The sequence below is a fragment of the Pyrobaculum organotrophum genome (genome assembly GCF_055384425.1).
Genome location: NZ_AP042430.1, coordinates 440,958 through 665,153, shown reverse-complemented (window position 1 = coordinate 665,153; position 224,196 = coordinate 440,958). Strand labels below are relative to the sequence as shown.

Here is a 224,196-nt window from a genome sequence, read left to right as displayed (position 1 = left end):
TCATAAGACATAAGTATGAGGGAGCGGCTAAGCTTGCTGCAGAAGTTGCAGAAAGTCCTGTAATTAACGCCGGCGACGGCGCCTATAACCACCCGACACAAGCCATGTTAGATGTATATACAATATGGAGAGAGTTTGGCACAGTGGATGGATTAAATATAGGTCTCCTAGGCGACTTACGTCATGCACGTACTATAAACAGCCTTCTTGAAATACTTACAAATTTCAAAGTGAGAGTTTATCTAATCTCTCCCGAACTTCTCCGCCCTAGGGTAGAGACTATAAACTACATCCAATCTAGGGGATTAATGCTAAGTTTTCATACAAACATAGAGGAGGTTATACATGAGCTCGACGTTGTATATGTAGTAAGGATTCAAAAAGAGCGGTTTATTGACCCATTGGAATATGAAAGAATAAAGGGGAGCTACAAAATAACACTAGATACTTTGAAAAACGTAAAGAAGAATCTCATAATACTTCACCCTCTGCCACGTGTAGATGAAATAGACCATAGAGTAGATTCGACGCCGTATGCAAAATACTTTAGACAGGCGGCGTTTGGGGTTCCCCTGAGGATGGCACTTCTATACCTTATTCTACAGCCGTGACCCGCCTCTCCGCCCTTTAGGGCGGAGTTTCTCCTCGTTCGCATCTTCATCGACGGCACGACTGTCTCTAACGTGGGGTCATGGGGCTGGGCGGCACGCGGCCCTCCTCGAGTGCCCTCCTTTCGATGTTTATGACGGCGGCGACGTCCCTCCCCCACTCCCGCCCGCAGTGGGGGCAGAGGAGGAGCCTCGGGGCAGGGCCCCTCACAAGCCCCCCGCCACACCGCGGGCAGACGGAGGAGGTCCCCCTCGGATTGACCTTCACCACGGGGATCCCCCTCTCCCTTGCTTTCCGTACAATCTCCCTAAACATGCTTCTGAAGCCTGCCCTATAGATTCTGTCCCTAAGTACGGGGTCGTCTACGTTTTTGACCATGTTCTTCGGCACTTCCCTCGGCAGATTTTCGACGGCGATGGCGGCGTCGTTCTTCTTGTCCAGTTCGTTTCTCTTAAGCGCCCGGCTCGCGTACCTATTCCCCTTCAGAGACTGCATGACCTCCCTACGGCTGTGGTAGCCAAGTGTGATATCTCTAATCCCAGTCTCAAGGATGTACACCCTGCCGCCGGCCTTCACAGCCACGTTGTTCTCGTTCAAATCCACAGAGACAACCCCGGACGTTGATGTGCTTCCAGAACTGCTTGGTTGGCCAGAGCGGGATCACGACCCACCTCTGTGCGTTGACACCCTTATCGCCGTGAAGCCCTCGCGGATCCAGAGGTGGTCGTCGAGCCATATGCTGATCCTTCGTATTTCTGGCTTCTCCGTCTTCGCCCTGCCCTCCCGCTTCAGCGCCATAAAGCTCTTGACGCGGGCGACCGCGTCTTGGCACGCGGTGTGTACGTAGTGGGAGGGGGGAGGTCGGGGTACCTCCTCCTCAGCTTTCTGTACTTCTTTTCAAGCTCCTTCAACGCGTTGAACTTCCTCCAGCTGAGGCGGGCGCTGGGGATTACGACGGCGCGAGTGAGGACGTGATCCCTCTTCTTCTCCGCGTCTTTCTTCTTGCCTCTCTCGGCGCTTTTCCCACCGCTCCTTCCGCCCCTCTTCTTCGGCTCGCCCTCCTCTGCTCCCACGTAAAATCATTGTTTTCTAAGCTCCTACGTGTTATAGACGGCGGAGGTTTCCCAGAACCTCTCGGGCCGCCCGCTGATGACAAATATGACCATGAAAAAGGAAACACCCCCGTCTTCATACGCCTTACCGCATATTGAACATGTCTTTAACATCAACTACACGCATCCTTATTCCATACTCCGTTAACTCAATGTATCATGAAGGAAAAAGTGCAAAATATAGAGGAGAATGTGAGTACAGCAGACCGATAATTATCAAGCGTAAGCTATCGTACCTTGCTGAGCCAGCAACCGAAGTCTAACATGTATAGACAGCCGTAAGCCTTGCTCTTCTGGGCGGGACGCCCTAGACTAAATATTAAATTTGCAAACTTTTACCACATATGACTATCGAAGTTATAATCGATGGGCCGCAGAAGTTTACAGGCAAAGATGGAAAAACCGAGTTTATAATACGTGAAGCAACTTTAAAAGATATAAATGACGTTGTTGCTATAAATCGAAAGGTACTCCCAGAAAACTACCCCGTTTGGTTTTTTGTTGAACACTTAGAGCAGTTTCCAAAAGCGTTTATAGTAGCGGAGGTTGGCGGGAAAATCGTCGGATATGTTATGTCACGTGTAGAATACGGCTGGAGTAATATAGAGAGAGGTAAGGTGGTCAAAAAGGGGCATATAGTTTCCGTAGGTGTACTCCCAGAGGCTAGAAGATTAGGCATAGCCACTGCGATGATGCTACGGGCTATGAGAGCAATGAAAATATACTACAACGCTACAGAAGTCTACTTAGAAGTCCGCGTATCTAATACGCCAGCAATTTCGCTCTATGAGAAGCTAGGTTATAAAATAGTGGGCAGAATACCGCGTTACTACAGCGACGGAGAAGACGCCTACTTAATGGCTTGTCCACTATAGGAGGCACAAAGCAAAATATTTAACAAAGAGATATACATCATGTGTGCTTAGTACAATTGTTAAATGGCAACTAAGAGGCATTGAACGGACAGACCTTGACCCCCTTAGGTTTAGAGGAACGGCAAGACTTTTCAACCTCTTAGGTCTCGGAATCTTGGGAATAGGAGGCGTCTTCATAGCCTTAAGAGCACTCCCACTCGGACCGCTCTTTCTTGGAGTAGGAGCGCTACTCTTTTTCTTCCCCAAGTTGCTTGTCTCTCTACGCGCTGGCTCTATTCGTGAGCTCTTGACGACAGAGATGGTTTTCTTCACCGCGCTTGTACAAATGGCCTTTGCCACAAAAGCCCACCTGAACTTGGTCATTGAGAGGATGATGCGTTATAGAGAGCTCCCAGGCGTGAGAACCCTCGCGATAGCCGCGTGGAATAACGCCAGGATGATCGGCATGGAGCCTATGGACGCCATGAAGCGCGCCGTGGAGAAGCTGGCTCCCCAGAAGCTGGTGTACCGCTTCAACTCCCTATACACCTCCCTCCGCATCGGCGAAGATATCGTAGCGAAGCTCTCCCTCTACATGGATATGGACATCGTGGAGTTCTCGACGGCTATGCAGAGGCGCATGGATAGGCTGACATCTCTCATATCGTCCCTAGTAGTGGGCCTCGCAATGCTGTCAGTCACGGCGGTGGTCATCGGGAGAGGCAACCCGGCCATGCTCGTGCTAATGGGCGGCCTCCTCCCCGCCATCTTAGGCGTCGTCATGGCCCTCTTCATAAACGTGCCGCTTATGAAAATGGACTTTAGAATCCCTCCGCTCCTCTTCGGCATAGCTGCCGCTGTTGCCATGATAGTGTTGGGTTTCACGCCGATGTCCTTCTACGCGCCGCTCATCGCCTTCGGCGTAGCATTGGCTGGATGGGTTATCACGCGAGAAAGAGTCGACGCCAAAGCCTTCGAGAGAGGGTTCATGGACTTTGTATATACAGTGTTCGACGAGCTTAAGAGAGCCCCCTCCGTCTACCGCGCGGTTGAAAACGCGATAACTTTTGGGGACTACGGCCCGTTTAACAGCAAGGCGGCTGCGCTCTTGCAGACCATGAAGGTGGGAGACAGTAGGCTTGAGGACGTAGCTTTAAAAGGCATGCAACCGGTAATGTCTGTGATATTGAGGATGCTCTTGGACATATACCGCCTCGGCACGTTGCCCCGATCCACCATAGACCAGCTACAGAACTTTGTGGTAAAGCTCTTCGAATACAGATCCGAGATCGGCAGGACGTTGAATATAACCCGCTTCCTCGCGCTCGCGGGAGCCGCCATGGTGGCCTTCGTAAACACTTCGATGATTAGGCTGACTGAGGCGATGTCTAAGATCTCCGGTGGGGCGCAACTAGGCGGCGTGGGCATGAGCATGCTGTATCTAGCGCTCGCCATAATGTCCGTGGGGTACTACTTCCTCTTCACCAAGATAAGCTTCTCCACTAGAGGCGGGCTTCTGTATTTAGCCCTGCTGTATCTGGCCGTATTCGTTGCGTCGTTTGCGGTAGGGGTGTTCCTCAAGGCGTAGGCCATGCTGGACTTTAGACTCGACTCCTGCAGGGGGGCGGTCGTTGAGGAGTACGCCTCCGAGGGGGCCCGCATCCAGATATACAAGTCTGAAGACGGGTACTGCTACAACGTGGCGTACGCCTTCCCATACTCTGAGAAAGTTGGCGAATACGCCTACAAGGTTGTGGAGTATCTCACGGCCAACCAGATAATTAGGCCTAACCTCACCAGGGAGGAGCTTGGCAAACTTATCGAAATGGCTATGGCCGACATAGGGGTTCCGAGACAATTGCGCGCTGCTGTGAGATACTACGTCCAGCTAGAGGCTGCCGACTACTCCTACCTTACGCCAATTATATATGATATACGACTAGAAAACGTAAATATAAACGGAACCGACAACCCAATATTCGTAGATCATAGAGACTACGGCTATAATATAAGGACTAATGTAATACCGACAAACAAAGAGACGTTAATTAAAATCGTAGGCAGAGTCTACGCAGAAACCGGACGTCCGCTTAACGAGCAGTATCCCATACAAGACACCTATATACGTCTTAGAAACGGGGCACTTCTGCGCTTCGCCACGGCGATGTCTGGCAGAGTGGCGAGAAACCCACCCTACGTATCCATCCGTATACAGCCCCCCACCCCATATCGCCGACAGAGCTGATAAAGAGACGCACCATCTCCGCCTTGGCGATGGCTTATCTATGGTACCTATTCGAGCATCACAAGTCGGTGATGGTTGTAGGCGGCACGGGCACGGGCAAAACTACGTTGTTAAACGCGTTGCTCGTCCTTCTGCCCCACAAACGTCTCGCCATAGCGGAGGAGACCCCCGAGATCAGGATGCCTCCTAGCTACCAGAACGTGGTCATGCTTTTCACGTCGCCGATGTACGACTACATGAAGAACCTGCCCGGGTCGGAGTCCGCAATATACCTAATAGACCTCGTCAAGTACTTGCTCCGCGCGAGACCTGACATCATCGTCATAGGCGAGAGCCGCGGCAGAGAGATCCACGAGCTGATACAGGGAGTTTTGACAGGCCACGGCGGCGCTACCACCTTCCACGCCGAGGATATAATGGAGGTGTTTATGCGTCTCACAGGCGAGGCCATGGGAGTATCTCCAGAACATATATCGGCTTTCCACGTGACTGTTACAATTAAGCGGTTTGAATTTGGTAGACGCGTTACATCTATTACTGAAGTTGTTTGGCTAAGGGCGTATCCATACGCCGCACCGGGTAAAATAAAGATTAAAGAAGAAGAGTTTGGATTAATAAACGTGGGTTGGTACGACCAACGTAATGATACTGTCGAAATAGATCTAAGGAGATCCTACTGGCTTCAGAGGCTGGGCGGTTACGATGAAGTATTAGAAAGAGCAAAATTCTTGGCCCACTTAGTAGAACGAGGCGTCTTTGATGCAGAGAAAGTAGGAGAGGCTGTAAGAGAGTACTATAGACAGAAGCATGCTATATTACGGAAAGCCTGAAGATCTAGCTAAAGCCATAATGCGGGAGATCGAATTATTGAATACGCTTTTAAACATCGATGAGAGACTTGATGTATTTATCAAAAAGAAGATAGAATTATTAAATAGATGTCTAGCCCAAGTTGGGAAATTGCCACAGGGGGAGTACCAATTAATAGCGGTAGATATTTGTGAAATCGTACCAATATGATAGATTTTCTCCTCACCGCGATTATAGCCATTTTATCTGCAGTAGGAGGAGTACTTATAAAAGACCTAAAGGCCCTGTCTATATTCATAGTACTTATAGCTACTGCGACTTTTCTAGTGGCACATATCACAAGCATTCCCTTAGTAACATTGGGGTTGCTGGGTCTTTCTACAGCAGTAGTAAGAATGGGCAAAGCGAGTAGACAAATCGTTCAGAAAAGAATACGCACATATAAGTCTTTGAGAAGACTTTCAAAGCTAGAGGAATCCGTAAAAACGCTACCTGAGAATATCATAGACGTTATTCCCGCCGGGGCTGTTAGAGCAGTTCATCCAAAAATCGCAAGCTTGATATCTTTAGTAAACGATGCCTACTCTAAGGGATATACTGTGGAGGAACCCCACTGGTTTAAAATAATTAGGCAATACCTCGCCACAGTAGGTCCGCTATATACAGCCGATAGGACAAAAATAATCTCCGAATATGAGGTTATAGATCTGTAGAAACTTAAACATCAGCAACATAATTTTAAGGGTCTAACCTTACAGCTTTGTGTCTTTTGAAATTGTAGCTAAGGATATAGCAGGCAGGATTGGGTTGTTATATACAAAAAGCGGAGTTGTAGAGACTCCGGCTCTCTTCCCAGTGGTAGACCCCAGAAGGCAGGAAGTACCGTTGGAAGTTGTAGAGAAGTACTTTAACCAAGTAATCACTAACGCCTATTTTCTGTATAGACTCACAGGAGGTAAAGCAGTTGACATAAAAAAACTCCTCGGGTGGAGGGGCGTTGTTATGACAGACTCGGGAGCTTATCAGATACTGAGATATGGGACTGTAGAGGTAGATCCAGACGAAATTCTATATTTTCAACAGAAAATAGGGAGCGATATTGGAGTAATCCTCGACCTCCCCTTCGACTATGAGGAGCCTTATGAGAGCGCATTGCTTAAAGTAGAAGAGACTATTAGACGAGCCAAAAGAGCTGCGGCTGTCCTAAAAGACCTAGATATGCTAGTCGTGGCGCCTATACAAGGCGCATTGTATACAGACTTGTTGATTAGGTCTGCCAAAGAGCTGTCTAAACTAGGTTTTCATATCTACGCAATCGGCAGCCCCACCACTCTTCTAGAAGAGTATAAGTTTGACCTCATCTTAAAAATAGTCTTAGATGTAAAACTCAACATGATGCGAGAGGCCCCTCTTCATCTCTTCGGCGCAGGTCACCCGCTTGTGCTTCCATTTGCAGTAGCTTTAGGCGTGGATCTATTCGACAGCGCGTCTTACATACTATACGCAAGAGACGATAGGATTATACTTCGAGACCGCACGTTACGTCTAGACGATGTAAAAACGGAGTATCTGCCCTGTAGCACCAAACTCTGTTACACGCCTGTAAAAGAGCTTAGGGAAATGCCGAAACAAGAGCGTATGATGTTAATAGCTGAACACAACCTCGCGGTGTTGAGAGAGGAACTTCTAGAGATAAAACAGAGAATTTACGAAGGCACTCTCTGGGAGTACTTAGAGATAAAGGCAAGAGCCCATCCGGCTCTATATAGATTTCTAAAAAACCTCCACCGCTACCGCCGTCTCTTAGAAGAGTATGACCCAGAGACACACCCAGATCCACACGGGCTTTTCTTTTTCGCAGATACAGCATCCTCCAGACCTGAGCCTATGAGACATTGGACAAAGATGTCGCATGTATCTGCTTTGTCCAAAAAGGCTGTGGTAATTAGGGTAAATGAAAAGCCGTATAACAGAAGCTGGGAGTATATATATCTAAAAGGCATAATAGGCGATAGAGCCCACATACTTTTCTACGACCCCATCTTTGGCATAATCCCCGAGGAATTAGCTGAAATTTACCCACTTTCTCAAAACGAATCAGAGGGCGAAGACGAGGCCGCGCGTGCACGCGCCTATGAGTGGCTAGACCGCTACGACGTTATAATAACATATAACGTCGATATCCCACTAGTTAATAAAAGCGTGATTAAAGCCAGCTCTCTAGAAGAAATCGCTTTATATGTATAATCTAGAGGTCTCCTCCCTTTTACTTTGTTCCTCAAGTCTCCGGCGCATTTCCTCAAGCTCTTTCTCAAGCTCTTCTGCTAACTGTCTTAACCCGCTTGTGTCTATAGGGAAGTCAAAAAGTTTTGAAAAGAAATCTACAGCAACACTTGCGGCATAAGGATCCGCAGGTCTAGAGACATCGGCATACGGCAGTATTACTAACGTAGGAAAGTCTAGCTCCTCAAGAAAAGACACTAAATAGGCCAGCGGCCCCACTATTTGTAAACCTTGTTCTAACACTTTGGCGCCGCCTGTAGGCAACTCCGCCCTCTTATAAGCTGATGTATATACAATACGTAATAGATCTTGGTCTCTACGTAACCTCCCATCCAATCCGCCAAAGAGAACTGCTGCCCTAAATTCATTATTGACGACCCAAGACGCTAAAGCCTTTGTGTAATCGTAGACTGCAGCATCATGAACGCCGTAGTTGTTTACTACGCCAACCACCTTTCCACACGAAAAAATCTCGTTTTGAAGCAAAAGCCTACCGCCTTCAATAGACACAACAGGGGGCTCCCCTCTGTATCTCACAACGCCAACAACTTCACAATTTCTAGCTATATACTTAGTGGCAAGGTGGCCAACTATACCTATGCCAGCGAACCCCGTTATAAACAATTCATAGTTTTCTACAGGTTTGAAAACTCTGAATTCTACCCTCATATTTTGTCAACCTCCTCATATACTTTTGTGAGCTTGTTTATTTCTTCTGTATTTTCTACATACTCAAGTTGCGTACCACAGACTGGACATACGCCGCCATAATTAATCGCCTCGTCTAAAGTATAACGCATGTGACAAGTTGGACATATGTAGTATGCCCCCTCTGTCAATGATCTTATAAGTGAAGATATCTTCTCCTTAGCTACTTTTGCCCTATTTTTTATAGCTTGACGTATTACCTCATCGTCTACATACCACGTGTATTCTATTCTATAATCTTCCGTCGTCCTCTTCTTAACACCAACCATATTTTGTTTCATTAAATACTGAAGTATCCTCCTAGTCTCTGCCGTAGATATATTGAGAAAAATCGCAACACGGTCATCTGATAAATCCTCTTTACGCTCGTAGAGGAGTTCAACAACTTTACGCGCTAACCTGCCATATTCAGGGCTGTCAAACTCCCAAGCCACAGATTTCTCCACAATATACAAATAAGCCTCTTTCATACCCTTCATATCCTACAATACATACGGCCATTTTTAAACTAAGATATTAATTCTCGGCGACAGTTCTTTCGTGCTATATGTAGACATGCGACCATTAACTTTTAGGAATAACACAGTTTTCAACGTCTCAATACCGAAGCCTGTAAGCGCCGAGATAGGAACAAACCACTCAAAATATTTACTTACTACATTACGTAAGTGACGTATTTTTTGAACGCCAATTTTATCAACCTTGTTTATAACGAGTATTACCTTGTCGCGACTTACCCCCACCTCTCCTAGGGTCTCTACTGATGTCTCTAGCTTACGTAGTACCTCTTCCTCCGGCTCGGAGCCGTCTAAAACTAAGAGTATTATGTCGGCATCTATAATCTCTTGAAGTGTAGAATGAAAAGACTCAATTAATACAGGCGGCAGGTCGTCTATAAAGCCTATAGTGTCTGTCAACACAATTCTCCTGCCCCAGAGATCTAGCGCTCTGCTATATGTCTCTAAGGTGGCAAACGGTTTACCATCTACAAGCTTGTTTTCACCTACCATCTTGTTAAACAATGTCGTCTTCCCGGCACTTGTATAGCCGGTAATCACTACCTCAGGCACGCCGGCTTCTCTCCTTTTCAAGATATACATAGCTCTACTCCTACGCACCTCTTCTAGCTTACGTTTAATTGTAGATATTCTTCTCACCATATGGCGGTAGTAAGCATCTATGATATACTCGCCTGCACCCATGAAGCCCAACTGCTCCCCCATCTTTGCCCTCCTTAAATACTCCTTTACCTTTGGCAACTCATATCTCAGCCTAGCTAACTCAATTTGCAACTTCGACTCTATGCTACCTGCTCTTTTTTCAAAAATTGTAAGTATAACTAATATTCTATCTATAACACTACGTTTAAAAAGCTTTTCTAAATTAAAAACTTGCAAAGGGGTTAAGCTATGATACGCGATAAATATGTCAAAATCTCTCTCTGCAACTTCTTTAGCCTTGCCAGACCCAAGATAAAATCTTGTATCTGCTCTGCCAAACTGGGTAACTACGTCAACAATGTCAAAACCTGCCGCCTCTACCAGAGACGTGAATTCCTCTAGTTTATAAGCTAAATTCGGCGTCTTAGGGCCGACGTAAGAAAGAAGCGCCCTATTTCTCATCACTATCTCTAATCTCAGCTACCTCGCCTAGTGTAAGACCTCTATCTATTCTACCACTCCCTGAAGTGGCGCCTTCTTCAGCTATGTTTATCAGTAGTTTTACTCCAAGAGTTTTCTCAAGTTTCTTAGCTAATGCTAAATCGGGCTGTAACTGCCCAGATTCTATCCTCCTTAAGACAGCCTCCTTAATGCCTAACATAGCTGCAAGAGCCTCTCTAGAGAGGCCAAGATTCTCTCTAGCTCTTTTAATAACTTCTCCAAAATTTTCCACAAGATCCACATCGAGAGACTGTAGGCGGGGAGTTGCAGATTTAGGCCGTGGCGGCGTCTTCTTTTGAACTGCTTGTTGTAGCTGCGGCGACACTCTTTTACCATATCTAGCTGCACAACTTTTACATACGTACAGTACAGCTTTATCTACCTCTATCGGTATAGGCTCGCCCTCTATGGGTCTCCCACATATTTCACAATGCACGTCTTACAACCTTTTATAATTTATTTAAAACTTCCCTATACGACGTATGAGGGGTATCACAAACATAATCGCCTATCTCTATGGAAGAGAAGCGGCAGAAAAACTACAACAACATGTGGTTGAAATAGAGCGGAATAAAGATGGGCGAATTAGACGCGTTTATATAGATGGGAAACTGGCGTTTGTCCTAAGAAATAACGATGGCTACCTCCTCCCGACAATCCACGGGGCAATGTTTTTAGAGAGAAAAGCCGTAGTAGATTCCGAAGCGGCAAAATATGTTGCAATGGGGAGAAACGTGCCTGCAAAGTATATAATTTCTATAACGCCTGATGTAAGAGCCAATGGAGAAGTAGCGGTAGTAGATCCAAGCGGATCTATTATAGCTGTGGGGAGGTTAATCTACAGTATCAAGGAGTTAACACTTAAGAGGGGCTACGCCATTAGAGTTAGAGAAACTCTAGAGAAAACTACACAACAACCTCCGCCGCCCTAGGCTTGTTAACAGTCTATGTCAAAGCGGAAAGAGCCTCTTCAATAGTGTTATACTCGCCGAGTAATTGAGAGCCTTTGTAAACTTCGACTTTCTTAAGTATACACTGGTGCAATATATTTTGCGGCGTAATCCCTGGAAATATTCTGCCCCATGGCGCCGGCCTCCCCTCTTCATCAAGCGCCTTGATTTCTCTATCTATACCAACCTTACCGCGACATTTAGTAAAATGGAGAACAAAGCGAATTCCCTTACTTCTGGATATTTCCACAAGACGTTCAAACACCCTCAGCATAGACATTACGCGGTAGTCTAATTTTTCTGACGAAGTAATATGTGACAGTGCCATCGTTGCTTACTAACGCCAAAACTGTATCCATAGAAAGAGTCTCTCCCATATTTATAAAACTCAGTAAAGTCTGCGTGGTTACTTCAATCCCCTCTACCATAACATAGAAAAGATATTTACTCTTCTTCTCGGCGATAAACATTCTGTCGTTAAGTCTCTCCAGTATCTTAAATCCTCTCGACATAAGGTCTTTGAAAACCTGTTCTAACAATACGTCATCCACATTTTCCGATGTTTGTCGGTGTTTAAAAATTACAACAGAAAACACCATCACTCGGACTGGGGTTGTAAAAACGGCAATAGATTATGAGGGCGATATGAAATCTGGCATAAAGACGCTTGCAGTCATAACCGGCCCCTACACAACGGCTAAACTAGGCGCCGCCATTACTCTGGCCTCCACAGCCTTTGGTTGGGCTCTGGCCTATGCAGCGGCTAGAAGTATGCTTAGGGAAATTATACAAAAGGCGAGGGAGCGCGGCGTTCTGGTCGTGAAGGTGAATCCGAGGGGTGCCCCCTCCCTCTGCCCACGGTGCGGAAAGAAACTCGTGGGGGCAACGCCCCCGAGGCTCCTCCTCTGCCCCAACTGCGGGTGGAAAAGGGGGAGGGACGTACCCGAGGTATCTTGGATACCCATGAAGGCGTGGGCGAGGAGAAAGTCCCTAGGCGTAGGGACGGACGGCAGACGGTTGTCTGTATTTATACAAAGAAGTTAAATAAACGCGTTCTGCGGATCGAATAGGCTTTGTCCCCTCGAGCAGAGCCGCGACCGTCTGGCTCCATGCCAGAGCTAGGCTGATAGTAAATGCGCAAAAGGGGCCCGCGCAAGCGAGGACGCGACAGTTATACTTGCCCAGCATAAATACACAGCCCTAAAATCTCTCTGGGCGCTAATATAAATCTTGTAAAGGCGTAAAACTTTATATACTTACTCCAGTGCACGCCCATGGCTTCGGACGTCTCTAAATGTTTCGCAACTCTAGGCGCCACGTTACAAGATGCCATTGGCAAGCAAGTGTTAGTAAAACTAAGAGATAGTCATGAGATAAGAGGCATACTCCGCTCGTTTGACCAACATGTAAACTTACTCCTAGACGATGCAGAAGAGATAATAAATGGAAATGTATACAAGCGGGGGACTATTGTTATAAGAGGGGAGAACGTGCTCTTCATATCGCCTGTGTCATGAAAGGCACACCGTCAATGGGGAAACATAGCAAGGGGAAAACTCACATAAGATGTCCGCGTTGCGGCAGACACTCATATAACGTATCGAAAAAATATTGTGCTGCATGCGGTTGGGGTAGAACTAAACGTTGGAGGAAATACAATTGGGCAAAGTAAAAAGTGTATAACATGGAGAGGGCCCGTCATCGCTGATTATGTGAATGATAAATCTGGGTGCTGACTTAACACCACTTGACTTCCTCACGACAATAGTCGCGCTTTATGTAGTTGTAGATCCCATCGGTAATGTGCCTCTCTTTGTTGCCCTTACTGCTAAGTTAGATAAAACACGTAAACGTAGAGTGCTTATACTCTCTGTATTAGTCGCCGCCTCTGTTCTTGTACTTTTCGCAACCTTCGGCATTGAGATATTCGGCTATTTTGGCGTAAGACTTGGCGATTTTGTTATCGCCAGTGGGCTTATACTAACGGCTTTTTCTCTGTATCAACTATTGCGGCCTTATGAACAGACTATTTCGTCGAATGGCCTAGAAGTAGCAATAGTGCCTCTGGCAGTCCCGTTTCTAGCGGGGCCGGCGTCTATATCATATGTGCTACTGCTGTCTAAATATATGGGCGTCTTCCCCACGCTATTTGTAATCTTCACAGTCTCGGTGCTCACCCTATTTACGCTCTATATATCGGAATTTATACTAAAAATCTTAGGCATGCTCGGAGTCAGAGTACTGGAAAAAATAATGTTAATTATCAGCGTAGCCATCGGGATCTCGTTAATACGTAGAGGACTCCAGTTGTGGTCGGCAGAACTTCTAACATAGGCCCCATATCTCTCTTTAATGAAACATTTTTTCTCTAATAGCAGATTTATAAATTCCATACACATTAGACGCCGTGTCTGTAAAAATTAGCGTTAAAGGGCAAGCAACTGCGCCGGGATCTCTCGCCGAAGTTTTAAAAGGGGTAAAACTCAAGCTCATTACAATATCTGGCAAAGGCGGCGTCGGCAAATCGTTTGTAACTACATCCCTAGCCCTGGGTTTTGCCATGAGGGGGTATAAAGTGGGCATATTAGATGGCGATGTTTATGGGCCTACCGTTCCTAAAATGCTCGGCGTATCAAACAGTATATTATATGTAAATGAGAAAAGCGGAAAGATAATCCCTGTGACAGGCCCTCTAGGCATTAAAGTCGTTTCTATCGAATTTGCTCTGCCTAGCGACGATACGGCCGTCATATGGAGAGCGCCTCTTGTTAATCAAGCACTACGGGATTTTATAGCACAGGTTGATTGGGGTTCTCTAGATGTCTTAGTAGTAGACCTCCCGCCTGGTACTGGAGACGCCCCACTTACAATAGCCCAGAGTCTACAAGGGGGGTTAGATGGCAGTGTAGTAGTTACAATTCCGACAGATATCTCTAGGAGAATCGTGTTAAAAGCAATAGACTTTTCACGTAAATTAAACATCAAGGTGGCCGGCGTTGTCGAGAATATGTGTTGTTTCAAATGCCCAGACAATGGAAAGTTGTATTATATCTTTGGAAAAGACGCCGGTAGAAAAATAGCTGAAAGCTCCGGCGTACCATTTCTAGGAGGGATACCAATAGACCCCGATCTTTCCCAATATCTTGACAGCGGTAGACTTCACGAATTTCTCGCGAGTGAAAACGAGACTGCAAAAGCCATATTAGAAGTGGTAAACAAATTGATAGAAATGTATAAAGATAAGTTACAACAGCCCATAGAGGCGGAGAAAAAACCAAGGCGGATTTCCCTCCTTAAATTGCCGGGCGAAGAAGAAGAAGGGGGGAATAGCTAGCGTTTTATAAATGGTCTCGGCAACAATTCGCTAAGTCTCACAGTTATCACCTTAGTCTTGCTCGCCATTACTATAAGCGCATCTGGATTGAACTCTGCTATCACCTGTCTACATGCTCCACAAGGCGGCGTGGGCTCCTCTGTATCTGTATATACAACGACTACGTCAATATCTCTATCACCTTCAGATACCGCTTTAAAAACAGCAACACGTTCAGCACATATAGTCAAGCCATATGATGCATTTTCCACGTTAACTCCTGTATATACCTTTCCACTCTTTGTCTTTACTACAGCCGCCACTTTAAAGTTTGAATATGGGGCATAGGCGTTGTTTATAACAGCCTTGGCCTTCTCTATCAAATCTTCCATGTCTCCACACTTTTGTCTCTTATTAATAATATGCCCACCCATACCACCACGCCTTTTTAAGAGAGGCCGCTCTTCGACGAGTTTCCAAAGGATTCTGATTTTCTACGTCTTGTACGTTTGGCTCATATGCATAAAGGGCGTGGGGGAGGAAAGCTAGTTGAAGAGACTCTCTTTCTACTCCCTTGCTTCATTGCCTTACAGCGACGACGTGAGGTAGGTGTGTGAAGGAGTCGAAAGGGTGAGTGGGCCGAGCCGCGTCTAGCTTTTTATGCATGTGGCGAGGGAGGTATGGGCCTACTGTTGTTTGTAGTTGGGCTCGTCGTCATGGAGCAACGCCGTGTTGACTCTGCCCAGTATTCTTTGTATTTGCTGATACGTTGGCTAAGCTTCTTGCGTGCGACTTCACTTCTCCGATTGAATACATTGTGGCGTTTGACACATTCCTGTTCTGTTTTGCCCTGGTCGTTATTGTATCGTTTATAGATCCCAGACAGGGCACAGACAAATCGCGCGACGCACTTAAAAAGTGACTATGTTCGGCATGTCCGCCACGGCCATCGCCATCTTGTTCATGAACCTCGGATCTCTCACGCCGTTACAAACTGCCAGTCCGGCCCCGGAGAGTCGGCCGGAAGTCATGGTTCAACCGCGCCGACCCCCCTACCCCCGCGGCCCCAAGGGCGTCAGCGGGAGCGGGCTCGGCGCCGCGAGGGGGCGCGATAGTGTAGTTTATATAATGGCTTTTAAAAGCCGCTCGTGCCTACTGCGGAAGATGTTAGGAGGCGAATTGTAGAACATGGCTTGTCTATACGTGATAGAGTTGTGGAAAATCTTCCATATAGCTATAGTGTTATGGTAGAACAGATAAAGTCAATATCGCGCACATATAAGGGTGATTTCGATACATTTTTCTCAAGTCTATCTAACATCAAAGGACTTGACCTATTGATAATATATGTCATGCTTGTAGCATTACTAAGTAGATATAAGGCGCTTAAAGATGATGAACTAAGAAGTCTATCGGCCGCGTTTGAAAAACACATATATGACGTAATTTCTGCGTCAAAACTACGTAGGGTACTTGAAGAAGCCGGTGTAGAAAAAGAGATTTCAAACGAGACAATTTCGGATCTTTTGAGGTCGCTAAACATAGTAAGCAATAAACATAGCACGCTTTATGCTTGGATAGCTAAACAACGGAGGCTGTCTAAATTTGAAGATGAGGTTAGAAAGATAATCTTTAAAGGTCGGGGAGGCAGCCGCGTTAGTAGAGGAGCGAGACTCTTCATACGCATTTTTATACATGAAACAAATATACCCCTGGCGTTTAAGATTGTCCATACGCCTGAATACAAAAAATATATACTCCATGGAGATATGTATACGGCGTTAGTTACTTTGAGATCAGGCGCTTTTGAAGATATACCTACTCTCACTTCAGAGAGAATAAAAGCGAGGATTGCCAAGAGGATCCTCTGTGAAGCTAGAGAGGGGGGGTCTAGGTGTCGCGATGTAGTATTTAGACTAGAGAGCATACGCGGCTTGATTAGACACGTGGGGAAAATAAGCGGTGACCCCATACTATATGAGAGGGGGGCTTATGACATTGGCGTGAAATATTGTAAAGAGCTTAAATGCGACACATGCCCTCTGAGAGATATGTGTAAACGCTATATCTTTATCAAGCTCAAGTAGCATAATGTATTAAAATGAAGCTATAGCTAAGTCTTATGCTACTAAAAGGAAAGGTCTCTATAGTCACCGCTGCGAGTAGAGGGATAGGGCGTGGCGTTGCGTCTGTACTCGCGAGAGAGGGTTCTGACTTAGTTATCGCCGCCCGCGACTCAGAGAAATTAAAAAATGTAGCCAACGAGTTGTCGTCTAAATATGGAGTTACCGTAATTCCCGTTTCTGCAGATTTGACAAATAGAGGAGATGTAAAACGAGTAGTAGAGGAGACCATCAAGAACTTTGGGAAAGTAGACGTATTAGTCTACAACACAGGACCGCCTAAGCCGGGGACTTTTCTTGAACTCACAGAGGAGGACTGGGACTATGGTGTAAAACTACTATTGATGAGCGCTGTGTGGATAACAAGAGATGTCCTCCCCCATATGATTGAGAGAAGACAAGGCAGATTAATATATATCACATCTAGCACGCTAAAACAGCCGATTCCAACGCTCACACTCTCTAATGTAATTAGAATCTCTCTAGCAGGTTTGGTAAAAACACTAGCATATCAGCTAGGCAGATACAATATCCTCGTCAACGGCATTATGCAGGGATATGTAGACACAGACCGCGTGAGAGAGGTAGCCGCCGCGAGAGCCCAAAGAGAGGGGCGTACCGTCGATGAAGTATTAGAAGAAATGGGAAGAGAGATCCCGCTGGGCAGATTAGCTAAGCCGGAAGAGATAGGAGAGCTAGTGGCCTTCCTAGCCTCCGAAAAAGCTAGCTATATCACAGGCTCTTTAATTTTAATAGACGGGGGACGTACGTTATGTATATAGATTTAACGAGTGGAAAATTTTATCTACAATATCTCTACTTATTTTGAATCCATATTTAATTTCTAGATACGATTTTCTAAATTCAACTACATCACGTTTTATATTGTTGACGTCTTCGCCGCGTAATACCCGCGCGATAAATCTCGCAATTTCTCTCATCTCGTCTTTCCCCATGCCGAATCTTGTCATCTCTTGTACGCCTATTCTAATGCCGCTGGGTTTTAACACACTTTTATCCCAAGGTAAGGCGTTTTTATTAACTATGATGTTTGCCTCCTCAAGCAGAGCTGCTACTTTATCGCCTCCGCCGAACTTAGACACATCTACAGCAACTTGATGCGTTTTTGTATAACCCTGTCTCTCGGCCACTGGGGGTACTCCCTCTGCTGCAAGAGCCTCGGCCAGAGCTCTGGCGTTTTCCACAATTCTTGTAGCATATTCTCTTCCAAAAACCTCCATTTCTACAAGTGTTACATATGTTGCGGCATAGCGATGGAGGTGGTAGTTAGAGGTAAAGGTGGGAAAGACCGCTCTCTGTATCTGTGAGTTTTTCTCTTCATCAAGAACAGTGGCTATTACCCCGCCTTGGGGGCCTGGAAATGTCTTATGAGTAGACGCCGTAGTTAAATGCGCGCCTTCTCTCAACGGATTGGGGAAAGCCCCGCCTATGATTAGTCCAAAAACATGTGCAGAGTCATGAAGTACATATGCCCCTACGGTTTTTGCAACCTCTGCTATTTCTTTAACCGGGTGGGGAAATAGATATAGAGAGGCGCCTAGTATTATTAAGTTAGGCCGTTTCTCCTCTATTAACTTACGTGCCGCATCTACGTCTATGTTAAAGTTTTCCAAATCCCAAGGTAGTTCAACCGCTTTAAGTCTAAGTGCCTTAAGCCCGCCTACGGTGTTATGGCTTATATGGCCGCCGTATTTTATAGGCAACGAAGCCACTGTACCGCCCTCGGGGACTAAGGCAAAGTAGGCCGCTAAGTTAGCTATCGTGCCTGAAATAGGTCTCACATCTACAAACCTCGCGCCTAAGACATTTGCAAATTTTTTCGAAAGCGCGTCTTCCAATATGTCTACATATCTTACACCCTGGTAGTACCTACTCCCAACTATGCCCTCTGCGTATCTACCCGCCAGATCGTTTATATATACCAGTTCCGCAAGTGGCGACATCACATTTTCACTAGCTATTAGATTTATCGTCTCCTTACGTCTCCATGTATTATGCCTAATTACGACATCTAAGATATTTTCCACTTCCTGCGGTAGCATTAAGCCAGCTATAGCCTAGGTTAAATATTTTTACCGAAGTGATACCACTCTTATCTTCGTATATGGGTACTGTCCTCTTTCGTCTTTTTCCCACTTCTTAACCATGTCCCATATGGTGAGAAACGCCACGCCTACTGCAAACAGCGCCTCGGGGCCAGGGGGCACATCCCTAGACTTCACAGTCGCGACGGCAGTAAGTATATCTCTCACATCTATGTCTATTTTGAAAGACTGGATAGATGGACAAGGGCCGCCCATAAGTTCACAAAGCCTTTTTACATTGAGTGCAGCCGCGGTTTGTGCCGCATATATCGGATGTCCTTTATCCACTGGCTTTTTTACTAAGTCAAGGCTCTTTAGCTCCATCTCTCCATACGCCGACGCTACAACATCTCCGTTTCTCACAAGCGGCAACTCCTCCAACTGAGTTATATCTACGGTGGCATAGCCACCGCCTTTTGTTTTAACTTCTACAACGATGTTTTTTATAGTCTCTACGCCAGAGCTCACTGCACCAACTAAAACGCCAAATAACACATCCATTTCGACCCCCGTCTGCCACTCTGTTGAACCCTCGACGTATAATCTCCCATTTTTACAACTTGCCGAGACAGACAAAGGCAGAGGGTGTAGAAATGGAAGATAGCGATGTGCAAATCTCGCAGCATGTGCCGCAACTGCCGTATTACACCTATCTACTACAACTTCGGCAGATGCTCTCGCATATCTAAATACGTCAGGTTTTCTAGATATATCGACAATCATTGAAAACACCTATCGGCATCTGCATAATATCTCGCCAGCTCAGCTTTTGTCAACTTACGTCTTTCGGCCCTCTGGATGAGAATTTTGGCTGCCAGAAGTCGCGCGTTTTTTTCATCAAGCTCCTTTAGCAATTGGGTGAGAAGCTCCTCACAGCTTTCAATAGGAGCGTCGATATATTTCTCAAATAGCTTGGCCTTTTTTATATCTAGCTCAATCCAAGAATAGTCCACCTGCGGTATAGGCCACCTATGCCCACAGCGTTTACATATAAATTCATTACTGGGTAACAACGCAATTTCTCGAGATCCACACTTTGGACAGAACACATGGCGTTAGGTTTCTATGTTTAAAATTTTAACAAACGAGCTTTCTCTGCTCTATCCAATTCCGTAGCCGCGGGCCATAAACCCGTGGCGCCGACTTAAGATCTTCAATTGTACGAGAGCCTGTAAGAAACATGGCAATCTTTACCTCCGCAATCACAGTCTCTATCTCCTCTCTTAGCCTGCCTTCTAGAGCCGCCTTTAAAAACGGCTGTGACATTGTGAAAAAATCTGCGCCTAATGCAAGCGCCTTTGCGCCATCGAGACCACTTCTGATACCCCCTGATGCAATTATATAACCGCGGTAGCCGGACCTCGCCTCACATATAGATGCCGCCGTAGGTATACCCCACGATTTAAATACTTCTGCAACTCTCCGACGCATAGACGAGCCAGACTCTGCAGCTCTGGCGCCCTCAATAGCTATGAAAGAGGTTCCGCCATAGCCTCCGACATCTATAGCGTCTGCAACTTCAACTAGACGGGAAGCCACCTCTTTTGAAATACCATTGCCTACCTCCTTTACTATAACCGGCCGGCCTGCCGCTTTTCTAACGACTTTTATCTTCTCAAATACGCCTCTAAAACGAGGCTCTCCCTCAGGCTGGATAACCTCTTGTGCGGCGTTTAAATGTATAGCTATGGCATATGCATCTATCATGTCTACTGCTTGAGACACCCACTCGGCTAATTTTTCGTCAGATAACTCGGCTAACTGCGGCGCGCCTAAGTTTGCCACTTTCGGCACAGAGGGTGCGTTTTTCTTAACTACTTCAAAAGTCCACCTAACTTCTGGCTTCATCAAGGCCACTCTCTGAGATCCAACATAAATCGGTATCCCAAACTCCTCTGCTATTTTTGCCAACTCGGCGTTTATCTTACCCGCCAGCTCTGTCCCGCCAGTCATAGCGCCTATTCCAAACGGCGCGTTTACTTTAACACCTAAAAAACGCGTCGTAATGTCAACCTCAGAAAGATCTATCTCTGGCAATGCGTTATGTAAGAGGATAACTTCGTCAAACCAGGGAGATCCCACTTGAGAAATTTCAGAACTGGCCAGATATATGTGGTCGTTTTTCCTCTTATCTATCGCCATTATAATTTCTGTTGTGCTCTAGCTCTCACACAGCCGCGGCCAGTACACCTAGACCCGTAGAAGCCCACCTTCTGGCCTGGAGGCGCAGTCTTTGGCACAGGGGTGCCGCCTTTTGGATGTGAGCCGCCGCCGTGTGGATGCGCATATGGCGACATAGCCTTTCCTCTGACGGTTGGATACTTCCACGCCTTTGCCTTAGCTCTATGATATTTCTTCCCAGCTTTGAGAAACGGCTTTTCTATTCTGCCGCCTCCTGCGACAATGCCAACAGTGGCTCTGCCTCTGGAATCTACCTCTACGACTTTTCCGCTGGGTAGTCTAATTATAGTCTTGTTCTCCTCCGGCTTCTGGCCTACTACCACAGCGTAGGTGCCCCCAGCTCTGGCAAATTTGCCGCCGTCGCCAGCTCTCTTTTCAACATTAAAAACCATTGTACCCTCGGGGACTCTCCCCAGGATTACTATATTACCTGTCTTTGGAGTTGCTAAGTCACCTACTTCAATCTCTTGACCAACATAAAGCCCCTCAGCCGCAAAATTCAAAAATTCCACGCCGTTTTCAAGCCTTATTCTAGCCACGGGGGCGTTTAAACCAGGCTCATGCATTATTTCTACGACATAGCCCCTCCCAACAGTTAAATTAAGAGGCGGATATCTAACTGGGCCGTCTCTCTTCCAACTAGGAGATCTGAACTGCGAGCCGCCTCTCCCCCTCCTCTGCACAAGTATCCTTTTACCCATCGCGCCACGAGAGTAAGGAAGTTTTTAAACATTTACTTGCCGCTTGTCCCTAGGCTATTGCGCCTAGGGACTTTCTCCTCGCCCACGCCTTTATGGGCATCCAAGATACCTCGGGCGTGGGGCCGGGCGGCGCGCGGCCCTCCGCAAGTGCCCTCTTCTCAATGTCTATCACGGTTGCCACGTCCCTCCCCCTTTCCACCCGCAGTTGGGGCAGAGGAGGAGCCTCGGGGGCGTTGCCCCCACGAGTTTCTTCCCGCACCGTGGGCAGAGGGGGGCGCCCCTCGGATTCACCTTCACGACCAGAACGCCGCGTAGCCCTCCGGCTTCCAGAGGCGGTCGTCGAGCCAGATGCTGACTCTCCTCACCTCCGGCCTCTCGGTCTTCGCCCTCCCCTTGCGCCTCAGCGCGAGGAAGCTCTTTATGCAGATAGCCGCAGCGGCTGTGTAGATATGGCCCCCTCCCCTTAGGCGGGGTTTCCACCGTGGGGGTCTCGGCCGTTGTCCGGAGTTAATCCGTTCGACGTGGGATAGTAGGCTTCTATCTTCCTCGGCGTCTTGTGGCCGACTCTCGCGGCGTTTAGCACGATGTTGAACTTCTTGTAGAGGCCGCGGTGGACTCCGCCGTTCTTGTGGATTTAGCCACTTTATCTAAGCCGCACATCTCTCTGGGGTTACTGGCGGGCGGCCAGGCGCCGACCTCTATGGGGAGGTGGGCGAGCCGCCTCCCCGCTTGTATACGACCTCTAGGCGGCCCTGTCTTCTAGACCACTTTATCCTCCCGGCGTATCCTCACGCCGAAGTCCTTAAACCCCGGCTCCAAGTAGTATTGGCTGCCCCTTGCCAAGGCCATCTCGCACTTGAGTCAAGCGGCGCCCACGCCCCCCTCCACGGTCTTCACTAACTCAGCCATAGAAAAATATGTCCACCGGCTTAAATCCATCCCCGCCCTAAAGTGCAAGGCTTTTAGTTGTAATGTGATGAAAGAGTTGGGTACTTCTCCCTCAGCATATTATACAGAGCCTTCCTAAGAGAGGTGTGGCTTGTCACCCTGTGTTCAAAGCCATAATTGACGAGCTGGACGACGAGCTCCTTATACTTCTCCTCAAGCTCCCTTAGGAGGTTTATCTTACGCTAGCTGAGACGGGGGCTGGGAGATGGCGACCGTGCGCGTTATGACGTACTCTTTCTTCTCTTGTTTCTTCTGCGGCTTTCTCCTTCTGTCTCTCGCCGCCCTCCTCTACCACAGATAAACACCTAGTTTAAAAACAGCTAGAGAGCCGTCTCTGAAGACCTTGGGGGCCGCCCGCTCCCTCTCTTTCTCTGCAATCCTCACAGTCTCTGCAAAAGCCCACATAGATGGCTAAGAAGTGGGTTAAAAGTCTTGATAACTATATGCTCTTATAGTTTCTTTACGCGGTATCAGAAGAGACCCCTAACACGCCACACAACGTACAAATGGGGGAGATCCAGTTGTGCAAAATACAGAGATCCGATGAAGTAGAGTGTTAAATACAAAGCTGTGGTGTATATACAACAGAGATGTGACGTAGCCCGACCAAATCTCCTATCACCCAAAGCCATGAGCTTATCAGAAAAGCGACAAAAACTATAAGTAGCTATACATGAGCTCGTAGTGTGATGTAATGCACCTCGTCCGAGAGATGGGGAACTCATGGCGTGCTGAATATTTAAATACACCCAACTGGCTTTGGCGCTATGGGACGTGTTAAACCTAAGTATATCAAATCTCTTGCTAGAAGACTACTCGAGACGTATCCAGACAAATTCACAGATAGCTTTGAGGAGAATAAAAAAGCCGTAGCACAGTTAGCCGACATACCGAGCAAAACTGTGAGAAATAAAGTCGCTGGATATATAACTAGGCTTGTGAAAAGGCTTAAAACGCAGGAAAAAACCGAATCTGCGGCATAGGCTATGCCTCTGGCTAAAGGCGATTATATACTCCTTGACTATACAGTAGTAGTAAAGGACGAGAATAAAGTTATAGAGACGTCGCAAGAAGCTGTGGCAAAAGAAGCCGGCATATATAAACCAGAGGAGGTATACAGCCCCCGTCTGGTGATCCTCGGCGAGACGCCACTGTGGGAGCCCGTGGAAAATACTTTACTAAGTATAGACGAGGGGCAAGACTTTGAAGTAGAGGTCCCGCCTGAAAAGGCGTATGGCGTTAGAGACCCCAACAAAGTAAAGGTTGTGTCGATAAGAGACTTCCATCGCCACGGCATTGTCCCAAGTGTTGGCGACGTGGTAGAGTTCGAAGGACAACGGGCGAGAGTTGTCTCTATATCGGGTGGACGCGTTGTCTTAGACTTCAACCACCCGCTAGCTGGCAAAACCTTCGTAGTAAGAGGGAGAGTAGTAAAAAAGTTAACAACAGCCGAGGAAAAAGCCGTTGCACTCCTGAAGCTATATCTCCCAAGAGTGTCCGAAGAAAAAATAAAGGCGTCTTTTGACGGAGATACCTTAGTACTGAATCTACCCGCCGAGGTATTGTTATATGAACGCATAGGGGGAATTCTTCTCCAATACGCCTCTGAAATTTCCACAAAATTCCCAAATGTCAAAAAAGTCAGATTTATAGAAGAGGTAGAGCTTAGGGCCTAGACACTTCTCCAAGCCTAACGCCGGCTCTATAGCTGTTGTTAGGCGATTTTTAACACACTTGGCGAGATTTTTACTAAGCAAAGAAATTTATTAACACCGGACAACTAGCGGCTAATGACAACTACAGTTGGCATAGCTGTAAAAGAGGGAGTTGTCCTCGCCACAGATAAACGGGTTACCGCTGGGTATTACATAGCGCATAAACAAGGCGAAAAAATTTGGAAAATAGACGACCACGTCGCCGCGACTATGTCCGGCGGCGTTGCAGATCTACAATCTTTACTGTCTTTTCTCACCCTACGCGCACGTGAATATAAAATAGAATATAAAAGGCCTATCCCAATACGTGCCTTGGTAAACTACGTGTCTCTTATCCTTTTCTACTCTCGGCCTTATATCTACCTAGTACATTCAATAATAGGCGGTGTAGATAGAGAAGAAGGCGCCGTCCTCTATATGGTAGATTGGCTTGGCACAGTAACTAGAGAAAGATATATAGCTACAGGCAGCGGATCGCCCTACGCTAAGGGAGCCCTCGAAGTAGGATATAGAGAAGATATGTCGTTAGAAGACGCAGTAGATCTCGCCATAAGATCCGTAAAAGCAGCTATTAGAAACGACCCAGGCTCCGGCGAGGGTATTGACGTCGTTGTTATAACAAAAGAAGGCTTCAGACGGGTCTTTACGGCACAACAAAAAATTATCATAACAGAATAACCGTTTTAATACACAACGTCTCCGGCCGTAAACTCGCCAGGAGTAGCAGAGGCCTAGCCCTTCAGGGCTGGAAAGGGGTTATACACTGTACAAGGAACTGCCAGAAACTTAGCGTCTCTAAAGAGGCTGACATGGATAGGGTATAAATATGTATACTTTCCTAGGAACATGCAGATAGAAGATGTATGGATTAGGAAGGTCTTCACCGGACGTGGAGACGTCACAGTAGAGGTAGAGTTGACAGCCGAAGATCCTACAACAGGCGAGGTGGTAATTACAAGAGCCGCCGCACCAGCCGGCGCCTCAAGAGGTACGCATGAAGTAGCGTATTTTCCAGAGGGCGGCGTAGATGCTGCTTTGGCGGCTTTTGAAAAACTAGTAGCCCCTGAAATAGTTGGACTCGACATATCTGAGGCCTATGTGGTAGATGGAAAGCTAGAGGAGGTAGACGGCACTCCTAGATTTGAGCGTATAGGGGGTGCCGTAGCTATAGCTACATCATTTGCCGCCGCTGAGGCGGGGGCCGCTTCTCTGGGGGTTCCCCTGTTTTCTTTCATAGGCGGAGCATATACAAGAAAGTTGCCGCTGCCTCTAGGCAATGTGATTGGCGGTGGTAGACACAGCAGAGGGCTGGGCCCCGATATACAAGAGTTTTTAACAATACCGCTAAACCCCCCGGATATATTCACCGCAGTGTATACAAACGTAGAGATACACAAAAGGACGCTTAAGTACATTCTTAAGGTAGATAGCTCTTTTACCGGAGGTAAAAACGACGAAGGCGCTTGGACACCTCGAATATCGTCGCATACAGCGCTAAAGATATTGAGAGAAGTCGCCAAAGAGGTGGAGAAAGAGCTAGGCGTAGAGGTGGGGGTGGGAGTTGACGTCGCTGCATCGAGTCTCTGGGATGGCAAAAAGTATGTGTATAAAAACGAGGGGGTTGAGAGAGGGCCTAGAGAACAGATGGAGTTTATAACAAAACTGATAGAAGAATTCGACCTAGTTTACGTAGAGGATCCCTTCCACGAGGAGGACTTTCAATCTTTCGCCGAGCTCTCCGACAGGTTTAGAGACAGGCTCATAGTTGGAGACGACTTATTTGTGACAAACTCAGAACGTATAAAACAAGGCGGTATGTTAAAAGCGGCGACAGGCGTTATAATTAAGCCTGACCAGACGGGGACTTTACTCAGAGCCTACCAAGCTGTGGAAATCGCAAAAAGATACGGCATGAGAATCGTGGTATCACACCGCTCTGGAGATACTGAATATAGGTCATTGGCCCATATAGCAGTGGGGTTTGGGGCAGACATTATAAAAACCGGAATTATGGGCGGCGAGAGAACCGCAAAGTTAAACGAGTTAATTAGAATAGGCGATTACTTAGGCAAGTGGGCCTCTATCTCACACATACGGTAGCTCCTAGATGGGAGATAATTACAAACTTTTCTGTTGTACGTATGCCCCCTTTGTGGCTCCCGGCCCTCCCCGGGAGGGCGCGGGGCCCGCTCGCAGATACGCCTTTCGGCGGCCGCGGGCGAGGGGGCTCGGGTCGTTGGGGGCTGGCTTTGCCCCCTGGTGGCCGGGCCCCAGGGCCGGGGATGTGGCTCATGAATACAAGAAGTTTACGAGGTTAAATGTGAGCTGAGGGGGAAAAGTGGGTTGTTTTGTCTTTTCTATCAACTCCCAGTACCTCCTCTTTGCCCAGAGCAACGGCACGTTGTCGCGGTGCGCTCTGAAGCCGCAGGTAGGGCAATGCGTCACGCGCCCTTTCTCCTCCGCCATCTTGGCTCCGCATTTGGGGTAGATCGTGCTGTAGAGCCGCTCCTTTAGATACGCGGGCCGTACCACTGCACCGACTCCTTCAACCTCCTCCTTAACTGCCCAAGCCCGTCTAGGAGGTGCTTCTTCTCTCCGCTTCCCTCCTTCAGCTCTCGGTAGCTCTCGTCTTCCATCGTGTCTACCACGACGGCGGCGTTGTGCTCTCTTGCCAGCTTAATTATCTCACTTACAACGTCCTTAACGACACCTGGAAAAATTAGATACGTGGTTACGTCTCCGACTACTGGGGCAGCGGGAGCATTGCTCCAAGCCCTGCGCTGGAGCTGGAGAAGAGTCCTTGGGGCACACCGGCCTAGGTACATGCGGCAAACGGTTGTTCTAGACCTCAATGTATTTTAAATGGAACAAGCTAAGTTTTGTGGTTGTAAAAATAAAAATGCGTATATGGGTTGACAAAGATGGACAGGAGATTTTGGGCCCTGGGATATATACGATTTTAAAAACAGTAGAAGAGACGGGCTCTATTGCCGCCGCTGCGAGAAAGCTTGGATATTCGTATAAATTTATCTGGACATATATCAAGAAGTTAGAAGATGTCTTAGGAGCTCCTATTGTTGAATCCCGCCGCGGTGGCAAAGAGAGGGGGGTGACAGAGTTGACAGAAATTGGCAAACTTCTGCTTAGCTACTATGAGTCTATGAATAAGGAGGTAGAACAAGTGACTAAAGCTTGGGAGTCTAGGTTTTCCGAGCTCATCACATCTATTAAGCAATATGCAGAAGTTAAGAAAGAAGAGGAAGAAATCCCCTATTATGAAGAAGAGTAAAGTTTAAACCTAGGCTCTCTCTGAGCCAAGGCGGTTTTTACCGCATATAACAAGCCCTCCACGTCTCTAGCCTTTATATATGGCATAAGATCGACACGGGGCTCTGCGTAGATACACGTCTTTAATTTACCGTCGCTTGTAAGTCTCATAGTGGTACAGCCGCTACAAAACGCCGGGTTGTTATAGTTCTTTATCAACTCTATGGCCACTCCCCCCAGCGTATAGATAGGTCTATTATGAAGTTCTCTCCTCAGCCCTAGAGGTCTCCCGCCTAACTCTGTGATAATCTTGGCGACAGTCTCAATCGGCTCATACAGTTGGTTAAATATCTGCACGCCCTGCCCCGTTGGCATAAGCTCTATAAATTGTAAAGAGGCGTCTAGCGACGCAGCTAGTTTCACCAACTCTTTAACACTCCTCCTGTCGGTGTTTATATCTCTCAACACTACGGCATTTATCTTGACAGAAACCCCACGTGTTTTAATTTCATAAAGCCCGCGTAGAACCGCTCTTAAGAAACCGGGCGGCGTCCCGGTTATCTTTGAGTATTTCTCAGGATCCACCGTATGTATAGAAACGTTGACTCTACGTAATCCCGCGGCGCTAAGTCTCCCTGCCCATTTCTCTAGGAGAAAGCCATTTGTGGTAAGTGTAACTACACCGCCTGTCTTAGCTATATTTGCCACAACTAGATCTATGTCGCGTCTCAACAGAGGCTCTCCTCCTGTGATTTTAAAATCTGTCACTCCTACAGATTTAAAAACTGTAGAGACAAAACCATAGTCCTCTGCAGTTAGATAAACTCCCTGACGGCGCGTCTGTCCTTCAAAATGGCAAAAAACACAGTTGTAGTTACACTCATCATTCACTACATATCTCAACTTCAGGAATGGCCTTCCATATTTATCAAACAACACCGTGAGATACCGAATGGAAGCAATTAAATATTACTACACCGTATACGTAAACTATACGTATACTTATATCTCCGGCCTATTTTTGAGCTAGTGTTAAACCAGCTCTGGTCAGTCCCCGTAGTTCTCATAGCATTAGTAGGCTGGAGACTCTATAGACATTACGTCGCACTGTTGTGGACTCTCTTTGCAATCCTTTTATTTTTTCTCTCAACAGAGAGATTAGCTATATTTCTAAACTCTCTGCTTGTAACCATAGTAGTATTTAGAGTGGTCTTTGATAGATTTAGAAATATTTTAATAATACTATTTATTGTTACTATATTTGTAAAAATAGTATTATTTACAGACTATTACTTAAGTGAGAAATTTAGCTATATATATTACATTATAGATGGAACATATACAGGACTTTCGGCATTTCTACTAGCTGTATACTCTTTTAAACCGCCTAGGTTAGAGGGGGCACACCAACTGTTGTTACCCGCTTCTGCACTTTTATCAACCTATACGTCGCCTATTTCGCCGCTTGTCGGCGTAATCCTTGCGTTGTTAGATACACAGCCTGTGTTTATAGCCGCCTCGGCGGCCTTCAACATATATCTCCTAACTACGTTGGGGGACGTATTGCCTATCCTTCCCGCATCTCTCTTTGTTTTAACATACTTACTTACATACAAGAGAGTGCTATATCTCTCCCAACAGCCGCCAACTGGGTGGCTTTATTCTTGGCTCGGCGGTAGGTATAAAGTAGTGCGGTTGTTGGGAGTGGGCGGCTTTAGCTATGTTTTCGCAGTTAGACACAAGAAGTCTATATATGCAGTTAAAATACTCCGTTATGTAGACGACTACGGAAACCCGCTTGCAAGCGACGAGAATATACTCCGTATATTTGGACAAGAGATGCAGAGATACCTAGAGATAAAGTCTGACTATGTAGTTAAAGCATATGAGGTTTATCTGCCGGCGGTGGGATATAGAGATGTGGTACAATACATGAAAAATCCGCCCTATATACTGCTTGAATATATGGAGGGGGGGACTCTAAGAGATTTGTTGAGAACTAGGAAGAAACTACCTGTGACGCAAGTAGTGGAGTTGTTTAGACAATTGGCGCAGGGGCTTAGCGACGTGCATAGACACAATGTAGTACACCTAGACATCAAGCCGGAGAACATCATGTTTACAAAAGACAGGAAGACGGCGAAGATAGGAGATATGGGTATAGCCAAGGTAGTAAGCGGAGGGTATGTACATAGTAGTTATATGTCTCCCGCATATGCAGCGCCTGAGGTTAAGAAAGGACTTGCGTCGTTTGCCTCAGACATATACTCCCTGGGCTGTGTAATCTACGAGATGTTGACAGGGATAAACCCAAACGTGTTTGTCGAAAACGGCTATCAAATACCGCCGCCTAGTACATATAATCCCGAAGTCCCCACGTGGCTTGACCAACTTGTGCTTAAAATGCTAGAGGTAGAGCCAACTAAAAGACCCAGCGCCGAGGAGATAGTCACTTTTTTAAACAAGGTGGTTAGAGACGTGTAATGCCTTGGAAATGTCCCGTCTGCGGCACGATAAATAGAGACGAGGATTTAGTCTGTAGAATATGTGGAGCTTATAAGCCGGAGGCAACTACAAAGAAGATTTCTCAAACGCCTAGAGAGAGTATAGCGGCGGTTGCAATTGTCGAAGTGTTAGAAAGCCCTATCGAATCTTTAATAGGGAGGAAGTTTGAATTTAGAATCAATACGCCTGGGGCTATAATAACTGTAGGTAGAGCTGTGGAAAATCAAGTAGTTATACCAGATCCTGCAGTGTCGCGGAGACATATGCGGTTGATAGTAACTTCAAACGGCGTAGTTGTAGAAGACCTCGGCAGTAGCAACGGGACGTATATAATAGAGGGCAATAACGAGCGTTTAATAAAAGTGGAGAACGTGGGGAGACAAGCCGTTTTAAAAATAGGAAATACAAAACTAAGAATTTATCTCACACACCGTTAATCAACGTCTTATTTAGGAGCGGCGGCAAGGGTCTAGCGACGGAGCTGTATTAAGTTGGACAGAAGCTCTAAATATTTTTAACCCCCACCGTTGGCGCACATTGTATGTCTGAAGAGACGCAGTATGAATATCTAGTGCCGCTGGAGAAGTACTTAAGCGCTGGGGTGAGACTAGGCACGCGTCTCTCAAATAAATACCTAGAGGAGAGGGGGTTTATATATGCTGTTAGGCCAGATGGCTTGAGGATTTTTGACATCAAAAAGATAGATGAACGTCTTAGAATAGCCGCTAAATTTATCTCCAGATACCAACCAGATAGAGTACTTGTACATACTACAAGACCCTACGGCTTTAAGCCAGTGCAGATGTTTTGTAAATTTGTAGGCTGTAGAGCTTTAACTGGGAGGTTTATACCAGGGACGCTTACAAACCCGTATCTGCCAAACTATACAGAAATCGACTTACTCTTTGTCGTAGACCCGAAGCTAGATGCGCAGGCAGTTGCAGAAGCTGCTAAAATGGGGATCCCCATAATTGCGTTGGTAGACACCGACACGCCGCATCAATATATAGACTTTATGATCCCGTGTAATAACAAGGGGAGGAGAAGTCTAGCGTTAATTTTCTGGATCCTCGCCAGACAAGTGTTGAGAGAAAGGGGAGAGCTGAAGCCAGACCAAGATCTGCCAGTGCCCCCCGAGGAGTTTGAGACTAGGCTTGTACAGTAATGCGCGTCAGAAAACCCGCAGTGGCTGGGTATTTCTATGAGTCAGACCGCGAAAAACTTCTACAACAGCTAGAGTGGGCTATTAAACACGAACTGGGACCTAAGGCGCCGCAGATTCCTAAATTAGGCGCCGAGACTTTGGGAGGCGTTGCGCCACACGCCGGCTATATATACTCGGGGCCTGTGGCGGCTTGGGTATATTCAGCTCTAGCAGGGTTTGGAAAACCAGACGTCTTTATAATCATAGGCCCCAACCACTATGGAATTGGAGCGCCTGTGGCAATTATGAAATCCGGTGTCTGGGAGACGCCTCTTGGACGTGTTGAAATAGACGGCGAACTTGCGGAAAAAATAATGCGATATTTTAAAGAGCTAGAAGACGACTTCCACGCGTTTTCTAGAGAACATTCAATAGAGGTTCAGATACCCTTTATACAATATTTCTTTGGCGACGTGAAGATAGTGCCTATAACAATTTGGAGACAGACGCTTTCAACTTCACGTGAGCTTGGCAAAGCGCTTGCCAACGCCATAAGAGAATATGGAAGGAGGGCATACATAATAGCAAGTAGCGATTTTAACCACTACGAGCATCACGACATAACAACTAAAAAAGACGAGATGGCCATAGGGAAAATACTTCAACTAGACGAGACAGGTCTTTTCGAAGTGGCGTCTAAATTTGACATATCTATATGCGGCATTGGGCCAATAGGCGCGCTTATTGTAGCAGCTAAAGAACTAGGCTATAAAAACGTCACACTTCTTAAACACGCCACCTCAGGAGATACAAGCGGCTACAGAGAGGAGACCGTGGGATATGCAAGTATAATTTTCTACCGCTAAAACATCACCTTCACTAGATGGACCCCTCCCCTAATTCCATAAGTTGCTACAAAAGGCGCAGAGCCCCTACTAGCTATCAGCTTCTCTAGGCCATCTTCATAACTATTGGCAGGTATATAGACCGGTTGTAAAGCCCATATGAGCGAGAGAATACGGGCGGTTTTTACATCTGGCGTACCTACGTGCACCACATTAAGCGGCCTAAATTTCGCAATTCTCTTTGCCAAAGTGCCGCTCATGCTATAGACTAATATCACGGCGCCGATATCATGTGCCATTTCCACAAGCCCTTTTGCAAATCTATCTCGTACATCTCCAGGAGATGGAAGTTTAACTATGTTATACTCCACCTTTTCTAAAATTTTCGAAAGCCATAAGGCGGCGGCAACTGGGTAACTACCATTTGCTGTCTCATTAGTAAGCCATAGGCTATCTACGCCCATAGAGGCTGTGGTGTATACATCATTTACCTCAGCCCTAGTTGGCGTCGGCGAATTTTGCATAGAATCTAACAACTGTGTCGCCACGGCGACAGGTTTACCATATGAAAGAGATGTGTATATAATCTCTCTCTGGACTATCGGTAGCGTATCTAAGCCATAGTGTAAGCCTAAGTCTCCTCTTGCAACCACTATGTAATCTCCACAATAGACAAGCCCTTCTAAATTTCTCACAGCGCTTCTTGTCTCAATTTTTACAGCTATTTGGCTTTCAAACCCCAATTCATTTAACAAAGTCCTCACGGCGTCTACATCTTTACAATTCTTTGCAAGACTTACAGAGACGTAGTCAATGTCGTCTTTTAGACGCGATATCTTGTCTAAAATCTCCACGTCGTCTTCAGCTGGGGGAGATACGTCATAGTCTTTACCCTCTACGACGACGGCTTTGCCGCTTGTTACTACGCCGCTAGACTCGGCGACGGCTTCTACAAAATCTACACCGGCGTTGACCACTCTAAGTTTTAACTTGCCGTCTAACATCAAGATGGTATCTCCACGCTCTACCACTTGGAAGAGGGCTCTGGTCGGCACAGGTATATAACTGCCATCGGATCTATCGCCTAGTTTAAACACAACGTGTTGCCCAACCTCTACTGCCACGGGAGGCGTTTTGCCTACTCTAACGCTAGGGCCCTTTAGATCTACGAGAACAGCCAGAGGTCGCCCCCTCTCCCTTTCGTATGCCCTAACGGCGTTTATCCTCCTCTCCACCTCGCCGGGGCTGGCGTGTGCCAAATTTATACGTACCCCGTCTACCAAGTCTAACAATTTGTAAAAATCCTCCTCTGCGAGACGGTCTGTGGAGGGGCCTAGCGTGGCGACTCTTTTTGTTAAACTCACAACGCTCTTATCCTCTCGCCAACTTTTGGTATAATTGTAGTTATCTTATACTTCAGTTCTATAGACGTGGCGAGGCTGATGATTTTAGAAGGCTCCCCGTGTACTAAAACTATTTTCTTAGGCTTAGGCTCTATATGTTCTACATATTTCATAAGCTCTCTCCTATCGCTATGGCCTGAGAAGCCAGGTATAGATACGACCTCCATACGTACCTCAACTTTAGACTCTCCGCCAACTAGGCTTCTAATTGTGAACTCCCGCTCGCCGTTTAATATCCTTCTACCAAGCGTCCCCTCCGCCTGGTAGGAGACAAACACAAGCTTATTCCTAGGGTCGTGCGCCAGCTGTGAGAAGTAGTCCACGACAGGCCCGCCGTTTAACATGCCGTGGGGCGCAATTATGACGGCAGGCTCTTCGCTCTGGGCTATCTTAGCCACTTGGTTTATCCTATCCTCCACCCGTTTGGCGCGGTCCACTATGACCACGCTCCCAGAGGTAGTGAAGGGGTTGACCCCGCCGTAGATCTCCTCGGCAACCTCGGGGTTTAGGTAGTGGGGGTACATGAGGTAGGCGTTGAGCGTCTCTACAATCATCCCATCTACATAGACGGGCACCCTGGGGATCAAACCCCCCTCGATCATTTTGTTGAGGATGTAGAGGATCTCCTGGCCCCTTCCCGTGCTGAAGGCGGGGATCAACACCTTGCCGCCTCTCGACACGGTCTCAGCCACGTGTTTAGCCAAGGCGTTCTCAGCCTCAACCCTAGGCGGCTGCACGTCATCTCTACCGCCGTAGGTAGACTCCATTATGAGCATTTCGACTCTCTTGAACTTAGACACAGCGCGGTTTAAAAGTCTCGTCTTGCCGTATTTAAAATCCCCAGTATACAAGATGTTATACCTCCCGTTGCCTATATGTAGATGTGCCATGGCCGACCCAATCTCGTGGCCCGCGTCGTAGAAAGTGAGTTTGACGTCTGGCGCTATGTCTGTGACCTCTTCGTAGTCCAGCGTTATAGTGTGGTATATGACGGACTCCACGTCGGCCCTAGAGAAAGCCGGCTCCAGCCCCTCCCTCTCCTTCAGCTCTATGTAGTCCATGAGGAGTATAAACGTTTGATACTTAGTAGGGTCGGTCATGTAGACAGGCCCTCTGTAGCCGTACTTGTAGAGAAACGGGAGACAGCCCACGTGGTCCATATGGGCGTGGGTTAATACAACGGCGTCTAGCCTATCGATATCTACGGCGTCGAGCAGGGGGAAGTCCTCGTCGTATTGGCCGGGCTTCAGCCCGCAGTCGAGCAGTATGTTGCTCTCGGTGGTGCTGACTAATATTGCGCTACGGCCTACTTCCATCGCGGCTCCGAGAAAAGTCACAGTTATAGCCCCCTCTTTAACCACTGGCTCTTGGTGTATATACCTCGCCAAGTGCTCCATAAGCTCCCTCCTCTGGGCGTAGGCCCCGTGGAAAATCTGACGCACCCCCACGATCTCGTGGGCGGGGAGCTTAACCTTATCCCGAGGCACCCCGCTCTCTACCACAGCCCTCCAGCCGGTTCTTACAAAAACCTCTCGCGCGATAGCTCTTATCTCCTTTTCCCGCATCGGCTTAGCGAGGTAGATATAGACGTCGCCGCTTTCTTCAAAAACTATGTCGTCAACTTCGCCGACGATTTCCCTAATTATCTGGGAGGCCTTCTTCTCCGGCAGTCTGCTGGAGGCCTCAGTCCTCAAAACTACGCGCTTCTTAAGGGTCTTGGCCACCTCGCCGACCATATCTAGGAGAGTCTCGGAGGGCCTCTTCACGTAGATACAGAGGTTTGGCCCCTCGTAGCTAACTCTAGAGACCTCGGCGCCAGATAGAATAGACCTCACCCTACTTTCAATTTCTGAAAAAGACACGCGCCACAAAATACACATGTATATAAACTATGTGGTTTAAACCGCATGTGAGAATCTACAACACCGCCACTAGACAGGTGGAGGAGTTCACAACGTACGTCCCCCGCCTGGCCAGGGGGTACGTCTGCGGCATAACCCCCTACGACCACATGCACGTGGGACACGGCAGGGTGTACGTCTTCTTCGACATATTCAGGAGGTATCTAGAGAGACTTGGCTATGAGGTTAGGCTCGTTATAAACTTTACAGACATAGACGACAAGATTATAAACAGAGCAAAAGAGGAGTTCGGCCACGAGGCCTACAGGAGGTGGAGGGAGATCCCCGAGCGCTACATAGCCGAGTACTTCGAGATGACGAAAAAACTCTACATAAAGCCGGCGTATGCATACCCCAGGGTGACAGAAAACGTAGAAGACATGGTGAAGTGGATATCGACGCTCGTGGAGAAGGGATACGCCTACGTCGCCCCCGACGGCTCCGTCTACTTCGAGGTGGCGAAGGTGCCTAACTACGGCGTGTTGTCGAGACAGAAGATAGAGGAGCTCGTGGCGGGGGCCCGCGTCGAGCCAGAGCCCGGCAAGAGAAACCCCCTCGACTTCGCCCTCTGGAAGAGCTGGACCCCTGGCGAGCCCTGGTGGGACTCGCCGTGGTGCCCCGGGAGGCCCGGGTGGCACCTCGAATGTGTCGTCATGTCGACGAAACACTTGGGGGTGCCCTTCGATTTCCATGGCGGTGGCGCCGACCTCATATTTCCACATCACGAAAACGAGATAGCGATAGCGAGGGCCTACTTCGGCGTAGACAACTTCGCGAGGTATTGGATACACGTGGGCTACCTCACTGTTAGAGGCGAGAAGATGTCTAAATCCCTCGGCAACATAATAACGCTGAGGGAGGTCCTCTCTAAACACAGCGGCGAGGCCCTAAGGCTTGCATACGCCATGAGCCACTACAGAAAGCCGATGGAGTTCACCTACGAGCTGTTGCAACAGGCGGAGGACATGGCGAAGACCCTCTACACCGCCTACGACGAGCTGAGCCAAGCCCTCCGAGACGCCGGGGAGAAGGACCAAGAGCCGATAGCCCAAGAGGCGTTGAAATACGCCGAGGCCTTCTACGGCGCGTTAGACGACGATATGTCGACGCCGGAGGCCGTACAACAGCTATACGGCATGGCTAGGTACATAATCTCCACGGTTCTGCACAGGGTCGAGAAGATCTCGCGCGAGACGGCGCTAGCCATATTGAACAAATACGTAGAGATGGCGGACGTCCTAGGCGTGTTGGAGAGACGCCAGATCCCAAAGGAGCTGGAGGAGGCCGTAAAAACGCTGGTAGAGGTTAGGGCAAAACTACGCCAAGAGCGGCAGTACCAACTGGCGGACTACATCAGGCAGAGACTGGCCGAGCTCGGCGTAGAACTACACGACTTCGGCCCGAGGACTTATTACACCTACAGAAGGACTTGATATGTAATATCTACAGTTTCAAACCTACAAACAGGCGTCAAAGAGGTTTTTGGCCTCCTTGTCCCTCGTGTGGCGCTCAATGTAAGTTTAGACGTTGACGAAGATGTGAGCTAGGAGAGAGTCCCTAGGTGCGGCTTGATAGCCCAGGGATAGACGGGTTATATAAAACGCCTAGTCACTAGTATCGAGAGGCCTAAAAGGCCGTATATGACGGGTTCTATGCGTCGGAGCGCCTCAACTACGGCGAGATTCGGCGTCCGGCCTACCGACAGATCGCCTTCCACTATCGCCCGTGCTAGGAGAGTCATTGGAGTCGGCGGCGCCGCATAGAGCTGGGAGATGCCGTCGACGAGAGTCCAATCCCCAGTCGCTACAGCCTTCTCTAGCAGGAAGCGGAAGTACTCAGCGGCGCGTTGCGACATGTTGCCAGCCGCTTCGGAGGCCCGGATGTAGCTCTGGGGGGGCACGGCGAAGCCCACAAAAGTCGTCTTGTTCCTAACTCCCATATACTCGCCGTAGATGGTGAAGTTCACTAGGCCAAGTGCGTCGTGGCGGCCCACCACCACTACGCTACCGTTGACTCTAGAGCCGTTTAGGTACAGCGCGGCGGATAGAGAGCCGGCGGCGAACACGGGAAGCCCTCTGACTGCGCCGAGGATCAGAGCCTCGGGCCTCACCTCCAGAGGCCCCCAGTAGAGTCGTCTGGAGACAAGGCTGGAGTTGGTCCGGAAGACCAGATGGAGGGCGCAGGTTCTGTTGTAGACGAGATCCAGGGTGTAGTTCAGCGGCACCGTCCTCTTGAACTGCTCGCAGCCCCAAGCCTCGACCACCGCGGAGACCGCCACGCGGGGCTCCACAAACCCCCCAAGCACCACCCGCGCTGCGGCGCCCAGAGGCAGTGCGGCCGGCGCCGAGATGGATAGGTTGTAGACCCTGTACCACAGCACAGGCACAGACACCATGTACGGCCCCGCCTTAAGCACCACGAGGTATCTACCGGGCCTCCCCGGGGATGTCACGTTGACGGCGTATTGGGCATGTGCCCCCGGCCCCATGTCGACAAAAACGCTCTGCGTCCCGTTGACGTAGAGGGGAACTCTCAAGGTTAGATTCGGCGGCGTGGAAACGGCAACGAAAACCCTAGCCGGCGTGCCTAACTCGGCCGCATCGGCGCCGGCGCTCAACCTGAGGGGCGGGCGGAGGATGCGCTCCTCCCCAAATCCGTAGCTAAAGACGGCCGCCCCGTCCGAGGCGGCGACCTCCACAACCTTGGAGAGGCGCCCACGCACCTGATCCCCCCCGACCACGTAGGTGTAGTTGGGCGGGGCGTAGATAGTTACGTTGAGAAGTGCGGACTCCCCACCGCGGTCCACACGCCAGTTGAGCAAGCGGACAGCTACAGAGGGCCTGGGGATGTGGATGACCTTTTCCACATCGCCGAAGTTCGTAGAAAGCGTCAACTTGAGATCCTCCCCGTAGGGGAGCAACGCGCCGGCCGTAGCCCTCCCCGTCGCGCAGAGGCCTGCGCCGACTGGAATGTGTAAGGCCGTCCCGTTTATGTAGACAAAGTAGTCCGCGTCGACTGAGGGGTTGCAGATAGACGCCTCTATAGACAGGGACACGTCTACGCTTGAGGGCGTTACCACCACCCTGGAGACGTCCATGCGGAAGCTGGGGCGCGGGAGCCTAACCGATATGGAGCCCCGCTCGACGGCCGTGTAGCTGATGTTTATCACCTCATCGTATCTAGCCTTGAGGATGCAGACGGAGGCGCAGTCAACGCCGCCATTTACTCTCACGGTGATGTTCAAGCCGGAGAAGTTGATCACAGGCCTGAGGAGTAGCTCCACGACGGAGCCGTTGACTCTCGCCTTGACCACCTCAAGCCTAACCTGCGGCTTTGGAAGCGCAAGCGTGTACTTCGCCTGGCCTACCCTAACGTTGACGGCGTTTTTACCAATCGGGGCGTCGTAAGCCACGGAGAGGGCGGACTGACCCACGCCGGCTGGGTCTGTGTCTATACGGATTACGCCGGCGGCGCGGCCGTCCACGGCGACTGTGGCGAGATATGTGGCGTTCGGCGTCCCGGAGACGGATCCAACGACGGTTATGGAATATTGTAGCAGTCCCCCGCCGGCTCCCACGGGCTTTATGTCGATCTTGAAGTCGGGCACGGCCAGGCGTATAGATAACGTGGCCGCCGTGTAGCCGGCCCCCGGCACCCTAAGCGTTGTCGAGAGCCCGGTGAAGTTGGCAGACGCCGCGTATCCTCCCAAAGCCGCGTATACAGCGCCGGCTCCCCTGTCGAGGTCGTAGTAGATCCTGTACGTGGGCCGCGCCGCCTTTACGGGGAGCGTTGCCGTCGAGCCGGCGTAGGAGATAGAGAGGAGGCAGTCGCTCGGCGTGGAGACGTTGAAAGGCAGTTTAGCCAAGGCGCTATCTCCCGGCGGAATCTGCAAAACTGCGCCGCCCCCGAAGCCGGGGCACCCAGCCGCCTTCAGCGTCCCCACTACGACGAGGGGGTTGGGGTTGTATATCGTGACGTTGACGGCGCCCCACGCTCCAGGCCCCACCAGCAACACGCCCGGCGCTGCCGCCAGCTGGAGGCCCGTCAGATTTACCCTAACGACGGTGGTGTAGCTACCGTTAGACACAACCAAGGCGTAAGGCCTTAGGGCCCCCCTTGTTACATAGGTAGCAAATCCGCCCCTAGCCGTCACGCCGGTCCCGTTTATGTAGACCACCCCGTTTGCGGGACTCCCGTCCACAGCAACGTAGAGATCCAGCGCGAGGGTCCCGTTGTCGTAGTAGGCGCCCCCCGTGAACTTAGCATACAGCCCTCCGAAGTACATCTTCACGGTGGTGTATACGGGAGACGTCGTTGGGTTGACGAAGGCCACCTTCAACGTGCTGTTGACCCAGATGGGCTGGCCCAGAGGGACGTTGGAGACAACGCCGGGGGCCTCTATTGTGAGATATCCGGGGTAGGGTGGCGAGATCTCGTAGTAGGCCGCGGTGAGGCCGTCTAGGCTGAGCGGCTGGGGGTTGTAGCCGGGGGCCAGTTGGTACTTCTGAAAATCGGGAGCCAGTTGCACGCCGCCTATGGAGACGCCTTGTGCCAGAGCTAGGAGGAATTTCACATACATGGAGACGAGGGCAGGGTCGGTGTTGCCCCTCGTTGCGTTTATCACCACGGGGGTCCAGTTCCCAAGGCTCTGGAGGTACCAGGCAAAGACGGCGCTGTATTTATACCAGTCGTCGTGGGAGGCGGAGTAGGGGTTTACCTGGTAGAGCTTGCCCGAGAAGTAGCTGTAGGGGAAGTAGAAGTACTGGGCTCCCACGGCCGCCATGCCCTCGGGGAGGGCCTCCACAGGCCACCTCTGGTCGTAGAGCATATCTGGGTTGATGTACCTAACCTGGAATATGTGCGCCACCTCGTGGTAGGCAAGATGCTTAAGCTCCACGTCGCTAAGACTTTGACTGAAGTCAAGCCTCTGGACGCACACAGTCGATCCCGAAAGGTCCACCCGGGTGTCGCCGGACGCCACCGATGTGATGTTGACGAAGTACTTTCCGCCAGAACACGGCGGAGCAGGAGAGAGGCCTTTCCCGACGTAGAACCCGTAGGCCTCCTCAAGGTATTTGGCGAGCTTCTGGGAGTACGTGTCGTTGCCCACCACATAGAAATGGGGGGTCTCTACGGCGAGAACAAGCGCCGTAGCGATCAACAGGGCGAATACAAGTCTCACAGAAGTGGAGTGTGGAGTAATTAAAAACTTTAATATTTAATTACTACGTTACAGCCCCATGAGAAGACTCATCTCCTTGGCGGTGGCGGCGGCATTGATCGCCATATACCTCATGCTGCAACCCCCTCTGCCGTCTCAGGCAGAGACCCATACGACAGCTACATCGCAACCGACCACCACAGCTACCGCCCCAACCCAAATGACAGCGGCTACCCAGACGCCAACCGCGACAGCCCAGCCCACAGCTACGACGACAACGGCGCCGCGTCCCCCCGCGCCTCAGCCCGTCTACCTGCCCAAGATAACCTGGAGGCTCTCCGCGCCGCCTGTAGTAAACACGACCAAGTTGCCTCTCGCGGTTAACTACACCATAACCCTGGCCAACGAGGGCAATGGCACGGGGGCGGTGGAGGTAGACGGCGTGGTGTACACGCTTAAGCCCGGCGAGAGGATAAACGTTACGAAGAGCGTAGTGGCGAAGACCGCTGGTAGGCAGAAAATAGCCGTGGTGATCAACGGCACAGAGTACGCCTACGCTACGGCCGTTTACTACTACGCCCCCAAGCTCATGGCGGAGCCCATCGCGGTAAACGTAACAAAGATGCCCGCCAACGTCACAGTAGAAATAATGATCAAAAACGTGGGCAACTACAGCGCGGTGGTCGACGGCGTTGTTATACAGCCTGGGCAGACTGCCAGGATAAAAACCACATTAAACATCACGGCGGCCGGCACCTACTACGTCAACTACAGCGGCGTACCCATAGCGGTGACCGTCAACTACCTAACCCCCAACGTAGAATACAAACTGGGCGGCCCCACGTACCTAGAGGCGCTCCCCGGCGAAAACGCCACGGCGTGGCTCTGGCTCTACAACAGAGGCAACGCCACGGCGGAGGTCAAAATCGACGACAGAGCCTATGCGATAGCGCCCAGGAGCTACATCAACATCACCAAGAGCGTCAGGATAAACAGCGGCGGGCTCTACGCCGTGGCCTTCCACGCCGAGGGGGCCCTCAACGGCACGTTAGAATGGCGCATAAAGGCGGCCCTCGTGGCCGTGAGAGTAGAGATAGTCGTGTGGAAGCCGGACCTAATGAGGAGCTGGCCGGCGCCCACCGACACCCTAGCCCTCTCGGTGACCAGCAAATCGGTAGACATAGCCTGGGGGTACATCATATCGACAAACGCCACCTACAGACCCATCACCTTGAACATACAGGGGCCTGGAGGCGGGACGTACGTCCTTAAGCCGGGGGCTTACATATCGGCGAACTCCACAGCCACGCTACAAGCGCCGGGGACGGGAGAGCTCGCCGTATACATAAACGGCACCAAATACGCCACCACTATACAGCTAGACCTAAAGCCGCCCACGGTTTCCGTGTCAGACGTAAGCCAGATATGGTTCGAAGACGCTAGACCCATATACTCCGTCCAGATAGACTGCAGAGTGGCAACCATCCAGTTCGACCTCATGAGGGTAAGCGGCACTGTGACATACAGCCCCACGGCCACAAACCTACAGGGGACAATAACGGTGAAAACAGCAAGCGGCGTCTACACAGGAGACTACAGCGGATACGTCTCCGGAAACTCGGGACACGTCAGCATAAGCATAGCAGGGCACAGAGTAGACATAGACTTCACAGTATCCCCACTAGCCCCAACTAGGATACTGGTAGACGGAAGCCAAGTCACATGCACAGTGCCCACATACCTAATACCCCCAGTGCTATACCGACAGAAGCCGACCACCCCGCCGACGTCTGCCACAGCCTACGCCTCCGCGCTAGTTTCGCTCTTCGCTAAACAAGACGGCGACAGAGCCCAATCCGCTGTGTGGAACGGAGACTACGTGGAGGTCACAGACGGGTGGGGCAACAAGATGGCTGTGTACATTAGACAGGGCCAGATCGAGATAAGCGGAGCCCTATCGGTAAGAATTACCGCAGTAATATCATAAGGAGAAAAAAACTTTTAAACTCCACCTTTTTGAAAAGTCATGCATAACAAAACAAGGTTACTCCTGTTAGGGCTACTGCTCGCCGTCGCGCTCCCCGCAATGATATACGCACAAACTCAGAGGGGAGGGGGATACGTCCTACCCTCCACCTTCAATGTGGTAATGCAGATAAACGACGCCAGAGCCGCATACCAACTAGACCCTAACTATGTCCTCTGTAACCCCTGGCCTAAATCGCTCTTGAACTACCCGCCGTATAGTTTCGCGGCAGGCAAAAACTTCACTCTGATAATTAGAGAAATAAGACAACCCCCAGTATATCCGCCTCAGTTCCAAGATCTCAGGATTAGCGCCACCGCAAACGCAACGGGCTTCGTAAGCTTTCCAATAAGCGTCCCGGGCGGCCTTGATGTAACACAGCCCTCCGACTGGTATGTCGCAATCGTCGTAGAGTGGCCTCGGCCAGGCTACTACTTCCTCATATACAACAAGACATTTACAAGCACGCCGCTTATAGACGTGCTGGGCAATTTGACGGGCAGGCCGGATCTCACTGGCCAGGAGGTATACGACGGACCGTGGGGCGTCATAAAGGTTTATAATGGGCAGGGGCACTACGGCAACTTCTCCGCCTCGACGATACATACGTTCTACATAGGCGTAAACACCCTGGGCAAGCAGTTCCCGCTTACGCTTACTAGGATTGTCACAATTGGGGGCGCTACCATAACGCTGGATAACAACGTCGGCCCGGCGGTAGGACCGACCAACTACGTTAGGAACATAGATCCCAACGTGCAGGCGGTATTCGGCCCGTTCACATACCTAGGCTCCTACGTCTATAACCTCGGCAGCGCGGGTACAACGCCGGATCAATACAGCGTTAAGGTCGACCAGTCCCAAGTGTCGTATGGCTATTACATCTACCTCACAATTGAGGGCAACACGGGTGTTGTGATACAGAGCAAGAACTCCATTCAATACGCCTACAACCTCCTGAGGTATGTATCTATGACGCTTAACAAGACCGCAGGCCCCGGCACCGGCACGCCGGTGCCCATGTCTTGCAACTTGGTGATCTGGAACATGACAACGTACACCGTCAAGATCACAGGCTTGCTAGACCTCAAGGGCAACCCGGTATTCAACCCAGAGAGCTTCAGGTTCAAGATACAGACGAAGATAGGCGACAACTGGGTCACCCTCGACCGCGCCCAGGGCTCATGGCGTTTAGACATAGGCGATGTCAAAGCCGCCCTCAACCAAGTCTGTGGTACTATAACCAGCTTCAACGACCTAAAGCAGTGTTACTACCGGCTTGGGCCTGATGGGTTCAGAACAGCAGTGTTGAGCTTGTACCAGCCGATAATTCTGACAAGACTCGGCGGGATGCTGAAGCTGACGGATACCACTGCCGCCCTATCTACACAAGATTTCGTGACAAAGCTGGTGGCCGAGTACGTATACAACAGCGGCAACGATGTAGTTAATGCCCTCGTGTTCGAAGCTCCGCTGATGGCGCCGGTGAACTGGCAGGGCGTCCTCAACGTGTCGATTCTGCCCGTCCAGATTAGGCTGTGGAGGTGGAGCAACCTGTCGTTACCTCCTGCGTTGCCTAACCCCAGGGAGTACTACTACAGCGACCCGCTCGACCTAGCTTCGCTAAGGTTTGTGGTAAGCGGAGACACAGTGTACATTGACAGATACGCCTACGACGGAGCTATTACGTACGATCCATGGCTCGGCCAAGTGATATGGTCCCTGCCGCCCTATGTGCCTGCTCCCGGGCTTGTCGGCAACGTCAGAGTTAGCCTACTTGCGTGGTTCAACGCAAGCGGCTACCTACCAGCCCCGACCTTGATCGCCAATTTGACAACCAGCGGCTTTAGGTACTTCAACTACAGCGATGCCATGGCGTACAGCGGCTACTTCTCCAAGTTCAACATCGGGATCGTCGGAAGCTACTCCTACAAGTTCAGGATCTACTACAACGACGCCCTAGTGGGCACTGCTAACATCATCGTGAGGTATCCAAACGTCACGTACACCGGCTTGATGAAGCAAGATGCCGCCTCTGTCAGAGGAGTGCTCCAGCCGGTGTACGACTCCAACAACAGGGTTGACATGTACAATGTGGAGTACGCCACTCCCGCCAGGTTCTACGACAGGGAGCACGTAATACACATAGCGATTATTAGGATATTCCAGAACATACTGCTGAGGGACGCATGTGGCAACCCGATATCCGGCGTATCTGCCGGCCTGGCCGGCGCCTACCTAACGCTGAATGTGACGGTTGGAGACCGTAGCGTGACAATCAGCAGGCTACCGCTTGGAAGCGAGGTGCCTGTCGACGTGTACATACCAATTGACCAGTGGGGCAACCCGCAGCTCGACCTAACAAGCGGCTCCATCGTTGCGTACCCAGTCCTCTACTACTTCGGCTACAAGCTCTACCCAGTGGCCAACGTTTCCCAGATCCCGGCGAGTCAGCCCATGCCTCTGACGATTCCGATTAAGTTCGGTGTTGTGAGGAAGCCGGTGCTCTACCTCCCCATCGCGCCGCTGCTCTTCAGAGTCTGGAGCCAGGCGATATCAGCCAACTACGACCCGCTCAAGGAGCCACTTGTGGGCTTTGTAGTTAGGGTCTTCAGCACTGCGACCGGCGACGAGATGGCGAGAAGCATATCCAACGTGACGGGCTACGCATACGTGCCCAATGTGCCTATTGGGGTGCCGCTGAAGGTATCCGTGAGGACCATTGTGCCGTCTTCTGACAGATACTGGAGCTATACATACGAGCAGATCAAGAGGTCTAACGACTATGCCTCCTATGCCACATTCATGGGCCGCAACCCCGCGGAAGACGTCTACACGCTGGGCACAAGAGGCGCGATTGACGCTGGCCTAGAGGTGAACAAGACAACCATAGTCCTCACGGCGGGCAACGCGTCGAAATACATATGTGCCAAGGAGCCCATTAACCTAGCTACGCAAGTGTTTGACCTAGTCGTGAGGCTGTGGGATAAGACAGGTAAGTACTTGCTGAGGAGCCAGTACGTCTACTTCGGGCCGTATCCGCAGGCGACTAGGCCGTACCTGATGAACGTAACGCTCGTCGTCGACGGTGGCGTGTATCCCGACGCCTCTAGATGGATGAACTACGCCACAAACGACTACAAGATTTTGACGGACTTCCGTGTAATAGGTATAACCGGCATGAGGTCGATATACCAGAAGCTGGCCTCGTACTACTTGAAGCAGGCGCAGACCTATCTCAACTGTCCGACATATGCAGTTGCCAACTACTCGGCTGCCATCAACGCGTTTGCCCTCGCCGCGATGGCTGGGTACATCGCCAACGCCTCGACAGACAGGTACGCCGCTGTGTTCCTGCTGACGTCGCAGCAGCCGAAGGACTTAATCGACGTGTGTTCGATGACGCCTTCGCAGGTGGGGGCCTCCGAGCTGGCGAGGCTGTTTATGCCGGGCCAGAGGCTGAGGTTCGTCGTGTGGTACCTAGGCCAGAAGGTGTTTGACGACTACGTGACTATCACAGGGCCGGTTGTGGACATAAGAACCGACGTATACCCAGTCAACACCACGACCTACACAAAGAGCATGAGGTTGCCCGTTGACTCGTTCGTAGGCTTCACGCTGTCTGACGTCTACGTAGGCGTCGCAGCCAACAAGACGCCCGTCGACACGTTGTTTGCAAATGCGTCCGTTGCCTCGAGGTTGCTTGCTCCATTTGACTCGATGTACAAGGTGTACAACCTCGGCTGGCTTGTGGACAACGAGCTGGCGAAGTCTAGCCAGTCGATGTACAACGATATGGTATACGCGGCCAGCGGAGGCCAATCCCAGACGTGGTACTACGGAACCTACAAGCCGACCACCTCTGGCGTCGAGTTCGTATATCTGCCTAACCTCGTAGTGATAAGAAACGGCACATCTGCGAAGTACCTCACCACGTTGCTCAACAGCGTCCAGCAGAGGACGGTCACACAGAGGAGCGCCAACTCCATACCGCTACAGAACTTCACGGTGCAAGTCCCCGCCTCTTCCAGCGGCACGGTAACGCTAAGTGGCGCATATATCAAGTACGACCCGGCGTCCAACTCGACCTACCTCCACCTAACGGCCTACAACGGCACTGAAAACGGCGTCTGGGTTCAGCCGGATGCCGTGTTGAACCTACAGCTTGCCGTGTTGCCAAATGGCACAGTTAAGAAGAACTTCGTCTACGAGTATCCCGCCAACTACACCATAGACCTCTACGTCTATGCCAAATGTGGTAACATTACACTCCAGGGCGCCCCCGGCGACATATCTGTTAACGTAAACGTGCAGGCAGGAAAGTGTCCCGCAACTATCGTGCTGAAGGGCGTCAATATGAGCTATCCTATTAAGACGATCGTATTGCCTGCGACACCCAGTGCAGAATACGTCGTGAGTTTCGACAGATGGTTCAAGGCGCTATACGACACAGTCTTCATGTCCTACGGTGTACTCTACCACTCGAGTGATGTTGTTGAGAGGAACCACATCCTGTACGTGTTGACCTATCCGGGCGCCAACAGAATATGTGCTGTTCAGACTGCAGTTACACAAGTTGGCCCAGACGATGAGTACACCTACGTGTTGAGGTTGAGAGACGCCAACGTGACTAACTACAGGACCTTGTTGGTGACTCTGCCGTGGAAGATCGCCGGCGGCGGAAAGGCTCTGGTCAACATCACCGCGTACTTCGATAACAACAACACGCTGATCGACTACAAGGTCTATAACTTGACATCGATACTCAATGGCACAAAGGGTAGCCAGGCCACCGTCGCTCTGCCGCTGAACTTCGGCAAAGTTGGCCAGCTGGCGTATGCCATAGCAACCACGGGCGCAGTGATACGGTACGAGATCAAGTTCTACATGTACGACCCGAGGAGTGCTCCATACAGCGTCTGTGCGGTTAAGTTGGTGCCGCTGTATGCAAACTACAAGACCGTTTCTATGTACGACTGCGAGGTGCCGTCTCTGGCTGGCCCGACGAGGATTGACCCCACCACTGTCGTTTATAGCATCGACCCTGCCGGCTCTGCCAACAACGGATTTACTGCGACGTTTGACCAGTATGGCGGGTTCGGCGCTCCGATTACCTACGTGGTGAGAGCCGGAGACGTTGCTCTACTGCCGTCTTGGTACCACAAGACCTCGGTGGCTGGGTCGCGCATCTCCAGGATATGGCTGATCGCAGCCAGCGACGACCCGTCCAAGGGTCCGGCGCTTGGTACACAATATGTCGAGCTAACGGCCAAGGACGACAAGGTTACTGTGAAGGGCTACAAGCTGCCTAAGTACCTTGTGATTAACTACATACCACCCGTCTGCCGCGGCTACATCACCACGACCTACCTAGACGAGTTCGACGGCTCCGGCAGAATCAGCGGCCTGGGCTTTGGCGTGGGCGGCACGAGCTCGCTGTTGCTGAGCAACTATACGCACGTGGCTATGTGGAACTCCACCGCCATGTGGATGGCCGGAGGAGTGTTCAAGTTGCCTACCGTTGCTCTCGACTACTTGAGCGTGCAGAACGACGCCCAGTTCCCGATATATGTTGGATCGCTGACTGTGAAATACGGCGACTGGAGGTACGAGGTGCCGATGAATTTGACGAGGGTTGACGCGAAGTCTACCGTGAGCATGATTCCGCTAAACGGCTACGGCTTCGGCAGGACGTACATGATCAACGCGACCGACGTCTGGGGCTTCAGACTGGTGCAGCCCAACTACGCCTACGGTCTGAAGGTCTACCACGGCGGTTTGGTTGACGCGATTAAGTACTTCGGCATACCGACTATGCCGCAGACCCTTGACAAGTACATACAGCCGCTGACGAGCCAGTACTACCTACAGAACGTACTGTACGCGAGCCATGCCGAGACGACGCAGTGGACGTTTGGCATACTGAACAACAAGATCTCCGAGGTGACCCGCGGCGCTTGGGGCAACTTCGACGTGAACACCACCAACTGGGACTACAAGTACGTGTTCAACTTCCCGACTCTGCCGCTGAAGGAGATACGCGACTGGAACGACAGACCGTTGGCTAACCAGACCGTGGCGCTGTTTGACAGATCCGGCAGGCTCTACGCAGTGGTGTACAGCAACAGCTTGGGTAGGCTGGCATATCCGTTGCCCGATCTGTCTTCGGTAGGCCTATCGAACGTGGTGAGGGTGGCGTGGTACGACGGCTACATCGTCGAGCTGTTGATGGGCAAGCCCGAGTTCACGATATGGGTCTACGACCAGCTGATTCAGAGAGATGTGACCGAGTTGGGCAACGCCTCAGCTAACGACAAGATAAGGACCTACGTCTACCCGCTGACTGTCACCGTAAAGGACGACGTTGGGAGGCCGTTGACGAACATGTATGTGAAAGTAGTTGATACTTCAACTGTCGGCCAGTTGGTAAATGCAGCAAATAAGACTGGCGCCGACGGTGGCGCACAGGTTGTAGATCTGAGGATTTCGAAGTACTCAACTGGCGTACTGTCGCAGATTCCGCCTACTAGCTACTACTACTTCGTCTATGACCAATCTGGCGCCCTAGTGGCCGCCGGCAGATTTGAGATACAACGCGGCGCCTCGGTGCCGTCCACCGGCTGGAACGTGGTGGCTACTGTGAGGTACGCCACCGAGATACCTGTGAAGAACAGCGCCACTAGAGGCTATCTGCTGATTAAGGGCGTGGAGTTCCTCAACGGCACTAAGAAAGACATCAAGATTCCGTTTACCATATCTGGCGGTGTGATGGTGCTCGGCGGCAAGGTACCTGTGTCTGTTGAATATCCGGTTGAGATCTACGTAACCCACGTGACGTTAGGCGGCCAGGAGGTGCCTGTTAAGGGCGGTCAGTTCCTTGTGTTCAGCGGTAAGACCACTGACTTACTAGCTGGTCTTGACTTCGCCGAGCTTGGGCTGACCGGCGTAGTGACGATACAAGCTGTTGATGCCAGCGGCGCTCCGAGGAGCGACTGGACTGTGCAAGTGCTCTACGGCAATCTAACCGCCGCCCAAGGTGCCGGCCAGGTGCAAGTTGTATTGCCGAGGACTGATGTGTTAGACCAGCCGTATGTCGTGAGAGTGATTACAAACGCAATTGCGCCAAATGGCAAGGCGTTAGTCAAAGAACAGACGCTTGAGTTAAAACAGAAGGCGCTGTCTCTACAGATACCCGTCTCGACGGTGAAGGTGGTTGTGCAAGTGATTGACGGCTTTGGTAATGTAAGAAGTGACTGGCCTGTGGTTGTAGAAAACGTCGCCACTGGCATGGGCCAGGTGGCTACTGAGTTGGTAGATGGTCAACAGTATGTAGCTCGTGCAACAGGTCTCGGCTACACTAACACTACAACCTTTGTGGCCAAGGGCCCGCAGATGGTGGTGAGGATCAAGATACCCACTGCTAAGATCGTGGCCCAGGTGGTGGACGGCTTTGGCAACGTGAGAAGCGACTGGACTGTCCAAGTCGTCGGCGTAACAAGCGGTCAGGGTAGCATAGGGCCCGTAGAGGTGCTAGCCGGCACATACACAGTGAAGACTTCAGTCTTCGGCAAGGAGTTCAGCCAGACTGTCAACGTGCAGCCGGGCCAGACCGTGACTGCGGCTGTGCAAGTGCCCACCGCTAAGCTGAGCGTGACTGCCGTTGACGATGACAAAAAGCCTCTTGACCGCTACGTCTCTTCTGTAGAGTTGACCGGCCCGCTGTCGTTGATGTTCTCCACGCCGCCGAAGGATGTAGAAGTGCTTGCCGGGACCTACAGTATAAAGGTGCAAGCGCTAGGCAAGGAGGCTTCTGCTCAGATTACGCTTAATCCAGGCGAGGTGAAGAACATACAGGTGGTGGTGCCTGGCACCGCCGGGCTTGACATTGGTGGTACTAGAATTCCGTTGCCGACGCTGGTGCTGTACGGCCTGTTGTTACTAGTGGTCGTTGTGATACTGGCGATATTGATAATTGAGTACAACAACTGGAGGAGGAGACGTCTAATGCAGATATTAGCCCCGCCTAAGTAATAAACCCCGCTTTTTCTCGTATTACTCCCCAACTTTTTTAACTTCTCTCTCCCCATTTTTCTATGTCTCTCGGTCAGGCGCTTGTCTCTCACGTACGTTCTGCCATGTTGGCTAAGCTCCGCGGCCAGCCCCTCCCCGAGTCCCACCCCCTTCTTTCTGGCATGAAGAGTGGGGTGTTTGTCACTGTGGAGGCTATTGTGAGGTCGGGTGGGTTTGAGAGGAGGGAGGTTAGGGGGTCGCTTGGGGTGGTAGAGCCGTTTAAAGACCTGGCGTACGACACGGCGAAGATTGCGGCTAAGCTTGTATATGCCATCCCCCGGTTTACTGAGTTTGACCTTAGGAGGTCTGTCATAGAGGTCACTCTTGTGGAAGAGCTTAGGGAGTGGGACGGCGGGCTTGCCGGCTTTGAGTGGGGGAGGGAGGGGGTGTACGCAGTGGCTGGCCAGCGGAGGGTTGTCGTACTTCCACAGACTATGATAGAGAGGAAGATCCTTGGCGAGGCTCTCTTGAGGTATATTGAGTCTATGGCGGGGCCCCCCGAGAGGTTGTATAGATTTTCTACACGTATTTTCTACGAGCTACACCCCGAGGGGGAGGTTATTGAACGTGAGCTTTGGAAATCTCGTGTTATTAAACAATTTCTAGAAGTTGTACGTTAAGCTTTTATACTACTGCGCCTTTTTTCCCAATGTACATAGAGTTGTTTGTAGTAGCTGGGCAAAGCGCCGAGCTTGAAAACGCCCTTAAGAAAGTTGTCGAAGAGCTTAGGGCTCATGTCCAAAGGCCTGACAAGGTGAGACTTGCCACTGTAAAGATAAGGCCCGACGCGGTGGAGCAAGTAATTAAATTAGTGGGAGAGCCGCCGGATAAAGTGCCGCCCCACTATAGATCTTTAGTCAATATGTTGAAGAAATATGGCATTACGAAATTCCCCGCCGTGGTAGTAGACGGAGTTAAAGTGGGGGAGGGCGATTTATCTATAGACGCAGTCCTTAAGGCAGTGCAAGATAGAGCTAGGGCGGAGTTTCCAGAACTCTCTACAATTGAGCTCGTCCCGCCTAGGCCCACGCCGGCGCCTATACAGCCGGTAGAGGTACGTCCGCTAGAGCCGGCGCCTGAGTCTCTTAAGCCTCCGGAGCCTCCGCGGCCGCCTCCAGTAGAGTTGCCAAAGCCGCCTGAGGCCCCCCGCCCAGTGGAGCTGCCACCCCCCGCTCCAGAGGCCGCGAGGCCGGAGCCCCCACGTCTCCCGGCGGCGGAGGCCCCGCCGGCTAGACCCCCCGAGCCGCCTCGGCTTGTGGAAGCCCCGAGGCCCCTCACTGCAGTTGTAAAACTTGTCCTCGGCCGCCCGGATAACTGCGCCGAGTGTGCGTACTACGGCCAGTTGACCTCGCGGTGTTTCCTCTTTGGATTTACTATTTCTAACCCCGCCTCGCCGCCTTGTAAACAATATGTTAGAAGTGGAGGTTAAATACAGGGCGGATCTAGGCTCTGTTAGAGAGCGTCTAAAGTCGCTTGGTTTTTCTCTCGTGGCGGCTGGGTGGGAGGAGGATATATATTTCCAACACCCCTGTAGAGATTTCGCTTCGACAGACGAGGCGTTGAGAGTGAGAATTTCGGGGGGGCGCGTCGGAGTTACTTATAAAGGCCCCCGCATGGGTTTCGGCGGCAAGACTAGGGTTGAGCTTTCAGCCGCCGCCGACGTTTCAATAGTCGAGATTTTTGAAAAACTGGGGTTTGTGGCTGTGGCTAGGATAAAGAAGAGGCGTGAGTATTACAGAGGCGGGGGTTTTACCATATCTCTCGACCAAGTAGAGGGCCTTGGCGAGTTTGTCGAAATTGAGAAGGTGGTAGAGGGGGAGGGGGAGGTTGCAGAGGCTGTGGCAGAGATTAGGAGACTGGCGGCGAGGCTAGGGGTGGGCGAGGAGGTTAGAGAGACATATCTCGAGCTTTTTCTCAACACTTTTAAATCTGGGAGGTAGGTTATACGTGCAGTTTGGAGAACTTGTCAAAACTCTAGCCGCCGTAGAGTCTACTACCCAGAGGACCACTATGGTTAAGCTTTTAACTTCTCTTTTTAAGAAGGCGCGGCCTGAGGAAATAGATAAAATAATCTACTTTGTCTTAGGCGATTTAAGACCCCCGTGGGAGGGGGTGGAGCTGGGGGTTGCAGAGAAGTTGTGTCTTAGGGCGGTTTCTAAAGCGACGGGAGTTTCTATATCTGAACTCGAGGCGCTTTATAAAAAGACGGGCGACGTAGGAGAGGCGGCTAGAAAAGCGCTGTCAACAGCCAAGCGCCCTGGCCTCTTGGCCTTTGGCCAACAAAAGCCGCTGGAGGTGTCTGAAGTATATGACACACTTCTTAAAGTTGCGCAAGCGTCTGGAGAAGGGGCGCAAGACATGAAGATCTCTCTATTGGCGTCGCTTTTTGCAAAAGCCTCGCCAGAGGAGGCTAAATATATCGCTAGATTTGTCGTAGGCAAACTAAGGCTGGGTGTTGCAGATATGACGTTGATAGAGGCGCTGTCTGACGCCTTTGGCGTAGATAAAGAGGCTCTAGAGAGGGCTTACCACATTTATCCAGACTTGGGCAAACTGGCGCGCCACGTGGCAGAAGGGAGACCGCTTGAGGAGATTAAAATTACGCCGGGCGTGCCCGTCCTCCCAATGTTGGCGCAGAGACTTTCCTCCTCTTCTGAGATTTTAGCTAAACTGGGGGGCTCTGCCATATGTGAATATAAATACGATGGGGAGAGGGCGCAGATCCATCTAAAAGAGGGCGTTGTGAAGATATTCAGTAGGAGACTTGAAGATATTACACACGCCTATCCAGACGTAGTTAAAGCTGTGAGAGAGGCTGTCTCAGCTAGAGAGGCTATCTTAGAGGGGGAGATTGTAGCTATAGACCCCGACACAGGCGATATGCTGCCGTTTCAAGAACTTATGCATAGAAAGAGAAAACACGAGGTGGCTGTTGCAGTGGAGATGTACCCAGTGGTTCTCAACCTCTTTGACCTACTGTATATAGATGGCGAGGATTTAACAAACGAGCCTCTTATATATCGTAGAGTGAGACTGTCGGAGGTTGTACAAGAGACAGAGAAGGTGTCGATAGCTAAGTGGAGGGTTTTTGACGACGCAGAGGAGATAGATGTGTTTTTCCACGAGGCCGTCTCTCTAGGCATGGAGGGCCTCGTTTGTAAATCGCCTACGTCGGTATATGAAATGGGGGCCAGGGGGTGGAACTGGATTAAATACAAGAGAGATTACAAAAGCGAGATGATAGACACAGTAGATTTAGTAGTAGTAGGCGCTTTCTATGGCAGAGGAAAACGCGCCGGGCTCTACGGCGCTTTTCTCCTCGCGGCGTATGACCCAGCCACAGACATGTTTTACACAGTCTGTAAAGTGGGGAGCGGATTTACAGACGCCGACCTTAAAAAAATGTACGAGATGTTGCAGCCGTATAAAATACCACATAGACATCCGAGAGTTGTCTCTAAGATGGAGCCCGACGTTTGGTTCACGCCTCAGGTAGTAATTGAAGTCATCGGCGCGGAGATTACGCTGTCGCCTCTCCACACTTGTTGTCTAGGGGCTGTAAAGCCGGGGGTCGGCCTGGCCATTAGATTCCCAAGATTTACAGGCCGCTATAGGACAGATAAATCGCCTGAACAAGCCACGACTGTGTCTGAGATGATAGAGCTCTATAAGAGACAGAAAAAGGTAGCTCAGCCCGAGTAGACTTTCTCAAGCGTCCATCTCAAAACCCTAAGTATTTCCCGTCTCCTCTCTTCAGTTCTATAGTTATATATCTTCATCGCTGTTGTCTCAGTCTCGCCGCCCTCTAGCTCATACCTAAGCACCTCCTCTTGTTTTAGCGACCCCTGTCTGACCTCTTTCGCGTCTTCTTCTCTATACTTCTGTAGGAATTTGTCAAGGAAAAACCTCTTGAAGAGGCCGTCTAATTTCACCGGCTCCTTGAACTTAATATAGAGATAGTCTCTATACACCTCTACAGTTGCATATATCTCGCCGCCTCTACCTTTTACCTCTTCCACAGCCTCTGGCTTTGCCACTTGCGCCGCCGTGGAGAAAGACTTCTCTCCAATAGACTTGTCTAAAATCTCCAATAGGGCGGTGTAGAGCTTGAGCTCTTGCTGTAGCTGGGCGATCTTCTCCTCTAGTATCTTCCTAATTTCTAACATCTTTTGGACATCCACATTTAACCCCACAGTATTTATATTTAAAATTTAGAAGAGGTGTGGACGTAGTATCAGTTGGAAATTTAAACTTCGACATATATCTCAAAGTTTCTGAACTGCCGGGGCCTGACGAAAATGTAGAAGTCCTCGATTTATACACAGGCGGGGGAGGCTCGGCGGCTAATTTCTCTGTCGCGGCGGCTAGGCTGGGGCTTGGCGTTAGATTTATAGGCGCAGTCGGCGAAGACCCGCTAGGTGAGCTATCGCTAAGAGAGCTGAGGTCTGAGGGCGTTGATGTCTCCTATGTGAAAAGAGTGGCTGGCGTAAGATCTGGCGTAGTTATTGTGTTAGTACACCCCGACGGGGTAAAAAGAATGTTGTCGTATAGAGGCGCAAACCTAGGCCTATCTCCAGCCGATTTGACAATAGAAAAATTCCGCGGCTTCCGACATATACATTTAGCTACAGGAAGGACAGAGCTTATTCTAAAGGCGAAGGAAATTGCTAAAGAAATAGGAGCCACAGTGTCATTAGATGGGGGGACTGCTCTTGCGAAAAAAGGCCTTGATATAGTTAAAGCTGTTGTAAATGGCATAGATATAGTCTTTATGAATCAGGTAGAGGCTAAGTTACTTGCTAATTCACATGACCACAAGACGGCAGTTGAAAAACTTGCAAAGGAGCTTTCTGTAAGAGAGCTTGTAGTGACCCTGGGGCCTAGGGGCGCGGTGGCTTTCGACGGCAGGAGACTACTACATGTAGACGCCTTTAAGTTAGACGCTGTAGATACAACAGGGGCGGGGGACTGTTTCGCCGCCGCTTATGTAGCCATGTATCTAAGGGGGAGAGATCTATATGAAAAACTGCTCTTTGCTAACGCAGCCGCCGCTATAAAAGTAACTAGGCCGGGGGCGCGGTCTTCTCCCCGCTATAGCGAAGTTGTCGCTTTTCTAGAGTCGCTTGGCTACAAGATTTAAATATATGGTTGTATTATAGATAGTGGCTCAACAAAAAACTTTATGTCTAGGCCCTAGATGCGCCTTCGGCCCAAACGGCACCTCCTTGTTTAGATGTGGAAAGAAGGCCCTCAAGCCTATGATTAAGGGAAATAAAATAGTGTTTTGGTGCACATGGCTAAACGACGAATGTATAGGAGCTAAGTGTCAATACGCCTATTGCGAGGCGAGGGCTATGACGCCGGAGGGGTATTGTACATACAAACCCGCAGGGGGGGAGGAGACGAAAAGAGATATCTTGGCCGAGGTTAAAAAGATAGAGAAGGAGGTTGAGAAAATTAGAGTACATTTAAAAAGACAGGGACTTGGCGACTATTTGTGAAAGCTGTAATTCTGGCGGCCGGCCTCGGCACTAGGTTAAGACCGTTGACTTTTCTAGTGCCTAAAGCTCTAGTTACAATTGGGACAAAGCCCCTCGTTGATTATGTTATCGAGTGGCTTAGGTTAAACGGCGTGAGAGATATAGCTATCGTGGGGTACCATATGCAAGATGTGTTAGAGAGATATCTCTCGCAGTTTCACCCAGATGTAGTTTTCTTCAAGTCGCGGAAGTTGCTTGGGACCGCCGGCCAGTTGTATTATACAAAAGAGTGGGCCGACGGCGACGTCGTCGTTGTTAATACAGACGTGTTGACAAACCTAGATTTAAAAAAACCAGCTGAGCTTCACAAATCTAGGGGAGCTCTCCTAACTATTGTCGGACAGATACACAAGGTCTCCCTACGTTTTGGGGTTTTAGAGGTAGACGGCGGGATGTTGAAGTCTTGGAAAGAAAAGCCAAGTTTTGAATATATAACGTCAACAGGAGTTTACATAATCTCTGACAAAGTTATAAAAAAGTTGGGGGAGGAGTATTTAGATATGGACGCCCTTGCCAAATCGCTTATTCCAAACGTAGCTGTTTATGTGGCTAAAGAGGCGTTTTTCTACGACGTGGGGACGTTAGAAGATTTGGCAAAAATACAGGAGGTAAGACTAGAGAGTTTGAAGCCGTAACAAATATATATTTTCCACTATTTATATGCGATGAGTGTATGCCCAGCTCTTAGGCGGGTAGAAAGCGGATTTATATGTAGCTACAGTAATAAGCCGATAGACCCGTTTAGTTGGTATTGTATAGGCAACTATACGGAATGTCCTATCTTTATCAGATTTTCGCGAGAGGAGAAGAAGCCAGCGGCGCCCAAGCCTGAGGAGGCGCCGAAACCTCTTACAGAGGTTATTCCTCTTGCGCCAGAGAAGGCAGAGACTGAGTTTGAAAAGGCGATTAAGCCCGCTGTCGATAATGTTGTTTTAAAATACGACGACTTAGTGAAAAAACTTGACGATATGTGGAAGGAGTATGAAAGCAGCGTGATTGGGGCGAGAAAACAGTGGGAGGTAGAAAAGATGACGCTTGTGAGGGCGCAAGAGATTCTAAATAAAACAATCGGCGACTATGAAAAGATGTTGGCCGAGGTGGAGCTAAAGAAGGACTTTATGCCACAAGACGCCTATGAAAACATCAAGAGAGAGCTTGAGACAAAACTAGAGAGTCTAAAGGGGCTTTTAGACGAGGTTAGATCTAAATACGCAGCCTTGGAGGAAAACCTCGGCGCGCATTTCAAAAGAGTGCTCTCTACTTCTACAAACGCAGAGGTAATCTCACTAAAGCTCTCTCTTTCTAAACTTGACGAATTGTTGAAAGAGGGGAAGATATCGCAAGAGACATACGAAAAACTTAAGAAAGAGCTAGAGGAGTTGTTAAAATGAGCTTAGACGTCGCATATTTAGCCCTTGGCGAATTGGAAAAATTACTTTCGCAATATGACGAGAGACTTAAGGGTATTGAAGACACTTGGAGAGCTTTTGTAGAATCTGCCTCAAGAGCCAAGGCCGGGTGGGATGCAGATTTGCCAAAGATAAAAGTTAGAATCGACCAGCTGAAAAACGTCGTAGAGAGCCTAAAGAGAGAGCTTGAGTTATTGTTGGCTAAGAGAGAGCTTGGCTTGATACCGGAAAAAGACTATCTCGACCTTTCTACAGAGCTACAGAAGAAAATTGAGGAGTACCAAGAAAAGCTCAATGCGCTTACACAAAAAGTTTCTGAGATAGAGGGCAGAGTGCTCTACTTCTGGTCCAGGGCGCTTACTAAAGAGTATCTAGCTAAGTTCGACCTTGTCGAGCTCGAGAAAAAAATTGAGGAGGCTAAAGCGGCTGGGAAAATAGATGACGAGACTTATACAAAAATTAAACACGAAATCTCTATAATGAAACATACATGGGAGTTGCTAAACCTCATCACATCTCTTGGCAAGGCCTGACATAGGCACGTCCGTTTTTTACGTCAAGAAGTTCAACACATGTGCCGACAGCCGCCTCACAGCTGAGACATACGGCTCTCCAATAAACGCCCTCTATTTTCACCACGCCCTCTGGCTTGAGGTCTTCTACCACCACGCCCCTCCCGCCCAGATAGCTGTACTCTTTTGGCGTTTCTTTAAATACCTTAATCCCTATATATGCCGTAATGACTAAAAAAGGCGCCGATAGTACAACGACAATCCAAAGCGGGATTACGCCAAATATATAGAGGAGAAATGCTATAATTACAGGGGCTGAAAAAAGCAATAGTTCGTCAAGCAACGCCACTATTGTGACGAGACGAGACATATATTGCCCCCACCCATAGATTAATATGTCTACAGTAGTAGTACCACAGGGCTATACGGCTCTTCTAAGAGGCCCCGCCACAGTGGAATGTCGAGAGCCATGTAGAGTATTCGGCAGCGTCTTCCACAGATTTGAAATCCCCCCTCACAAACAATATCCCGTCGAAGGCCCTGCGGTTTTTACAATAGAAAGCGGCGTAGTGGCTATTGTAAACGGATCTGCCATACCGCAAGATTGGCACTTAGAACTCAGCGGCGTAGTCGCACTAGTCGGGCCGACAGACGCGGGGAAGAGTAGCCTATCTACATACTTAGTAAATATACACACTTCCCAAGGCAAAAAGGTATGTATAGTCGATGCAGACGTAGGCCAGTCAGACATAGGGCCGCCCGGTTTTGTATCCTATAGTTGTACCACATCCCCCATCCCACACATCTCGGAGCTAGAGCCATACGACGCATATTTCGTCGGTACGACAAATCTCCAGGGAGTCGAGGAGTTACTTGTGGCAGGGGTTGTCTGGGGAGTCAGAAGATCTATTGCGCAATACCCCCACCTAGTTGTAATAAACACCCCCGGGTGGACCACAGGCAGAGGTCTCCAACTACTTAGGGCTGTAGTCGACGCAGTAGAGCCAACAGTGATAAACATTGGAGAGGCCGCCCTCCCCGGCCGCCTCATATCTAAACCACGCCATGTCCTTTCCCGCGGCCCGCAAGAGAGGAGAGAATTGCGAAATTTATCATACAGAAGACATGTAAAACTCATAGAAAAGACTCAGATAGATCTAGAAAAAATGGCTGTTTGTAAGTGGGAGAAGGGGCTCGTCTGTCCCTGGGGGAGATACACCCCCGCCGACGTTAGCGAGCCTCAGAAAAAAGGCCGTGAGTTTATAGTGCCGCACCACTATTTAAGACATATATTCGCCGCTTTGTATAAAAACGGGAAGTTGGTTGGATACGCCATAGTGGAAAAATTCGAGCCTAAGATAGTCGCATATGTAACAACAACAGACTTTGACGAGATACGTATTGGAAAAATCAGGTTAGACCCCCAGACTCTAGAAGAGCTAGAGCCGTTACCCTAGCGGGCCCGGTGGGATTTGAACCCACGACCTACGGCTCCGCAGGCTCGGCGGACCACAAGTCCTCCGCCGCTCCATCCAGGCTGAGCTACGGGCCCTCCCAATTACATTTCCCGCCTTTAAAAAACTTTAACGCTAACGTGCTGTTAGAAGGATCTACATACAGAGTCAGCATAAATGGTGCCCCGGCCGGGATTTGAACCCGGGTCACGGGCTCGAAAGTTGTGGGGTAGCCTCTCAGCCACCTGCCCACATCCTTGACCGGGCTAGACTACCGGCTGGGGTAGCCGGCTGGCTACGGCCCCCGTCTAGCCGGGGCGTTTTCTAATAAGTCTCTGGGATAAATACTTTTCTTCGTTACTCGCATATAAACTTCAGCAGTCCCTCTGTAAGCGCTCGGTATACTAGACACCTCTCTTCCTCCCCCGTGCACTTGGCCTTACATATAATGTTATATCCATCAACTTCACATTTAATCTCGTAGGGCTTGCCTGTTTTATCGACATGGCGAATGCCAACTCCATATGCCAACGCGGCGAGTAGTAGCTCTATGGGCTTTAGGTCTAGGCCTACCTCTTTCTCATTTATAACTACTTTATCTCTGTCTACCCTTAGTGTATAGCTCCTCTTGTACATAATAACGCACATGCGCCACATCCTGTGCACGTCTGGAGTATTTGTGGCACGCCGAGGGGAGAGGGCGTGATGGCGGGACACGACGTCTTTAGACATTCGCCACATTTATCACAGAGTGAGGGGTCTACGACATATTGTCTCCTCTTGTAACTATAGCCGACGATGCGTCTAGAGAACAACTGGCAGGGATCGCCGACTTCGTCAAGTATTACGACGTAGCCGCCCATTTCAACAACTTTAGGCGTGAGGTAATCCCGCGTTTTTGTTATAGCAATTACAGGCCCGGCGTTGTATCCGCCGGTTAATATTCCGAGGGCAACTGCCGTAGCTTTAAGCGGGGGCATATATACATCAACGACTTCTGCAACTTCGTTTGGAATGTGCCACGTGGGTATCACCATATAGTCAGGTTGTGAGACGCCGCTTGGCTGTAGTCTTACGTCAGATACGACTATGGGCACGGCGTCTAATAGCTTAAGCTGTCTATATAAACATGCCATAAGCGGTAGAAGATAGTGGCCCACCTCCATTTTCTCTCCACTTCGCGTCCACCTCCATGGCTTGAGATAGTGTTTGTTAAATGTGGAAGTTCTACGCCTTGCGACTTTGGGCAGAGGCCCCTCGTATCCCACAGGTGTGGAATAGACCTCGGAGTAGTTGACGGCGTCTTCAACATCTTTAAAACAGGGGAGATCGCTGGGACATGGCGTTATCAAAAGCGCGCCCCATACGCCGTTTTTTATAGCTTCTAAAGCCTCGGCGCTTGGCCTCGCCTCTACTAACACTTGTCTAAACGTCATAGACAAGCCTACTGCTATAGCTAGTTTATCATCTTCGCTATATCCACTGTAGTTTACTATAAACTCTACCATATCTTTAGCCTAATTGCCAATCTTTTCAACGCCTCTTTTTCATTTGGAAAATAGTCGAGGGGTTTTGGCCCGTTTATTTTAACCCATGTACATTTTTCCGATAAATATATCTCGCCAGTTTTTAGATTTAAGACTAGTGGAAACATCCTACAGGAGAGAGGCTTCTTCGTGTGTATTATACACCTCCCCCTATAGAATGGACACCAGCCGTTTATTACCCACTTGTAGAGCTTTACCCCGTTGTATTCGCCATAGGGAATAAAAGTGAGTTTTACGCCTAGTTTTTCAGCTTCTTTTTGAAGCGTTGGAATTTCGTCTTCAAGTACCACGGGCATATCTTCGAGATTTTCAAATTTACAACACTCAGAGGGACAGCTAATGGGGCATGTAAACACACATCTTTACGACATCCCCCTTTTAAGTCATCCGCCTTAGATGTAGATAAAAAGTATTTTCTATCTTCTTAGATTTACTTTAGGATAATGTCCCTAGGATAATTGTAAATATGCTAACTTTTAACATCTCTTGTACATATGTACTATATGTCCTTTGCCCTCATTAAATTCCTAAAGCCAAATTTATATATTTTTAAAGTAACACTTAAATATATTTCACTTGGCGAAAACACATGAAGAAAGAGAAGAAAGAGGAAAAGAAAGAGGAGAAAAAGAAATAAGTGCGTTGCATTAAGACTTTTAAAACCCCCATCTTTTTCCCCCTATGGTTAAGGTTATTGACATAGGTAGAGTAGTTGTAAAAGTTTTAGGTAGAGAGGCTGGGAGAAAGGCTGTTGTAGTGGATATAATAGATGAAAACTATGTCGTAATTACAGGCCCTAAGCAACTTACAGGCGTGAGACGGAGACGCGTAAATATTAACCATATAGAACCCACAGATAAAAAGATAGATATCAAGAGGGGGGCGTCGGACGAAGAGGTGTTAAAGGCTGTTGAAGCCGCAGGCCTTGTGGAGTACATGCGCGAGAAAGTAAAGCCGAAGTTCTTCGGTATAACTAGCGCAGAGGTTAAGTGAAGTGCGGAAATAGAGAGATCTTTGTAAAAACCCAGGAGTCTACAAACCCTGAGTGGGGCAAGCCGCCTTCTAAACGTACGACAGAGGAATATATAAGATACTCGCTGGTTTTAATAGACAAGCCGAGGGGGCCTAGTAGTCATGAAGTTGCCGCGTGGGTTAAGAAAATTCTCGGCGTAGAGCGGGCTGGGCACGCCGGCACGCTGGATCCCAAAGTCTCTGGGGTTTTGCCTATTGCCGTCGCTGAGGGGACTAAGGCCCTGCTTGCTTTATCGCGTTCTGACAAGGTGTATGTAGCCGTGGCGAAATTCCACGGCGATGTAGATGAGGAGAGGCTCAAAGCCGTTTTAAACGAGTTTCAGGGCGTTATATATCAAAAGCCTCCTTTACGTTCCTCTGTAAAAAGACAGCTTAGAACTCGCCACGTGTATTCTCTAGAGCTTCTGGAATTAGACGGCAGATATGCCGTTATAAAAATGCATGTAGAAGCGGGGACATATGCGAGAAAGTTAATTCACGACATAGGCGAGGTGTTGGGCGTGGGGGCTAACATGAGGGAGCTACGCCGTATAGCTGTATCTTGCTATACTGAAGACGAGACTGTGGCTTTACAAGATGTGGCAGATGCGTATTACATATGGAGGAGGTATGGAGATGACACATATTTGAGGAGGGTTCTACTTCCAATTGAAGAAATTGCGCGTCACCTCCCTAAGATATGGGTTAGAGACAGCGCAGTTGACGCATTGTGTAACGGAGCGCCTTTGGCAGCTCCTGGTGTTGTTAAATTTGAAACGCCGTTTTCAAAAGGCGAGCTTGTGGCGTTTTTTACATTAAAAGACGAACTTATAGGGTTTGGCAGAGCGTTGGTTGAAAGTGAGGAGGCTAAAAAAATGGAGAGGGGGCTTGTCGCGCGTGTAGATAGAGTTATTATGCGGCGGGGGACGTACCCCCCTATGTGGAAGAGAAAACAGCAGACGTAGAGCTCAAAAGCTTAAAAAGTAGAAATGTGTATAGACAAATGTGGGGGATCGTCCGCCAATACGTCGTATTGTAATAGACGCCGCCATACCTACTAAAGGCGTCACTATAGTAGATGTGGCAAAAGAGCTTTACAAAGTAGAGGGCGTTAAAGCTGTACGTGTTACAGTAGACGACGTAGACGTCGACGTGTTAGGTCTCGCCATTGTAGTAGAGGGCGTAAACGTTGACTATGACGAACTAGAGAAGGCTCTGGAGAAAGTCGGGGGCGTCGTACATTCAATAGATGAAGTTGTTGTAGGCGAGTATATACCGGAGGCCGGGACGACGACGTGAGATATTTAGTCCTCGGCGTGATAGATGGAATGATAAGCGCAGGTACTCTCTCAGCCTCCCTAGTGTTTAAAGGCGGTACGCTAGATCTAGGATTTGCACTCTCTCTTGCAATGGTTGTGGCATCTATAAATGCGCTTACTGTATTTGTGGCAGAGTTTTCGCACCAAATGCGCGAGGTACGTGAGCTCTCTTACAAGGTTTCGCTAAGAGAAGAGACGCGCGGGTGGACGCTTATACATAGCCGCGCTCTCTACTACACATCTAAATCAGCCGTATATAACTTCGTCGCATCATTTCTAGGCGCAACTATTGTGTTAATACCAGCTTGTTTCACAACACACGCGGCTCTATACGCGATCATAGTCGCTGTTTTAACTTCAAGTTACCTACTTGCCGGCGGCTCCTGGAGGGAATTTATAGAATTTGCGCTAATGTCTGCTGTCGCAGTTGGAGTGGGCATAGTTATTGGTCTGACATTTCCCGTATTTACAGCTTAAAGTCTCTAACGTCGGCAATATATTGTCTCTGCAGTGTACGACCGCTTTCCCCGCTTAGGGTTTCTCATTGACTGCACTTTCACTAACAACCAAGCTACCTCTGGCACGGGCGACACGGCCCCCTGCGAGGGGCAGAGCCCCCTTCGTTTCGCAGAACCCATTTCTCTTCTATGCCATATAGGCCGTCAGGATGTGGACGTTCCCAAAGGACGAGGCTTTTTGTTGTAAATAGCGGAGGTTATGAAAGAGAGGACAGGTCTACACGGCGGATTCCTAGAGACAGCTAGAACCCCCCGCCGGTGGTTGCCGCCGCATAGGGGCTCATAGGTTTAAATACTAGTCTCTAGATAAAATCACGTGGCTACTTTACCTATTGAGTATTTAAGAACCACGAGACTTTTCAAAGAGAGAATAGGAGACCTAGAGATAATATCTTTTGAGGTCCCCACTCATAAGTACTTTTCTAGAAACGAGATCCCATATTTAGCTACAGCGTTAGATGTAGACCTTAGGAAGTTAGAGAATATGCTATCTGACATGAGATATGGGAGGGTGGCGGTGGAGAAGCTCTGGGCTTATAGACTAGACGGAGATTTAATACGCGAGAGTAAGAAGGTGCTTCTCCCAGACCTAGTGGCTAATAAAGACGTAGATGGAGAGGTAGAGGAGCTAGAAGATACCAAGATTCTAAAGATACATGTGGCTAAGTTAAAAGAGTTTGTGAGAATTTTTGTAAAAAAACGGCAGGGCTTCCGCGAAGTCATCATATATAGAAAGCCCCCACATCCTGCGTTAATTAGATACGTGGCATATCTTTAGACTCGGCGATATATCAATATCTTGTCCCCGCTTACATAAGGTTTCTTCCCCGTAATTCATGACGTAGATTTACCTGTAATAGTTATTAATCAGTGGACGTTTTGTGGCGTGAAGGTGGCGGTCGTTGGCATAGGCGGGTGGGGAAAAAACCACCTTCGTGTAGTTTCTCAACTACGAGGCGAGGATCTTGTCGATGAGGTCTACGCCGTTGATATAGACGAGGCAAAGCTCAAGTGGGCTGAGAAAGTATATAAGGCGAGGTCTGTAAAAGGTATAGAGAAAGCATCAGACTTAGACGTAGATGCAACTATAGTGGCAACGCCTACGACGTTACACGCCGCACACGCCGCCGTCTTTCTCTCGAGAGGAATACCCACGTTAGTTGAGAAGCCATTTGCCGCAAGTTTACGTGAGACGTATGAGTTGTTGGATATTGCTAGGAGAACTCTAGTTACCACTGGGTATTTACTGCGTTTTCACCAAGGCGTTAGATATATGAAAAACAACTTGGGCAAGTTGGGCCGTTTTTTGACGGCTTATAGCAAGAGGACTTCTAGGTGGCCTGTGAGACCTGGCGACGTCGGCGTCGTCAAAGATCTCGTAATTCATGACGTAGATCTACTTGCATATATCACTGGTAGACGGGCGCTTACAGTATACGCCCTGGGCGGCTCAACCAGAGGGACTTACGAAGACCATGTACAAGTTTTTGCAAAATTTGACGAAGCCGCCGCAGTTTTTGAAGCAAATTGGCTCACGCCGTATAAATTTAGAAAACTAGAAATAACAGGCGACCAGGGGATATTTGCCATAGACTTCGCCACTGACGAAGTATATTTCTACGGCGAAGATGGAGTATATCGCCCAAGACTGGAAATAGTAGAGCCTCTCGTGGTTCAGGATAGGGAGTTTTTAAAAGCTGCCTCAGGCAGAGGCGGCGAAATTGTAGATAGAGAAGACATAATCTATACAATGAAGTTTTGTGAAGCCGCGGTGTTATCTCTAAAGACAGGCCGCCTTGTGCACCTAGACGAAGTTACGTGATCGCCCCCGTCTAGTGGACAAAGGAGGCCTTGTCCATTAATTAAGTTACCTAAGGCGTGGACTCATGAGGGAATCCTCTGCCGAGGTTGTCTGCGGAGTTGTGCCCTCTTAATAACTGTCTGGCGGAGACCCCCACTCCAAAGGGCGGGGTCTTCAGTTGTAACGCTATGGCATCTCTTTTTAAACGCATAAGGCAAAGTAAACTTGTCCAATTCTACACGCTGTAGTTTTTAAAACGGGGGGTAAGACATGTATGAAGCTGGGCGAAGAGCTGTCGATACATGAGCTAGAGAAACTTGACTTTGGCGAGGACTTCAAGCTGGCCCTCTCTAGAGCTATAAACGGGGCTAACGTCTATATCGTAGGCCCCTCTGGAAGTGGAAAAACTGCCATGTTGAGAAAACTAGGCCTTTATCTCACTAGGTTAGGCAGAGAAGCTCTCTATGTAAAACTCGAGTGGGTGAAATACGGCTGGGGGCTCTCAGACTATTTAAAGAGGTATGGGGATAAAAGCAGAGAGCTTGTCGGAGGCGCCGCAGGCGATATAATACTGTTAGACGACGGAGAGTTGCTCTGGAGCTACAACTCGGTGTATAGAAATCTAGTCAGAGACTTGAGAGGTAGACAAATAGCGGCGGCTTTTAGAGAATTTGACATAGATACAGCAACTATCTTACTTGGAGATGGATTTACGATATATCTTCAGACTCGACAAACCTCAGCCCATACGGCAAAGATACCACTTGGCTTAAGTTTCTTAGGTAAAACTGCAGAAATTACTGTATTATAGGAGCCAGGGCGAGGAGATTGTTTAAACTATGTAACACCACGGCAGAGACAATCCCACCTCTTTTAAATGCGTATGTGAGGACGACTCCTAGGGCAAAATACAGCGGGATTAACATAGAAGCGCCGTGCGCCATTGCAAAAGCGAGAGAACTTCCAACGTATCCCGCCACTGCGCCAGCTCTCTTTTCTAACTCCACATAGAGGAGAGCTCTAAACAAAGTCTCTTCTACAAGTGGCGCCAGAACCAGCGCGGTGGTTATAAAATAGGCCTTCCACTGTGGACAGACTGACATAGCTTGTATAAATATCTGAATCGCGCGGCTATACTCTCTAAGATAAGGCTCTGCCGCCGCCTCTAGCGTCCAAATTACGACCATCATAAGCAGCGAGACTATGAAGTACCTCAGCCTAAACATAAGGTACCCTCTTGTGTAATATACTACGGGGGTCAACACTAAATATGCCGTGGCAATAGCTATAGGAGCTCCGCAAATTGGCACAACAAAAGCGGCAATTCCCATAGCTATAAACATAATGGGCATAGAAAGCGCCAGTATAACGAGACGCACGAATTTATACACATGTCTTATAAAAATCTGTGGAAGTGTATATAGCGGCCTCTACAGTGGGGAAGAGGAGGTTTTTTATAGACTTGTCAAATTGGGATCGCGTAGGGAGGCTACACAAGCCTTTTCTCATAAACTCAGGCTGGCCCCAGGGCCTTACCCCCAGCGCGGTGGATATTGGGAAGTATATAGGCGAAGTAGAAGAGATATATAGAGAGGCGTCGGGAGCTGTGAGAGCAGCTGAAAAAGACTTTGTCAAAGCCGTTTCTAAACTCTGGCCGTTACGATTTATATTACCTATGCGGCTTGAAAACGTGGATTTTTTTAGAGACGCTAGAGTCTACTGGGAAGTGAAGACCCACCTAGAAAATGTGTTGGGAAAGAGATTCGACATGTGGAGTGAGGTATATGCCGGCTGGGCGGCTGTAGAAGTGAAAAACGGCGCAGTGTATATAGGGGGCGTGCCTTCTATAGGCCACACGTATCTCAAGATGATTAACGCCCTGTCTCTATAGATATTTGGATTTTTTCACCAAATCTAGTCTTTAATAGTTGTATAAGTTTATCTAAGGCTATATTTACTAAGTTTTCTGCATCTTGTGGCTTAGTTGCACTGGCGTATATATGTATGTACAAGAGGGGGGCTTCTACTTCATAGCCCTTTGGGTGGGATTTTACATAAACCCTGGGGTCTAATTTTAAAACCTCTCGTATGATAGGCGCGACGTCTGCCTCTGGCGCGCCTTTGACTACTAGAGCTTTTTCTGCGAAATATATAGGAGGCCCCCGCGATTTTAGTAGAGGCTCGACATAACTCTCAAATATGGCCTCCATCTCTCTGGGGACTCCCGGCAGTAAAACGGCGATTTTGTCCTCTGTCTCATATAAAATACCTGGCGCTGTGCCCACTGGGTTTGGCAAAGGCCTTGCGCCCGGAGGCATCTTGGCCATTTTAACCCGCTCGGGGGTGAGGGGGTAGCCACGCGCCTCATATTTCTCTTTCACCATTTTTAACGCCTCTTCGTTTACCACAGGCTCAACACCTAGGGCTTTACAAAAGGCTAGGTTTGTAATGTCGTCTGGCGTTGGGCCGAGACCCCCGGTAGATATTACAACGTCTGCCCTCTTTAAGCCATCTCTAAAACTTTCAACTATGTCATCTTCATCATCTGGCACGACTAAAATTCGTTTTACTAAATAGCCTAGAAATGTGAGTTTTCCAGCAAGCCACGCGGCATTTGTATTAACAACTCTGCCAATGAGAAGTTCGTTCCCCACTGTGATAATCCACACAACGCCCTTGTGCATACATAGGTCTATATCTCTCTCTTTTATGTTATACACGGCGTGCCTGGGGCAGGCCCCCGAGTCCCCCGGGGAGGGGCCAAGAGAGGTAGGGGGACGCTGTATAGACGGGGAATGTGGTCAAGTTTTTAACTCTTCTCTTATCACAAGCAGTAGGCCTATAAGCGTTGTTGTTATCCCAATGGCTTGTAGCGGTATCTCAAAGCCACGCAAGGCCACTGAGCTAGTCGGCATCTCGCCCAAGATCAATATTGCAAGAAGCGTTGCGCCTACGGGTTCGCCGAGAGTACTCGCCGCGATTGTCACAGCGCGATATCTGCCTAAGAGGTAGTTAAATACGGTGTGTCCAGCCATCATGGGGATAGAGGCTATGAGGAGAAACATGACAAAGGTGTAGAAGTCGTAATGTATGAGATCGACCCCAAGTGCAAGGCCTACGGCTAGAGAGATAAGCGCCGCAGTGCTATAAGACACGGCGACATAGCCTAAAGTCCCTACAGAAGATCTAACTACGCGTCCGGCAGCGAGATATCCTGCAAAAGACAACGCCCCCACTAACGCAAGGAGATTTCCCAATAGCCCGCCTGGCGATAGAGTAATCAATACGCTGCCAACTACAGCCATTACAACGCCAACGACAGTGACTCTACTCACACTTTCCCCCAGCTTCTTCGAGAGGAGGAGCATAACTACGGGGTGTATATTAACCAACGTTGTACTCGCCGCAACTGTCGTTAGAAAGAGGGAGGGAATCCAGCTGAGGAAATGCGCCGCTAGAAAGACTCCCGACAGTGTTGAATAAATCAAGGCCCGCCCCCTGGGAAGCTCTAGCTTTCGCGTCGCGCCGAGAAGAAAGACAATCGCTGTCGCAAAAGCTAGTCTCCAAAAGGTTATTGCCACAGGATGTGCAGGCGTAAGTCTAATTAAAATCGAGGCACTTGATATAGCAAAAATACCTATCGGCAAAAGCCAGAGCATACTACACAACATTAGATAGCTTAAATATACAAAGACGCCTCTCTACTTATGGAGTTCCCAGATTTAGCATATGTGAGGAGAGAGGAGTTCTGCTCTATTGCCCTTTTCTCGACGGAGAGGTCCAGAGGAAGATCTTGAGCGCTTCCCTAACTATTTGGGAGATGTTGGCATTGAGCTCCTCCGCGACCTTCTTAAGCTCGTAGAACATCGCAAGAGGGATCCGCACGAAGATCCTTGCCGACCTCATAGCTTCGGCCCCAGAACCAACTCCCTCCGGACTGTGCCGTCCTCTCTAATGACAGTTGCGACTTCAAGCTTCCTCTCCTCCCTCATTGCACATCTCACTATCGGCAAGTAGTCGTTCTTAACGAGGAGGATCATAAGCTCGGCCGCCTCGCGTACGAGCTCTTCCAACGGCTTCCCAGACCACAGGGACAACATTCCGCTATTCTGGGCCAAGAGGAGGTATTGGGAAATCTTCCAAAAACAACCTTTTCCCCGTCCCGGCACCTATCACACTTTTAACCTAGTAAACTTCTTGTATTCATGAGCCACATCTCCGGCCCTGGGGCCCGGCGACTAGGGGGCAAAGCCAGCCCCCAACGACCCGGGCCCCCTCGCCCGCGGCCGCCTTCGGGCGTCTCCGCAGGCAGGCCCCAAGCCCCCCGGAGAGGGCGGGGAGCCGCAAAGGGGGCTTAGGCATAAATATCTGAGATTATTCCACAAATAGATGACGAACCAATGCAGGCGGCGATTATATGACCGGTGACCTGCCGGCTGATTTATAAGAGGGGCACCTCTGGCCAATTGGACAGACGTCGCACTTGGGGTTACGCGCCTTGCATATCTCTCGGCCGAACTGTATCAGCTTGAGGTGAAGCTCGAGGTATTTATGTTGGGGCAACCTCTCTATAAACCAGCGGCTGATTTCGTCATAGCTCTTTCCAATGCCCCACCGTCTTGCGATACGGGTTATATGAGTGTCTACTGGAAACGCCGGGAGGCCTAGGTTTACTAATATCACGTCAGCAGTCTTCTTGCCAACTCCTGGGAGAGTTAGGAGGAAGGCTCTAGCTCTCTCGGCGCCCATTTCTAATAGCCTCTGTGGAGTTATATCATATTTCAAAAATGTCTCGGCGAGGTTCTTTAGAACTCTCGCCCTCTGTCTATACATGCCGGCAGGTTTTATCAACTCGGCGAGTTCCCCCTCGGACATTTTATTGAGACTCTCGGGAGTTATAGTCCCTAGCCTCCTTTTGAGATTTTCAAATGCTCTAAAAGCGTTTTTATCAGAGGTGTTCTGGCTAAGGATAACTGCGACAAAAAGCTCAAATAAGTTTTTCTCTCTTTGCCAAACAACAGGCGCTATAAATTCGTCAATTCTAAGCTGTATATATTTATCAACCAGCTCGACAAACTCCATGTTTGATAAATCCTGTCCTTATATATCTCTACTGCTGTGTAAGTGTGGAGGAGCTAAGATTTAGCCTCCGTAAGTCAGACTTTGAGAAATTTGCCGAGAGACTTGGGGTCAATCCAGAGGAGCTACTCACGGCGTTAAAGGCGGAGGTGGTAAAAGTAGGCCCCGGCTTTCGCTACGTTATCGATATGGAGAATTTCTTCTATTTTGTAATCTCTAAGCTATATACACAAAGAAAGACTGAAAAAACTAGCGATGTAACATTAGAGAGCTTTGAAAATGCCCTTAACAAAGCTATAGATAGATTTGCAGGAATAAGCGGATATGCAAAACTTTTTGATGTAAAAAACGCAGTTATGCAAGAATTGGGAATAGGCGAGGAAGAATTTGTAAAAAAGCTGACAGAGTTGCTTCAAGTGAAGAAGGGCCACTACGTCTTATTAGAGGGCGGCGACTTAAAAATACAGATAGGGGGAAAGAAATACGGCTTTATAAAGAGGGTCGAGAAGAGGTCTGTTGCAGAGGTGGTATACTATTAATGTCCCCCTACCTCTCTCTTGGCCCCTCTCCGGGGGACTTGGGGGGCCCGCCTCGGGTGTGCCGGGGCGAGGGGGTGGGTCATACGGGGGACGGCCGCGAGTCGCTTGTTTTGTAACAGCTTGGCGCACCTGTCTGCCGCCCAAGTTAACTGGCTCGAGAACCGTAGTTGTATTAGACGAGCTTCTCCCCTCTGCGGAGGATCCAAAATTTTTCAGTGATATTTTCAGTGATATACCGATACTAGATTTATTATTGGCAAGCTTAATTCACGTGGATTGTGACATACCCAAGTGGCCTGTGGCCAAGGACGGCCTTAGACTAGGCGGCAGATCTTGGATTAAGGCTGCAGAGGCCTTAGTTAAGTTAACTTCTACATTTCCAATGGCTATACTCTTGGGTAGAGCTGGCATGGGCAAGTCCCAAGTGGCCTACGAGGTGTGTAGAAGGACAAACTGTATATATGTTGATTTGACAGAAGTCGGCGAGAGAAATATAGCTAACGTAGCGGCTATTGTGGCATGGAGGATATTGGCTAGATTTGGGACTAGAGACTCAAAAAACAGGGTGGCGGAGGTCTATAAGAAGTTTGGGTACGAGGGCATTCTCTCGTTAGCTAAAGGCGATCCGGCGTGGACGTTAAAAACTGCGCTTGAGTTAACTGGCTCGAGAACCGTAGTTGTATTAGACGAGCTTCTCCCCTCTGCGGAGGATCCAAAATTTTTCGAAGTTGCGTATATACTCCACAGGATTAGAAATATGCACCTCTCTAATGCGGCTTTTCTAGTCACCATGTTGCCAGAGGTCTATGAGAAAATTGTAGAAAGAATACCCCCGCTGGGCAACTTCTTTATACATATCACTGTGCAGTTACCAGATGTAATACCTGAAGACGAAGTTGAAGAAATAGTGTCTGTATATTGCCCAGAGAAGGCGGATCTCGCCAGGAAAATCCTAGCTGAGAGACCAGACGTCACAGTTAGAGAGCTGTTGCTTGAGCTAAACAATATACCATCTAGGAGATATGTAGAGCTTATTCCCGCAGATTAATCCGCCAACCTTTATATCAATTACAAAAATATCCAAAGGATAGGGACTAAACATATAATTACATTTTTTGTTTCCCATGTGATTAGATCAGACACCGTTAAGCAGATACTAGAGCATTACAGAGTCATATGGGCTCTTAGCCATGCCCAGGGACTAATGGGCTGGGATTCAGAGACTTATATGCCTGAGGAGGGCATCAAGGGTCGTGCCGTCGCTAGGGCGGAGATTGCCCAGTTGATACAGAAATTTATGCTTGACGAGAAGTTTGTAAAGTTGGTAGAAAAGGCGGAAGAGGAAAAAGATTTAACAGATGTAGAGAGAGGAATTATAAGAGTCTTAAAGAGAGATTTAAAATTCTACCAAAGGGTGCCGCCGGAGGTTGTAAAAGAGTTTGTCAAAGTTACGTCAGAGGCTTTTATAGTTTGGAAAAATGCGAAAGAAAAGGCGAAATTTGAAATTTTTGCGCCGTATTTAGAAAAAATCGTCGACCTTTCTAGAGTAATAGCTGACAAATTAGGCTATGAACAACATCCATATGACGCATTGCTAGATTTATACGAAGAGGGGCTTACGTCGCGAGATGTAGAATCTATCTTTTCAACACTAGAGCCGGGTATTAAGACGTTGCTCTACAAGTTAGAAAGCCGCGGCTGGCCTAAGAAACATCCGTTAGAGGAGGTTCCCTACGAGAGACAAGCGGTTGAGGCGGCGGTTATAGATGTTTTAAATCTACTGGGGTACCCCAGGGGGAGGTTCAGAGTGGATGTTTCGCCACATCCATTTACGATAGGTATTACATCTCCATACGACGTAAGAATAACTGTGAGGTATAGAGGGGTTGATTTTAAAGAGCCGCTTTTCTCTGCGTTACACGAATACGGCCACGCGCTGTATGAGTTAAATATTGACGAGTCTATCGCCATGACGCCTGTAGGCACGGGGGTGTCGCTTGGAGTTCATGAGAGTCAGTCTAGGTTTATTGAAAACATCGTGGGTAGAAGCCGCGAGTTTGTCTACAAAATTTCGCCAATTCTCCGCAAACATCTCGCCTTTTTGTCAAAATACAGCGACGAGGACTTGTTCTACTATTTCAACGTAGTTAGGCCAAGTCTCATACGTACAGAGGCAGACGAGGTTACCTACAACCTACATATACTTCTGCGTTATAAATTAGAGCGTCTCATGATAACAGGCGAGGTAAAGATTTCTCAACTACCAGAGTTGTGGAATAACGAAATGGAACGCCTCCTCGGCGTTAGACCTAAAAACGACGCAGAGGGTATATTACAAGATGTACATTGGTCACATGGCTCAATCGGCTACTTCCCGACTTACACACTGGGAAATGTAATAGCTGCGATGATATATTACAAACATGGAAATATACGCGGCCTTATCTCAGAGGGGGACTTTGCCGCAGTGAAGGAGTACCTCCGCGAGAAAATACATAGATGGGGCAGCATCTATCCGCCAAAGGAGCTTCTTATGAAAAACTTCGGCGAGGTATATAACGCCAGCTATTTAGTCAAATACCTAGAGGAGAAATACGTCTAGCATATCTCGCAGAGTGTAGATACCGCGCGGCAGAGGTCTGAGTTTTTTAAATAGCCGTCTTCTTTACTCATAAAACTCCCCCACGCCAGTTCGAAATCGCCTATCTCCACCTTTGGCAACAATTCTTCGATATGCGGCGTCTGCGTCTTTATAAGCCCCGTGGCTCGTGCGAGTTGGACGACGTAGTTATTTAGCCCCACTCTAGCTCTGTATAGTATATATTTTGCAGCATCGCAAGAGCTGTCTAGTTTGATAACTCTCCCATCGAAATACAGCGGGCGCCCTAATTTTGCCGTAAGTTCCGCGGCGGCTTGAGCTGCCAACACGCTTATGATTTTAAAAGTCCTCCCTCCATACGGCACTACGTTGAGAAACACTAGGTTTATCTCGTCGCTTACAACATGTACAAAACTGGCGCCGTGTTGCATTGCGAGATTTTTCGCAACTTCAACTAAGGCGGCGTGCACAAGTTTGCTCCTAGGCGCGGGGAAGTCTCTCAGTCTCTTCCCAAACCCCACACCGTCTAGTCTCACGGCGATAGGCGGCGAAGAGGGCTCGCATACCGCCTCCCTCTCTCTATAACGCATTTCGAGAAGACGCGGGTTTTCAGAAAGCAGTCTCTTAAGCGAATCCACATGTCACATTAGTCTTTAAAATAAGGATTTGCGAAGAGTTGTGAAGTTAAGATTTCGCAACGTAGTGCTAGGCGGCACGTTTGACACTCTACATTCTGGGCATGTGAAGTTGTTGGCTACAGCCACATTAATAGGAGATAAGATATTAATAGGTTTAACAAGCGACGCATTTGCCTCTACGTATAAACAGTACAAGGTGAGGCCATTGTCTATTAGACTTGCAAATGTAAAAAACTTAATGAGCCTAATCGCTCCCGATAAAGAGGTTGTTTATGTAGAGATAAACGACCCATATGGACCTGCTGTAATTGATCCAAACCTAGAGGCGATTGTGGCAAGTATAGAAACAGCCCCCCGCGCCCTGGAGATAAACGACCAGAGAGTAAAGGGGGGGTTGAGACCTATGGAGGTGGTCGTAATTTCTACAGTTAGAGACGGATTTGGCCACATACTATCGTCCACATACATCAGGAGGGTACTTGAGAAGCTAGAGCCTGAGCAACGCTAGCTCGCGGTATGTCTCAAAAGCGTTTTCGCAATTGTTTATACATAGCGTGGGGCCTCCCATTAAGTCTATACGTCGGTAACTCCTACTGTCTCTCTTTAGAAATCTAAAGACATTAGTATATATAATGTCAGAATGTGTAAAATCTTTAAAGATAACGAGATAGTTATATATCAATGACCAAGCTATATAATGGTTATTAATTGGCGGGAGGCCATACTCCTCAAGGCTAATCGACGGAATCTGCGGCTTTATTTTAGCCAACCGTTTTGCCAACTCGGCGACGTATAGAATATTGTCGGCGTCGACATTTATATCAAGGGGGCTGTGGTAAATGTCCCAAGTGTCTTTTAGCGATGAGATAGTTATAGAGGGGAGACCCCACCTCTCGTAGTGAACGCTGTCGAAATAAGCCTCTGGCATTTCAACAGGGCCCAGCCCCTTGAGCGTCTCGTGTAGATATGGCATTGCGTACATACGAGGAGTTCCTAGACCTATGGCGTCGATATTAATCAATAGAGTAGGCCTCCATCGTTTTAAATAATTGAGAGAGCCCCACGCCCAGTAAAAAGACGGCACATGTGGCGCCACGCCCTCCTCGGCGGTGAAAAGGCCGAGAGCTATTGGGAACTCTTCAGCCACGAGCTCGCTAAAGGCGAGAACTGCGGCTTCTACGCCGGCGCAGTTATCTGTAGAGCCGACAAGCCAGTGGTCCCAATGTGCCGAGATCATAGGCGTATCTTCAAAACTATTGAAGGCTATGAGACTATAGCTATATGTAATTCTGCTCTTTACCTCTATCTCAAGCCTAATTCTCTTATTTATATATGAGTCTATATTTTCAAAGCTGGCGGCAGGAATTGGGGGAGGCGCCGCGTCGAATTTATAGCCATATTCCCCAGTTATTACAATACGCCGGGGGGGTCTGCCTGTGAAAACCACGGCAGAAGCGCCGCGACGTGCAGCGTCGATAACTATATATTTAGCGTCGTCGACATCCTCGGGGAATTTAGCAACAGCAATATTCCCCTCTACATCTCCGTCAATGGGCACAAGTCTCCCCTCTACATCTACAGAGCTGGAATATGGCAACGCCAAACCTTTGACAGCTGTCTCACCCACCTCCAGTCTCGTCTCCGAGTCTTCCCAGTAGAGAACCTCCACGGGAGATAAGTGAAACCATACAGTTGGCGTATCTAAAAACGTCAAGAGCCACTGTAGAAACTCCCTCTCTAGCGGAGAACCTGCTACTAAATCTCTATATGAGACGCATTTTGTATAAACCTCAGCCACAGCTTGTAGGAGAGAAGATTTTAAATCTGTAGCTATGTATAAAATGGCGGAGTTAGCTGATGTATGTTGAGTTGAACCCGGCCTGACGTGTGATGGCGCTCCGCCTAAACCTCCTCTATAGAAAACGCCCCCAGCTTTTCAAGAATCTGGTCAAGTTTTGTATTTACCTCCTTCAACAGCCGCGTGGCCTCGCCTGTCTGTCCCTCCTCAAGGCGGTTGAGAGCTACTTTAAGCTCTTTAACGACTTCAACTAACGCGTCAAGACGCTGGAAGGCTCGCATTATATTGTCTACCTCTTCTCTCAACTCGTCTAGCTTCCTCATATTCAAATACGTGGCCAAGACAACGAGGTCTTGGATATTGTCTATCTTTTTCTTTTTCTCAAACTTATTTAAAATCTCTGTAGCCAACGCCCTCACAACGCCCTCTATTTTCTTTGTCGTTTCTTCCACTGCAATATTTATACCCACAAATAAAAGACTATTGCTGAGTGATGAGGGGATCGATGGAGAGATCTTATGACGATGGAAGAGACGACCTGACACCTGCCACGTGTACCACTCTTTGTGTTTCACATGTAGATATCAAAGGGTCTTACATAGCGCTGAGACTGGCGATAGAGGCCATATTTAAATAACCCAAACCCACCTACATAAGTGAAACGTGTTGTTGTAAGAGCTAGAGGCGATATAGATCTCCCCGGCGTGCCTATTTTAAGAATCCTAAAGAGCGAGGCTATGAAAAATGGGGTCTTTGGCGAAGCTTATGTCAGAGGCGACGTCTTATATGCCGTTTTTGAGGGCCCAGACGAGTCGGTAGATAGACTTGTGAAATTTCTACCAATGGCGTCGCCGGCTATAAAAATTAGGGAGATAGAGATTAGAGAGGAGAAATATCGTGGAGACTATAAAGAGTTTAAACTCTCTTAGCTCGCTTGATTAACATAGCTACTTCTTTCATAACCTCTGTACTTTCTCTATAGATCTCTATTTTGGGAGGCTCTGCGCCTCTAATGCCGTTTAAAAGACTCGCCAAGGCTGAGACAAACACCCTCTGGGTAGAGGGGCATTCGATAGATATGTAGAAGTCGCGTGTGGCAAGCGCCCTCCCCAAGGCGTAGTAGAAATATTCTGAGGCGAAGAAATAGCCTGTCGGATCGTCTCTATGTATATCAAAGCCGAGTTGTAAAACGAGGGGGCCTCCGGCCGCTCTTAGGATAAAACTAACCACTTTTTCAAAACCACGATCTCCAACTCCCGGAGGTAGTGGAAAGACAACTACATTATATCCACGCCTCTTTACATAGCCGTAGGATGGCCCGTCGGCGCCGCCATAGACTAAATAAAGCGGAAATTTATACTCTAGATGGAGCTCCCAAGTCCCAACTGGGAAATGTCTATCTATTGATATAACCGCGGCGTTGAGTTTCTTTGCTATATATACAGCGGCGTTAAATACGTTGTTTCTCCTCGGCGTATGTAATCCCGCCATCGCCGTGCCGCCGGCATAAAATATGGCCTGTCTTTTCGTTAACGCAACTTCGGCGACTGCAACTGCGGCTAAGGTCTCCAACTCGCGTTTTGCAACTGCCTTTACAAAATTTTCACTATGTATAAAACGCACGGCGTCCCAAGAGCCTAGGCCTTCTACAACCTCTGCCCCGGCTTCTCTCAAGGCTTTAGACACCCAGTCTGAAAAACTTGTGTGTACTAGTAACACATATATACTTACTATTTCCACTTTATTAATGCAGGGGTTTACAGACTGGAGGAAGAGCTTTATGCCTTACTAAGAGAAAGAGCCAAGTATAAAGTCCCCCCTCTTATTGACGGCCCCCTTGCCCCCATAATTGCGGCAGTAGTATCTAGAACACATAAGCCTGTCGTGGCATATCTAGGGCCAGAACGCTCGTTTACTTGGGAAGCCGCCACGTCTCTATACCCAAATGGAGCGCATGTCGCATATAGAACTGTAACAGAGGTTTTCAAAGCTGTAGAAAGCGGCGTTGTAGACTACGGGGTGGTCCCCTTTATAAACAGTCTCGAGGGGCCTGTGGGAGAGACTGTAGACGCCTTGGCGACACATGAGGTTAAAATCTTGGCCATGGGCGAGATGAGGATAACTCTCTGTCTAGCCAAGAGGGGCAACCCCCGTGTGGTATATACACACCCCCACGCCGCGGCGCAGGCGAGAAAAATTCTCTCTGCATTAGGCGCCGACGTGGTTTATACATCATCTACATCGGAGGCAGTTAGAGAGTTTGAAAAATGTAGAGACTGCGCCGTGATAGCGTCGCCAAGAGCGCTTGAGCAGTACAGTGAAAAAATATGCGGAGTTGAAGACTGGGAGAGCTATACCCGTTTCGCAGTTTTATCTAAAGAGAGTAGCCAAGCTGGAGCTAGGGCGGCGCTTATATTCGCCGTCCCCAACGTGGCCGGGGCTCTCTACAAAGCGCTTGGCCCCATAGCTAAGAGAGGCATAAATATGACTTTGATATATTCAAGGCCGACGAAGCTCTCTCCCTGGGACTACTTCTTTCTTGTAGAAGTGGAGTCTAACGCCGAGCTAAACGCTGCACTTGACGAAATGAGGCAACACACCACAATGTTAAAGTTGGCAGGCCGCTATAATATAATCAACTTGTCTCAACCAATTGTCGAGCTTGTTCAATAATAGACTTGGCGAGTTTTTCGCCGAAGCCTGGCAAAGAGGCTATCTCACGTATGGAGGCTCTTGCTATATCTCTAACTGTCCTATAGCCGAAGTTATAAAGCGTCCTGGCTCTCACACGGCCGACTCCCCTCAACGTAGTCACCAACTCCAACAGCTCTTCTCTCACGCCATATATCACACGTGCAGTCACCACCTCCAGCCGCCGTCTGTGTTCCTCCTCGCCTATTATACCTGCCAACTTCGCGGCTGCGTTCCCAAGCCAGTCAAATAAGTCTATATAGACGCGTAAATCGCCGGGGGCGACTTCAAATTTTTCAAAAATTACGTCTTCATCTGCCTCCTCAATCCACGCCATTAACATAGCGACAGTTTTTACAACATCTTCAAACTCCTCATCTTCTTCCACATCTAAAGCCTTAAGTACCTCCTCTACAACACGTTTATCTACTCTGCCACGCCGGACTCTTGGAAAGTCAGGCGCCGTGAGAACTATATAGAGATATGCAGCTGTATTGCCCTCCTTCAGAGATTTTATAAAGTCGATATATCTAGCGGCGGTTTCTGGATCTAGGTACAGCCTGGCCACTTGTCTGCCGAGCTCTGTAGCGTAGACATAGTCGCCGTCTCGCTCTAAAAACCCCCACTCGGCCAATTTCTCAACTGCCGCCGCAATTTTAGACCGCAAGACGGCAGATTTCACAGCTATTTTGCTCTGGAAGTACCCCAGGGTGTTTGAGAAAAACTCCACAAGTTCGTCTATCGACCTTGCGTAGCCCCCGCCGACGGCTCCCAACACATGTGTCCTCAAGTTAGGCTCTAGGAGTATATGTGATTTTATATTCTCAACCTGCCCCTTTATGTACCTCTCCATTAGGTATCCAACTTCGTTTTTACTCCGCGCCACAATCACGGCCTCGCCCACGGCGTCAAGACCAGGCCTCCCCGCGCGGCCGGCCATTTGTTTATACTCAAGCACTGGGATCTCCTCTCTTCCCACCACTGGGTCAAACCGCTCGTAATCCGCTATTACAACTCTCCTCGCGGGTAAATTTACGCCTGCGGCTAAAGTCGTCGTAGAGACAACAACTTTAATAACCCCCCTCCTAAACCCATCTTCGACAAGTCTCCTCACCTCAAGCTCAAGCCCGGCGTTGTGAAAAGCCACCCCCCTTGCCACAACTTCTGCCAACTCTCTCCCAATGATTTTACTAGAGGACACCCTCAAGATCTCCTCAGCCAACGCCTCCGTCTCAGCCACATTGATAAGTTTTGTGGGATACGCCGCAATAGCTCTGGCGATAGCTTTTGCAAGTCTCGCTGTAGAAGATCTGCTATTTGTAAAGACAAGGGCCTGTCCCCCCTCAGCCACTACATCTACTGCGAGGGCAACTTCTGCATCTCCAGACGCCGATACTGCCCTATGGGATCCATCTGAGAAATATATTCTGCCTCCATAATAAACACCCTCGCGTAGGGGGACAGGCCTCCAGCTAGAGACCACTAGCCTTGCCCCCAGCCAATCCGCCACCTCAGTTGCGTTGCCGACGGTGGCGCTCAAGCCAATAAACTGAGCGCGTAGGCCTAGGTGTTTAATTTTGGCAATTATAGACTCTAAGACAGCCCCCCTCTTGGGGTCGCCTAGGTAATGTATTTCGTCTATTACCACAGTCTTAACAGAGCTAAGCCACCCCGGCCTATGTCTTAACAGACTGTCTAGTTTTTCATACGTCACCACAACCACGTCGTATTCATATAGTCTTCTATCGTCAGAATCGAAATCGCCCGTAGAGACGCCGACTTTAACCAAATTACCATAGTGAGAAAAATGTACAAGTTTTTCATAGGCAAGAGCCTTGAGAGGCACGGCGTATAACGCCATGCCCCCCTCCAACGCCGTTTTTACAGAAGCCACCTCTGCCAAGAGAGATTTGCCAGAGGCTGTTGCAGTACATAACAAGACGTGTCTCCCCTCGAAAATCCCGGCTCTCACCGCCTCTGCCTGAGGAGGGAAAAGCCTCCTAACCCCCCTCTCTTTCAACACAGAGATAAGCCTCTCGTCGAGAGAAAGCTCGGAAATTTCCACGGCAGAGGTTGGGGAGTGGGATAAAAACTATACAACGCGCTTTATATAGCCAGGTCTCGGCGTATAAGCCTCGCCGTTGCGAATAAGCAAATCGACAACTCTCTGCACCTCTGACGCTGGAATGCCCAATTTCTCCGCCTCGGCTTTTAACAAATCGATTTTGACAGGCCCCCTCTCCACCTCCTCTAGCTTTTTCAGAAGCTCAACGATTTTTATATATGCCTCTCTCCTCGACGCGGGGACGCCTGTGATAACTGCATCAATATCTATAGCCCCAGACTCCACGTCTATACCTACGGATTTGAGAAAGGCGAGATATAGTTTGATAGCTCTCTCAGCATCTTCGCCAGTGGCGACGGGAGAGAGCCTCATCTTAGCCTCCGCTATTGTGAGACGTATAAGGGCCTCCAGCTGGCGGGCCGTAATGGCGATGGCAGTCCCAGGCCCCTGGTACCTACGGCGCATTTCTAGATAAAACCTCTTGATCTTCTCCTTGGCTTCCTCACTCAAGATAGGTCTTATATACCTCCTGGCGTATATTATATACTTGCGGAGGAAGTCGGGCCTTAGAACATCGCGAAAAGCCTCGGGAGTTCTGCCAGAGTGGAGATCTAGGATATGCCCGGCGACAGAGGCGTCGAAGTCCTCCCTAGGCTCGTCTCTAATTACGAAAATTAAGTCGAAGCGGCTTAGCAAAGACACCGGGAGGTCGATGTTCTCCGCTACAGTTCGGTTGGGGAGGTACCGGCCGAAGGCGGGGTTGGCGGCGGCTAACACGGCAGCCCGCGCGTTGAGAGTAGCCACTATGCCGGCTTTGCTAATCGAGACGGTGTTCTGCTCCATAGCCTCGTGGAGCGCCACTCTGTCTTTGGCATCCATCTTGTCGATCTCGTCTATGACGGCCACCCCCCTGTCGGCCAACACGAGGGCCCCCGCCTCTAGGTAGAACTCGCCTGTCAGCTTATCCCTCACGACAGCCGCCGTGAGGCCAGCCGCCGACGACCCCTTGCCTGTCGTGTAGACAGCCCTCGGCGCTATCTTAGCCACAAACTTGAGCAATTGCGACTTCGCCGTGCCAGGGTCGCCGATTAACAAGATATTTATCTCGCCCCTTACTCTAACGCCATCGGGGTAGACAATCTCATTCCCCCCAAAGAGAAGACAAGCAATGGCCTCCTTTATCTCCTCATAGCCATATATAGAGGGGGCGATGGAGCGGACTATGAGCTCTCTCACGTCGGGTCTACGCGAGATCTCTAAAATCCGCTGCTCGTCCTCCTTTGTGATCTCTTCTACAAGCTCTTTGTTAGAAGTCTCCACGTGGGTCCCCAGGATATAAGATGTCACAATAGGCGGCCTCCCCTTCTTAAGCTCGCTGAGAGTTAAATCGACGATACCTGTCAGAGAGACTATGTCGCCAGGTTTTACAGTATCTACGAGGTCGTCTAGAAGCACCACTTCAACACTCCTCGGCAACTGGCCAGGCGGGAGGTCCTCCGGCCTCTCCTGTATGATAACTTTCTGCCAGTCTATGTACTGACTCAGCTCAGTCACGAGGGTAAAGCTCTTCGAGGCCCCGCAGCGGGGGCACTTGGCGGGGGGCTCCACATGTCTCTCCAGCTCTTGAAGAAGCTCGATCTCGTAGCCACACTGCGTACACCGGTAGAGCGCTCTGTGGAGGAAGTGCTTAGGCGGAGTCTGTCTAGTCACAATCCCCTCGATGCGGATCAGCCGGCCGATGTACTCAGACCTCAGCTTCCTAAGCGGAACAACCAACGGCGACCCCCTAACCCTGAAGTGAAACCGCCTAAGCGCCCTCGCCGTCTCCGGATCCTTCTCCTCCACAACCTCTTGCACCACCTTGTCAGCCTCAGGCAACACAAGCCGAGGCCTCTCGACGAAGAGATCTGCAAGAGACTTGTCAAACAGAAGAATGTCGTGGAAATCCACCTCAAGAGACCTCTTCCGCTGGATAATCATATTGATAACCTCGTCCGACACCTTCTCACTAGACGTAATAAACTCCCTAATCTTATCCCTCACAAGATCAAGCTCCAACTCAACAGTCACACCTACAAGACAGCCCAACAATAAAAAACAAAACAGGTGATATCCAAAGCGACGGAGTTAGCCAAAGGAACAAGCGGCTACCCCTCGACGCCACGCTCCCCCGCCCACTTCCCAACGACGCGCGGCGGCGCTACCGCAAGAATTTCGGCCATCTTGGAAAAGCCGCGCCGCCTGTCCCTACGCCTAGGGACTCTGCCAAACCCATCCCCGTCCTAAAGGGCGAGGCTTTCGATGTACAATGTAAAACGCCTTCCCCCGCCGCCATGAGAAGGTTTGGACACAAGCCGTCGACGGGAGAAGAGACGTAGGCTAAGCCGTCACAGACGCAGCCCTCCGGCTCAAGCCGCCGCGACTCAACCCCCAGCGCTCCCCAGGCGCCGCCAAGACACGCCTATTAGTCCTCTCCTACACCTCCTCCCGTAGTCCTCCAAAAACTTCTCCCAAGCCTTGTACCAAGCCCCTCCCCCATCTCTAGAAGCTCCCCCACTCTCTGTACCACCTACGCCACCTCCTCTCGCTAAGCTCTACGTACTGGGCCGTCTGGCTTCTTAGGTCTCTCAGCCTTCTCAAAACCCCGCCCAGCCCCAACAAGCCGGCGAGCGCCAGCCTAAACTCCTTGCAGAAGGCAGAGGATCTCCCCGACTCTAAAATTCCATACTCTAATTTAAATACTGCGCCGAGATGTTACATACTTACGACGATAGAATATATATCGATAATTTTTTACGTCTGAATAACTCTCTATCGTGTTTGAAGACGTCGTGGGGGAGGAGATCTTGGCAGCCGCAGTCTTGCACAAAAGCGGCTTCGTCGTGAAATACGTGGGCTTAGACAGAGAGGTCTGGACTAGGCTGTCGGCTGTGTTAAACAAGGCGAGAGAGCTGGCCTCAGCCCTCCAGGGGGACCTCCTGGGCATAGACCTAGTCATGGATAGATACAGGGCAGCGGTTAGGGCGGGAAACAGCGTAGTCGCCGCCGTGTTGGCCAAGGCCGAGGTAGACCCCCAGTACCTAGACTACGTCGCCTTCCGGATCGTGGAGGAGTTCGAGGCGGAGCTCAAGTAGGCCTCCAGAAGCTCCCCAGCCCTCAACAGAGCCACCCCCCTGGGCTCCCCGCCCACCTTCACCGCCACGGCGGCGCCGCCCCTAGTCCTCCCCACGTACTCCACCCCCTCGATGCGGATGTAGAACTCCTCTACGGCCTCTAGATACTTCTCCGCCGCCTTCAACATAGCGGCGATGAGCTCCGCGTGCCCCTCCTCAACGCCCTCAGCCTTTACGACCCTCCCATCAACGATATATAGAGACACGTAGAGAAATATGTGAAAATTAAAATAAAGTGTCCTGTCTGCGGCCGCCAGATCTACATAGAGGCACCCCCGGTGGACGGGCTGAGGGAGTTTGTAGTCCTCCACGGGGGCCACGCCGCGAAAATATATATCGACGAGCACTACTTTGTAAGAAGGGCCTGGCCCGCGCCGCTCCTCAAGGCCGAGGAAGAGGAGGCGCCTAGGCAACTCCCAGAGGCCTACGGCGTCTTCGTCGGGAGAGGCAGAGCCGTGGTGGTGGGCCCCGGCGGCGAGAAGCTGGCAGAGCTACCCACCGGCGAGCTAGGCGCCGCGGTGACGCTGGCAGAAAAACTAGCAGAGAGCTAACTTCTAAAGACACTAACCGTAAGTTAGATAAAGGGGAGACATAGTGTTATATATGGAGTCGAAATATAGAGAGGAGCTCTCCCTATTTCTGTCCAGGACGGGGGAGAGGTGCTAGGCGCTGTGGTAGCTAGACGCGACGGCCTCCCAGTCGCCTCAGTTGCCCCCGGAATAGACCCCAAGATGCTGGCCGCCCTCTCCGCCCTGGCGCTGGGCTCTTTGAGAAAAGTCGAAGAGGAACTTAAAGTAGGCGGCGTGAGGCAAGTGGTGGCTTACTACGACGCCAGAGTCATAGTCATGTGGCCTGTAAAAGAGCTGTATATAATTGCCGTGGCCAACGCAGACGCCAACATCGGCTTAATCTTCCTAGAGCTAGAACGCCTCGCGAAAAGGCTGGCAGAGCTATGATAGACCTCTTCGGCGCCCTGGGAGAAGCTACTCAGAGGAAAAGTAAAATTTAGACTAGACGAAGGCGTGATAAAGTACGAAGGCCAGAGAGTATTTGTAATACCAGCCTCAGCCGCGGACAGCATCATGAGAGAGCTGGAGAAATACCTAGGAGACGCCGCGCCGATAATAATGGAGCGCCTAGGCGCGGCGCTGGGAGAATCGACAAGAGCAACAATGGGGTGGAAAACGGGAGAAGACGCGCTTAGAGAACTACCCGAAGTGGCAAAACTAGGGGGGTTCAGCAGAGCAACAGTAAAAGAGGGCAGAATCACCATGGAGAACCTCCCCATCAAAATAAAACGAGGCGTTGCTGAGATACATAGCCGGCTTCCTAGAAGGCCTCTGCATACACGTAGAAGAGATAAGAGGAGAAGGCCACAGAGCAGAGACAAAGGTAGCCCCACGGCCGTGCCCCTGACATTACAGCATACAACCCACACAGCAAAATATTTAAAGACGGGCGTACACATGCTTATGCTAACAAAACCAAGAGGAATGACATCCCTGGAGATAGCGATAATAGTGGCGATAGTGTTGGTGATAGCGGTAGCAGTAGGCTGGTACCTATACACCACATTCGTAGCCTCCACCTCAGCACAAGCCAGACTATCCATATCAAGTGCACAAGTTCGTTCCAAAGACGGAAACCTGACATTGATTATTACAAACCCCGGACCAGTAAACGTAACAATAACACAAATATACTTACAAGGGAGCCCATGTGGTCTTACGCAATCGGTGACCATAGGTGTGGGTGCTACAGCTTCAGTTTCTGTAATATGCGATAGCGCAAAAGGTGTAGCGCCTGGTACAATGCTAAATGGCTATGTAATAACCAGTGCCGGCTCTACATTTCCATTCAACGCTATTGTTAGGTAATCCTCCTCTTTTTTCATGTATTCTTTCTCAACGTTTTTTATTTTTCTAGTACTTGTGATGTTGGCTGTTGGCGTGGCTTGGTGGGTCTATACTACATATGTAGGGGTTTCTTCTTCTTTTTCTTTGGTTTATCCCACGGCGGCTTATGTAGACGGGCGTGGCAATTTTTTAATCTGTGTCTACAACGCGGGTCCTGGCCAATTCAGCGGTAGGTGGGTTATCTCATTTAAATCTGGGGAAGCGGTAGAGATTTCGTTGGTGGTTGGGCCTGGAGAACATAAGAGTGTGAGAGGTTCTCTAAACGAGCCGTTTTCTCCCGGCATGACCGTGCCTTTGATTATTATAACAGGTGGCGGAGGGTCCTATACTCTCTACCCAATAATTGTGTCAGATATAAACTCAGTAAAGTGTTAAATGTGGCAATTTATGGGCCGCGATAAGTCATACGTATAGTCTTCGACGAAGGCTCTCATGCTATGGAGTAACTGAAGTCTACAAAGGGAACATATTAACTACATTGTACATGGGATTTGGTTGCATGCAAATGAGAGAGGATGTATGTTGTTGGAGGGAACGTTTATACCAGGAGGCATTGCCGACGTCTGTTCTGGTAGCAGGCCGCGGGGTGCGTGATTAACCGTTGGTCCCTAGGCGCAATCAGCCGAGAGGTATCAGATATGAGCGCCTAGGGACTTTCTCTGATACGGACACCTCAAGATGTAAAACTTTTCTAGGCAAGAATTGGAAGTCCTATCGTGGTGTCTGATAGGGCTCGGTGGGTTGTGGACAGGGGGCTTCACCGTAATACATATATTTAAGGCCTATCGTGGGCCTATGAGGTGGCTTGTTCCTCTTCTGTTGGCGGCTCTGGCCTTCGCCTACGTGGTCCCCTCGGAGGGTCTCGACGTCTACTGGTGGGCCGCGCCCGACAAGGTGGCCGGCGTCGGCATAGACGGGAGAACTCTGTGGCAGATCGACGCGGTTTTTCCCCTGGCGGCGACGGACCCGGTGGGGAGGTGTGTGGCGGTGGTCAACAGGCCTTATAACTACGAAATGCGCCAGCAACGCGTGGAGCTTAGGGTTTCTATTCCCGCTACTGTCCAGCTTTCTCCTGAGCTCATCGCCACGTTGAGCCAGTACGGCATCTCCTTCCCCAGCGCGGTTAATGTGGTGCTTAACTTCACCATCCCCCTGCCGCCGCTTGTTTTGGTAAGCGTCTACAAGACGTCGGTTGCCTCGCTTCACACGCCTTATGGCTACCCCCTTTGGGCCGCCTCGCTTGGGCCTAGGGTGAACGCCACCGCCGTAGCCACAAACTGCCGGGATGTGGCTGTGGGGACGATTTCGGGGGAGGTCTACGTGCTTAGGGATGGGAAGGTGTACGCCGTGTATACATACGGCGAGCCGGTGACCGCGCTTGCCTACGGCCGGGACGTCTTGTACGTCGGAACCGCCGGGGGCAAGATCTACGCCGGGGGTAGTCTCGTCGGGTCGTGCTCTGGTTCTGTGTACTACCTCACAGTGAGGCCGGACGGGAGCCCCGTGGCGCTCTGCTTCTCCAAGGGGGCGGCCCCCACGGTCGAGTACTACCCCTACGGCGTTAGGCTGACCCCCTCCTCCTACGTGGACTACGGGATAGATACGCCGAAGGTGCCGGCGGCGCTGAGCCAAGACGGCTCTCTCTTCGTCGCGGCTACCCAGGGCTACGTGGTGGCGTTTAGCGGGGGGCGCGAGCTGTGGAGAGCGAAGGCCCCCTCTCTGCCCACTGCGGTGGCGGTTTCCAACAACGGGTCTATCGTCGTCGTGGGCACCCTAGGCGGCGACGTCTTGGTGTACTGGAACGGGAGGGAGACGGCGAGGTTCCTCGGCTCGACCCCCGTCACCTCCGTCGCCGTATCCGCCGACGGGAGGGCTCTGGCGGTGGAGCGGTGGGGCACGGTCTCCGGCTTTAGGATCGCCTTCGCCGCGGTGCGCGTCTCGGCGCCTCCCGAGTGCCTCCCCGCCGAGGTGCAGGTGGCGGTGGGCGGCTCGGTGTACAAATATCTGGTGTCCGGCTCCGGCGTGGTGCTCCTTCCTGTGGGCAACGTGACGGTGGCGCCCCAGTACAAGTACCTAGGCGACTTCAGGTGCCGCCCTCTCGGCAACGTGACGCTGGCGGTGAGGGGGGACCTGGAGAGCCCCATCGAGATAGGCTACGTCAAGGAGTATAGGGTGCACCTCTCCCCTCCGAACATAACGAGGGGCCCCGCCTGGGCCGCGGGGCCGGCCACCTTCTTCGCCGAGCCCAGCGTAAACGTGCCGGTCTACAACTCGCCGGTTTCCTCCGGCCGTCTCGTCCTAGCGGGCTGGGAGGTAGACGGCAGGAGGATAGATCTGCCGACCCCCACCCTCTCCGTCAACGTGGCTGGGCCGACGACGGTCAAGGCCATATACAGGGTGGAGCTGCCCCAGGCCGTGCCTATAGACGAGCAGAGGCGCTACTGGCTGAAGACCGTGCTGGTCTTCGACGCCTTTGGGAACCCTGTGGCCTCCGGCGTAGCCCCCGAGGTGTCCACCTACCCGGTGGTCGTGAGGGGGGTCTACGTCGAGCAGTACAGGGTGCGCACCTACTACCCCGCCACTGTCAACGGCTCCGACACGCTGTGGGCCGAGGCCGGGACTAAGGCGGTGTTTTACGCCCCCGACGTGGAGTTTAGAAACGGGACGAGGCTTGCCTTCGTCAGGTGGAGGGAGGCCGAGTCGAGGGAGCGGACTCTTGCCGTCACCGTTGAGAGGCCGGTTACGCTTACGCCCATATACGTCACTCAGTACAGGGTGTGGGTGAAGCCGCCGGCTCAGGTGGTGGAGCCGCCAAACGCCACCTGGGCAGACCGCGGCTCTGTGATAAAGGTGGCGGCGCCTCCCGTGTTGAACCAGAGCGGCAACGTCAGAACTGTGGTTGGGCAGTGGCTGGTGAACGGGCTTCCCAACGCCACGGGCGCCGTAGCGTCGTTTAGGGTGACGGCGCCGCTCAACATAACCTACGTAGCGAAGAGGCAGTACCTGGTGACCTTCGTCTCGGCCTACGGCACGCCGCCTCCGCCCATGTGGGTCGACGAGGGGTCTACGGCGTCTGCGGTGCCTACGCCGATGGACGTCTGGTCGCCTCCGCCGCTGCACTGGAAGTTCGCCGGCTGGAGAGACAAGGCGACGGGCATCGTCTACAGCTACCCCCAGATGCCCTACGTCTACGGCCCCGCCACCTTCGAGGCCGTCTGGGCCCTAGACCCACTGCCTCTAGCCGCAGTAGGCGGCGGGGCGGCCGCGGCGGCGTTCGCCGTGTGGTTCCTAAGGAGGCGGCGCCTGGCGAGGCTGATGGCCGAGGTGGCGGAGTAGAGGCCGGCGGGGCCACCACAAAATATTTATCCTTTCTTCACCTTCTCTACTGTGAGAGGTATGGAGTCTATCGACATGCTCATCGCCTTCGGCTTGGTGGCGGCGTTTATGTTGGGAGTATACCTGCTCTCCTACTATTTCACAGATGTGACAAAGCAGACGGAGCTTCAAGCCGCGTCGAAGCTAGATGCCCAGGAGATATTGAAGAAGATAATTTCATCTCCCGGCTTGCCGCCGGGTTGGACTGATATAAACAGCGTACAATCTCTTGGGCTTGCAGATCCACAACTCCCTGGTCAGCTTGACTCTAGAAAGCTTCTTGCCCTCGCCGAGGTCTCTGGCGTAACCGCAGAGGCGGTGTGTAGAATAAATGCAGCAGGCCAGGACTACCCCGTAACTAAGGTGGGCTACGGCGTGTATCTATGGGGCGTGCCTACGCCACAGAGTGTAGACCCCGCTGTCTACGAGAGAATATTGAGGTCGCTCTTTGGCGACCAGTGGAATAAATACGACATTGAGATAGTTGCCAAGCCTGCGCTGAACATAAGTATCATGTTGCAGAGTAGCCAGGTTTTCATTAACATAAAGCCCCCTGGCGTATATAGCTACGACGTATGTTACGTCTATTGGGGCGCCGGCTCGCCTGTGTTACAACAGCAAGGGCTTCAGATAATAGGGGCGTACGTGTGGAGTGAAACGAGTCAAACAGGGAAAGACGTCAAAACGACATGGTATCTAAGAGTAGATGTCCTGAATACGTATCCGTATGATGTAAACATAGTCGGCATTTATCTCGGTAATGAGTTCAGCGACAGGCTCAATAAAGTCGTGAGGTCCTACTGCTCTGACTTTTTTAAATATACGCTTCCTGGCGCTCCCTCTTGTCTCCCGTCTTGTACGGTCACTGTGGCGTATACCCTAAACGGCGCAACTATTACTACATCTGCGCCTGTTGTTAACACACAGCCGTCTACCTTCAACCCAAGCTGTATCAAGCTAGAAAGTGCTGTTGCCCCACAGATCGACTGCACCTCTGGTGTTACAGACGAAAACGGCTATGGCGTAGCTTCTGTTGCAGGTGTGCCTAAGTTTGCGTGGGTTAATGCAAGAGGCGTAATGATGAAGTCGGTAAACTACACATATGGAGGAGTGGGGACGGTTTCGCTAGTCGGCTTGGTGGCTAGACCAGATGCAGGTGTCTACCTCATACATAGTAAACTTATTCAAAACGCTGGAGGGGGCGCAAGCCTATGTGGCTGCGATGACCCCGGAGTCTCCGCTTTAGGCTTAAGAGGTCTGTGGACTTACCTCGGCGGGCAGACCGTGCCGTTGCTGAATAATGTCGTGCTTAACCCTGCTTCTAGTATAAATCTCGCAGATTTGTGCCAGAGCGGGGATAAGGATATAGGCGGTTGCCTTATCCCTTGGCAGTGGTTGGGCAGAGCCAAGTTTCTTATTGCGGCTGTGGAGCGGAATAGTAATGGCGACCCGCCTAAGTGCGGGGGCATCCCTCAGGAGGATGTGATTGTTATACCACTCACTGGGGGCCTCCCGCCTCTCTACGAAATCCGTTTTGCCACCTGGAGGAGGTGGGCTGAGAGACGCCCAGAGGCTCTTGCAGTGTCTTACGCAAGTGCTTTGGCTGACGCAGGCGAGGTGACGTATAAAGTCGACCTGTGGGTGTTTAGATACCCATGAGGTGGGTTGTGGAGCTTGTATTTGCGTCTTTTCTCCTCGTGTTGGTGTTGGCTCTCTACAACTACACGGTGCCTAGCTCAATCGTGGTGCAGGCGGGGGAGAGAGGCCGTTTTGCCGAGCTTTCGCTTTTTGCCGTGCGGCTGGCCTCCAGCCAGGAGTTCCTCTTCCGGCTGTGGAGAGACTGGGACGGCGCGGTAGAACAGGCAAATGCAGAGGCCAAATCGGTTGACCCCCTGGCGTCTGTAGATGTGGCTCTCCCCAGCGGTGGCGCATGTCCGGCGGCCTCTGCGCCGAGGTTTTCGATATCGCTCACTACTGTGCTTCCAAACGGCACGACCGTCTGTATAGTTGTGAAGTCATGAGGGGGCAGGTGATCCTCGTAACAGCTTTGGTAATCGCCTTGGCTATCTCCGCCGTATTGATCTTACAGTCGGCGGCGGTCTCTGCGCCAGGCTTCGGCGGCGTCAGAGCGGCGTATGGAGTATTTTCACGCGACGTGGCAAAAGCTGTAGACGCCGTAGCTTCCTACGTCGACTACGTTGGCACGATTTCTCTGCTCAATTTTACAGAAAACGCCGCCGCATATGGGCTACCTGCGGCAGGGCTTGACACATACTGTAGCTGGTTGCATATCAACAAGACTGCAGATATGGTAAACGCCTCGATGAAGTTTTTTGTAGCAAACAGAGCGGCCCTTGGCCTATCTGCAGAAATGCCCACGTGGTTGCGGAGGCCCAACTGCAGATCTATATTGTTCAAAAGCACGAACGGCCTCACAGTTGTGAACATAACTCTACCTAAACTGCCTAACGGAACTGTGTTTAGAACCCCATTACCTCCGTATGTTGTTGCCGCTTGGCATATAGACAGAGGCATCTTGAGGCCTATCTCTTCTTTTGCCATAATTCTGCCAAATAGAACCTATATGGCTTCATATAGTCTATCTATGGTTATGAACATCTCGCTTTTGGCTCTTGTAAATCTTAACATAACTAGGAGTCTTAGCGTAGGTGTCAAAGTACTCGGCGTCGATAGCCAATGTACGCCAGATGTGGTATGTGTAAATATTACTGTGTCAAGACCATATACATGGGCGGCAAAGTTTATAGCTCTTAACAGAACTATGTATCTGCAAGACGGTTGGACTATAAACTATACAGTGGCATATCCGAGGGTGGATGTAGTAAACTACACAGAGCGAAGCGCCGTGTATAGCATAAATACCCAGGGGCTTAACGAATACGTCTTAAAGGCGTACGTTGGCGGAATTCCGCTGTACGTTCCGCCAAGAGATTTCACATATGTCTGCAAAAGCGGGGTGTTATCCAATGGTAAACCCTGGAGCTCTCTGAATAATCCTTCCCACATTCCAATTGTCCTCTATAATTTTACAAATAGTGCGGTAGTGAGCAAATTCAACACGATATATGCCAATGTAACAATCGTAGATGTGAAGATAAGGGATGCATCTATCACCTATTGGGTTATACATAGAAACGGATACCTCAATTTTACGGAGAACATATGTAGTAATGTTAAGGGGATTCTTCAAAGTTATGGTTTATACTGGCTGTACCCATGACGTCTCTTGAGTTATTGATTATTACGGCTTTTGCGCTTCTGGCTATTTTTGCGGCTGTTCCGATTGTTCTTCAACAGATTTATCAATATCAGGCGTTGGTGGAGGCGCGTGCGGCTCTTGCCTTTCTTAACGTGTTGGCTGACGGTATAGAGTCGGATATGGGCGCGGCGTATGCGCAGAAGGTCTTGAATCTTCCGACGTTGCGCTTTGGTGGGTTGGACTACCGCGTTGCAGTTGTGGGTACGTGTGGAGGTGCGCCTGTGTATAACACCACGTTGATCTACCGCTCTCAGTATCTCTCTCTGTTTGGCCAGTTTAGAGGTACTGTGTGGGGGCGTGTTGTAGATGCTCCAGAGCCTCCGCTGGCGGTGTACGGCTGGGGAACTTCGGCGTCGTTGACGCCGCGTGTGGTTAGATATGGCAGAGTAGCGGTTGTGCTTAATATAACATATACGGCATCTCCTAGCGCCTCTGGGGCTGGGGTGTACTACGAGGTGAAGGCGCCGCGGGTCTACAGCGTGGATCAATGTACTATAGGAGTCCAAGGCGTCGACTCCGTCGTGGTTGTTCCGGTTAGGGTCGAATTGCGATGAACGCCTTACAGACCGCCGTAGCTATGGCTTTTGCTGGTGTTTTGGCGGTTATAATTGCGTGGCTTGTCGACGTGCAGGCGCAGGCTGTGTTTGAGGAGGAGGTGCGTGCCGCAGCGCAAGCTCTTCTAGATTCTGTGGCTAACCAGGTGAGGGTAGGCGTCTCTACGGCGTTGCTTCCCGGCGTCTATGGCTTTAGGCAACAGATGTCTTTGCCTAGCTATGCTCCGCCGTTTGACGCGTTTTACTACTCTATAACTTTTCGTAACGTCGGCGGCGTTTTGGTGGTCACTGTAGACATGACGGCGTATAGAGGCAAAGCGAGCGCCAGAGTCTCTGTTTCAAGAGCGGTCTATTACCTGGGCGATCTAGTAAAGCCCGAGGGGGTTGTAAAAGTGTATGCCGAGAAGGGGCAGAACTACGACTGCGCAGTTGGAGACTGGGTTGATCTAACGCGGGACGGTTGCTACACCAGTTGGGTTATGCCAAGTCCCTACTACGTGAGGTACTTCAACTACACTGTCGCACGGTGACTACGTCCCCTCTATTATCACGCCGGCTGCAAACAGCATGTCCCTCAGCTCCTCCGGGGCCGGCGGCCTTCTGTAGGTGGCGGCGTGGCTGATTATCAAGGCCTTGAGGATCTCCCACTGTTGTGGATCCGCGCTGTATCTCCCGTAGCTCGTCTCCACGTGCCCGCCGGCGTATCTGGCGTAGAAGTTCCCCATCATCAGCTCGTTTGGCCCAGCCCTGAGGCCGGCTCTCTCGGCGTTTTTCAGCGCCTCCGGGGTGGCGTCTTCCCCGAATCTGGCCTTGTCCGCCGGGTTTATGTACGCCACGGCGCCTCTCCGTTTCGTAGTTAAAAAAGTATGTAGTAGTTGGTCTGGCGCCTCCTCCTCGCCACGCCTGCCGAGAGCGGGGCGGCGGGGGCCATGGCTATTAGGTCCTCCAGCTCGTATCTGTAATATATGCGGGTGGCTCTGCCTCCCCAGGGCACTTCGTACACCCCCGGCGCGACCTCTCGGCCTTTGGCGGGGGCCCAAGCCGTCGCCACCACGAGGCGGGCGGCCCTCTTAGCCTCTGCCAGAGCCCTCCGGGCGGCCTCGGGGGGCATGTGGTGTATCACCGCCACTAGGTAGGCAGCGTCGAAGGCGCCGTCTCTGAAGGGGAGCATGGTGGCTTCGCACTCCACGAAGTCTCCGCCTGGGCTGAGCTTCCTGTCGAGGTCGCAGTGCACCACGTAGGGGTGCTCGTGCTCTAGGTACCTCGGTTGCGCGCCGGTGCCCGACCCCACGTCCAACGCCTTTGGCCCAGCCGCGGCGAAGTCGGCCACCGGAAGAGGCCTAGCCCTCGTCGCGCCGTACTCCCGGCCTATGGCGAGGTAGGCCTCCCTAGCCCGCCTAGCCCACTCCATACGCAGCAAGCCACACGAGGAGGACAATAGAGTCTGCCGCACTCCTGGCGCCTCCGAGATCTTCGTCGTAGTAAACCGCCACATACATATCTATGTTGAAGTTTAAAAGCTAAGTACGCTCCTCCGGCGGTGCAACCTCTCGGTGGAGGGCGCCCGCGCTCCTGCAGATATAAGTGGGCCATCTCCGAGACGGCCACACACCCGGTACAAATGTTACCAGCAGGGTGGAGGCAGCGAAGGTCAAAGCGCTTTGGCTACTGCGTCTTTTAGCGCTGGCCAGTGCCAGGCGTAATATTCGCCGACGCCGAGCGCGGGGTCTCTCGGCGGCTTCCCGCCGGCGATTGTCTCCATCAGCTCCAACACTTTGTTGTACTTGTAGAGCAGTCTCTCCAGCCTCTCGGTCCCCGGCTGGTCGAGGACGTCTGGGTCTTCCACCGCCCGCTTGAGTAATTCAACAACTCCGAGTTTGGCGGCCTCTCTCGCCATCTTGTCTACCCTCTCCCTCTTGACGATGGCCTTTACGTACCTCTCCACGTCCCAGCCCACCCTCTTCAAGTCGCCTACGCACCTGGGGTTTCCTCCGCATGTCCGCCATAGCGTCTCGAAATCTATTGGCGGGCTCAGCGCTTCGTAGAGCTCTCTCTTCCCGCGCCAGATTCCAAACCACGTACGGATCGGCGTAGCGCTTCGGAGCGATTTCTCTCACCGCCGTGTATTCCGACGTAATGAGGACGACGTTGAGTGTTATGTTTCTAAGTTCTTCGTCTCTCAGAGAGGGGTGTTCCATTAGATCCATGTAGTATTTGACCCAGCCGACTGGGTCGTCTCTGTAGGCTCGGTGGAATTCGTCCACGATGAGGAGTATGTCTTTAGAGGTCTTTTCTACGAAGTATAGGGCGATGTCTACCGCGGTTCTGGCCAAGAACTCGCCTACTTCGCCGGCCGCCGCCTTTGCGAATTTTGAAAGCGCCTCCTTCAGCCACTGCACCGCGTTTGTGAAGAGGGCGTTTTCAGCCCTCTTCGCCCTCGCGTTTATGTAGAGAACCACCACGTCGCCAAAGAGCTCCTCCGCCCTCTCCGCGACCTTCTACGCCAGCGTCGTCTTGCCGCAACCGAGAGGGCCGTAGAGGAGAAAGGGGTAGGTGTGTTGCACCCCCATAACCTCTCTAAACCACTCAAGCTCCCGGACACGGCCGACGAAGATATCCACGTCTCTCCCTGTGGCTTGTTTTATATAGATTTTGTGTAGCGTTTTATTTGTGTCAAGTGTGGCGCGGGGGTATCGCGTTGTGGTGGGTCTACGGATCTCCCGGCGGTGGCTGTTGGATCTTTTTGGCCCATTCTTTGGTCTTCTGGGCGAGGTGTCGTATGTCTTTTTCGACGTCGCGTATGTCTGTGTAGCGGCTTGCGACCTCCTCTGGGTCTAGCCCGTTGTATTGGAACTCGTGGAGGTTTATCGCCAAGTCTGTAAGATATACTATCTCCACGCCGTATATGTCTGCTAGGATAGACGCGACCTCTCTAGCCCTCGTTGTCGGTATATATGCGATGATTATATCCGACTTTTGCCTGGCCTCTCCTGTTTTATCTTTCACAACGCCGCCGAATCTGCTGGCGATTGCCTCTCTGTTTTGCGCCGCGGCGGCCGCCAGAAGCGCCTTCCAAGCCTGCCACGCCTTGCCTGCGGCGTTTCTCATAAGGTCCTGCTCTAGAAATCTAAGGGCGAGCTCCGTCTCTAACACTGCCTCTTCTGTTCTCAGCTTGGCGTATTGTTTAGCACCGCGCCACGCATTGGAGGCGGCCAGGCGTGGAACGCCATGAGGTAGCCCGCGGTAATGTATTTATGTCTTGTTGTAGCCGTTTCGCAGACGGCGGCGCCGGGCTTGGCTGTGTTGGTTTTTAAATGGTTTTGTCATTTGTCTTGTGGAAAAGCCTCTGCGGTTTATTAGGATGGCCAGTGGGGTTCACGTAGTTGCCGTGATGACGCATCCCTTTCCCTGCCCGGGGAGGTGTAGCTTTTGCCCCTCTGCGGCTGGGGTTCCCAAGTCGTATATGCCGGATAGTCCGGTGGTTTTGAGGGCTAGGCGTAGTGGTTTTGACCCCTACCGGCAGGTGGTGGGGCGGGTGAAGGTGTATCTCGACAACGGCCACATGCCCTCTAAGGTGGAGGTGGTGGTTATGGGCGGGACCTTCTCGGCTTTGCCTAGGTGGTATAGGGAGTGGTTTATTGGCAACGTGTTTAAGGCTCTCAACGACTACCCCAGCTGGGCGGCTGGGGCCGACCCTTCGCCCGACCTCGAGCTTGAGCAGCGGCGTAACGAGGGGGCGCGGATCCGGTTGGTGGCTTTGACTGTGGAGACGCGCCCTGACTACGTCGACGTGGGAGAGGTGGACTTCCTCCTTAGGCTTGGGGTGACGCGGGTAGAGCTGGGAGTCCAGTCTATCTACGACGATGTGTTGGCCCGGGTCGATAGAGGCCACGGCGTCGCCGAGGTGGTGAGAGCCACGGCGCTTCTGAAGGACTCGGCGTATAAGGTGTGTTACCACCTAATGCCGGGGCTCCCCGGAAGCGACCCGGATCGGGACCTGGAGATGTTTAGGGAGGTTTTTTCAAATCCAGACTTCATGCCGGACTGCGTCAAGATATATCCCACGTACGTCGTCCCCGGGACGAGGCTGTATGAGGAGTGGAGGCGGGGCGGCTATAGGAGCTACGGCGAGGATACGTGGCTCGATCTGTTGGCGAAAATCTACGCCTCTGTGCCGAGGTGGGCCAGGGTTATGAGGCTGGGGAGGGATATACCTCTGCACCATGTCGTCGACGGCCCGAGGTGGGGCAATATGAGACAGGTGGTGCTTAAGCGGATGGAGCAGCTAGGTCTTAAATGTGTCGAAATAAGGTGTAGAGAGGTTGGCATAAAGCTTGCCAACGGCGTTTACGTAGAGCCGGGGCCTGTGGAAATAAAGAGACATATCTATGAGGCTTCTCGCGGCGTGGAGGTCTTTTTAGAGGCTGTGGGGCCGGACGACACTCTATACGGCATACTTAGGCTGAGGGTGCCGTATAAGCCGCATAGGCCGGAGCTCGTTGGGCAGACGGCGTTGGTGAGAGAAATACATGTATATGGCCCAGAGGTGCCGGTGGGGGAGGAGGGGGTCTGGTGGCAGCACGTGGGCATAGGCAGATCTCTCATGGAGAGGGCTGAGGAAATTGCCGCGTTGGAGTTCTCAGCAAAGAAAGTCGCTGTGATAAGCGGCGTGGGGGCCAGGCCCTACTTCAGGAAGCTCGGCTATGAGAGATGTGGCCCCTACATGTGTAAAGAGCTTAGATAAGACGCTGGCGGCTTTGTCGTCTGCTGTTGTTTAATTTTGTAAATTTGCGTATCTCATGCTTCCCCCTCCTGCCGGCGTGCTTAAGCTAGATCAAAACGAGGTGCCTATTCAACCGCCTGATTATGTAGTAGAGGCGGCGTCTTATATGTCGCGTTTTGTCAATTGGTACCCGCCTAGAGAGCTTTACGACGAGGTGAAGACGCTTTATGCAGAATATGCGGGGGTAAAGCCTGAACATGTCGTTTTGTTTCCAGGGGTAGACGGCTTTTTCGAGCTATTTCTCCGCGGCGTAAAAAAGCTTGTAGCCCCCGCGCCTTGTTTCTATAAGTTTGAAGAATATGCGAGGTCTCTGGGGGTTGAAATCCTCGGCGCCTCTATCGCCGGGAGGTTTAGGCTTGAGCTCTCCGAATTTTTAGATCTAGCTAAGAGGGCAGATGCCATATATATAGACAGCCCCAATGACCCAAGCGGCCAGTTGTTAATCTCGCCGAGAGATCTAGAGGAGGTACTCGCCTTGGGGAAGCCGACGGTGGTAGACGAGGCGTTTTTTGAATTTTCTGGCGTGTCTATAGTAGACCTCGTCGAGAGTTGGCCTAACCTCGCAGTAGTGAGAACAATGTCGAAAGCGTTTCTACTGGCGGGCTTTAGAATAACGCCAGTGGTCTTTGGAAGACAGTTTAAACTACGTGACGGCCTCTGGATTTCCCTCCCATCTCTAGCCGCCGCCAGAGCAGCCCTCTATAAGAGGGATTATGTCGACGACGTAGTTAAAACTGTCAAGGGCGAGGCGCAGTTTCTCTTCGGCGAGCTCCAGAGGCTTGGCTTTGACGTGTTGCCTACCTACGCCAATTTTATTCTGGCGAAGGGGCCTCCGGGCTTGGCGAGGAGGTTGAGAAAATTCGGCGTGTGGGTTAAGGACGAGGAGGAGAGGCTTGGGCCTGGCTATGTACGTATTACTGTAGGCACTAGGGAGATGAATCTACAGCTTGTCAGAACGTTGGCCTTGCTTATTAATTCATAACGCAGTTTTACCATGGACTTAAACACTGCAAGGGCGCTTGGGTTAGAGCTCGCGGGTAAACTGCCGTGGCAAGAGATAGCAGATTCGCCAACTATTAGATACTACACAGATTGGTCTAAGTTTGAGGGTTTTAAACCGTTGAGAGACATCACGCCTCAGAAACATCCGCCCGGCCCTTGCGAAATTGTTGTTATAAACGGCCGTTTGGCCGGTTGGGGCGTTTGCAACGGCGTAGAGACGGCCTTGGCGAATGACATATTTAGGCAGGTGGAGATAAATAGCAAGATTTTAGCTCTACACGCCTCTGCGCTTTCAGAGGCTGTCTATGTGGGGGTGAAGAGCCGGGTGGAGCCTCTCGTAATTAAATTAATTGCAGATTTGCAAAGAGCCCATGTTGCCAGCCATTTACTACTTGACGTAGACAAATCTGCGTCAGGCTCTATAGTGGTGTATGTCGAAAGTGGTGTAGATACAATGCATACGGCGGTTGTAGAGGGCGATGTGAGGGGGCCTGTTGAATATGTCCTTGTTTCTAGAGGCGGCGGCCCCCAGTATGTACACTCTACACTGTCTATTCGCTCTTCTATATATGGGAGGCCGTTTGTAGTAGGCGGAGTTATGAACGCCGTCAGAGAGGAGTATATACTTGGGGAGGAGACTTACGCCGAGGTTGTGGGGCTGGAGTTGGGGCTTGGCGAGAGTAGGATAGATCATGTGGTTTCTCTTGTCAACAACGCGCCTAGGGGCCGGAGTTTTGCAAAACTCTACGCAGTAGCCGCCGACAGATCTTTTGTGGCGCAACGCGCGGTGGGCAGAATTACCCAGAGGGGGGTCGGCAGCGAGAGCTCTGTCGACGGGGTGGCCTATATTGCAGGAGATGAGGCTGTGGTAAATACACAACCTGTGATTTTGGTGGAGACAGGCGATGTAGCAGGCGCTAGACACTCAGCGGCTGACGCGGCGTTAGACGAGGAGAAGGAGTTTTTCCTAAGGGCCCGCGGGATAAAAAAAGAGGACATCTCTAGGTTGTTGATAGCTAGCCTTATAGATCAATACCTCTCTACGCTGTCTGACAGAGCTCGAGATTTTGTAAACTCTGTGTTTAAATCCGTCGGCATATTTTAGCTAGATCTAAACGAGGTGCTTAACCACCTGAAGTAGAGACGGCGTCTTATATGCCGCGTTTATCCTACTTTCTCGTGTTATCTCTCCTATGAGCCGCTACCCTGGCTCTGGGGCTTGGCGACTAGGGGGCGCCGCCAGCCCCAACGACCCTACTTGCCCGGGGTTGCCTAAGCGACTCGGGGCGGGCCCCGCGCCCTCTTGGGGAGGACCGGCGTCGCAGAGGGGGGCTGTTTTAGCGAATCCACTCTACGCCCTCTGGCGTGAAGAAATTTGGAATTGTGGGGTCTATCTCCGGCGGTTTTAAGAGATGGCGCCACTCGCCTGGCCGCGGCAGTAGTATATCTTGCGGCGATATATCGTATAGCCACTTTGTCGCTACGTGGTAAAAAATAGTTCCACACCCTCTACATCTCCACCCCTTGCCCCTCCCCAGGCTCTCAAGCGACCCTCCGCAGTATGGACATCGTCCTTTCTCGGCGAGGTATCTGCCCAATATATAGGCCCTCTCTACATATAGATATAGGGACTCCCCCCTGGGTTTTACCCCGCCGTAGAGTACGACGTCACAGCCTATACATCTTTCCAATCTTGCGGCTAGTTTTCCCAAGTGTCTATACACAACAAATTCAATGCCGTTGTCTAATCTGCCGGCTAAATGTCTGCCACTAATCCTCCTAGTCTCTACAATAATCCCTCTTGTTCTATAGAATGAGTAGGGGTATGGGTCTTGGAAGAAGACGCCGAGTTCTATATGTGCGTCTGTTGCTTGGTTTGTCCTGTATATTACCCACCCCACCGGCTTATAGCCCCATTTCTCTAAGAGGGCCAATGCATATCTAAGGTGTTGTGGCGTAAGTCCACGTATGCCGTAATATACAGGGTCAGGCCCCCTGGGCTCTATCAACACACGTCTTTTGTCTAAGTTGTGGAAAGTGTAGGGGTATGTAAACAATTCCATAGCTTGTACAAGCTCAGGCGCTACTGGGGCTCTCTCCCCCTCTCTATATGCTATTAGTTCAAAAGTGGATTTTGGAAACGCCGCGCCTACTGCCGCAACGGCGCCGACTCTCCCTCTGCCGCCCCATGTGCGAACGCCGACTCTATCTGCTGCACTTGCGCTCACCACTTGTGTTAAGGCCATGCGGTATAAGAGACGGGCCCGCTCTGGTATTTCGCCAACTGCCACAGCCACCCCCGGGTCTGTCTTTCCCTCGCGTCTGGCATATATGTTTACTATGTCAATTACGAGTTTCCAAAGCTCTTCTATATCGCCTTCTGGGATATCTAAGTCTAATGCCACCGCAGCGTTCCCTCTGGTTTTAAATGGGATATTTGGATTTAGCCGGACGAGGTGGGGAAAGTCTCTAAACGCGCGGGGCCCCCATTTTTTCATTATCTCCTTAGCTAACACATAGCCTACATATGTCGTACATCCACCTCTGTGGCTATCTGTATCGTCTATACCTACTACAACTCTCATCTATATGGAGAATACCACCTGTCTCTTAGGCTCGGCCTAGAGATGCTGGAGGTTTTATCTACAAATCTCATGTCTTTTGCAACTGCGTTTAAAAGCAGTTGGAGATCTAACGGAAGCGAAGGCCCGTAGTGGGCTAACGTGTCGTTGGGAGTTACGACATACGGCTTCTCTCTAAGAAACAGAACCTCTTTTTCGTAATACATCTTACCCTTGGCTTCATAAACTACAAATTTTGCTCTTTCTATCAACTCGGTTGGGGGGCTTTCGTTTTGTCTAAACACACAAGGGAGACCCCTCATATATCTCAAGCCTATATGTGTCAACGCGTCTGCGACATAGGAGTTGCTACAAGCCACGTCGTAAACGCCTAGGTTTATAATTGCCAAGACGTCGTCATATAGCGGTACGCCTTTAAACAACTCTCGGTATATACCTGCGACTCTATCCCCTTCCTCGTCTTTATCAAATATTCTTGCAAAAAATCTAAAGATGGCCACGACATAGTCTATATTTGTCGGCGTTGGAACTGCTATAACTGCCTTGGCAATTTTCGTTACTTCGTCTAATAAATGTTTTTGGACTGGGTAGTATAAAATTACGAGATCTGGCCGAATTTTCTCTAGCACATCCATATTAACGTCTACAAAGGTTCCGACAATCGGCGCTCTGAGTAATTCCGCAGGTCTGTATGAAAAAGCGTCGCGACCTGCCAAACTTATGTTAAGTATAGCCAGAAACTCGTTTACAGAGGGGTTTAAACTAACCACTTTCTCTGGCACGCCGTCTAACGCCCCTCTAAAAATCACATATGGTGATCAATAGCGCTATAAAAAGATGGGGGTGCCGCATACCCCCGCTTCTGTTGGGGTATCAATCTAACCCCCTACCCGGGCCTCGCCGCGGCCTCATAGGCCCTGCTTGGGGGCCGTGGCGCCGGCTGGTTTTTACCCCCGCCTTGCGGCGGCCCGCCGGCACCCTCCGCGGACGGTGCGGGAGGTTCCAGAGGGGGCCCGTCTCCGGGCGCCCCCCGTCCCCTCGGCACCCCCAGTTATTTTCTCCTAAGTAGTATTTATGTTATCCACGCCACAAACCTAGGGCCAGCCCTAGGAGGAAGGCTATAGATGAGTAGGGGATTGCGTCTTTTATTTTCATGGCGTAGTATATTGCGTCTTTTGTTGCATAGCCGAGCTGTTGTAACACTGCAGTTATTTGTTGTGGCGAGATATAGCCCAATGCCGCTAATACTAGAACCAGCGCAGTAAGTATGAGGGCAGCTGACAAAATTCTTTTGGCTAAGGCGCCGACTAAAAACCCCACTATAAATGGGCCGACGAGCGCCAGTAGTTGATCTAGCATGTAACTAGCGGCGTGGATGTTTTTAAGATTTTCTAGAATAGTTTATAAAGTATGTACGATGGAGAGCCACTGTGACTTTCCACTGCCAGCCGGACTGCGCCTTATGTTGTAGAGCAAGCCCCGTCACAGTGTTGCCTCATGAAGTTTATGTATTGCAGAGGTTAGCCAAGGAGCTTGGCGTCGCGGTTGTTTTTACGCCTGCATATAGAGTTGCAGATTTGAAATCTGGGCTGAGAATTGCGTTGAGCTACCTAATGCATTTAAATGAAGAGGGGAAGTGTCCCTTCCTAGAGGGCACTAAGTGTAAAATCCACGACCTCTATAAGCCGCTGACTTGCCGCTCTTTTCCCTATTTGCCAAAGGTTATTAAATACAGCGTCGACCCAATAGCCCGTGAAATACATATAGAGGTGAGATTTGTCATGTCTACGTTATGCCCTGTGATCCGCCGCGATCTCACGCCGAAAGATGTAGCCAAGATGTCGAATATAAATATCGCGGTTAAATACGCACCAAGAGAGACCGAAGCGGCTTTAAAAACGCTGGAGGAGAGGTACTTCTATGCAAAGGTTTTGTCAGAGCTGTGGAAAAGGGGGCTGGTCGAACTGGCGGAGGAGGATAAATACCCGTTTTTCCCAGTGGTAAACGGCTTTGCGTTTATTAGGCGTTTTTACCCAGAGCTAACGCTAGAAAAGTTGTTACGCTAGAGCAATCTATCGGCTACAAGTTTTTCAAAATCGACCACAGGCTTGCCATCTATCTCTATTGGCTGGAGCGCAGGAGGCATCCTGCGGTAGTTGGGGTCGTATATGCTTTCATATCTCTCCTCAAAGGTGGGGACAAGCTCGTTTTTGTAGAATATACCTAGCGGCAGTCTGTCTCGTTCCACGATTTTATCTAGGGCTTTGCGTATTTTTATATCAACTTCTTTTTCGTCATGTACAACGGGGTCCCACGTTGGATCTGCTTCGTCAAGTTTATATATTCTCTTTTCGTACCACTCTCTCGTCATTACGTTGTTATAGGTGACGCATGGACTATATATCTGTACAAAGGCAGACCCCTTGTGTCTTATAGCCTCGACAATAAGTCTCGTCGTGTATTTTATATCGTAGGCATACCCCCTTGCTATAAATGTAAACCCTGCTGTTAGAGCCAGGAGTAGCGGATTTATCTCGCTCTGTGGGTTGGCCTTTGGTATAGCTTTAACTTTAATGCCAGCCGGGAGAGTGGGCCCAGCTTGTCCTCTCGTGAGTCCATATACAGAATTGTCCATTAAAATTACTGTCATATCTACATTACGTCTGCCTAAGTGAAGGAGGTGGTTCCCTCCTATGGCCATCAAGTCCCCATCGCCGCCAACTACAATCACTTCGAGAGACGGATTGGCCAGCTTTATCCCAAGGGCGTAGGGAATTGCTCTGCCATGGATTGCATGGACACTTGTGGTACGTACAAAATGGGGTAGGCGGGAGGAACACCCAATCCCCGAGACTAACACTAAGTTTGCTGGGTCGAGATTTAGCTCTGCAAAGGCGTTATACAAGGCTTGTAATACGCCAAAGTGGCCACAGCCGGGACACCACTCAGGAGTCCTAACCCATCTGTAGTCGGCAACTGTTCTCTTAACCGTCTGCATAGTCATAAGTCTGTCTCTATTTTAATAGTCTTTTGACCTTCTACAAATTTTCTATATGCGTAGATGACATCATCTGTTGTTATAGGTCTTCCGTTAAACTTCACAGCCACAGCTGTCGGCTCTATTCCGGCAAACATCTGGGTAATCATGGCGAGTTGGCCTAGGTAATTATTTTCTATGAAGAGCGTCTCCCTACCCTGTAGATATTTCTTAACGAGTTCTACTGGATATGGGTAAAGCATTTTAACATAGAGAAAGCCGACGTCTTTTAATTCCTCAAGCGCTGTGAGAACCGCGGGTTTTACAGACCCCCACCCCACTATCACCCTCTTGGCGTCTTGAGGCCCAAAATACAACACCTTCTCCTCTGGTGAAATCTCGCTTTCAATAAGCTTTAGCTTTGCCATTCTTCTTTCAAACATCTTGGTTACAACCACGGGATCTTCTTCTGGATCGCCCTCTGGATCGTGTTCTAAGCTGTTTAAGTGGAAAATTGCGTTTGAGATGCCTGGTAGTAACTTGGGCGGTAGTATTTCTTCAAGTGGATATGCCTCTGCGTCTTTTGTCTGTGGGAAGACGACTGGTTTTTCAGTTTGTATCTTTACTTTTGCAGGATCTGGAAGCGGCATTACTGCGAATGTGTTAGACAGATTTTTGTCGACGAGGTGTATCACTGGAACGCGGTAGCGTTCTGCCCAATTTGCAACTCTAATATTGTCAAGAAACACCTCCTCTAAGTCTCCACTGGCATATACGATTTTTGGATACTCGCCATGGCCTATGAAGAGGGAGAATAAAAGGTCTTGTTGAGCTTGTCTAGTGGCTTGGCCTGTACTTGGCCCTGCGCGCATCCATACAGTGACCACCACCCCAACCTCCATCATTCCAGCCATTGAGAGCGCCTCCGCCATTAGACTAAAGCCAGGGCCGGACGTGACTGTAGCAGCTCTTGCCCCTGCAATCGCGCCGCCGGTAGCTATAGCTATAGCTGATAGTTCATCTTCAGCTTGAAATGCCATTGCGCCGATTTTCTCAAACTTTGCCAACTCACCTGCGTTTCTATCCACTGGAAATGGTATAAGTCTTTCAAATGTCATTGCGTCGTCTGTGGCAGGCGTTATTGGGTAATATGCAACAAATCTTATCCCACCAACTATCTTACCGTAGCCAGATGCCTCATTGCCGTTCCAAAATATCCGCTTAACGCCAGGGTTGCGGGGCTTAAGTGTAGTTATCCGCTTATCGACGAGTTTTATGGCCTCAGCAGCGATTTTTTTATTTTGCTCTATCACCTCTGCCTTTCTGCCAAGGGCAAAACCGACGCCTCTAGCTACATACTCCTCGTCAAGACCTAGAAGAGCCGCGCCGAGAGCTACGACAAAGGTGTTAACAAATCTAGCCAACATAACCGGCGATGTAACACCAATTTTTCTTCCTATTTCGCTTATATGTTTATTATAGGGGAGCCCTAATATTTCAACGCCGTTTTGTCTTAGATATTCTACAAAACCCTTTACCGTCGGTTCAAACCCATGTTCTTTAGCGAATTTTTTGAGTCTCTCCGCAAGGGGTTTTGCGAGCATTTGATAACTATCTGGAGTCTTGGGGTCTTCTTCTGTATTATATACGAGGAAGCTGCCTTTCTTTAGATGATGGATATGTTCTAATACGGCATGTCCGTCGAATGTCAACGCCAACTCTACGCTGTTTCCAGGCGCTGGGGCGGGCCAGTTTTCGGAGATTGTACCAACTACATAGCTATGGCGACCTCCAGCTATATTACTCCAAAACTCTCGTCGCGCGTATACATAATATCCCGCAGCGCCTACGCCATATATGAACATAAAAGAAGCAGTCTCTACTCCTCTGCCTTGTGGACCCCCTATTAAGAAACTTATTTTCATTAGAACAAGAATAATATACATATTTATATTTTTTATCAAGATCATTGCCACGCCATCACTCTATAAAACGTGTATGCTGTATGTTGTCATAAAAATTTATATCTTATAGTTTCTACGTTTGACGTAGTTAATTTTTTCAAAAGTCTAATTTAGTCTTCTCTTTTGTTTCGCTCGATTATTTCTCTAGCGATATGCGCCACAATGCCCCTTATCTTCCTAAACCGCTTAGACGTGAGATAACGTGCTCTGTCTTCGAGACGTCTCTTTCTCACGGGATCCGTCTCCCTCGCGGCCCGCTCCTCAAGCCGGCTTATCTCCTCGTGGAGTCTCCTCAGCTCTCTCACCGCGTCTTCGTCTAGAAGTCTCAACGTCTGTCTCAGTTTTCCGTCCACGAGGAGACCCATCATGACTCCATGATCTAATCTGTTCACATCAACGGCAACAACGGCCTTTGACTCCACAGACGCCACCTCGCGGGCGAATACTAGGGCGATGTATAGCTTTCCATAGGTCGGTTCCTTGCCCTTCCGCTTTTCTATGTTCAAGAACGCCAACTTCAATTTAGCGCCCTCTTCTACCCTCTCTCTTATCCAAGAGATGTCGCTCTTATTCAACTCGATGGCGAAAGGCGGTACGCCAGTCTTCCGCACTCTGACTACGCCGCTCTTTAGGTCAACGAAAACCGCCTTACTCGTATTTCTTTCGTTTTCAATCCTAAGTTGGGCGTTTAACGGAACCGCCCTGTGGAACGCGACATCGCGCCAGAAGAACTTAGTCCACTCTGCGATATATCTCTTAAGTCCGTACTTGGGAAACACCTCCTCGATAATCCGGCGCGCCAACTCCCGCTTGTCCGGCATGAGGAGTCTGTCCAACCCTCCGTAGCCAGCTTGGGCTCCTCCTGCCCCGTCAATTCCTTCAGTAGCCTTCTGGCGTACTCCTCCACCGCTAGGCACATCCTCGTCGCTAGGTCTAGGACGTCTAGACGCTCCTCAACGAGACGCCGTGGGATTCTGATCTTCAGCGTCCTGTAGACTTGGCTCATATGCGTAAAGGGCGTGGGGGAGAAAAACTAGGCGTCGAGGTTTGAGCAAGTAGGGTGTCGGTCTTGGGGAAAGCTGTCGCTGGGTGAACGGGGAAACCACAGTTAGTATCCGCCAGGCGGTGTTTACAATGTACGCGACAACTTCACACCTCCCCCCGCCACATGCACGAAAAAGCCAGAAATTCCCTTTCCACTCCCCCGGTTCACCTGCCTGACGTCGTCGCTGTCAGGCAGGTGAGTCGAAAGAGTAGAATCTGCTACATAGGCTTTGTGTATAGTTCCTAATGCCCGTCAGTATCATTTCTGTTGCGACTGAGGCTATTATAAGCGACATGAATCTACCGACTAGTCTCAGAGGGGTGGCGCCGATGTATTTTACAGCTCTGATGCCTACTATCAACGTTATTGCGACAGCTGTTGAGGCAGTAAGCGCAACGAATAGAGTTATTAAGGGGCCGTAGATAGATGACATAACTATCAGCGCCGTTATAGTGCCTGGGCCTACAATAAGCGGTGTTGCTAGCGGTACAACGGCATGTTCCTCTGTTATCTCAATTCTGCCTACATAAGAGCCAGAGAGTAGGGTAGTAACTGAGATAGTCATTAATACAATGCCGCCTGCTATTCTAAAACTATTGATGCTGACGCCAAATGCGGACAATATAAGTCCCCCGCTTACTGCAAAAATTGCGGCGAGTATGTATACAACGGCTATTACAACTGTGGTGATTTTTCTCACATATGCAGGCCTTTCAACAGCCAGAGGCCCCACTACTGCGAGCTTACCGATTGGGTTCATAATAGCGTAGAGTTGTCCTACAAGCCCTAAAAACTCCAAAGGAGTCACGTTGTTAAGCTAAAATGGTCAGTTTTAAAAACCTCTTCACAAATCCGGCCTCACGCGCTACATCATCCGAAGTGGGAAAATTTAGTCGTGTTGTGTCTCTTCTACTTTCACACCTTTTACAATGGCTTCTATGTATTTTTTCCTCTCTTTTTCGAACTGATCAGCTGGATAAGATTTGACTTTTGCCAATATCTTTGGTAGCGCTGTATATTCCATTTCTTCGGGCGGTAGCCTATGTGGTTGGAATGGCCCCATGCGGCGGATGTAATCTGCTATCTGCGCCGCGGTCTGTCTCACATAGTCAAAGGCAGGGTCGTCAAAGAGGTCGACGCCGCCTTCTAAATACCCGTCGTGTAACTGAAAGCCCAAAGCGCCGACTTTTGGAGGGCCGTCAAATCTAGTCATTTTCGGGCCCAGCGCGATCCTTCTCTCTGGGTCTATTGAGACAAAGCGCGCTGGCATGAGAGGACCTGCGTGACTTCCGCGCATCCACCCGTGGACTAGGTGGGGATGTGCGAAGGCTTCTAGTATTTCGCCGATGGCGGGGAGGCCTGATTGAGCTCTTACGATCATGACTGGGTCGTCTTTGCCGACGTATCTGCCGGCTATGAGGGATAGTCTCTCCACGCTGTTTGCAGCGGCGGGAATTCCATCTGATCGTCTAAACACTTTTCTGATTATATACCTACCAGTGGTGCCTATTAAGCCGAGTAGAGAATAAGAGTCTTCTGGAGTCTTCAGTAGATATACCTTGTGCTCTATTACGTCTAAGACCTCAAAGATAAAGCCTTCATGCATCGAGGGGTCTATGACAAGACCTGCGGTGGTGAAGGGGTCTGCAAACATTTTGTAAAGCGGGAGGTTGAAGGCGCCAGGTTCTGTCTTGTCTGCGGCAAATACAACTATAGGCTCGCTGGGCCTCTCTTCAATTTCCATTTCTGCGACCTGGGGCCCTAACCCCCTTATGTTACCAGAGAAGGCCTCCTTTAGTAGATCTTGACCAGCGCCATATAGTTTATATCTCTTGGCTACTTGCTCAGTTACCTCCTTAAAGGTCTCCCATGCCAGTCCGTGTATTTCCGGGTTATCTTCGCCCTTTGTGTGTGTCATTAGTAAAGAGATGTCGTCGCCGACGTTGTAGACAAAATAGTCAATTATCACTCCTTTTCTCTGCGCCTCTTTTAGTTTTGCTGCGGCATATTCAAGCATCTTGGGATGTACATAGGCGTGGCCTGGAAAACCTCCGACGTCAGCTTTTATTATAGAAACTGTTACCTTCATGCAAGCAGAGCGGAGTTTTATTTAAAAATGTTCTCATGCCTGTGGCAAACTTTGATTATGTAGAATCGACGGGATGGCTTTCTAAAATCCAGGATGTTTATAGAAGAGCCTCACTTAATAGTATAGTATTTAGATTTTTACACCCCATTGTCGATTTTACTTATGTATATAGATATCTTTGGAGCCGTGGTTGTATGACTTTTCTTATATACTATGAAAATAAACCCATAGGCGTAATAGACCTAACTCCTTGTGACGAAGGCGTAGAGGTAGCTATTTTGATTATCGACGCTTTCCAAGGGAAGGGTTTGGGAACCGCCGTAGTTTTTGACTTTGCAAATAGAATTAGAAAGATGGGTTTTAAATACGCCCTAGCTTATGTATTACCAGATAATTACAGAGCACTGGCAATTGCTAGAAAGATAGGCGCCGAAGTTAAGTGTAGAGATCTCTGCATGATTAGGTACAAACTTTCAGAGACACAAGAGGGGTCTATAGGAAAGTGTGGCTAGATAAAGTTTATATAACCGTCTAATTTGGCTATTGATGTCTAAGGGGCGAATATCAAGGCCTATCTCGTTCTTGAAGATGGTTCGGTCTTTGTAGGCAAGCAGATCGGCGTCGAGAAGACGGTGGTTGGAGAGGTCGTCTTTACAACCTCTGTAGTTGGCTACCCACAAGTGTTGACAGACCCGAGCTACAAGGGGCAAATAATTACTTTTACAATGCCTCTCATTGGGAACTATGGCGTTTCTGAAGACCAGCTTGAGTCAGACGGCATAAAGGCTGAGGGTGTTGTAGTTTTTGAAGCAACGGTGCCGAGCCATTACAAATCGGTGATGTCCTTAGACGAGTGGTTAAAGGCCGAGGGGATTCCTGGTGTTGCCAGGGTAGACACAAGGGCGCTTGCTATCAGGCTTAGGGAATACGGCGTTATGATGGGGGCGCTGGGGCCTGAGGAGCCCGAGGAGCTTTTAAAGCGGCTGAGGTCGTCTCCACGCTACGACGAGGTGAACTACGTCGACCTCGTGTCGGTTAAAGAGCCGCGTGAGTTGGGAAATGGAAAGCTTTGCATCGGCGTGGTGGACTGCGGCGTAAAGAAATCTATAGTCATGGAATTTCTAAAGAGGGGGGTAAGGATTAAGCTCGTGCCTTGTCGTTCTCCAGAGCTGGCGTTTGACTGCGACGGCCTCTTTTTGAGCAACGGGCCGGGTAACCCCAAGTTACTGGGTTCGCTTGTGGAGAAGGTGAGGGAGTACGCCGAGTACAAAAAGCCCCTCACCGGCATATGCCTGGGCCACCAGGTGATCGCCCTTGCCATGGGCGCCAGCGTGTACAAGCTCAAGTTTGGACATAGGGCTAGCAACAAGCCCGTGCGGGACCTCCGCTTCACGGGGAAGACCTATATCACAGTCCACAACCACGGCTACGCCGTGGATCCAAAAGACAGCGGGCTGAGGGTCTGGGCTGTTCAGCCAGATGACGGCACCGTGGAGGGTCTCTACCACGAGTCTCTCCCCATCTTGACGACGCAGTTCCACCCCGAGGCCTCCCCAGGGCCGCAGGACACAAGGTGGATTTTCGACATGTTCGTCAAGCTTGTCCAGCGCCATGCCGGACATTAGGAAAATCTTGGTGATAGGGTCCGGCGCTATTAAAATTGCTGAAGCGGCGGAGTTTGACTACTCGGGCTCGCAGGCCCTGAAGGCGTTTAGGGAGGAGGGGATAGAGACGGTGCTTGTCAACCCCAACATAGCCACTATACAGACGTCGAAGGTTCTGGCGGATAGGGTCTACTTCGTGCCTATACAGAGGCAGTTCTTGGCGGAGGTCATAGAGAGGGAGAGGCCTGACGCAATTGCGTGTGGCTTTGGTGGACAGACGGCGCTGTCGGCCTGCGTAGATCTACACGACTCCGGTGTCTTGGATAAATACGGCGTTAAGGTTGTGGGAACGCCGATACGGGGAATAAAGAGGGCACTATCGAGGGATTTATTTCAAAAGGCCATGAGGGAGGTCGGCATACCGATCCCGCCCAGTAGCCCCGCGAGGTCGCCCGAGGAGGCGCTGAAGGTCGCGCGGGAGATAGGCTATCCGGTGGTGGTGAGAGTGAGCTTCAACCTAGGCGGGGCGGGCGCCTTCGTTGCCAGGAGTGAGGAGGACCTAAGGGCCAGGGTGTATAAGGCCTTCGCCCAATCTGCAATTGGGGAAGTCCTTGTGGAGAAGTACTTGGAGGGGTGGAAGGAGATAGAGTTTGAGGTTGTGCGCGACGCCTACGACAACGTCGCCGCAGTGGTCTGTATGGAGAACGTGGACCCCATGGGCGTACACACGGGGGACTCCATAGTGGTGGCCCCTTGTCTCACTTTGACAGATGAGGAGTATCAGAAGGCTAGGAATATCTCCATCGGCGTGACGCGCGCCATCGAGCTAGTGGGCGAAGGCAACGTCCAAGTGGCGGTCAACTACGCTGGACCTGAGCAGTACGCCATAGAGACAAACCCACGTATGTCTCGCTCTAGCGCCCTTGCCTCCAAGGCCTCGGGCTATCCGCTTGCCTTCATTGCAGCTAAGTTGGCCTTGGGCTACCGTCTGGACGAGGTTTTGAACCAGGTGACGAGGCGGACGGTGGCGGCGTTTGAGCCCGCGCTTGACTACATAGTGGTTAAACACCCGAGGTGGGAGAACGACAGATTCGGCGTATCCGAGGGCCTGGGGCCAGAGATGATGTCTATCGGCGAGGCCATGGCGGTGGGGAGGACGCTGGAGGAGGCTTGGCAGAAGGCGGTTAGGATGATCGACATAGGCGAGCCCGGCCTAGTGGGCGGGCCTATGTTTAAAGAACTGACGCTTGAGGAGGCGAGACGGTGTCTAGAGGGGTACAAGCCCTACTGGCCGATATGCGCCGCCAAGGCCATGTACCTAGGCCTATCCATAGACGAGGTGTACAGCTACGTGAAGGTGGATAGGTTCTTCCTAAGGGCTATACAGCGCGTCGTAGAGGCCTACAAGGCGCTTGAGCAAGGCCGGTACGACCTGGAGGAGCTGAAGGTGTTGGGCTTTTCAGACAGTCAGATAGCCGAGGCGCTGGGGGTTAAGGAGGAGGAGGTGAGACGGGCGAGGAGGCGGCCGGTGGTGAAGAGGATAGATACGCTTGCCGGGGAGTGGCCAGCCGAGACGAACTACCTCTACCTCACCTATGGCGGCGTATACGACGATGACGTGCCGCCGGCGGACTACTTGGTGGTGGGCGCCGGCGTCTTTAGAATAGGCGTAAGCGTGGAGTTCGACTGGTCTACCGTAAACCTGGCGCAGGAGTTGAGAAACAGGGGATTCAAAGTGGCTATCTTGAACTACAACCCCGAGACGGTATCGACGGACTGGGACATAGTGGATAAGCTCTACTTCGACGAGATCTCCTATGAAAGGATACTAGACATAGTAGAGAAGGAGGGCAGCGGCATTACGGTTGTCCTCTATGCGGGCGGCCAGATAGGCCAGAGATTGTATAAGCGTCTTGAGGCGGCGGGGGTAAAGATCGGGGGGACCCGCGCCGCGTCTATAGATGTGGCAGAGGACCGGAGTAAGTTTTCGGAGCTCCTGGAGAAACTCGGTATAAAACAACCGCCGTGGTTCGCCGCGAGATCCCTAGAAGAGGCGGCTAAACTCGCCGAGGCGTTGGGCTATCCCGTGTTGGTAAGGCCCAGCTACGTCTTAGGCGGCACCTACATGGCCGTGGCTTACGACAGAGAGGGGCTCTTGAGCTTCCTCACGAAGGCGGCTAAAGTGAGCGGGGAGTACCCGGTGGTCGTGTCCAAGTTCATACCTCGCGGCATTGAGGCAGAGATAGACGCCGTGTCTGACGGAGTTCGGCTCGTCGCCACTCCCATCGAGCATGTGGAGCCGCCTGGCGTACACTCTGGCGACTCCACCATGGTGCTCCCGCCGAGGAGACTGGAGGAGGGGGCTGTTAAAAAGATGGTCGAAGCAACGCAGAGGATCGCTAGCGAACTCGGGGTCAAGGGTCCTCTCAACGTCCAGTTTATAGTCTACGATGACGTGTACGTAATAGAGGCGAACCTCAGGGTAAGCCGCTCTATGCCATTTGTAAGCAAGGCCACGGGGGTGAACTACATGTCTCTGACAGCAGATGTGTTGGTGAATGGCCGTCTCGCCGTAGATGAGGAGACTGTGGTGCTTAAGCCGACTAAGTGGTGGGTGAAGTCTCCACAGTTCTCTTGGTCTAGGCTGAGGGGGGCATACCCGCGGCTGGGGCCTGTTATGTATAGCACGGGGGAGGTGGCCTCAAACGGGGCCACCTATGAGGAGGCATTGCTTAAGAGTTGGCTGTCTGCAACGCCTAATAAAATACCGGAGAGATCTGCCCTAGTATATACATACGATAAGCATAGCGAAGAAACTATTTTACAAGTTGCGTCTCTACTCTCCACAAGGCTTGAAGTATATACGCCGGAGCAATTAGGCGAGAAGATCGTGGATATGTTAAAATGGAAGGAGATAGATATTGTGATGACGGCAGGTGTAACGCCAGAGAGAGACTTCTTAATTAGGAGGACTGCTGCAGATACCAATACCCCTCTTGTATTAGACGCCACACTAGCTCTAGAGCTCACTAAGGCGTTTATCTGGTATTATAAAAACGGGAAGTTTGAAATATCGCCGTGGTAGCTATAGTATACGACGTAATTAGAGAGGAAGAGAAAATGCTTATTAAAGCCGCTGAGAGAATGGGAATACAGCTGAGATTTGTAAAAGTGGGTGAAGCTATGGATATAAACGGCTGGGAGCCCGATGTCTACCTCATACGTACGTTGAGCCATAACAAGGGGATTATAGCGGCGGCAGTTGTTGAAGGTAACGGCGGGATATCTGTTAACTCTTCTGTGGCGATTGCGACAAGTTGGAATAAAGCAGTATCTCTTGCAAAATTAAAGAGGGCAGGTTTGCCCATACCTAAGACAACAGTTTTATTTGGCGAGACAGATATAGAGATCGGAAAGAGATCTATTGTAAAGACCGTGAGCGGTAGTTGGGGTAGAAAAGTCGCACTTGTGTCAACGCCAGAGGAGCTCAAGCTATTACTTAGATCGGCGGAGGGCGAAGTGTTGATGCTCCAGGAGATGATAGGCACTGGTGAGGATATTAGAATTTTTGTTGTAGGAGATAGGGCGGTTGCAGCCATGAGGAGGATACCGCCTGAGGGCGATTGGAGGAGTAACGCGGCGCGCGGAGGCAAAACACTTCCGCAAGACATAGACGGCGAGTTAGAAGAGCTTGCTATAAAAGCGGCTAAGGCCGTCGGCGCGTTTTATGCAGGCGTGGATATTTTAATCGGCGATAGGTTATACGTCAACGAGGTTAATGGGATACCGGAGTTTAAAGCTTTGACAAAGACAACCGGGGTAGATATAGCAAGTCATATAGTACAAATGTTGCTAGAACTTAAGAAAAGAGACTGAATAGCCTATCTCTTACATATGGCTCTTTGTAAAGTCTATCTCCAATTTTCACAAGGAAGTTGCCACGGGGGGTCACCCTACCGATTTGTGAGTATGGAATGCCGAGTTTCTTAAGTCTTTCCTCAGCCTCCTGTACAGAGTTGGGCGGCAATGTGGCTAATAAAACGCCTGAGCTTAAAGTCTCCAAGGGATCTATCCCAAAGGCAGAACACAACTCTTCAACCTCCCTGTACACAATTACTTTACTGGGATCCACCTCTATAGATACCCCAGAAGCATAAGCAATTTCGGCTAGTCCGTTGGCAATTCCGCCCTCAGTCGGGTCGTGCATAGATGTAGCTAAATCCGCAAGGGCAAGAGCCTCCCTCAACACAGAAACAGCTTTTGCCAACTCTTTAGCTCTGTCTAACACCTCCTTATTTATCCCCTTTTTGAGGGCCTCGTTTTCAAAATCTGTGGCGAGTATAGACGCAGTTTCTTGACCGGCGGATTTCGTCATGAATACAACGTCACCGGGCTTAGCTCCGGAGGTAGAGATATAACGCCTTCCTACGCCTATTGCTGTTGCTATAGCCACCGGTCTACCAACTGCGGATGTAACCTCAGTGTGACCTCCAACTATAGCCACATTGACCTCTCTAGCGGCTAGATCTATTTGTTTTGTCACTTCGTCAAGGAGGGTCTCGTCAGTTTCTGGAGGGAAAAGGAGAGCTATAGAAAGCCACATCGGGGGGATTCCCCTTACAGCTATGTCATTAGTAGGCACATACACCGCGAGATAACCGAGCAGTTTTATAGAGCCAGATATGGGGTCTGTGTGAATTGCCAAATAGTAACCTCCTAAGTCGATTATCGCTGCGTCTTCGCCTATAGCTGGGCCCACCAGCACCTCCCGCCTAGGCGCCCCCCTTCTGTTAAAAACAAGGCGCTCAAGCACATCGGGCGGGATTTTGCCAATTTTCATAAGATAGGAGAGTTAATGGTATTAATACATATAGTCTCTACTTTTTGTGCAGAACGGAGATATGTCGCATTGGACTTCGTTAGTGCAGCCAAGGAGAGATACCCGCGTACTTCTCCCACGTCTTTTACAGAAGAACTTCAAGGTTGTAGCTATAGCGGAGAGCTTTAGTCTTGAAGATGGTTACTCAATATACGCGGGAGTTCTAGCGCGTAGAGATGGCGTAGTAGAAGAAGTGGCGTTTGACATAGCAACTCTAGGAGGCACAGACGGCACAGAGTCTGTCTCTAGGATACTAAAGGCTGTGCTTAGGCCCGACGTCGGCTTAGTCATGTTAGACGGCTGTGTAGTCTCTTTCTACAACTGGATAGACGGTGAGGAGCTGTGGAAGAGATTTAGAAAGCCTGTAGCTTGTTACGTCTTCGAAGAACCCGAGGGGAGGGTGGAGGAGGCTGTGAGAAAGCTTTTTACAGACTGGGAGAAGAGAGTGGAGGCATACAGAAGACTAGGCCCGCCGGTGCCTTATTATATGCGAAGCGGCTATAAGATATATGTGAGGGCTTGGGGGATAGACCCAATAGATGCCGGAAGGGCGGCCGAGCTGTGTACAAAATTCGGCAAGATGCCAGAACCGCTCCGCATAGCTAAGATAGTAGCTAGCGGGGCTAGACAATTCTTAAAAACCATCCGTATGAAGATATGACAATGGTAACTAGGAGGAGGTTTCTCGTCGGCATAGTTGCCGCTACTGTTATAGTTGCTGTAGGAGGCAACCTTCTGTTTTTCACGCGTAGACAAGAGACGCCGCCGGTTACAACAAAGGCGCCGCGCGGTGGACACTTAGCTGTTTATAACTACTCTTATTACATAGATAAAGATCTGCTTGTCGAGTTTGAGAAAGAGACCGGCATCAAGGTGATATACCAAGAGTTTGAAAGCGGGGAGGAGGCCTACGCCGCTCTCCTCAGAGGTGGGGGTGGATACGATCTTATTGTAGTGCCAGACACGTACCTAAAGGACGTGATCAAGAGGGGCTACGTGAGGAAGATAGACCACGGCAGACTTACAAACATTGGCAATATTGATCCAGCGTTTTTTGAAAACCCAAATGACCCTGGCCTTCAATACTCTGTTCCCTACGCCTTTGGTACTACGGGCTTTGCTGTCAACTACTACTCCATGGCTGTAGACGTTGGCAGAAGGCTTGATAGTTGGAGCGACCTCTTTGACTTCGACCTATTAGAGAAGATGAAGAACAGAGTAGCCATGCTAGAGGAGTTTATAGAGCCTGTCATGGCGGCTAAATACGCCCTCGGGATAGATCCCAACGACTGGAGCCAGGAGACGGTGGATAAGGTGACGGATCTTCTAAAGAGACAGAAAGGCTACATCAGGGGGTACATGGGGATAAGCCAGATCGTGCCGGCTATAGCCGCCGGCGAGCTATGGGTTTCGCAAATCTGGAGCGGAGACGCTGTCACAGCCCGCGACGAGTTTATTAAACACGCCGGCGAGAAAAACGCCGATAAGTTCGAGTACGTACTGCCAAAGCCTATGACGCACAGATGGGTCGACTTCATGGTCATCCCCCGCGACGCGAAAAACATCGACGCGGCATACGCCTTCATAGACTTCCTGCTTAGACCCGAGAACTCAGCCAGGATCACCAAGGCCTCCTACTACCCAACTGCGTTGAAGAGACAGCTAATAGAGAAATACCTCGATCCAGACATACTCCAAGATCCCGCAGTCTTTCCGCCTGAGGGGGCTAAGCTGATTTACCTAAACTACACGGAGGAGATGATTAAGGCGGTGGAGAAGATAAGCTACGCTGTTAAAGGCTAAACCAACCGTATTTAAACGGTTCACTGAACCGCCGCCCTAGAGGGCGGAGGCTTTCTGTTTGTAATATCCATTACAGTCATTACGGCTTATAAAGTCGTCCCCTTGTCTTTTTCTTGGCCCCTCTCCGGGGCTCAGGGGCCTGCCTCGGGTGTGCCGGGGCGAGGGGGCAACTCACTCGGGGGACATCTGCCAACCGTTTATATTGTAACAGTTTGGCGCCCCCGTCTGCCGCCCCGGGGGCCAGATGCCGTTCGTAAGAAGTAGTTACGAGGTTAAATGTGAGCTGAGGGGGAAAAGTGGGTTGTTTTTGTCTTTTCTATCAACTCTTGGTATCTTTTCTCTGCCCATGTCATGGGCACGTTGTCTCTGTGCGCTCTGAGACCACAAGAGGGACAACGTATGAAACGGCCGCTTTCCACAGCCATCTTCGCGCCACACTTTAGACAGATGGCCGAATACAACCTTTCTTCCAGATACGGAAGACCGTGCCACTGAGCCAGCTTCTTCAACTAGCCTTGCCAAGAGCCGGCTTTGAAACTCGTTGACTCCATACTGTTGACGCTTGATATTGATAGAGAGGCAGAGAGGGTGGTTGGATATGTTTAAAACCCATGGGGTTACATAAGCTATGGCTCACGAGGAGCATAGGGCTAAGGGGCAACGCGTCGCAAGGTTCTATATTGTGACTGTTAGTACCTCTAGATACCGGGAGAAGGCAGAGGGGCGTACCCCCGTGGACGAGTCTGGAGACCTGGCGGAGAAGATGGCTAGAGAGGCCGGACATCAGGTCGTCGGTAGAGACTTAATTCCAGACGACCTCTACCTAATAAGGCGTAAAACCTTGGAGCTTATCTCGCGGGAGGACGTAGACATAGTGGTGTTCACCGGCGGCACCGGCCTTACTAAGACTGACGTCACTATAGAGGCCGTGAGACCGCTGTTTGAAAAAGAGATAGAGGGCTTTGGCGATGTGTTTAGATATTACAGTATACAAGAGGTGGGGACTGCCGCCTTTTTAACAAGGGCGACTGGGGGCATAGTCGGCGGCAAGGCCATCTTCCTACTGCCGGGTTCCCCCAACGCGGTGAAAGTCGGCATGAGGATAATCTTGGCCGAGGTCTCCCATATCCTCTACCTAATCAAGCAATGAGACAGATCGCAGTTGCAGTACATAGTGACTACATCCCTGGCCTGAGGGAGAGGGCCAGGCTTTTTGTACATGCTTTGGCGGACAGATGTCCAGACGCCGTTTTGCTGGTGGGCGGCTATTGGGGTCACATGAGAGATGTTGTCGACAGTGCGCTTGAAAGAGGTATGAAGGTTGTGATTTTTCTGCCAATTGAAAAAGAGGGGGTACAACTGCCGGAGCGGGTTGTAGTTATAAAAACAGGTTGTGAGTTTAGATGTCGGTCTGTTATAATGGTGCGTTCTGCAGATGTGGTAGCTGTCCTCGGGGGTGGCGTGGGGACGATGATCGAGGCGTTCATGGCTTATGCCATGGGCAAGCCTCTGTATGTGTTAATAGACACGGGGGCTTCAAGCGACAGACTTTCTCAAACATATCCCGAGTATTTTGACGATAGGAGAGTACTAAAGGTGGTTTATGTAAGCGACCCAGTAGCTCTAGCCGAGGGTGTCTGCGGCGCCGGTCCCGGCGTTTTAACTAGCTTTGGATAACCATAGCGCGGCGGCGTTTTGTATAAAATGTAGTAAAACAGAGGCGGGTAGTCCATATCTGTTATAAGCAAAGGCAAGGGCTAGGGCTATAATAAAAATGGGCACGGCGCCGAGACCTGGTTTATGTAAAAACGCGAAGAGAATAGACGATAGTAAATAAGCCGCAGTTGTACCCAGCCTACCTTTTACTTCTTCAAAAACAATTCCTCTAAACACTACCTCCTCTACCAACGGGGCTAGCGCCAAAGCTTGGATCACAGCCAGAATTTTGCCGAGGGGACATGCCAAGACTTCTACAAAGAACTTCTCTTGTGATCTACTCAACTCTATATATTCAGCACGTATGGGGGGCACAGCTATGACTACCGCCCCTGCTGCAAGTAGAGAAAGGAAGTAGACCACAAAAGCCAGAGGAAACCTCTTGCTTAGCCTCCATTTAATTAATAGCCCAGCTGGAATAAACGCCGTGTATATCGCCGTACCAGCATATAGAGTTATACAGATAGGTGGCTTTAATAGTATCAACACCATCGCTATGGCGATAAACGCTACGGCGACCGCCACCTTCAGAAGGCCCATGTCCCATCTGGCAGAATAGGCTCTCGGACATTGGCTCATGGCCTATCTAATGGAGTAGGTAAAAACGATTACCGCCGTTACTCTGTCTTTTGTTTTCTCATTTCTTGTCCTCTCTGACTAGTTTTGACTTACAAACTCCTCTATTTCACGAACGGCTTACCTGGCCCCCAGAGGGCGGTAGCGAGGGCGCCGATTAGCGATAAAACCAACGCTCTGTTTCCCAGATGGGCCGCTCTCACCCGGCGCACCCAGGACGGGCCCCAAGCCCCTGGGCCAGGAAAAAGATTGGTAGATAATATATAGTTTCTGAATCACATGTGAAGAGAGATCTTTATAATTGACATCTTGTAGATCATTATGTGAGTTTTGGCGGTATAACAAACTGGCGTCCCGTTAGAGTTGTGTTTAAGAGAGACGTAGATCTACCTCTGTTGGGAATTTCGCATAAAGCTGGCACTGAGACCGAAGTGCCTCTATATCTTGCGTTAAGACTAGATGAGATGGGGGCTGTAGAAATAGACGAGAGTAACGCTGTCCAGCCTAGAGATGTTGCGTCTCTGAAATATTTAGAGCAGAGAGAGAGCTACCCGGTTAAATTACCTGAGGATTTTTATCCAAGAGTTAGACTTACCATCTATCTGCTTAACAAAAAGGGTGATGTAAAAACTCTACGGACGGTAGTACAGGATGTAAGAGAGTTAGTTATTGAACGTATTAAGAAAATCTCTGTCCTCGTGGCCACAAAGCCTGACATAGTAAATGACCAAGACTTTGTAAGCCGGCTTACGCCTGAAGAAAAAGCGCTATTATTGTCTATTCACGTAGCTATTACCTCCTTTATATTTTCTATAGTTTAACATCTGTGTAATAATTTCAGCGACGTCTTTAGCAACGACGTTGGGCGGCCTTGACGCATCTACAACCGGGTATCCCTCCTCTCTTGCCCTCTGGAGATAGATTTCGCGTACCCGTTTTAAAAAGGCGCTGTGTTCGTACTTTTCTGAGTCCCCCCTCTGTTTTATACGAGCTATAGCTATCTCTGGGTCTACGTCAAGTATTATTGTGATGTCTGCCTTGGGAACTGCGGAATTTATAATCTTTATAAAGTCTATAGGGACGCCGGCTGCGCCTTGGTATGCTATTGAAGATTCTATATATCGTTCGCTGATTACTATATATCCTTCTCTAACCTTTGGCTCTATCTCTCTCTTATAGTGTTCTATTCTATCTGCGGCGAAAAGTAACGCATCTACATGTGGGTCAATTGTGCCGCCTTTTAAAGCCCATTCTTTTATTAATCTTCCAATAGGCCCTCCGCTGGGCTCTCTGGTGACATAGACCTTAGGCAATATCTCTGCGAGTTGTAAAATTACAGTGCTTTTGCCCGAGCCGTCGATGCCTTCTATTGCTACAAACGCCATAATAATGACTTGAGTTATTGTTTTAAGCGATTAGGCTCGGCCTAGGTAATTTAGAATCCCTCTTGCCGCCAACACGCCGGTGGCGGCCGCTACGTTTATTCCTCTGGAAAGGCCAGCTCCGTCTCCCGCTACAAAAAGCCCGGGCACTGTCGTCATGAGGTTTTTATCTACCACAGGCCGTAGCGAATAGTATTTAATCTCAGGGGCGTAGATAAGCGTCTGGGGGCTTGCCACGCCAGGCGCAAGTTCGTCAAGTTTCTTAAGCCCCTCTATTATGTCCTCTACAACTCTATGGGGCAACGCCAGAGATATATCGCCGGGAGTTACATCTTTTAAAGTCGGCGATATGCTAGATCTTCTGATTCTATCCCAGGTAGACCTCTGTCCACGTTCTAAATCGTAGAGACGTTGTATAAGAGGCTTGCCGCCCCCCAGCTTAGTGGCTAGCTTGGCTATAGATTTACCATATTCTATAGTATCTTCCATCGGGTCTGTAAGCCTGAGCGTAACTAAGAAGGCGAAGTTTGTATTTTCGCTTTTCCTCTCTAGATAGGTCTCTCCATTTACTCCAACAGTCCCGTCTGCATATACTTCTTTTACTACAAAACCACGGGGGTTTGTACAAAATGTTCTAACCTTGTCGTCGTATTTAGAAGTGTAGAGAATTATCTTAGGGTCGCGTATTGCGTCTGTAAGAGGCTTCATGACGTGGTAAGGCACTTCTACTCTGACTCCAATATCTATAGGGCCGAAGCTAAACGAGGCGCCTAGTTTCTTTAGTTGTGAAATAAGCCACTCGGCGCCGCCGCGGCCTGGCGCTAAAAGGACGGCTCTGGCATTTAGAACTCCTCTTGTTGTTTTTACTGTAAATAACCCATTGTCTCCTTTCTCAACTTCAAGAGCCCATGTGGCATACATTATAGCCACACCTGCTTTTTCAAGGTATTGGGTTATATTCTCTACGACAGCTCTTGACCCATCTGTTCCAATATGTCTCTGGCGTATGGGTATTATCCTGGCGTTAACTCTAGCCGCTAGTGCAGAGAGCTTTTGTATGAGTTCCATTTGTGGCTCGTAGACTACTCCAGGCGCTCCAAACTCTACGAAGGTCTTGTCTATGTAATTTATCAATTCCATTGCCTTGTCCCAATCGCCAACCAGTTCGTGAAGATCTCCTCCCACGTCTGGTCTGAGATTTATGAGACCAGAGCTCAATGTGCCGGCTCCCCCAATTCCGTAGACAATATGACAAGGCACGCAGAAAGTACACTTCTCTAGGGGCGTTTGGAGGGGACAACGTCTCTGTGATGCTCTATACCCCCCGTCTATTAATGCAACTCTCACTCCGCCTGCCTTTGTGAGCTCAAGCGCGGCGAATAACCCGGCGGGTCCTGCTCCTACTATTACAACGTCGTAGTCTCCGACGTATTTCTCAAGAGTTCGTAGACGGGAGAGATACTGGGTGACCACCTTTGCATAGAGATATACGCTATATATAAAGTGTTTGCAGTAAAAAATTCAATATTGTGCGATGGGTAGATATGTTAAACCTAGGCAACTTTTTATAATCTAGAGTCTTGTCAGATCGTGCTTTATGTAGTAGTAGATGGGTTCTTTGGCGATACTGGAAAGGGCAAGGTAGTAGCTTATTTAGCTCAAGCAGATAGCCCAGCACTGTGTGTAAGAACCGGCGCGCCAAATGCTGGACATACTGTAGTTCTAGGGGGTCAGACTGTCGTGTTGAGGTCTCTTCCAACCTGTTTTGTAAACCAACAGACAAAGTTAGCTGTGGCGCCAGGCGCGCTCATAAAATTAGATGTATTTCTTCTTGAGGTTGAAAAATTCGGCGGTGGGAGGACATATGTCGATTATCAAACAGGGGTGATAGAAGATAAACATGTCGAGATGGAGAGACAAGACGAGTACCTCATGAAGGTTGTGGGCTCTACTGGGCAAGGCGTGGGCGCGGCGATGGTTGATAGAGTATTGAGAAGGCTGAAACTTGCAAGAGACTTCGAAATTCTTAAGCCCTTTTTGGCAGACGTACCAACTATGATATATGAAAACAGAGGTAATGGTGTGATTATTGAGGGTACTCAGGGAACTTTTCTATCTCTATATCACGGCACATATCCGTATGTCACAAGTAGAGATGTTACGGCAAGCGGAGTTTTAAGTGAGGCGGGCGTTGGGCCGAAGGCTGTAGACGAGGTCATATTGGTCTTTAAGGCATATGTCACTAGAGTAGGCGCAGGGCCTTTGCCAGGCGAGTTGCCGCTGGATGAAATAGAGAGGAGGGGCTGGGCAGAGAGGGGGGCTGTGACAGGTAGGCCGAGGAGAGCAGCTCCGTTTAATATAGAATTGGCAAAGAGAGCTGTGCTTCTCAATACGCCAACGCAAATAGCCATTACTAAGGTAGATGTGTTATTTAAAGATGCGGCAAGCAAGACACGTTGGAGTGACTTGCCGCCGGAGGCGCGTAAGTGGGTTGATGAGCTAGAAGAGACGCTGAAAGTGCCAGTGACGCTTATAGGGACGGGACCTGAGCCGCGTCACATGGTTGATTTAAGGAGAGAGAAGGGGAGGTTGTGATTTCGCCTTTTGACTGGCGCTACGGCAGTGAAGAAATCAGGGCTTTATTTACGCCACAATCTTTTATCGATACATACATAGAAGTGGAGAGGGCCCTTGTCTGCGTTTTGGAAGAGTTAGGCGTCGCTGAGAGAGGCTGTTGTAAATCGCTAGACGGCGTAAAAATAAGCGCTGAGGAGGTCTATAAACTAGAGAGAGAGACGGGACACGATATTTTAAGCCTTGTCTTTCTCTTGGAGCAGAAGAGTGGTTGCCGGTTTGTGCACTACGGTGCTACATCAAATGATATAATAGACACGGCATGGGCGTTGTTAATACGTCGCGCTCTTTCTATAGTAAAAAGGAAGCTAGATATAGCAGGTGAAGAGTTGAAACGCCTTGCTAGGAGGTATAAAAAACTTGTGATGGTGGGGCGGACTCATGGCCAGTGGGCAGAGCCGATAACTCTAGGTTTTAAATTCGCTAATTACTACTACGAGCTGTATATAGCCTGTAGATTTTTAACACAAGCTGAGGATTTCATAAGGGCTAAGATTGGGGGCGCTGTGGGAACTATGGCCGCTTGGGGAGAGCTGGGGCTTGAGATAAGGCGCCGGGTTGCAGAGAGGTTAGGCTTGCCCTACCACATAATTACGACTCAAGTAGCGCCGAGGGAGAGCTTTGCGGCTTTGGCTTCTGCGCTAGCGGTGTTAGCTACTGTTTTTGAGCGTCTAGCTACTGAAATACGTGAATTATCTAGACCTGAGATAGGCGAAGTAATAGAGAGAGGCGGAGGCTCGTCGGCAATGCCACATAAGACAAATCCTACAGTCTCAGAGAGAGTAGTGAGTCTTGCTAGATATGTTAGATCGCTTATAGACGTTGCGTTAGAAAACGTAGCTCTGTGGCATGAACGCGATCTTACCAATTCGGCAAATGAGAGAGTGTGGATACCAGAGGTTTTTCTAGCTATTGACGAAATTTTAAATAGCGTAGCCAAGGTTCTGCGTAATATAGAGATAAACGAGGCTAGAATCGAGGAGAACTTACAGAAGGCCTTGCCGTATATACTCACAGAGTTTCATATGAATAGACTGGTTAGAGAAGGTTTTTCTAGAGCCGAGGCCTATCGTAGGGCTAGAGAAATAAAAGAAGTAACTTTCGAATACGAGAGGTGGCCGATTGAAAAACTTATCGAAGACGCCCTTTCATTGAAGTTATGCGGGTAGGCGTTGTTGATTATACTGTTGGAAATATTGGTAGTGTTATAAATGCGCTAAAGAGAGCGGGGGCGGAGCCGTTGGTAATTAAAAACCCTGAGGAAACATCGTCTGTAGACGTGTTAGTACTTCCAGGAGTTGGTACATACGAAGTCGCTTATAAGATGGCACACGCATTTAGAGATTCTATATTGCAGAAACCAACGTTAGCAATATGTCTCGGCATGCAACTCCTCTTTGAATCTAGCGAAGAGGGCGGCGGCCGCGGCCTCGCCATATTTAGGGGGTCTGTAAAAAGAATTGAAGCGAGAAAAATACCTCATATAGGGTGGAGTTATACAAAAGTAGTGAGACCACAGCCGTTTGTGGAAAGCGGCTATTACTACTATATGCATAGCTACGGAGTGCTCTGGGATGAAAACGACGAAAGCCATGTGGCATATGTAGAGCTCGGGAGGAGATATGTAGCGGCGGTGTTATACAAGGGGATTCTCGGCCTTCAGTTTCACCCAGAGAGAAGTGGAAGAGGAGGGATAGAGTTAATCAGGCGGTTTTTAAAGGAAATGGCAAGACGTTGACTTTCAACATTCTCTACGCGTTCTATAGGGCAATTCGTACCGCCGACTCAAAGAGTCTAACGGAGACGGGGCAGAAATATATGTACGAGGGATAAATGCGCCCCCATCAAAGAGCGGCGCCCCGGCCCTCTCCCGGGGGGCTCGGGGCCCGCCTCGGGTGCGCCAGGGCGAGGGGGCGGGTCATACGGGGGCCGGCCGCTGGTTGTTTATATTATAACAGCTTGGCGTCTCCGTCGGCCGCCCCAAGGGCCAGACGCCGTTCGTAAGAAGTAGTTACGAGGTTAAAAGTTCGATAGTCGCAAGGGTAGAAAAAGCGGGTTGTCTGTCTTCTGGAGTAGCTCCCGGTATCTCTTCTCTGCCCATATCACGGGGACGTACCCGATGGCTCATGGGTAGACTATCGGCAAGGATGCAAGCGAGGGAAAAACTCTACTATTTAAGGCGGGGAAGCGGCCATACAGTCTTGATTTGTTTAAAAGATAAAAAATCTGTCTCTAATGTGTTGAAAACTATACTTGCTAGAGAGGCTGTGAAATATATAGAAAGCGGTATGACTGTGGGACTCGGCTCTGGTACAACTGCGCGAGAGTTTGTTAAAGCCCTAGCGGAGTTTGGCCCTCGCGACGTCGTCCTTGTAGCTACGTCTATTGACAGTGAGTTGTTAGCCATAGAGGTGGGGTTGGGCGATAGGCTGAGGCCTCTGTGGGCTGTGGAGACAATCGACATTGCAGTAGATGGGGCAGATGAGGCGACGCGAGATAAAGTGTTGCTAAAGGGCAGAGGCGGCGCTTTGTTAAGAGAAAAGATAGTTGACTATTTAGCCAGGCGGTTTGTTGTGTTAGTTGAGGAATATAAAGTTGTCCAGTATATCCCCACGAGAAACCCCATACCTATAGAAGTGGTGCCTTGGGCATGGCGACATGTGGCAAAGGCTATTAAAGATAGGTATGGCGGCGTAGCTAAACTTAGACAAGACGGCGGAAAGCTAGGGCCTGTGGTAACAGATAATGGCAATTATATTATCGATTGGGAGCCGTCAGCACCAATACAACCCTCGTTAGAAGACGAGCTAAAGCTAATCCCCGGTGTTGTAGAGACGGGAATTTTTTCAAAGAGACGTGATGCTATTGTCATAGTAGCTAGAGAAAACAGCTCTGTATATACATTTTAGTTATTGATGGATATCTCGTAATAAACATAGATATAGGGCGATGTTTCATTTACTGTTAGTGTTGCATAATGCGTAGCATAAAATCTCACAGATATGTGTCCGTCTGTACACTTCAGCTCTCTCCTATCTATAAGTACATAGTCTCCGTGTAGATGGCCCCCCTTTGCGGCTCCCGGCCCTCTCCGGGAGGGCGCGGGCCCGCCCGCGGAGACGCCTTTCGGCGGCCGCGGGCGAGAGGGCCCGGGTCGTTGGGGGCTGGCTGTGCCCCCTTGGTCGCCGGGCCCCAGGGCCGGGGATGTGGTTCATGTGAGAGGAAAACTTACGAGGTTAAAAGTGTGATGGTCGCCGGAGTGGAAAAAGCGGGTTGTTTCTGGAGGATTTCCCAGTACCTTCTCTTTGCCCATATCAGTGGCACGTTGTCTCTGTTGTCGTTAAAGCCGCATGAGGGGCATTGCACACGCCTGTTATTCAGCTCCTCCATTTTCGCACCACAACGGGGGCAGATGGTCGAATACAGCCGCTCCTCCAAATACGGCAGTCCATACCACTGTGCCAAGTGTTGTAGGCGCCTCCTCAGTTGGCCAAGCCCGTCTAGGAAGTGTTTCTTCTCTCCACTCCAGTCCCCTTCCTTCAGCTCCCGGTAGCTCTCCTCCTCTATCGTGTCCACCACGATTGCGGCTTGGTGCTCCCTTGCCAATTCGATAATTTTGCCCACGACGTTCTCAACGATGCCTCTTATCTTCCTATACCGCCTGGACTTGAGGTAGCGGGCTCTGTCCTCAAGCGATCTCCTTCTGACGGGATCCGCCTCCCTCGCGGCTCGTTCGTCAAGGCGGCTTATCTCCTCGTGAAGCCTCCACAACTTTTTGACCGCGCCCTCATCGGGAAGCCTCTTCCGCTTGACAATCTTGCCGTCTTTTACAACGCCCATCATTATGCCGTGGTCAAGGCGGTTCACGTCGACAACGACAAGCGCCTTGGGCTTCACCGGCGTCGCTTCGCGGGCGAAGACAAGCGCTATGTAAAGTCTGCCGTAGGTCGGCTCCTTCTTACCCCTCCGCTTCTCTATGCCAAGGAATGCCAACTTCAACTTGGCTCCCTCCTGTAGTCTCTCTCTTATCCAAGCGACGTCGCTCTTCTCCAACTCGACGGCAAAAGGCAGTATGCCGAGTTTTCTTACTCTGACGACACCGCTCTTTAAGTCGACAAAGACGGCGTTACTCGCGTCTTTCTCGTTTTCGGCCCTCAGTTGGGCGTTGAGCGGAACCGCCCGGCAGAACACCACGTCGCGCCAAAACACCCTGGCTTGTTTTACGAAGTACCTCCCCAACCCGTACTTGGGAAACACCTCCTCAATTATTCGATGCGCAAATTCCCGCTTGTCGGGAGTAAGCAAGCGGTCTAGTTCCTCCGTAGTCAGCTTGAGCTCCTCTTGTCCCGTGATTTCTTTGAGCAATGTTTTGGCGTACTCCTCAACGGCCAAGTGCATCCTCGTCACTAGGTCAAGGACGTCTGGTCGCTCCTCCACTAGTTTCCAGGGGATTTTGATCTTTAGTACTCTGTATGCTTGGTTCATATGCGTAAAGGGTGTGGAGAAGAAAAGCTAGTGTAAGAGGGAAAAACTATTGTTTTGCCTTCTGGAGGATCTCCCAGTAGCGTTTTTCGGCCCACGCCGTGGGTATGTCGTCTCTGTCTGCCGCAAAGCCGCAGGCGGGACAGCGCATGGCGCGCCCCACCTCCTCCATCCCCGCGCCGCATATGGGGCAGAGGGTCGAAGGCAAGCGCTCCTCTAGATACGGCAGTCCGTGTAGTTGCGCCAGCCTCCTCAGCCTCGCCCTCAACCCCCTGAGACCTTCGAACAGCAACCTCTCCGCGAGGTTCCTCGGGCTAACTATGTCCTCCTCTACGTTCACCACAACCGCGGCCCGGCGCTCCCTCGCCAACTTCACGATCCTGTAGGTAACGTCCCCTACGATCTTATGAATCAATTTGTCCCGGCCTCTCTCAAGACTTGACAGCCCCTTCTGGAGCTTCTCCGCTCTGTGGGGGTTCTCGTCCTCGTCCACGCGGGAGAGGGCCTCCTCTAACCGCTTTATGTCGGCGCTTATCCTCTCCAACTTCTGGCTCAACCTCCGCACCTCCTTGGGGAGCTTCTGCGTCTCCACGGCCCTCCCGTCGGCCACGAGGCCGACCTTTACATAGTGGCCGAGGTTGTTCACGACCACAAGCGCTCTGGGCTCCACCCGTTGGACTTCGCAAGCGAGCACGAGCCCTACGTAGAGACCTCCGTAAGTCGGCCCCTCTTCGTCCCTCCGCCTCTCTATGCCAAGGAACGCGAACTTGAGCTCGCCCCTCTCCAACTGCTTTTTGATCCACTTCGCCTTGCTTCTCTTCAACTTAATAACAAACGGTTGCGACCCCGGCCAGCGTATCTCTACGGTTCCGCCCTCTAGATCAACGACGACCGGGCCTTTCTCCCCCACGCCGAGCGGAAACGCTTTGAAAGACGGCGCGTAGCGCAGAAACAGCCCGCAGTCGGCGAGTCCGTACTTGGCGAGAACCTCCTCGGCCATCTTGAGGGCTAGCTCCCGTCTCTCGGGAGTGAGGAGGCGGTCAAGTTCCTCCGGCGCGAGCCCAACCCTCTCCTTTCCCACAATCTTCTTCGACAGCTTCCTTGCAAATTCCTCCGCCGCGAGGCGCATACGCGCCGCGAGGTCGAGGACGTCCGGCCGCTCCTCGACGAGACGCCATGGGATTCTGATCTTCAACACTCTGTATACTTGGTTCATGTGCATGCTTGGCATGGGAGAGAAAAGTTTTGAAACATTCTTTCAACTCTTTCGACTAACCTGCCTGACAGCGACGACGTCAGGCAGGTGAGTCGAAGGAATAGAAAGTGGTATGCAGGACGGCGGGAGGTGCGGTCGCCAGGGGTTCGAGAGCATAGCGACGGTAGCGGAGAGAACCGGTTGCGGAAAAAAGGGGGTTATTTTACTCTTACCCTCCTCACGGCGTCTATTGTTAGCGTGGCGATGCCCACGACACCAATTGCCATTATGACGTACATGGTCGTAAGCGGTATCGAAAACACCCATTCTCTAACCCCAACTAAGACGATCAAGTTGTTCAGTGTTGCAACTGCCTTAATAGTGGCGACTATAGCCAACACCGCCATGACATGGTCGGCGAGTCCGGCCCTCTCCAACCTAAGGCCCCATTTGGCCATTACAACAATTATCGACAACGCTACCGCGACATTTGCTACTACGGCGGCCCATGGACTACTAGTAAACAACGGATTCAACTCGACGGCACCCATGGCTAGCCCGATGGCGGTCGTGGCGGCGTCGGCAAGTATTAGTGCAACTGTTACATACGTTATTGTTCTCAATTGGTTCATATCTCCACACGTTTCAGAAGAAGAAAGGCGAGAGAGATGAAGTGGAGGGGAAAAAGGGGTTATAGGTGTTGTGGAAGTGAGTCAAGCGGAATAATCTCGGAGTCAATCGAAACCCAATATATCCTAGCTTTATTGTACTTGATCATTTCGGCCATTTCGTTGGCCGTGAGCCTACCGGCGGTGGAGGGGAACGAAATTTGATATCCCTCACCTTTTGCCATCGTAGGCGGGAGACCTACTCTTGTATCTCCCTGACCCTCCTTTATAAAACGTGCCTCTATTCCGCGTTCACGCGCCAAGATTTGTAACGCCTTTCTCATGTCATCATTAAATACAACAACGGTTTTGCCGTTTATCTCGTTAAGAAATTCGTCGAGACTCATGTATCTGATTTCAGCTTTAACAATCTTCTGAATTACCAACGCTTCTTTCACTACCTCTTGAGGATAGTCAATCTTTGGATCGTACGGCTTGTTGGTCAATCGCTCTATCACACTACCGTCAAGCCTTGTCAAGAATATTTTATACCCCCTATAGTGTAACTCAACCGCCGCGTCGAGGGGCATGACCCCTATCACCGCGACGCCTGGTTGATACCTTGAGGAGATCTCCTCTACCGGGCTCACACTTCTGTTAGGAATTACAACTTCAGCGTTGGGGATAACCGATTTCAAGATCTGAATTGTAGATTGGTGGTTTGTGTATATTATTATTGGAGTTTGGTTCATGTCCTCTGGGGTTTTCTGGGGAGAAAAATGTGTTTTAGCAATCGTGTAGGCGGTACGCCCGTATAGTGAAGGTGGTGCGCCACGCCCCGTCCTCGTACCGGAGGCCGAGGGCGGCGAGTTGTCTGTTGAGCGACAGGAACTCCTCTTTTGAGAGCCACCTCTGTGGCTTGACTACGATGGTGTAGTAGAGAGTCTCCGGCGCGGCGCCCTTTACGTCCTTCTCCACCGACACCCTTACGTTATCAAGCGCCTTCACGGCGAACAGCGTCTCTGTGTACTGTCTCATGGTCTCCCGCTCGTGGGCGACCACCTTTCTGCACAGTTGGATCTTGTTGCGCAAAACGACCTCCGCCTCCGGCGTCAGTTTTACGACGTCTTTACCGTAGCGCATGAGGCGGCGGATGGCCGCGAGCGGGAGCCGCCGTACCGCGTCTCCATCCAACACCAACGCCTCGCCGCGCTTCCTGAGCTCCCTCATAAACTTCTTGAGCTCCCTCCCGTGTAGAGGAAGTTCGTCAATTCCGCCCATAGTCGAGATCGGGAGTTGGGAAAAAAGGGTGGAGCTACCTCCTCACAACATCGATAGTGATGGCGGCGATGGGGATTGCGAATAGAAATGCGGCTTGTGGCGTCAACAGCGGCGTGTCTATGGCGCCGAGGAGGTGGAGCACGTTGTTGACGGCGGCGAGGGCGCGCGCCGAAGCGGCGATCGACATGGCCGCGACGAAATGGCGCGAATGGCGTTGTAGATAGTGCCCACGCCTCTCCACGAGGTAGAGCAAGGCGGCAACGGCGGCGGCGTTAAGCACAATGGCAAGCCACGGCGCGCCGGCAAATAGCGGGTTCAACTCGACAAAGCCCATGGTCAACCCAATTACCGTAGTCAAAACGTCGAGAGCGGCCGACGCGGCGAGGGCATACGCCGCCGTCTTAACCCACCACATGTCTCCACAGACCCAGAGGGCGAAATGAGAGAGGTCTGAATGGCGAAGGGGGTTAGATCAAGCCGGCCGCGTAGGCGGCTGACACAGATGACAAAATCTGGGGGCGTTGCTAGGGTCTGGCGGATGTTTCGCAAGAAGACTTGGTGGAAGAAAAAATGGGGATGTTAAATTGGGCGGAGCTCGGCGACAATCACGCCGTCTTCTCTAATTATGTACAGTTTCTCTTTCTCTTTCTTGTCGTTCATAGGCTCCTTTCCTTCTGGTGTGAAAAGCCAGAGCTCTCTATTTCTACTCCCTCGATTCACCTGCCTTACAGCGACGACGTCAGGCAGGTGAAGCGGAGGGGCGCCGGCTAAGTTTCTATGTTTGTAAAGGGCATACGGCATGCCGGACAACTCTTTACCGACATATATGGGAATGTTTTTTAGATCTGAATTCGCTTTGGGACATGAGACACTTGGTAAGTCTAGTGAAAATGTGTACGGAGTGTGACTCACCTGTTGCTCGTCCACAGTTCTATATTCACTTGCCACGGCCACATGAGTATTCTGTGTTACTTAGCGTAGGCGGCTATACAGTCGGTGCCCGCCGCGAGTATTGGCATGCCGTAGTCGTGCCAGACTACCGCATACGCCAGTACCCCTGTCTCATCGACGCCTTCGGGTGCCCCAACATGTTCGACATACCGCCGCCGCTTGGAAAAAGCGAAATTGAAGAGGAAATTGTCGCCTCTGACGAGAAGTATGAGAGGGGTTTTCTGAAGTACGGCTATACGGTCAAGCTCTACCGCACACCGGCGTTTGTTGCGCTTGTATTTTCCGAGTCTAGCGCCCTCTCGGGGCACTTTGGGCCGAGACACATCGTCATTCTGCCGCCGAGATACTATTACCTCTTGAAGGCGGTAGACGTCAAAAAACTTGAGGAGCTTGAGGTTGTCCAATAACCCCCTTTTTTAACACCTTATCCTGTACTTCCCCTTTTTCTTCTTTGCGAAACAGACCGTATCGCCGTCCACCACGATACAGTCCTCTCTCTCGTCTATCGCGCCGAGGGCCTTCAAAATGACGTAGAGGAGATAGTGCTTCGGCTTGGTGGACGGTCTCCGCCGCAATTTGGCCCACGCCGCGTCCCATACCTCTTCTAGCGTCATCCAACGGCCGCAGTTCTCCTTTACGACTTGATCCACAGCGCTGATCAGCGGGTGTCGCTTCCAGTCGGCGCCGGGGAGACAGTAGACCGCCACATGTGGCTCCAACTTGTGTACCTCGAAGTATTGCCGCAAGTACCTCTCTGCCCACGACCGCGAGGAAATTCCCACAACTTCATGCGTGAAGATGCAACCGCCCTGAGATTCAGCAAACGAGAGGACGTGGTAGAGGACGCTCCCCCGGCCCATGTATCGGAGGACATGTGCAAGAAAAAGGGTGGAGAAAGGCGCATCTCGGTTGGGGGAAAGGTTTCAACAAGTTTCAAAAAATGGATTTCTATGTTGTAACTAATCAGAAGTATGGACGCAACATATTACGGCCAATCATGAACAGAAGTATGCCGATCATTATCATCCATATATATGGATATGGCGTCCCTAAAACGATTGCAAGCCCAAGAAGATTGGTAACCATAATTGCGACAAACGCTACGAAATCTGAGAATCTGACGATGCCGCCTATAACAACATAGACGGTGAGAACGACGATCAAGAGCTCGCCCGGTTTGTACCCAAAGTAGGCCCACAAATGAATGCTGAAACCGACCGACAACACCGCGCCGATTAGCATCAACGCGACGCCCACGACCGCCACTAGGCTCATGGAAGGTCGAAAAAGATGGGAAAAAAGCTAGTGTTGAAGAGGGACTACAACGATGTAGCTTTCCTGTTGTTGTGTATGTAGAGTTTGTATAGCGTTTGTGATGGTGAAGTCTCCGACGTCGACGACGACAACCAGAAAGAAAAGCGAGAAAAAAGGGGTTATTTACAGTCTATGAAGAGGGTGCCTTTTTCGTTGTTAATCGAGTAGTGAACAACGAATTCAGATACCCGTTCATTATATTCCACTTTTTCAATAGATCCGTATTGTTGTATCAAGTGTAGCAAAAATTGACTATACCTCTTCTCCCATTCTTTCGGCAACAGACGCTCCAGTGTGTCACGTGGGAAGTCTCTGTCAGCATCGGGAAATGCTTCTTTCAATACATTGAGGAATATATGGAATTTTTGTAGTATTTCTGGCGGGATGGTCGAAACAAACGGAATGAGTAATGTTGATCCAAAAATATCGACTTTACCGAAATCCTTTAGATCATTCTCAACCAATTCGATCCCTAACTCAGTAGCCACTCTTTTTAACTCATCTTCAAACGGCAAATACTGGCCGGGGCTCCGTCTAGCATACCAATATATCCACGCCTTTCCTACTTTTTCATTTACGTTCATGGCCACAATGCGTGTCAGGAAAGAAAAGTGAGGGGAAAAAGGAGATTATTTCGAGATTGAAAAGCCCAAGAGGCCGGGCGCCTTAAGCCGCGTCCCTTGAAGATCATATTCAAAGTAGCCACAAGTTGTGGAGACCGTTATTTTGTCGCCCAGATAGACTCGGTCGGGCGCACAGTGCTTAGCAACGTCTCTGATCACGCTTACGACGACGTCTCTAGTCGTGTTGAATTGGTATACGAGGGTGGTCTTCGTTGCGTACTCGAACCCGACGACTTCAATTGCCGTGTGAAACATGAACGTCTTCAACTTCGTCACCGTCTTGAAGAGTCTCAAGTAGACGATACGCGATAGGGGCACAAGCACCCCGTGTATATCCTCATAGTTCCGCTTGATTTCTTCAGGCAATACACACCGCCACGGCGTCCGCTCCGTTATAGGCCGTACTTCGCCGCGGTTCCAACATGGTTCTGCCGACACAAGTGACAGGGTAAACTTCAAGTCGCCTAACATGTTGACCTTGATTGCCCTTTCGCTCATGTGCGTTCCGCCGTTCCGAGGGAAAAGCGAGGGAGAGACGGAATCGCCCTAGGCGCCTTCGATAAATGGCATCCCGTTTAGAAAAGCCCCCTCTTTCCCACTCGCCAGAAAGATGGGGAAGAAAAAATTAGTAGAGTAGTTCTATGATCTTCCGTCTCAATTCGGACTCCTTTCCCTTTAACTCGGGAGGTAAATACAAAAAGTTGACATAGGCGACACCGCGGTTACTCACATAGAACTCTATCGCAATTTGATGGGGTAACACAATCGCACGTTCTGGTGGCTCTCCTCTGTTCCGCCTCACCGCGCGGAGAATCTTCGCGATTTTGAGATTGTCATTTTCAAGACTAAATATAACTCTCATACGCGCATTGCACTCGCGTACTGATACACAGTCTGGCGACTCTATTACTGCGGGTTTTGGGTTCATACGATTCGTAGACGTTGGAAGAGAAAACCTAGCTTTTCGGCGTGGGCGAGTGTGTGTATATGGACAGAATGTTCTCGGTGGTTACTGAGACGTGGAATCCCGTGACGGGGTGTCTCCACGACTGTGTCTACTGCTGGGTGCGGCGGCTTGCGGAGACCCGCCTTAGAAACACAAAGAAGTACGCCGCCGTTGGCTTCAAGCCGGCGTTCCACCCCCACGAGTTGAGGAGGAGGTTCGGCGGCGGGCTGGTCTTCGTGTCGGACATGGGCGACCTCTTCGGCGGTTGGGTACCCAGGGAGTGGATCGCCGCCGTCCTAAACCACATAGCCAAGTTCCCAGATACAACGTTCTTGTTCCTCACGAAGAACCCCGCGCGCTACTTCGAGTTCCTTGACGCGATGCCGGACAACGTTATACTTGGCGCCACGATAGAGACGAATAGAGACGACATAGCACGCAAAGTGAGCAAGGCGCCGCCGCCCTCTGTGCGCTACAGGGCAATGAGGGAGCTACCCTGGCCGCACAAGTTCGTAAGCGTAGAGCCCGTCCTCGACTTCGACCTCGACGAATTTGCCAGTTGGATAGCCGAAATCAAGCCCATCATGGTGTACGTGGGATACGACAACTATGGTAACAACCTCCCAGAGCCCCCACTCGAAAAGACGAGAGCCCTCCTCCAGAGACTCAGGCGCCACGCCCCCGTGGTCGAGAAGACCATCAGGAGAGCGTGGTATGAGTGGACGTCAGTGGCTTGAAAGAAAGATAGCGGAACTACGCGGCCTAGCCCCACAGCTCGCGCGGAAGCTAAACATCAAGACTAGCCAGATGCGCAAAGCCCAGAGGTGGACCCCGCTCAAACTCATAACACTAGCCCACTGGGTCGTCGTCTACACAAAGATAATACCAAAATACTACCGAAAATTCTACTACGTAGACCTATTCGCGGGACCCGGCCTAAACTACCTCGAAGGCAACCCCCCAAACATATTCCTTGGAAGCCCCCTCATCGCGGCACACTTCGCCTACAGACCATTCACAAAGATGTACCTAGTAGAGAAGGACAAGACCTTTGCCGCGATCCTAGATACGGTGATGAATGCCTACTTCGAAATGCGAAGGGGGACGACGCTCTACGATTACACAGACAAGACGGCAGCCGGCAAGCCCCACAAGATCTTCATAAAAGACGCAAACGAGGTGGCAAAAACGATATTCAAAAACGAAAGCGGTAGCCACTACCTCGTCTTCATAGACCCAGATGGGTTAGATATCCACTTCTCTACCATCCAGACCATAGTAGAGGCCACAGGCGGCCAATGCGACCTCCTCATCCTCTTCAACACCTCGTCCATAAACAGAACCATCGGAGGCGAGAGAGAGGACTCCCTCACCAAATTCTTCGGAGGAGAGGAGTGGAGGAGACGCAACGCAGAGGAGCTCCTCGACTTATACAAGGAGAAGCTCAAGCGCCTCTACAGCGACATCCGCAACGCCAAGCCCTATGTAGAAAGCATAGAGATAGACGACCCAGATATCGGGTGGCGCTACGACATGATCCTCCTCACCCGGGAAGGCGATTACGCAGACGTCTGGAAAGACCTCAAAAACAGAATAGAAAAACACCGCCCCCAAGACGTAGAAATCGCAAAAAAGATACTAGACGGCCTCCAGACCAGACTCGACAACTGGGCAGGCCCACTACTCCACTACCTAGACACTATGTGACAACCACCTGGAGGAGCCAACGGCGCGACATATAAAAACAGCACACAGCGGCAAGACATGCGTCTCTCCTCTTTATCGCCCTCCCAACCGCCGCCGCCCTGGTTTACATGGTGGAAAGATGCAGACGCCGCCTGCAACATTACTCGCGCCACCTCGCCGTGGCTGTGCTGGCTACCGCTTTGGCGCGCGTCTCCGCCGCCGTCAGCATTATTTGCGATCCAATTAGTCGCCATTACCGTTGATATGGAAATAATCTTTATCCACATATTTCTCACCGACAGCTATTCTTTTGAGCTCAACTGAGTAAATCTCCACATAGTTGTCTCTTCTAAGGACAACGACGCAGTCACAATGCGGCCCCTGCCTCCTCGCCGTCGGCAAACAGAATCGTGAAGCCCCTATCCAACAACGCCACAAAGCATTCGTTTTCCCCACAGATACAACAGCGCCTCCCCACGTTGGGCGTCTGAAGACATTCAGGCCGCAGACCCGGCATATTTGTTCACTCCCGGCGGCTCGCAAGGCGGAAGGCCCAATCGGTGAGCTCGTCGATTACCCTGCTTATCCCAGGAACCTCCTTGCCGAGCACGTCCTCCGGCCTCACAGGCGCCACCTTGCCCTCTCTGGTGAATTCGTAAATCCTCAAGTCTACGGCGGCCTCCGCCACGGCCCCAGCCAACACGTCAACGCCCTCCTTCACATGGGGCAGAACCCTCGCCAGCAGCTCCACAACCCACTCCCTGTCCGGCCTCTGCACCGCCAGTTGGCTCATGGTGATGGCCAGCAAGTCGCTGTGTGTGGTAGCCACGACCCTACACCCGCATAGAGCCGGCAGCGAGGCCAAGAAGAGCGCCATCGCTATCTGCGCCCCGGGGTGCAACTGAGCCTCGGGCTCCTCGACAAGCACCAGAGATCTACCGCCCGCGCTCAGCAGGGGGAAGAGAAGGCCGGAGACCTCGCCTACAAGAGCAGAAGACAGCCGAAACTCGACAAGCGACCCCCGCCAGTCCTTATATAGCACGTTCCCGGCGGCGCCCGGCACCAACCTGCCCTCCAGCAGAGGCGCGGCGGCGTCGAGAACCCTCGCCCCCGTCTCGTCGAGCCCCTCCAACAGACGCCTCCGCCCCTCGCTCGCCCAGTAGACATAGCTTGCCAACACGCTTGGATAGAACCCCCCAACAAACCTACGCAGGTACACAGGCCTGGCATACGGCTCCCTAGAAGCGCTCTCCAGCGCCAAGACGAGCACACTTCTGCCAAAAGGAACAAAACGCAGCCCCTCAAAACCAAGGCGGCTTCTCAAAGCGTCGCGGACGCCCTCCACCACAGCACTAGAAAGATAGGCAGCCGACCTGCGCACAACCTCAGACACCAACTCCTCCACATACTTGTCCAACGCCTTGGACAAACCCCCATCGGTTTTCTCCACGCGGCCGGCGCCCCCCGGCGAGAAAGCCCGCGTATCTATGCGGAACTCAAGCCATACACTCGACCTCCCACCCACCCAAACATCAAAGTGAAGACTCACCGAGGACGAGAACAGCAGACGCTCCAACTCATCACCCCCACAACCCAACCTCCTAAGTACTTCACCTGCCTGCCCAAACCACCCCAACAGATACCGGCGCTCTTCCACAACACTGCGCCTCAGCGCACCCACAACATCAAGCGGTTCGAGCGGCTCAAGCCGCACCGTGTCCACCCCCTTCACAGGCACAAGCTCGGCCATAAAGCCGTAAAACGCGTCCGCAGCCATCTGTCTCAAGACACCCACGTCCACCGCCCACTCCATCGGCGGACCTCTAACGACAACAGAGCCCCCGGCCTCAGCCACTTGAAGACCCGCCTCGCCCATCCGCCCAAATACAGCTTGAGTCCCCTTTCCAGACCTCAAAGCCGCAACCAGCTCAACCACCCCAGAAACCAACCTGCGGACGCTCGCCGACGCCTCCGCCCGGAACTCGCGCTCTAGATACTCCGCAATCCTAGCCGACAGCCTCCTCTCCACACGCCCAGCGGCGTACTCGTCAAGAGGCGACAACTTTGCATAGATAGCGCGCAGAGCGTAGCTCTTCCCCGTGTTGGGCGGGCCCATAAACAACGTGACATCCCCAAGCTTCACCCCCCCCCCTCTCACCGGGCCCAAATCCCTCATCAACACCCTCATAGCCACACCCAACCCCAATTGCTCTCCCGAACTAAAAAACACCACATAGGAACTATAGCACTACAACACTATATATTTATTCTCCACCGCCATTTACTGCCTAACGCTATGCCTGTGACTTTCTCCTCGCCTGCGCCTTCATTGGCATCTGTGAAACCTCTGACGTAGGCCGGGCGGCACGCGGCTCTCCTCGAGTGCCCTCCTTTCGATGTTTCGCCACGTCTCTACCCCCTCCCACCCGCAATGCCGGCACAGGATATGCCTCAGGCACATCGCCTCTCACTAGTTTCTTCCCGCACTGGAGAGGGGAGGTGTGTCTCAGATCCATCTTCACAACCGGAACGCCGCGTAACCTCCGGCCTCCGGAGCTTGCTGCCAGGCCATATGCCGACTCTCCCCACCTCCGGCCCCGCGCCTCAGCGCAGGAATGCTCTCTATGCAGATGCCGTGTAGTCCCCGCCCTAAAGAACGAAGCCTTTATAATGGGCCTGGGCTCTGCCGTCCGCGAGCCGGCGAATCGCCCTCAGAAAACTGCTATGTGTAGCGTGGGGAAGTCTGATGTCAGCCCTGACTCTCCCGCGCAACATCGCCGAGCGCGTCAGGGAGGAGGCTTGGGATGAGCGTCGAGGAGTACCTCGTCGACTTGTCCAGGGCCTCGACTCCAGGTCCCGCGCTGAGGAGTACATCAACGCGGCGGGGGATCCCTGGAGCAGGCTAGGGAGGAGCTGGAGAGAGGCGACGTGAGGCAGGCCGCTGAGAAGCTATGGGGCGCCGCCGCCCTAGCCGTGAAGGCCTACGCGGCGTAGAGAGAGAGGAGGCTCGCCAGCCACGGCGAGCTGTGGGAATACGGCACAGTCCTCCGCAGAGACCTCGGCAGGTGGGCCGCAGACGCGTGGAACGCCGGAAACGCCATGCACATCTGCCTCTACGAGGGCTTGTGCAGGAAGGAGCACGTGGAGGACGCCATGGAGGAGGTGGGGAAGCTGGTGGGAGAGGTGGAGGCCAGAATCAAGGCCGGCCAGGCGCAGTAGCGCCAGGCACCCCCGCCTCTCACCCGAAGGCAGACCCCAGCCACCGGCGGCGGCCGCCACAAACAACAAACCCGGCTGCAGAAACGGCGGAGCCCCCCAGAGGCCCCCCTCAGCCACCGCAACCGCCGAGATACAGAAGCCACCGAGACGACAAGGCCACCGCCCCACAGAATCCCAACACGCAACCACCCGGAGCTACCCAACGCCACCCCCCGAAGGCCCCCCAAGGGCCCCCTTGACCTCCTCCAAAGCCCTCTCCAGCTCCCCCGTCCACTTGACCCTTGTCTTCAGGGCCTCCACACGCCTGGCTAGCTCGCGCAACAGCGCCACAACGTCTCTCGCCGCCTCTTCTCTAGACGTGTATTTTGAGAGGGCGGCGTCTGGGTCCGGCCCGTGGTACTGATAGTCATGGAGGTCAAGAGCCTTGTCCACAACAAAAGACAAGCCGGCATGCCCCACGTCTTCAAGCATGTGTGAGAGCTTTTTCATCTTGGTTGTGGGGAGGCGGGGGGCGGCTGTGGACTCCAGCCACCTCCTCTCCTCCTCGCTCTTGGCGGCGGCCTTTAGCTTTTCCAGCTCTAGCCTCATGAGAGCCGCCATGTACGCCCTCCACGCCTGAAAAGCCTTCCCAGCCGCATTCCTCACCAGACCACGCCGTAGGAACTCCAACGCAAGCCCAGCCTCCACAAGAGCCTCAAGAAGACGCGCCGCCACATACTCCTCGCCGGTAGGCTTAGGAAGAGGCCTCTCCAGAACCTCCCCAGACACCACAAAAAGATACACAGTTTTTAAAAAACTTTAGAACTAGGCCATCTACCTCATCTACGCGTAAGTCGGGAACTGAAAGCCCCGCCCTAGGACGAGGCTGGACTATCTAAACCACCCACGTCTGGCTAAGCCCGCCCCGCCTTCAACAGCTCCATCAAGAGGCGCTGGATCTCTAGCAGAGTCTTCTGCACGTCGTCTATACGGGCGCTGAGTGCGTCAATCCGCCTGTTTGTCTCATCAATTCTCCTGCTTAGGCTCTCCGCCACCGTGTCTATCCTCTTGTTTAGGCTGTCTGCCAGCGCATCAATCCGCTTATTGGTGTCCTCGATCCGCTGGCTTAGGGCATCAATCCGCATACTAAAGATCTCCGACACCGCGTCAATCCTCTGGTTTGTGGCGTCGATTCTCTTGTTTGTCTCGTCTATTCTCCTGTTCATCTCCTCCATCCTCTGCTCTAGCCGCGCTATTTCTCCTCTTATCCCCCCCAGCTCGTTTACAATGGTGCCGAGGTACAGGAGGAAGATGTCCTCTGTGGAGAGCTTCTTGCCCTCCTTGAGCTTCTCCACCACCCTATCTACAGCTATTCTAAGAGCCTCCTGCGCAACAGCATCCACAGCCCACACCCCACACAAAAATATAAACATAACGCCGGCGAGGAGGCGGAAGGCTGCCTTTATAAGCCACTGTAGGATCGGGCTGGCGCGGAAGCCGGAAGAGCCAAGCGCGAGGCCCAGGAAGGGGCGAGCGGTCGACGCGGGCGCCAGGAGACTGGCCCGGGAGCACGTATGCGGCACAGAATCGACAACCTCGCCTGTGCGATTTGTAGGCCCCGGGCGACGCCCTTGACGCCGTCTCCGCGGTAGTCAGCTATAACCGGAGCCGCTTCTCCGCCAGGCTTGAACAAGGCCGTCCTTAGGGCTTACGTCCTCTACAAAGCGAGGTTACGTAGACGCCGCGGGTAACCCCGCCACCACCGCCGCTACAGTGCCCGGAGGCCCTAGGCCCAATGCAGTCAGCCATACTCACCACATCACCTGAGCCGGCCGCGCCCCTACAAGCGCATCTGCACGGCCACCTCTCCTCACACCATCGTCGACAGCTCGAAACATCCTGCGCGGGCGTCTATGTGAGGAATTCCCAAAGCGCGCCAAACGCTATCCAGAGCCCACAAGCCACGCCACGGCCCCCGGGCGCCTTTAAGAGGACAACCAGCCGACCGACGAACAAAACCTCAGACTCAGCCCCCGCCAAACCCCCCACTTAAAAACCTCGCCCCCATCCGCCTCAAAGCCCCTCTAATCATTGGTTCCCGCTGAAGAAAAACGAAGCAACTACGTCGTCACCTAGAGAAATGTCGGAGATGAGCCTGCCCTTCCCCAAGTTGGCGATATTATTCGGCAACCACTCCTATAGGCGCATCTACAACCACAAGGCATCTCCGCAATTCACCAACCGTTAGACAGGTGGTGGATAGAACCGCGCTCCCCGCCCTGAAGGGCGGGGTTTCCACTGTGGGGGTCTCGGCCGTTGCCCCTTGCCGGGGTTAATGGGGCGGGGATCGTGACGGGGTGTCTCCCCGCCGGGGCCATCTGCCGTTGACCCGCCGTATGGCGCGCACTGCTGTTTAAGTCTCTCTTCGCCACTCTGCCATGAAAAATTATAGATTAAATCCATCCCCGCCCTAAGGGGCGAGGCTTTCTGTTTGCTATGTCAAATATATCGCAAGCCTCGCAAGGGAAGCAGAGGTATTGCAGGCGGAATAGCTGGGTTTTCCCCATTAAGAACGGGAAGTCTCGCCTTAAGAGTGAATTCATGTTCTATAGGAGTTACCCTCAGCATACATCTGCTCAAAACCTGAAACAATGTACTCTTGCCCTCAGTTTTCCATTTTTCAACGTATTCATTACATACACTCCTTACAACAGCTTCAAGACCAAAGTCGTCATTCAAAATATAGCTACAATATTTAAAAGCCTCCCCAGCGTCTCTGTGTAATCCACAACAAGCCTAATTGTGTTGGACACAATCACCACAGTAGAGGAGAAAAAGAGTCATATGGGGTATTCGAAGTTGGTCTCGGTCTCCCTAAGCGGCGGGCACCTCCGGTCCTTCTCGCTGAGGATCGCCTCCCTTATCGGCCAGGGGATGCCGACCTCGGGGTCGTCCCACCTCACGCAGCGCTCGTGCTGCGGGCTGTACTCCTTAGTCATGAGGTACATGAAGAGGGTGCCGTCTTCCAGCGCCTGGAAGCCGTGGGCAAAGCCCGGCGGAATCCACAGAAGTCTCGGCTCGTCGGCAGATAGCTCCACCGCCACGTACCTCCCAAACCAAGGCGACCCCCTCCTAATGTCGACGGCCACGTCCAGAACCCGCCCCCTGAGGACAGTCACCAGCTTCCCCTGCTCAGCCGGCTTAAGCTGGTAGTGGAGCCCCCTCACCACCCCCCGCCGCGACATGCTCACACTCACTTGCACAAAGTCGTAGGGCACGCCCCCCGCCAGGAAGTCGGTACGCTTGTAAAGCTCGGCGAAGAACCCCCTCTGGTCGGGGAAGACCACAGGCTCTATGAGGATTACGTCCGGGATCTCTAGTCTCTTGAAGCTCCTAAACGGCATACTTCACGAAGTGCCTAAGGGCCTCCCTCAGCGGAGGCAGGGAGAGGCCCATAGACGCCGCCCTAGACGTGTCTAGGCTGGAGTCCCGAGGCCGCCTCGCCACCAGCCGCGCCTCAGACAGTCTCGCCGGCTTCACAAGGCCCCTGTCCACCCCGAGGGCCTCTGCCAGAGCCACCGCGAACTCGAACCGGGTGGCGGGCTCCCCAGCGATGTGGAGGACCCCCTCCACATCCCGCTCCAGAAGATCCGCGAGGCGCTCCGCTAGAAACGGCACATACGTCGGCGAGAGTCTCTGATCTACAAAAGCCCTCACCTCCTCCCCCCGCCTAAGCCTCAGAAGAGCCTCAACCCCAAAGTTCCTCTTCCCATGGGGGCTCACCCCAAAGAGCCCACTCACCCTCACCACCACCCCACCCCTCGCCAACACAGGCCCCTCCCCCAGCAGCTTAGACAAGCCGTAGTAGTTCACGGGGTTGGGGACGTCCTCCTCTCTATACATCCCCCTCTCCCCGTCGAACACATAATCCGTCGAGATGTACACCACCCGCCTAGCCGCCCTAGCCACCGCCAACGTCGCCAGGAAGTTAGCCCTATACGCCCTCGCCCGATCCACCTCACACCCATCCACGTCCGTATAGGCAGCCGCGTGGATCACCACGTCAGCCCGACGCACCACCTCCGGAACCCCAGCCTCAAGGTCAGCCCTCACCCACTCCACCCCCTCCAGCCCCCCGCCCCTCTCCCGGTACACCCCATACACTCTATACCCCCTCTCCGCCAGCACTCTCGCCACCCACCACCCCAGCAGCCCCCCAGCCCCCGTCACCACTACCTCCATGGCTCATCCGCAAGCACGTACTCGTCCAAGACGGGGCGCCACCACCACTCGTTCTCCCTATACCACTCCACAGTCCTCCTAAGCCCCTCATCAAGAGACACCTCAGGCCTCCACCCCAGCCCCCTCAGCCTGTCGCAACGCATGGCGTACCTCATATCCTCCCCCGGCCTCCCCCGCACGTACTTCACAGACCCACCCAACATAGAGACGATCCTCTCCACCACCTCCCGCACAGACGCCAGCTGCCCCGCACAGACGTTGTAGATACCCCCGTCCACCCCCCGCTCGATGACCACCTCCAGCGCCCGCACGAAATCCCCCACATAAAGCCAATCCCTCACCTGCCGCCCATCCCCATAGATCGTGGCGGGCCTCCCCAACAGTAGGCGCACGATAGTGCGGGGGATGAGCTTCTCCGGATGCTGAAACGGCCCGTAGTTGTTACAAGGCCTAACAATCCTAAACCTAACCCCATACGTCCTCCCATACGCCTGCACCAGGAGGTCCCCGGCGGCCTTAGAGGCGGAGTAGGGGCTACTAGGCCTCATAGGCCAAGACTCGTCGGCCTCGCCGCCGCCTGCAAGATCCCCATACACCTCGTCCGTAGAGATGTGGACATAGAGAAAGCCAAGCCTCCGCGCCGCCTCGAGAACCGAATACACCCCCCAGACGTTAGTCGTAAGAAAAGGCGCCGGGTCGTTAATAGACCGGTCCACGTGCGTCTCCGCCGCAAAGTTAACCACCACATCTGGCCTAAACCGCGACAGGACGTAGAAGAGGAGCTCGAAATTCGCCACATCCCCCCTCACAAACTCCACCTCCACCCCCCTGAGGTTCTCGAGGCGCCCCGCATACGTCAGCTTATCGTAGACAAGCACCTCGCCGCGGCCCGCTATATGCCTCACGAAGTTACTCCCCATAAACCCAGCCCCCCCAATGACGGCCACCCTCATAGCTCCACCCGACTGAAGTCTGAGATTATAAGCCTTGCCTCCCCCCTAAGATCCCGCCGCGACCTCACGACGCTATGCCTACCCAACACGCTGTCCACAAGCCTAAGCCCCCCCACGTCCACCTCCGCCTCGTTGAGTAGCAGAGACCGCGACGCGCCCCCCGACGCCAGGCGCGCCCCCGACTCCAGCGACACGTAGTGCTCCACCACCGCCCCCCTCCCCACGTAGGCCCCCGGCCCCACGTAAGCCGGGCCAAACACCCTCCCCTCAACCACGGCTCCCCTCTCCACGACGACCCGCCCAACCACCTCCCCCCGGATCTCTCCCTCTACCCTCGCCTCGGCGTGGTCTAGGAGAAGGTAGATCGCCTCCAGAAGGCCCTCCGGCGTCCCCACGTCCTTCCACCAGCCGTCAACGAAGTCAAACCCCACCCTCCTCCCCCGGTCGATAAACCACTGGATGAGGTCCGTCACCTCGTACTCCCCCCTCCACGACGGCTTAAGCGACGAAAAAGCCCTCGCCACGTCCTCCGGATCCCTAAACATATACACGCCGACCACCGCCAGATCCGACACCAGCTCCCTAGGCTTCTCCACCAGCCTAACCACCCGGCCGTCCCTAACGACCGCCACACCAAACCGGCTCGGGTCAGGCACCCTCGCCAAGAGGATGTAGACGTCGAAATCCCCCTCCAAAAAAGCACGCACGTAGCGCCTAATCCCCCCCGCCAGAATGTTATCCCCCAGATAAACCACGAAGGGCCCCCTTATCTCAGGCAACGCCAAGCTGATGGCGTGGGCGATCCCCAGCCGGCGCTCCTGCCAGAAGTAGCGCACCCGCACGCCGAGACGCGAGCCGTCCCCCAGATGCTCTTGAATCAGATGCCCCATATACCCCACAACCACTCCAACCTCCGAAACCCCAGCCTCAGCCAGGTGGATAATCGGATATTCTATCATCGCCCTACCCAGAAGCGGAATGAGGTGCTTCGGAGTAGAAAACGTAAAAGGCCGGAGACGCGAGCCCTCACCCCCAGCAAGAACAAGGCCGAACATCAACAGTAAACAACAACCAATTTTAATACGTTAAATCCAGCGCTACCATAAGCAAGCCAACAAACGCCTAGTCCAAACGATAAAACCAATTTAACCACATACTAACTCGCATAATGGCAGAAGCCAGATAAAAGAGGCGACCGCCAACACACAGAGCGACACATAGGCAAAACACCACAAACAAGCACACCCGGCGACGAAACACCACAGACAGAAAGCAGACACCCTCGACCAACGATACACAAAAGACGCCGCCACCAGCACTAAAGACAACCTCACCCAGGGCCCACCCACCTAAAGCACACAAAAGCCACAGCCCACAACCAAGAACCCACCCAAGAGACAAAAACGCCACGACACCCCCACGTCAACCACAAGCCAACCCACGTGGCACACAGCGCCACACCCCAAAGCCCCCGCAACACACCCTACGCCAAAACCACCCGACGCCCACCCCGCACCTGACTACCGAAAGGCGTAAAGGCCCAGCGATACTTAAATAATCTAACGAACTAAACAAGTGTGAACCTTCTAAGAGATATGTCAACAAGCTGGCAGGCGGAGGAAAAGGCAACATCCTCTCGGTGGAGTTCACGGTCGACAGCCGGCTGTATAGAGCTTTTATACCAGACGATATGCTCTGGGTAGCGCTTAAAGACGTCTTGTTAAACAGAGAATATGAGTATCTTCCACAGTTCGAGATATGCAACTTCAGAAACGGCATCGTCGTCGATCTCGGCGCTCACGTAGGGCTCTTCTCCCTCGCAACGTCTGTCTACGCCAAGAGGGTGCTGGCAATAGAGGCCCATCCAGTAAACTACAGAATACTCGAAATAAACAAAATTATAAACAACGTCGACAACATCACGGCGTTAAACAAAGCCATCGTTGGAGGAGACGGAAAAGACATATACATATACGAGGGAGGGCACAGTGGGGGCTCCTCCATCTATGGGAGCGGAGGGAGAGCCTACAGAGTTGAGACAACCACTCTCAGCGAGGTGTTAAACGAGCTTGGCTACATAGACCTATAGACGTAGAGGGCGCGGAATTTGACATATTCCGCAACGCCAAAACCCACGAGCTACAGAGAATAAAGGCCATGTAGGCGAAATACACCTAAGCCACGGCAACCTCGCGGAGATAATCCAAAAGCTAAAAACAGCAAACTTCGAGGTACAGCACTATGCGCCTCCGGTGTACAAGACGAAATTTCGGTGCAGAATTAGGCTAAGGGGCTACCTCAAGCTAAAGGCACTGAGGAGAACCATATATACGTTCACTTCACTTACGAAGTTAAAAGAAAGAAACCTAGCCGTAATTTTCGCAATAAACAAGACCTATAATCAACAAGAAACAACTAGGCAAACACCGCCTAAAGCTTAAAAAACACCCCACATCAATCACAACATGCCGCTGGCGGTGGGGCTGAGGCTCGTCGCGCTGAGGGCGAGAGCGCTACGTCTAGGCGTCTGGCGTTTCGTGAGCCCCACCGCCAGGGCGCTAATAGAGGCCGCCATCCACTTCCTAAGGAGGGGCGGGAGGATAAAGTCGCAGACCCTCCTCGCCGCCCTCCAGAAGGCCATAAACGAGGTCATGCAGCTCGTGACCCCCCTCCGCCAAAAGGCAATAGCCCTAGGGAGGGCGATAGCCAGGCAGAGGGGGGTTGAGGTAGACGAAGAGAGGGCGCTCGCGTTGGGCCTACAGATACTAAACACCCCCGGGAGGTGGAGGCCGAGGATCGCGGCATGGCCGCTCCCCTAGTGTCCATAGTAGTGCCGACGTTAAACGAGTGTGGAAACGTAGGCAGAGTCTTGGAGGAGGTGAAGAGGTGGCTTCCTGAGGCCGAGGTCGTGCTGGTCGACGGGGGTTCGACCGACTGCACGGTGGAGGAGGCGTCGGAGGCAGCCAGGAGGCTGGGGCTGAGGCTTAAGGTGGTGGCGCAGAGGACCCCGGGGGGCAAGCCCGGCGCCCTAATAGACGGCTTCCGCGAGGCTTCCGGGCGCTGGATCGCCGTGCTAGACGCCGACATGGAGTTCAGCCCCCAGGACCTAGCCAAGATGCTGGAGAGGGCCGGGGGCGTGGACATAGTGCTGGGCTACAGAAGAGACGCGAGGCCCCTCCACCGCAGAGCCATAAGCTGGGGCGCCCGCCTCTTGGCCAAGCTTCTGTTCCCCAGGTGGCGCCGCCTAAAGGACCCCACCACGGAGATGTACATCGTGAAGAGGGAGACGATCGCGGGATGCCTAGGCGACATAAAGCCGAGGATCAAGCCCGTCCTGGAGATACTGACGAAGTGCAGAATCGCCAGCTACGAGCAGGTTGAGGTCACCCAGAGGTACAGGACAGTCGGCGATAGCAAGTTCGAGCCCAAGTGGATACTCCAGTACCTATACCAAGTGCTCGACGAGACGGGCTGGTTCACCCCCAAGTACATAGCCGTCTCCCTCGCCGCCGCGCTTGCGGCAAAGCTCGCCTCGCCGGCGCTCGGGATATTCGCGCTTGGGATAAGCATATTCGGCAGATGGGCCCTCCTCCGGAGGTACCTAGGCCTCCCCCAGATAGCCGTCTCAGAGGCCGCCGCCACCATCGTCAAAAACGCCATAGCGCTCATGCCCACCGCCTGGCTCGCGGGCGCCGCCGTGGAGCTCATCCTAGTACATCTGCTGAGGAGGGGATGAGGATACTCTGGATAAACCACAGAGACCCCAGACACCCACAGGCCGGCGGCGCAGAGGAGCGCCTCTTCCAGATATCCAGAAGGCTGGTAAAGATGGGGCACGAGGTGACCGTCATAAGCGAGGCGGCAGAGGGCCTACCCCGCGAGGAGGTCGCGGAGGGCGTCAGGTTCAAAAGAATGGGCAGGAGGGCCACAATACATCTGTTGGCGCCTCTGTACGTAAGGAGGCACGGCCGGGAGTACGACGTGATAATAGACGACGTGGCACACGCCGTCCCCTGGCTCTCTCCTCTCTTCACAGACACGCCGGTGGTGGCGCAGGTACACCACGTACACCAAGACGTGGTGGACATTGAGCTGCCGAAGCCCCTAGCCCACCTAGTGAAGTGGGCGGAGAGGTGGGTGAGGATATACGAGAGGCTCGTGGCGGTGTCGCCATCGACAAAAGAGGAGCTCGTTCAAATGGGTGTGGCGCCTGAAAAAATCGCGGTGGTGCCAAACGGCGTTGACCTAGAGAAATACAGGCCGGGCCCCAAGTCGCCCATCCCCACGGTGCTCTGGGTCGGGAGGATAAAGCGGTACAAAAACCTGGAGCACCTCCTCCTCGCCTTCAGAGAGGTCAAAAGAGAGGTCAGAGACGCCAGGCTTGTGATAATCGGCACGGGAGACCACGAGCCGGAGGTAAAACGGTTCGCCAAATCGCTGGGCACAGACGGCATAGAGTTCCTAGGCAGAGTAACCGAGGAGGAGAAGATAAAGTGGATGCAGAGCGCCTGGCTCATCGTCTCCACAAGCACGAAAGAGGGCTGGGGGCTCACAATCACCGAAGCCGCCGCCTGCGCAACGCCGGCAGTCGCCTACAACGTGCCAGGACTGAGGGACTCTGTCATACACGGCGAGACCGGCCTCCTGGTGAAGCCGGGAGACGTTAAAGCCCTAGCCCAAGCCATAACACTACTACTCGCCGACTCGCAGATGAGAGAGAAGCTGGGCGAAAACGCGTACAGGTTAGCTCAACTATATAGTTGGGATAAAACCGCGAGGGACTTTAGTATAGTAATATCCTCCATATGAGGAAAAACCCGCTCGTCTCTATTATTATCCCTACCTACAACTCCGAGCGCACAATAGGTCTCTTACTAGAGTCAATAAGGCGGCAAACCTACCAAAACATAGAGGTAATAGTGGTAGACGGGTTTAGCAAAGACAGAACCGTTGACATAGCCATGAGATATTCGGCAAAAGTCATTAGAACACACGGCGAAAGAGCAAGGGCGAAAAACGTTGGGCTCAAAGAGGCACATGGAGACTATGTCATGTTCATAGACTCAGACATGATACTAACGCCGGGGGTCGTGGGTGAGTGCGTCGCCGTGGCGAGCTCACATCCCAAGATAGGAGGCGTAGTGATACCAGAGCGTAGCGTCGGTATGGGATACTGGGTAGCTGTCAGAGATTTCGAGAGAAGCTTCTACGCAAATACCCCCATAGAGTCGCCACGCTTCTTTCCAACAAAACTCGCGATCGAGGCCGGAGGATTTGACGAAGACGTCGTCTTTTTTGAAGAGGCAACACTGCCGAAGAAAATAGAAGAGATGGGCTACTACGTGAGAGCTAGGATAAAGTCGCCAATTCTTCACTACGAGGGAGACTTCTCGCTCAAGAGATGGATTTGGAAGAAATACTACTACAGTAAAACTGCAAAGTTATATATCAGAAGATATAAAAAGATAGCCATGTATCAAGTCAATCCAATATATAGAATATCGTTGTTCTACAATAAGAAAATTTTTGAAAAACCACAACTGGCGGTTGGAGTACTACTTCTCAAGACGTTAGAATATACGGCGTCAATAGTTGGCTACATCCTTTGATAGATGGTGGTGTTGATTTGTAAGGCCAGATCTAACACAGCAGTGGCTAGGTTGGCGTATGTATCGTCGTATTATTTCACGTTTACTCATCTCGCCAAGAATTTTTATATTGGTCTAAAACCTGTGGCTAACTGTGACATATCCGGTGAGACCATTGGTCAGCATTATCATACCAACTAAGAATTCTTCGAGAACTCTACCGCTTACACTGGCTTCGATAGCTAGACAGAGCTATAGAAATATCGAGGTAATTGTGGTAGACAATTACAGCCGTGATAGTACCGTGGACATCGCTGTAAAATTCGGTGCAAAGGTCTATAGATATGGGCTAGAGAGAAGTGCCCAGAAGAACTTTGGAGCTAAAAAGGCGTCTGGCGATATCCTATACTTCGTAGATTCGGACTTCTACCTACACCCCAAGACGGTGGAGGAAGGCGTGGACTTAATACGAGACGGGTGCGACGCCGTTGTTGTTTTAAACATCAGCAACCCGAGGCCGAGTCTTGTGGCTAAGATCCGGTACTACGAGCGTCTCTCCTACTACAGAAGCGGTATCTACGAGGCTGCACGCCTGTTGCGAAAAGACCTATTTCTCAACGTCGGCGGATTCGACGAAAGTCTATACGCCCAAGAGGACCTGGAACTACATCAGAGGATTGTAAAGTCAGGAGCAAGGGTGTGCTGGGCCGAGAAGAGCTTTGAGATCCACCTAGGAGAGCCCAAGAGCTTTGCAGAATTTATAAAAAAGTCTATGTACTATGGCGTTGGGATAAAGAGGTATCTATCGCGGAGCGCCACGCCCGCGTACATATACCCCATAAGGCCCACCTTTCTAAAGAGGTGGTGGGTGGCATATACGGCTAGAAGGTGGTTTCCAGGCCTTGCGATGGTGCCCCTTCTAAAGGCGGTACAGGCAACAGCCGCCGCGCTTGGCTCCATATTCGGGGGAGAGAACGTATATGACTAGGGGCGGGCTCTTTAGAAACGAGTGGCCTTTGGTCGTCTTCACGTCGGTTGCGCTCGCCCTACTTTCTATATACAGATACCTCGCCTCACCCGGCTACATCTTTCTAGCCGAACAGTTCGAGGTACTCACAGCGCAACAGTTCTTGAGGGTGGCTGCGGACATATTTCCCCTAGGCGTATTTTCGGAGGCGGATTGGTCAAAGCTCTACCTCTACCTATTCCTCTACGCCGTTTCCCTCGGCAACTATAAGGCGCTACAAGCGATAGCTCTCGCACTACCAACGGGAGCGGCATTTGCCACATCCTACCTCTTCTTCAGACAGTTCTTCGGTAGATACACTGCGTTGTGCCTAGCCACAGCCTATGTGCTAAACCCCCTATTTCTAAACCAACCGAGGGACATCCAGCTTCGGTTCTTCTACGGATTTATGCCGCTGCTCCTATACGCCGCCACGTCAAGAGGCAGGAAGGCCAATCTGATATTTACAACTGTATTCGGATTAACTTTCCACTACAGAGGCGCCGCACTCCTCCTACTAATCCTAATAGCCATGGCCCTATTCCGCCTAACTACGGCCAGAAGAGCTCTGTTCCTCTACCTGCTAGGGCTCACATTCTCAGCGCCGCTCTGGCTACCTGCCGTAATCCACGCCTCTCAAGGCTTTTCCATAGCTCTACACACAATAACCATAGCCGACATTCGTAGAGTAAATATGTTAAATGCGCTTTCTATATATTACTACTATCCCGGTGACCATTTTGAAAAAATAGTGACGGGGCTGTGGGGCTACAGCTTTCTCCCAGTGGTGATCATAGCGGCGCTGGGTCTCCTCAGCAGGAGGATGACGGCTATGTTTGGCGCGGCGCTACTCCTAGTAGGGATTCTGCTGACCGCCTCGGAGGTAAACGTCGACAAGATCCTGGCGCTTAACGAAGCCCTCATGCGGCTCTTTCGCCAGCCCTACGTCAATGGCATAATCACACTGTGGGGGATACTCTTCATGCTCGGCAACGCCCCCCGTCGACTCCAGGCAGCCGCGGCGGCGCTTCTAGCCGCGCTATACCTACCTCTACTTTTGACCGGAGACATGGGGGGCTACTGGGCCCCCGCTCAACCGCCTGCCCCCTACTATGAAATACAATCCCTAAACGAGGGCGCGGTCTTGTGGTACCCCGGCATGGGGGACTTCAGAGCCCTCTGGAGCAACCAGAGGGGGCCCTACGACGTATCAGCCCCCACGGGAATCCTGGAGCTACGGGTCACCCCCACAATAGCTTACGGCGCCGTAGAATCGGTAAGGGGCGCTATGGCCTACACCCAGTATTTCGCGTACTTCAACCTGCTCAACTCAAGCTGCTTCACGACAGCCCTCCCTCGCCTAGGCCTTGCCCCATACAGAGCAGTGGGTATAAAATACATAGGCGTGGTCTACGACAGAGCAATTACAGAGCCGTACGTCAAATGCGGCCTATACAGCGGCCTCCTGCAACTACAGAGGAGTATACCAACGTACGGCCGCCTTGTAATAAACACGACACAGATCCAGGCAGTTGACATAGGCCAGGCCCCCCTCTGTAGAGCTGGCCGCCCCGTACAGATATACGGAGGCTATCCCGCGCTGGCCGTTCTCTTCCACATATACGGAGATGCGGCGCCGCCGGCAGTCTTCGCCTCAGACGGCCTCATAGACGGCGTGAGGATAAAACAGGGACACGACCTGATCCACGGCGGAGGCCTCCACGTAGGGGCTGACAAGTTCAGAGGCAACTTCACCTATGGAAACGACGTGCTAGGCTCCGCATTCTTCACAACCTTGAGACAGAAAGGCGGCCTCTGGCCTTTCGACCTCCCCCACAGCTTCATGTGGGGCGACAACTGGTGCGCAGAGGCGTCTATAGATCTACCAGACGGAGTATACAAAGTTTACGCGCTCGCATACCTGTCTAACATTTCTGGAACCCTCCAGATACACGCAGGCGGGAAGACGCTGACAGCAGACCTAAACCGAGATGAGATAAGATTCCGCTACGTATACCTAGGAGAGGTGAAGGCCGGCGGACCCGTCAAGATATGCGCCCACGGGTTCGCGGCGGTGGGCGGCCTCCTCTTCGCCAAAAAGGAGGAGCCGGCAGACGGCGTCATATACACCCCATACGACCTATCCAACGAGATATATAACAACCCCAAATCCCCCCTAGGCGTCGCCGCGTACGTCAAAAACAAGACCATCGTAATAGAAAGCGACAAGCCGCTTGAGTTGAGGATGGGGGTCCTCAACGGCACCGCAGAAGTATTAGGGGCAACACCCGGCAAGCTCGAGATAAGGCTCGTCAACGCGACGGTAGCCTACATAGCGGCGCTACCGCCGGATATGCCCACGGGGAGGCCCACAAGCTGCACAAACCCAGACCTCAGACCCGGTGAGTTGCTCCAGATAAACACCCCCTACGACCCCACCTGGCGGCTGACATGCGCCGACACACGGCCTGTGAGAGTCTACGGACTAGTCAATGGGTTCACAGAAGCCGCTGGCCACTGCACCCCCATCTATACGCCGTACCAGTGGAGACTCCTAGCCACCCCCCTAGCCGCCGCCGCGTTGGCAATAGCAACATTTAAAAAAGAGAAATAGAAAAAGATATGAGCCAGATAGCTTGGATTACACTAACGGCACCGTTGATACTAGCAAACGCGGTGGTTATAAACCAAGACGAGTCCATACAAAAGGTAGGTGATACATATATAATTAAAGCCGATTTACACATTCTTAGTCAAAAAGCCCAACACCACAATAGAGGGGTCAGGCGTTGTGCTCACACCGGCCCAGTTCCAGCACTAGTTGACAATACCTCCAAACAACGCAAACATAACTCTAGTAGGCAAAGCCGCGTGCTCCATAGGAGATACGCATAAACTTGTCATAGGCGTAGGATACCCGGCTGACGTTTAAAGCGACAAAAACCGCTGAGGGAATAAATACGCTATATGCAGTAACAGCCGCAGTTGAGGATGTTAGAGACTGCAAACGGGGCCATAACATACAGCAACGGAGCCGCCACAGTGTATTCAGGCGAAGGAACCGCAACAGTCCAGATCACAAGTTACAACACGGCCGGCGTCGTCATTTCAGCGCCGAATGTCACTGTACAAAACCTCACGATGTCGACGTTACATTTCTTTATCAGCAAACACTACAGAACCGCATATAAGAGCTCCACTTATTGCTACTTGGTTTTTACGTTTTTGGTTTTATATTACTAGTATGTTATTTGTATTTAAGACGTAATGTACCTATGTCATTCTTAGTTAGTAGGTTATTATAACATTTTTTGTATCTATGCCGCTATTGCCCAGACCATGCCGACCAGTATGCTAAAGGTAAATAAAGAAAATTCTGCACCGCCAATCGTCTTTCCAGGTCCAATATTAAGCAACAACCCACATATATTAACATACCGTATAGACATATACTATTTCGGAAAATGGCCATGGTATAAATTATATCGTTTCTTTCTGATGCGACTATAGAATGGAATCAATTTTATAAGAACTGTTACAGTCCAGTTGTAGTATACAACGGCAAATATGATACATCAATTGCAATTGCGTATAGCAATAATGTGAGGATCTTTAGAAATCATATCATAAGTTCAACTATCGGACTGGGTGTTATACAACCTTCTTGGTATGCGCTTTATTTTCTTTAGTTCTGTCCGCTACAGCCTGTTTATTAATGCCTTAATGTTGAGGGGTAGGTAGCCCGTGGCTGATGAGTGGCGATGTTGGTAATTACTGAAGTGGCTACAAGGAGTTTGATTTGGATTGTGACCGTGTTGGAGATGTGCCTTATTGGCTTGACTATCGGCTTGTCATGTGGCCTGGGAGGTTTTTCATGCCGAGGTGGGTGGGGTGTCCTTTCCAGCAGAATAAGCCGGCAGATGGTTAAGCGATAAGTTTATAAACCTCTAGTTTTTTCTAGTCATGCGTTCCAAACTAGTCTATGCACTACTGATCGCCGCGGTTGTGTTGGCGATAAACCCCAGCTATCCAGAGATACAGGCTGTAAACCCCGGCGCTAAGCCCCAAAACTACGGCGGTTGCTACCCATACGCGTGTGTAGGCTACCTAGACCCCAGCCACTGGCCCTTCGGCGGCACCCCGCCTCTTGCCGTAGTCGCCAGCGGCTCCCCAGCCTTCGGCGACTTATACAGCATCATAAGCCAAATCCAATATCTGGGGTTGAACCAACAATACTATGATAAGATTAGAAAGATAACTAACCAGAGCACGGCTATTAGGGTTGGCTTCACTCAGTTTGGTGAGTACGTGGCGATGCTGAATGGGGGCACCGCGGGTGGGATATCGATGGCATTCTACAACAGGCCTGACATGTTTGCAAGGTACGAGAGTTGGGCTACGAACAACATTCCCTATATAAACCCGTCTGACTGGGTTAACGGGTGGACGCTGTCTGCCAACTTCACCACTGCCGACGGGACTCACTTCATCGCTGTACAGATGTATGCTGTGTATAGCAACAGGACACACGCAGGCGGCGGCAGGGGGGTCGTTGTGTACTACAACAAGAGCGGGCCTCCCGCTAAGTGGCCCAGCGCAAGCCAGTGGAAGTGGTACCCGTTGCAGTCCACGCCGCTTCAAGTCGTTTACGACAGCCCGAGGCTTCTGATTGCCAGAGGCTCTAGCTACTTCATAGCTCAGGACGTAGGTCAGCTGGTGGGCGACCAAGACCTCACAGGGTTCCAGCTATGGATGTATGTGAATTACACTCTGGTATTCCCGAAGGCCTTCCCCTACGCCGTTGTATACTACAACTGGACTGTTGTCCTCTACCCAGCCTCTAAGCTTATCCCGACTGGCGGAGTAATCAAAGACGTGGCCTTCAGCCTGCGCTTCGAGCTAGACCAGCTGAACGCCAGAAACTACGCCTTAACAGCCAACGTAACCGTGTTCCCCGTCAAGTTCGGGACTAATGCGCCTGTTGCCAACTTGACGCTCGCTGTGCCGACCGCACCATACAACAACGTAACCTTCTTCGCCTTAGTATACCCAGGTGTCACCGAGTACAACGTGACGGCGCTACCCTGGCTGGTTCCCAGCACCTTAAACAATTACCAAATCAACCTACCGACGGGAGAGAGAAAGCCAAGCGCCAACAATACAATACCGTTTGTAATACTGCAGTACAAGACATCGCCCAACTGGCTGGTTCTCATAGGCGAGAAGGGTGTTGTGTCAGGCGGGCACATGTTTGTCTACGGCATGACCTTCAACGTCACCAACTGGGTTGCGAATAATCAACCCGACCCCTACATAGTAGCGCTATTGAACTACACATTGTTCAACCTCAGGCAGTATCCTGGAGGGTGGATAGTTGCGCCCTCTAGAGGCCACATGGCTGACGTCCTTGGGTTGGGCTGGGTCCAGTGGACCAATGCTAGTGGATGGCTTGCGCTAGATGTTGCGCCCCTGGGATACGGCACGGTCGATCCGATGTCGATGGCGCCCTTCGTGTACAACGGTAGCATTCCCGTATTGCTGTACCCGTGCAGCAGCTCCGCGCCTTGGTATGTTGATTCATATGGGAGAGTCTCCCTAGTGAAGGCGGCGAATTTCAGATTGGCAAATCAGACGACGATTTATAATAAGACAATACCTGTCGCGGGGACTCGTGTTACTTCTGTGGCTGGTCCTCTTGCGAATTTAGTGACTCGCTATATGCAGGACTTTGCCTGGTGGTCGCCGTTTCTGAACAGCTACTCTGGCGACTTCTTTAACACGGTTGTGAGGGTGTGCGTCACTGGCTGTGGAGGTTTGAAGAGTGGTAATTTGGTGGTTCAGTCGTGGAACAACTTCTGGCAGCCTGTGGTAACTACGACGTGGCCGCCGCAGCCTGGCCAGGTCGGCTATGGCGTAATATCAGTCTCTGTGGACCCCAACGGCACAGTGCTCGTTCAGGTCTGGGGCGCCAATGCTCAGGATACGTATTGGACCGCCTATATCTTCTATCAACTGCAAAGTAAATTGTGGCAGAATCTACCGCCGCCGATCGGTACGTATGTTGTTCAGTTGTATTATAACTATATGTGGCCTGGCTATCCGACTATTATGCCTAAGAGGGCTGTTGTGTACTTTGTATCGCCGACGCAACATGTTGAACAGTTCTTGACGCCGCTAACGCCAGGTCCGTAATAAGGGTTGAGATCTTTTTTTGAATTTTTTAACTCTGTTTTTCTGCTTTTCTATGGTTAAGTGGGTGATTCTTGTTGTGGTTTTGTTGGCTGTGTTTGTTTTATTGATTGGGTATTCTAGGCATGGTGCTGTTTTGGCTTACCCTGAGGCTTCTCAGCATTTGGTTGTAAGGTTGAGGGGGTTTTGGAGGGGTATGTAGTGGATTATGTAAATGGGACGTCTAAGACTGTGTATTTCCTTGTCTTTCCTAATGGTAGTCGTGTTGAGCTGGTTGTGGATGCCGGGACTAGGTTTAATTTGACTAGGGGGGTTAACTACGTTGGTAATCCGAATGCGCCTGTTTATGTGATGGGGTATTTTGTCGATGGGAGGTTTAGGGCTTTGGAGGTGTATGACGCGTAGCGTTTTGTTTTTGGTTTTGGCGGCCGCCGCGGCGTGGGCTGGTGTTGTGGGGCAGGTGGTTGGGTATGTGGTGGATTATGTAAATGGGACGTCTAGGGAGTTCTACTTCCTTCAGCTTGGCGACGGCTCGCTGGTGCCGCTGGCCGGCGGGGCCCCGTGGATGCTAGGGTGTCCGCCGAGGTGGTGGGGGGCATCGCCTACGTGAGGGAGGTGTTGGGCTTTGGCGGGGTGGCCCCCGTGCGTGGGCCTCTTCTCGTGTCTGTGGTGGGGGCTAAGTTTAGAGATGTGGCGGCTGAGCCGTATAACTACTCATATATCCACGACGTGGTTTTTGGGCCGTTTCCCTCGCTTAGGGACTTCTGGGAGTACGTCTCGGGGGGCGCCGTCGTGGTCAGGCCCTACTACGTGGGGGCCTGGCTTACGCTCCCGAAGACGGCTGCGGACTACTGTAGCGGGGGCTCGTACCAGTTCTACAACGTGGCTAGCGACGTGATTAACCTCCTGTACCAAAGGGGGGTCCAGCTGCCGGACTACAGCTATCTGGTGATTGTGCTGAACGCCCAGCCTCCTTGTAAACAAGGCGCCGCCGGCGAAGGCTCGATGTAGTTTTGAACCGCCTCAACGCCCTACGGACCTAGACATATCGCTGTTTCATAAATATATCACTACGCCGACTGGCTGAATAAAACTCCAGACGTACATGTGTATGTTCACGAGTTTGGGCACAACCTGGGTCTGGACCATTCGGGTACGCGCGACAGTGAGTATAACAACGCGTGGGATGTGATGGGGTCTGCGTTCTTGAATATTTCTGCTAGGTCGTGGTGGGGTTCTTATTACTTGGTGCCGGGTGGTTTGGCTCTGCCTCATAAGGTCTACTTGGGGTGGGGTGGTTTGGCTTTGGCGTCTGGGGGTGGTTCCTATTGGGTGTCGGGGGGTAGTGGGGTTGGGTTTGTGGGTGGTAGTGGTTTTGAGTTTGTGCTTGACTATAAGTGTGTTGGGAGGTATGAGTCTTATCTGCCTTTCTGCGGCGTTGTGGTGTATAACGTGACGACGCCTGGGGTGGGCCGCTGGGTGTTTTTCGTGCTTGTGTTCAACATGTCGGATTCCCGTTTTAACTTTCTGGACGTTGGGCAGAGGGCTTGGGTGGGGAACTGGAGTGTGGCGGTGGTGTGGAGGAACTCCACCCATGCGAGGGTTGTGTTGGGCCGCCCGACGCTTGTAGATGTTGTGGGGGCTAACGCCACTTTTGTGGTGGGGGCAGGGGCGGCGTCTATAGACTCCGTGGCGGCTGTATATGCGAGAGTTGCCTTTTCGCCGACCGTGACTCGCACTCTGGCTTATTGGATGGAGAGTCCGCTGTTTGCATATCTTGACGCAGAGGAGTGGATGGTGCAGTGGAGGGGGGATAGGGCCCTGCGGTATCCGGGGGTCGTCGTGTTTGTGGGGGGTCCGTTTGCCAATTCGCTTATTCGTGTCTTGAATCCGCCTGACCGTCCGGGGGTTGGTGGGCTTCCCTTCTATTTTGACACTTCCCTGGGGGGATAAGAGACGCTAGGTCTGGGGCGGTGTGGCGCTCGCGTGCGGCTGTTGTGGCTGCTGTGTTGAACGGGAGTAGGGTCTACGTCTTGGTGTGGGGGATCTCTGGCGAGGATACTAGGGCGGCGGCGAGGTGGCTAGCTGAGTGTGCCCCGCCTAGGGCCTGGGCTGTGGTGATAAACACCTCCGACTTTAGGGTTCTGGCGTCGTGGCCTTCTGGCTTCGAGGGGGCTAGCCTGTGTCCCGCGCCGTCTATACTTCAGCTGTTGTGGTGGGGGCGCACGCCGCTTCGATAGACTCGCTGGGGGGCGCCATCGCCGCCGGCGGCTTGGGGTTGCTCGACGTGGAGACTGCCGGCGCCGTGTTGCCGCCTGTTGTATACTCCGTGGGGGCCCACTTGCCAACTCCTTCACGGCGCTGTACAACCCCGTGAACAAGCCGGGGTACGGCGGCCTGCCGTTTTACTTTGACACGTCTGCCGGCGGGATCAGAGACGCTAGGACGGGCCAGCTACTGTGTACCTCCCAGTGTTTTGTAGTAGCTAAGCTAAACGTGGGCGGGCGCGCCGTGGTGCTGGCGTGGGGGCTAGGCGGAGAGGACACCAGAGCCGCGGCTGCCTACCTCTTCTATAGGCCGGCGCTGCTCACCGCGAGAGGCAACGTGGCACAAGTCGTCAGATGGAGCTACATCTATGAAACCACAACCACAACATCGGCGGTTTACAGAGTCGGTATTGATTTTAGCCCAATCTCAACTTGGCCGTAGTTTTTAGATTTTTTCTCTTTTTTGTATCAAACAGCGGGGCCTGCTAGTCTCAGAGGTGTTGGATTGCTTAAGATTTTCCGTGTGTGGGGCTTGTGTTGTGTGGGCTTGGGGTTAGGCGGGTTGGTGGGGGTTTGCCTAGCAGGATTGTTGAGTCTAGGAGGGCTTGGCCAATACCCTTTGTATCTCAATTTTGAATTCGTGCCGGTTACACTGTGGATCTTGAAATTAACCCAACTGTCGGATTCAGCGACTCTGTGTTGATAAATACGGCTAGGAGGTTGAATGCATACCTGCTGACTACGGTAAGCACGGGAGCTTTGTCTCTTTCGCTGTCAGTAGGGGTGTTAGGCTGGTGTATCCGTGTTCGTGGAGAATTACTGAGGATTACAAGAAGATGATAGCGCCGCGCCACATAGGTTCGACAGACACCGATTATTAAATATATTGATAGCAATAGGAGAAGATTTAATTATCTAGAGGAGATTTAACAAGTGTATTAGCAAGATGTAGTGGTTATACAGCCTTGGGGGCAGGGATGTGGGACTTGGCCTGGGGTTGTGTGAGTGGCATACGCTTGCCTGTGCGGCGGTTTGTGTCGCGTCTGCGTCGAAACGCGCAAGGCCGCTGGTTTGTGGCCGGGGTGTGCCGGGTGGTGGGGGGACGTAGCGTGCCGGCCCGTCTGGCGGTGGGGGGTGCGGCGGCCGTCGAGGTGTATCGGATGTGGGGGAAGCTGTCGGGGGCCCGCCGGCTTTCACGAGTCTCTGTCCTGACCGGCTTGTTCTACTATGTCAAGTAGCTCCCGTGGGGTTATGGCCTTGATCTCTTGCGCTACTTTTTCTGCGGCGTGTAGCAGGCGCGTGTCTGCTGTGTATATGTGACGTGTGCCGTGGGTTGCCAAGGCGGCGATTGCTAGTACTTCTTTGTCATCGTCGTCGTCCATTAGGCTGTCTATCTTGCCCCAGAGCTGTTGGTGGCTTTGTTTTCCGCGGCTGTTCGTGCGATTACATGCAACTTTATCTTTACAACGCAAACAACAAGCCTCGCCCTTTAGGGCGGGGTTTAAGCTGTATTTTTTCATAGCAGAGCGGTGAAGATGGCGGAGGAAGGCTTAAATAGCAGTACGTTCCATAAGATGGGGCGGCCTGCGTGTAAGATGGCCCTGGCGGGGGGACACTCCGCCCCGATACCCGCACCGACGCGGCCCACCAACCCCGGGCAACGGCCGAGACCCCGGGGAAACCCCGCCCTTCAGGGCAGGGAGGGGGTCATACCCCTCTCCCTAAATGAGGGGCTCTGCCCCGACCGGGCCTGTCCCGAGCGCTCGCGAAGGGGGCCGTGCCGTTGCCCCCATGCCCGATGACTCCACGCCAGAGACAGCTGGACTGTTGGTGAAGGCGCGGGCGAGGAGGAAGTCCCTAGGCGCGATTAATCAAATCGCCAACAGTGACCGCCTAGGGACAAGCGGTTAGGCTTATTTATCTTTGCAAAATATGGACATATGGGAGGGCATGCGGCTACTGTTGGGGGCCTTGGGCTTGTGGAGAAGATGGTGCTTTATGTGGTTCACAGGTTGGGCGGGGCGTCGCTTGAGGAGATAAACGCCGCTGTGGCCTATGCCGTGTTGGTTGACAGTGGGAAGTTTAGGCCGGTGGAGGACAGGGCTCTGCTCAAGAGCCTCGTCATCACTAGCGCTGGCTGGATCATAAGGGGGGTCAAAAAGAGGCTACGCTTGCTGTCGTCCCTCGGCCTGGTGGCGCTTGAGGGGAGATACGTGAGGCCCCGCGCCGCTGTGGAGGGGCTTGAGGCCGACCTGGCCGGCGTGCTTGACCGGCTCAACGGGGCGCTTGAGGTGCTGAGGGCCGGCGGGGTTGGGCGGCTTGTGGAGGCGCTGGACGAGCTGACCGGCACCGCCATCGCTAAGTATTCCTTTGTCGGCTGGAGCGCCGCCAGATACGTGAAGGCGCTTAGGGTGCTCGACGAAATCGCGAAGGAGTATGGAGATAGGTTTGCGTTGGTGCCGACCAGCCACGAGTTCGAAAGGCTGAGGCGCAGGATCAAGGAGCCCTCCATCTCCTAGGCGTGTCTCTGCCGTCTCCGGTAGTGAGGAGGTTTTAGGGGAGCTAGACCATCGACGATGTAGACTCGGCCGCAAAAGGTTGTTGGATGCAGATAGGTTAGCTCTGTTTGATACAGCCGGGTGGCGTGGGTCAAGGCTCTGCGGAGGGTTGCGCAGCCTGACGTCTTGCCCGTTGACTTCGCACCGGAGGAGCCGGCGAGGGGGTGGGTTGGGAGAGGCCCCGCCTTAGGCGGGTCGTGTGTGGTGGGTTAAGTCAAATTAATCGATATTAGCTGTCTGATCTGATCCCATATTTCGGCTAATATGAGTTTGACCTCGCCCTCCCACTTGGCCTTGTCTTTGAGTGCGCCCATCCTGGCCCACACCGGTATGTTTCTGACGAACTGTGTGAGTTTTCCGTGTCTGGCCATCCTCTCTACTGCGCCGCTTCTAATCACTATCGTGCCCTCCTTGTCTGGGTTGGCGAGGTCTAGGGGCTTGGGCGCTACGACGAGGGCTGGGAGGGCGTCTATGCCGAGTGCTACCATTAAGTCGCGTACGACGTTGGGGAACTTGCTTGAGTCTAGAATTATCACGCACACGTCGCTGTTGTACCTGGCCAGTTTGTAGAGCTCTAGCTCGACTTCCTTATAGGTCTCGGGCAGGGCGTCGAAGGGCGCGTTAATGAGTCATAGTATGTAGCACGAGTATTCCGCCTCCCCAGCCGCCTCTCTGAACTTCCTGAGCCTCTCCGGGTCGGTCTCTACACTGTGTGAAAACGCCACGAGTTGGCTGAGCTCAGCTCTCTTCGCCGCCCTTTTCAGCCCTCCTACGATGTCTTCCAGCTTTTTCACAGATAAAATTGCGAAGGGCGCCGTAGCTATGTCGTAGTCCGACGCAGCTTCCGTGATTTTATACAGTCTCGAGTCGGCTCTATCGAATTGCGCCGCCGCCCCTCTGGATATGGGCTGGGTAGGGGGTGGCGTCCATCGGACGTAAACGGAGCTTCTGGGTTTTTCCATGAAGTAGCTCGTTGCGGCAGATTCGTAAAGCACCGTCATTGCCTGGGGGCGCTCGGCCATGGTCACTCGCCGCCGGCCGTGGGTCTCCACTTTACCTTGTTGGCCCAATTGACGACGTATATGGGTTCGCCGGATTCCGATCTGTATTTTAAATTGCGGACGACCATCAGCGCCTCGGCCTCGACCCTAACGATAAATTTTGAGCTGTCTATCAACGCCTCAGCCTCCTCGAACGCAGGCTCTTGACTCTTTATTTCTACATACTCCCATCCATCCGTGGGAAGTATATCTGGCGAGATCACGGGCTTATCAGCTACGGCCTTCCTCAATTCTTGGGGGATCTCCGCGATGCCGACGCCTCCGATGACCTTAACAGCTAAGTTGGCGCCGAAGGGCGAAAAGCCGCCTATCTTTTTGACATCCACTATTGCTATACGTAGAATCACGACGGTGCCGTCAGACAGCACAATTCTACCAATGCCGTGCTTGACGACTCTTACAGGTATGCTCATCACATTACATTGGCAACATTTTTAAAAATGTTGCAGGCTCCACTGAAGGCGATTCTGCAAGTCGCCGTGGCTGGGAACGAGCTCCTCTGCGGCGCCGGCCCCCGTGCGGGCGCCTCCTCGTCCTAGGGAGGCGCTCCTCCTGCGAAAACCACGCAGGCTCCCACGCGACATGGGGCGGTTTTCTACAGTATCTTATCCCAGGTCTGCGGTTGAGGAGTGCGAGGTAGAGCAGTTTATTGTCCAGCGCCCCGTGGGCCTCCTCCAGCCTAGCCGCGGCCTGCGTAAGGCCTGGGTGGACGAGTTCGACGAGCTTGAGTAGCTCGTCTTCTATCTGGCCGGTTGCTGTGTCTTCTCGGCCTCCCTGCTCTATCACGTGGATTGGCAACCCGAGCGGGGGTATGACAGTAGTGCCGCCGCTCTCGGCGGGGGTATAGCCCAGCGATTGCAACATGTCCTTAATGGCCTGTGTGGGCCTCTTGTCTCTGTCGGCGGCGATTACAATATGTATAGCGGTGTCTCTGAGCGCCTCGGCTAGTTCGCGTCTCTTGAGTAGGAGCTTTAGCGCTTCTTTGATGTTTTCTACGCCGCTGCAGTTGCACACCGCCATATACACCTGCCTCACCTTCAGGCATTTCTTAGAGGTTCAGGCAAGTCTCTAAGCTTCTCTGGGGCCTCGGCGCAGTTTACCTCCTGTGCCTTGTATACCCTCTTCAGTAGGGTGAAGTAGAGGATCTCCTCTGTCTGTCCCTCTAGCAGAAGACCGCGGGGGTTTTGTATAAGGCCTCCCCCGGCCGCCGGCGGCCGTTTGGCTTCATGTCTCTGGGGCCGGCGGAGACGTGGAGATTTGGGGGGCCGCGGCTGGGTGCTTTAGACGAGCTGTCTTTTCACCTCGCCTAGCGCCTTTTCCAGCTCCTCTGTCCACTTGACCCTTGTCTTTATGGCGTCGACCCGCCCGACCAGCTTGCGTATCAACGTGACGACGTCTCTCGCCGCCTCCTCCCTAGAAGAGTACTTGGAGTACTCGCCGGCGGGGTCCGGTCCGTGGTACTGGTAGTCGTGGAGGTGAAGCGCTCTGTCTGTCCAGAGAGAAAGACCCGCGTGGCCTATCTCCTCCAACAACTGCGAAAGCCCCTTCATCCTCCCCGTCGGCACCCTGGGCACAGCCCTCGACACAAGCCAACGTCTCTCCTCCTCGCTCTTGGCGGCGGCCTTGAGTCTCTCAAGCTCAAGTCTAAGCAACGCGGCGAGTAGAGCCCTCCACGCCTGGAAGGCCTTCCCCGCCGCATTCCTCACCAGGCCGCGTTGTAGGAAGTCAAGGGCTAGCTTGGCCTCGACGAGAGCCTCCAGAAGCTGAGCTGTGATGTACCCCTCCTCCGTGGGCCTAGGAAGAGGTCTCTCCAAAACTTCGGCGGACACCATCTAAAATTACGAGTATTTTTATAACTTCGGGTTCTAGCTTCTGGTCCGGGTTCCGTCTAAGCGGCGCCGGCTGGGCTTTGGGCGCGCTTCCGTGGCCGCGGGGGGACGGCCACCCGCGCAACCGGGCGCGACGGCGGCTGGCCGAGGCAACGCCCCTTTTCGTTGTGGTGCCGCTTGGCGGTTAGGGGCTCAGCCGTAGGTCTTGACGCCTGTCTCCGCCAGTGCTCTGTCTACCTCGGCGGGGTCTCTGTCCCACCTCTCTACCTCTATGTCTATCCCCCATACGCCGTGATCGTCGGCGTATATGACGAAGGTGCCGCGGCCTACGAGGACTCGCCGCGGCTCGCCGCTCCTAAGCCTCAGCCCCAGCGCCTCCGCCCGCCTGTCGTACCACACGTCTGCTGTACAGGCGGGGGCCTGTCTGCCTGCGGGCTCCGTGGGGGGCGGCGGGGCGTTCGATACAATGTTGTATGACACGGTGTCGTATTTCCTCGGCTCGTACTTGACCACAGTGATCATGCCTATGGCTACGTTGTAATTTATAAATCTATTGACTGACTGTTGCTACTGAGGGCGGCCGGGGGTCGAGCAGAGCTCAGCTGTTGGAGTGGCGTCTTGCCGGCGGGCGCGTCGGTTTTTTGGAGCTTTGTCCGTGACGAAGTAGTCGATGAGTAGCTAAGAGATGTGCCTTAAGAGGTTCCCGATGGGCTTTTTCTTCGCCAAACCCCACCTTTGGAGAGGATAAATTACGCCTATGCAACGCTGCGCCGTAGAGGGCCAAGGGGGGTATTTAACCCTGGAGGCACTTCTCTACTGCTCCTGCCGCCGTCTTGACGGCTTTGCAGACTTTGTCGTCGCCGCATTTAGCCTTTACCTTCTCTAACACTTCGGAGCTCTTGAGACGGTCGCGAAGGTCTATGTCTATGTCTTCTAGTAGGCTTTCTGGCCCGCCGTTAAATACGATATAGATGTCACCACTTTCGCGGAAGTGCGCTGCGACATTTCCACACTGTCTCTTCCTACATTTTTCTACTAGCCTCTCCACTAGCGCCCTTTGGCTACTGTTCTTCTCCAGGTCGATAAACGCTATTATTTGCTCTCCTCCCCTCTTCCTTATCTCGTAGATCTTCTCTACGCACCTGTTGATAAACAGTGTTTTATGTCGACGTTCCCAGCCAAGCCTTGTAGCAAATATCTGGCTATTGCTTCGTTGAAGTAGCACTCCGCCAGCGCTATTTTCATCTTGTGGCCACGCTCTAAGGGGCGAGGCTTCTGGTTGTTGTGGCGTGGAGCACGCCGGCTTTTATAAGCTCTTCTTCTTTGACTTTGTGGACGTAGGCGAGGTCGTCTAGGGTGGTGTATTTCTCGAAGGCCTTCTCTAGGTCTACTCTGTAGGCGGTGGTCTCCAGCCCTCTCCTGGCTATGTAGTACACCTCTGCGCCGGCTTTCTCTACGAGCGTCTCGGCGAGGGGCCGCTGTGCGTGGCGACGAGGACGTGGGCTTTCTCCGAGGCCTCCTTTATCAAGTCGGGGAGGTAGACGAAGGCTCTTGGGTAGACGTGGGCTTCGGGGTCGTCTAGCATGATTACGTCGCCCTCCCCCGCGGTGAGCAGCGCGGCGGCGAGGTACAGCATCCTCAGGACGGTGTCGCTGACTGAGGACGGCCCTACCTCCCTCCCGCCGTCGAAGAAGGCGAGCTTCCCGTTGTGGAGAGGCCTCACCTCTATGCCTGCCAGGTCGGAGAGCATTGCGTTTATCCGCTCGGCGAGCTTCCCCTCTCTATAGAGGAGCCGGCCTAGGTTCCTCCCCCACTCGTCTAGGTAGTGCGGCGCCGTCGCGTCGGTGAGGCCAAGGGCTATGTTGGCGGCGACGCCCAGCTGGTCAAAGCTGTAGAGCCGCGGCACCACGTCAGCTGGGCCTCCCCTGACCACCTCGTAGGGAGGCTCCTGTTGTGCGAAGGCGTACAACATGGAGAGCAGTAGCTGGAGCTCCCTAGGCGCATTGGGAAACACCGCGGGAGGCTCACGAGGGACGTAGAAGTTGGCCTCTACGACGCCCCCGCCGACTGTTATCTTCGCCTTTGTAGGACTTTTGCATTCGGCGACAAGCTGTAAGGCCGCGGAGCTCTCCTGCCCGCCCGCCAGCTCTACTGTGGCTGGACTGGGGTTTCCGTAGTGGTGGATGTCGTAGCATTGTACCGCTCTAATGTATCTGTTTAGGTGGAGGGCTGGCTCGCCTCTCATGGCTTTTGCCGCGTAGCCGTACAGCGCCAGGGCCTCTAGGATGTTGGTCTTGCCGGCGCCCGGCGGGCCGAGGAAGACGGCGACTCTGGCCCCTAGCTCGATCTGTAGCTCTCTTATGCTTTTGAAGTTCGTAATACGGATCTTCACATTGTTATTCCCGCTGCGCATTTTATAGTTTTAGTGCCTTGATTATTGTATATATCCCTACTGCGGCTAGGACTGCGGCGTAGGCTATTGCGATTTTTTCGCGGGGGGTTTTGGCGGCTATTGCCACGCCTGCTGCTCCCCCTGCCACTCCTCCCGCGAGGTAGGCTAGGGAGATGAGGGGGTCTAGGTAGCCGCTTATGGCGTATTGGGCGGCGGTGGTTAAGCCGAAGGCGGCGACCGCGGCTAGGGAGGTGCCGACTGCCCTCTTGACGTCTAGGCCTGCCCACATGAGCGCCGGCGCCACTAGGAAGCCTCCGCCGATTCCGAGGAAGCCGGAGAGGAAGCCGACGGCCGCGCCTCCCGCCCCGGCCTTTGCGAGGTTTAGCTGCCGGCCTCCGGCGGCTCTGTGTTTTAGGACCCAGATGGAGAGAGCCACCATGGCGGCGCCGAGGGCGGCGAGGAGGATCTCGCCGCGGATGGCTTTGCCGAGCCACGCGCCTGCCCAGGCCGCTGGGACGCCGGCGGCGGAGAAGGCGGCGGCTCCCCTCGGCGATACGTTGCCCCTGCGCCAGTGCATGAGGAAGTTGGCTAGGGCGTTGGCGCCCACAGCAAGCGCAGTGGAGCCTACGGCGAGGTGGACGGCTGTGTTGAGGTCAGTCAATGTGGTCAGCCCCGCGAAGTAGAGGAGGAGGGGTATGGCCAAGATGGAGCCGCCCCCTCCGATGACCCCCAGGACGAAGCCCACCGCCACCCCCGAGATCGCCGAGGCGGCGTATAGCCAGGCCGGCCACATGGGGGGCGTCTCCTCCCCTACGTAAATATTTTTAATAGCGGTCTCCACCTTGGCCATGTTCCGCGGGTTGTCCGCCACTGCCAGGGCGATGGGGCTGGGCGCCGTGTTTAGGGAGGCGGCCCGGAGGGTCTTGGGCGTGTCCTACACGTGGCGCGGGGTTAGGGTGGACTCCACGGCCCTATTTCGCCTGCTGAGGCGGCTGGCCTCGGCTGGCCACGTGGTGTGGGGGGAGGGGGGCTATGTCTACGTGCGGCCTAGGTGGACGAGGTACGTCCTGAGGGTGCCGCGGGGGGACGCCGGCCTGCTCTGGGTCCTCCTCGAGGATCTGGAGGGGATGTACCAAGCGTCGGCGAGACGTGTACTCGACGTGGGGGCCTACATCGGCGAGACGGCCCTCCTCTTCGCGGAGAGGGGGGCCGAGAGGGTCTACGCCTACGAGCCCGTGCCCAAGTTCTTCTCGATCCTCAGAGACGTGGTGGAGTACAACGGCCTCGGCGGTGTCGTCGACATGTACAACCTGGGCGTGGGAGGGGGCGGGCGCATACGCGTGAGACTCGAGGGCACAGCGACAGGGCTCCACGAGGGAGATCTGGAAATCGCCACCATGCCCTGGGGCGAGGTGCTGAGGCGGCACGGCGTCGACCTGGCTAAGGTGGACTGCGAGGGTTGCGAGTGGTGGCTTATGGCTCAGCCCTGCGAGGTGCTGAGGTCCGTCCCCCAGTGGCTAGTGGAGATCCACGGCCCGGCGGCGCCACTCCTCGAGAAGTTTTTGAGTTGCGGCTATGAATCCAACCTTTTGTTCCAAATTACGGAATTAGTATCTATATATCGTTTTGTTAAGCAAGATACTATATAGAGATTCCGTACATTTTAGCTAAACTCCTTTTTGCAATTCTACGTGTTCCAATAATAGGTGAAACGATTAATAGAGCTATCGTACGCCAACTTACAGGGTGTATATTCTTAAGCTTACCTTCAAGCAGTCGAAGGCTTAGCTTCATTAATGAAATCTTATATGTCTTATTACATGAAAATAATGTGTTAAACAAGTATACAAATTTTGCATGATCTATGTAATTTCTTAAAACTATATTTCTTACGATGGGGTCCTTTATTCTGCTTAGTAACCAATCGGAGTCAATCGCGTATCTATTGCGTACACACACTACTTTTGCAACTTCATTGTACGACTTGGTGAGAAGTTGCGAATGTCCACTTCCAATTCTATAATAACTTAACTGATCGCCTATATGTGTGAAATGCGAATGTAAAATAGAAATTACAAGAAAGGCGTAGTCTAGCATTAATTCAATATTACTCAATATTTCTACATTATATTCTAGTAAATGTTTTTTAATTACCCAAGAGGATACGTTATGGTGTAGCAGTGGAAACTTCTTTACTATATCTAGAGCGTTTTCTTTACCTACGATAGTGTTATTACTAGGTTGCCCATTGAGATAGTAGGTAGCTATATTCGAATCGTCTATAATATGTCCATCAAAGTCGATGAAGTGCTGACGATGATGCAAAGCTACAATATCATTATTTTTGAGTACTTTTTCTATTATCTTTAACTTTTCTGGGTGAAAGAGGTCGTCGTCTTCTAGAAACGCTACGACGTCAGTAGTCAGTGCTTTTATTCCTGCTATTAACATTTCCCCATATTTTTCAGCTTTGCTTTCAACTATATATACAGGGTATCTCTTTATTTTTTCTGCATCGTCTACGACGACCACAATCTCATCAGCCTTTCTCGTCTGCTTCAAAACTGATTCGATGGCCTGCGGCAGAAAATGATAACGCCTATACGCCGAAACAACGACTCCAATTTTCACATCCTGTATGTGACTACTAAAGTTTATTTACCTTTCAAAGCTTTGAGATCCGTACTATATACGGTCTAACCAGCTTCGATTATATTTCAACTTATGCGGAAGAGAACACTCTGAAAATTATCCATTCTTAGTTTATATCATCTTTAAGGCAGGTCTGCCGGGGGGATGTGGTCGTTGTCGCAATGATTACGAAGAATTCTCTGAGCCGGCTTGGGGACCGGCTTGGCGTTGTGCTGGAGTCCACTCTGCAGATCCCCTATAGGACCTTCGTATTGGTAGACGATTCGACAGATGACACGGCGAAGTACGTGGAGGGGAGGTTGTGGCGTAGGAGGGGATATCTTTCTACCAACGTGAAGATGTTTCCTCTCCCTACTTCCACTTTGGCGGGTGGTTGTCCCGCGGCGTAGCTCCTCGCGGCTGGGTGCTGGTCCGCCGGGTTTCCCCCCTCGTCTATGTAGTGTTGCATGTGGTGGAGAGCGGCCGGCCTCCTCCTTGTGAAGATCCTCTCAACGTCTGTAGCTTCTCTGGGTGGAAGAGGTCGTCGTCTTCTAGGAAGGCGACGACGTCCCTCTCGGCCGCCTTGACCCCCGCCGCCACGGCCTCGCCCAGCTTGTCCGTCTTTGTCTCAAGCGCGTAGACGGGGTAGCCCCTTAGCTTGTCCACGTCGTCGGCCACTACAACAACGGCGTCTGGCTTTCTGGTTTGCCATAGGGCAGACTCCACTGCTTGGGGGAGGTAGCTGTAGCGCCTATATGCCCTAATCACCACGGCTATTTTCAGCCCACTCACACTGGGGGTGTAGTAACAAGTTTTAAGGCTTCTGCCTGGTGTCGTCAACCTTTTAATAGACGTGGGTTACTACCTGCGTGGGCTGGCCGCGGGTGTCTATCCTCTGGCTTAACTACAACAGCGGTAAGTTCCTGGACGTCGTTCTCGACTCCCTTAGGGGGGTGGCGGAGCTCGACTACCCGGACTACGAGTTAATCGCGGTGGACAACGGCTCCACCGACGGGAGCAACAAGGCGGTGAGAGAGTTTGTAGAGAGGTGGAGGGGGAGGGGCGGCAGGGCTAAGTTCATCCAGCTGGATAGGAACTTGGGCTTTACAGGCGGTAACAACGTCGCTTTTAGGGCGAGGGACAAGGAGAGCAAATACGTCGTTCTGCTGAACAACGACGCGGTTCCCGAGCCCGGGAGCTTGAGGACCTTGGTTGAGTACCTGGAGAGGGACGGGAGGCTGGGGGCGTGTCAGGGGATGGTGGTGAAGTACGACGACCCCTCCGTGGTCGACACCGCGGGTGATTTCCTCGACGAGTTGCTCCGCCCCATGGCTCTTTTCGAGGGGAGGAGGGGATGGCCCCTCTCTAAGCCCATCTACATCACCTACGCCGACGGCTCCTACTCTGTCTACCGGGTGGAGGCTGTGAGGAGGGCGGTGGGTGGGGAAAGACTGTTTGACGACTGGGCATTTGCCTATTTTGACGACAACGTGCTTGGGCTTAGGCTCTGGAACGCCGGCTACAGGGTCATCTCCGTCCCCGTGGTGGCCGGGAGACACAGGAGAAGCGCCACCTTCGGCTGGGCGAGCCCCTTCCAGCTGTACCACGCCTTCAAGGGGAAGATAGCCCTCCTCAGAATCACCAACCTCCGGCGTAGGCGGCTGGTGTGGGCGTTCTACGCCAAGGTGTTGGCCAAGCACACGCTGGTGCCTCAGTACGCCAGGCTGGCGTGGAAGGCCTACATAGACGGGTGGCGCCTGGGTGGCAGACTGGCAAAGGCCGGCGCCGTGCTTGACATCTACAAGGCCCCGGTGGTGAAGCTCGATGCTGGCGACATCTACATGGCGTTGTTTAGGCGGGCGAGCCTCCTCCGCGTGTTGGGGGAGGAGAGGCTTCTGAGGCTTATTAGAGATGGCAAACTGACATACGAGGATTGATAAGGGGGCAGGGGGTAGTCTACAAAATTTTTAAGGCAAGTCTGCCGGGGGGATGTGGTCGTTGTCGCAATGATTACGAAGAATTCTCTGAGCCGGCTTGGGGACCGGCTTGGCGTTGTGCTGGAGTCCACTCTGCAGATCCCCTATAGGACCTTCGTATTGGTAGACGATTCGACAGATGACACGGCGAAGTACGTGAAGGAGAGGCTGGGGGGCTTGAGGGAGGTGGTGGTGTTGAGGAGCCGGGCGGCCAGGCCCACTAGAGCCACGGCGCGTCAAGCCGCTGTGGACTACTTCCTCCAACATACCAGCGACGAGTGGCTTATGTTTATAGACGACGACGTTGTCTTACGTAGCGGGTGGTGGGAGGAGGCGCAAAGGTATATGGCGGAGCCTAGGGTGGGGCTGATATGGGGCGTCGATTTTACGACGTATTGGGGGAGCAGGCTCGCCTACCTGAGGGCTAGGGGGGTGGATGTTGTGGAGTACGCAATTAAGAGGTTCAACGTGAGGGGGGGTCTACACGACACGTTGCTAAGGCGCGGGGCTATAGAGGGTCTTAGGCTACCTCCGTGGCTGAATGTGTACGAAGACGCGTGGGTGAAGAAGTACGTGGAGTGTAGGGGGTTCGAGACGAGGGTTGTAAGAACGGGGGCCGATCATCTAAGGGCCGAGGGGGGTTCTGGGTACAGCGCCAAGGATTTCCTCTTGGCGTCGTATGTCGACGGGATACTGAGGCTGGAGGAGGTGACGTACCTATCTCTTCTGAAGTCCCTCCTGGGTCTCCCCGCCTATCTCTACTACGGCTGGAGGAGCGGCTACGGCGGGCTGGAGCAGTGGAGGGCCCGCGTTGTTTATAAATACAACGCGCTGAGGGCGCGTAGGAGGTGTAGATGGGAGACATGCCGGCTTCTGCTAGACCCTGACCTCCATGAGGAGCTGGCGCGTTGCCTCCCCCGGGAGGTCACGGCTTGAAGACTGTGAGGATGGAGTAGTAGAGGGAGGTGACGAGGTATCTGGCGGCGGGCGGCGCGTAGCCTGTGGATTTGAAGAGCCGCCAGAGGGCTTCGGCTCTGAGCTCGCCGTAGAGCTTCGGAGATGTGGAAGCCGGGTCGCTTCTGTGTCTATCGTGCTTCGCCGCCACTACAAAGGGGACCTCCCGGATGCCGGCTTTGTCGTAGACTATGCCTAGGGTTGTCTCGTCTGCTAGGGGGGCGGCGTAGAGGGGGTCCATGGCCTCTATGGTCTTGAGGACCGGCTCCACGTCTAGGTTGAGCCTTTCTCTGTATCTAATGGCTTGTTTTGGGCCGGCGAATACCTGCATGGTTCTCGCCCAGAGGGCTCTTACCCTCCAGTAGCAGACCTCTAGCTGGCCTCTCTTTTCGCACCGGACGCGGGGGCCGGCCCAGGGCCCCTCGGCGATGTGGTAGAAGGGGAGGTCGAGGGCCTTGTCTAGCTGGTGGAAGTTGGGTATGTAGACGTCTGTCTACTATTAGGCCGTCTCCGCCTCTCCTCTGGATGTAGTCCACTAGGCGGAGTAGGCACGATGTTCTGTTTCTCCAGTTTCCTAGGATGAGGTGTGGGCTGTATCGCGAGGTGTACATCTCGACGATGGGCATCTGCCTCTCGGTGTAGTAATAATCTATGCATATCGCCACTTCGTCTGGTTTTATCTCTCGGTAGTTTCTGTCGAATATCTCCAGCTCGTGTATCCTAAAGAGGGGGAGGTATGTGGCCAGTATCATATGTACTTCCGGAGGGCGCTGGCGAAGTTTTGGAAGACCAGCTCCCGGGCCCTCTCCTGGGGGGCGTAGTTGGCCTTCTGGGTGAGGAGTTTCGCCAGCGCCTCTACGGCCTCTTCGGCGGTTGTGTAGCCTAGGCCGTATCTGCCCTCCATGACGAGGTCTGTCCAGGCGCCTCCGGACTTGTGTACCACCGGCGTGAGGCCTCGGGCCATGGCCTCAGCCACCGCTATGCCCCAGTGTTCGTTTATAGTGGCGTGGAGGAAGGCCCTGGCTTTGTCCATGGCGTCGTTTATGACGCGGCGGGGGGCGTTGGCTATTAGATAGATGTGGGCGTCGGCGTCTAGTGTCTCTGCCGTCTTTAGGCCGGCCTCCTCCGCCATCTTCCTCACCCTGTCTCTGTAGGCCTGTAGGGTGGGGGTGGCGGCGCCGCCGAAGATTATGATCTTGGCGCCGGGGATCTCTTTCAACAGCCTGGGTGCGACCTCTGTGACGACCCAGTGGTAGCGCTTCTCCTGGGAGAAGCGGCCTAGCATCACGACGGTGGGCTTCCTCTCCTCGAAGGGCCTCGGCTTCTCGACCACCTCTACGTTTGGGGGCAGGGGTGGGTTGAGGACTTGGGGCTCTTGGCCGTATACCATCTTGGCCACCTGGGCGGTCCAGCGGGAGTTGACCAATACGGCGTCGGCGTAGTGGAAGGGGTTTTCTCTGGCGTATCTCTTGAGCCCCCAGACGAAGGCCCTCCAGTAGAGGCTCATGGGGAATCTGCCGTACCGCTCCATGATGTATGGGTCTTCCCCATAGGCGAGGCCGGTTCCCCTGTATCTGGGGTCGACCACCACCTCGAAGGGGAAGTGGATGTACTCCACGAGTCTGAACCTCCTCCCCCTGGCGAGGGGCTTGTAGGTGACTTCGTCGATGAAGAGGAGCTCTGGCTTGTACTTCTTGACGGCTTTCTTGGCGGGGAGCCAGACGTAGAGCCTGCTCCAGAGGCCGAAGGCCCTGGGGGCTATGGGGAGGGTTTCGATGGGGTACCTAGATATGTCTATGCCGTACCACTCGACGTACCTCCGGGGGTCGAATTTAAAGGTGCCGGCTAGGGCCGGCCTGTAGCCCGCCTCCTCCAGCGCCTTGGCGGCGGCTGCGCAGACGAGCTGGCCCCCGCCTGGGGTGCCCCAGTAGTGGTGGGCGACGACGGCGTAGCGCTCCATGGCGTAGCTCACCTACTGGCATATATCTTTTAATAGGGGGGCGTCCCGCCATTTGTGTCGTCTAGACTTCTGGCCGTCGGCTCGGGGGTCTTTTCTCTAGTTGCATCGCTAGTCTTCATGGTGGCTGTCACCCGGCGTCTGCCCGAGGGGGAGCTGGCCCTGTTGGCTAGATTCAACGCGGCCTTTGCCATAGCCTCGGCGGCGCTTGGCTATATAACGACGTGGTACCCCCGGATTCTGGCTAGGGATAGGGGGGCCCTCCCGGACCTCTTGGGTCTGGGCCTGCTCTTCTCCATGGCCGCGGCGTCGGCGGCGGCCCTCTACCTGGCTCTGTCGGGGGTGTGGGACCCCGCCCTCTACCTCTTCCTCTTCGTCCTCACCGCGCTGGCGGGCCTCCCTACGGGGGCCTACCTCTCGGTGTACCGGCAGACTCTCCTGGCGTCGCTGAGCTATCTCTCGCAGGCGGCGAAGGTCGTGGGGGCTTTTGTAGTTAGGCTCTTCCCAACTGCCGACACGGCACTGGCGGTAAATGTCTTTATGTCGCTCCCCACGGCAGCCGCCTCGCTGAGGAGGCCGAGGCTTAGGCGGGCGGCGGAGCTTCTGAGAGAGGCGGCGCGGGGGGCGTCCTACCAGACGCTGGCCCTCGCGGCGGCTTACGCGGGGGGTCTCTACGTCTACGTCTACGGGGCAGTGGGGGGAGACAAGCTCCTGTCGTATAGCTACGTCCTCTTCCAGGCGAGCAAGGCGGTCTACCCCGCGCTGGCTATTGTGCCGCTTATGTACGGCTCCCTCCTCAGGGCGGGGGACAAGACGAAGAGGGCTCTGCTCGACGGCGCCGCCGTGCTCTACTTTTACCTCGCCGTGGCGGCGGTGATGGCCTCCGCCCCCGACTGGCTGGTGGCCTTTCTGAGGCCTGGAGAGCTCTCCGGCGAGCTTGTGGAGGCTATGCGGGCGAACGCCGTCGCCCTCCTCCTCTCGGGCTTCTACCTCCACCTCAGCAACTTCCTCCTGGGGGTTGAGGAGAAGGCTGTGTTTACGGCGCGGGATAAGCCGGGGCTGGCTCTGTTGGGGGATCTGGCCTTGACGCCGGCTGGGCTGGCGCTGGCCTACTACGCCGCCTCGGCCTTTGGGGCGGTGGGGATGGTGGCGGCGTCTGCCGCCACGACGGCGGCGGCTGTGGCGGTGAGGGCGCTTCTGCTGGGCGCGGCTGCGCGTCCGCTGGTGGCGAGACTTTACCTCCCGGCGCTGGGGGCCCTGGCGTTGTTTTACCTCCTGCCCATGCCCCGTTGGTATAAATTTGGCGATGTCGTCACGACGCTCCTCTCTTTTATACCCAACGGCCTTTTAATCGCCGCCTTGGCGCTCGCCGTCTTCGCAGCGCTTTCGCCAGCTGTACGCGAGGCGCTTGTCCTCCTCTACAGACGCCTTAGGTAGAGCCCGCGGGGGCCACCGAAATAGATATGTAAAAGCTCTATATGGTCTCTGTGGTTTTTAAAGAGTTTTTTGAGGCGCTTGGAGGCCAAGCTAAATTGGCTTTGAAGTGGAGCGCGTGGTATGCGGCAAAGTGGTGGCGGGAGGCGCGGGAGGCCGCGAGGGGGACTTGGCTCTGGCGTATCCTCTATCTCTCCCTGAGGTTGAGGGGCGCCATAGACGAAAGAGGCGACTTCGTGCCTGTTTATAAAATAAGGGGGATAATGGGGGAGGAGTTGCCTGTGTTTGAAGAAAGGCCTGAATACCCCACCAACTTCTACGCGGCGGAGTTTGTCGATTTTCACGACTCTTTCGATAGGCTAAACGTAGTAAACGTGGCGCAGAATAACGTCGATGAAAACACTGTGGCTATACTCTACTCGGCTCTCCAGATCTCAGGCTGGTATAGACTCGTCAGAAGGGAGTTTGTCAAACTCGTGGGGAGGGGCGGCGTGGTGCTGGAGGCTTTTGTGAAAGAGGGGCACACGGCGCTTGCACTTCTAGAGGAGGCCGCCCCCCGCCTATACATAGGCTTTGACTCAAGGCGAGACCACCTCGAGCTCGCCTCCTCTCTCCTCGGGGCTGAGGTCGGCGGGTGTAGAGGGGGCGTCTGTCTCTACCCGGCGTACTCCCCCTGCGACATCTTAGACGTGGTTAAGTCGCTCGCGCCGCAGGGAGTAGACGCGGTGTTGCTTTTTGACGCAGTCAGTTGGATGGTTGACCCCGTGAGAGATCTGTCGTGTGTTGGCAAAATGCTGGCGGCCGGCGGGAAGATCTACGTGGCGCAGCACGTGGCCGACACGGCGCCGGGCCTAGCCGTCATCTCCGCGGCGGCTGGCGCAAAACACGTCTTCAACTGGCGGGGGGTGGAGCAGATGCTGAAGACAGCCGGCCTAAGCCTATTGAGGCGGTACACCAAAGACACCCCCCTCTACACAGCCGTGTGGGGGCGCGGCGGGCCGTTGCTGGAGCGGCTGGAGCCCTGGTAGCCGCCGGGCGGTGGGAAGACGACAACTAGGACGTCCGCCGGCCCCCCTCCGCCGTGCCGAGCCGTTTTGACATATCTAGAGGCCCGCCTGTGGGCCTCCTCCACCTCCTCCGGGGCCGGCCTCCTCCAGGGCGTGCCGGGGATGGGGATCAGCGGGTCAATTATCAACACGGCGTCGGGGCCGGCCACCTCGCCTATGTACTTCGCGATCTCCTCCACGTCTTCTACGTCGTTTAGCCCGGGGATTAGTACCGTCTCGAACTTCACGGCGACGCCGGCCTCGATCAGCCTCTTGATGTTGGCCAACACAGGCCCGAGGGGCTTCCCCGTGTACGCGAGGTGGCGCGCCGGGTCGAGGGTCTTCACGCTGACCACCACCTCGCAGGCGGGGCAGCTCCTCAATACCCCGAGGAGCTCCTCCGAAATACTGAAGCCGTTGGTCAAAATCCTCACCCGGAGCCCGGCGAGCGCCTTCACCACCTGGGGGAGCTCCGGGTCTACCGTCGGCTCGCCGCCGCCTAGGACGGCCTCCACAGCGCCGCGCTCCCTCAAGCCAGAGGCCACCTCCACCAGCTCGCCCAGCGTTAGATGCCGCCTCGTCTTGAGCCCACTGGCGTCAGGCAGGTGGTGGTCCCAGGGCGTAAGTCTCCTAATACACCAGGGGCAGACGTAGTTGCAACCGTCGAACTGGATGTACGCAGACCTCAGCCGCGGGTAGTACGTGATGTGGTAGATCAACGTCATATGCCGGCGGCCACACCTCGGCGGCTTTCCCCTCTAGACGCCCTTCTCCCCAACCACACAACCCCTAGCCCCCATTGCAAACCCAACACCACATCCCCTAATACGTCCGTTTCACCTGCCCGATGTCATGCATCTCAAGAACGGCCGGTGCCGGTCTTCAACAGCTCCATCAAGAGGCGCTGGATCTCTAGCAGAGTCTTCTGCACGTCGTCTACACGGGCGCTGAGTGCGTCAATCCGCCTGTTTGTCTCATCAATTCTCCTGCTTAGGCTCTCCGCCACCGTGTCTATCCTCTTGTTTAGGCTGTCTGCCAGCGCGTCAATCCTCTGGTTTGTGGCGTCGATTCTCTTGTTTGTCTCGTCTATTCTCCTGTTCATCTCCTCCATCCTCTGCTCTAGCCGCGCGATTTCTCCTCTTATCCCCCCCAGCTCGTTTACAATGGTGCCGAGGTACAGGAGGAAGATGTCCTCTGTGGAGAGCTTCTTGCCCTCCTTGAGCTTCTCCACCACCCTATCTACAGCTATTCTAAGAGCCTCCTGCGCAACAGCATCCACAGCCCACACCCCACACAAAAATATAAACATAACGCCGGCGAGGAGGCGGAAGGCTGCCTCTATAGGGTGTCGCCGGGGGTAGAGGCGGTCGTTGATGTTAGACATAATGTATTTAACCTGGCTTGGGTGGGGGTGTTGGGTGAGGGTTTTGTTGGTATCGCCTGGTGGGCCAGGGAGGGTGGGGGGTGTGGAGTATGTGGTGTATAGTCTAGCTAGGGCTTTGGCTGGGGTTGGCCATCGGGTGGTGGTGTTGGCGGGGGAGCCCGGCGTAGGGGGGCTTAGGGTGTTGGACTTGGGCGGCGTGGAGGTGCACCTCTGGCCTGTGTGGTCGCCTGGGGGGGCCTACCACATTCCTAGGCGTCTGGGGGAGCTTAGGAGGTACGTGGCGCGTCTGGCGGCTGAGGCCGACGTTGTCCATGTCCACAGCGTCCATGCGGTCTTTTCCGTAGAGGCCGGAGTCGCTGCGAGTGAGGCGGGGGCTCCCGTGGTGCTGTCTCCGCACTACCACGGGGGCGGCCACACGCCTCTGAGGGAGGCTCTGTGGACTGTCTGGAGGCGGAGGGTTGCTGGGCTTGCGGGTGCCGTGAGGGCTGTGGTGGCGGCCAGCAGGCCCGAGGCGGAGAGGTGGGAGGAGGACTTCGGGGTTGGGGCTGTGGTGGTGCCGCACGGCGTGGGGGACGACGTCTTTTTATACAGGTGGCGGGGCGTGTCTAGCAACTACGCAGTATACGCGGGCCGGCTGGAAAAGTACAAGAGGGTTGACAAGGCGTATGAGGTGGCGGCGGCGCGGGGGCTTAGGCTGGTGGTTGTGGGAGACGGGCCGCACCTCCGGGCGCTGAGGAGGAGGCTGAGAGATGCGCTCTTCCTCCCGCCGCAGCCCAGGGAGAGGTATCTCGACCTCCTGTCGGGGGCTAGATACGCCATAAACATGAGCACTAGGGAGGTCTACTCCATCTTCGTGGCTGAGGCTCTGGCGATGGGCGTGCCGGCCCTCCTCTCTAGGGAGGTGGCTGAGATATATACGCCGGGCGTCTCCGGCGAGGTAAACGAGGTGACCAAGGCCGAGGTGAGGCCGTGGAGCCAGGTGGTTCCAGAGGTGCTGGCGGTCTACCGCGGCGTTGAGAAACCTTGAAAACAACCCCTCTCCAACCCCGGCGACCATCCTGTGGTACTTCGCCCACGGGCCAACCGGCCTTGGGGGATCCGGCCGTCTGTTGCCCCTGCCGAGCCCATCTGCCCGGAGGCGGCCGGGCCACCGCGCTCCGCATCCGCGAGCGCGCTTGGGGGCCGGCAGAGAGCCCTAGTCGAAGAGCTCGTCGAAGAACTCGAAGAACCTCCTCTTCTTCTCTCTCCTCACCTCGACGTCTTCGTACTCAGAGTAGTCGCCGATCACGGCGGCTATGAGCTTGTTGAGTTCGCCTCCGTCGAGCCACACCCCGCCGCACTTGGGGCACTGGTCGATCTCGATGCCGTAGACGACCCTGGGCTTGAGCTCAACTCCACAGACCGGGCAGAACTTCATGTAGGCGAGAAAGTCTGTATATAAAAAGTAGTCCTTATATACACGGCGACTGAGGGGTGGGCATATGGGGCGTGTACTGCCGGGGTTTGTGTGGGTAGTGTTTTGTAGTCTAAGCGGCGTTTACGGCGGCGGCTTTTCTTGTTTTTGCCATATGAGTTCCTTGTTCCATATGTTTCTCAGGGCGGCTGCCATCAGATATATCTGGCCCGCCACCCAGGCTCTGTAGGGTTTGTATAGCAACGCGGCGGCGCCCGCGGCGAGGAGGGCCAGGCCGGGGGGTCCGGAGGCGGCGGCTAGGGCGGCGGCGGCTGGGAGGAGCCATGGGTTAAACAGATGTAGGTAGGCCTCGGCGGCGAGGATTGCTCTGTAGGGCGGCGGGGCCTTGGCAACTTTTGGAAGCGCCCGCGCGAAGGTTTGTATCAAGTGTTGTGCCCGCCTTAGGCGCCACCTGGCGTAGCCCCTCTGGGGCACCGCCTCTATGCACCACACGTCCGGCGGCGTGACGGCGCGGCCCCCCTCTATGGCTATCCTAATGGCGGCGTAGCTGTCGTCTGCGCCGACGTCTTCCGGGAACCCCCCGGCGATGGCCTCCCGTCTAAAGGCGGCGAGTTCGCCGTGGAAGACCGGGGTGGAGTGGACCAAGCTCTCGGCGAGTCTCAGCCGGTTGTACCACGTGCGGTAGGCCTCCTCCGTGGGGCCTCCCCCAGCCGGCTTCTTTAGGCAGGAGACCGCGTCGGCGGCGGCGAGGTAGGCCACGGCCTTCCTCAGCGTGTCTCGGTCTAGCCAGCGGGAGTCGGCGTCTGTAACCACGACAACTTCCTCGTCGGCGAGGTGGGCAAGGGCCGTGTTTAAGGCGTGGGCCTTCCCCCGCCTCTCGGGCTCCCTCAGCACCACGACCCTGACGTCTTTTCTGCCGGCGGCCCACCGCTCCGCCGCCTCGGCTGTGCCGTCGGTGGAGGCCGAGTCTACGACGTATATAGACATCCTGTCTCTTGGGTAGCTCTGGCTGTATATATCCTCGAGCTTAGCCTCTATGTTCCGCGCCTCGTTGTAGGTGGGCACGACGACCGCCACCTTGGGGTATATAGCCGCCGGCTGGAGGGGCTTCTTTGGGGCGGCGCGTAGATAGAGTAGATAGAGGGCTGGCGCGCCGAAATGTAACGCCGCCAGTGTAGTAGCTAGCTCTAGCACGTCTTAGAGTAGTGGCCCGTTTATATATGGCACTCGGCGGAGGCCGGCAAATATTTTTTCTAGGTATTATAACAACTTTGTATATGTGGAAAAAATCTTTAGATAGGTAGAAATTGTGAAAGTTTAGCGGCATGTGAATTCTTTATATCGCATATGGTGTGTCTAATGGGCTTTTTTCCCGTATATACGTGGGATCTCTAGTAATATGTCTCTTGCCGTCCGGCGTGTCTTGGTATTTTTTCCCAGAAAGTGAATTAGTCTAGACTCTTCGGGGGGCTATGCAGGTGGATCTGGCGGCTACGGTCTGGACGGCTCTGGGTGGAATACTTGTTTTTCTAATGATCCCCGCCGTGGGCTTCCTCGAGGCGGGGCTCGTCAGGAGGTCGAACGTAATTAACGCAATGATGAAGGGTCTTCTGGCGGTTATGGTGTTCTTCCCCATTTGGTTTGTTGTGTTTCCCTACTACTACGGCGGCGTTTTACAAGACGGGTTCTACCCAACGTCGCAAGACGCAGGCGTCCCAGCCTACGTCTACGGCTTCTTCATGGGGGCGTTCGGGTCGGTGACTCTGGCTATACTCTTCTCCGGCGCTCCCGAGAGGCTTAAATTCGGCGGCTGGCTGGCGTTCGCTGTGTTTTTCTCCGCCGTGCAGTGGCCTCTCGTCTCGTCCTGGGTCTGGGCCAACGGCTTTCTGGCGAACTTGGGCAACTACTTCGGCCTAGAGGGGCTGGGCGTTAGAGATTTCGCCGGGGGGACCGTGGTACACGCCTACGCAGCTCTGGCGGGGGCCGTGGCCACCGCCCTCCTCGGGCCTACGGCGCTGAGGGCAGTTAGGAAAAACGGGGGGGACAGCGTGGTGGCTTATAAGGAGGCGGTTGAGTATAAAAGAGCCGAGCTTCCATATGCCATCGTGGGCACCACTCTTCTCTTCTTCGGGTGGTTCGGCTTCAACGGCGGGTCGACTATCGTGGTCAGCCCCCAGACCGGCTACGCGATAGCGAACACCGCAGTGTCCGGCTCGCTCGGTGGGCTCATCGCGGCGCTTCTGGCGAGGCTGGGGGAGGGCGTGTGGAGCCCGGTTATGGCCATCAGCGGCGTCTTAGCGGGGCTTGTGGCGATTACGCCTCTCGCCGGCTATGTGGAGCTGTGGGCGGCGCTTCTCGTCGGCGCGTTGTCGGGCGCTGTGGCCTTCTACGGGACTAAGCTGGTGGAGAGGTACATACCGGTGGACGACCCCGTCGGCAGTCTGCCGGTGCACGGCTTCAACGGCGTTTTGGGCAGCGCGCTTGGGTTCGTGGTGGCCACTACGGCGGCGTTAGCGGAGAGAGCCGGTTGCGGAAAAAGGGGTTATTTTGTCCTCCTCCTTACTCTCCTCACGGCGTCTGCCACCAACACGATGATGCCCGCGACGGCAATTGCTACTATGACGTGTATCATCTCCGGCGGTATTGAGAACATCCAGTCACGAACGCTTAGTATCAACACGTTGTTCAACACGGCAATTGCCTTGATTGTCGCAACGATAAACAACATCGCCATGACATGGCTGGCGAGTCCGGCCCTCTCCAACTTGTGACTCCATTTGGCCATTACAACAATTATCAACATCGCTATTACAACATTTGCTACTACGGCGGCCCACGGCGTATTGGCAAGTAGTGGGTTCAACTCGACAAAGCCCATGAGTAGCCCAATTGCAGTCGTAATGCCATCGCCTAGTGTAGCTAAGGTAGCCGTATACACTGTCGCCTTTAGTTGGTTCATGCCCCATACGTCTCAGAAGAAGAAAGGCGAGAAGGATGCAAGATGGAGGGAAAAAGGGGTTATAGGTGTTTAAGTGAGTCAAGTGGAATAATCTCGGAGTTAATCGAAACCCAATAGATCCGCGCTTGCCCACGTTTGATTGACTCGGCCATCTGGTCGGCAGTTAGTTGGCCTGTCCCATAGAACGATATCTGAATCCCCTCAGCTTTGGTCGCCGTAGGCGGCAAGCCGACAATGACATCACCCTTACCTTGCTTTATAAATTGCGCTTCTATCCCCCTCTCCCGCGACAACTTCTCAAGCGCCTCTCTCATTACATCGTTAAAGACAACCACCACCTTTCCATTGAATTTTGACAACATTTCGTCCATAGTCAGGTACTGTATCTTGGCATCTGTCAGGTGCTGAACGACGAGTGCTTGCCGCACTATCTCGGGCGGGTATTCTTCCTTGGGGTTGTATGGTCTACCTGTTATTTCTTCAACTTTTTTGCCGTCAAGCCTTGTCAGATAGACCCTGTAACCACGTTGCCATAGCTCAGCCGCCGCATCGAGCGGCATTACGCCTATTATCACTGTGCCAGGTGGGTACAATGCGGTAATCTCCTCTACGGGCGTCTTAGTTCTGTCCGGGATTCTTACTTCTGCTTGCAGTAGGCGGGAACTTAGGATAGAAATTGTGGTTTGTGTGGATCACCATTTTGGTTTGTTTGGTTTGGTTCATGTCCTCTGGAGTTTTCTGGAAAGAAAAGTGCGTTTTTTGTCAGCAGACGTGTGGGCGGAACATGTGTCTGGTGAAGGTTATACGCCACGCCCCGCCCTCATATCGGAGGCCGAGGGCCGCGAGCGAGAGCCGCTGCGCCATGTCTCCATCCACCACCAACGTCTCGCCGCGTCTCCTAAGCTCCCTCACCAACCCCCTCCCGTCTAGAAGAAGTTCGTCCACGGCGGAGAGCGGGGGTTGAGAAAAAGGGGGGTTATTTTCTAACGGCGTCGGCGGTGATGGCGGCGATGGGGATTGCAAATAGAAACGCGGCTTGTGGCGTGAGCAAGGGCGTGTCTATGGCGCCGATGAGGTGGAGTACGTTGTTGACGGCGGCGAGGGCGCGCGTCGAGGCGGCGATCAACATGGCCGCGACGAGGTGGCGCGAACGTTGCTGGGATGGAGAGCCACGGCGTGCCGTCGAATAGCGGGTTCAACTCGACAAAGCCCACGGCCAACCCAACCGCCGTAGTCAACACGTCTAGGGCAATTAACGTGGCGAGTGCATACGCCGCCGTCTTAATCCGCCACACGTCTCCACAGACCCAGAGAGCGAAATGGGAGAATCACGGCACATGGCGGCGGCAAAGAAGTAGAAGGAGAATAGTAAACACTACCAACGGTGGAGGAAAAATGGGGTTGTTAGAGGAGCCGGAGCTCTGCAACAATCTTACCGTCTTTTATATACACTTTATTGCCGTTCATGAGACTCCTTCTCTTTCTGGTGCAAAAAGCCAGAGCTCCCCCATTCTACTCCCTCGGTTCACCTGCCTGACAGCGGCGACGTCAGGCAGGTGAGTCGAAATAGTTGAAAGGGCGTCTCTGGCTTTTTCGCGCATGTGGCGAGGGGGGTATGGGCCCGCTGTTGTTTGCGGTTGGGCTCGCCGCCGTGGCAATCAGTGACGTGGCGCTGACCTCGCTTGATTTGGTTGTCGTGCTTGCCGACGTGGCGCACAAGCTTCTGGCGCGGGACTACTCCTCTCCCGTACATATCGTCGTGTTTGACGTATTGATGACCCCCTCCTTCTGTATGTCATTGCATCTGTCGCTAGCGAAAATGGCTTAAGCAATGGACCTACTGTACTAAAACTCATCGTGGCTTACATGTTCCTCACGGCCGCCGGCGTGTTCGCGATCTTGTTGACTAACTCCGGCTCCCTCACGCCGCTACAAGCCGCCGCGTACATCGCAAACGCCGCCGGGCGGGTACTAACCGCAATTTCCCCTATATCCAACAATAGCCTTTTTTTCCAAGGCCGACGTTCTACTTGCTCAACAACGAGGGATCTCAACACCTAGTTTTTCTCCCCCACGCCCTTTACGCATATGAGCCAAGTCTATAGAACGCTAAAGGTAGAGATACCGTGGCGCCTCGTCGAGGAGCGGCCAGACGTCTTAGACCTCGTGACGCGTATGTATTTAGCCGTCGGGGAATATGTAAAGAGACTGCTAAAGGAGTTGACAGGGCAAGAGGAACCAAAACGAACTATGGAGGAGCTAGACGCTCTGTTGACACCAGACAGGCGGGAGTTAGCGCACCGAATAATTGAGGAGGTGTTTCCCAAGTACGGTCTCAAGAGGTACTTCGCAGATCAAGCCAAGGTGTTTTGGCGCGAAGTGGTGTTCCACAAGGCGGTTCCGTTAAACGCCCAACTTAGAGTTGAAAGCGAGAAAGACGTCGGCAGAGCCGTCTTCGTCGACCTAAAGAGCGGCGTAGTCAGAGTGCGGAAAACCGGCATACCGCCTCTCGCCGTCGAGCTGAAGAAGGGCAACGTCGCTTGGATTAGGCGGAGGTTGGAGGAGGGCGCGAGGCTCAAATTGGCGCTTCTCGGCGTTGAGAAGAGAAGTGGTAAGAAGGAGCCGACCTATGGAAGACTCTACGTTGCCCTTGTCTTCGCCAGAGAGGTGACGCCGGTAGAGCCCAAGGCCATTGTCGCCGTTGACGTGAACCGTCTTGACCACGGCATAATGGTGGGCGTTGTAAAAGACGGCAAGATCGTAAGGCGGATGAGACTTCCCGATGAGGGCGTGATAAGGGAGTTGGAGAGACTTCACGAGGAGATAAGCCGTCTCGAGGAACGGGCCGCGAGGGAGGCGGACCCCGTCAGAAAGAGACACCTCGAAGACAGAGCCCACCACCTCAAGTCCAAGCGGTTTAGGAAGACGAGAGATGTAGTGATACGAATCGCCAGCGAGATCATAAAATTGGCAAGGGAGTACCAAGCCGCTGTCGTAGTCGACACAGTGGAGGACGACACGTACCGGGAGCTGAAGGAGAAGAATGGAGACGGAGTGAAGAAACACTTCCTAGACGGTTTGGGACAACTGAGGAGAAGGTTGAATGAGCTCGCGCAGTGGTACGGCCTTCCGTATCTAGAGGAGCGGCTTTATTCGACCATCTGTCCGAAGTGCGGCGCGAAGATGGAGGAGCTGAGTAACAGGCGGGTGCATTGCCCCACCTGCGGCTTCAACGACAACCGAGACAACGTACCGCTGATATGGGCCAAAAAGAGATACTGGGAACTACTCCAAAAGACAAAACAACCCACTTTTTCGGCGACTACCACATTTTTAACCTCGTAACTAATTCCCCTACATGAACCAACCGGCCTTGGGGCACCGGCCGATTGCTACATCTGGCGAGCCCGTACGCCCGGGCACGGCCGGGCCCCCCGCCCCCGCCCCGCCCACCAAGGCGTCCAGCGGGGGCGAGCCCCGAGCCCCCCGGGGAAGGCCGGCGTCGTGAAGGGGGCATACTCCTCTCTGCCCTTCTACGACGAGGGGGATCAGGTGGCTAGGGGGAACCTCATGGCGAGGGTGCGTATGTCTATACTCTACTACTACGCCAACAGGTACGACATGTTGGTGCTCGGGACTGGGGACAAGAGCGAGCTTATGCTCGGCTACTTCACTAAATACGGCGACGGCGGCGTAGACCTCCTCCCCATCGGCGACCTCTACAAGACCCAGGTTAGGCGTATGGCTAAACACCTGGGCGTTCCGGACCGCATTGCCGAGAAGCCATCGGCTCCCCGCCTCTGGGCTGGCCACACGGCCGAGGGGGAGCTGGGCATCAGCTACAGGGAGGTAGACCTCGTCCTCTACGCCCACGAGCTAGGCCTCTCTAAAGACGCAATCCCAGACGCCACCGGCGTGTCTAGGCCAAAGGTGGAGAGGGTGTTGGCCCTAGTAGCCGAAAACTCCCACAAGAGGGCGCCGCCGCCTGTGGCGAAGCTGACGAAAAGCAAGAGATATACGACAAGAATTTAATTTTGTTTATTTAACAGGCTGTGGAGGTTGTCACTCTAGAGAGCCCTGAGGTAGATCGTTGTCTAGACGCCCTCCTCGACCTCGTGTGTACTTGCAACTTGAAGACCCTCCTCGTGGCTAGAGACGGAGTTGTAGTTCTGCCAGAGGCCTACAGAGGGCTTAGGCTTGAGGAGGCGGTGGAAAAAGTTTGTGACGTATGTCTAATCTTGAGGGGGGCTGGGAGGGCCTACGTCTTTTCCTTCTTTACTATTAAGATGGGGGTGGGCAACTTGGCCAAGCTTGTGGCTGAGGTCTGCGGCGGTTCTGTTCAACCGCCGCCGTAGTAGCCGCACATTTTGCAGTACCTCTTGTCGTCTAACTCGGCGCCGCATCTTGGGCAGGGGTTCCTCCGCGCCTTTGGGTAGGAGAGGCCAGCCTTCCTGTAGATGTGGTAGAGGTAGCGGGCTGGGCCGTCGAGGGGGAGGTCTACCTCCACCTTTCTGCCCAGCTCCTCCAGCGTCTTGTAGAGGGCGTGGAAGCCGGAGCCCACCTCGGCGGGATCCTTCCGCCTTTGTCCAAGGTCGCCTAGCTCCTGCCTCAGCAGGCATTTGCCGAGGCCGCATTTTATCTTCTCCTCTATGGGTATGGCGAGGAGGTGCTGGGCCGCCTCTAGGAAGGGTGCTTTAACCTCTACGCCCAGCGCCTTGGCTAGGTCGAAGGAGCAGAAGTACCACCGGGAGGGGTCCATATATCTCGCGAGCTCCTCCCTAGGCTTCGTCAGCATGAAGCTGTAGCCGATGCAGATCTCGTCTCCTGCGTCTCCCGTACAGACGGTCCTCGCGCCGAGGTCTCTGGCGAGCTTGAGGGCGATGTACTGGACGGAGCAGTTCACCACCTCCATGGGGTTGAAGAGCTTTATCGCCTTCACTACCTCCTCCACGGCGGCCAGCGCCTCCCACAGCGGGACGTATCTAACGACGAGGGGGAGGCCGAGCCTTCTCGCGGCCTCGACGGCGTGTGGGACGTCTGTGCCGGGGGACTCGGCCAGCTGGACGTTCACCAGGAGGGGTCTGTGCCCGAGTTTGACGTGGGCGAGGGCCACCGCGGTGGAGTCCAGCCCTCCTGAGAAGGCGATGGCGTCGCAGGGCCTCCTCGCGACAGACTCGGCCAGCCTTTCCACAATCATACCAGCCGGGCTATGTAGTAGTCGCCGTGTTTCTCCACGGCGCCGCACTGCACATCCAGCGCGACGGCGCCCACCCTGGTGACCAAGGTGTGGTACTCCCCCCTCTCGCCTATTGGATCTATGCCGAGTTTTTTGAGGTCGGCGAGGAAGTCGGCGACGTTTTCTCTCCCAACCCGCCTACAGACTATAGATCTGTCTAGCCCCCCGATGACTATGAACTCCATCTTCTCCGCCTCCTCGTAGAGGATCTGCGTGGGGTCTCTGCCCCACAGGGGCTCCCTCAGCTCGGCGCCTGTCTCCCTGGCGAGTTGCTCCATGTAGCGGAGGTGCTCCTCCACCGCCTGGTCTCCCGCCACTAACACCCTCGCGCCGAGCCGCCGGAGTAGATCCGCCTTTGTCCTCCGCTCGGCGCCCTTGGGCAGATTTACCACCAGCGTCGGCACCCCCAGCTTCACCGCAAGCTTCACTGTCTTGTGTAGGTTCACGAGGTGGGGGGAGGGGCGGGGGAAGCTGTAGACCGAGATGAAGAACATGTCCACGGGCCACTCCAGCAACGCCGCGTAGACGGAGTCTTTACCGCCGGAGAAGAAAGCTATTTTCATAAGCCCCAGATTCTACATATTTATATTGGTTTCTGCTCCTATATAAATTGAGGATGTGTAAAATCTTTTTATATAGAATCCATTAGCTACTTATGGCAAAGACGTTAATCCAACAGGCGAGAGAGGGGAGGACGCCTCCTGAGCTTGAGAAGGTGGCTAAGGCAGAGGGCGTCAACGCAGTTAAGCTCCGCGACCGTCTGGCGCGGGGGCAGGCCGTGGTTTTGACCAACGCCAAGTCGCCGCCTAAGAGACTGACCGGCGTGGGGGAAGGGGCTGTTTACAAAGGTAAACGTAAACATAGGCACCTCCTCAGAGGTGGTGGACTTCGAGGCAGAGCTGAAGAAGGTGGAGGTGGCGAATAGGTGGGGCGACACGTTGATGGATCTAAGCGTCGGCGGCGATCTAGACGCGGTGAGGAGGGCTGTGTTGAGCAAGGCGGAGATCCCCGTAGGCACCGTCCCCATATACCAAGCCTTTGTCGAGGCATTTGAGAAGAGGGGCGGCGGGGCTTACATGACGGAGGACCACTTGTTTGAGGTGGTGGAGAGGCAGTTGAAAGACGGCGTGTCGTTTATGACAATACACGCCGCGGTCACGAGAGACCTGGCCTTGAAGGTGTTGAAGAGCGATAGGGTGACCCCCGTCGTGTCGCGCGGCGGCGACATGATCATCGGCTGGATGCTCTACAACGAGTCCGAGAACCCCTACCTCAAGAACTGGGACTACCTTCTGGAGCTCTTCGCCGAGTACGACGCCACTATCTCCATAGGCGACGCCCTGAGGCCGGGCGCCATCGCAGACGCCCACGACGAGTTTCAGATAGCCGAGCTCGTCGAGGCGGCTAGGCTGGCCAAGAGGGCTATCAAAGCGGGGGTCCAGGTGATGCTTGAGGGGCTGGGGCACGTGCCGCTGAACGAGATCGTCTGGTCTATAAAGCTGGAGAAGAAGCTCACGGGGGCGTCCCCTACTACGTCCTGGGGCCTCTGCCGACTGACGTGGCCGCGCCCTACGACCACATCGCCTCTGCGGTAGGCGCCGCCCTCGCCGCCGCCGCGGGGGCCGACCTCCTGTGCTACATCACGCCGGCGGAGCACCTCTCCCTGCCCACCGTCAAGCAAGTGGAGGAGGGGGTGAAGGCCTACAGAGTGGCTGCACACATAGGAGACATCGTGAAGCTTGGGCCAAAGGCCTCGAGGTGGGACAGGGAGGTGAGCGTGTACAGGGGTAGGCTCGACTAGGCCAACATGATAAACAAGCTCCTCGACCCGGAGGCCGCGTGGGCGGTATATAGGCAGTTCGGAGAGCCCAGGGTGAAGGGCTGCACCATGTGCGGCAAGTACTGCCCCATGATGTGGGTGAGGGAGCAGGCGAGAAAAGCCTCTTGACATACATCTATACAATTTTTTCCTAGTTCCCCCACTTTTCTCCATTGTCAAGTGGAAAAATTTACCATAGTAAAGCTGAAAAAGAAAGGTAGAGATGCCTCTATGGACTACGTGGCTGAGGTGAGGAGGCTTAAGTTGGAGAAGAACGCGGTGATTCTAGCCCACAACTACCAGAGGCCTGAGGTCCAGGAAGTGGCGGACTTCGTCGGCGATTCCCTAAACCTCTCCCTAGCGGCTAGGGAGACAAGGGCGTCTCTTGTAGTGTTCGCGGGAGTATATTTTATGGCTGAAACAGCCGCCATATTGAACCCGAACAAAAAGGTGCTTATCCCTGATCTAAACGCCGGCTGTAGCCTGGCTGACGCCGTCGACGTGGAGGCGGTTAGGAGGTGGAGGGAGAGGAACCCGGGCGGGGTGGTGGTGGCCTACATAAACACGAGGGCTGAGGTAAAGGCTCTGGCCGACTACGTCTGCACCTCGGCCAACTGTCTAAAGATCGTCGAGGCGATCCCCCGGGACAAGCCCCTGTTGTTTCTGCCGGATAAATACCTTGGGATGTACATCGCGGCGAAGACGGGGCGCCGCATGGACATTTGGGACGGCGCGTGCCACGTACACGAGAGGCTGACGGCGCCTCAGATACTTACCAAGGTGAAGCTCTATAGAGACGCGGAGGTGTTGATCCACCCGGAGTGCGGATGCGGCACCGCCTGCCTCGTGGAGTTGCCTAAGCTGGGGGTGGAGCCGAGGTTTCTCTCTACGGAGGGGATGGTGAAGTATGTGAAGCAGTCTCCGGCGAGGCGCTTCATAGTCGCCACGGAGACGGGCATTATCTATAGGATGGCGAAAGAGGCGCCTGGGAAGGAGTTCATCCCGGCGTCTGAGGGGGCGGTCTGTGAATACATGAAGCTTATCACCATAGAGAAGGTGTATAGGTCCCTCCGGGACGAGGTCTACAGGGTGGTGGTGCCTGAGGAGGTGGCGAAGAGGGCGAGGGCCGCGATAGAGAGGATGTTCCAGTTCGCATGATCGAGGCTAGGCTCTTCGCGTATCAGCTTTTGGAGGAGCTGAGGCGGGACCTCCCCTTTGTGGATTTCGCCGCCGCGGCGGCGCCGAGGCGAGAGGTGGAGGCGTGTGTCGTAGCTAGGCAGGGGGGCGTGGCAGCCGGCCTTGAGGAGGCTGTGGAGTTTCTAAAGCTCCTGGGCTTCTGGGTGACGCACGTGTTGCCGGACGGCTCCTCCTTCGCCGCCGGCTCTAGGCTTCTCTGTTTCAGGGGGGAGGCGCCCGAGGTGTTGAAGGTGGAGAGGACCTTGCTCAACCTCATAGCCCACGCCTCCGGCGTGGCTACATACACAAGGCGTTTGGTAGAGAGGGCGAGGGCCGCCAACCCCAGGGTGGTGGTGGCGGCGACGAGGAAGACGCTGCCGTTTCTCCGGTATATAGAGAAAAAGGCCGTTTGGCTAGGCGGCGGGGACCCCCATAGGTACTCCCTGAGCGACGCCGTGATGTTTAAAGACAACCACAAGGCGTTGGCTCCGCTGGAGGCGCTTATGTCGGCTAGGCGGCCCTTCATCCAGAGGGTGGAGGTGGAGGTCTCCTCGGCGGAGGAGGCGGTTAGGGCGGCGGAGTTGGGCGCCGATGTCGTCATGTTGGACAACGTCTCTCCCGATGAGGCGAGGAGAGCCCACGAGGAGTTGGCGAAGAGGGGCCTGAGGGAGAGGGTGGTGCTGGAGGTCTCCGGCGGGATAAACGAGGAGAACATCGCCTTGTACGCCCCCTACGTCGACGTGATCTCAGTGGGTAGGCTGACGCACAGCGCTCCGGCGTTGGACATATCGCTAGAGTTCGTCAACGCCAAGACTCCGGTGGGGCTTATCGGGGTGGGGAGACTTGGGGGCGCCATATTGGAGATGGCTAAGGGCGACGACGAGATAGAGATCGCCGCCGTATACGACGTGGATAGGGAGAGGTGTGTGAGAGCGGCCGGCGATAGGTGCGTATTTACGGTGGACGAGCTTATCGCCAGGAGCGAGTTCGTGGTAGAGGCGGCAAGTGCCGAGGTTCTACTCCAGTACGCCTGCAAGATCTTGTCCGCCGGGAGACACCTGGTGGCGGCCTCCGTAGGCGCCGCGTTGAAGTTGCCTAGGTGCGGACCAGGCGTGTTGTTTATCCCAAGCGGCGCCGTGGGCGGATTAGACGTCGTAGCCGCGGCTGGGGGGCGGGTGACGCATAGAGTACATAAACACGGCCTTGGGGCAGACCGGGGACCGGCCGGCGAGATGTTCGAAAAGTACCCCCGGAATCTGAACTCCTCAGTTGCCCTATCTCTCGCCGCTGGGTCGGAGGTCTACGTGGAGATAGACGGCGAGGCTCCCCCCGGCGTAAACATACACGAGATCGCGGTGGAGCATAGATGGGGGAGGGCCTACGTTAGGCTGGAGAACAAGGCAGAGGGCCCCACCAGCGCCCTCGCCGCAGCCTCCATCTACACAACTCTGAAAAGCGCCGTGAGGCTACTCAAGGGCCGAGGGGCCGTGGTGGTTGGGACCTTCAAGGTGCTTTAGGCCATCATCCTGTATATATCTCCTAGGTCGTAGGCGACCGCCCCCTCTCTCCTCTTGAAGCTCCTGGCTACCACCACGGGCACGACGCGGCCAGGGAGGCCCAGCTCCTCGACCTTCTCCCTGAGCTCCTGGGCCACCTCCGCCGCGTCTACCCCGTCTCTCCACCTCGCCTCCACGGCCATCACGACGCCGTCGCCGACGCCGAGGAGATCTATCTCTCTCGCCTCCCCCCTCCTGGTCCACCACTGGGGGCCTAGCTTCCTCACCCTGGGTAGGCGGCCGGCGGCGATCTCCCTAACTACGACCTCTCTGGCGATTTCTTCAAAGGTCTTGCCGAGGTACTGGCTGTACTCTCTCCGTATGTCCTCCACGCCGTAGAGGCCCTGCTCTATTAGCCAGAGGTTTGGGCTTATGAAGCGGAGCCAGAAGCGGAGAAAACCGTCGGCCAGCTCGTATCTATACCTCCCCCTGCCCAACACTGGCTTCACCTTTCTCACGATGCCCACGATCTCCAGGTTGCGGAGGTATGGCGTTATGTCTGTGGACCTAAGCCCCGCGTGGTCTCTTATCTCGCCTAGGGTATTTTTCCCCGCTGCGATCGCCTCAAGTATCTGCCTGTAGGTGGAGACGTCTTCGAACTCGTAGCGGAGGAGGAAGTCTCCCTCGTCTAGGAGGAAGGTCCTCTCCCTCAGTTCCCGCTCCAGGAAGTCCCAGAAGGGCTCCTTCACCTTTACCATATAGTAGGGTATCCCGCCGGCGAAGCCGTGGATTTCCACCAGCTCATGCGGGGGCCTGTCGGGAAAGAACTGTTTGTATTTGAGGAAGGGTATGGGGTCTACCCTCAGCGACGCCGTCCTCCGCCCGTAGAGAGGGCTCTTGTAGGAGAGGACTTTTGAGGTCATGGTGGAGATGGAGGAGCCTGTCAACACGAGCTTTAGGTTTGAGTGGGCGAGGACTTCGTCCACCACCGCCTGGAGGGTCGACAGGATGGCCTTGTCTTCCTCTATTAGGTTTGGGAATTCGTCTATGATGACGACGTCGACTCTATCTCTCAAGTATGTGAAGACGGCCTCCCAGTCGTCGGCGGTTGTCAACACGCCGGGGTCGACTCGTGCCGCCGCCTGTTTAAACCTCCTCAAGTTGCCCCTCCCGACTGCGAGGTAGTAGACCCTCCGCATGTCCTCCGTGGCCTTTAGGACGAGGGTGGTTTTTCCAATCCGCCTCCTGCCGTATACCACCACTAGCCTGAAGCCCTCTCCCCGGAGGGCTTCTCGCAGTCTCTCTAGTTCTTCTTCCCTGTCTAAAAATATAACCACGGTTATATAATCAAGGTTATATTTAAAACATAACTTGGCGCCATGGGCTCTGTCTTAAAGATATTGGCCGCTGCGTTCCTCTGGTCTACAATTGGTGTTGCCGCGTCGCTGGGGAGAGAATACCTCTGGATAGCCTTTATCCGGTCGCTTACTGCAGCCTTGACGGCGCTTGCGGCTGGGGCTAGGCCGGGAAGGGGGGCGCTTCTGCCAGGCCTCCTCCTGGGCGGCCTCTTCTCGGCGTATCCAGTGGCGGCTATATACGCGGGGGTTGGGAACGCCGCGTACCTCCTCTACACAGCCCCCCTGTGGACAACCCTGGCCCTCGCCCTTTGGGGCGAGAGGCCATCCAGGCGTGACGTCAGTGGCGTAGCCCTTGTCCTTGTGGCAGTGGTGCTTATGGCCTCTTCCGGCAGAATTTCGACCGTCGGCTTCGTCGCGGGCCTTGCCTCGGGTTTCTTCTACGGCTTGTACATCGCTGTTGCCAGGAGGCTGGCGTCGGGAGGCCGCGTGGTGGACGCGTCGCTTGGGGCTATGCCCTATACGCTGGCGGTGACCACCCCCGCACTTCTGCTGAAGCCCGGCCCGCCTACGCCAGAGGCGGTCGCCGCGGGGGTATACCTCGGCGTGTTTGGGACGGTGTTGCCATACAGACTCTTCGTCTCTGCCGTCTCTACAGTCGGGGGGGCCAGGGCGTCTGTGTTAGCCTCTCTAGAGCCTGTACTTGCAGCCCTCTGGGGGGTTCTACTTTTTAGCCAAGTGCCTACCTCTCTTGAGGCAGTGGCATATGTCTTAATCACCGCGGCCGCCGTAGTGGCGTCGCGTAAGTGATAAAAATGGGCTTGTGGTCGTCTACATGATCAAAGTGGCTCATTCTCCAGATGCAGACGACGCCTATATGTTCTACGGCATAGCGTCAGGCGTTGTAAAACTGCCGGTTCCCCACGTGGAGTTTCTAGCAGATATAGAGACTTTGAATAAACTCGCTGTCGAAGAGTTACTTGATGTATCTGCTATTAGTGTACACGCCTATGCCTATATCTGCAATAGGTACTACATAATGCGAGTAGGCGCCTCCATGGGCGAGGGGTATGGGCCTGTGGTAGTGGCGAGGCCGGGGGTAGATAGGCCTAGGCATGTGGCTGTGCCAGGGCGTTATACAACCGCCGCCTTACTCCTCAAGTTAGCAATGCCGGAGGTTAAAGCCGTGGAAATGCCCTTTGATAAAATATTAGACGCTGTTATAGCCGGCGTAGTTGACGCAGGAGTTTTAATCCACGAGGGGCAAATCACCTACAGTAGATTTGGCTTGAAAAAACTGACAGACCTCGGCGAGTGGTGGCTGAGAGAGACCGGCTTACCGACGCCTCTTGGAGTAGACGTAGTTAAAAAGAGCTTGGGTAGAGAACTTGCAGAGGCTTTAACACAAGCTCTCCGCGAGTCTATTAGATACGCCGATACACATAGAGAAGAGGCACTTAAGTACGCCCAGAGGTTTTCAAGAGGACTCACCCTAGAAGAGACAGCCCGTTTTGTAGACATGTACGTCAACGCCTATACGAGAGACCTCGGCGCGAGGGGAGAGAAGGCAATAAACGAACTTTTAACACGGGCTTCTGAAAGAGGCTTAACGCCAAGTTGTACGCCCGAGTATATATAAATCTTGTCCCCTACCTCTTTCTTGGCCCCTCTCCGGGGGACTTGGGGGCCCGCCTCGGGTGCACCGGGGCGAGGGGGCGGGTCATACGGGGCTGGCCGCCGATTGTTTATATTGCATCTGTCTCCGTGCCCCCGTCTGCCGCCCCGGGGCCAAGTAGATGTCGTTCATGTGAGGAGTGTAGTTACGAGGTTAAAAACACGACTGTAGCCGGAGTGGGGAAAGCGGGTTGTTTTATCTTCTGGAGTAGTTCCCAATACCTCCTCTCAGCCCATATCATGGGCATGTTGTCGCGGTGCGCTCCGAAGCCGCAGGCGGGGCAACTCTCCACCGCTATCTTGGCTCCACAACGGGGGCAGATCACCGCTGCGACGGCAGAAAACGTTTCTCCGCCTGAATCCCAGGCTGAACCGACGTAATACGCTTGGGTATGTCATAGAGTCTCAGAGAGGGGTCTCTTCTTCTCATTGAGTGTTTTGTGTTTTCGTGGATGTGGGCGAAAGGCTTGAATACGTGTGTATCTACAGCTGTGAGGGGCCGAGCTCTTGAGGAGGGCCGCGTGCCGCCCGGCCCCGCGTCTGAGGTAGCCTGGCTACCCATGAAGGCGTGGGCGGGGAGAAAGTCCCTAGGCGTAGGGACGGGCGGCAGACGGCCAGGAATGTATAGGCGTTTATCTCTTTCGATTTTTAATTTATTTAGCCTTTGTATATTTAGTCGTGCTTTTTGACATTGCAAAGGCAGAGGTAGAAAAGGCTAGGGCGGCTAGACATAGGAGACTTTTCGTACTTGTGGGTACAGATGATAAAAAACTGGCCGAAGCTGCGGCTGAGGTGCTCAGGGGATTTGAGGCCGCGGGAGGCGGCGGCTCTGGGCTCTATATGTTTCAGCCGGAGTTTGCCGACGCTAACAAGAGGATGAACTACTTTAGAGACGCGGTGGCGGGCTCTTCGTTGGAGGTGGACTTCAGGCCGTATAAAGATACGCCGAAGATCCTTGGGACAACACAAGACTTCGCCGTGTTAGATCTCGTCAACGACCTCAAGCCAAATGACGTGGGGCGTCTCGGCGGCGTGGTGAGGGGGGGCGGCGTCTATATTTTCCTCGTGCCGCCGCTAGATGTGTGGAAGAGGTATATAACAAAGTTCCAATCTACACTTCTCGTCCCCCAGTTTACTCCTAACGATATTAGACATAGGCTTAAGGAGAGGTTTTGGAGAAGTCTCTACAGCCACAGTGGCGTTGTAATCTTCGACGTTGACCGCGGTATCTTACTTAAATCTTCAGGCATAGAGACTGTGGAGACTTACGAGCTTAAGAAGCCAGAGCCTCCAGAAAAGGCCGTACTGCCTCTTAAGATATACCGCCTGGCGGCTACACAAGACCAGGTGGAGGTGTTGAAACTTTTTGAAACTCTGTATCAAAAGCCAAAGCGGAAACAAGCTCTTGTAATTATTGCAGACAGAGGGAGGGGGAAGAGCGCAGCGCTGGGGCTTGGCCTAGCTGGCATAGGGCATAAACTTCGGAAGGCCAAGTCCCGTGTACAAATTGTCGTCAGTGCGATGGAGTATACAAATTTAGAGACTCTTCTAGAGTTTGCAATAAAGGGGCTTGAGGCTCTGGGCTACAAGCCAGGTGTAGAGAGGGAGGGGGGAGAGATCAGGGCTATCAAAGCCAAGGGCATTTTTATAGATGTGGTGACGCCGTATATGCTATTGAAGCGAGAAAACGCAGATATTATCGCAGTAGATGAGGCAGCCGCCGTCCCCCTCCCCGTTCTCTACGCCGTACACAAGAAGTTTGACAGACTGGTCTTCGCCACTACAATACACGGGTATGAGGGGGCCGGCCGCGGCTTTTCAATACGTTTTCTAAAATATCTAAAAGAGTCTAAAGACACCGATGTTTATCTCTACGAGATGGAGGAGCCTATTAGATATGGCAGGGGGGATCCAGTGGAGCAGTGGCTTTTTGACGCCTTCCTTCTAAACGCCGAGCCGGCCAAGGTGGAGCCGCAGGATCTCGACTACGTGAGAAGGAGGGAGGTGGTGTACCTCAGAGAGGAAGACGTCATGAAAGACGAAGAGGTATTTAGACAGTTCTTTGGCATCTACGTACAGGCGCACTACAGAAACGAGCCAGACGACTTAGGCATGCTTCTCGACGCGCCACACCACACTGCGCGTGCCCTCGCCCTTCCAAACGGGAAGGTGGTCGTCTCGGTGGAGCTGGCTTTCGAAGGCGCGCTCGACGACCTCTCCATAGACCAAGCGCTTAGAGGCCTTAAGCTCCCCGGCAACATAATCCCAGACCGCTTCCTCAAGTACTGGCGGTTGCCCGAGTTCGCCAAGCTCAAGGGCTGGCGTATCGTGAGGATAGCGACCCACCCAGAGCTACAAGACATGGGCCTCGGCACGCTTATGCTCCAAAAGCTTGAGGAAGAGGCGAGACAACTCGGCATGGATTGGATCGGCGTGGGCTTCGGCGTATACGACAAGCTGCTTAAGTTCTGGGTGAGAAACGGCTACGTCCCAATCCACCTCTCTCCCGAGAGAAACCCCTCCTCTGGTGAATACAGCGTCCTCTTGGTAAAGCCTCTTAACGAAAAGGCTGAGGCCTATGTGAAATATGCAAACGTGGAGTTCAGGAGGAGGCTAATTCATTCCCTCATGGGACCCTACGGCGATCTATTACCCACAGAGGTTCTCCTCCTGCTGGAAGACTGGGGCTGGGAAGTCGACGGCGCCTTTGCCCTGTCTAAAAACCAATTAGACAGAGCTATTGCCTATGCCTACGGCCCCATGACCTACGAAAATGTCACAGACGCCGTATATATGCTCGCCACCCAGTATTTCTACAGCCCCAAGGCGAGGAGGCCGACGCTTCCCGAGCCAGCTCTGAAGATTCTCGTCAGCAAGGTACTACAAGCGAAGCCGTGGAAAGAAGCCGCCGAGGTAGCCGGAGTGAGGAGGGGGGACCTCATGCTCATACTGCGGGAAGTGGTGAAGATACTCCTCTTCTACTACTACGGAGGCGAGTTCGAAGTCCCCCTCTTTGTAGTAGGCACAGTCCGAGGCAAAGACTAACGGCCGGCCCTATGCGCCTCTGAGTCTCAGGGCGTTTAGTGTAACAGAGATATTACTAAACGCCATGGCGAGCCCCGCCAGTTCTGGCCTAAGTGTAACTGGGTAGAAGACGCCGGCCGCCAGCGGTATAAGAGCTATGTTGTATACAAACGCCCAGAAGAGGTTAAATTTCACATTTCTCATTATTTTTTCAGATATCTTAAACACTTCAACGACCTTTGTTATATCTCCCCTAAGGAGTATTATATCGCCTGCCTCTTTCGCTACGTCGGTTCCCGTACCCACCGCAATTCCCACGTCGGCTGTGGCCAACGCCGCAGCGTCGTTTACGCCATCTCCGACGAAAACCACAAGCCCTCTTGATTTCAAAGCTTCAACGATCTTGGCCTTCTCCTCGGGGTCTACTCCGGAGTAGACCACAGATATGCCTAGCTTCTTTGCCACAGCTCTAGCCGATTTCTCGTGATCTCCTGTAACGATGACAAGCTCTACCCCCCGCGTTTTTAGCCAGTGGACGGCCTCCCAGGCCCCCTCGCGTATCTGGTCACCCACAGCTATAGCCCCGAGCGTCTTTCCCTCAGTCGCCACGTAGACCACAGTATATCCCTGCTCTCTCATCTCCTCCGCCCATTTAGCAACCTCTGGCGGAAGCTCCGCGCCCATCCCCCTGAGGATCTTCTCGTTGCCCACGGCTACGGCTACGCCGTTTATTCTGCCATACACGCCGGCGCCAGGAATAGAGTCAAAAAATTCGGGCTCAGACAGCTTCAGATTTCTCTCCCTCGCGTATTCCACCACAGCGGCCGCAAGCGGATGCTCAGACTTCTGCTCCAGAGACGCGGCGAGGCTCAGAGCCTCATCTCTGCCCCACACAGCAACTACCCTAGGCCTCCCGAGGGTTAACGTGCCGGTTTTGTCAAAAGCGACATATCTAGCCTCTCTCAGCCTCTGGAGAGCTTCCGGCCTTTTTATCAAAACGCCTTTTTCAGCCGCCCTCCCCACTCCCACCACCACTGACAGAGGCGTGGCGAGCCCCAAGGCGCAGGGACATGTCACAACAAGGACCGAGGCGGTGAAGATCAAAGCCCTGTTTATATCCCCCGTTGTTAAATACCACAGAACGAAAACTGCGGAGGCCACCGCTATCACCGCCCAGGTGAAGACGCCGGAGATCTTATCCACAAGCTGTTGGACGGGGAGCCTAGCCCCCTGGGCTTGTCTCACCAGCTTGACCATCTGGGCTAGTAGGGTGTGCCGCCCGCTCCTCGTGGCTCTAACGACTAAATAACCCCTTACCAGTATAGAGCCGGCCAAGATGAGATCGCCTTTTTTCTTCTCCACGGGCATCGGCTCCCCCGTGAAGGCCGACTCGTCCACATAGCCAAAGCCCTCCTCCACTACCCCGTCTACGGGCGCTCTCTCCCCCTGTTTAACAGCCACAAGCTGTCCGGGCTTTACCTGGGCGGCGGGGACTTCGACCTCCGCGCCATTTTCTAAAACTCTAGCCTTCTCCGGCTGAAGAGTCAAAAGCCTTCTCACGGCCTCCCCGGCCTTAATCCTCATGCCGGCCTCGATGTATCTGCCCAAGAGCACCAGCGTTATAACTGCCGCCGATGCCTCAAAGTAGACTAGGCCGCCTGTTAGAAGGGAGTAGACGCTGTAGAAATACGTAGAGAGAGTGCCCAGTGTTACAAGCGTGTCCATATTTGCTGTCTTATTCCTAAAAGCCCTGTAGGCCCCCTTTATGAACCTCCAGCCGGAGTAGAACTGGACAGGGGTGGCCAAGGCCCACTGGAGCCAATATACGGCGGCGTGGAGACCTGCCATAGACGCTACCATAAGAGCCACCAGAGCCGCGGTGGGCCCGGCAGCGACGGCGAGCCTCCGCCTAAGGTCTGCTCGGTCTAATTCTACCACCCGTCTATCTACGTCTATATCCACCTCGCCGGTTTTAACCTCCGCCACCTCATAGCCCGCCTCCTCCAGCTTCCTCGCCAACTCCCCCGGCGTGACCTCCAGCGGGTTGTACTCCACTGTCACTACACCTGCGGCTGGGTTTGGTCTTACGTCAAACACCCCCCAGCCCGAGAGAAGCTCAGCTATTCGGGAGACCTCCTCGGGCCGAACGGCCTTAAGCACTATATGGGCCTCCTCTCTATATATGTCATAGCCGGCCTTCCTCACCGCCCTAAGCAAATCGCCATATCTAAGCCTAGTAGGGTCGGCCACGACCTTGGCCTCGTCGCCGGCGAGGGAGACCTCGGCATGGAGAACCCCCGGCACCGAGAGTAGAGCTTTTTGAACAGCCAGCGTACAAGTGGCACAGTGCATCCCGATGATCTTAAGCGTGGTCTGGCGGCCTCTCTCAAATCTAATTCTAATCACAAAAGGAAGGAGGTACAGATATATATGTGTGGTTTACCAGAGCTATGCCTGAGGTGGATCCGGTCTGCGGGATGCATGTGGACCCCGCCACGGCAAAGTACAAAACGCTGTATAAGGGCAAGATGTACTACTTCTGCTCCCACATGTGCAAGGTGGAGTTCGAGAAGAACCCCGATTACTACTTAACTCACGGGCCGAAGGGGATGCCGCATTAACAACAGGTCAATTTTTTCCATATCCAAATCGCCGCGGGTCTACACTGGGGGAATATCCACAACTTGGCGTGCCTAGTTGGCGTCTCGTTTATGGCACCGTCCAGCGCCGTGTAGAGCGCCGTCTCTTCGGCGCTTGGTCTAACCTCTGAGCGCTAGATATATGGCGAGGAAGATGGAGAGGGCTCCCGCCATTTGTCTAGGGCTGATCCTCTCGGCGCCTGTGGCTCTTGCGTAGATTTGGACTATTAAGGGGGATGTCGAGACGAATATTGTAGTTGTGGCGAGGCCTATCTTGTCGACTGAGTAAGCAAATAGGGCGGAGCCGAGGCCTAGGTCTAAGAGGGAGGCGATGGCAAAGAGAGGAGATTTTACAAGAAATAGGCGGCGTCTCGCGACTAGGTATATCCCCAGGGCGGCGCAGGCAGAGAGAGCTCTGAGGTATGCTATTACCGCAGGGTGTACCTGGCCCATGGTCGCTAGCTTCACGGCGGCCATACCTAGAGACCACATGAGAGCTGCGGCTAGGGCTGCCGCTATGCCGAGGGGTTCCAGCCGGGCTACACCACCTCTGGCTAAGAGAGCGACGCCGGCTACAGTGAGGATTGCCGAGGCGGCAAGCCAGTGGGAGACAGTCTCCCCCAACAGGAGGGCGAAATATTGAGCAATTACAACATAGGTGTAGACCAGCGGCGCTGCGACAGACCCTCCGACTCTATGTATTGCATAGAAGTAGAGACTGTCTCCCACCACCAGGGTGATGAGGCCGCTGGCTACGGCGGCCCAAAGGCCGGGGGTTGGCTCGGCGAGGAGGAGGACAGGCCACATAAAAGCCGACACATATACAAGCCTAGAGAAGTTGACCACAGTTGCCTCCGCCGTCTCCATCTTCTGTTTGTATAGAAATATGACGAGAGCCCAAATTACGGCGGCTGTAAACGCCGCAATAACGCCGAGAGGATCCATTAGAGCGGTCTAACTGGCGTAGACGCTCCACAAGCTAGACATTTCATTACATATATCCTCCCCTCTCTCTTCAACTCTGTATCTATAGAGTTACAGACTGGACACACTACGTAGTATCTGATAAATCTCTCATATACTGCCTCTACGACCTTTGGCGACTTCTCCCCATGTAGAGTAAACACATCTCCCTCGATAGTGCCAGGCACAGCCAGCTCCTTTTGGAAAAACTTAGCCATGAAATACACATCTCTGTTTAACCTCTTGGCTATCTGCCCGAAGTTGGGTATAATGGTTTTACGCGGCATATTTTGAACCTCTATCTTTGGGATTTCAGCCCTTCTCTGCGCCTTTGGAGCCACTAGCTTATACGCCCTCTCTAAAAGCGCCAGATATTCCTCATCCATAGGGTGCGGTAAGATATATACTATATAAACGTTCCTCTTAGAAAACACAGGCTGAAAATCTCGCCAACAACTCAGCGCTACCCCACCGGCACCGGCCACAACTCCGTGGCCAAGGCGGTTATAGCTCTGGGCTCTAGTGGCGTTACTTCTCTAGAGAAGACAAGCACGATGTACGCGTCTCCCATTTTTTGACTCCTCCCTGGGGGACTTGGGGGCCCGCCCCGGGCACACCGGGGCAGGGTCAAGAAAAAGTTAGGAGGACGTAAACCAGTAGGTTATGTAGTTCTCCCCTGGTCTTCTATCGACGACGAGTTTCATCTTCATACCTGGCTTTAATGTCTTTGGATCGGCGTCTATCCACGCAGTTATGTTGAATCCATCTGGCATTTTTACTATTCCCACAACATAGTCTTTGTGGTGTGAGAAACTCGCCGGCTTTACATTAATCACAGTCCATGTAATTAACTCGCCTTCTGTACTAGTCTCACGCCACTCCATATCAGACGTCTTACATTTTGGACAATCTACTTGAGGTGGGAAGTACTTAGTGCCGCATCTCTTACATTGAGTATACATAAGTTTGCCTTTTTGAAGACCCTCTACAAACTTCTCAAGTCTATTTACAGACAGAGTAAACCTAAGCCTAAGTTCGCGTACGTCTACCCATAACAATGCGCCGCTCCTAGGGTCTTTATACACTGGAAGACCTGTAACCGTGATTAACGACTCCAGCTGTTTCAAAGGTTCTCCATAGAGCTTTTCTAACGTCTCTGTTACAGCAGAAACTACAGACTTGGCATATTTATAAAAGCCCTCTCCCGACTTTCTCCCAACTCTACCCTCTTTTACCATCTGTACAAGCAGTGGGTCCGGCGCCAGCTCTTTAAACCCCATTTTAACCCACTCTTCTAGCGTCTTGACTATTGTGTCTATTCCTATTTCGTCTGCATATTCTAGAGGCCCTTTAGGCCAGTTTAAGCCAAGTCTCACAGCCTTGTCAATATCCTCTCTCGTAGCAATACCCTCTCTAAGAAGATAAGCAGCTTCATTTATGGCAGGCGCCATTAAAATCACGGGGTCTAGTTTTTCGCTAAATTCTCTGGGGATGTTCGGTCTTTCAAATCTGCCTGGGGCTGGATATTTATAAAAGCCCTCTCCCGACTTAACGCCGTACTTCTTCTGTTGACACTTTTCCGCAATAACTGGACATGGGCCGCCGCCGAAACCACGTTTTTTCATAGCCTCTGCTACAAAACATACGACGTCTAGCCCAACGAAATCCATTAGGAGAAAGACTCCCATAGGCAGACCCACTTTATATATAGCCACGGCATCTATCACTTCAGGCGTTGACAACCCCCTAGCTACAAGCCAACACGCCGCCTCGTTTACTCTCGCTAGTATTCTATTTACTATAAAACCAGGGACGTCTCTATTTACAACCACAGGCTCTTTACCCAATTTTTTCACATAGTCTACAACTCTCTTTACAGTTTCGTCACTGGTGTATTGCCCTTTGATCACTTCTACTAGCGGCATTAGTACTGGTGGGTTGAAGAAGTGCATTCCTACTACTTTTGTTTTTCTCTCTGGTTTTACTGCTTCTGCGATTTCTGTTATTGGTAGTGAAGATGTGTTTGTAGCTAGTATTGCCTCTGGCGGCGCGCAGCGGTCAGCTTCGGCAAAAACTCTCTTCTTAACTTCAATATCCTCTACCACAGCCTCAACCATAAGCTCAACACCAACAACCGCACTACACACATCACCAACAACAGGCCTAATACGAGATAAAACAGTTGTCACATCTTCTTTTAGTCGGCCTCGTTCTTTTACCTTCTTAAGCGAGTCTTCTATATTTCTTAGCGCTTTGTTTAATATATCTTGTGAAATATCTACTAGGTTTACTTCATAGCCTGCTAGTGCAAAAAGTTCAGCGATGCCGTGGCCCATTGTGCCAGCCCCGATTACAGCTACGTGCGGCATAGTCACGGGCTTAGGCTAAGAATTGTTACAAAGGCGTAGTGGCCTGTGCCGCCTATGTTATGTGCAAGCGCCATGCCCTTTCTAATAGGCGCTTGGCGTCCTTTATCTGCCTGTTGTCTCAACTGTTTAGTAAGTTCGGCAATCATAGACACGCCAGTTGCGCCTATTGGATGCCCCTTGGCTTTTAACCCGCCGTCTACATTTACTGGAATTAAACCGCCTATATATGTCTGCCCCTCGCGTATTAATTTGTAGCCCTCTCCTCTCTTTGCAAAACCTAGGTCTTCATAAGCCATAATTTCGGCTATTGTAAAACAGTCGTGTACCTCAGCAACGTCGAGATACTTCACCGGGTTTTCTGGATCTATGCCGGCTTTTTTATAAGCCATTTGAGCCGCCACTTGCGCCGCCTCTAGACCTATAAAGTCAAGTCTCTTGCTTAAATTCGCAGTGCCGTTGGCATAGCCTATTGCCTTTATCCACACTGGGGTGTCGGTGATTTTTCTAGCCACTTCTTCACTTGCTAAAATAACGGCAGATGAGCCGTCTGTGATGGGGCTACTGTCGTATAGTTTAAGCGGCCATGCGACATAGCGAGAGTTGAGACATTCCTCTACTGTAATAGCTCTCTGAAACTGAGCCTTTGGATTTAACGACCCGTAGTAGTGGTTCTTCACAGCGACTTTACAGAGGTCTTCCTCTGTTGCGCCATATCTATGCATATAAGCTGTGGCATATAGCGCGTAATACCCCGGGAAGGTTAGGCCAAAGTTTTCAAATTCCCAGAAGTAGCTCCCGGCTCTGCCGATGAATTCAACTACAGTCGGCGTCGGCGATTCGTTCATCTTCTCTACTCCAATAGCCATTACAATATCAGCCTCGCCGCTTGCCACCATGTGGTATGCAGTTCTAACAGCCGCAGAGCCTGTGGCACAAGCGGCTTCTACTCTTATGCCGCTTTTAGGCACCAGGCCGCAGTATTCGCCAATTACAACGGCAGGCAAAGCTTCAGAGGACCAGCCGCCGACGTTGCCTACTACAAACGCTTGTATATCCTCGGCGCCCAGTCGCGCGTCGTCTAAAGCCTCTTTGACAGATTCCCAGGCTAGCTCTGGCAGAGATACGTCTGCTCTATTGCCAAACTTACTAACGCCAACTCCTACAACGGCCACTCTCCTCATGTTAGGTTACCAACTTGGCCACTTCCTCTGGTATCTGGCCCTTCTCTCTTAATATCCTTATCAACTGACGATACGCCACTAGTTTCTGTATGTTATTTGCGCCTTCGTATATCTGTGTAATTTTTACATCTCTAAGGAAGCGCTCGACGCCTGTCTCTCTAATAACTCCCACGCCGCCGTGTAGATTTATAGCCTCTGAAATCACCTCCTCTGCCACCTCGGTGGCGTAGAATTTCGCAAGAGAGGCGACGAAGGTAAACTCTTTTCTATTCTCGTCGGCTAGTTTTGCAGCTAAATACGTCAGAAGACGAGCTGTAAAGATCTTAGCCATCATCTCCACTAGGCTAAACTGTATCGCCTGGAAGTAGGCAATTGGCACGCCAAACGCCTGTCTCTGGTGGACATATTGAAAAGCTTTTTCAAAAGCGCCCTGCGCCATGCCGACCGCCTGCGCTGCAACGCCTATTCTCGTCCTGTCAAAAGTCTCCATCGCATAGAGAAAGCCCATGCCCTCCTCTCCCACTCTATTTTCGTCTGGCACCTCCACATTTTCAAACACAAGCTCACAGGCGTGGTCGCCGTGGAGGCCCATCTTATGGTAACACTGCTCTACTTTAAAGCCCGGCGTATCTCTCTCCACAATGAAAAACGTCAAACCTAGATACCTAAGTTTTTTGTCAGGCGGCGGATAGGTACGCGCCAACACAATAAAGTAGTCGGCTATGTCTGAGCTACTTATAAACGCCTTTCTGCCGTTTATAACCCATTTATTGCCGACTTTCTCAGCTCTCGTCTGTATGCCGGCTACGTCAGAGCCACAACAAGGCTCTGTCACCGCAAATGCGCCAAATTTCTCTCCCTTTGCAATCGGCGGGATGTATTTTTGTCTCTGCTCCTCAGACCCAAACAACATTATAGGCGTTATAAACAGCTCGTTGGTGCCAAAGTATACGCTGAGGCCGGGCAACACCCGGCAGAATTCTTCAGACATAATAGCGGCCATCCTATGGTCTCCCCCTTGGCCTCCATATTTCTCGGGAATTCCAATTCCAAAGAACCCCTGCTCGGCTATCTTTTTCAAGAGATCGCGGGGCACCTCGTCCTTCTCCTCTATCTCCATAGCCCTAGGCGCAACCTCTCTCTCTACAAACTCTCTCACTGCTTTTCTAAACATCTCGTGTTCCGGAGTTAACACAACAGAGAAGTCTTGTATCGAATCTAGTGGGAACACCATAGAACCCCAACAACCTCCACTATTTAAATATTAACTTTAATCGTGCCACATCTAGATATGGCGAAGCCATCTTTTTTAATATAGAGAATAAAATTAACATATGCCAGATACATATGAGGTATTTGAAAAATATGTTAAAAACAAACCATGGGTAAGAAACTACGACGAGGGGGTGCCGGTTGATGTTGAAATTAAGCCATCTCCCCTCTTTACATACCTAGATAAACAAGTAACTGAAAACGGGCAGGTAGTCGCATATATATACTTCGGCAACAAAGTGCCTTATAAGACCGTAGGCGAGCACAGCGATAGAGTAGCCGCGGCTTTAAAAGAGTGGGGCATTGGCAAAGGCGATGTAGTAGCGCTTTATATGCCGAATACCCCCGTCTTTCCCATAGTCTACTACGGAGCGTTAAAACTCGGCGCAGTAGTGACGTCGATGAATCCAATGTATACGCCGCGGGAGGTCGCTTGGCAAGCTAAAGACGCAGGCGCCAGAGTTCTATTTACTGTAGATGTGTTATACAAAAACGTTGAAGAGGCAGTTAAGATGTATCAACTTGAGAAAGTCGTTGTAGCCGAAATCACAGAGTATATGCCCAGCTTAATAAAGCCCCTAGCTAAGATGAAGCTTAAGCCGCCGAAGATTCAATACTCCAGCCGGGTTGTGCCATATAGAGAAGTCTTAAGCCACAGCCCGACGTCTTACCGCGCCAACATAAACCCGCTGGAGGATCTCGCGGCGTTGATGTATACCGGCGGCACAACTGGTCTGCCCAAGGGGGCGGAGATCACCCATGGCAATATATCGTCAAATTTACAACAGCTAAAGCCGCTATATGACGTAGCTAGACGAAAGAGGGGAGTCAACAGGTTGGTGATGATGGGTCTTCTGCCGTGGTACCACATATATGGACAAGTCACTGTAATGCACTACGGTATTTTCGACGGCGCGACAGTAGTGGTGATGCCTAGACCTGACATTGAACAACTCATGAAGCTAGTACAAAAATACAACGTCCATGTGTTACACGGCGTGCCGACGCTCTACAACATGATTAACAACCATCCAAAGGTCGGTAGGTACAACTTGAAAAGCCTTGCCTTTTGTATATCTGGCGCGGCGCCTCTACCCGTAGAGGTTGCCAAGCGGTTTGAACAAATAACTGGCGCCGTGTTGAGAGAGGGGTATGGCCTAACGGAGACGGCCGTGGTGACACATCTCAACCCGCTCTATGGCAAGGCGAAAGTAGGCTCCATAGGTCTCCCCATACCAAGCACCTACGCCGCTATTGCAGACCCCGACAAACCGGAGCTTCTCCCGCCTAATCAAGTCGGCGAAATTGTAATATCGGGGCCGCAAGTCTTTAAAGGCTATCACAATAGGCCTGAGGAAAACGCCCAGGCATTCTTCCAGTGTTGTGGACTACGTTGGTTTAGGACGGGAGATATGGGGTATATGGATGAGGAGGGGTACTTCTATGTAGTCGATAGAAAGAAAGACATGATTAAGTACAAGGGCTACTCGGTATTTAGCAGAGAAATTGAAGAAGTGTTGTATCAACACCCCTGTGTGAAAGAGGCGGCGGTCATAGGCGTGCCACATCCAGAAGCTGGAGAGATACCAAAGGCCTTTATAGTGTTGAAAGAGGAGTGTAAAGGCAAGGTCACTCCCGAAGACATCATTAAGTGGACTGAAGATAAATTAGCCCATTATAAAAGACCGCGCGTCGTTGAGTTTAGAAACGAGTTGCCTAAGTCTGCAGTGGGCAAGATCTTAAAACGCGAACTTAAAGCTGAAGAATTGAAAAAATTGCAAAAGGTCTCCACCTAATACACTAAGCCTTTTATAAAATCTTAGAATTTTATATGAACTTAGGTTTCAACTATAAACGTATGTATGTTTAAATAAATTCATAATCTACACCATATGCCTAAAGTTGCAGTAATCGGGGCTGGCACAATGGGCCACGGCATTGCTGAACTTTTTGCTATGGCAGGTTACGAAGTGGCGCTTGTAGATGTTGCTGACGAATACCTAAAGCGCGCGCTCCAAAATATAGAGTGGTCTCTTAAGAAGTTAGCAGAGAAGGGCCAGTTGAAGGAAGACCCCTCGGCTGTGCTCTCTCGTATTAGGCCTGTTGTTGGTGATGTGTGTAGTGCGGTTGTTGGTGTTGAGCTTATGGTTGAGGCTGTGGTAGAGGATATTGAAGTTAAGAAGAGAGTTTTTGCCGAAGCTGACCGCTGCGCGCCGCCAGAGGCAATACTAGCTACAAACACATCTTCACTACCAATAACAGAAATCGCAGAAGCAGTAAAACCAGAGAGAAAAACAAAAGTAGTAGGAATGCACTTCTTCAACCCACCAGTACTAATGCCGCTAGTAGAAATAATAAAGGGGCGGTATACGTCAGACGAGACTGTTAAGAAGGTGGCAGAATACGCGCAGAAGCTTGGTAAACAAATTGTAGTGGTAAATAGAGACGTCCCTGGTTTTATAGTAAATAGAATACTAGCGAGAGTAAACGAGGCGGCGTGTTGGATGGTTGCCCGTGGCGAGGCTACAATACAGGAGGTGGACTCTGCGTTGATATATAAGGCTGGGCTTCCCATGGGCGCCTTTATTCTTATGGATTACACAGGGATTGACGTAATCTGTTTCATAGGCGATGCCATGTTAAAACGTGGTTTCAAATCTCATCCATGTCCACTTATTCTTGAGAAGTGTCAACAGAAGAAGTATGGCGTTAAGTCGGGAGAGGGCTTTTATAAATATCCAGCCCCCGGCAAGTTCCAATGGCCCGAGATGCCGAAATCAGCAGGCGATAGAATAGATATAGCATATATACTCGCTCCCGCCATAAATGAGGCTGCTTATCTTCTTAGAGAGGGTATTGCTACGAGAGAGGATATTGACAAGGCTGTGAGACTTGGCTTAAACTGGCCTAAAGGGCCTCTAGAATATGCAGACGAAATAGGAATAGACACAATAGTCAAGACGCTAGAAGAGTGGAGACAGAAGACGGGATTTGAGGAGTACGAGCCAGACCCGTTGTTGAAAGAGATGGCCGCCAAGGGTAAGCTTGGTAAGAAGACTGGGGAGGGCTTCTATACATATGTAAAGGCTGAAGAAAAGAAGTTAGAGACTCTCATCGTGAGATACGAGCCCGGCATCGCCTGGATTATTCTCAATAGGCCTGAACGCCTTAACGCCATAAATCCAAAAATGATCGAAGAGCTGTGGAAAGTTCTTGACGAAATTGAACAGATGGATTACGACAAGGTGAGAGTTGTAATTATCACAGGCGCTGGGAGGGCCTTCTCCGCCGGCGCAGACGTCACAGGTTTTATGGGCGTCACGCCTATAACAATATTCAAAATATCTCGGAAGTTGCAGATGCTCTTTGAGAGAATAGAGCTTTTAGACAGGCCGGTAATATGTGGCTTAAATGGGTATACCCTAGGCGGAGGTCTAGAGCTTGCTATGTCTTGTGATTTTAGAATAGCGGCTGAAACAGCAGAGTTAGGCCAGCCAGAGATAAACCTCGGGTTTATTCCAGGCGCCGGGGGAACGCAGAGATTGCCCAGGCTAATTGGGAGAGATAGAGCTAAGGAGCTTATATTCACCGGCGATAGAATTCCAGCGAGAGAGGCAGAGAGACTAGGCCTTGTAAATAAAGTGGTGCCGCCGGACAAACTAGAACAAGAACTCAGGGCGTTTGCCAACAAGCTTGCTGAAAAACCGCCTCTCGCCCTCGCCATGGCGAAATATGCAATAAACTTCGGCATCGAAATCCCAATATGGGCCGCGACGTTGCTAGAGGCTACACAATTTGGCATACTATTCAGCACAGAAGACGTCATAGAAGGCGTTTCTTCATTTCTACAGAAGAAAAAGCCACAGTTTAAAGGCCGGTAGTTTTTCAAACACCAACCCTACAACAACTCCCCCGAGAGCTTGAGTCCGCCCTCTGGAAGGGGGTGACTGGGGGTTGGGGTCTTTGACAACTTTTTCCTGGTTTTTTACAGCATGGCCGGGAGGTTGTTTATCGGCGGTGTCCAAATGATAACTGTGGCATATCTCGAGCTCCCAAACGGCTCTCTGTTGGAAATCTACAGTTCGCGTGTGTTTGGGCGGGGGAGATCTCAACCTCCCGCCTCACATCACCTCTCTTTTCAGACACTTCTAGATATTCTTTTGGGTAGAAGATCTCGGTAGCCAATACGGCACTCTAATGACCCCCTCCCCGCCCTAAAGGGCGAGGCTTTCGGTTGTAAAGGAGTTGGGCAATTGTGAATATGTGGGTAGAAAAGGCAAGCTTTATGAAAGAGAGGTGGAGATAGAGGGGCGCTATGCTGAACTTCTATACGGCGAGGGGGGGCCGATATACGAGAATTCGTTGATATGTCTAGCAGATTTCGGTACGAAAAGACTGTGGTAAAATCCGCCTCAGGCGAGCTCTCAGAAATGAGAGTCGAGGCCTACATCAACAGCTTCAGCCCATACAGCCAAGAGAGACTAAATACAATCCTCTGGGAGATAAAATCCCGCGAAAAATAAACACGCTTTCAACCCCACATTTTCTCTATGGTAGGGAGAGCCACGTTGGCATTGTTGGCACTTGCGGCTCTGGCGATCAGCGCAACTGTCGTCGTTGTGGAGATGCCAGACGTAGACGCGCAAAAAGTTGCCATATTTAGAGTCATTGACGGCGATACTGTGGAAATGTCCGTGGGCAGAGTTAGGCTTGTGGGTTACGACGCTTGGGAGTGGGACGAGCCGCGCGGCCCAGAGGCCAGAGATTTTCTTTACAACTTGTGTACTGGCACAACTGTCTACCTAGTAGACGACCTAGAGCCGAGAGATAGATATGGGCGTATACTTGGCTACCTCTGGTGTGGCCGCGTCTTTGAGGTCGGCGGCATCTACTACACGGCGTATGCCTCTGTACAGAAGGCTTTTCTACTCGTTAGGCCTGACCTCGTGAAGAGGCCGCTCTACATCCCGCCAGATGAGCACCCATATTGGCACTGGCTCAAGCGTTTTACTGTCGCCTTTGATCGAGTTGATAGATGAAGACAAAACAACTCGCTTTCTCCACCCCGAGCCATCAAACTTTTAACCCCCTAACTACTCCTCCCACATGAACGACATCTACTTGGCCCCTGGGGTAGCAGACGGGGGCGCCAAGCTGTTGCAATATAAACAACCGGCGGCCGACCTCCAGGTGAGTCGCCCTCTCGCCCCGGTGTATCCGAGACAGTCTCCTGAGTCTCCCGGGGAGGGGTCTAGAGAGAGGTAGGGGGACGTATGGAAGAGTTTATATCGTTGTTGAAAAAACTCTCGGAGGCGAGAGGCCCTTCGGGTTTTGAAGATGAAGTTCGAGAGCTCGTGATTAAAGAAATGGAGCCGTATGTAGATGAAGTGACGGTAGATAGATGGGGGAATGTAATAGGTGTCAAAAGGGGTTCTTCTGGCTACCGCGCTATGGTGGCGGCACATATGGACGAGATTGGGCTTGTCGTTGACCACATAGATAAGGAGGGCTTCCTAAGGTTTAGGCCTATCGGCGGTTGGAACGAGGTAACTCTCCTCGGCCAGCGGGTTTGGGTTAAAACTCTAGACGGTAGGTGGGTTAGGGGGGTTATCGGCGTTACGCCGCCGCATGTCACTCCGTCTGGTAAAGAGAGGGAGGCCCCCGAGATGAAAGATCTCTACATAGACGTGGGGGCTAGAAACAGAGAGGAGGCCGAAAAGATGGGACTTTCTGTAGGGTCTGTAGCAGTTTTAGACAGAGAGTTCGCCATTCTTAACGAAAGGGTTGTCACTGGAAAGGCTTTTGACGATAGAGTAGGCTTGGCTGTTATGCTCTATACTCTGAGACAACTCGGCGATCTCCCCGCGACTCTATACGCCGTGGCGACAGTACAAGAAGAGGTAGGGCTTCGCGGCGCGCAAATCGCCGCCGAGAGAATTAACCCTCATTACGCCATCGCCTTAGACACCACCATAGCGGCCGACGTGCCTGGCGTAGGCGAGAGACTACATGTGACAAAGGTGGGGGCGGGGCCCGCTATAAAGGTCATCGACGGCGGACGCGGGGGTCTCTTCATAGCTCACCCAGGTCTCAGAGACCACATTGTGAGAATCGCCAGAGAGGCCGGCATCCCGCACCAGCTAGAGGTTCTATATGGCGGCACTACAGACGCCATGGCTATAGCCTTTAGGCGCGAGGGCGTGCCCGCCGCCGCTATCTCTATTCCAACTCGCTATGTCCACTCGCCTGTAGAGCTAGTAGATCTGTCAGACGTGTTAAACGCCTCTAAACTGTTAAAAAACGTTCTAGAGAAAACGCCGCCTGATATAATAGACAAATTCCTAGATAGGAGAGTAAAGTGAGAAAAAATAAAATAGTCGTAATAGCTCTTTCTAAACTTATACTAATCGGCATAGTAGCGGTAAATATCTACTACGCCGCCAAGGTACTACTCCCTCTCTTTGGGATAGGACTGAGCCAAGAGCAATTAGATCTCCTAAAGTCTATTATAATTCTCTTCGCAGGAGCCACAGGAGTTAACGTAGTCGGCAATGCGGTAATTCTATACTTTAGAGAAACTCTGAGAGAAAAGGCGTTTGCAATTGGTAATGTTTTAAAAATCGTCGGCATAATAGCAGTAGTCCTTTACGTAGCATCTTTCTCCAAGCTGGGCGCAGAGTTGGCTCTACTCGGCGGCACAGTCACTGGTTTAGTTCTCGGCTTAGCGTTACAGCCGGTCTTGGGAAACCTCTTTGCGGGTATTATCATATTAATAACCCGGTTTGTAGAGGTAGGAGATACAGTGAGGATAGCTGCATCACAAATACCATATGATATTGCTTTTCTCCCGTCCTATAAGTATTTCTCTCCTGACTACGTGGTGCCCGGCTTTAAAGGCAGAGTGGCAGAAATAGGCTTGTTGTATACCACATTGCTCCTAGACACAGGATATGAGCTACGGGTGCCAAATATGATTCTCCTAAGCTCTGGCATTGTGGACTACACGCCGAAGTGGAGCGAGCGGCAGGTTGTGTTTGTGAGAGTTGAGCTACCTCTCTCGGTTATTGATATAGATAGGCTAGAGGAGGAGGTGAGAGAGGTTTTAAGAGGTTTTAATATAGTTGCGATAGATTTTACAGAACAAAGCGATAAAGACTACGTCATTATTAGAGTAAAGCTCGAGATACCCCAAGGCGAAAACTGGAGAAACGTCAAAAGCGAGGCTCTTAAACGTCTTTTAAAATACCGCAATGAGAAAATTACTGCAAACCTTGACAAATATCTATGTCTAACCAGGGGGATTCTCTGCGATAAGTACATAAATAAATTGGCTACCGACGTCTCGTCTTCCTAACATTCGTCGATGTGTAAGTCTTATCACTCTATGGTCTGGCTTAGAGAATTTAACATGCTTTAATGAAGTATTTACCAAGACCATGTTTCACTTCGTCAATTATCTTATATGCCAACAGCCGCCGTCGTAGTCGACACAATAGAAGACGAGAGCCACCTAGAGCTTAAAAGAGAGCAGGTGGAGAAAGATCTCCTTGGATTGTTGTGGAGGAGACTAAAGGAGTTGGCGTAGTGGTACGGCAATATAGTCGCGTACGTCCCCCTTGTGAAGCCAAGATGGAGAAAAACAGGCGTATACAATGCCCCCACCTGTGGCTTTACCGACCTCAGAGACAACATACCGTTGATATTGGCTAAAACCGCCGCTTGAAAAATACCCAACGCTAGGCATAGGCAAACGCCTCGTCTGGCAGACACCCCTATATAGAAAGGCCATGAGAAAAAACCTAGAACAGCCATAAGCCAATGCTAACAATCACAGAAGACATACATCTCGCCTACAGAGAAGACACAAAACACCATAGAATCTTAGCAGATGTGTGAAAGTTATTTAAAAACTCGTGATTTTACGTGGTGTCCACCGAGTTTTTAGAGAGGCCTCTTCCTAAGCCTACCGACGAGGGGTACGTCGCGGCGCGTCTTCTTGAGGCTCTTGTGGAGGCTGGGCTTGCGTTGGAGTTCCTACGGCGTGGTCTGGTGAGGAATGCGGCGGGGAAGGCTTTTCAGGCGTGGAGGGCGTACATGGCGGCTCTCATGAGGCTAGAGCTGGAAAGGCTCAAGAGCTTAGCCAAGAGCGAAGAGGAGAGGCGCTGGCTGGAGTCCACAGCCGCCCCCCGACTCCCCACAACCAAGATGAAGAAGCTCTCACACATGCTTGAAGACGTGGGGCATGTGGGGGTCTCTCCCTGGACAGACAAGGCTCTTGACCTCCATGACTATCAGTACCACGGGCCGGACCCAGACGCCGCCCTCTCAAAATACACGTCTAGAGAAGAGGCGGCGAGAGACGTGGTAATATTGATAGGCGAGTTGGCCAAGCGTGTGGAGGCTATGAAGGCGAGGGTGAAGTGGGGAGAGGACTTGGAAAGGGCTTTGGAGGAGGTAAAGAGGGGTCTTAAATAGGCTATGGACGTCCCGCCTGTCCCTAGGCTATTACACCTAGGGACTTTCTCCTTGCCCACGCCGTCATGGGTAGCCAGGATGCATCCGGCGTGGGGTCATCGGGCATGGGGGGCAACGGCACGGCCCCCTCCGCGAGTTTTTCCAAAGCCCTCCTCTCGATGTTTATCACCGCCGCCACGTCCCTCCCCCCTTCCCACCCGCAACGGGGGCACCGGAGGTGCCTCGGGACAGAGCCCCTCACAAGCCCCTCACCACACCGCGGGCAGGTGGAGGAGGTGCCCTTCGGGTTTATTTTCACGACTGGGATGCCACGTTCCCTTGCCTTACGTATAATCTCTCTCAACATACTTCTAAAGCCAGCTCTGTAGATTCTATCCCTCAATTTAGGATCATCAACTTTCGATATCATGTTTTTTGGTACTTCCTTTGGCAAATTTTCGATGGCAATGGCGGCGCCTAACCTCTCCGCCTCTCTGACTATTAGGTTCGCCACCTTCCTCCGGATGTCGTTCTTCTTGTTCAGCTCGTCTCTCTTCAGCGCGCGGCTTGTGTAGCGGTTGCCCTTGACGGACTGCATGACCTCCCTACGGCTGTGGTAGCCAAGTGTGATATCTCTAATCCCAGTCTCAAGGATGTACACCTTGCCGCCGGCTTTCACAGCCACGTTGTTCTCGTTAAGGTCAACGGCGACGACGCCCTTCGCCGGCCTCTCCTCCACAACCTTCTCGAAGACGAAGTAGACGTAGGCGATGCGCCTCTTCTCGTCCAGCTTTAGCCTCGGCTGCGACTTCAGCCGCCGTTGATGTGCTTCCAGAACTGCTTGGTCGGCCACAACGGGATTGTGACCCACCCCCTGTGGGTGGCCACCACTATCTCTGTGAAGCCCTCGCGGATCCAGAGGTGGTCGTCGAGCCAGATGCTGATCCTCCTCACCTCCGGCCTCTCGGTCTTCGCCCTGCCCTCCCGCTTCAGCGCCATAAAGCTCTTTATGCGCGTGGCTGCGTCTTGCGCAGCTGTGTAGATGTAGTGGGATGGGAGGTCTGGATGTCTTCTGCGCAGTTCTTCATACAGAGCCTTGCGGAGTGAGACGTGTCCCGTCACGCCGTGTTTAAAGCCGTATTCGACGAACTGGACGACGAGCTCCCTATACCTCTCCTCCAGCTCCTTTAGGAGGTTTATCTTACGCCAGCTGAGGCGGGCGCTGGGGACAACGACGGCGTGTACCAAGACATATGTTTTCTTCTCGTCTTTCTTCTCGGCGTTCTTGCGCCTCCGGCTACGCCTCTTCCGGCTCCCCTCTTCTATACTGTCTGTCTTCCATAAAATATAGTCCGCCGCACTGCGCTTTTCAGGATAGCTCTTGATTTTTGAGTAGAACTTTGCCACGTCGTTGTCAACTTCGTCTGTCTGCCCTCCTTGAGCAACGCGGCGGCGCTGTCTCACAACCGTGCCCTCTACATACCCGCCGCTTTGTAACACTATTTTGCCAGAGCTACAGTACGGACAAATCATAAGCCGCCGCAATCCTCTACCCTTTTTAAACAACACCTTAAGATATATGGAGGGGGAGTTCTCCAAAAGTTCAAACCCCCAGCCTTAGGAGACCGGCTACATAACCCCACAGCCTTACCCCACAAATCCGCGCCTCACAAGCCAGACAAGCGAAACACACATAGACGCCGTGTAAAGCGTACAAACGGGGGACATAGACCCAATTGAAAAATATACGACATATAAAGCGTAGTCAATGAAAAATATACAAAACCTTAACCGCCAGTTTGAACGACCTCCTTTAATTACCGACAGCAACAATCACGAGACTCAAGCCTAAGCCGCTTCGGAGATGACCCCCTCCCCGCCCTAAGGGGCGAGGCCTTCTGTTTGTAGTAACAATCGTCTTCTTTCCGTAGTGTGGGAGGCCGGTTAACGAGAGACATCGTCTCAAGATTCCCCCACCGCTTCGCCAGAGATGGAAGGGGCTGTGACGTTGTCGCCATCGCAAACACGAGAGGATGGCGCTTGCGGAGGGCCGCGTGCCGCCCGGCCCCACGCCCGATAACCCCACGCCAGAGACAATGAAGGCGTGGACGATGAGAAAGCCCCCAAGCGTCACTGCCTGGAGACAAGCGGTCTTTAGGCACATGTGCCAGAGGGGCAGAGGGAGGGAAGCGAGGGGCTAAGAAAAAGATAGGGGGACACTCCTTGAGTAGTTCTGTGAACGCGCGCCTTGCGATGTTTATCACAGCCGCAATGTCCCTGCCCCTCCTACCTGCAGTGGAGGCGCCGGAGTGCCCTCGGGTCGTTAGGTTTTGACAGTCTTTTCACGCCCTATATCCACAAAAGTGCTAACCTCATTAAACTTTTTCAATGTAGAAAACCGTAGCCCCTCAGCTGTGTGGACTTCCACGTTACAACCGAAAGTCTTGCCCTTCAAGTAACTCATCAAAGCTTTTATAACGTTGCTGGCGGTGTGCTATGGAGGAGGTGATCTACAAGGGGAGGAAGTTTGTGCTTGTGAAAAGGGCTAGGCGGGTCGGCGGCCGCGTTGTATGGGGCGAGTACCTCGTCCACCCGGGGGCGGTCGCGGTGTTGGCTATCGACGGCGGCAAGGTGCTGTTAGTTAAACAGTTCCGGGGGGCGTTGGGCCAGTGGACGCTGGAGGTGCCCGCGGGGACGCTGGAGCCGGGGGAAGACCCGCTAGAGGCCGCCGTGAGAGAAATGATAGAGGAAACTGGCTACAGACCGCTGAAGTTAGAACACCTAATAGACTTCTACCCAACACCAGGCGTGTCTAACGAGCTGATAAAAATCTACTACACAAACGCCCTAGAGTACGTCGGCGTCGGCGCACGCGACCCAGGGGAGGTAGATATGGAAGTTGTAAAAGTGGAGCCAATCGAGCTATTGCGTATGATAGACGGCGGAGAGATAAAAGACGGGAAGACAATAGTTGCAGCACTCACCGCCTGGAGAAGAGGGCTACTCCACTCTGACTCCCCTTTGTGACGCCGGCCTTCCCCGGGGGCTCGGGACGCGTCCGCTGATGCGGAGCGCGGGGGTCCAGCCGTGCCGGCGTGGTTGAACCGGCGCCATAGAGGGGCCTCTGTTGCCACCTCAAGCTGTCCTCCCACTGGCGATACCCATCATGGCATTGGCGACAATAACCGCCGTAAACCCGTTTCTTAACCCGTCTACACCTCTAAACAACGCAATCTCCCATCAACCTCTTTAATACTTTCTACTACCTCGGCTCACTTGCCTGACAGCGACGACGTCAGGCAGGTGTGTGAAAGGAGTTGAAAGAGAGTCTCTTCAACTAGCTTTTCCCTCCTACGCCCTGTATGCATATGAGCCAAACCTACAGAGTACTAATTAAAATTCCCTGGCGCGTCGTTGAGGAGCTGCCAGACGTCCTCGACCTCGCCGTAAGGATGCACTTGGCCGTTGAGGAGTACGTCAAAACATTGCTCAAAGAAATCACGGGACAAGAGGGGCCCAGACTCACGGCGGAGGAGTTGGACAGCCTCCTCACGCCAGACAGGCGGGAGTTGACACGACGGATTATCGAAGAGGTGTTCCCCAAGTGCGGTCTCAAGAAGTACTTCATAAAACAAGCCAAGTTCTTCTGGCGCAACGTAGTATTCCACAGATCAATTCCGTTAAACGTTCAGTTGAGAATTGAGGACGAAAGAGATACAAGTAAGGCGGTTTTTGTCGACCTAAAGAGTGGCGTAGTCAGAGTGCGGAAGTTGGGCATACCGCCTTTCGCTGTCGAGTTGAAGAAGGGCGACATCTCTTGGATCAGAAAACGGTTAGAAGAGGGCACCAATCTTAAGCTGGCGTTTCTCGGCGTTGAGAAGAGAGGTGGTGAGAAGGATCCTACTTACGGCAACCTGTATATTGCCCTGATGTTTCATATAGCCCGCGGTGAGATAAAACAGAGACGCAGTTAGATGGCCTGGTGTGTAGTATCTGCAAGCGCTTGGTCAACAGTTGCGAGAACTTCTGCCAAATGTTGTATAGCGGGGTCGCGAGATAGTTTATAAAGCTTAATCCTACCAATGTATCTAACTTCGACAACGCCGTAGCGGACTAATTGCTCTAATTGTCCTACAGTAGCTCTCTGGGCAGACCCCATACGTCTTACAAGCTCTGATACATTCATCTCGCCATAGCGCCACAAGGTTAGAATTATCTTTATCTTTGTCGGAGAGCCTAAAACAATATCAATCACAGGAAAAAAGGGGGTGTTTTGTTTTTATTTCTTTTTGCCGATTAGTCTGTAGACTTTTATTCCTGTGTATGGGGATTTTGCTACTGCAAATAACATCGGCCCGCGGGCAGTCTGCTTCTCAACAACCTCATACTGATCAGTCTCAAACGCCTGCTTCGCCTTAATATCGTAGAACTTCAACTTTTGCTTTGTCATGCCCATCTCTACCCACCGCTTTAAAAACCTGTCGGTTATTTTACAACAATTCCACTATTATACACATACTTAAAACCAATGTAGCGATTGTGCGGGGCTTCTCCTCGTCCACGCTTTCATCAGTAGCCAGGCCGCCCCGGGCGCGGGATCGTCGGGCGTAGTTGTGAGACGAGAGATTCAAAAAGGCTCTCAGAGATAGGGATCTGTCTCTTTACAACTGAAAGCCTCGCCCTTTAGGGTGGGGAGACGGGTCATATAACGCTGTCCCCCGTTCTGAAGGGCGAAATCTGTTGTCAAGATGTTGTTTAAAGATAAGACTCCCAGAGGGTGCGTATTCAAAATATCCACAGGTTTTATATCTATAGACGTAGCGCATTATATGATTATTTTAACCCAACGGTATGACGCCATACCTCTACGCAATGGGTGTATAAAACTAGTGGAGACAACGCCGTTGTTACTGGCAGAGAGATGTACAGGCCGGTATCTGGTTTTAAAAAGAGGAGATGGAATCTACGTCTCTAACAAGCCAGTGAGTGAGACAAACCTCGTATTTTATATCGCCGCCGGGCTACCGCGGCGGGTTAGATATATAGATGGCGTGGTTAAGATAGAGGAGGGGTTTGACTTATTCCAAGGGCTTACAAAGAGAGGACTTTGGAGAGAGATCGCCCCATCGTTTTATGCCGCAGTCTCTGCGTACGCCGCTAGATGTACATACTGTACTGCGTATATAGAAGTGGAGTCTAAAAGACGGCCTCAACAGATTAAAGACAGTAGAGTTATCATAGAGGTGGCGGGGCTCGCCGGCAGATATAGAGCTGTTATAGTATCTCCGCCAGGCCGCTCTGACGTTTTTAAAGACGCTGTTATAAAACTATTTGACAACGCCGACGTTATACATATGGTAAAGCTAGGCGCGGCTGTAGACGTGCCGCTCGACCTCTACCTCCCAGCCCACGTAATTACGTATAGAGTAGCGCCCGCCCCCACTCTACTAACGGCTAGAAATGGCTAAAGACGTAAAACAGGCTATCAGAGAGCGCATATGGCGTCTCCTAGAGGAGAGAGACATCGCCGCGTTCCCCCGGCCTGTCTACGGCAGAATACCAAACTTCAGAGGGGCAGACATAGCTTGCCAAAACCTAACGCGCCTCAGCCAGTTTATCAACGCCGCCGTCGTGAAGATAAACCCAGACGCTCCGCAGAGGCCCTGCCGCGAGGCGGCTCTCTCCGCCAGCAAAACAGTAATAATGCCGACGCCAAGGATAAGAGAGGGCTTCCTACTCCTCGAACCACGTTCTATACCGCGGGAGGCGTATAGAGAGGCTTCGACAATCGCCGGCGCCTTTAAATGGGGGAAGTCTGTAAAGCCTTGGCATCTGCCAAGAGTAGACCTAGTCATAATTGGGTCTGTCGCAGTTAACCCAAAGACAGGCAGGAGACTAGGTAAATCTCACGGCTATGCAGAAATCGAGTGGGGGATATTGTCTACCTTTGGCAAAGTGGGCGAAGAGACCCCAGTCGCCACCACTGTACACGACGTACAATTGGTAGAAGACGACATACCTAAAGAGCCCTTTGACTTGCCTATAGATATTATAGCGACGCCTACAAAAATTATCTTCGTCAAGAGAGTCGACCCGAAGCCCCACGGCATCTATTGGGACTATGTTACAGAAGAGATGTTGAGAGAAATCCCACTGCTCTCTGAAATACGTAGAAAAAACGTTTTTATCTAGACTCGAAAAAATTGTTATGTCTTGGAAAGTCGCAATGACCATAGCAGGCCTAGACTCGGGAGGCGGCGCGGGGATACACGCAGACATAAAGACCTTCGCGGCGATGGGCGTCCACGGCACCACAGCACTGACTTGTGTAACCGCTCAAAACACTTACGAAGTTAGGGAGGCCCAGTGTCTCCAACCACCGCTCGTGAGGGCGCAGATATTGGCGGTTTGGGACGACATGGGCATAGACGCGGGCAAGACCGGAATGCTAGGGACGAGAGAAATAATCGAGGAGGTGGCCGCCACAGTCTCCAAGCTGGGTTTCCCCCTGGTGGTAGACCCCGTAATGATCGCGAAGTCGGGCGCCCCGCTGATATCTGAAGACGCCGTCGACACCCTAAAGAGGAGGTTGCTCCCAGTGGCGAAGGTAGTCACGCCCAATAGACACGAGGCGGAGAAGCTGACCGGCATAAAGATAACCAGCATCGCGGAGGCGAGGAGAGCCGCGGAGGTCATACACAGGGAGTTCGGCACAGAAGTGGTGGTGGTCAAGGGAGGCCACCTAGACGCCCCAGAGGCCGTCGACGTGGTGTACATAGGCGGCACCTTCCACGAGTTGGCAACCCCCCGCCTAGACTCGCGGGCGACCCACGGAACCGGCTGCTCCTACTCCGCCGCCATAGCCGCGGGGCTCGCCAAGGGCCTACCCCCCCTGGAGGCCATAAAGACGGCAAAGCGCT

At 52.3% G+C, this 224,196-nt stretch carries 249 protein-coding genes, 2 tRNA genes and 5 pseudogenes (2 of these 256 running past the window's edge); 136 read left to right on the top strand and 120 right to left on the bottom strand.

Annotated features, from left to right (window positions below; translation table 11 throughout):
* Positions 1 to 611, top strand: the 3' portion of a protein-coding gene (gene pyrB, locus ACZ49R_RS03985) for an aspartate carbamoyltransferase (RefSeq protein ID WP_464733833.1). It extends 304 nt beyond the left edge of the window; only the last 611 of its 915 coding nucleotides appear in the window; its start codon lies off the left edge, out of view; its stop codon occupies positions 609 to 611.
* A 67-nt stretch (positions 612 to 678) separates the two neighbouring features.
* Here the strand turns inward: pyrB and ACZ49R_RS03980 are convergent, their stop codons facing one another.
* Both ACZ49R_RS03980 and ACZ49R_RS03975 read right to left on the bottom strand, forming a co-directional pair.
* The gene (locus tag ACZ49R_RS03980; protein ID WP_464733832.1) at positions 679 to 1,212 is read right to left on the bottom strand and encodes a zinc ribbon domain-containing protein; all 534 of its coding nucleotides are present in this window, start codon (positions 1,210 to 1,212) and stop codon (positions 679 to 681) included.
* A gap of 185 nt (positions 1,213 to 1,397) precedes the next feature.
* Positions 1,398 to 1,682 (bottom strand): hypothetical protein, encoded by a 285-nt coding sequence (locus ACZ49R_RS03975; RefSeq protein ID WP_464733831.1) that lies wholly within the window; start codon positions 1,680 to 1,682, stop codon positions 1,398 to 1,400.
* Positions 1,683 to 2,065: 383 nt separating this feature from the next.
* On the opposite strand from ACZ49R_RS03975, the gene rimI reads away from it, so the two are divergent.
* From rimI to tgtA, 7 genes are read left to right on the top strand one after another with little or no spacing between them, the layout of a single operon-like run.
* A complete protein-coding gene (rimI, locus tag ACZ49R_RS03970) occupies positions 2,066 to 2,596 on the top strand; it encodes a ribosomal protein S18-alanine N-acetyltransferase (protein ID WP_464733830.1) in 531 nt (176 codons plus the stop codon).
* 43 nt (positions 2,597 to 2,639) lie between these two features.
* A complete protein-coding gene (locus ACZ49R_RS03965) occupies positions 2,640 to 4,163 on the top strand; it encodes a hypothetical protein (RefSeq protein WP_011762817.1) in 1,524 nt (507 codons plus the stop codon).
* A gap of 3 nt (positions 4,164 to 4,166) precedes the next feature.
* The gene (locus tag ACZ49R_RS03960; protein WP_464733829.1) at positions 4,167 to 4,820 is read left to right on the top strand and encodes a hypothetical protein; all 654 of its coding nucleotides are present in this window, start codon (positions 4,167 to 4,169) and stop codon (positions 4,818 to 4,820) included.
* Positions 4,821 to 4,849: 29 nt separating this feature from the next.
* Positions 4,850 to 5,650 (top strand): ATPase, T2SS/T4P/T4SS family, encoded by an 801-nt coding sequence (locus ACZ49R_RS03955; RefSeq protein WP_464734095.1) that lies wholly within the window; start codon positions 4,850 to 4,852, stop codon positions 5,648 to 5,650.
* Positions 5,628 to 5,840, top strand: a complete 213-nt coding sequence (locus ACZ49R_RS03950) for a hypothetical protein (protein WP_053240358.1) — start codon at positions 5,628 to 5,630, stop codon at positions 5,838 to 5,840. The genes ACZ49R_RS03955 and ACZ49R_RS03950 overlap by 23 nt, the downstream gene beginning before the upstream one ends.
* Complete coding sequence (locus ACZ49R_RS03945; protein WP_464733828.1) at positions 5,837 to 6,343, top strand: hypothetical protein; 507 nt, start codon at positions 5,837 to 5,839, stop codon at positions 6,341 to 6,343. The genes ACZ49R_RS03950 and ACZ49R_RS03945 overlap by 4 nt, the downstream gene beginning before the upstream one ends.
* A gap of 49 nt (positions 6,344 to 6,392) precedes the next feature.
* Positions 6,393 to 7,877 carry a tRNA guanosine(15) transglycosylase TgtA gene (tgtA, locus tag ACZ49R_RS03940; RefSeq protein WP_464733827.1) on the top strand — a complete coding sequence of 495 codons (1,485 nt, stop codon included), beginning with the start codon at positions 6,393 to 6,395 and terminating at the stop codon, positions 7,875 to 7,877.
* Here the strand turns inward: tgtA and ACZ49R_RS03935 are convergent.
* Genes ACZ49R_RS03935 through ACZ49R_RS03920 form a run of 4 tightly spaced genes read right to left on the bottom strand, consistent with a single transcriptional unit; the run spans position 7,866 to position 10,718 of the window.
* Positions 7,866 to 8,582 carry a proteasome assembly chaperone family protein gene (locus tag ACZ49R_RS03935; RefSeq protein ID WP_011762821.1) on the bottom strand — a complete coding sequence of 239 codons (717 nt, stop codon included), beginning with the start codon at positions 8,580 to 8,582 and terminating at the stop codon, positions 7,866 to 7,868. The genes tgtA and ACZ49R_RS03935 overlap by 12 nt on opposite strands.
* Positions 8,579 to 9,091, bottom strand: a complete 513-nt coding sequence (locus ACZ49R_RS03930) for a transcription factor (protein WP_464734094.1) — start codon at positions 9,089 to 9,091, stop codon at positions 8,579 to 8,581. Before ACZ49R_RS03930 ends, ACZ49R_RS03935 begins: the two co-directional genes overlap by 4 nt.
* A gap of 33 nt (positions 9,092 to 9,124) precedes the next feature.
* A complete protein-coding gene (hflX, locus tag ACZ49R_RS03925; protein ID WP_464734093.1) occupies positions 9,125 to 10,243 on the bottom strand; it encodes a GTPase HflX in 1,119 nt (372 codons plus the stop codon).
* On the bottom strand, positions 10,233 to 10,718 hold the full coding sequence (locus tag ACZ49R_RS03920; protein WP_464733826.1) for a multiprotein bridging factor aMBF1: 486 nt from the start codon (positions 10,716 to 10,718) through the stop codon (positions 10,233 to 10,235). The genes hflX and ACZ49R_RS03920 overlap by 11 nt, the downstream gene beginning before the upstream one ends.
* A gap of 46 nt (positions 10,719 to 10,764) precedes the next feature.
* Between ACZ49R_RS03920 and ACZ49R_RS03915 the strand changes: the two genes are divergently transcribed.
* The gene (locus ACZ49R_RS03915; RefSeq protein ID WP_464733825.1) at positions 10,765 to 11,214 is read left to right on the top strand and encodes a PUA domain-containing protein; all 450 of its coding nucleotides are present in this window, start codon (positions 10,765 to 10,767) and stop codon (positions 11,212 to 11,214) included.
* A gap of 13 nt (positions 11,215 to 11,227) precedes the next feature.
* Here ACZ49R_RS03915 and ACZ49R_RS03910 read toward each other — a convergent pair whose 3' ends face one another.
* A complete protein-coding gene (locus tag ACZ49R_RS03910) occupies positions 11,228 to 11,506 on the bottom strand; it encodes a hypothetical protein (protein WP_053240359.1) in 279 nt (92 codons plus the stop codon).
* The gene (locus ACZ49R_RS03905; RefSeq protein WP_053240550.1) at positions 11,490 to 11,783 is read right to left on the bottom strand and encodes a tRNA-intron endonuclease family protein; all 294 of its coding nucleotides are present in this window, start codon (positions 11,781 to 11,783) and stop codon (positions 11,490 to 11,492) included. The genes ACZ49R_RS03910 and ACZ49R_RS03905 overlap by 17 nt, the downstream gene beginning before the upstream one ends.
* A gap of 94 nt (positions 11,784 to 11,877) precedes the next feature.
* Between ACZ49R_RS03905 and ACZ49R_RS03900 the strand changes: the two genes are divergently transcribed.
* From ACZ49R_RS03900 to ACZ49R_RS03880, 5 genes are all read left to right on the top strand, one after another.
* The gene (locus ACZ49R_RS03900) at positions 11,878 to 12,276 is read left to right on the top strand and encodes a zinc ribbon domain-containing protein (RefSeq protein ID WP_464733824.1); all 399 of its coding nucleotides are present in this window, start codon (positions 11,878 to 11,880) and stop codon (positions 12,274 to 12,276) included.
* Positions 12,277 to 12,506: 230 nt separating this feature from the next.
* A complete protein-coding gene (locus tag ACZ49R_RS03895; RefSeq protein ID WP_464733823.1) occupies positions 12,507 to 12,749 on the top strand; it encodes an LSm family protein in 243 nt (80 codons plus the stop codon).
* The gene (locus tag ACZ49R_RS03890; protein ID WP_011762829.1) at positions 12,746 to 12,904 is read left to right on the top strand and encodes a 50S ribosomal protein L37e; all 159 of its coding nucleotides are present in this window, start codon (positions 12,746 to 12,748) and stop codon (positions 12,902 to 12,904) included. Before ACZ49R_RS03895 ends, ACZ49R_RS03890 begins: the two co-directional genes overlap by 4 nt.
* 44 nt (positions 12,905 to 12,948) lie before the next feature.
* Positions 12,949 to 13,566: a MarC family protein gene (locus ACZ49R_RS03885; RefSeq protein WP_464733822.1), complete on the top strand. Its 618-nt coding sequence runs from the start codon at positions 12,949 to 12,951 to the stop codon at positions 13,564 to 13,566.
* A 73-nt stretch (positions 13,567 to 13,639) separates the two neighbouring features.
* The gene (locus ACZ49R_RS03880) at positions 13,640 to 14,566 is read left to right on the top strand and encodes an Mrp/NBP35 family ATP-binding protein (protein WP_464733821.1); all 927 of its coding nucleotides are present in this window, start codon (positions 13,640 to 13,642) and stop codon (positions 14,564 to 14,566) included.
* On the opposite strand, the gene cdd is transcribed toward ACZ49R_RS03880, so the two are convergent.
* Positions 14,563 to 14,937, bottom strand: coding sequence for a cytidine deaminase (cdd, locus tag ACZ49R_RS03875; protein ID WP_464733820.1), 375 nt, complete (start codon positions 14,935 to 14,937; stop codon positions 14,563 to 14,565). The genes ACZ49R_RS03880 and cdd overlap by 4 nt on opposite strands.
* Before the next feature lie 756 nt (positions 14,938 to 15,693).
* Between cdd and ACZ49R_RS03870 the strand changes: the two genes are divergently transcribed.
* Together ACZ49R_RS03870 and ACZ49R_RS03865 are read left to right on the top strand one after the other, a co-directional pair.
* A complete protein-coding gene (locus ACZ49R_RS03870; RefSeq protein ID WP_464733819.1) occupies positions 15,694 to 16,632 on the top strand; it encodes a hypothetical protein in 939 nt (312 codons plus the stop codon).
* A gap of 35 nt (positions 16,633 to 16,667) precedes the next feature.
* On the top strand, positions 16,668 to 17,450 hold the full coding sequence (locus ACZ49R_RS03865) for an SDR family oxidoreductase (RefSeq protein WP_011762836.1): 783 nt from the start codon (positions 16,668 to 16,670) through the stop codon (positions 17,448 to 17,450).
* Here ACZ49R_RS03865 and glyA read toward each other — a convergent pair.
* From glyA to ACZ49R_RS03835, 6 genes are read right to left on the bottom strand one after another with little or no spacing between them, the layout of a single operon-like run.
* The gene (gene glyA, locus ACZ49R_RS03860; protein WP_464733818.1) at positions 17,439 to 18,731 is read right to left on the bottom strand and encodes a serine hydroxymethyltransferase; all 1,293 of its coding nucleotides are present in this window, start codon (positions 18,729 to 18,731) and stop codon (positions 17,439 to 17,441) included. The genes ACZ49R_RS03865 and glyA overlap by 12 nt on opposite strands.
* A gap of 30 nt (positions 18,732 to 18,761) precedes the next feature.
* The gene (locus ACZ49R_RS03855) at positions 18,762 to 19,496 is read right to left on the bottom strand and encodes a cyclic pyranopterin monophosphate synthase MoaC (protein WP_464733817.1); all 735 of its coding nucleotides are present in this window, start codon (positions 19,494 to 19,496) and stop codon (positions 18,762 to 18,764) included.
* The gene (locus tag ACZ49R_RS03850; protein ID WP_011762839.1) at positions 19,493 to 19,822 is read right to left on the bottom strand and encodes a TFIIB-type zinc ribbon-containing protein; all 330 of its coding nucleotides are present in this window, start codon (positions 19,820 to 19,822) and stop codon (positions 19,493 to 19,495) included. The genes ACZ49R_RS03855 and ACZ49R_RS03850 overlap by 4 nt, the downstream gene beginning before the upstream one ends.
* 28 nt (positions 19,823 to 19,850) lie before the next feature.
* Positions 19,851 to 20,915 carry a type 2 isopentenyl-diphosphate Delta-isomerase gene (gene fni / locus ACZ49R_RS03845; protein WP_011762840.1) on the bottom strand — a complete coding sequence of 355 codons (1,065 nt, stop codon included), beginning with the start codon at positions 20,913 to 20,915 and terminating at the stop codon, positions 19,851 to 19,853.
* Positions 20,915 to 21,655, bottom strand: coding sequence for a 50S ribosomal protein L2 (locus ACZ49R_RS03840; protein ID WP_464733816.1), 741 nt, complete (start codon positions 21,653 to 21,655; stop codon positions 20,915 to 20,917). The genes fni and ACZ49R_RS03840 overlap by 1 nt, the downstream gene beginning before the upstream one ends.
* A 49-nt stretch (positions 21,656 to 21,704) precedes the next feature.
* A complete protein-coding gene (locus ACZ49R_RS03835) occupies positions 21,705 to 21,914 on the bottom strand; it encodes a hypothetical protein (RefSeq protein WP_464733815.1) in 210 nt (69 codons plus the stop codon).
* Between the two features lie 1,456 nt (positions 21,915 to 23,370).
* On the opposite strand from ACZ49R_RS03835, the gene ACZ49R_RS03830 reads away from it, so the two are divergent.
* The 4 genes from ACZ49R_RS03830 (at position 23,371) to eno (ending at position 26,418) form a co-directional block, all read left to right on the top strand.
* The gene (locus ACZ49R_RS03830; RefSeq protein ID WP_011762842.1) at positions 23,371 to 23,586 is read left to right on the top strand and encodes a 30S ribosomal protein S17e; all 216 of its coding nucleotides are present in this window, start codon (positions 23,371 to 23,373) and stop codon (positions 23,584 to 23,586) included.
* 3 nt (positions 23,587 to 23,589) lie between these two features.
* Positions 23,590 to 24,279, top strand: a complete 690-nt coding sequence (locus ACZ49R_RS03825) for a peptidylprolyl isomerase (protein ID WP_011762843.1) — start codon at positions 23,590 to 23,592, stop codon at positions 24,277 to 24,279.
* Positions 24,280 to 24,393: 114 nt separating this feature from the next.
* Positions 24,394 to 24,996 (top strand): archaeal proteasome endopeptidase complex subunit beta, encoded by a 603-nt coding sequence (locus tag ACZ49R_RS03820; RefSeq protein WP_011762844.1) that lies wholly within the window; start codon positions 24,394 to 24,396, stop codon positions 24,994 to 24,996.
* A gap of 168 nt (positions 24,997 to 25,164) precedes the next feature.
* Entirely contained in the window at positions 25,165 to 26,418 is a 1,254-nt protein-coding gene (gene eno / locus ACZ49R_RS03815) for a phosphopyruvate hydratase (protein WP_464733814.1), read from the top strand.
* Positions 26,419 to 26,607: 189 nt separating this feature from the next.
* Here eno and ACZ49R_RS03810 read toward each other — a convergent pair.
* Positions 26,608 to 27,008 (bottom strand): annotated as a pseudogene (locus ACZ49R_RS03810) (zinc ribbon domain-containing protein); the annotation flags it as partial.
* Positions 27,009 to 27,199: 191 nt separating this feature from the next.
* On the opposite strand from ACZ49R_RS03810, the gene ACZ49R_RS03805 reads away from it, so the two are divergent.
* Positions 27,200 to 27,607: a winged helix-turn-helix domain-containing protein gene (locus ACZ49R_RS03805; protein WP_053240364.1), complete on the top strand. Its 408-nt coding sequence runs from the start codon at positions 27,200 to 27,202 to the stop codon at positions 27,605 to 27,607.
* Here the strand turns inward: ACZ49R_RS03805 and moaA are convergent.
* Positions 27,592 to 28,524 carry a GTP 3',8-cyclase MoaA gene (gene moaA / locus ACZ49R_RS03800; protein WP_464733813.1) on the bottom strand — a complete coding sequence of 311 codons (933 nt, stop codon included), beginning with the start codon at positions 28,522 to 28,524 and terminating at the stop codon, positions 27,592 to 27,594. The genes ACZ49R_RS03805 and moaA overlap by 16 nt on opposite strands.
* Positions 28,525 to 28,614: 90 nt before the next feature.
* Here moaA and ACZ49R_RS03795 point away from each other — a divergent pair, with 90 nt between their 5' ends.
* The 4 genes from ACZ49R_RS03795 (at position 28,615) to amrB (ending at position 32,100) form a co-directional block, all read left to right on the top strand.
* On the top strand, positions 28,615 to 30,069 hold the full coding sequence (locus ACZ49R_RS03795) for a serine/threonine-protein kinase (protein WP_464733812.1): 1,455 nt from the start codon (positions 28,615 to 28,617) through the stop codon (positions 30,067 to 30,069).
* Positions 30,069 to 30,527: an FHA domain-containing protein gene (locus ACZ49R_RS03790; RefSeq protein ID WP_464733811.1), complete on the top strand. Its 459-nt coding sequence runs from the start codon at positions 30,069 to 30,071 to the stop codon at positions 30,525 to 30,527. Before ACZ49R_RS03795 ends, ACZ49R_RS03790 begins: the two co-directional genes overlap by 1 nt.
* A gap of 104 nt (positions 30,528 to 30,631) precedes the next feature.
* Positions 30,632 to 31,255 carry a 30S ribosomal protein S2 gene (rpsB, locus tag ACZ49R_RS03785; protein WP_464733810.1) on the top strand — a complete coding sequence of 208 codons (624 nt, stop codon included), beginning with the start codon at positions 30,632 to 30,634 and terminating at the stop codon, positions 31,253 to 31,255.
* On the top strand, positions 31,255 to 32,100 hold the full coding sequence (gene amrB, locus ACZ49R_RS03780; protein ID WP_011762851.1) for an AmmeMemoRadiSam system protein B: 846 nt from the start codon (positions 31,255 to 31,257) through the stop codon (positions 32,098 to 32,100). Before rpsB ends, amrB begins: the two co-directional genes overlap by 1 nt.
* Here the strand turns inward: amrB and pyk are convergent.
* Positions 32,097 to 33,443 (bottom strand): pyruvate kinase, encoded by a 1,347-nt coding sequence (pyk, locus tag ACZ49R_RS03775; protein ID WP_464733809.1) that lies wholly within the window; start codon positions 33,441 to 33,443, stop codon positions 32,097 to 32,099. The genes amrB and pyk overlap by 4 nt on opposite strands.
* Positions 33,440 to 35,344, bottom strand: coding sequence for a beta-CASP ribonuclease aCPSF1 (locus tag ACZ49R_RS03770; RefSeq protein WP_464733808.1), 1,905 nt, complete (start codon positions 35,342 to 35,344; stop codon positions 33,440 to 33,442). Before ACZ49R_RS03770 ends, pyk begins: the two co-directional genes overlap by 4 nt.
* 47 nt (positions 35,345 to 35,391) lie before the next feature.
* On the opposite strand from ACZ49R_RS03770, the gene cysS reads away from it, so the two are divergent.
* Complete coding sequence (gene cysS, locus ACZ49R_RS03765; protein ID WP_464733807.1) at positions 35,392 to 36,816, top strand: cysteine--tRNA ligase; 1,425 nt, start codon at positions 35,392 to 35,394, stop codon at positions 36,814 to 36,816.
* Between the two features lie 158 nt (positions 36,817 to 36,974).
* On the opposite strand, the gene ACZ49R_RS03760 is transcribed toward cysS, so the two are convergent.
* Positions 36,975 to 40,280 (bottom strand): hypothetical protein, encoded by a 3,306-nt coding sequence (locus tag ACZ49R_RS03760; protein WP_464733806.1) that lies wholly within the window; start codon positions 40,278 to 40,280, stop codon positions 36,975 to 36,977.
* On the opposite strand from ACZ49R_RS03760, the gene ACZ49R_RS03755 reads away from it, so the two are divergent.
* The 7 genes from ACZ49R_RS03755 (at position 40,242) to ACZ49R_RS03725 (ending at position 54,342) form a co-directional block, all read left to right on the top strand.
* Positions 40,242 to 40,589, top strand: a complete 348-nt coding sequence (locus ACZ49R_RS03755) for a hypothetical protein (RefSeq protein ID WP_464733805.1) — start codon at positions 40,242 to 40,244, stop codon at positions 40,587 to 40,589. The two genes, ACZ49R_RS03760 and ACZ49R_RS03755, sit on opposite strands and share 39 nt — an antisense overlap.
* 34 nt (positions 40,590 to 40,623) lie before the next feature.
* A complete protein-coding gene (locus ACZ49R_RS03750; RefSeq protein ID WP_464733804.1) occupies positions 40,624 to 42,531 on the top strand; it encodes a hypothetical protein in 1,908 nt (635 codons plus the stop codon).
* 39 nt (positions 42,532 to 42,570) lie between these two features.
* Entirely contained in the window at positions 42,571 to 50,601 is an 8,031-nt protein-coding gene (locus tag ACZ49R_RS03745) for a hypothetical protein (RefSeq protein WP_464733803.1), read from the top strand.
* 62 nt (positions 50,602 to 50,663) lie between these two features.
* Positions 50,664 to 51,260 (top strand): AMMECR1 domain-containing protein, encoded by a 597-nt coding sequence (locus ACZ49R_RS03740; protein WP_011762858.1) that lies wholly within the window; start codon positions 50,664 to 50,666, stop codon positions 51,258 to 51,260.
* Between the two features lie 29 nt (positions 51,261 to 51,289).
* Complete coding sequence (locus ACZ49R_RS03735) at positions 51,290 to 52,069, top strand: hypothetical protein (RefSeq protein ID WP_464733802.1); 780 nt, start codon at positions 51,290 to 51,292, stop codon at positions 52,067 to 52,069.
* Positions 52,050 to 52,580 carry a class IV adenylate cyclase gene (cyaB, locus tag ACZ49R_RS03730; protein WP_011762860.1) on the top strand — a complete coding sequence of 177 codons (531 nt, stop codon included), beginning with the start codon at positions 52,050 to 52,052 and terminating at the stop codon, positions 52,578 to 52,580. Before ACZ49R_RS03735 ends, cyaB begins: the two co-directional genes overlap by 20 nt.
* Positions 52,581 to 52,587: 7 nt before the next feature.
* Positions 52,588 to 54,342: an ATP-dependent DNA ligase gene (locus tag ACZ49R_RS03725; RefSeq protein WP_011762861.1), complete on the top strand. Its 1,755-nt coding sequence runs from the start codon at positions 52,588 to 52,590 to the stop codon at positions 54,340 to 54,342.
* Here ACZ49R_RS03725 and ACZ49R_RS03720 read toward each other — a convergent pair.
* Positions 54,330 to 54,821, bottom strand: coding sequence for a hypothetical protein (locus tag ACZ49R_RS03720; protein ID WP_011762862.1), 492 nt, complete (start codon positions 54,819 to 54,821; stop codon positions 54,330 to 54,332). The genes ACZ49R_RS03725 and ACZ49R_RS03720 overlap by 13 nt on opposite strands.
* A gap of 41 nt (positions 54,822 to 54,862) precedes the next feature.
* On the opposite strand from ACZ49R_RS03720, the gene ACZ49R_RS03715 reads away from it, so the two are divergent.
* The 5 genes from ACZ49R_RS03715 to ACZ49R_RS03695 are packed head-to-tail and all read left to right on the top strand — an operon-like array spanning position 54,863 to position 58,122.
* Entirely contained in the window at positions 54,863 to 55,780 is a 918-nt protein-coding gene (locus ACZ49R_RS03715; protein ID WP_011762863.1) for a carbohydrate kinase family protein, read from the top strand.
* 19 nt (positions 55,781 to 55,799) lie between these two features.
* Positions 55,800 to 56,141: a hypothetical protein gene (locus tag ACZ49R_RS03710; protein ID WP_011762864.1), complete on the top strand. Its 342-nt coding sequence runs from the start codon at positions 55,800 to 55,802 to the stop codon at positions 56,139 to 56,141.
* On the top strand, positions 56,138 to 56,815 hold the full coding sequence (locus ACZ49R_RS03705; RefSeq protein WP_464733801.1) for a nucleotidyltransferase family protein: 678 nt from the start codon (positions 56,138 to 56,140) through the stop codon (positions 56,813 to 56,815). The genes ACZ49R_RS03710 and ACZ49R_RS03705 overlap by 4 nt, the downstream gene beginning before the upstream one ends.
* Before the next feature lie 30 nt (positions 56,816 to 56,845).
* Complete coding sequence (locus tag ACZ49R_RS03700) at positions 56,846 to 57,571, top strand: hypothetical protein (protein ID WP_011762866.1); 726 nt, start codon at positions 56,846 to 56,848, stop codon at positions 57,569 to 57,571.
* Positions 57,568 to 58,122 (top strand): hypothetical protein, encoded by a 555-nt coding sequence (locus ACZ49R_RS03695; RefSeq protein WP_464733800.1) that lies wholly within the window; start codon positions 57,568 to 57,570, stop codon positions 58,120 to 58,122. The genes ACZ49R_RS03700 and ACZ49R_RS03695 overlap by 4 nt, the downstream gene beginning before the upstream one ends.
* Here the strand turns inward: ACZ49R_RS03695 and ACZ49R_RS03690 are convergent.
* Positions 58,100 to 58,471: an NfeD family protein gene (locus tag ACZ49R_RS03690; RefSeq protein WP_464733799.1), complete on the bottom strand. Its 372-nt coding sequence runs from the start codon at positions 58,469 to 58,471 to the stop codon at positions 58,100 to 58,102. The genes ACZ49R_RS03695 and ACZ49R_RS03690 overlap by 23 nt on opposite strands.
* Before the next feature lie 25 nt (positions 58,472 to 58,496).
* Between ACZ49R_RS03690 and ACZ49R_RS03685 the strand changes: the two genes are divergently transcribed.
* Positions 58,497 to 59,558: a Clp1/GlmU family protein gene (locus ACZ49R_RS03685; RefSeq protein ID WP_464733798.1), complete on the top strand. Its 1,062-nt coding sequence runs from the start codon at positions 58,497 to 58,499 to the stop codon at positions 59,556 to 59,558.
* On the opposite strand, the gene ACZ49R_RS03680 is transcribed toward ACZ49R_RS03685, so the two are convergent.
* From ACZ49R_RS03680 to ACZ49R_RS03660, 5 genes are all read right to left on the bottom strand, one after another.
* Positions 59,559 to 59,653, bottom strand: a tRNA-Arg gene (locus ACZ49R_RS03680).
* Between the two features lie 80 nt (positions 59,654 to 59,733).
* Positions 59,734 to 59,857 (bottom strand) — tRNA-Glu (locus ACZ49R_RS03675).
* A gap of 55 nt (positions 59,858 to 59,912) precedes the next feature.
* Complete coding sequence (locus ACZ49R_RS03670; RefSeq protein ID WP_464733797.1) at positions 59,913 to 60,191, bottom strand: hypothetical protein; 279 nt, start codon at positions 60,189 to 60,191, stop codon at positions 59,913 to 59,915.
* Positions 60,167 to 61,063, bottom strand: coding sequence for an ATP-binding protein (locus ACZ49R_RS03665; RefSeq protein WP_464733796.1), 897 nt, complete (start codon positions 61,061 to 61,063; stop codon positions 60,167 to 60,169). Before ACZ49R_RS03665 ends, ACZ49R_RS03670 begins: the two co-directional genes overlap by 25 nt.
* On the bottom strand, positions 61,057 to 61,458 hold the full coding sequence (locus tag ACZ49R_RS03660; RefSeq protein ID WP_464733795.1) for a YkgJ family cysteine cluster protein: 402 nt from the start codon (positions 61,456 to 61,458) through the stop codon (positions 61,057 to 61,059). The genes ACZ49R_RS03665 and ACZ49R_RS03660 overlap by 7 nt, the downstream gene beginning before the upstream one ends.
* 325 nt (positions 61,459 to 61,783) lie before the next feature.
* On the opposite strand from ACZ49R_RS03660, the gene ACZ49R_RS03655 reads away from it, so the two are divergent.
* The 6 genes from ACZ49R_RS03655 (at position 61,784) to ACZ49R_RS03630 (ending at position 65,772) form a co-directional block, all read left to right on the top strand.
* On the top strand, positions 61,784 to 62,095 hold the full coding sequence (locus ACZ49R_RS03655) for a 50S ribosomal protein L14e (RefSeq protein WP_464733794.1): 312 nt from the start codon (positions 61,784 to 61,786) through the stop codon (positions 62,093 to 62,095).
* A complete protein-coding gene (locus ACZ49R_RS03650) occupies positions 62,092 to 63,078 on the top strand; it encodes an RNA-guided pseudouridylation complex pseudouridine synthase subunit Cbf5 (protein WP_464733793.1) in 987 nt (328 codons plus the stop codon). Before ACZ49R_RS03655 ends, ACZ49R_RS03650 begins: the two co-directional genes overlap by 4 nt.
* A 40-nt stretch (positions 63,079 to 63,118) precedes the next feature.
* The gene (locus ACZ49R_RS03645; protein ID WP_011762875.1) at positions 63,119 to 63,412 is read left to right on the top strand and encodes a DUF211 domain-containing protein; all 294 of its coding nucleotides are present in this window, start codon (positions 63,119 to 63,121) and stop codon (positions 63,410 to 63,412) included.
* Positions 63,409 to 63,909 carry a hypothetical protein gene (locus tag ACZ49R_RS03640; RefSeq protein ID WP_011762876.1) on the top strand — a complete coding sequence of 167 codons (501 nt, stop codon included), beginning with the start codon at positions 63,409 to 63,411 and terminating at the stop codon, positions 63,907 to 63,909. Before ACZ49R_RS03645 ends, ACZ49R_RS03640 begins: the two co-directional genes overlap by 4 nt.
* A gap of 357 nt (positions 63,910 to 64,266) precedes the next feature.
* Positions 64,267 to 64,728 carry a hypothetical protein gene (locus ACZ49R_RS03635; RefSeq protein ID WP_011762877.1) on the top strand — a complete coding sequence of 154 codons (462 nt, stop codon included), beginning with the start codon at positions 64,267 to 64,269 and terminating at the stop codon, positions 64,726 to 64,728.
* Between the two features lie 108 nt (positions 64,729 to 64,836).
* Positions 64,837 to 65,772: a Gfo/Idh/MocA family protein gene (locus ACZ49R_RS03630; protein ID WP_464733792.1), complete on the top strand. Its 936-nt coding sequence runs from the start codon at positions 64,837 to 64,839 to the stop codon at positions 65,770 to 65,772.
* 49 nt (positions 65,773 to 65,821) lie between these two features.
* On the opposite strand, the gene ACZ49R_RS03625 is transcribed toward ACZ49R_RS03630, so the two are convergent.
* On the bottom strand, positions 65,822 to 65,962 hold the full coding sequence (locus ACZ49R_RS03625) for a hypothetical protein (protein WP_464733791.1): 141 nt from the start codon (positions 65,960 to 65,962) through the stop codon (positions 65,822 to 65,824).
* Positions 65,963 to 66,025: 63 nt separating this feature from the next.
* Here ACZ49R_RS03625 and ACZ49R_RS03620 point away from each other — a divergent pair, with 63 nt between their 5' ends.
* Positions 66,026 to 66,562, top strand: coding sequence for an ATP-binding protein (locus ACZ49R_RS03620; protein ID WP_464733790.1), 537 nt, complete (start codon positions 66,026 to 66,028; stop codon positions 66,560 to 66,562).
* Here ACZ49R_RS03620 and ACZ49R_RS03615 read toward each other — a convergent pair.
* Complete coding sequence (locus ACZ49R_RS03615; protein WP_464733789.1) at positions 66,549 to 67,142, bottom strand: lysostaphin resistance A-like protein; 594 nt, start codon at positions 67,140 to 67,142, stop codon at positions 66,549 to 66,551. The two genes, ACZ49R_RS03620 and ACZ49R_RS03615, sit on opposite strands and share 14 nt — an antisense overlap.
* A 17-nt stretch (positions 67,143 to 67,159) precedes the next feature.
* Here ACZ49R_RS03615 and ACZ49R_RS03610 point away from each other — a divergent pair, with 17 nt between their 5' ends.
* Positions 67,160 to 67,642, top strand: coding sequence for a hypothetical protein (locus tag ACZ49R_RS03610; RefSeq protein WP_464733788.1), 483 nt, complete (start codon positions 67,160 to 67,162; stop codon positions 67,640 to 67,642).
* On the opposite strand, the gene ACZ49R_RS03605 is transcribed toward ACZ49R_RS03610, so the two are convergent.
* The 5 genes from ACZ49R_RS03605 to ACZ49R_RS03585 form a co-directional block, all read right to left on the bottom strand.
* Positions 67,623 to 68,435 (bottom strand): nicotinamide mononucleotide deamidase-related protein, encoded by an 813-nt coding sequence (locus ACZ49R_RS03605; RefSeq protein ID WP_464733787.1) that lies wholly within the window; start codon positions 68,433 to 68,435, stop codon positions 67,623 to 67,625. The genes ACZ49R_RS03610 and ACZ49R_RS03605 overlap by 20 nt on opposite strands.
* A gap of 117 nt (positions 68,436 to 68,552) precedes the next feature.
* Positions 68,553 to 69,410, bottom strand: coding sequence for an EamA family transporter (locus ACZ49R_RS03600; RefSeq protein WP_464733786.1), 858 nt, complete (start codon positions 69,408 to 69,410; stop codon positions 68,553 to 68,555).
* Positions 69,411 to 69,504: 94 nt separating this feature from the next.
* Entirely contained in the window at positions 69,505 to 69,657 is a 153-nt protein-coding gene (locus ACZ49R_RS03595; protein ID WP_464733785.1) for a hypothetical protein, read from the bottom strand.
* Entirely contained in the window at positions 69,654 to 69,851 is a 198-nt protein-coding gene (locus tag ACZ49R_RS03590) for a hypothetical protein (RefSeq protein ID WP_464733784.1), read from the bottom strand. Before ACZ49R_RS03590 ends, ACZ49R_RS03595 begins: the two co-directional genes overlap by 4 nt.
* A 313-nt stretch (positions 69,852 to 70,164) precedes the next feature.
* Positions 70,165 to 70,833: an endonuclease III domain-containing protein gene (locus ACZ49R_RS03585; RefSeq protein ID WP_464733783.1), complete on the bottom strand. Its 669-nt coding sequence runs from the start codon at positions 70,831 to 70,833 to the stop codon at positions 70,165 to 70,167.
* Between the two features lie 44 nt (positions 70,834 to 70,877).
* Between ACZ49R_RS03585 and ACZ49R_RS03580 the strand changes: the two genes are divergently transcribed.
* From ACZ49R_RS03580 to ACZ49R_RS03570, 3 genes are all read left to right on the top strand, one after another.
* A complete protein-coding gene (locus tag ACZ49R_RS03580) occupies positions 70,878 to 71,369 on the top strand; it encodes a hypothetical protein (RefSeq protein ID WP_464733782.1) in 492 nt (163 codons plus the stop codon).
* Positions 71,370 to 71,640: 271 nt separating this feature from the next.
* Positions 71,641 to 72,417: an ATP-binding protein gene (locus tag ACZ49R_RS03575; protein WP_464733781.1), complete on the top strand. Its 777-nt coding sequence runs from the start codon at positions 71,641 to 71,643 to the stop codon at positions 72,415 to 72,417.
* 78 nt (positions 72,418 to 72,495) lie between these two features.
* Complete coding sequence (locus ACZ49R_RS03570; protein WP_464733780.1) at positions 72,496 to 73,971, top strand: carboxypeptidase M32; 1,476 nt, start codon at positions 72,496 to 72,498, stop codon at positions 73,969 to 73,971.
* On the opposite strand, the gene ACZ49R_RS03565 is transcribed toward ACZ49R_RS03570, so the two are convergent.
* Complete coding sequence (locus ACZ49R_RS03565; protein WP_464733779.1) at positions 73,968 to 74,606, bottom strand: tRNA(His) guanylyltransferase Thg1 family protein; 639 nt, start codon at positions 74,604 to 74,606, stop codon at positions 73,968 to 73,970. The genes ACZ49R_RS03570 and ACZ49R_RS03565 overlap by 4 nt on opposite strands.
* A 40-nt stretch (positions 74,607 to 74,646) precedes the next feature.
* On the opposite strand from ACZ49R_RS03565, the gene ACZ49R_RS03560 reads away from it, so the two are divergent.
* Positions 74,647 to 75,114 (top strand): phosphopantetheine adenylyltransferase, encoded by a 468-nt coding sequence (locus ACZ49R_RS03560; RefSeq protein WP_464733778.1) that lies wholly within the window; start codon positions 74,647 to 74,649, stop codon positions 75,112 to 75,114.
* Here ACZ49R_RS03560 and ACZ49R_RS03555 read toward each other — a convergent pair.
* Positions 75,094 to 76,404 (bottom strand): M28 family peptidase, encoded by a 1,311-nt coding sequence (locus ACZ49R_RS03555; protein ID WP_464733777.1) that lies wholly within the window; start codon positions 76,402 to 76,404, stop codon positions 75,094 to 75,096. The two genes, ACZ49R_RS03560 and ACZ49R_RS03555, sit on opposite strands and share 21 nt — an antisense overlap.
* Before the next feature lie 104 nt (positions 76,405 to 76,508).
* Entirely contained in the window at positions 76,509 to 76,856 is a 348-nt protein-coding gene (locus tag ACZ49R_RS03550) for a hypothetical protein (protein WP_464733776.1), read from the bottom strand.
* Between the two features lie 204 nt (positions 76,857 to 77,060).
* On the opposite strand from ACZ49R_RS03550, the gene ACZ49R_RS03545 reads away from it, so the two are divergent.
* On the top strand, positions 77,061 to 77,333 hold the full coding sequence (locus ACZ49R_RS03545; RefSeq protein WP_011762894.1) for an acylphosphatase: 273 nt from the start codon (positions 77,061 to 77,063) through the stop codon (positions 77,331 to 77,333).
* On the opposite strand, the gene ACZ49R_RS03540 is transcribed toward ACZ49R_RS03545, so the two are convergent.
* Entirely contained in the window at positions 77,320 to 78,123 is an 804-nt protein-coding gene (locus tag ACZ49R_RS03540; protein WP_464733775.1) for an arginase family protein, read from the bottom strand. The genes ACZ49R_RS03545 and ACZ49R_RS03540 overlap by 14 nt on opposite strands.
* Before the next feature lie 165 nt (positions 78,124 to 78,288).
* Here ACZ49R_RS03540 and ACZ49R_RS03535 point away from each other — a divergent pair, with 165 nt between their 5' ends.
* On the top strand, positions 78,289 to 79,077 hold the full coding sequence (locus ACZ49R_RS03535) for a prephenate dehydratase (protein ID WP_464733774.1): 789 nt from the start codon (positions 78,289 to 78,291) through the stop codon (positions 79,075 to 79,077).
* Here the strand turns inward: ACZ49R_RS03535 and ACZ49R_RS03530 are convergent.
* The gene (locus tag ACZ49R_RS03530) at positions 79,040 to 81,160 is read right to left on the bottom strand and encodes a DEAD/DEAH box helicase (RefSeq protein WP_464733773.1); all 2,121 of its coding nucleotides are present in this window, start codon (positions 81,158 to 81,160) and stop codon (positions 79,040 to 79,042) included. The two genes, ACZ49R_RS03535 and ACZ49R_RS03530, sit on opposite strands and share 38 nt — an antisense overlap.
* Positions 81,161 to 81,187: 27 nt before the next feature.
* Complete coding sequence (mcm, locus tag ACZ49R_RS03525) at positions 81,188 to 83,230, bottom strand: minichromosome maintenance protein MCM (protein ID WP_464733772.1); 2,043 nt, start codon at positions 83,228 to 83,230, stop codon at positions 81,188 to 81,190.
* A 746-nt stretch (positions 83,231 to 83,976) separates the two neighbouring features.
* Here mcm and ACZ49R_RS03520 point away from each other — a divergent pair.
* Positions 83,977 to 84,294 (top strand): hypothetical protein, encoded by a 318-nt coding sequence (locus tag ACZ49R_RS03520; protein WP_464733771.1) that lies wholly within the window; start codon positions 83,977 to 83,979, stop codon positions 84,292 to 84,294.
* Here ACZ49R_RS03520 and ACZ49R_RS03515 read toward each other — a convergent pair.
* Entirely contained in the window at positions 84,246 to 84,539 is a 294-nt protein-coding gene (locus ACZ49R_RS03515) for a hypothetical protein (protein WP_464733770.1), read from the bottom strand. The two genes, ACZ49R_RS03520 and ACZ49R_RS03515, sit on opposite strands and share 49 nt — an antisense overlap.
* Before the next feature lie 12 nt (positions 84,540 to 84,551).
* Here ACZ49R_RS03515 and ACZ49R_RS03510 point away from each other — a divergent pair, with 12 nt between their 5' ends.
* The 9 genes from ACZ49R_RS03510 to ACZ49R_RS03470 all read left to right on the top strand — a co-directional run bounded on the left by ACZ49R_RS03510 (position 84,552) and on the right by ACZ49R_RS03470 (position 93,988).
* Positions 84,552 to 84,884, top strand: coding sequence for a hypothetical protein (locus tag ACZ49R_RS03510; RefSeq protein ID WP_464733769.1), 333 nt, complete (start codon positions 84,552 to 84,554; stop codon positions 84,882 to 84,884).
* Positions 84,885 to 84,992: 108 nt separating this feature from the next.
* Positions 84,993 to 85,289, top strand: coding sequence for a roadblock/LC7 domain-containing protein (locus tag ACZ49R_RS03505; RefSeq protein ID WP_464733768.1), 297 nt, complete (start codon positions 84,993 to 84,995; stop codon positions 85,287 to 85,289).
* 66 nt (positions 85,290 to 85,355) lie between these two features.
* A complete protein-coding gene (locus ACZ49R_RS03500) occupies positions 85,356 to 86,210 on the top strand; it encodes a hypothetical protein (protein ID WP_464733767.1) in 855 nt (284 codons plus the stop codon).
* A 741-nt stretch (positions 86,211 to 86,951) separates the two neighbouring features.
* On the top strand, positions 86,952 to 89,585 hold the full coding sequence (locus ACZ49R_RS03495; RefSeq protein WP_464733766.1) for a WD40 repeat domain-containing protein: 2,634 nt from the start codon (positions 86,952 to 86,954) through the stop codon (positions 89,583 to 89,585).
* Between the two features lie 60 nt (positions 89,586 to 89,645).
* Positions 89,646 to 91,283: a hypothetical protein gene (locus tag ACZ49R_RS03490; protein ID WP_464734092.1), complete on the top strand. Its 1,638-nt coding sequence runs from the start codon at positions 89,646 to 89,648 to the stop codon at positions 91,281 to 91,283.
* Complete coding sequence (locus ACZ49R_RS03485) at positions 91,280 to 91,645, top strand: hypothetical protein (RefSeq protein WP_464733765.1); 366 nt, start codon at positions 91,280 to 91,282, stop codon at positions 91,643 to 91,645. Before ACZ49R_RS03490 ends, ACZ49R_RS03485 begins: the two co-directional genes overlap by 4 nt.
* Positions 91,642 to 92,865 (top strand): hypothetical protein, encoded by a 1,224-nt coding sequence (locus tag ACZ49R_RS03480; protein ID WP_464733764.1) that lies wholly within the window; start codon positions 91,642 to 91,644, stop codon positions 92,863 to 92,865. Before ACZ49R_RS03485 ends, ACZ49R_RS03480 begins: the two co-directional genes overlap by 4 nt.
* Positions 92,862 to 93,458, top strand: coding sequence for a hypothetical protein (locus tag ACZ49R_RS03475; protein WP_011762906.1), 597 nt, complete (start codon positions 92,862 to 92,864; stop codon positions 93,456 to 93,458). Before ACZ49R_RS03480 ends, ACZ49R_RS03475 begins: the two co-directional genes overlap by 4 nt.
* 23 nt (positions 93,459 to 93,481) lie before the next feature.
* On the top strand, positions 93,482 to 93,988 hold the full coding sequence (locus tag ACZ49R_RS03470) for a hypothetical protein (protein WP_167827636.1): 507 nt from the start codon (positions 93,482 to 93,484) through the stop codon (positions 93,986 to 93,988).
* Here the strand turns inward: ACZ49R_RS03470 and ACZ49R_RS03465 are convergent, their stop codons facing one another.
* The 6 genes from ACZ49R_RS03465 to ACZ49R_RS03440 form a co-directional block, all read right to left on the bottom strand.
* On the bottom strand, positions 93,989 to 94,294 hold the full coding sequence (locus ACZ49R_RS03465; RefSeq protein WP_464733763.1) for a hypothetical protein: 306 nt from the start codon (positions 94,292 to 94,294) through the stop codon (positions 93,989 to 93,991).
* 20 nt (positions 94,295 to 94,314) lie between these two features.
* Positions 94,315 to 94,869 (bottom strand): class I SAM-dependent methyltransferase, encoded by a 555-nt coding sequence (locus tag ACZ49R_RS03460; protein ID WP_464733762.1) that lies wholly within the window; start codon positions 94,867 to 94,869, stop codon positions 94,315 to 94,317.
* A gap of 240 nt (positions 94,870 to 95,109) precedes the next feature.
* Entirely contained in the window at positions 95,110 to 95,355 is a 246-nt protein-coding gene (locus ACZ49R_RS03455; protein WP_464733761.1) for a hypothetical protein, read from the bottom strand.
* On the bottom strand, positions 95,321 to 95,920 hold the full coding sequence (locus tag ACZ49R_RS03450) for a hypothetical protein (RefSeq protein WP_464733760.1): 600 nt from the start codon (positions 95,918 to 95,920) through the stop codon (positions 95,321 to 95,323). Before ACZ49R_RS03450 ends, ACZ49R_RS03455 begins: the two co-directional genes overlap by 35 nt.
* 36 nt (positions 95,921 to 95,956) lie before the next feature.
* Positions 95,957 to 96,079 (bottom strand): hypothetical protein, encoded by a 123-nt coding sequence (locus ACZ49R_RS03445; protein WP_464733759.1) that lies wholly within the window; start codon positions 96,077 to 96,079, stop codon positions 95,957 to 95,959.
* An 88-nt stretch (positions 96,080 to 96,167) separates the two neighbouring features.
* A complete protein-coding gene (locus ACZ49R_RS03440) occupies positions 96,168 to 96,611 on the bottom strand; it encodes a PaREP1 family protein (protein WP_464733758.1) in 444 nt (147 codons plus the stop codon).
* A gap of 208 nt (positions 96,612 to 96,819) precedes the next feature.
* Between ACZ49R_RS03440 and ACZ49R_RS03435 the strand changes: the two genes are divergently transcribed.
* The 3 genes from ACZ49R_RS03435 to ACZ49R_RS03425 are packed head-to-tail and all read left to right on the top strand — an operon-like array spanning position 96,820 to position 100,348.
* The gene (locus ACZ49R_RS03435) at positions 96,820 to 98,202 is read left to right on the top strand and encodes an elongator complex protein 3 (protein WP_464734091.1); all 1,383 of its coding nucleotides are present in this window, start codon (positions 96,820 to 96,822) and stop codon (positions 98,200 to 98,202) included.
* A gap of 55 nt (positions 98,203 to 98,257) precedes the next feature.
* Positions 98,258 to 99,223 carry a pyridoxal phosphate-dependent aminotransferase gene (locus ACZ49R_RS03430; protein ID WP_464733757.1) on the top strand — a complete coding sequence of 322 codons (966 nt, stop codon included), beginning with the start codon at positions 98,258 to 98,260 and terminating at the stop codon, positions 99,221 to 99,223.
* Positions 99,224 to 99,235: 12 nt separating this feature from the next.
* Entirely contained in the window at positions 99,236 to 100,348 is a 1,113-nt protein-coding gene (locus ACZ49R_RS03425) for a SufD family Fe-S cluster assembly protein (protein WP_464733756.1), read from the top strand.
* Positions 100,349 to 100,580: 232 nt separating this feature from the next.
* On the opposite strand, the gene ACZ49R_RS03420 is transcribed toward ACZ49R_RS03425, so the two are convergent.
* The 3 genes from ACZ49R_RS03420 to ACZ49R_RS03410 all read right to left on the bottom strand — a co-directional run bounded on the left by ACZ49R_RS03420 (position 100,581) and on the right by ACZ49R_RS03410 (position 103,184).
* On the bottom strand, positions 100,581 to 101,828 hold the full coding sequence (locus ACZ49R_RS03420; protein WP_011762913.1) for a tRNA(Ile)(2)-agmatinylcytidine synthase: 1,248 nt from the start codon (positions 101,826 to 101,828) through the stop codon (positions 100,581 to 100,583).
* Positions 101,825 to 102,634 (bottom strand): TroA family protein, encoded by an 810-nt coding sequence (locus ACZ49R_RS03415; protein WP_464733755.1) that lies wholly within the window; start codon positions 102,632 to 102,634, stop codon positions 101,825 to 101,827. The genes ACZ49R_RS03420 and ACZ49R_RS03415 overlap by 4 nt, the downstream gene beginning before the upstream one ends.
* Positions 102,635 to 102,902: 268 nt before the next feature.
* Complete coding sequence (locus ACZ49R_RS03410) at positions 102,903 to 103,184, bottom strand: hypothetical protein (protein WP_464733754.1); 282 nt, start codon at positions 103,182 to 103,184, stop codon at positions 102,903 to 102,905.
* 71 nt (positions 103,185 to 103,255) lie between these two features.
* Here ACZ49R_RS03410 and ACZ49R_RS03405 point away from each other — a divergent pair, with 71 nt between their 5' ends.
* On the top strand, positions 103,256 to 103,891 hold the full coding sequence (locus ACZ49R_RS03405) for a YkgJ family cysteine cluster protein (protein ID WP_464733753.1): 636 nt from the start codon (positions 103,256 to 103,258) through the stop codon (positions 103,889 to 103,891).
* Here the strand turns inward: ACZ49R_RS03405 and ACZ49R_RS03400 are convergent.
* From ACZ49R_RS03400 to fbp, 5 genes and pseudogenes are all read right to left on the bottom strand, one after another.
* Entirely contained in the window at positions 103,888 to 104,829 is a 942-nt protein-coding gene (locus tag ACZ49R_RS03400) for a 2-oxoacid:ferredoxin oxidoreductase subunit beta (RefSeq protein ID WP_464733752.1), read from the bottom strand. The genes ACZ49R_RS03405 and ACZ49R_RS03400 overlap by 4 nt on opposite strands.
* A complete protein-coding gene (locus ACZ49R_RS03395) occupies positions 104,826 to 106,727 on the bottom strand; it encodes a 2-oxoacid:acceptor oxidoreductase family protein (RefSeq protein ID WP_464733751.1) in 1,902 nt (633 codons plus the stop codon). Before ACZ49R_RS03395 ends, ACZ49R_RS03400 begins: the two co-directional genes overlap by 4 nt.
* Before the next feature lie 170 nt (positions 106,728 to 106,897).
* Positions 106,898 to 107,772, bottom strand: a pseudogene (locus ACZ49R_RS03390) (nuclease/transposase family protein); the annotation flags it as partial.
* Between the two features lie 226 nt (positions 107,773 to 107,998).
* Positions 107,999 to 108,619, bottom strand: coding sequence for a MarC family protein (locus ACZ49R_RS03385; RefSeq protein WP_464733750.1), 621 nt, complete (start codon positions 108,617 to 108,619; stop codon positions 107,999 to 108,001).
* 81 nt (positions 108,620 to 108,700) lie between these two features.
* Positions 108,701 to 109,900, bottom strand: coding sequence for a fructose-1,6-bisphosphate aldolase/phosphatase (fbp, locus tag ACZ49R_RS03380; protein WP_464733749.1), 1,200 nt, complete (start codon positions 109,898 to 109,900; stop codon positions 108,701 to 108,703).
* Between the two features lie 194 nt (positions 109,901 to 110,094).
* On the opposite strand from fbp, the gene ACZ49R_RS03375 reads away from it, so the two are divergent.
* The 4 genes from ACZ49R_RS03375 (at position 110,095) to ACZ49R_RS03360 (ending at position 115,380) form a co-directional block, all read left to right on the top strand.
* Positions 110,095 to 110,412 (top strand): GNAT family N-acetyltransferase, encoded by a 318-nt coding sequence (locus ACZ49R_RS03375; protein WP_464733748.1) that lies wholly within the window; start codon positions 110,095 to 110,097, stop codon positions 110,410 to 110,412.
* A gap of 102 nt (positions 110,413 to 110,514) precedes the next feature.
* Positions 110,515 to 111,525, top strand: coding sequence for a glutamine-hydrolyzing carbamoyl-phosphate synthase small subunit (gene carA / locus ACZ49R_RS03370; protein WP_464734090.1), 1,011 nt, complete (start codon positions 110,515 to 110,517; stop codon positions 111,523 to 111,525).
* Complete coding sequence (carB, locus tag ACZ49R_RS03365; protein ID WP_464733747.1) at positions 111,512 to 114,589, top strand: carbamoyl-phosphate synthase (glutamine-hydrolyzing) large subunit; 3,078 nt, start codon at positions 111,512 to 111,514, stop codon at positions 114,587 to 114,589. The genes carA and carB overlap by 14 nt, the downstream gene beginning before the upstream one ends.
* Positions 114,583 to 115,380, top strand: a complete 798-nt coding sequence (locus ACZ49R_RS03360) for an ATP-grasp domain-containing protein (protein ID WP_464733746.1) — start codon at positions 114,583 to 114,585, stop codon at positions 115,378 to 115,380. Before carB ends, ACZ49R_RS03360 begins: the two co-directional genes overlap by 7 nt.
* Here the strand turns inward: ACZ49R_RS03360 and ACZ49R_RS03355 are convergent.
* Positions 115,364 to 116,344 (bottom strand): AIR synthase family protein, encoded by a 981-nt coding sequence (locus ACZ49R_RS03355; protein WP_464733745.1) that lies wholly within the window; start codon positions 116,342 to 116,344, stop codon positions 115,364 to 115,366. The two genes, ACZ49R_RS03360 and ACZ49R_RS03355, sit on opposite strands and share 17 nt — an antisense overlap.
* A gap of 61 nt (positions 116,345 to 116,405) precedes the next feature.
* On the opposite strand from ACZ49R_RS03355, the gene ACZ49R_RS03350 reads away from it, so the two are divergent.
* The 4 genes from ACZ49R_RS03350 (at position 116,406) to ACZ49R_RS03335 (ending at position 119,863) form a co-directional block, all read left to right on the top strand.
* Entirely contained in the window at positions 116,406 to 117,044 is a 639-nt protein-coding gene (locus ACZ49R_RS03350; protein ID WP_011762930.1) for an endonuclease dU, read from the top strand.
* A 2-nt stretch (positions 117,045 to 117,046) separates the two neighbouring features.
* Positions 117,047 to 118,186, top strand: coding sequence for a polyamine ABC transporter substrate-binding protein (locus tag ACZ49R_RS03345; RefSeq protein WP_464734089.1), 1,140 nt, complete (start codon positions 117,047 to 117,049; stop codon positions 118,184 to 118,186).
* Positions 118,187 to 118,814: 628 nt separating this feature from the next.
* Positions 118,815 to 119,336, top strand: coding sequence for a MogA/MoaB family molybdenum cofactor biosynthesis protein (locus ACZ49R_RS03340; RefSeq protein WP_011762932.1), 522 nt, complete (start codon positions 118,815 to 118,817; stop codon positions 119,334 to 119,336).
* Positions 119,333 to 119,863 (top strand): SLOG cluster 4 domain-containing protein, encoded by a 531-nt coding sequence (locus tag ACZ49R_RS03335; protein WP_011762933.1) that lies wholly within the window; start codon positions 119,333 to 119,335, stop codon positions 119,861 to 119,863. The genes ACZ49R_RS03340 and ACZ49R_RS03335 overlap by 4 nt, the downstream gene beginning before the upstream one ends.
* Here ACZ49R_RS03335 and ACZ49R_RS03330 read toward each other — a convergent pair.
* On the bottom strand, positions 119,846 to 120,481 hold the full coding sequence (locus ACZ49R_RS03330) for a lysostaphin resistance A-like protein (protein ID WP_464733744.1): 636 nt from the start codon (positions 120,479 to 120,481) through the stop codon (positions 119,846 to 119,848). The genes ACZ49R_RS03335 and ACZ49R_RS03330 overlap by 18 nt on opposite strands.
* A gap of 320 nt (positions 120,482 to 120,801) precedes the next feature.
* Here ACZ49R_RS03330 and ACZ49R_RS03325 point away from each other — a divergent pair, with 320 nt between their 5' ends.
* Positions 120,802 to 121,299, top strand: a complete 498-nt coding sequence (locus ACZ49R_RS03325; protein WP_464733743.1) for a DNA replication complex GINS family protein — start codon at positions 120,802 to 120,804, stop codon at positions 121,297 to 121,299.
* On the opposite strand, the gene tmk is transcribed toward ACZ49R_RS03325, so the two are convergent.
* Both tmk and ACZ49R_RS03315 read right to left on the bottom strand, forming a co-directional pair.
* Entirely contained in the window at positions 121,249 to 121,863 is a 615-nt protein-coding gene (gene tmk / locus ACZ49R_RS03320) for a dTMP kinase (RefSeq protein ID WP_464733742.1), read from the bottom strand. The genes ACZ49R_RS03325 and tmk overlap by 51 nt on opposite strands.
* A gap of 30 nt (positions 121,864 to 121,893) precedes the next feature.
* On the bottom strand, positions 121,894 to 123,333 hold the full coding sequence (locus ACZ49R_RS03315; protein ID WP_464733741.1) for an NAD(P)/FAD-dependent oxidoreductase: 1,440 nt from the start codon (positions 123,331 to 123,333) through the stop codon (positions 121,894 to 121,896).
* 117 nt (positions 123,334 to 123,450) lie between these two features.
* On the opposite strand from ACZ49R_RS03315, the gene ACZ49R_RS03310 reads away from it, so the two are divergent.
* From ACZ49R_RS03310 to rpiA, 4 genes are all read left to right on the top strand, one after another.
* Positions 123,451 to 124,455 carry an adenylosuccinate synthetase gene (locus tag ACZ49R_RS03310; RefSeq protein WP_464733740.1) on the top strand — a complete coding sequence of 335 codons (1,005 nt, stop codon included), beginning with the start codon at positions 123,451 to 123,453 and terminating at the stop codon, positions 124,453 to 124,455.
* A complete protein-coding gene (gene purB / locus ACZ49R_RS03305) occupies positions 124,452 to 125,663 on the top strand; it encodes an adenylosuccinate lyase (protein ID WP_464733739.1) in 1,212 nt (403 codons plus the stop codon). The genes ACZ49R_RS03310 and purB overlap by 4 nt, the downstream gene beginning before the upstream one ends.
* Positions 125,654 to 126,232, top strand: coding sequence for an imidazole glycerol phosphate synthase subunit HisH (gene hisH, locus ACZ49R_RS03300; protein WP_011762940.1), 579 nt, complete (start codon positions 125,654 to 125,656; stop codon positions 126,230 to 126,232). The genes purB and hisH overlap by 10 nt, the downstream gene beginning before the upstream one ends.
* Positions 126,233 to 126,731: 499 nt before the next feature.
* Positions 126,732 to 127,403 carry a ribose 5-phosphate isomerase A gene (rpiA, locus tag ACZ49R_RS03295; RefSeq protein ID WP_011762942.1) on the top strand — a complete coding sequence of 224 codons (672 nt, stop codon included), beginning with the start codon at positions 126,732 to 126,734 and terminating at the stop codon, positions 127,401 to 127,403.
* 319 nt (positions 127,404 to 127,722) lie between these two features.
* Here rpiA and ACZ49R_RS03290 read toward each other — a convergent pair whose 3' ends face one another.
* The 7 genes from ACZ49R_RS03290 to ACZ49R_RS03260 form a co-directional block, all read right to left on the bottom strand.
* Positions 127,723 to 128,979, bottom strand: coding sequence for a zinc ribbon domain-containing protein (locus ACZ49R_RS03290; protein WP_464733738.1), 1,257 nt, complete (start codon positions 128,977 to 128,979; stop codon positions 127,723 to 127,725).
* 46 nt (positions 128,980 to 129,025) lie between these two features.
* Positions 129,026 to 130,192: a transposase family protein gene (locus ACZ49R_RS03285; protein WP_464733737.1), complete on the bottom strand. Its 1,167-nt coding sequence runs from the start codon at positions 130,190 to 130,192 to the stop codon at positions 129,026 to 129,028.
* 197 nt (positions 130,193 to 130,389) lie between these two features.
* On the bottom strand, positions 130,390 to 130,803 hold the full coding sequence (locus ACZ49R_RS03280) for a hypothetical protein (protein WP_464733736.1): 414 nt from the start codon (positions 130,801 to 130,803) through the stop codon (positions 130,390 to 130,392).
* 59 nt (positions 130,804 to 130,862) lie between these two features.
* Positions 130,863 to 131,531 (bottom strand): hypothetical protein, encoded by a 669-nt coding sequence (locus ACZ49R_RS03275; RefSeq protein ID WP_464733735.1) that lies wholly within the window; start codon positions 131,529 to 131,531, stop codon positions 130,863 to 130,865.
* 34 nt (positions 131,532 to 131,565) lie between these two features.
* Positions 131,566 to 132,060, bottom strand: a complete 495-nt coding sequence (locus ACZ49R_RS03270; protein ID WP_464733734.1) for a hypothetical protein — start codon at positions 132,058 to 132,060, stop codon at positions 131,566 to 131,568.
* 34 nt (positions 132,061 to 132,094) lie between these two features.
* On the bottom strand, positions 132,095 to 132,475 hold the full coding sequence (locus tag ACZ49R_RS03265; RefSeq protein WP_464733733.1) for a hypothetical protein: 381 nt from the start codon (positions 132,473 to 132,475) through the stop codon (positions 132,095 to 132,097).
* Positions 132,476 to 132,639: 164 nt separating this feature from the next.
* Positions 132,640 to 132,861 (bottom strand): hypothetical protein, encoded by a 222-nt coding sequence (locus ACZ49R_RS03260; protein WP_464733732.1) that lies wholly within the window; start codon positions 132,859 to 132,861, stop codon positions 132,640 to 132,642.
* A gap of 62 nt (positions 132,862 to 132,923) precedes the next feature.
* Between ACZ49R_RS03260 and ACZ49R_RS03255 the strand changes: the two genes are divergently transcribed.
* A complete protein-coding gene (locus tag ACZ49R_RS03255; protein WP_464733731.1) occupies positions 132,924 to 133,418 on the top strand; it encodes a hypothetical protein in 495 nt (164 codons plus the stop codon).
* 9 nt (positions 133,419 to 133,427) lie between these two features.
* Here the strand turns inward: ACZ49R_RS03255 and ACZ49R_RS03250 are convergent, their stop codons facing one another.
* The 5 genes from ACZ49R_RS03250 to ACZ49R_RS03230 form a co-directional block, all read right to left on the bottom strand.
* The gene (locus ACZ49R_RS03250; protein WP_464733730.1) at positions 133,428 to 133,871 is read right to left on the bottom strand and encodes a hypothetical protein; all 444 of its coding nucleotides are present in this window, start codon (positions 133,869 to 133,871) and stop codon (positions 133,428 to 133,430) included.
* A 103-nt stretch (positions 133,872 to 133,974) separates the two neighbouring features.
* A complete protein-coding gene (locus tag ACZ49R_RS03245) occupies positions 133,975 to 134,286 on the bottom strand; it encodes a hypothetical protein (protein ID WP_464733729.1) in 312 nt (103 codons plus the stop codon).
* Positions 134,287 to 134,444: 158 nt separating this feature from the next.
* Entirely contained in the window at positions 134,445 to 134,909 is a 465-nt protein-coding gene (locus tag ACZ49R_RS03240) for a hypothetical protein (protein ID WP_464733728.1), read from the bottom strand.
* A gap of 45 nt (positions 134,910 to 134,954) precedes the next feature.
* Entirely contained in the window at positions 134,955 to 135,446 is a 492-nt protein-coding gene (locus ACZ49R_RS03235; RefSeq protein ID WP_464733727.1) for a hypothetical protein, read from the bottom strand.
* Between the two features lie 127 nt (positions 135,447 to 135,573).
* Positions 135,574 to 135,876 carry a hypothetical protein gene (locus tag ACZ49R_RS03230; protein ID WP_464733726.1) on the bottom strand — a complete coding sequence of 101 codons (303 nt, stop codon included), beginning with the start codon at positions 135,874 to 135,876 and terminating at the stop codon, positions 135,574 to 135,576.
* A gap of 41 nt (positions 135,877 to 135,917) precedes the next feature.
* On the opposite strand from ACZ49R_RS03230, the gene ACZ49R_RS03225 reads away from it, so the two are divergent.
* Positions 135,918 to 136,631 carry a DUF5131 family protein gene (locus ACZ49R_RS03225; RefSeq protein ID WP_464733725.1) on the top strand — a complete coding sequence of 238 codons (714 nt, stop codon included), beginning with the start codon at positions 135,918 to 135,920 and terminating at the stop codon, positions 136,629 to 136,631.
* Positions 136,609 to 137,601, top strand: coding sequence for a three-Cys-motif partner protein TcmP (gene tcmP / locus ACZ49R_RS03220; protein WP_464733724.1), 993 nt, complete (start codon positions 136,609 to 136,611; stop codon positions 137,599 to 137,601). Before ACZ49R_RS03225 ends, tcmP begins: the two co-directional genes overlap by 23 nt.
* Here tcmP and ACZ49R_RS03215 read toward each other — a convergent pair.
* From ACZ49R_RS03215 to ACZ49R_RS03205, 3 genes are all read right to left on the bottom strand, one after another.
* Positions 137,583 to 137,867: a hypothetical protein gene (locus ACZ49R_RS03215; RefSeq protein WP_464733723.1), complete on the bottom strand. Its 285-nt coding sequence runs from the start codon at positions 137,865 to 137,867 to the stop codon at positions 137,583 to 137,585. The two genes, tcmP and ACZ49R_RS03215, sit on opposite strands and share 19 nt — an antisense overlap.
* A 236-nt stretch (positions 137,868 to 138,103) precedes the next feature.
* Positions 138,104 to 139,813, bottom strand: a complete 1,710-nt coding sequence (locus ACZ49R_RS03210; protein ID WP_464733722.1) for an AAA family ATPase — start codon at positions 139,811 to 139,813, stop codon at positions 138,104 to 138,106.
* A 61-nt stretch (positions 139,814 to 139,874) separates the two neighbouring features.
* Positions 139,875 to 140,102, bottom strand: a complete 228-nt coding sequence (locus ACZ49R_RS03205; protein ID WP_464733721.1) for a hypothetical protein — start codon at positions 140,100 to 140,102, stop codon at positions 139,875 to 139,877.
* Between the two features lie 406 nt (positions 140,103 to 140,508).
* Here ACZ49R_RS03205 and ACZ49R_RS03200 point away from each other — a divergent pair, with 406 nt between their 5' ends.
* Complete coding sequence (locus ACZ49R_RS03200) at positions 140,509 to 140,574, top strand: hypothetical protein (RefSeq protein WP_464734088.1); 66 nt, start codon at positions 140,509 to 140,511, stop codon at positions 140,572 to 140,574.
* Here the strand turns inward: ACZ49R_RS03200 and ACZ49R_RS03195 are convergent.
* The 7 genes from ACZ49R_RS03195 to ACZ49R_RS03165 form a co-directional block, all read right to left on the bottom strand.
* Positions 140,548 to 140,967: a hypothetical protein gene (locus ACZ49R_RS03195; RefSeq protein WP_464733720.1), complete on the bottom strand. Its 420-nt coding sequence runs from the start codon at positions 140,965 to 140,967 to the stop codon at positions 140,548 to 140,550. The two genes, ACZ49R_RS03200 and ACZ49R_RS03195, sit on opposite strands and share 27 nt — an antisense overlap.
* A 27-nt stretch (positions 140,968 to 140,994) precedes the next feature.
* Positions 140,995 to 141,570, bottom strand: coding sequence for a PaREP1 family protein (locus ACZ49R_RS03190; protein WP_464734087.1), 576 nt, complete (start codon positions 141,568 to 141,570; stop codon positions 140,995 to 140,997).
* 122 nt (positions 141,571 to 141,692) lie between these two features.
* Positions 141,693 to 142,211 (bottom strand): coiled-coil domain-containing protein, encoded by a 519-nt coding sequence (locus tag ACZ49R_RS03185; RefSeq protein WP_464733719.1) that lies wholly within the window; start codon positions 142,209 to 142,211, stop codon positions 141,693 to 141,695.
* Positions 142,212 to 143,618: 1,407 nt separating this feature from the next.
* Complete coding sequence (gene rfbC / locus ACZ49R_RS03180) at positions 143,619 to 144,182, bottom strand: dTDP-4-dehydrorhamnose 3,5-epimerase (RefSeq protein ID WP_464733718.1); 564 nt, start codon at positions 144,180 to 144,182, stop codon at positions 143,619 to 143,621.
* On the bottom strand, positions 144,172 to 144,975 hold the full coding sequence (locus tag ACZ49R_RS03175) for an SDR family oxidoreductase (protein WP_464733717.1): 804 nt from the start codon (positions 144,973 to 144,975) through the stop codon (positions 144,172 to 144,174). The genes rfbC and ACZ49R_RS03175 overlap by 11 nt, the downstream gene beginning before the upstream one ends.
* A 35-nt stretch (positions 144,976 to 145,010) precedes the next feature.
* Positions 145,011 to 145,973 carry a dTDP-glucose 4,6-dehydratase gene (gene rfbB / locus ACZ49R_RS03170; RefSeq protein WP_464733716.1) on the bottom strand — a complete coding sequence of 321 codons (963 nt, stop codon included), beginning with the start codon at positions 145,971 to 145,973 and terminating at the stop codon, positions 145,011 to 145,013.
* A complete protein-coding gene (locus tag ACZ49R_RS03165; RefSeq protein ID WP_464733715.1) occupies positions 145,970 to 147,028 on the bottom strand; it encodes a glucose-1-phosphate thymidylyltransferase in 1,059 nt (352 codons plus the stop codon). Before ACZ49R_RS03165 ends, rfbB begins: the two co-directional genes overlap by 4 nt.
* 584 nt (positions 147,029 to 147,612) lie before the next feature.
* Here ACZ49R_RS03165 and ACZ49R_RS03160 point away from each other — a divergent pair.
* The 16 genes from ACZ49R_RS03160 (at position 147,613) to ACZ49R_RS03085 (ending at position 161,465) form a co-directional block, all read left to right on the top strand.
* Complete coding sequence (locus tag ACZ49R_RS03160; protein WP_464733714.1) at positions 147,613 to 148,062, top strand: FkbM family methyltransferase; 450 nt, start codon at positions 147,613 to 147,615, stop codon at positions 148,060 to 148,062.
* A 376-nt stretch (positions 148,063 to 148,438) separates the two neighbouring features.
* The gene (locus ACZ49R_RS03155; protein WP_464733713.1) at positions 148,439 to 148,792 is read left to right on the top strand and encodes a hypothetical protein; all 354 of its coding nucleotides are present in this window, start codon (positions 148,439 to 148,441) and stop codon (positions 148,790 to 148,792) included.
* Positions 148,792 to 149,709 (top strand): glycosyltransferase, encoded by a 918-nt coding sequence (locus tag ACZ49R_RS03150; protein ID WP_464733712.1) that lies wholly within the window; start codon positions 148,792 to 148,794, stop codon positions 149,707 to 149,709. Before ACZ49R_RS03155 ends, ACZ49R_RS03150 begins: the two co-directional genes overlap by 1 nt.
* Positions 149,706 to 150,782, top strand: coding sequence for a glycosyltransferase family 4 protein (locus ACZ49R_RS03145; RefSeq protein WP_464733711.1), 1,077 nt, complete (start codon positions 149,706 to 149,708; stop codon positions 150,780 to 150,782). The genes ACZ49R_RS03150 and ACZ49R_RS03145 overlap by 4 nt, the downstream gene beginning before the upstream one ends.
* Positions 150,779 to 151,582, top strand: coding sequence for a glycosyltransferase family 2 protein (locus tag ACZ49R_RS03140; RefSeq protein WP_464733710.1), 804 nt, complete (start codon positions 150,779 to 150,781; stop codon positions 151,580 to 151,582). The genes ACZ49R_RS03145 and ACZ49R_RS03140 overlap by 4 nt, the downstream gene beginning before the upstream one ends.
* 133 nt (positions 151,583 to 151,715) lie before the next feature.
* Positions 151,716 to 152,549, top strand: a complete 834-nt coding sequence (locus ACZ49R_RS03135) for a glycosyltransferase family 2 protein (RefSeq protein ID WP_464733709.1) — start codon at positions 151,716 to 151,718, stop codon at positions 152,547 to 152,549.
* A complete protein-coding gene (locus ACZ49R_RS03130) occupies positions 152,542 to 155,181 on the top strand; it encodes a hypothetical protein (protein WP_464733708.1) in 2,640 nt (879 codons plus the stop codon). Before ACZ49R_RS03135 ends, ACZ49R_RS03130 begins: the two co-directional genes overlap by 8 nt.
* 1,185 nt (positions 155,182 to 156,366) lie before the next feature.
* Entirely contained in the window at positions 156,367 to 156,495 is a 129-nt protein-coding gene (locus tag ACZ49R_RS03125) for a hypothetical protein (protein WP_464733707.1), read from the top strand.
* 35 nt (positions 156,496 to 156,530) lie between these two features.
* Positions 156,531 to 158,759, top strand: coding sequence for a hypothetical protein (locus ACZ49R_RS03120; protein ID WP_464733706.1), 2,229 nt, complete (start codon positions 156,531 to 156,533; stop codon positions 158,757 to 158,759).
* 52 nt (positions 158,760 to 158,811) lie between these two features.
* Entirely contained in the window at positions 158,812 to 158,958 is a 147-nt protein-coding gene (locus tag ACZ49R_RS03115; protein WP_464733705.1) for a hypothetical protein, read from the top strand.
* Between the two features lie 29 nt (positions 158,959 to 158,987).
* Complete coding sequence (locus ACZ49R_RS03110) at positions 158,988 to 159,161, top strand: hypothetical protein (RefSeq protein ID WP_464733704.1); 174 nt, start codon at positions 158,988 to 158,990, stop codon at positions 159,159 to 159,161.
* Positions 159,151 to 159,366 (top strand): hypothetical protein, encoded by a 216-nt coding sequence (locus ACZ49R_RS03105; RefSeq protein WP_464733703.1) that lies wholly within the window; start codon positions 159,151 to 159,153, stop codon positions 159,364 to 159,366. The genes ACZ49R_RS03110 and ACZ49R_RS03105 overlap by 11 nt, the downstream gene beginning before the upstream one ends.
* A complete protein-coding gene (locus ACZ49R_RS03100; RefSeq protein ID WP_464733702.1) occupies positions 159,318 to 159,767 on the top strand; it encodes a hypothetical protein in 450 nt (149 codons plus the stop codon). Before ACZ49R_RS03105 ends, ACZ49R_RS03100 begins: the two co-directional genes overlap by 49 nt.
* A 180-nt stretch (positions 159,768 to 159,947) precedes the next feature.
* A complete protein-coding gene (locus ACZ49R_RS03095) occupies positions 159,948 to 160,709 on the top strand; it encodes a hypothetical protein (protein WP_464733701.1) in 762 nt (253 codons plus the stop codon).
* Between the two features lie 229 nt (positions 160,710 to 160,938).
* A complete protein-coding gene (locus tag ACZ49R_RS03090; RefSeq protein WP_464733700.1) occupies positions 160,939 to 161,133 on the top strand; it encodes a hypothetical protein in 195 nt (64 codons plus the stop codon).
* Positions 161,130 to 161,465 (top strand): hypothetical protein, encoded by a 336-nt coding sequence (locus ACZ49R_RS03085; RefSeq protein WP_464733699.1) that lies wholly within the window; start codon positions 161,130 to 161,132, stop codon positions 161,463 to 161,465. The genes ACZ49R_RS03090 and ACZ49R_RS03085 overlap by 4 nt, the downstream gene beginning before the upstream one ends.
* Before the next feature lie 751 nt (positions 161,466 to 162,216).
* Here ACZ49R_RS03085 and ACZ49R_RS03080 read toward each other — a convergent pair.
* Positions 162,217 to 162,543, bottom strand: a complete 327-nt coding sequence (locus ACZ49R_RS03080; RefSeq protein WP_464733698.1) for a hypothetical protein — start codon at positions 162,541 to 162,543, stop codon at positions 162,217 to 162,219.
* 468 nt (positions 162,544 to 163,011) lie between these two features.
* Between ACZ49R_RS03080 and ACZ49R_RS03075 the strand changes: the two genes are divergently transcribed.
* Entirely contained in the window at positions 163,012 to 163,542 is a 531-nt protein-coding gene (locus ACZ49R_RS03075) for a hypothetical protein (protein ID WP_464734086.1), read from the top strand.
* 248 nt (positions 163,543 to 163,790) lie between these two features.
* Here ACZ49R_RS03075 and ACZ49R_RS03070 read toward each other — a convergent pair whose 3' ends face one another.
* From ACZ49R_RS03070 to ACZ49R_RS03025, 10 genes are all read right to left on the bottom strand, one after another.
* Complete coding sequence (locus ACZ49R_RS03070) at positions 163,791 to 164,123, bottom strand: hypothetical protein (protein WP_464733697.1); 333 nt, start codon at positions 164,121 to 164,123, stop codon at positions 163,791 to 163,793.
* Between the two features lie 87 nt (positions 164,124 to 164,210).
* Positions 164,211 to 164,603, bottom strand: coding sequence for a hypothetical protein (locus tag ACZ49R_RS03065; protein ID WP_464733696.1), 393 nt, complete (start codon positions 164,601 to 164,603; stop codon positions 164,211 to 164,213).
* Between the two features lie 2 nt (positions 164,604 to 164,605).
* Positions 164,606 to 165,055 carry a hypothetical protein gene (locus tag ACZ49R_RS03060; RefSeq protein WP_464733695.1) on the bottom strand — a complete coding sequence of 150 codons (450 nt, stop codon included), beginning with the start codon at positions 165,053 to 165,055 and terminating at the stop codon, positions 164,606 to 164,608.
* Between the two features lie 4 nt (positions 165,056 to 165,059).
* Positions 165,060 to 165,677, bottom strand: coding sequence for a hypothetical protein (locus ACZ49R_RS03055; RefSeq protein WP_464733694.1), 618 nt, complete (start codon positions 165,675 to 165,677; stop codon positions 165,060 to 165,062).
* A 245-nt stretch (positions 165,678 to 165,922) separates the two neighbouring features.
* On the bottom strand, positions 165,923 to 166,474 hold the full coding sequence (locus ACZ49R_RS03050; protein ID WP_464733693.1) for a PaREP1 family protein: 552 nt from the start codon (positions 166,472 to 166,474) through the stop codon (positions 165,923 to 165,925).
* Between the two features lie 189 nt (positions 166,475 to 166,663).
* Positions 166,664 to 166,993 (bottom strand): hypothetical protein, encoded by a 330-nt coding sequence (locus tag ACZ49R_RS03045; protein ID WP_464733692.1) that lies wholly within the window; start codon positions 166,991 to 166,993, stop codon positions 166,664 to 166,666.
* 271 nt (positions 166,994 to 167,264) lie between these two features.
* Positions 167,265 to 167,696 carry a hypothetical protein gene (locus ACZ49R_RS03040; protein ID WP_464733691.1) on the bottom strand — a complete coding sequence of 144 codons (432 nt, stop codon included), beginning with the start codon at positions 167,694 to 167,696 and terminating at the stop codon, positions 167,265 to 167,267.
* Positions 167,697 to 167,730: 34 nt separating this feature from the next.
* On the bottom strand, positions 167,731 to 167,907 hold the full coding sequence (locus ACZ49R_RS03035) for a hypothetical protein (RefSeq protein ID WP_464733690.1): 177 nt from the start codon (positions 167,905 to 167,907) through the stop codon (positions 167,731 to 167,733).
* Positions 167,908 to 167,924: 17 nt separating this feature from the next.
* Entirely contained in the window at positions 167,925 to 168,863 is a 939-nt protein-coding gene (locus ACZ49R_RS03030) for an AAA family ATPase (RefSeq protein ID WP_464733689.1), read from the bottom strand.
* A gap of 22 nt (positions 168,864 to 168,885) precedes the next feature.
* Positions 168,886 to 169,656, bottom strand: coding sequence for a sulfite exporter TauE/SafE family protein (locus ACZ49R_RS03025; protein WP_464733688.1), 771 nt, complete (start codon positions 169,654 to 169,656; stop codon positions 168,886 to 168,888).
* A gap of 55 nt (positions 169,657 to 169,711) precedes the next feature.
* Here ACZ49R_RS03025 and ACZ49R_RS03020 point away from each other — a divergent pair, with 55 nt between their 5' ends.
* A complete protein-coding gene (locus ACZ49R_RS03020) occupies positions 169,712 to 170,512 on the top strand; it encodes an FkbM family methyltransferase (RefSeq protein WP_464733687.1) in 801 nt (266 codons plus the stop codon).
* Here the strand turns inward: ACZ49R_RS03020 and ACZ49R_RS03015 are convergent.
* On the bottom strand, positions 170,505 to 171,494 hold the full coding sequence (locus tag ACZ49R_RS03015; protein WP_464733686.1) for a glycosyltransferase family 2 protein: 990 nt from the start codon (positions 171,492 to 171,494) through the stop codon (positions 170,505 to 170,507). The two genes, ACZ49R_RS03020 and ACZ49R_RS03015, sit on opposite strands and share 8 nt — an antisense overlap.
* A gap of 167 nt (positions 171,495 to 171,661) precedes the next feature.
* Between ACZ49R_RS03015 and ACZ49R_RS03010 the strand changes: the two genes are divergently transcribed.
* Positions 171,662 to 171,904: a hypothetical protein gene (locus ACZ49R_RS03010; protein ID WP_464733685.1), complete on the top strand. Its 243-nt coding sequence runs from the start codon at positions 171,662 to 171,664 to the stop codon at positions 171,902 to 171,904.
* A gap of 43 nt (positions 171,905 to 171,947) precedes the next feature.
* On the opposite strand, the gene ACZ49R_RS03005 is transcribed toward ACZ49R_RS03010, so the two are convergent.
* Entirely contained in the window at positions 171,948 to 172,286 is a 339-nt protein-coding gene (locus ACZ49R_RS03005) for a glycosyltransferase (RefSeq protein ID WP_464733684.1), read from the bottom strand.
* Between the two features lie 77 nt (positions 172,287 to 172,363).
* Here ACZ49R_RS03005 and ACZ49R_RS03000 point away from each other — a divergent pair, with 77 nt between their 5' ends.
* Both ACZ49R_RS03000 and ACZ49R_RS02995 read left to right on the top strand, forming a co-directional pair.
* Positions 172,364 to 173,431 carry a glycosyltransferase gene (locus ACZ49R_RS03000; protein ID WP_464733683.1) on the top strand — a complete coding sequence of 356 codons (1,068 nt, stop codon included), beginning with the start codon at positions 172,364 to 172,366 and terminating at the stop codon, positions 173,429 to 173,431.
* Positions 173,432 to 173,485: 54 nt separating this feature from the next.
* Positions 173,486 to 174,406: a glycosyltransferase family 2 protein gene (locus ACZ49R_RS02995; RefSeq protein WP_464733682.1), complete on the top strand. Its 921-nt coding sequence runs from the start codon at positions 173,486 to 173,488 to the stop codon at positions 174,404 to 174,406.
* On the opposite strand, the gene ACZ49R_RS02990 is transcribed toward ACZ49R_RS02995, so the two are convergent.
* From ACZ49R_RS02990 to ACZ49R_RS02980, 3 genes are all read right to left on the bottom strand, one after another.
* The gene (locus ACZ49R_RS02990; protein ID WP_464733681.1) at positions 174,396 to 174,755 is read right to left on the bottom strand and encodes a hypothetical protein; all 360 of its coding nucleotides are present in this window, start codon (positions 174,753 to 174,755) and stop codon (positions 174,396 to 174,398) included. The genes ACZ49R_RS02995 and ACZ49R_RS02990 overlap by 11 nt on opposite strands.
* 128 nt (positions 174,756 to 174,883) lie before the next feature.
* Positions 174,884 to 175,081: a hypothetical protein gene (locus ACZ49R_RS02985; protein WP_464733680.1), complete on the bottom strand. Its 198-nt coding sequence runs from the start codon at positions 175,079 to 175,081 to the stop codon at positions 174,884 to 174,886.
* A 91-nt stretch (positions 175,082 to 175,172) separates the two neighbouring features.
* Positions 175,173 to 176,384, bottom strand: a complete 1,212-nt coding sequence (locus ACZ49R_RS02980) for a glycosyltransferase (protein WP_464733679.1) — start codon at positions 176,382 to 176,384, stop codon at positions 175,173 to 175,175.
* Between the two features lie 54 nt (positions 176,385 to 176,438).
* Here ACZ49R_RS02980 and ACZ49R_RS02975 point away from each other — a divergent pair, with 54 nt between their 5' ends.
* Together ACZ49R_RS02975 and ACZ49R_RS02970 are read left to right on the top strand one after the other, a co-directional pair.
* A complete protein-coding gene (locus tag ACZ49R_RS02975; protein WP_464733678.1) occupies positions 176,439 to 177,818 on the top strand; it encodes a hypothetical protein in 1,380 nt (459 codons plus the stop codon).
* 41 nt (positions 177,819 to 177,859) lie between these two features.
* Positions 177,860 to 178,843, top strand: coding sequence for a class I SAM-dependent methyltransferase (locus tag ACZ49R_RS02970; protein WP_464733677.1), 984 nt, complete (start codon positions 177,860 to 177,862; stop codon positions 178,841 to 178,843).
* Here the strand turns inward: ACZ49R_RS02970 and ACZ49R_RS02965 are convergent.
* Positions 178,786 to 179,586 (bottom strand): radical SAM protein, encoded by an 801-nt coding sequence (locus ACZ49R_RS02965; RefSeq protein ID WP_464733676.1) that lies wholly within the window; start codon positions 179,584 to 179,586, stop codon positions 178,786 to 178,788. The two genes, ACZ49R_RS02970 and ACZ49R_RS02965, sit on opposite strands and share 58 nt — an antisense overlap.
* Before the next feature lie 134 nt (positions 179,587 to 179,720).
* Positions 179,721 to 180,170, bottom strand: coding sequence for a hypothetical protein (locus tag ACZ49R_RS02960; RefSeq protein WP_464734085.1), 450 nt, complete (start codon positions 180,168 to 180,170; stop codon positions 179,721 to 179,723).
* Positions 180,171 to 180,279: 109 nt separating this feature from the next.
* On the opposite strand from ACZ49R_RS02960, the gene ACZ49R_RS02955 reads away from it, so the two are divergent.
* The gene (locus tag ACZ49R_RS02955; protein ID WP_464733675.1) at positions 180,280 to 181,272 is read left to right on the top strand and encodes a glycosyltransferase; all 993 of its coding nucleotides are present in this window, start codon (positions 180,280 to 180,282) and stop codon (positions 181,270 to 181,272) included.
* Positions 181,273 to 181,440: 168 nt separating this feature from the next.
* On the opposite strand, the gene ACZ49R_RS02950 is transcribed toward ACZ49R_RS02955, so the two are convergent.
* Together ACZ49R_RS02950 and ACZ49R_RS02945 are read right to left on the bottom strand one after the other, a co-directional pair.
* Positions 181,441 to 181,662: a TFIIB-type zinc ribbon-containing protein gene (locus ACZ49R_RS02950; RefSeq protein ID WP_464733674.1), complete on the bottom strand. Its 222-nt coding sequence runs from the start codon at positions 181,660 to 181,662 to the stop codon at positions 181,441 to 181,443.
* Between the two features lie 120 nt (positions 181,663 to 181,782).
* On the bottom strand, positions 181,783 to 182,853 hold the full coding sequence (locus ACZ49R_RS02945) for a glycosyltransferase (RefSeq protein ID WP_464733673.1): 1,071 nt from the start codon (positions 182,851 to 182,853) through the stop codon (positions 181,783 to 181,785).
* Positions 182,854 to 183,131: 278 nt separating this feature from the next.
* Between ACZ49R_RS02945 and ACZ49R_RS02940 the strand changes: the two genes are divergently transcribed.
* Together ACZ49R_RS02940 and ACZ49R_RS02935 are read left to right on the top strand one after the other, a co-directional pair.
* On the top strand, positions 183,132 to 184,430 hold the full coding sequence (locus ACZ49R_RS02940; protein ID WP_464733672.1) for an ammonium transporter: 1,299 nt from the start codon (positions 183,132 to 183,134) through the stop codon (positions 184,428 to 184,430).
* 6 nt (positions 184,431 to 184,436) lie between these two features.
* Complete coding sequence (locus tag ACZ49R_RS02935; protein ID WP_464733671.1) at positions 184,437 to 184,691, top strand: hypothetical protein; 255 nt, start codon at positions 184,437 to 184,439, stop codon at positions 184,689 to 184,691.
* Here ACZ49R_RS02935 and ACZ49R_RS02930 read toward each other — a convergent pair.
* The 3 genes from ACZ49R_RS02930 to ACZ49R_RS02920 all read right to left on the bottom strand — a co-directional run bounded on the left by ACZ49R_RS02930 (position 184,678) and on the right by ACZ49R_RS02920 (position 185,747).
* On the bottom strand, positions 184,678 to 185,178 hold the full coding sequence (locus tag ACZ49R_RS02930; protein WP_464733670.1) for a hypothetical protein: 501 nt from the start codon (positions 185,176 to 185,178) through the stop codon (positions 184,678 to 184,680). The genes ACZ49R_RS02935 and ACZ49R_RS02930 overlap by 14 nt on opposite strands.
* 202 nt (positions 185,179 to 185,380) lie before the next feature.
* Positions 185,381 to 185,563: a hypothetical protein gene (locus tag ACZ49R_RS02925; RefSeq protein ID WP_464733669.1), complete on the bottom strand. Its 183-nt coding sequence runs from the start codon at positions 185,561 to 185,563 to the stop codon at positions 185,381 to 185,383.
* Between the two features lie 31 nt (positions 185,564 to 185,594).
* The gene (locus ACZ49R_RS02920) at positions 185,595 to 185,747 is read right to left on the bottom strand and encodes a hypothetical protein (RefSeq protein WP_464733668.1); all 153 of its coding nucleotides are present in this window, start codon (positions 185,745 to 185,747) and stop codon (positions 185,595 to 185,597) included.
* A 486-nt stretch (positions 185,748 to 186,233) separates the two neighbouring features.
* Here ACZ49R_RS02920 and ACZ49R_RS02915 point away from each other — a divergent pair, with 486 nt between their 5' ends.
* Positions 186,234 to 186,446 carry a hypothetical protein gene (locus ACZ49R_RS02915; RefSeq protein WP_464733667.1) on the top strand — a complete coding sequence of 71 codons (213 nt, stop codon included), beginning with the start codon at positions 186,234 to 186,236 and terminating at the stop codon, positions 186,444 to 186,446.
* A 34-nt stretch (positions 186,447 to 186,480) separates the two neighbouring features.
* On the opposite strand, the gene ACZ49R_RS02910 is transcribed toward ACZ49R_RS02915, so the two are convergent.
* On the bottom strand, positions 186,481 to 186,672 hold the full coding sequence (locus ACZ49R_RS02910) for a hypothetical protein (RefSeq protein WP_464733666.1): 192 nt from the start codon (positions 186,670 to 186,672) through the stop codon (positions 186,481 to 186,483).
* A gap of 34 nt (positions 186,673 to 186,706) precedes the next feature.
* On the opposite strand from ACZ49R_RS02910, the gene ACZ49R_RS02905 reads away from it, so the two are divergent.
* From ACZ49R_RS02905 to ACZ49R_RS02895, 3 genes are all read left to right on the top strand, one after another.
* Positions 186,707 to 187,963 carry a zinc ribbon domain-containing protein gene (locus ACZ49R_RS02905; RefSeq protein ID WP_464733665.1) on the top strand — a complete coding sequence of 419 codons (1,257 nt, stop codon included), beginning with the start codon at positions 186,707 to 186,709 and terminating at the stop codon, positions 187,961 to 187,963.
* A gap of 159 nt (positions 187,964 to 188,122) precedes the next feature.
* Entirely contained in the window at positions 188,123 to 188,650 is a 528-nt protein-coding gene (gene nadE / locus ACZ49R_RS02900) for an NAD(+) synthase (RefSeq protein WP_464733664.1), read from the top strand.
* Between the two features lie 20 nt (positions 188,651 to 188,670).
* Positions 188,671 to 188,973 (top strand): hypothetical protein, encoded by a 303-nt coding sequence (locus tag ACZ49R_RS02895; RefSeq protein ID WP_464733663.1) that lies wholly within the window; start codon positions 188,671 to 188,673, stop codon positions 188,971 to 188,973.
* On the opposite strand, the gene ACZ49R_RS02890 is transcribed toward ACZ49R_RS02895, so the two are convergent.
* Together ACZ49R_RS02890 and ACZ49R_RS02885 are read right to left on the bottom strand one after the other, a co-directional pair.
* Positions 188,958 to 189,815: an asparagine synthase C-terminal domain-containing protein gene (locus ACZ49R_RS02890; RefSeq protein WP_464733662.1), complete on the bottom strand. Its 858-nt coding sequence runs from the start codon at positions 189,813 to 189,815 to the stop codon at positions 188,958 to 188,960. The two genes, ACZ49R_RS02895 and ACZ49R_RS02890, sit on opposite strands and share 16 nt — an antisense overlap.
* The gene (locus tag ACZ49R_RS02885) at positions 189,812 to 190,417 is read right to left on the bottom strand and encodes a TTX_0299 family putative ATP pyrophosphatase (protein WP_464733661.1); all 606 of its coding nucleotides are present in this window, start codon (positions 190,415 to 190,417) and stop codon (positions 189,812 to 189,814) included. The genes ACZ49R_RS02890 and ACZ49R_RS02885 overlap by 4 nt, the downstream gene beginning before the upstream one ends.
* A gap of 92 nt (positions 190,418 to 190,509) precedes the next feature.
* Between ACZ49R_RS02885 and thiC the strand changes: the two are divergent.
* From thiC to nadC, 3 genes and pseudogenes are all read left to right on the top strand, one after another.
* Positions 190,510 to 191,802, top strand: a pseudogene (thiC, locus tag ACZ49R_RS02880) (phosphomethylpyrimidine synthase ThiC).
* A 102-nt stretch (positions 191,803 to 191,904) separates the two neighbouring features.
* Entirely contained in the window at positions 191,905 to 192,831 is a 927-nt protein-coding gene (gene nadA / locus ACZ49R_RS02875) for a quinolinate synthase NadA (RefSeq protein ID WP_464733660.1), read from the top strand.
* Positions 192,828 to 194,366, top strand: coding sequence for a carboxylating nicotinate-nucleotide diphosphorylase (nadC, locus tag ACZ49R_RS02870; protein WP_464733659.1), 1,539 nt, complete (start codon positions 192,828 to 192,830; stop codon positions 194,364 to 194,366). The genes nadA and nadC overlap by 4 nt, the downstream gene beginning before the upstream one ends.
* Here nadC and ACZ49R_RS02865 read toward each other — a convergent pair.
* Positions 194,363 to 195,682 (bottom strand): ATP-binding protein, encoded by a 1,320-nt coding sequence (locus ACZ49R_RS02865; RefSeq protein ID WP_464733658.1) that lies wholly within the window; start codon positions 195,680 to 195,682, stop codon positions 194,363 to 194,365. The genes nadC and ACZ49R_RS02865 overlap by 4 nt on opposite strands.
* Positions 195,683 to 195,724: 42 nt before the next feature.
* On the opposite strand from ACZ49R_RS02865, the gene ACZ49R_RS02860 reads away from it, so the two are divergent.
* Positions 195,725 to 196,510 carry a DMT family transporter gene (locus tag ACZ49R_RS02860; protein WP_464733657.1) on the top strand — a complete coding sequence of 262 codons (786 nt, stop codon included), beginning with the start codon at positions 195,725 to 195,727 and terminating at the stop codon, positions 196,508 to 196,510.
* A gap of 25 nt (positions 196,511 to 196,535) precedes the next feature.
* Entirely contained in the window at positions 196,536 to 197,339 is an 804-nt protein-coding gene (locus tag ACZ49R_RS02855) for a menaquinone biosynthesis family protein (protein ID WP_464733656.1), read from the top strand.
* A gap of 181 nt (positions 197,340 to 197,520) precedes the next feature.
* Here the strand turns inward: ACZ49R_RS02855 and ACZ49R_RS02850 are convergent.
* A pseudogene (locus tag ACZ49R_RS02850) lies at positions 197,521 to 197,703 on the bottom strand (zinc ribbon domain-containing protein); the annotation flags it as partial.
* Positions 197,704 to 198,052: 349 nt separating this feature from the next.
* On the opposite strand from ACZ49R_RS02850, the gene ACZ49R_RS02845 reads away from it, so the two are divergent.
* Complete coding sequence (locus tag ACZ49R_RS02845) at positions 198,053 to 200,419, top strand: tRNA(Met) cytidine acetyltransferase TmcA (protein WP_464733655.1); 2,367 nt, start codon at positions 198,053 to 198,055, stop codon at positions 200,417 to 200,419.
* Between the two features lie 9 nt (positions 200,420 to 200,428).
* Here ACZ49R_RS02845 and ACZ49R_RS02840 read toward each other — a convergent pair whose 3' ends face one another.
* The gene (locus ACZ49R_RS02840; RefSeq protein ID WP_464733654.1) at positions 200,429 to 202,804 is read right to left on the bottom strand and encodes a heavy metal translocating P-type ATPase; all 2,376 of its coding nucleotides are present in this window, start codon (positions 202,802 to 202,804) and stop codon (positions 200,429 to 200,431) included.
* Positions 202,805 to 202,848: 44 nt separating this feature from the next.
* Here ACZ49R_RS02840 and ACZ49R_RS02835 point away from each other — a divergent pair, with 44 nt between their 5' ends.
* The gene (locus ACZ49R_RS02835; protein ID WP_011763173.1) at positions 202,849 to 203,019 is read left to right on the top strand and encodes a YHS domain-containing protein; all 171 of its coding nucleotides are present in this window, start codon (positions 202,849 to 202,851) and stop codon (positions 203,017 to 203,019) included.
* Positions 203,020 to 203,157: 138 nt separating this feature from the next.
* On the opposite strand, the gene ACZ49R_RS02830 is transcribed toward ACZ49R_RS02835, so the two are convergent.
* The 5 genes from ACZ49R_RS02830 to ACZ49R_RS02810 form a co-directional block, all read right to left on the bottom strand.
* On the bottom strand, positions 203,158 to 203,982 hold the full coding sequence (locus tag ACZ49R_RS02830; RefSeq protein WP_464733653.1) for an EamA family transporter: 825 nt from the start codon (positions 203,980 to 203,982) through the stop codon (positions 203,158 to 203,160).
* Positions 203,982 to 204,386, bottom strand: a complete 405-nt coding sequence (locus ACZ49R_RS02825) for a translation initiation factor IF-2 subunit beta (protein ID WP_011763171.1) — start codon at positions 204,384 to 204,386, stop codon at positions 203,982 to 203,984. The genes ACZ49R_RS02830 and ACZ49R_RS02825 overlap by 1 nt, the downstream gene beginning before the upstream one ends.
* Positions 204,387 to 204,638: 252 nt before the next feature.
* Positions 204,639 to 206,369, bottom strand: coding sequence for a 3-hydroxyacyl-CoA dehydrogenase NAD-binding domain-containing protein (locus ACZ49R_RS02820; protein WP_464733652.1), 1,731 nt, complete (start codon positions 206,367 to 206,369; stop codon positions 204,639 to 204,641).
* Positions 206,370 to 206,371: 2 nt separating this feature from the next.
* Positions 206,372 to 207,550 (bottom strand): thiolase domain-containing protein, encoded by a 1,179-nt coding sequence (locus ACZ49R_RS02815; protein WP_011763169.1) that lies wholly within the window; start codon positions 207,548 to 207,550, stop codon positions 206,372 to 206,374.
* Between the two features lies 1 nt (position 207,551).
* Positions 207,552 to 208,784, bottom strand: a complete 1,233-nt coding sequence (locus ACZ49R_RS02810; RefSeq protein WP_011763168.1) for an acyl-CoA dehydrogenase family protein — start codon at positions 208,782 to 208,784, stop codon at positions 207,552 to 207,554.
* A gap of 100 nt (positions 208,785 to 208,884) precedes the next feature.
* Here ACZ49R_RS02810 and ACZ49R_RS02805 point away from each other — a divergent pair, with 100 nt between their 5' ends.
* From ACZ49R_RS02805 to ACZ49R_RS02760, 10 genes are all read left to right on the top strand, one after another.
* Positions 208,885 to 210,618, top strand: a complete 1,734-nt coding sequence (locus ACZ49R_RS02805; protein WP_464733651.1) for a long-chain-fatty-acid--CoA ligase — start codon at positions 208,885 to 208,887, stop codon at positions 210,616 to 210,618.
* A gap of 96 nt (positions 210,619 to 210,714) precedes the next feature.
* On the top strand, positions 210,715 to 212,703 hold the full coding sequence (locus tag ACZ49R_RS02800) for a 3-hydroxyacyl-CoA dehydrogenase/enoyl-CoA hydratase family protein (RefSeq protein WP_464733650.1): 1,989 nt from the start codon (positions 210,715 to 210,717) through the stop codon (positions 212,701 to 212,703).
* A 382-nt stretch (positions 212,704 to 213,085) separates the two neighbouring features.
* Complete coding sequence (locus tag ACZ49R_RS02795; protein ID WP_464733649.1) at positions 213,086 to 213,226, top strand: hypothetical protein; 141 nt, start codon at positions 213,086 to 213,088, stop codon at positions 213,224 to 213,226.
* A complete protein-coding gene (locus ACZ49R_RS02790; RefSeq protein WP_464733648.1) occupies positions 213,220 to 213,345 on the top strand; it encodes a hypothetical protein in 126 nt (41 codons plus the stop codon). The genes ACZ49R_RS02795 and ACZ49R_RS02790 overlap by 7 nt, the downstream gene beginning before the upstream one ends.
* 27 nt (positions 213,346 to 213,372) lie before the next feature.
* Positions 213,373 to 213,861, top strand: coding sequence for a thermonuclease family protein (locus ACZ49R_RS02785; RefSeq protein WP_464733647.1), 489 nt, complete (start codon positions 213,373 to 213,375; stop codon positions 213,859 to 213,861).
* A 67-nt stretch (positions 213,862 to 213,928) separates the two neighbouring features.
* Complete coding sequence (locus ACZ49R_RS02780) at positions 213,929 to 214,087, top strand: hypothetical protein (RefSeq protein WP_464733646.1); 159 nt, start codon at positions 213,929 to 213,931, stop codon at positions 214,085 to 214,087.
* A gap of 8 nt (positions 214,088 to 214,095) precedes the next feature.
* Entirely contained in the window at positions 214,096 to 215,184 is a 1,089-nt protein-coding gene (locus ACZ49R_RS02775) for a M42 family metallopeptidase (RefSeq protein ID WP_464733645.1), read from the top strand.
* Entirely contained in the window at positions 215,181 to 216,176 is a 996-nt protein-coding gene (locus ACZ49R_RS02770) for a mechanosensitive ion channel family protein (RefSeq protein ID WP_464733644.1), read from the top strand. Before ACZ49R_RS02775 ends, ACZ49R_RS02770 begins: the two co-directional genes overlap by 4 nt.
* 108 nt (positions 216,177 to 216,284) lie before the next feature.
* Entirely contained in the window at positions 216,285 to 216,407 is a 123-nt protein-coding gene (locus ACZ49R_RS02765) for a hypothetical protein (RefSeq protein ID WP_464733643.1), read from the top strand.
* 338 nt (positions 216,408 to 216,745) lie between these two features.
* The gene (locus tag ACZ49R_RS02760; RefSeq protein ID WP_464733642.1) at positions 216,746 to 217,297 is read left to right on the top strand and encodes a PaREP1 family protein; all 552 of its coding nucleotides are present in this window, start codon (positions 216,746 to 216,748) and stop codon (positions 217,295 to 217,297) included.
* Between the two features lie 22 nt (positions 217,298 to 217,319).
* Here the strand turns inward: ACZ49R_RS02760 and ACZ49R_RS02755 are convergent, their stop codons facing one another.
* From ACZ49R_RS02755 to ACZ49R_RS02745, 3 genes are all read right to left on the bottom strand, one after another.
* Positions 217,320 to 218,129: an RNA-guided endonuclease InsQ/TnpB family protein gene (locus ACZ49R_RS02755; RefSeq protein ID WP_464733641.1), complete on the bottom strand. Its 810-nt coding sequence runs from the start codon at positions 218,127 to 218,129 to the stop codon at positions 217,320 to 217,322.
* Positions 218,087 to 218,809 (bottom strand): hypothetical protein, encoded by a 723-nt coding sequence (locus ACZ49R_RS02750; RefSeq protein ID WP_464733640.1) that lies wholly within the window; start codon positions 218,807 to 218,809, stop codon positions 218,087 to 218,089. The genes ACZ49R_RS02755 and ACZ49R_RS02750 overlap by 43 nt, the downstream gene beginning before the upstream one ends.
* A gap of 790 nt (positions 218,810 to 219,599) precedes the next feature.
* The gene (locus ACZ49R_RS02745) at positions 219,600 to 219,740 is read right to left on the bottom strand and encodes a hypothetical protein (RefSeq protein ID WP_464733639.1); all 141 of its coding nucleotides are present in this window, start codon (positions 219,738 to 219,740) and stop codon (positions 219,600 to 219,602) included.
* A gap of 32 nt (positions 219,741 to 219,772) precedes the next feature.
* Between ACZ49R_RS02745 and ACZ49R_RS02740 the strand changes: the two genes are divergently transcribed.
* Together ACZ49R_RS02740 and ACZ49R_RS02735 are read left to right on the top strand one after the other, a co-directional pair.
* Positions 219,773 to 220,303 carry an NUDIX hydrolase gene (locus tag ACZ49R_RS02740; protein WP_464733638.1) on the top strand — a complete coding sequence of 177 codons (531 nt, stop codon included), beginning with the start codon at positions 219,773 to 219,775 and terminating at the stop codon, positions 220,301 to 220,303.
* A gap of 341 nt (positions 220,304 to 220,644) precedes the next feature.
* Positions 220,645 to 221,211 (top strand): annotated as a pseudogene (locus ACZ49R_RS02735) (zinc ribbon domain-containing protein); the annotation flags it as partial.
* Between the two features lie 35 nt (positions 221,212 to 221,246).
* Here the strand turns inward: ACZ49R_RS02735 and ACZ49R_RS02730 are convergent.
* Both ACZ49R_RS02730 and cc1 read right to left on the bottom strand, forming a co-directional pair.
* The gene (locus ACZ49R_RS02730) at positions 221,247 to 221,531 is read right to left on the bottom strand and encodes an ArsR/SmtB family transcription factor (protein ID WP_464733637.1); all 285 of its coding nucleotides are present in this window, start codon (positions 221,529 to 221,531) and stop codon (positions 221,247 to 221,249) included.
* Between the two features lie 24 nt (positions 221,532 to 221,555).
* On the bottom strand, positions 221,556 to 221,726 hold the full coding sequence (gene cc1 / locus ACZ49R_RS02725; RefSeq protein WP_053240420.1) for a DNA-binding protein CC1: 171 nt from the start codon (positions 221,724 to 221,726) through the stop codon (positions 221,556 to 221,558).
* A 379-nt stretch (positions 221,727 to 222,105) separates the two neighbouring features.
* Here cc1 and ACZ49R_RS02720 point away from each other — a divergent pair, with 379 nt between their 5' ends.
* The 3 genes in view from ACZ49R_RS02720 to ACZ49R_RS02710 are tightly spaced (at most 16 nt apart) and all read left to right on the top strand, a layout consistent with a single transcriptional unit that may run on beyond the window.
* On the top strand, positions 222,106 to 222,744 hold the full coding sequence (locus ACZ49R_RS02720; RefSeq protein WP_464733636.1) for a hypothetical protein: 639 nt from the start codon (positions 222,106 to 222,108) through the stop codon (positions 222,742 to 222,744).
* Positions 222,737 to 223,468, top strand: a complete 732-nt coding sequence (locus ACZ49R_RS02715) for a 5-formyltetrahydrofolate cyclo-ligase (protein WP_464733635.1) — start codon at positions 222,737 to 222,739, stop codon at positions 223,466 to 223,468. Before ACZ49R_RS02720 ends, ACZ49R_RS02715 begins: the two co-directional genes overlap by 8 nt.
* A 16-nt stretch (positions 223,469 to 223,484) precedes the next feature.
* Positions 223,485 to 224,196 carry the 5' portion of a bifunctional hydroxymethylpyrimidine kinase/phosphomethylpyrimidine kinase gene (locus tag ACZ49R_RS02710; protein ID WP_464733634.1) on the top strand. It continues 641 nt past the right edge of the window, so only the first 712 of its 1,353 coding nucleotides appear in the window; its start codon is at positions 223,485 to 223,487; its stop codon lies beyond the right edge, outside the window.

Coding starts and splice junctions, on each gene's coding strand:
- nadA (WP_464733660.1), top strand. CDS start 191,905: ATGGACTACGTGGCTGAGGTGAGGAGGCTTAAGTTGGAGAAGAACGCG.
- cyaB (WP_011762860.1), top strand. CDS start 52,050: ATGTTAGAAGTGGAGGTTAAATACAGGGCGGATCTAGGCTCTGTTAGA.
- eno (WP_464733814.1), top strand. CDS start 25,165: ATGCAGATAGAAGATGTATGGATTAGGAAGGTCTTCACCGGACGTGGA.
- ACZ49R_RS03955 (WP_464734095.1), top strand. CDS start 4,850: ATGGCTTATCTATGGTACCTATTCGAGCATCACAAGTCGGTGATGGTT.
- fbp (WP_464733749.1), bottom strand. CDS start 109,900: ATGAAGGTAACAGTTTCTATAATAAAAGCTGACGTCGGAGGTTTTCCA.
- ACZ49R_RS03250 (WP_464733730.1), bottom strand. CDS start 133,871: ATGGGCCGGGGGAGCGTCCTCTACCACGTCCTCTCGTTTGCTGAATCT.
- ACZ49R_RS03130 (WP_464733708.1), top strand. CDS start 152,542: ATGACTAGGGGCGGGCTCTTTAGAAACGAGTGGCCTTTGGTCGTCTTC.
- ACZ49R_RS03935 (WP_011762821.1), bottom strand. CDS start 8,582: ATGAGGGTAGAATTCAGAGTTTTCAAACCTGTAGAAAACTATGAATTG.
- ACZ49R_RS03265 (WP_464733733.1), bottom strand. CDS start 132,475: ATGTGGTGGGTTAAGACGGCGGCGTATGCCCTCGCCGCGTCGGCCGCT.
- rpsB (WP_464733810.1), top strand. CDS start 30,632: ATGTCTGAAGAGACGCAGTATGAATATCTAGTGCCGCTGGAGAAGTAC.
- ACZ49R_RS03945 (WP_464733828.1), top strand. CDS start 5,837: ATGATAGATTTTCTCCTCACCGCGATTATAGCCATTTTATCTGCAGTA.
- ACZ49R_RS03230 (WP_464733726.1), bottom strand. CDS start 135,876: ATGAACCCAAAACCCGCAGTAATAGAGTCGCCAGACTGTGTATCAGTA.
- ACZ49R_RS03060 (WP_464733695.1), bottom strand. CDS start 165,055: ATGAGCATACCTGTAAGAGTCGTCAAGCACGGCATTGGTAGAATTGTG.
- ACZ49R_RS02985 (WP_464733680.1), bottom strand. CDS start 175,081: ATGCATAGATTATTACTACACCGAGAGGCAGATGCCCATCGTCGAGAT.
- ACZ49R_RS03590 (WP_464733784.1), bottom strand. CDS start 69,851: ATGTTGTCCCTGTGGTCTGGGAAGCCGTTGGAAGAGCTCGTACGCGAG.
- ACZ49R_RS03215 (WP_464733723.1), bottom strand. CDS start 137,867: ATGTGGATAAAGATTATTTCCATATCAACGGTAATGGCGACTAATTGG.
- carB (WP_464733747.1), top strand. CDS start 111,512: ATGCCGGACATTAGGAAAATCTTGGTGATAGGGTCCGGCGCTATTAAA.
- ACZ49R_RS03400 (WP_464733752.1), bottom strand. CDS start 104,829: ATGACTATGCAGACGGTTAAGAGAACAGTTGCCGACTACAGATGGGTT.
- rimI (WP_464733830.1), top strand. CDS start 2,066: ATGACTATCGAAGTTATAATCGATGGGCCGCAGAAGTTTACAGGCAAA.
- ACZ49R_RS02780 (WP_464733646.1), top strand. CDS start 213,929: ATGAACGACATCTACTTGGCCCCTGGGGTAGCAGACGGGGGCGCCAAG.
- ACZ49R_RS03655 (WP_464733794.1), top strand. CDS start 61,784: ATGGTTAAGGTTATTGACATAGGTAGAGTAGTTGTAAAAGTTTTAGGT.
- ACZ49R_RS03080 (WP_464733698.1), bottom strand. CDS start 162,543: ATGAAAAAATACAGCTTAAACCCCGCCCTAAAGGGCGAGGCTTGTTGT.
- ACZ49R_RS03475 (WP_011762906.1), top strand. CDS start 92,862: ATGACGTCTCTTGAGTTATTGATTATTACGGCTTTTGCGCTTCTGGCT.
- ACZ49R_RS03685 (WP_464733798.1), top strand. CDS start 58,497: ATGTCTACAGTAGTAGTACCACAGGGCTATACGGCTCTTCTAAGAGGC.
- ACZ49R_RS03075 (WP_464734086.1), top strand. CDS start 163,012: ATGGTGCTTTATGTGGTTCACAGGTTGGGCGGGGCGTCGCTTGAGGAG.
- ACZ49R_RS02805 (WP_464733651.1), top strand. CDS start 208,885: ATGCCAGATACATATGAGGTATTTGAAAAATATGTTAAAAACAAACCA.
- ACZ49R_RS03045 (WP_464733692.1), bottom strand. CDS start 166,993: ATGATCACTGTGGTCAAGTACGAGCCGAGGAAATACGACACCGTGTCA.
- ACZ49R_RS03485 (WP_464733765.1), top strand. CDS start 91,280: ATGAGGTGGGTTGTGGAGCTTGTATTTGCGTCTTTTCTCCTCGTGTTG.
- hisH (WP_011762940.1), top strand. CDS start 125,654: ATGCGGGTAGGCGTTGTTGATTATACTGTTGGAAATATTGGTAGTGTT.
- ACZ49R_RS03340 (WP_011762932.1), top strand. CDS start 118,815: ATGGCTCACGAGGAGCATAGGGCTAAGGGGCAACGCGTCGCAAGGTTC.
- ACZ49R_RS03235 (WP_464733727.1), bottom strand. CDS start 135,446: ATGAGCGAAAGGGCAATCAAGGTCAACATGTTAGGCGACTTGAAGTTT.
- ACZ49R_RS03830 (WP_011762842.1), top strand. CDS start 23,371: ATGGGACGTGTTAAACCTAAGTATATCAAATCTCTTGCTAGAAGACTA.
- tcmP (WP_464733724.1), top strand. CDS start 136,609: ATGAGTGGACGTCAGTGGCTTGAAAGAAAGATAGCGGAACTACGCGGC.
- ACZ49R_RS02765 (WP_464733643.1), top strand. CDS start 216,285: ATGCCAACAGCCGCCGTCGTAGTCGACACAATAGAAGACGAGAGCCAC.
- ACZ49R_RS03290 (WP_464733738.1), bottom strand. CDS start 128,979: ATGAACCAAGCATACAGAGTACTAAAGATCAAAATCCCCTGGAAACTA.
- ACZ49R_RS03275 (WP_464733735.1), bottom strand. CDS start 131,531: ATGAACCAAACTCCAATAATAATATACACAAACCACCAATCTACAATT.
- ACZ49R_RS02960 (WP_464734085.1), bottom strand. CDS start 180,170: ATGTTTATATTTTTGTGTGGGGTGTGGGCTGTGGATGCTGTTGCGCAG.
- ACZ49R_RS03435 (WP_464734091.1), top strand. CDS start 96,820: ATGGCCAGTGGGGTTCACGTAGTTGCCGTGATGACGCATCCCTTTCCC.
- ACZ49R_RS02855 (WP_464733656.1), top strand. CDS start 196,536: ATGATCAAAGTGGCTCATTCTCCAGATGCAGACGACGCCTATATGTTC.
- ACZ49R_RS03695 (WP_464733800.1), top strand. CDS start 57,568: ATGAGCTTAGACGTCGCATATTTAGCCCTTGGCGAATTGGAAAAATTA.
- ACZ49R_RS03155 (WP_464733713.1), top strand. CDS start 148,439: ATGCCGCTGGCGGTGGGGCTGAGGCTCGTCGCGCTGAGGGCGAGAGCG.
- ACZ49R_RS02715 (WP_464733635.1), top strand. CDS start 222,737: ATGGCTAAAGACGTAAAACAGGCTATCAGAGAGCGCATATGGCGTCTC.
- ACZ49R_RS03915 (WP_464733825.1), top strand. CDS start 10,765: ATGAGGGGTATCACAAACATAATCGCCTATCTCTATGGAAGAGAAGCG.
- ACZ49R_RS03425 (WP_464733756.1), top strand. CDS start 99,236: ATGGACTTAAACACTGCAAGGGCGCTTGGGTTAGAGCTCGCGGGTAAA.
- ACZ49R_RS03050 (WP_464733693.1), bottom strand. CDS start 166,474: ATGGTGTCCGCCGAAGTTTTGGAGAGACCTCTTCCTAGGCCCACGGAG.
- ACZ49R_RS03865 (WP_011762836.1), top strand. CDS start 16,668: ATGCTACTAAAAGGAAAGGTCTCTATAGTCACCGCTGCGAGTAGAGGG.
- ACZ49R_RS03270 (WP_464733734.1), bottom strand. CDS start 132,060: ATGGGCGGAATTGACGAACTTCCTCTACACGGGAGGGAGCTCAAGAAG.
- ACZ49R_RS03895 (WP_464733823.1), top strand. CDS start 12,507: ATGGCTTCGGACGTCTCTAAATGTTTCGCAACTCTAGGCGCCACGTTA.
- ACZ49R_RS02835 (WP_011763173.1), top strand. CDS start 202,849: ATGCCTGAGGTGGATCCGGTCTGCGGGATGCATGTGGACCCCGCCACG.
- ACZ49R_RS02890 (WP_464733662.1), bottom strand. CDS start 189,815: ATGATTGTGGAAAGGCTGGCCGAGTCTGTCGCGAGGAGGCCCTGCGAC.
- ACZ49R_RS03395 (WP_464733751.1), bottom strand. CDS start 106,727: ATGAAAATAAGTTTCTTAATAGGGGGTCCACAAGGCAGAGGAGTAGAG.
- ACZ49R_RS03960 (WP_464733829.1), top strand. CDS start 4,167: ATGCTGGACTTTAGACTCGACTCCTGCAGGGGGGCGGTCGTTGAGGAG.
- hflX (WP_464734093.1), bottom strand. CDS start 10,243: ATGAGAAATAGGGCGCTTCTTTCTTACGTCGGCCCTAAGACGCCGAAT.
- ACZ49R_RS03285 (WP_464733737.1), bottom strand. CDS start 130,192: ATGAACCAAGTATACAGAGTGTTGAAGATCAGAATCCCATGGCGTCTC.
- ACZ49R_RS02965 (WP_464733676.1), bottom strand. CDS start 179,586: ATGACGTTGATCTACCACATCACGTACTACCCGCGGCTGAGGTCTGCG.
- ACZ49R_RS02800 (WP_464733650.1), top strand. CDS start 210,715: ATGCCTAAAGTTGCAGTAATCGGGGCTGGCACAATGGGCCACGGCATT.
- ACZ49R_RS03280 (WP_464733736.1), bottom strand. CDS start 130,803: ATGAACCAATTGAGAACAATAACGTATGTAACAGTTGCACTAATACTT.
- ACZ49R_RS03420 (WP_011762913.1), bottom strand. CDS start 101,828: ATGAGAGTTGTAGTAGGTATAGACGATACAGATAGCCACAGAGGTGGA.
- ACZ49R_RS02950 (WP_464733674.1), bottom strand. CDS start 181,662: ATGAAGTTCTGCCCGGTCTGTGGAGTTGAGCTCAAGCCCAGGGTCGTC.
- ACZ49R_RS03740 (WP_011762858.1), top strand. CDS start 50,664: ATGTCTCTCGGTCAGGCGCTTGTCTCTCACGTACGTTCTGCCATGTTG.
- ACZ49R_RS03595 (WP_464733785.1), bottom strand. CDS start 69,657: ATGAGGTCGGCAAGGATCTTCGTGCGGATCCCTCTTGCGATGTTCTAC.
- ACZ49R_RS02920 (WP_464733668.1), bottom strand. CDS start 185,747: ATGTTGATCGCCGCCTCGACGCGCGCCCTCGCCGCCGTCAACAACGTA.
- ACZ49R_RS03095 (WP_464733701.1), top strand. CDS start 159,948: ATGGGGTCTGCGTTCTTGAATATTTCTGCTAGGTCGTGGTGGGGTTCT.
- ACZ49R_RS03745 (WP_464733803.1), top strand. CDS start 42,571: ATGCATAACAAAACAAGGTTACTCCTGTTAGGGCTACTGCTCGCCGTC.
- ACZ49R_RS03885 (WP_464733822.1), top strand. CDS start 12,949: ATGATAAATCTGGGTGCTGACTTAACACCACTTGACTTCCTCACGACA.
- ACZ49R_RS03455 (WP_464733761.1), bottom strand. CDS start 95,355: ATGGCGAGAGAGGCCGCCAAACTCGGAGTTGTTGAATTACTCAAGCGG.
- ACZ49R_RS03605 (WP_464733787.1), bottom strand. CDS start 68,435: ATGCACAAGGGCGTTGTGTGGATTATCACAGTGGGGAACGAACTTCTC.
- ACZ49R_RS03375 (WP_464733748.1), top strand. CDS start 110,095: ATGACTTTTCTTATATACTATGAAAATAAACCCATAGGCGTAATAGAC.
- ACZ49R_RS03840 (WP_464733816.1), bottom strand. CDS start 21,655: ATGGGTAAAAGGATACTTGTGCAGAGGAGGGGGAGAGGCGGCTCGCAG.
- ACZ49R_RS02740 (WP_464733638.1), top strand. CDS start 219,773: ATGGAGGAGGTGATCTACAAGGGGAGGAAGTTTGTGCTTGTGAAAAGG.
- ACZ49R_RS03490 (WP_464734092.1), top strand. CDS start 89,646: ATGGAGTCTATCGACATGCTCATCGCCTTCGGCTTGGTGGCGGCGTTT.
- ACZ49R_RS02720 (WP_464733636.1), top strand. CDS start 222,106: ATGATTATTTTAACCCAACGGTATGACGCCATACCTCTACGCAATGGG.
- ACZ49R_RS03330 (WP_464733744.1), bottom strand. CDS start 120,481: ATGAGCCAATGTCCGAGAGCCTATTCTGCCAGATGGGACATGGGCCTT.
- ACZ49R_RS03115 (WP_464733705.1), top strand. CDS start 158,812: ATGGTTAAGTGGGTGATTCTTGTTGTGGTTTTGTTGGCTGTGTTTGTT.
- ACZ49R_RS02815 (WP_011763169.1), bottom strand. CDS start 207,550: ATGAGGAGAGTGGCCGTTGTAGGAGTTGGCGTTAGTAAGTTTGGCAAT.
- rfbB (WP_464733716.1), bottom strand. CDS start 145,973: ATGAGGGTGGCCGTCATTGGGGGGGCTGGGTTTATGGGGAGTAACTTC.
- ACZ49R_RS03120 (WP_464733706.1), top strand. CDS start 156,531: ATGCGTTCCAAACTAGTCTATGCACTACTGATCGCCGCGGTTGTGTTG.
- ACZ49R_RS03480 (WP_464733764.1), top strand. CDS start 91,642: ATGAGGGGGCAGGTGATCCTCGTAACAGCTTTGGTAATCGCCTTGGCT.
- ACZ49R_RS02750 (WP_464733640.1), bottom strand. CDS start 218,809: ATGATTTGTCCGTACTGTAGCTCTGGCAAAATAGTGTTACAAAGCGGC.
- nadC (WP_464733659.1), top strand. CDS start 192,828: ATGATCGAGGCTAGGCTCTTCGCGTATCAGCTTTTGGAGGAGCTGAGG.
- ACZ49R_RS02745 (WP_464733639.1), bottom strand. CDS start 219,740: ATGAGTTACTTGAAGGGCAAGACTTTCGGTTGTAACGTGGAAGTCCAC.
- ACZ49R_RS02990 (WP_464733681.1), bottom strand. CDS start 174,755: ATGCAGGTATTCGCCGGCCCAAAACAAGCCATTAGATACAGAGAAAGG.
- ACZ49R_RS02980 (WP_464733679.1), bottom strand. CDS start 176,384: ATGGAGCGCTACGCCGTCGTCGCCCACCACTACTGGGGCACCCCAGGC.
- ACZ49R_RS03105 (WP_464733703.1), top strand. CDS start 159,151: ATGACGCGTAGCGTTTTGTTTTTGGTTTTGGCGGCCGCCGCGGCGTGG.
- ACZ49R_RS02940 (WP_464733672.1), top strand. CDS start 183,132: ATGCAGGTGGATCTGGCGGCTACGGTCTGGACGGCTCTGGGTGGAATA.
- cc1 (WP_053240420.1), bottom strand. CDS start 221,726: ATGACAAAGCAAAAGTTGAAGTTCTACGATATTAAGGCGAAGCAGGCG.
- ACZ49R_RS02830 (WP_464733653.1), bottom strand. CDS start 203,982: ATGGATCCTCTCGGCGTTATTGCGGCGTTTACAGCCGCCGTAATTTGG.
- ACZ49R_RS03600 (WP_464733786.1), bottom strand. CDS start 69,410: ATGCTCTGGCTTTTGCCGATAGGTATTTTTGCTATATCAAGTGCCTCG.
- ACZ49R_RS03025 (WP_464733688.1), bottom strand. CDS start 169,656: ATGTGGCCGGCCTGGCTATACGCCGCCTCGGCGATCTCGGGGGTGGCG.
- ACZ49R_RS03335 (WP_011762933.1), top strand. CDS start 119,333: ATGAGACAGATCGCAGTTGCAGTACATAGTGACTACATCCCTGGCCTG.
- ACZ49R_RS03665 (WP_464733796.1), bottom strand. CDS start 61,063: ATGGTAGAGTTTATAGTAAACTACAGTGGATATAGCGAAGATGATAAA.
- ACZ49R_RS03950 (WP_053240358.1), top strand. CDS start 5,628: ATGCTATATTACGGAAAGCCTGAAGATCTAGCTAAAGCCATAATGCGG.
- ACZ49R_RS03350 (WP_011762930.1), top strand. CDS start 116,406: ATGTCGCATTGGACTTCGTTAGTGCAGCCAAGGAGAGATACCCGCGTA.
- ACZ49R_RS03900 (WP_464733824.1), top strand. CDS start 11,878: ATGAAATCTGGCATAAAGACGCTTGCAGTCATAACCGGCCCCTACACA.
- ACZ49R_RS03585 (WP_464733783.1), bottom strand. CDS start 70,833: ATGGAGTTTGTCGAGCTGGTTGATAAATATATACAGCTTAGAATTGAC.
- ACZ49R_RS02820 (WP_464733652.1), bottom strand. CDS start 206,369: ATGCCGCACGTAGCTGTAATCGGGGCTGGCACAATGGGCCACGGCATC.
- ACZ49R_RS03690 (WP_464733799.1), bottom strand. CDS start 58,471: ATGTCTCGTCTCGTCACAATAGTGGCGTTGCTTGACGAACTATTGCTT.
- ACZ49R_RS03670 (WP_464733797.1), bottom strand. CDS start 60,191: ATGTACAAGAGGAGCTATACACTAAGGGTAGACAGAGATAAAGTAGTT.
- ACZ49R_RS03470 (WP_167827636.1), top strand. CDS start 93,482: ATGGCTTTTGCTGGTGTTTTGGCGGTTATAATTGCGTGGCTTGTCGAC.
- ACZ49R_RS03345 (WP_464734089.1), top strand. CDS start 117,047: ATGGTAACTAGGAGGAGGTTTCTCGTCGGCATAGTTGCCGCTACTGTT.
- ACZ49R_RS03145 (WP_464733711.1), top strand. CDS start 149,706: ATGAGGATACTCTGGATAAACCACAGAGACCCCAGACACCCACAGGCC.
- ACZ49R_RS03620 (WP_464733790.1), top strand. CDS start 66,026: ATGAAGCTGGGCGAAGAGCTGTCGATACATGAGCTAGAGAAACTTGAC.
- ACZ49R_RS03890 (WP_011762829.1), top strand. CDS start 12,746: ATGAAAGGCACACCGTCAATGGGGAAACATAGCAAGGGGAAAACTCAC.
- ACZ49R_RS02785 (WP_464733647.1), top strand. CDS start 213,373: ATGGTAGGGAGAGCCACGTTGGCATTGTTGGCACTTGCGGCTCTGGCG.
- ACZ49R_RS03260 (WP_464733732.1), bottom strand. CDS start 132,861: ATGCCGTATGCCCTTTACAAACATAGAAACTTAGCCGGCGCCCCTCCG.
- glyA (WP_464733818.1), bottom strand. CDS start 18,731: ATGCTACCGCAGGAAGTGGAAAATATCTTAGATGTCGTAATTAGGCAT.
- ACZ49R_RS02775 (WP_464733645.1), top strand. CDS start 214,096: ATGGAAGAGTTTATATCGTTGTTGAAAAAACTCTCGGAGGCGAGAGGC.
- ACZ49R_RS03700 (WP_011762866.1), top strand. CDS start 56,846: ATGAGTGTATGCCCAGCTCTTAGGCGGGTAGAAAGCGGATTTATATGT.
- ACZ49R_RS02905 (WP_464733665.1), top strand. CDS start 186,707: ATGAGCCAAGTCTATAGAACGCTAAAGGTAGAGATACCGTGGCGCCTC.
- ACZ49R_RS02860 (WP_464733657.1), top strand. CDS start 195,725: ATGGGCTCTGTCTTAAAGATATTGGCCGCTGCGTTCCTCTGGTCTACA.
- ACZ49R_RS02885 (WP_464733661.1), bottom strand. CDS start 190,417: ATGAAAATAGCTTTCTTCTCCGGCGGTAAAGACTCCGTCTACGCGGCG.
- ACZ49R_RS03020 (WP_464733687.1), top strand. CDS start 169,712: ATGTTCCGCGGGTTGTCCGCCACTGCCAGGGCGATGGGGCTGGGCGCC.
- ACZ49R_RS03930 (WP_464734094.1), bottom strand. CDS start 9,091: ATGAAAGAGGCTTATTTGTATATTGTGGAGAAATCTGTGGCTTGGGAG.
- ACZ49R_RS03750 (WP_464733804.1), top strand. CDS start 40,624: ATGAGAAGACTCATCTCCTTGGCGGTGGCGGCGGCATTGATCGCCATA.
- ACZ49R_RS03820 (WP_011762844.1), top strand. CDS start 24,394: ATGACAACTACAGTTGGCATAGCTGTAAAAGAGGGAGTTGTCCTCGCC.
- ACZ49R_RS03065 (WP_464733696.1), bottom strand. CDS start 164,603: ATGGCCGAGCGCCCCCAGGCAATGACGGTGCTTTACGAATCTGCCGCA.
- ACZ49R_RS03245 (WP_464733729.1), bottom strand. CDS start 134,286: ATGAGCCTAGTGGCGGTCGTGGGCGTCGCGTTGATGCTAATCGGCGCG.
- ACZ49R_RS03910 (WP_053240359.1), bottom strand. CDS start 11,506: ATGCTGAGGGTGTTTGAACGTCTTGTGGAAATATCCAGAAGTAAGGGA.
- ACZ49R_RS03460 (WP_464733762.1), bottom strand. CDS start 94,869: ATGGAGTGGGCTAGGCGGGCTAGGGAGGCCTACCTCGCCATAGGCCGG.
- tmk (WP_464733742.1), bottom strand. CDS start 121,863: ATGGCGTTTGTAGCAATAGAAGGCATCGACGGCTCGGGCAAAAGCACT.
- ACZ49R_RS03185 (WP_464733719.1), bottom strand. CDS start 142,211: ATGTTTATATTTTTGTGTGGGGTGTGGGCTGTGGATGCTGTTGCGCAG.
- ACZ49R_RS02810 (WP_011763168.1), bottom strand. CDS start 208,784: ATGGTGTTCCCACTAGATTCGATACAAGACTTCTCTGTTGTGTTAACT.
- ACZ49R_RS03625 (WP_464733791.1), bottom strand. CDS start 65,962: ATGCGTTTAAAAAGAGATGCCATAGCGTTACAACTGAAGACCCCGCCC.
- ACZ49R_RS03430 (WP_464733757.1), top strand. CDS start 98,258: ATGCTTCCCCCTCCTGCCGGCGTGCTTAAGCTAGATCAAAACGAGGTG.
- ACZ49R_RS02825 (WP_011763171.1), bottom strand. CDS start 204,386: ATGGATGAGGAATATCTGGCGCTTTTAGAGAGGGCGTATAAGCTAGTG.
- ACZ49R_RS03410 (WP_464733754.1), bottom strand. CDS start 103,184: ATGCTAGATCAACTACTGGCGCTCGTCGGCCCATTTATAGTGGGGTTT.
- ACZ49R_RS03825 (WP_011762843.1), top strand. CDS start 23,590: ATGCCTCTGGCTAAAGGCGATTATATACTCCTTGACTATACAGTAGTA.
- ACZ49R_RS03255 (WP_464733731.1), top strand. CDS start 132,924: ATGAGACACTTGGTAAGTCTAGTGAAAATGTGTACGGAGTGTGACTCA.
- ACZ49R_RS03790 (WP_464733811.1), top strand. CDS start 30,069: ATGCCTTGGAAATGTCCCGTCTGCGGCACGATAAATAGAGACGAGGAT.
- ACZ49R_RS03855 (WP_464733817.1), bottom strand. CDS start 19,496: ATGATTGTCGATATATCTAGAAAACCTGACGTATTTAGATATGCGAGA.
- amrB (WP_011762851.1), top strand. CDS start 31,255: ATGCGCGTCAGAAAACCCGCAGTGGCTGGGTATTTCTATGAGTCAGAC.
- ACZ49R_RS02930 (WP_464733670.1), bottom strand. CDS start 185,178: ATGCCGCTCGATGCGGCGGCTGAGCTATGGCAACGTGGTTACAGGGTC.
- fni (WP_011762840.1), bottom strand. CDS start 20,915: ATGGCGATAGATAAGAGGAAAAACGACCACATATATCTGGCCAGTTCT.
- ACZ49R_RS02915 (WP_464733667.1), top strand. CDS start 186,234: ATGGGCCCGCTGTTGTTTGCGGTTGGGCTCGCCGCCGTGGCAATCAGT.
- ACZ49R_RS03140 (WP_464733710.1), top strand. CDS start 150,779: ATGAGGAAAAACCCGCTCGTCTCTATTATTATCCCTACCTACAACTCC.
- rfbC (WP_464733718.1), bottom strand. CDS start 144,182: ATGCCGTTTAGGAGCTTCAAGAGACTAGAGATCCCGGACGTAATCCTC.
- ACZ49R_RS02970 (WP_464733677.1), top strand. CDS start 177,860: ATGGTCTCTGTGGTTTTTAAAGAGTTTTTTGAGGCGCTTGGAGGCCAA.
- ACZ49R_RS03355 (WP_464733745.1), bottom strand. CDS start 116,344: ATGAAAATTGGCAAAATCCCGCCCGATGTGCTTGAGCGCCTTGTTTTT.
- cdd (WP_464733820.1), bottom strand. CDS start 14,937: ATGGAAGATTTGATAGAGAAGGCCAAGGCTGTTATAAACAACGCCTAT.
- ACZ49R_RS03165 (WP_464733715.1), bottom strand. CDS start 147,028: ATGTTCGGCCTTGTTCTTGCTGGGGGTGAGGGCTCGCGTCTCCGGCCT.
- ACZ49R_RS03735 (WP_464733802.1), top strand. CDS start 51,290: ATGTACATAGAGTTGTTTGTAGTAGCTGGGCAAAGCGCCGAGCTTGAA.
- ACZ49R_RS03240 (WP_464733728.1), bottom strand. CDS start 134,909: ATGAACGTAAATGAAAAAGTAGGAAAGGCGTGGATATATTGGTATGCT.